Raw genomic sequence first — 230,686 nt, forward strand, 5'->3', positions numbered from 1 at the left:
TGGTTCGACCCTGTATAAGAAACTGTTTGGAATTTGCCTTGTGTACACCCCTTTGTTGACTCTTCAATTTTTGAGGATGATCACGTACAGAAAAATGCTGTTTGACCAAGCTTATTCCACTTTCCATAGACACTACTTTGGAGGTTGTTTTATTTGGACATTTTATTAACCCATTGTGCCGGAATGGATGTTCATCAAAAAGAGATTGTAGTTTGTGCCCTAACTGGCACTAATAATGAATCCATTCAAAAAGAAACCAAGACTTTTTCCACTTTAACCAAAAGTTTATTTGATTTATTAAAGTGGTTAGAAGAAAAACAAATTACACACATTGCTCTGGAAAGTACCGGAATCTATTGGAAGCCGGTATACAACATCCTTGAAGGATATTTCGATATTACTGTGGCCAATGCCCAACGTATTAAAAACGTTCCTGGTCGTAAGACCGATGTTTCAGATGCAGAATGGATTGCCAAGCTTCTTCGTCATGGATTGATTGAAAAAAGCTTTGTCCCTTCCCAAGATCTTCGGGAATTAAGAGATTTGAACCGTTTACGCAAGAAATGGGTTGGTAACTTAACAGCTGAAAAAAATAGAATTTCAAAGGTCCTCGAATGTTCAAACATAAAGCTTGGTTCAGTTATTTCTGATATCTTTGGGGTTTCTGGACGTAAACTTTTGAAACAGTTAGTCGATAATGGATACCTTGATAAGGCTGATGTTGATGCCAATATCCATCATTCTCTCCGCAAGAAGGCTGATACCATTTCCGATTCTCTTTTCGGAACATTAAATGAACATCAAATGTTTATGATTAAAAGCTCTTGGAATCATATCATGTATTTGGAAACTTCCATTCAAGAACTTGAAAATAGGATAGATACCCTGCTTCATTCCTATCAAGAAGAAAAAGAAATACTTTTATCTATCCCAGGTATAAAGGAACACACAGCTGCTGTTATTATTGCGGAAATCGGAACAGATATGAGCCAATTCCCTTCATCAAGACATTTAGCTTCTTGGGCTGGTGTATCACCTGGCAATAATGAAAGTGCTGGTAAAAAGAAAAGTTCCAAAAGCGTTCAAGGAAACCCACATATAAAAGCTGCTCTTTGTGAGGTTGCTTGGGCTATATCAAGGTCGAAAAATACCTCAATGTCAAATGTTTTTTGGTCTCTATCTGCAAGAAGAGGAAAGAAAAAAGCTTTACAGGCTATTGCACATAAAGTTTTAAGAATTATATATACCCTATTTATTAATAAGCAACACTTCTCTGAACCACGTCTAGCTGGTTAGACGACCTTCCATTACAATACTCTATTAAGGTTGTGATTTTTTTAAAAAATTGAGGTCACACCCTTTCTTTACTATTGTCTTTTTTCTAGAAGTCCACGCTTCAAGATTTTCTTTACACCAAAATCCTGTACCCGCCCTATCAAATAGAACACGTTACTGTATTATACAGATACCCAGAATAGCCACTCGCCCGTTTTATTTTCACAGAAAAAGCGGAAGAGACTTGTTTATGTATCTTCCGGCTTTATTAAAAATCTTTGTTTTTTTTTTCACAAATTAGGCATTTGAATGAAGCGATTTACAATAACGAGCATACAATGCAACGAAGCAACCTGGTGGATTGAACTGGGTAAGGGTACAATAGTCAAATAAAGCCTCAGTAAAGTTCCCCTTCTTTACTGAGGCTTATTTTTGTGGAAGCGAATAGGCAATGGATTCTCATTCATGTCAACATAGTGATGTAGGAAAAACAAGCATGTTAATCAAATAAACACGATGAGGAGATCCTTGTAATGGAAGCAGAGAGCTGCCAGAACCCCTGAAGACACCTATAGGAATTGTCGGACAGCCCCGAGCCCCTGCCACATGGAAAGCGAAGTGTATGCAGGCTGCAGACTAATTGAGAGTGCATTCCGTTTTTTAAACGAACACCATGTCTTCAAGAAAGTCTTCACAAAATTGTTATCGTATTTTTTTGAAAAATGTCATAACCCTTCTTTTCAAGTATATATTGAAGAGAAGGGTTTTTATTTTCATTTTAATAAAAACCTGATTTTTAAATATGTATTAAAAATAGACATGTAAAATCACGGATTATTGCCGACTAGAATGATAAACAACGATAGTTTACATGATAGGTACAACAATCATTCGTTAACGAAATAAAAATACATGAAAGAGGAGGGAAATTTTTAAAATCAGTCATAATGATATAGGACAACGTCATAAATATATATTGTCATATAGTATTATAAGGATTTTTTAATCCCATATACTAGGGAAAGTTCAGGAGGGGATCACTTGGAAAAGGTCAATATTTTCAAAGATATTGCTGAAAGAACGGGCGGCGATATTTATTTAGGAGTAGTAGGTGCTGTTCGGACTGGAAAATCAACTTTTATAAAAAAATTTATGGAACTTGTAGTAATCCCTAATATGGAAAATGAAGGAGACAGAACAAGAACAAAGGATGAGCTTCCACAAAGTGCAGCAGGAAAAACGATTATGACAACTGAACCAAAGTTTGTTCCAAATCAAGCGGCCTCTGTGAAGGTAGATGAAGGATTGGATGTTAATATAAGACTTGTAGATTGTGTTGGATATACAGTGCCAGGAGCACAAGGCTATGAAGACGAAAATGGTCCGAGAATGATCAATACACCTTGGTATGAAGAACCTATTCCCTTTCATGAAGCAGCTGAAATTGGTACAAGAAAGGTAATTCAAGAGCATAGTACAATTGGCGTTGTAATTACGACAGACGGCACGATCGGTGATATTCCTAGAAGTAATTATTTAGAAGCCGAAAATCGTGTGATTGAAGAATTAAAAGAGGTTGGAAAGCCTTTTATTATGATCGTAAACAGTGCTCAACCATTCCATCCGAACACAGAAACATTAAGAGCTGAACTGTCGGAAAAATACGATATACCAGTTATTGCGATGAGTGTAGAATCAATGCGGGAGTCAGACGTCTTTAATGTTATGAGAGAAGCTTTATTCGAATTCCCAGTATTAGAAGTAAATGTGAATTTACCAAGCTGGGTAATGGTGCTGCGTGAAAATCATTGGCTTCGTGATAATTATCAAGAAGCAGTCAAAGAAACAGTCAAAGATATTAAAAGATTAAGAGATGTAGACCGAGTAGTACAGCACTTTAGTGACTATGATTTTATTGATAAAGCAGGATTAGCCGGGATTGAAATGGGTCAAGGGGTAGCAGAAATTGACTTGTTTGCGCCAGATGAACTATATGATGAAATTTTGAAAGAAATTGTCGGGGTAGAAATAAGAGGAAAAGACCATTTATTAGAATTGATGCAAGATTTTGCTCATGCTAAAACGGAATATGACCAAATCTCCGATGCCTTAAAAATGGTAAAACAAACTGGTTATGGAATAGCTGCACCTTCGTTAGTTGATATGAGCTTAGATGAGCCGGAAATTATACGTCAAGGTTCACGTTTTGGGGTAAGATTAAAAGCTGTGGCTCCTTCCATTCACATGATAAAAGTGGATGTAGAATCCGAGTTTGCTCCTATCATTGGGTCAGAGAAACAAAGTGAAGAGCTTGTCAGATACTTAATGCAAGACTTTGAAGATGACCCTTTGTCCATTTGGAATTCCGATATATTTGGAAGAAGTTTAAGCTCGATCGTAAGAGAAGGGATCCAAGCGAAGCTCTCCTTAATGCCTGAAAATGCTAGATATAAATTAAAAGAAACACTTGAACGAATTATTAATGAAGGCTCAGGAGGCTTAATTGCAATCATACTTTAGGAGAACTCTTTTATAGGGTTCTTTTTTATTGTCTAGGAAAGTATAAAAGAAATGGATGGTAGATAACTTAGCGGTTGTGCCAGCATCCAGGCTTCGAAAATATTATAGTTTTTTGTAAAGCGATGGATGTCAGATATGGATAAAGAAGGTCGAAAAGATAAATGAAGAAAATAATACATGTATTACATTTTTATATCAAAATAAGAAAAGATAGCTATCTTTATATGAAATTTCTTGATAAGCTTAATTGATTATGATAATCTTTTAAAGGAATTAGCGTCATTAAAAGCACAAAAGATATGGTGGATAGCTTTTTACTTGAATTATTCTTTTAAATGCACTAATATAGTCCATGTTTAAGAAAAAGTTCGGGATGACGTATATAATTCCGATAATTTGTTTACAAATAATGATAGGAATGTAATGGAAAGATTTATTTGAAACATTTGGGAGGAGGTGAAAGGCATGAACAAGACAGAATTAATCAATGCAGTTGCTGAAGCAAGTGAATTATCAAAAAAAGACGCTACTAAAGCAGTTGACGCTGTTTTCGATACAATCTTAAATGCTTTAAAAGATGGGGATAAGGTACAACTTATCGGTTTTGGTAACTTTGAGGTACGTGAGCGTGCAGCACGTAAAGGACGCAATCCTCAAACAGGTGAAGAAATTGAAATTGCAGCAAGTAAAGTTCCTGCTTTTAAACCAGGTAAAGCACTTAAAGACGCAGTGAAGTAATTACATACATTGCAACGTATTTCAATGAAAACCGCGAATCTTCGCGGTTTTTTCTTTTTATAAAGATAAGACAGTATAAGTCTTCTGAAGTTTGACTGCTGTCTAGCTCTGATGTAAAGGATGTACAACTGCTGGCAAAGACATAAGGTTCGCAGGACGCGAGTCAATCGATGCTGAAAAAGGATGTTGCGTAGTTAGTCGATTTTCCTCTTTACGTGTATTTAGCCGGACAGGGACTAACTTCAGTGAGTATTGCTTCCGAACTTTAAAAGTAAAAACACTTTTGGAGTCTGGAGAACATTTTTTATCGGGGCAAAACAAGGCGCCCCGTGCTTTGATCTATATTACCTCTTCGGCAGAAAAGCAAATAAACAGTCGACAAACTACCGCTTTTATATTACCCTCCTTATTGTATGTATTTTTAGAAGTGTTGGCAGAAGCAGAATGATTATTTAGCTAAATGAATGAAACGTAGTAATGTTATTTAGCATGGTACATATAAAATTAAATCTAGATTGACCTTTCGTAGTTTTACATGCTTTAATATGCTAATATGGGTAGAGATGTACGGAATGAAAGGCTTTAGGAGGAAGAAGAATGGCTAAAGTAAACTTGGCGCAAATTGAAGAAGCAGTAAAATTAATCTTAGAAGCAATTGGAGAAGATCCTCATAGAGAAGGTTTACTAGATACTCCTGCAAGAGTAGCGAAGATGTACAGTGAAATCTTTTCAGGACTGCAGGAAAATCCAAAAGAATATTTTCAAACAATTTTTGGGGAAGATCATGAAGAGCTTGTGTTAGTGAAGGATATCCCCTTTTATAGCATGTGTGAACATCATTTGGTTCCGTTTTATGGATTAGCTCACGTAGCGTATATTCCGAGAAATGGAAAAGTGACCGGATTAAGTAAATTAGCAAGAGCGGTAGAGTCAGTAGCAAAAAGACCGCAATTGCAAGAAAGAATTACAACAACCGTTGCTGATACCATTAATGAAATGCTAGAACCTCATGGAGTGATGGTTGTAATTGAAGCAGAGCATATGTGCATGACTATGAGAGGTGTCAATAAACCTGGTACAAAAACCATTACAACAGCTGTACGTGGAAGATATGCTGAAAATGCTGATGCAAGAGCAGAAGTATTGTCTTTTTTGAAATAAGGAATAGATAGACTTTGCTAGCCTGAGGCGTTTCATATAAATTAAACCGATTTTTATGTTATAATTATCGAGTCTTTAAACATAAAATAGTGGATGAATAAATTAGAATATAGACAAGTGTGTTACTTGCATACTTCTTTGTTTAATGAAATTCTTTGATGCCTTGATACAAAATATCTGCGGTGTTTAGTGAGTTGGTGAGAAAGGTTTTAGATACGCAAACAAGGATGAAAGTGAGCATTTGTCAAATTTTGAAAATATTAGGGGAACAAGGGTGATAAGATGGCAAATACACAAGAAATGGTGGATAAAGTGAGAGAAGAAATTTTTAAGAAAATATCTCATGCTTATCTGTTTCAGCATATTCCAAAACCATACGTGGATGAGGATAAACTTCTTTTAACAGTTGCTGCATTAAATGATTCGAAACTGTCAGATAAAGAAGTAGAGATATACGCAATGACAACAATGTTAATTCAAATTGCCCTTGATACCCATGAACTTGTTACAAATAACAGCATCAGTGGTGAAATAGAAAAGAACAGGCAGCTGACTGTTTTAGCAGGAGATTATTATAGCGGCCATTATTATAAACTGTTAGCAGATGTTGGTGATATTACTATGATCAAAATATTTGCTGAAGCAATTAAGGAAATTAATGAGCATAAGATTATCCTTTACCAACAATCGGCAGGAAATCTAAAACAACTTTTAAATAGCATAGAAATAGTGGAGTTTTCTTTATTAAATAAACTTTTAACTCGTTTTGAATTAGAAGAATGGAAAGAATATTCTCGTCACATTTTGGTGATAAACAGATTATTACGAGAAAAAAATACATATCTACAAACAGGAAAGTCTATTGTGTTAGAGAGAATGTCATTAGAGAAAAAGAATGCAAAAGCATCTAGGAAATCAACAATTCTTCATAATTTAGAAAATACTCTCCTGTCTGCCGAGAATCAATTGGCAAAGGCAGTCGAAATGCTTCCTAAGTCTATAAGCAGCATATTAAAAGAGAAGGTACAGCGTATTTTAAGTGAATGTAAACAACTACAATTGTATGCGGAAGAAGGGTAATAGGTAATGCAGCAACAGCAATCAAAGGAAGAAAAAGTACATCATGTATTTGAAAAAATATATGGTAATTATGATAAAATGAACACATTGATTAGTTTTCAGCAGCATAAGATCTGGCGTAAAGATACGATGAAAAAAATGAATGTGTCAAAGGGATCATCTGCCTTAGATGTTTGCTGTGGTACCGCTGATTGGACTATCAGCTTGGCAGAGTCTGTTGGTCCAAATGGCCATGTAACTGGGTTGGATTTTAGTGAAAATATGTTAAGCATCGGTAAAGAAAAAACAAAAAAATATGATAATGTACGTTTAATACATGGCAATGCAATGGAGCTTCCGTTTCCAGATAATCATTTTAATTATGTAACAATCGGCTTTGGTTTACGAAATGTACCAGATTATCTCCAAGTGCTAAAAGAAATGAGAAGAGTAGTAAAGCCTGGTGGATTAGTTGTCTGCTTAGAAACGTCTCAGCCGACTATGCCTGTTTTTAAACAATGCTACTATTTTTATTTTCGATATGTGATGCCTCTATTCGGAAAGATGTTTGCAAAAAGTTATAAAGAATATTCTTGGCTGCAAGAATCAGCACGAGATTTTCCAGGAATGAAGGAACTTGCAGATATGTTTAAGCAAGCTGGCTTAATAAATGTCTCGTACAAAGCATATAGCGGCGGAGTTGCAGCTGTGCACATAGGGAGTAAAGAAAAATAAAGTTTCTGTAAGATAGTTGCTTTTCCAAATGCTTCTTTCGTACAGAAAGTAAAAGACAGGTGAGTAGTTAGTGAAATTAAAAATGATGTATTCATTTTTGAATTCGGATCTTGATTTGATTGAAAAAACACTAGAAGAAACAGTAAATGCTGATTCTACCCTATTACGGGAGTCTTCCATGCATCTACTGCAAGCAGGCGGAAAAAGGATACGTCCAATATTTGTTCTGCTTGCAGGACAATTTGGGGATTTTGATAGAATTTCTATAACAAAGGCTGCTGTTTCGCTAGAATTGATACATATGGCATCATTAGTTCATGATGATGTAATAGATAATGCTGACTTGCGCAGAGGACAACCTACAATTAAGGCGAAATGGGATAATAAAATCGCTATGTATACAGGAGATTATATTTTTGCCAGATCATTAGAAATAATGAGTGATATTGATAAGCCTGCTGCACATAAAGTACTAGCAAATACTATTGTAGAAGTTTGTATCGGAGAAATTGAACAAATAAAAGACAAATATCGATTCGATCAAAATATAAAAGATTATTTTCGCAGAATAAAAAGAAAAACAGCTCTATTAATTTCAGCGAGTTCTTTAGTAGGTGCTATTGTTTCTGATGTGGAAGAAAAATATCAAAGGAAGCTTTATCACTTTGGGTATTATGTTGGAATGTCTTATCAAATTATTGATGATGTTCTTGATTTTGTCGCAACAGAAAAGGACTTGGGAAAGCCGGCTGGAGGAGATCTACTGCAAGGGAATATTACATTGCCTGTTCTTTTTGCTATGGAAAATAAAGAAGTCCGCGATAAAGTGATTCAAGTTCATGAAGATATGAAAAAGCAGGATTTACAAGAAATTATTGATCTGATTAAAAACTCAGATGCTATTGAACGTTCATTAGAAATTAGCAATTTATATTTAGAAAAGGCATTAAAATCGATTGAAGATTTGCCGAATAACCGATCCAAAAAAGCATTAATAAATATAGCAAAATATCTTGGTAAGCGGAAATATTAGAATTTTTTGCAAAAGAAACAAATTTATGGTAATGTTTTTTTGGTAAACATCCATACAAATAATTTACACTATGGCAAAAGAAAAGAACTAACTACGTCTTCTATCATGAATACATAATTTTAGCAGTTTTCTAGTTTGTTTTATTCAACTATGCTGTGAAACACAGAGCAGGGTCGAAGATATGAAGACTCCTATGGGAATTTCGAGACAGGGTGAGACTCTGCCGGAGCTTACTTCGAGGAGACTCAAACGTATAGACCTATGGAAAGTGAAGTGTATGCAGGCTGCGGACTAATTGAGCGTGTGCATAACCTTTAAAAGGAAAAGCACTTTCCGGAGTCAGGAGAACATTTTTATTCGGGGCTAAACAAGGCGCCCCGCACTTTTCTAATTATGATATAGGAGTGAGCTTATGGAGAAAACGTTTTTAATGGTAAAGCCAGATGGAGTACAAAGAAATCTGATAGGCAAAATTATGGAACGTTTTGAACAAAAAGGCTTCCAGTTAGCAGGAGCTAAACTAATGAATGTATCACAAGAATTGGCTGAAAAACATTATCAAGAACATGTAGGAAAGCCATTTTTTTCTGAATTAGTGAATTTTATTACTTCTGGACCAGTTTTTGCTATGGTTTGGCAAGGGGAAGATGTTATTGCAAAATCACGACTAATGATGGGGAAAACAAACCCACTAGAAGCATTGCCGGGTACGATTCGCGGCGATTTCGGGGTAGTGATGCGCAAAAATATTATCCATGGTTCAGACAGCCCGGAAAGTGCCGCAAGAGAAATTGCATTGTTTTTTAAAGCTGAGGAATTAATAGAGTATCAAAAAGCTGCGAATAGCTGGGTTTATTAATTCAGACAAGATAAAATTTCTTGACGGATTTAGTGCCCATAATAGGGGAGCAAAACAAAGATGCTTGAATATTCAAGTGTCTTTTTTTACGGTTTTTAATAGGAGAATGCCTGTTTTTATTTAAAGGGGAGAAACTCAAACTTCGCACCTTCAAATTCATTTGCAAATCTTAATAGGAATCGGTTTAGAACAATAAAATGGGAGGCTTGTTTTTTATTGTGGAGGTTGCTTTCCGCGGGGCAACGCTTGAGCCTCCTCCTCATCGTTGCCTTGCGGTTGTTGGGTCTTTAGCCTTCCTACCCTCCGTTACAAGCAATCTGTTTTCGGATTTCATTACAAGGTATGGTTGCTAAACAATAGAAGCTTTGAACTTAGGTGAGTGTCTAGCGCAAGCAGCCAGTCCCAGTGAGTATTCCTCCCATGCTTCTAAAAGTAAAAAGCACTTTCCTGAGTTTTCAGAGCTGTTCAAGGCGCCACGTGCTTTTCTTAACGTATCTATAGCTATCAAAGTTTGTAAACGAATGAAAGAAGCTTAAGGAGGTAAAAGAGGGGTGATAATAATAGATTAGATAAATTATATCCCCCCTTTTCTATTGTTATCGTTTATACTATAAAAAAGAAAAACTGTGTGATTTAGTGAGGGAAAAGAATGGAAAAAGATTATGAGGATTTTGTAAGGGATTTTTATAAAACATCAGGAATCGACTTATCCTTGTATAAGGAAGCGCAAATGAAAAGAAGACTAACGTCTCTTTATGTAAAAAGAGGCTTTACATCCTTTTATGAATACTTTCAGGCAATTCGCAAAAATAAGGAACTATTAGAAGAATTATTAGATCGAATGACAATAAATGTATCAGAATTTTATCGAAACTATAAAAGATGGGAAGTATTAGAGAAAAAGATACTCCCTTCGCTAATAAAAAAAGGTGGAGCAAAGCTTAAGGTATGGAGTGCTGCCTGTTCAACTGGTGAAGAGCCATATACTATTTCGATGATTCTTGCCAATAGCTTACCTTTTTCAAAGTATACTATACTAGCAACTGATATAGATATAAACGCAATCAAAAAAGCGCAAGCTGGGCTCTACGTAGAAAGAGCATTAAATGAAGTGCCTCTTAATCAAAAAGACAAATATTTTAACCAAAATGGAAGCTTTTATGAAGTAGGTGCAGAAGTAAAAAAATCGGTAGTTTTTCAGAAACAAAATTTATTAGCAGATCCTTTCCAGGAATCTTTTGATTTAATTATTTGTCGCAATGTTCTTATTTATTTTACAGAAGAGGCAAAAGATTTATTATATCAAAAATTTGCAGCCGCTTTACGTCCAGGAGGCATTTTTTTCGTAGGAAGTACGGAGCAGATTTTTAATCCACGTAAATATGGATTAGAAACAGAAGATACCTTTTTTTACAAAAAAATCACATAAACACTCTCTCATTATCTCCACTAACGATTAAAAATTTGCTGCGAGGGCATTTATTTTAAAATTTTCTATGATGAAAAAAGCGAGGGTATGCACAAATAGTTGTGAGCAGTCCCAAAAAAAGTGACATCCCTACCTTTTTTACTACAACAAATATGGACGCTGCAGACAGAATCTTTTTTTGCTAACAAACAAATAATAGAATGAAAACCTAAAACTCATAAAAGTAAAAATATTCTGGTGTTTTAACTGTAAAAAGCAATTTTTTTTATAATTTTTATATTTTCACTATTTTTATGATCAAACGTATGTTATATTGAAACATATTTACTTTAAAGCGTTGAAGGGAGAAAGGATTCGATAAATGAGATATTTAACTTCAGGGGAATCACATGGTCCCAAACTTATTACAATTATAGAGGGTCTTCCTGCGGGAATGCCATTACTTGCAACAGATATTAACGAGGAATTAGCAAGAAGACAAAAGGGCCATGGACGTGGCAGAAGAATGCAAATTGAAACAGACACGGTGGAAATTGGCGGAGGAATCAGACACGGATACACATTAGGTTCACCCGTATCTTTGATTGTTGAAAATAATGATTGGAAGCATTGGACAAAAATTATGGGACAAGAGCCAATCGATGAAGAAGAAACAGAAATTAAACGAAAAATTACTCGACCAAGACCAGGCCATGCTGACCTAAACGGGGCAATTAAATATGGTCATCGAGATATGAGAAATGTATTAGAAAGATCATCTGCAAGAGAAACAACGGTAAGGGTAGCAGCTGGAGCAGTCGGCAAAAAACTACTTTCCCTTCTTGGAATTAAAATAGCTTCACATGTAGTAGAAATTGGCGGTGTGAAATCTGAAGCGATTCAATATGATTCCATTGATAAAGTTATTGAAGTATCAGAAAAATCACCAGTTCGTTGTTTAGATCCAATAGCAGAAAAACAAATGATGAAGGCAATTGATGATGCGAAAACAAATGGTGATTCCATCGGTGGAATTGTCGAAGTTATTGTGGAAGGCATGCCAACAGGTGTAGGCAGTTATGTTCATTATGACCGTAAGCTGGATGCAAAACTTGCTGGTGCTATCATGAGCATCAATGCATTTAAAGGCGTAGAATTTGGCATTGGCTTTGAAGCCGCAAGAAAACCAGGCAGTGAAGTGCATGATGAAATTATTTGGGATGAAGAAAAAGGATACACTCGTCAGACGAATAGATTAGGTGGTCTAGAAGGCGGAATGACAACGGGAATGCCTATTGTTGTTAGAGGTGTAATGAAACCCATTCCAACACTGTATAAGCCGTTAAAAAGCGTGGATATCGATACAAAAGAACCATTTGCAGCAAGTATTGAAAGATCGGATAGCTGTGCAGTTCCGGCTGCAGCAGTAGTTGCAGAAAATGTTATTGCATGGGAATTGGCTTGTGCTATTATCGACCAGTTTTATGCGGATAGATTTGATGCTTTATTGAATAATATCAATGATCATCGTCAATATGCGAGGGAATTTTAATGGATAAAGTTTCCGTTAAAACAGAATCTAAGCTGTATGATGTTCTGATAGGAGAAAATGCCCAATCCTTTTTACCAGCTATGTTACATAGTCATTATCCAGATATGACAAAAATATTAGTCATAACCGATGAGACAGTAGAGAAGCTTCATTTAGCTTCTCTAATGGATGAATTAGCGTCTTTTTCTGTTGTTACATATACTGTGCCAGCAGGAGAAAAAGCAAAAACATTCGATGTTTTTTATGATTGCTTAACATTTGCGCTGCAGCAAAATCTGGATCGTAAATCGTTTGTGTTAGCACTTGGTGGTGGAGCAGTTGGAGATTTAGCTGGCTTTGTAGCTGCAACTTATATGCGTGGAATCCCGTTTATTCAATTGCCAACAACTATTTTGGCTCATGATAGTGCTGTTGGTGGAAAAGTAGCAATCAATCATCCTCAAGGCAAAAATATGATTGGGGCATTTTATCAGCCAGAAGCGGTTATATATAACACTTCCTATATTCAAACATTGCCTCTAAAAGAGGTTAAATCCGGATTTGGAGAAGTGATGAAGCATGCTTTAATTAGTGATTTTCATTTTTACTCCATGCTTTTGGAAGATATAACAGATTTTTCGGTTGTTCCAGAGCAAACATGGTCTTCTTTATTAAAAAGAGGAATTGAAGTAAAAGCGGATATTGTCAGCCAAGATGAAAAAGAAGCTGGAGTGCGTGCCTATTTGAACTTTGGTCATACGCTGGGACATGCAATTGAGGCAGAAATGGGTTATGGCAATATCACACACGGAGAAGCAATTGTAATTGGCATGGTCTTCGCGTTAAAAATAAGCAAAAAGAAGCTTGGTCTCGATTTTTCTATAAAGCAACTGCTAAACTGGTTGACAAAGCTAAACTACGATACACAGATTCCAGACCATTTGGAAATAGACAAATTAATTAAACGGATGAAACAAGATAAAAAATCCTTTAATGGGGAGATTCACTTTGTATTGTTAGAGAGCATTGGAAATCCGGTTATCGAAAAAATTGGAGAAGTAGAGCTAAAACAAGAGCTACAATTATTTATGGATGGGGAGAATGTAAATGATTAGAGGAGTGCGGGGAGCAATTACCGTAGAAAAAAATGAAGAAAAAACGATCCTTCAGGCAACGGAACGACTTGTAAAAGAAATGATTTCATTAAATGATATACAAGCCGATGATGTTGCATCTGCGTTTGTTTCGGTCACGGATGATATTACTGCTGCTTTCCCTGCTAAAGTTATTCGTCTACAAGAAGGCTGGACGTATGTACCAGTAATGTGCATGAAAGAAATGGATGTACCTTTATCGTTGAAAAAATGTGTTCGCATCATGTTTCATGTAAATACAGCTGTTTCACAAAAGGACATAAAGCATGTTTATTTGGAAAACGCAATCCAGCTTAGACCGGACTTAAAAGAAAATTATTAAGAATTGAAATTATAATCTGAGGTGAAAAGCATGAAATGGAAAGAGCAACTACTAAATTTAACCGCTTATCAACCAGGAAAAACAATCGAGGAAGTAAAAAAGCAGTTTAATTTAGAGGAAATTGTAAAGCTTGCATCGAATGAAAATCCGTTTGGCAGCTCATCTAAAGTAATGGAAGCACTGAAAAATGTGGACGGTTCTTTTGCTTTATACCCAGATGGCTATGCAACCAATTTGCGTTTGGCATTAGCAGAATTTTTACAAGTTTCTCCGCAGGAATTAGTGCTTGGAAATGGTTCGGACGAAATTATTTTAATGATATCCCGTGCTTTATTAAGACCGGGTTTAAACACAGTGATGGCAACTCATACATTCGGTCAATATAAGCATAATGCGATTGTCGATGGAGCCGAAGTAAGAGAAATTCCATTAACAAGTGAAGGAAATCATGATTTAGATGAAATGCTTCAAGCGATTGATGAGAATACAAGTGTTGTTTGGCTTTGCAGTCCTAATAATCCAACCGGTACGTATATAACAGAAGAAAAACTAGTAAACTTTTTAAACGCCGTATCAAAAGATGTATTGGTTGTTTTGGATGAAGCATATTACGAATATGTAGTCGCAGAAGATTATTATGATGGCGTTAAGCTAGCGAAACAGTTCGAAAACTTAATCGTTTTAAGAACCTTCTCAAAAATATATGGTCTTGCAAGCTTGCGTGTAGGGTACGGCATTGCGAATGAAAAACTAATAACTACGCTAGAGCCAATTAGAGAGCCGTTTAATGTAAATACTTTGGGGCAAATTGCAACTAAAGCTGCGTTAGATGATCAGGAATTTGTTGAGAATTGTAAACAGAAAAACAGAGAAGGTTTGGAACAATTTTATTCATTTTGTGAGGAACATGGACTTTCCTTTTATCCATCCCAAACTAATTTCGTTTTAATCGATTTTAAAACAGATGGTAATGAAGTTTTTCAATACTTTATGAGAAATGGATATATCGTTCGTTCTGGAGTGCCGTTAAATTTCCCAACGTCTGTACGGATTACAGTTGGCTCTAAAGAACAAAATGAAGGATTGTTAAAAGTAATGTCTCAGTTTATAGAAGAGAAGGCAGCTGTTTTGTAATTTTATAAAAGAAGAAGGCGGTGAGGAATGTGAATGGCCGCGTCTTCATAATAGGATTGGGACTAATTGGTGGTTCATTAGCTTTATGTATAAAAGAAAGGCATCCGCAAAGTTTTATTGTTGGATACGATGTTTCAGCACATAATGTCAAGCTCGGAAAAATGCTGGGTGTTATAGATGAGAATGTTGACTCCATTAAAGCTGGAGCGATAGATGCAGATTTAATTTTAATTGCTACTCCTGTAAAGGAAGCAGAAACAATTATTAAGATGCTGGCTGCATTTCCTTTAAAAAAAGAAGTTATTATAACGGATGTGGGAAGTACAAAGGGACAAATTATGCAAAAGGCGCAAATTCTGTTAAATAAAGGTGTTACTTTTATTGGCGGTCATCCGATGGCTGGATCTCATAAAAGTGGAGTTTCTGCAGCAAAAGAATTGCTTTTTGAAAATGCCTTTTATCTATTAACCCCTGATTCCCATACAAAAGAAGTGGAAGTCAATCGGCTAATCAGCTGGTTAGAAGGTACAAAAGCAAGATTTTTGATTATTTCACCAAAGGAACATGATTTATTGACTGGGGTTATTAGTCATTTGCCGCATATTGTTGCCACATCCTTAGTGCATCAAGCAGATCAAACAAGTAAAACGAATGAACTTGTCACAAGACTTGCAGCTGGCGGGTTTAGAGATATAACGAGAATTGCTTCAAGCAGCCCATCTATGTGGCGCGATATTTTATTGCATAATAAGGAAGTATTATTGTATCTTTTAAATGATTGGCAAAAAGAAATGGATAAAGTAATTTCCTTGATTAAAGAAGAAAACTCGGATGCATTGTTTAACTATTTTCAACATGCAAAAAATGTAAGGGATGAGCTTCCTCAAAATCAAAGAGGTGCGATTCCTGCGTTTTATGATTTATATGTAGATGTTCCCGATTTTCCTGGAGTTATTTCGGAAATAACCGGTTTTTTAGCAAAGGAAAAAATAAGCATAACGAATATACGTATTGTGGAAACAAGAGAAGAAATAAATGGTATCTTAGTCATTAGTTTTCAAACAGATAAAGACAGAATACGAGCACAAAAATGCATTGCACGCTATTCTGCTTACGAAACAACGATTGAAAAGTAATTAATGGATAAAAAGGTGATATGAATGAAACCAATAAAATTAAATGCAAGTCCGACAAGCTTACAAGGTGAGCTTTTTATTCCGGGAGATAAATCTATTTCCCATCGATCTGTCATGTTTGGAGCAATCGCAAAGGGAAGAACAACAGTTGCAAATTTTTTAATGGGAGATGACTGCTTAAGCACTATTTCTTGTTTCCAAAAGCTTGGAGTAGCCATTGAGCATAAAGAAGGAAATGTTATTATTGATGGCAATGGTTTAGATGGATTGCTGGAACCAAAAGAGGTGTTGGATGTCGGTAATTCAGGAACAACCATTCGTCTCCTGTCAGGAATTCTTTCTGGAAGGGATTTTCATAGTACTTTAATCGGTGATTCTTCAATTGGGAAAAGACCAATGACAAGAGTGGTTAATCCATTGCGTACGATGGAAGCAAAAATTGATGGTAGAAATAATGGGGAGTTTACTCCAATATCTATCAGGGGCGGTCATTTAAAAAGCATCTCTTATCAATTGCCTGTTGCAAGTGCGCAAGTAAAGTCTGCTATTTTATTTGCTGGTCTACAAGCAGATGGCATAACAACGGTTATTGAACCTGTTTCTACAAGAGATCATACAGAGAGAATGATTAAACGCTTTGGCGGCAACGTAACAATTGAAGGTAAAAAGATACATATTCAAGGCGGACAAACCTTAACAGGTACAGATATTCTTGTTCCTGGGGATATTTCTTCCGCAGCCTTCTTTTTAGTGGCAGGATGCATTGTACCGAATAGTCAAATTAGCTTAAAAAATGTCGGATTAAACCCAACGCGTACTGGAATCATGGATGTATTGGAGAGAATGGGCGCTCAGGTAGAAATAAATTTAAATGAAGCAGAAGTATTTGAGCCAGTTGGCGATCTTGTTGTGACATCGAGCAGTCTTTCTGGAATAACGATAGAGGGAGATATTATTCCTCGATTAATTGATGAGATTCCGATTATTGCTTTATTGGCAACGCAAGCTAACGGGACGACTATTATTAAGGATGCCCATGAATTAAAAGTAAAAGAAACAAATCGAATTGATACAGTGGTAAATGAATTAAAGAAATTGGGTGCTGATATAACAGCAACAGAGGACGGTATGATTATTAATGGAGGTACTCCTCTTAAAGGAGCTGCTGTAGACAGCCATGGAGACCACCGCATTGGCATGATGCTTGCAGTTGCATCCGTTATTTGCGAAGGGGAGCTTAGTCTGGAAAATGCTGAGGCAATTTCTGTTTCTTATCCATCATTTTTTGAGCATTTAAACAGCTTAATGTAATGGAAGAAAAGACTCAGTCCATATAAAAACAGTGTTCTAGCTCTTCCTATTTTAATAAATTGACTCAGTTCATATGACTGAGTTTTTTTAGTGTGCCGGGCATGTTCACTAGCTAGGCGGTGCAAGTCCGCTATGGGCGTTGGGATATGCGAACCATTAGTCGAAGGCAAGGGTGTCCGTGGTGACGCGGAATCTGAAGGAAGCCCTAGACAAATCCTTGGTCTGAGGTATACGAATCACATTAGAGGTTTTCATTTCAGGACGAGTTTGCTAAACAAAATGAAGTCCTAAATATCCCCGGATGAAATGAGAATAAATGTGGCAGATAGATGAGGAGAAAGCGAGTGAACTTACCCCGGGAGGTCTCTTGAATATCCTATTGGGAACCTATCTAGTGATAGATAGCTGAATCAAGAGAAGTCAGCCGAAGTCATAGTATCAAATCTAGGATTTGAGAAGGACGGAACGAAAGGAGCGACCGTGCTAGAGTTATTGATAAGGAAACGAGGAAACAGAAACAAAATGACTATACGAGAAAAGAAGGTTCGGAAAACCGGAGTTTCTCGGATAGAGTGGAGTTAGCCTTATGCAACCTCAACAGCATGGGAACAATATGAAATCAACGGTAAGTCTAATTATAAAGATAACAGAACTAGATAATTTGAACCATGCTTTCAAGAAGGTGGAAAGGAATAAAGGAGCAGCAGGAGTCGATGCGAAAGATATAGAAGCTACTCGCCTTTATTTGAAAGAAGAAGGTCAACAAATTAGAGAACTTATTAGAGAAGGAAAGTATAAACCAAAAGCAGTAAGAAGGGTGGATATCCCCAAACCGAACGGGGGAACAAGGAAACTTGGAATCCCTACCGTGACAGACAGAGTCATTCAACAAGCAATTGTGCAGAAACTTACCCCCATCTTTGAAAAACAATTTAGTTCGTATAGTTATGGATTTAGACCAAATAGAAGCGCACATCAAGCGATAGAACAAGCAAGACAATATATCGAAGATGGCTACAATTTTGTCGTAGACATAGACCTAGAGAAATTCTTCGACCGTGTTAACCATGACAAACTCATGTCGCTTATCGCGAAAACGATCACTGATAAACCAACCTTGAAACTAATCAGAAGATATCTCCAAGCAGGAGTGATGGACAATGGGTTAATTAAACCGAATACAGAAGGAACACCACAGGGTGGCCCATTAAGTCCGTTACTGAGCAACATCATGCTTCACGAATTAGATAAAGAATTAGAGAAGCGTGGGCACAAATTTGTGAGGTATGCAGATGATTGTAATATTTTCGTTAAAAGCAGGAAAGCAGGAGAACGAATAAAAGAAAGCATCACTCAATTTATCGAGAGAAAATTGAAGTTGAAGGTGAATCAGGAGAAAAGTGCGGTGGGAAAGCCGATAGCACGGATATTCTTAGGAGTAAGCTTCTACCAAAGAGGAAGGAAAACTAGAGTATTTGTGCCAAAAGAGCGGAAGAAAAGGTTCGAAGAAAAATTAAAGAAATGGACCAACCGAAATTGGGGAGTAAGCATGGAATTCCGTGTGAAGAAAATAAACCAACTGATACAAGGTTGGGGAAATTACTTTAAAATCGCGGATATCAAGCAATACGCACATAAAATCGATAGTCATACGAGACGTAGGTTAAGAGCGTGTAGGTGGAAAGAGTGGAAGAAGGTTAAAACGAAATATAAGAACCTTGTAAAACTTGGGATATATAAGGAAGAAGCTAAAAAGAACGCCAACTCCCGTAAGGGATATTGGCGCCTATCAAACAACCCTATATTACATCTTGCATTAAATAATCAATATTGGCAAGATCAAGGTTTAAAATCCTTATCGAAGGTGATTTCATAAACTTTCGAACCGCCGTATACCGAACGGTACGTACGGTGGTGTGAGAGGTCGGCACGGAAATGTGCCTCCTACTCGATTATTAGTCATATATTTAAAAAAAGAATCATAGCTTGTCTTAAAATGACTGGTGGTGATTTAATGGCTTATATTATTGAAAATATCCATATTTTAAAAAAACAAAAAATAACAAAAACATCTATTTTGGTGCATGGGAATCGAATCGAAATGATAAAACCTTCCTTTCAAAAGTATCGTTGTGTTAGAATGGACGGAGCTCCATATATGCTGACTCCCACCCCGATAATTTTTGATAATCAGCTAATAAAAATAGCATCGGCAAAAGAACAAAAACAATATATCGAAAATCATTTTTTAAAAAAAGGTGTCACAACCTTTTTAACCTGCGGTGAAATAAACAGGGAAAAAGATTTAGAGCAAATGCTAAAACAAATGAAAAATATTTTATTAAATTGCTCGATAGATTATATTATAAGTATTAAGATTCCTTTAAAGCTACTAACAACTTCTTTTATCAGAAAGTGTAAAAAAGAAAAAATCCCAGCTATTTTTATTAAAATAAAGGATAAAAAAGAGTTATATAAAATTCCTTGGGGCTGGATAAGGGAGTCGATGTTTCCATATAATTGTCCGCTTATTCCAATTCTAGAAATAGAAGACGAACAGGAAAAGAGAAAAACATTAGAGGCTTGGAAAGCACTAATAAGAGATGTAAAGATCCCTTCGATTACAGAAGAAATAAAAGAGGGGGATGTTATTTCCTATGATTCCTTGGTAAAAATGGGTGTTTACCCGTTTAAAGGAAATGTTTATCAAGGAGGAGAGGTGACGTATAATCTTTACGAAATAAATCGTTCAATCATAAATATTGAACAAAATGATTTGTTTCATTATCATAATGATAGTATACATTTTACGATTCATAAAGGTGTTTGTATTCGAGCGGGAGAAAGAGTTTATTTTCGTCCTGGCTTTGGTGAACAGATAGAAGTAAAAGTACCTTCCTTTTTTGCAGTAGGGGGAGACTAGAGAGGGAAAACCATGGAAAGAGTAAATGAAATTATTGCTTTATTAGAAGATGGGCAACAAGAAAAAGCATTAAAATATTATAACGAAATAGTAAAAAATGGTTCGAATGAAGAACGATTTGTTTTAGGAGAAGAACTTTTTCAGCTAGGGTTCCTCGAAGAAGCAAAACAATTATTTCAATTGTTGTTAAAAGCTTATCCAGAAGAAGGCGAACTATTGGTCTTATTAGCAGAAGCAGAAATGGAGCTTGGCAATGAAGGAGAAGCTATTTCTATTTTAGAAAAAATAAATCCACAAGATGCAAGTTTTCCGCAGGCACTTCTTTTATTAGCGGATCTTTATCAAATGGATGGATTGTTTGAAGTGAGTGAACAAAAGCTGCTACAAGCAAAAAAAATCTTGCCAGAAGAGGTTATTATTGATTTTGCATTAGGTGAATTATATTCTGAACAAGGGAGAATATTTGATGCGATAAATGCCTATAAGGTGGTGCTTCCAGTTGAAACGGTTATTGGCGGAGTAAATGTTAACGGAAGGATTGCTGATAATCTAAGTGCTGGCGGTGCCTTTGAAGAAGCAGTAGCTTATTACGAAAAAGCATTGACAGAAAAAGTAGAGATCAATACGTTGTTTAACTTCGGGCTGACAGCATTGCAGGCAGGTTTAACACAAACGGCAATACATCAGCTTAAAGAAGTAAAAACATTAGATCCGTCTTTCCATTCCCTTTATTTGTATTTAGCGAAGGCATATGAGCGGGAAGAGATGCTGAAAGAAGCCTATGACGAAGTAGTCGATGGAATAAAACAGGATGAGTTTAACAAGGATTTATATTTGTATGGTGGGAAATTAGCATTAAAATTAGCGGATGAAAATAAGGCAGAACAGCAATTTCGTGAAGCCTTGGCAATTGATCCTGAATTTACAGAGGCAGTGCTTGTATTAAATAAGTTGTTTTTAACACAAGACAGATTTGATGATGTAATGGAATTGATTGAGTTAATGGATCAACAGGATATAGAAGAACCACAATTCCATTGGGATGCAGCAAAATCTTTACATGGATTAGAAAAATATTCAGAGGCATTAAACAAATATCATTTAGCATATACTTATTTTAAAGAACTTCCAGAATTTCTATATGATTATGGATATTTTCTTTTAGAAGAAGGAAAAAGAAAGGAAGCTGCCGAAATTTTTAATAAGCTATTAGAAACAGATCCAAGCAATGCTGAGTATATGGAAATACTTGAACAGTTAACAGATGAACCGATTTAATTGTTTTATTGTAACAAAAGCGTGGGGCGCCTTGTTTACCCCGAAGAAAACCTCAAGTGTTTATTAACTTTTAGAGGCTGGAGGCAATACTCACTGAGACCAGGCGCTGGAGCTAGACAGACTTTACATCTTAAAACTTATCTTGTAAAAAAAGGCGAATTTATTAGGTTTTAGAAAGTAATGGTTGTCTTTTTAGTAAAATGGGCAATCGCTTATGGTGGGGAATTTTGAAGAAACATAAAAATTAGTTGAAAGCAGAGGAGGGAAATAAAAAAATGAAAACCCCTGTATCTGTCAACGAGAAAAAAGACTTCATTCGTTGGTTTTTAAATCATTATCAATTAAAGAGACGGGAATGTGTTTGGATTTTAAATTATTTAATGAGTCATGATCAATTAATGGAAAAAGTTCATTTTGTTGAAAATGCGGAAAAATGCCCACGGGGGCTGGTAATGTCCACTCACTGTGTTGATGAAGTTCCGTTCCGCTTTTATAAAGAAAATGTAATGACAACCGATGCAGAAAAATCCTTTCATGATATTCGTTTAAACAGAGATGAAGATATTTATATTCAGTTGAATTTTTATGCTTCTAATCAAGCGCATCAATATGCAGCCGTTTTGGTTGAAAATCCATTTATGCCGAAAAAATTACAAATTAGTGAAAAAGACAAACTGATTGCCGAACAGTTTCTTGTAACAAGCATTGAAAAGTTTCAAAAGGAAAAATTGCTGGAGCTTATTGATAAAGCATTGGATAATGGAGATCAACAATTGTTTCAGGAGTTAACGAATCGACTAAAACATTTTTATAATGCGAAAAGTTTTTAACAGTCTACTCGATAAAGCAATAAACAAATGGGTTCTTATTGACCGTTTGTTTATTGCTTTTTGTCGTAGTAGTATATTCAGGAGCTTAAAGTTAATACGTAAGGTTTTTACGCATATTCCATCTTATGATAGAATAAATAAATCATGAATGGAAGGAAGAATACATAGATGAAATGGTTGTATTATATATTAAGTAATCGCTCCTTTTTAATCTTGCTGCTGTTGATTAACATAGTTGGAACGATTTATGGATACTATTGGTACAGGTTTCAATTACAAGAAACTCCTGCTTTATTTTTAGCGTTTGTGCCAGATAGTCCAACTGCTAGCTTATTTTTTGTTATCGTTCTCATTGCTTTTTTATGTAAAAAAAATTGGCCGTTATTTGAAGCATTAGCAGCTGTTACGTTATTTAAATATGGAATTTGGGCAGTTGTTTTGAATATTCTTGTATTTATTAAGTTGGGATCGGTTGAAACAGAAGGACTTATGCTGATTTTTTCTCATGGAGCAATGGCGGTACAGGGATTACTTTATGCTCCGTTTTATCGTATAAAAATAAAACATCTAATAGTGGCAGCTATTTGGACATTGCATAATGATATTATTGATTATGTATTTTTTATGATGCCAAGCTATAAAATACTAGACCAGCATATGCAGCAAATTGGTTATTTTACCTTTTGGCTAAGCTGTGCAAGCATTGGTATTGTCTACTATATAACACAAAAAAGAAATCAATGGAAATTAGTATATTAAATAGTATCTTTTTTCCTTTTTGAACAACCTCTTAAAAAGAAATTAATTAGTCTAACCTTGTCCACCTCTACATACATTTTTAATAGTAGACCGAGGAGGGACAATTAATGAAAGCTAAATTGCTTGTATTAGTTATGTTATTGATGCTGCTGGCGCCTATTTCGCTTTCTGTATATGCAGATGCAGATCAAAATGCGCCTATAGATGAATTAGACACATTATCAGACGAAGCATTGCAACTTGTGAAATCAGAAAGGTACGAAGATGCGAAAAAAATTCTTGAATATTTTTCTAATCAGTTTAGTACGGTAACAGTTAAGCAAAATCCGTTTTCCATGGATGAGCTTAGGATTGTTACAGTTGCACATGATGAAGCGGTAGAGGCGATGACAAATACTTCTATGGATGGAGACGAGCGAGTCAATAAAGTGACAAAGTTTCGACTGGTTGTGGATGCAATTTCTTCTGGACAGCAGCCTTTATGGACGCAAATGGAAGATCCTGTTATGACAACATACAACGAGATAATACAAGCAGCTGAAAAAGGGGACAAACAAGTATTTGAAGAAAAAATGGATTCTTTTCTTTCGTTATACGATATTATTTATCCTAGTTTAAAATTGGACGTAGCAACAGAACAGTTTCAAAAATTAAATGCGCATGTACAATTTATTAATACATTTCGTCTTCAGGTTTTTAATAATAGCGATCAACAACAAGAATTAGCAACCTTGCATGCGGAACTGGAAGATGTGTTTAATCAAGTATATGAAGATGATGCAGATCCCTCTCTCTGGTGGGTTATTATCTCAACTGGAAGTATTATCATTCTTACATTATCCTATGTAGGTTGGAGAAAATATTTAGGGGATAAAGCGGATAAAAAGAGAAAAAGACAATCAAATCATAAAATTTGACTTTGCGATTTCCTCTGCTTACAATTAAATTAAATGACAAGATGAAATAGGGGGAAAAGCATGTTTATATTGTATTTTATTCTTATACTTTTAGTTCCTCTTTGGGCGCAAATGAGGGTAAAAGGAGCTTATAATAAATATTCTAAAGTTGCTTCGTCTTCACATATGACAGGAAGAGAAGTGGCACGCAGAATTTTAGATGCGAATGGTTTATATGATGTGACAGTAGAAGAAACAAAAGGTGTTTTGTCTGATCATTATGATCCAAGAACAAAAATAGTTCGTTTGTCTAGCAATAATTATCATGGACATTCTGTTGCAGCAGCAGCGATTGCAGCACATGAAGTGGGTCATGCGATACAAGATCAGCAGGATTATTCGTTTTTACGTTTTCGCCATGCGCTAGTTCCTGTTGCAAATATTGGCAGCAACTTTTCGTGGATTCTTATTTTAATCGGCATATTTGCTGGATTGTCCAATTTTGTATTGCTTGGAATCATTTTTATGTTGGCAGCAGTGGTATTCCAATTTGTCACGTTGCCTGTAGAATTTAATGCATCAAACCGGGCGATGGATCAGGTAGTTTCACTTGGGATTATTCGAAATGATGAAGAAAGAGAAACAAAAAAAGTATTAAATGCAGCTGCATTAACCTATGTAGCGGCAGCAGCTGTAGCAATATTAGAGTTAATTCGTTTAATTTTGATTTATACAGGAATGCAAAGACAAGATTAAAAGGAAATAGGTTCTATCGGATAGCCTGAGGTACGTTGTTTATATAGCAGCGTACCTTTTTTAGTGTGTCGGGTATACTCACTAGCTAGGCGGTGCAAGTCCGTGGGATATGCGAACCATTAGTTGAAGGTAATGGTGTTGACACGGAATCTGAAGGAAGCTCTAGGCAAATCCTTTCTCTGAGGTATACGAATCACATTAGAGGTTTTCATTTCAGGATGAGTTTGCTAAACAAAATGAAGTCCTAAATATCCCCGGATGAAATGAGAATAAATGTGGCGGATAGATGAGGAGAAAGCGAGTGAACTTACCCCGTGAGGTCTCTTGAATATCCCAAGTAGTCAAATTACCTTTGAATAAGAATGACGTTGAATAATGGCATAAAAAATCAGCACTACTAGTGATTAGTTATCATAGCTTGTATGAAATTTGAAGAACAGAACTTATTCTAAAACAGGTTGCTTGTAACGGAGGGTGCGAAGACTCCTGCGGGAAATGTGGGAAGGCTAAAGACCCCGCAAGGCAACGAGGTGGATCAGCTTCCTCCCCGAGGAAAGCGAATGTCTGTAGCGCAATGGAACAACAGAGTTTGTATACTTCACTCTGTTAAAAAACATAAATAACCATTTAAGTGCTAAATTAGAAAATGTTTGTCTTTACCTATTATCTATTTAGTTATGTCTCAGCCTCTTTTTACATGTATAAAACATATTGCCATAACCGTATTTTTTAATTGTAAGTAACAAACTTGAGTTTTAGCTCGTGTGGAAGTTTCCGTAGTATCAACAATAAGTGTAGTCCCCCCTTATTAAATCAAAATTCTATCCTAACCCAAGTAAACAAAGAGCAATTATTAGAAGAACTATAGAATCTCCTGGTATGTCCTACTTCCAATAGATGCACTAACAAGCCCTTTAAATATATATATAACCGTGTAGCCATTATTGAGTAAGATTCCATCATTAAATCTAATTGAACCTATTATTGCGCGAACCTGCCACGTTAGAGAAACAACAAAAAGGCTCTACTCCTTTTTGAAGTAAAGCACCCATTCGTAAAAGAAGGTATTAATTAGAATGCGATTATTCCGCCGCTATAGCCTGGGCTTTAGTTAAATGAACCGTACTAGTTGGATGTTGTGGAGGAGCATATATAGAATAAAGTTTTAAAGGGGTATTGCCTGTATTGGTTAAATTATGCCAGGTGCCAGCAGGTATCATAATGGCAAAATCGTCATAAACTTTTTGAACAAAGTTTAAATTATCTTTTCTATTGCCTAATTGCACAATCCCTTGACCTTGTTCAATCCGTAAGAATTGGTCAACGTTAGGGTGAGTTTCTAAACCGATGTCTTCACCAACATTAAGACTCATCAATGTAACTTGCAAATGATTTCCTGTCCACAAAGCTGTGCGATAGGTATTATTATACTTTGCAGCCTCATTAATATTGACTACAAATGGTTTCCGTCCATAATCCATTACCTTATTTCTTGAGTCATCATAAATATTCCAGTAATCAGGCTGACTTATATAATTATTATACATTGCGACATTAGCATTAGGTTGATATGGGTATGGATACACCCAAGGAGTATAGTACATCTTATTCAATCCCTTCACAAATTTATACAAATTATTGTATGCACTATTTTATTGGAATGTACCTATGTGCAGGGCGGACTTGTTGTTGCTAGTTTTAGTAAGTTATATCAATTTTTGTTTTTCTTAATACAAAGTCATACAGTAAATGATTTTATCAAACTTTCAAAGAAATTATCAGAGCTGAACTTACCATCTGATTATGTTTTATTCAATATCAACCAACAATCTTCACCAAACATTGCTAAAAAGGGATCTGTGTAGGAATAGGAAGAACTAGTGTTCTTATTACATGATAAAAAATAGTAAGGCGTGGGTATCCATGCTTTGCTATTTTTTTCAATTAGACAGATTTTTTACTTATATATATGGAACCTCTTCTTTATGGAATAGTTTTGTTTAGTACGAATAAATATTAAAAGTTGTGATTTTGATATAAGGGTTCTATAATATAAGTAGTTTCTTATATACTATATATTATAGAGGTGTCATAATGATAGAACCAATTGAAGAAGTAGCTGCAGTATTGAAGCTTTTAGGTGATAAAACCAGAATTTCTATGCTTGGTATGCTCTTGCACAATGACTGTTGTGTATGCGAGTTTGTGGAACTCTTTAAGATGTCACAGCCTGCCATCAGTCAACATGTAAGAAAACTTAAAGATGCTAGCTTGGTAAATGAGCAAAGAAGAGGACAATGGGTTATCTATTCTTTAAACCGTAAAAATACTTATTTCCCTTTGGTTCTAGATATATTAAGTCATATTCCCGACCAAAAGGAGAAGTTTATCTGGTTAGAACAAGAAGGGATAAGAATAACGTGTAATTAATTGGAGGTTTGATTTCTTTGCTACAATCTATTTTAGCTGTTGTCATCTTTTTGGTGACGCTTGTATTTGTCATATGGCAGCCGAAAAATTTATCAATTGGTTGGTCTGCATGTGGCGGAGCTATTTTAGCTCTTCTTTTTGGTGTTGTTAATCTATATGATGTTTGGACAGTTACAGGTATCGTATGGAACGCGACTTTTTCTTTCATAGCTATAATAATTATTTCTCTCATTTTAGATGAAATTGGTTTCTTTGAATGGGCTGCTTTACATATGGCAAGAGCTGCAAAGGGTAACGGAGTAAAAATGTTTGTCTATGTCTCCATATTAGGAGCAATTGTTGCAGCATTTTTCGCAAATGATGGAGCAGCACTCATTTTAACTCCGATTGTACTAGCAATGGTAAGAGCATTGAAGTTTGATGAAAAAATGGTATTCCCCTTTATTATTGCGAGTGGTTTCATTGCGGATACTACATCATTACCATTAATAGTGAGTAATCTTGTAAATATTGTGTCAGCAGACTTTTTCAACATAGGTTTTAACGAGTATGCTTCGAGAATGATAGTACCTAACTTATTTTCTTTAGTAGCCAGTATCTTAGTGTTATATCTATATTTTAATAAAGGTATACCAAAGCGATATGACTTAAATCATTTAAAGGTGCCGTTTGAGGCAATTCGTGATGAAAGAATGTTCCGATTGTCCTGGGTTGTAATTGCAGTATTATTAATTTGCTATTTTGCTAGCAAATTGTTGAATGTACCAGTTTCCGTTATTGCTGGAATTATCGCTATTTTCTTTCTTTCCATGGCTAGACGAAGTGCAGCAGTCAATACTAAGCAAGTTATTAAAGGCGCTCCTTGGGCAATTGTATTCTTTTCCATAGGTATGTATGTTGTAGTATACGGCCTTCGTAACGTAGGACTGACTACATTACTTGCTGACGTTATCCAAGTAGGTGTTGATAAAGGACTTTTTACAGCAACGATGACAATGGGGTTTCTTTCAGCAATTCTTTCCTCGTTGATGAATAACATGCCTACGGTTATGATTGATGCCTTGGCTATTTCTGAAACCTCAGCAACAGGCGTAATGAAGGACGCACTTATATATGCAAATATTATTGGTTCTGATTTAGGCCCTAAAATTACACCAATCGGCTCATTAGCAACATTATTATGGATACATGTACTTTCACAAAAAGGTGTCAAAATATCTTGGGGTACCTATTTCAAAACTGGAATAGTTATCACTATTCCAGTTTTATTCATTACTCTTTTAGGCTTATACCTACGTTTACTTTTGGTTTAAAAGATTAAATTAAAACTAGCTAGTTAAAGGAGAAAAAATATTATGGCAAAAAAAACAATTTACTTTTTATGTACAGGAAATTCTTGTCGTAGCCAAATGGCTGAAGGATGGGCTAAGAAATATTTGGGTGAGGAATGGGAAGTGAAAAGTGCTGGATTAGAAGCTCATGGATTAAACCCGAATGCAGTGAAGGCAATGAATGAAGTTGGAATTGATATTTCTTATCAAACATCAGATGTAATTGAGGAAAAGATTTTAAACAATGTAGAATTAATCGTGACGCTTTGTGGTCACGCAGCAGATAATTGCCCTGTGACTCCATCTCATATTAAACGAGTTCATTGGGGATTTGATGACCCTGCTAAAGCCGAAGGAACTGATGAAGAAAAATGGTCATTCTTTCAACGAGTTCGCAATGAAATTGGAAATAGAATTAAGCAATTTGCAGAAACAGGAAAATAAAAGTATAATTATAGAGCAGAAGATTGTGAGATGATCTTTTGCTCTTTTTATTATATGTCTATACATAGATTCAATTTATATCCACACACTTCATTATTTATTACAGCAAGAGTTCGGTTCTTGTTAATCTTTTGTTTTTTTCTCGCAATTTTCTTTTATTTCCTCGATTTTAATATTGCAACATGAACTTTCTTTTGAAATAGACCTTTTAAGATCCTCATTATAGTTTTCCTCCTTAAATAATGTAGAATAAAAATCCAGATATAGTTGACATCGCAAAGACTGAAGCAATGAATGCAAATACGAGTTTCTTTTTGAATATGCTATTTAATAAAGTTAACTCTGGTAGACTTGCACCAGCTGAGCTTATCATGAGAGCCATTACTGGACCCAAAGCCATCCCTTTAGCAATCATGATTTGGGAAATTGGTATCATAGTAGGAAGTCTAATATAGAGCGGAATACCAATAATTGCAGCTATAGGAACTAGCCACCAGTTATCACCTCCCATAAAAGTGGATATCCAACTAGTTGGAACTACTCCATGAATGAATGCACCAATTAGCAAATATGGATACACATTTTTCATTAGTTGAAGTGTTTCGACTAATGCTGCTTTTAGTTGAAATTTCTTATCTGGTTCTTGATAGCCTGTTACTACAACGGTTTTTATCTGTTGTTCAAAACCAAACTTTTCTAAAGTAAAACCAATAATTACGGAAAGAATGGATGTTATGACTGTGTAAGTGACGGCTACTTTTATTCCTAGTACAGCTGTCATTAATGTTATTATGGTCGGATCTAGACAGGAGACGAGAACAAGAAAATCATTGCAATTCCAAATCTTACTTTTTTATTAAGAAGATTAACTACCACCGGAATTGTTGAGTAGGAACAAAAAGGCGTGATAAAGGAAAATCCTAAAGCGACTAAGGTACTTACAAATGGATGCTTTTTTTCCATTAAACGTTCCATCTTTTTATATGGAATAAATGCCTGGAATAGGTTGATTAGAAAAGAGATTCCAATAAATAATAAGGTTAGTTCTAATGCGATTGATAAAAAACTATAAAATACTTTTGCCCACATAATAAATAAAAATTCACTCCTTTTAATTATTTGCAGTTTGCAACTTTTTTCTTTAAAAATAGGCATTTTTATATAATGGTTATAAATCAAATAAAATCAGGAGGAAAGATGAAATCAGAATTAAGAACAAGGATGGCTTTAGAGAGTAAGTTGTAATCAATTATATTCATCTATAACCAAAGGGTTGAGGACGGTGTTTGTCAAGATAGTTGTCGTAATTTACTTGTTTACTAGAGTCTTGAATAAAGTGAAACTATCGCGCTTTGCTTTGCTGGCCTCTTCCAATTTTGTATTGCTTGAAATCATTTTTATGTTGGCAGCAGCTGTAGCGATATTAGAGTTAATTCGTTTAATTTTGATTTATACAGGAATGCAAAGACAAGATTAAAAGGAAATAGGTTCTATCGGATAGCCTGAGGTACGCTGTTTATATAGCAGCGTACCTTTTTATTTGGATATTTTGAAATAGTAAAAAGATTTTGAGCAAATTAGAACAGATTAATACAAAAACTCGCTTTTTATAAAACTTTCTTTAGTCGATTAATAGATAAAAACGGAAACATAACCTGTTATTGCACAACCTTTTAGGTGTATAATTATAAATAGTTTTTTACGAAGTATCATCAGCTTATTGTTACAGAAAGAAGGGTTATTTTGCAGACTGCAGAGCAATTACAGAAAAAGCAGCAATTAACGATTTATAATATTTTATTTGCGATTAGTTTTGGGCATTTTGTCAATGACTGTATGCAGTCAGTTGTCCCCGCATTATTTCCAATTATGGAAAAATCAATGAATCTAAACTTTACCCAAATAGGGTGGATTGCTTTTACACTTAATATCACCTCATCTATCATGCAGCCGTTTTTTGGAATATTGGCAGATAAACGACCGGCCCCATATTTACTGCCATTCGCGATGTTTTCGAGCATGTTAGGCATGTTAGGTTTGGCTATCTCTACTAATTTTTATTTTGTCCTTTTGTCTGTCCTGTTTATCGGCTTTGGTTCGGCGATTTTCCATCCGGAAGGATCCCGTGTTGCCTATATGGCAGCTGGGGCAAAAAGAGGGCTTGCTCAATCGATTTATCAGGTTGGCGGCAATGCTGGCCAATCAATGGCACCGTTATTTACGGCATTTATATTTGTATATACCGGTCAATTTGGTTCTATCTGGTTTACTGTGCTGGCAGCATCTGGCATGGTTGTGCTATTTTCTGTTTCTAATTGGTATAAACAAGAGTTGACAAGAAGAACGCCTAAAATCAAACAGCAAACAAAAACGACTTTGTATGTGAATAAAGAAATTGTCATTGCAATCAGTTTATTGATATTTTTAGTATTTGCCCGTTCCTGGTATGGTGCAGGCATTAATAATTTTTTTCAGTTTTATATTATTGATAAATTTCATTTAACGATTCGTTCTGCTCAATTATATATTTTCTTATTTATGCTGGCAGGCGTTTTAGGAACATTTTTTGGAGGGCCATTAGCAGATCGGTTTGGAAAAAGAAAAATATTGTTGTTTTCCTTGCTTGGTTCGGCACCATTCACCTTATTGCTGCCACATATTCCCCTTGTTTTGGTGGGTCCTGTGTTAATGATTATTGGATTTATCCTTCAATCAAGCTTTAGTGTTACGGTAGTGTATGCTCAAGAATTACTGCCTGGAATGATTGGGCTTGTTTCAGGGTTGATTGTTGGATTGGCTTTTGGCATGGGGGCGCTTGGAGCGGTTATTTTTGGTGTGATTGGGGATAAGTATGATCTGCAAACCATTATGCTTTTATGCAGTATGTTACCACTGCTCGGTGTATTAACCCTTTTGCTGCCGACAGATAAGCGGGTAAAAGAAATACATGAGAAACATGAATAAACTTGTTCAGCAAGCTGAAACTTCGGGAAATCAGGTGGAGACTCTACTCCACCTGATTGAAAGGTCCCACCCTCCCTTAGAGGTGGAGGTCTTACCCTTAAAAACACAAAGAGATAAAAAAACCAGAAGAGCGAAGAGAATAACGCTTCCACACTTCTGGGTTTTTTGCATAAAATAGTAATAGCTGGATAAATAGATATTATTGTTCAATCGGTCTTTTATATTCATCTAAAGTAAATCCCTCTCCAAGTACATCGTGGACAACGCTTACGGATACGAAAGCATGTGGGTCAATGGAAGTGATAACCGATTTTAAACGGACAATTTCTGTTTTTGCAACAACACAATAAAGAACTTCTCTTTCTTTTTTTGTAAAGGAACCGTGCCCTTTTAATACCGTTACACCACGTTCCATTTCAGTCATTATTTTGTCTGCGATATCATCATTTAAATCAGAAATAATCATCGCCCCTCTTGCTGCATAGGCTCCTTCCTGCATAAAGTCAATAACCCGTGAACCGACAAAAACAGCAACTAATGTATACATGGCTTCTCGGTATGTTAAGTAAAAAATAAGCGATAGAGTAATAACACATGCATCGAAAAGAAACATTGTTTTTCCCATGCTCCATCCATAAAACTTAAAGCACAGTCTTGCAATAATATCTACTCCACCGGTAGTCCCTCCAAAACGAAAGATAATTCCTAAACCAATCCCTATAAAAGTCCCGGCAAAAAGCGCTGCTAATGTTAGATCTTCCTTTAGTGGAATATGCAGCTGAATTTGAGGAAGTTGGAAAAACCATAAAAATAGAGAAACGCTGACAGTACCGATAATTGTATAAATAAACACGTTTCTTCCTAACAGCTTCCAGCCAATTAAAAAAAGCGGAATATTTAACAGCAGGTTTGTATAAGACGGATCCAAATTAAATTTAAAAAATAATAGCAAAGTTAATCCAGTAAATCCACCTTCTGCAAGATTATTTTCCATATTAAAATGAATAATTCCAAAGGAAAAAATAGCGGAACCTAATAGTATGAATAAGATGTTTTTAACTTTTATGCTTTTAAACAAGTGTATCGCCTTCTTTCCATATAAACATAAACAATTTTGAATAAAAAATTAAATGAATGCTAGTTTTCTATTATTTGATAAAAATATGCATCATTAGGGCCTGTGAAAGCAAAGGTTTCAAACGTTTTTATTATACCGAATAGACAGTTGAAGAGCAATTGCTCTTCAGTTTATTTTAGATAAAATGCACAAGTTGTCCCATTTCTAAAGGATTGATGCTAAAATATTTGTAAAAACCTACTAGATTAGCTAACATGTAAGGGAATATATTGAATACTTTTGACGGTATGAGGTGGAAGGTTTGAAAGAGGAGAAAACAATAAAACAATTACAACAGGAAGTGGATAACTATATTGGCCAGTTTAAAGAAGGTTATTTTAGTCCACTTGCTATGTTAGCAAGGTTAACAGAAGAATTAGGAGAACTGGCACGAGAAATAAATCATCATTATGGGGAAAAACCAAAAAAATCAACTGAAAATGAAAAAGAAATAAATGATGAGCTTGGCGATATGTTATTTGTATTAGTTTGTCTGGCCAATTCTTTACATATTGATTTAGAGGAAGCGCATGATCGTGTCATGCATAAATTTAATACAAGAGACAAAGACCGCTGGACAAAAAAAGAACAATAGACGCGACAAACAAACAACATAATTATAGAGGATACATAAAAGGAGAGAAAATAATGGATAAAGTAAAGATTGTCATTGCAGGGGCTAGAGGAAGAATGGGAAAGGAAGCAGTTTTGTTAACTGGACGCACGGAACATTTTCAATTAGTTGGTGTTTTAGATCATAAATATGAGGGGAAAAAACTAAGTGAATTAGATGGTTTTACGTCATTTGATGTGCCAATCTACACGGATATAGATAAATGTTTTCAAACAGAAAAACCTGATGTTCTGATTGATTTGACCACACCTGAGTATGGAATGCACCACGCAAAAACAGCTTTAAGCTACGGGGTGAGACCTGTTGTTGGTACGACTGGTTTTACAAAAGAGAATTTACAAGAGCTGGAAAGTTTATGTGAGGAAATGAATCGCGGCTGCATTATTGCACCGAATTTTGCATTAGGGGCAGTTCTGATGATGAAATTTTCTCAACTTGCTGCAAAGTATTTTCAAGATGTGGAAATTATTGAATTGCATCATAATCAGAAATTAGACGCTCCGTCTGGAACAGCTGTAAAAACAGCAGAATTGATTTCAGAAGTTAGAGAAACGAAAAAACAAGGACATCCAGAAGAAAAAGAAACGATTCCAGGAGCAAGAGGAGCAGATTTTGATGGAATGCGCATACACTCTGTTCGATTACCTGGACTTATTGCTCATCAACAAGTGATGTTTGGGGCGGATGGAGAAACACTAACACTTAGACATGATTCATATAACCGCACTTCTTTTATGTCGGGAGTTAAGTTGGCGGTTGATGAAGTTTTAAAGGTAAACGCACTTATATATGGTCTTGAAAACATTATGGAATAAGGGGATGCAAATATGAATATTGCTTTAATTGCCCACGATAAAAAAAAGGACGATATAGTTAGATTTGTAACTGCGTATAAAACAATTTTTGCCAAACACTCCTTATTTGCTACAGGAACAACAGGATTAAAAATTTCGGAAGCAACCGGATTAGAAATACATCGTTTTTGTTCCGGTCCTCTTGGTGGAGATCAGGAAATTGGAGCGAAAATTGCCAACAATAATATGGATATGGTTTTTTTCTTTCGAGATCCCTTAACTGCACAGCCTCATGAGCCGGATGTTACAGCTCTTATACGTTTATGTGATGTATATTCGGTTCCCCTTGCAACCAATATGGGAACAGGAGAAGTATTAATTAGAGGACTCGAGCAAGGCGATATAGACTGGAGAAATGTTATACATGGAAAAACAAAAATTTTCAAAGAGAAGTAATGAAGAGAAAATCGATATAGTAGCATTTGGTGCACATGCAGATGATGTGGAAATAGGGATGGGTGCAACCATTGCCAAATATACAAAGGCAGGAAAAAATATTGTTATTTGTGATTTAACCAAAAGCGAGCTTTCTTCTAATGGCACAGTTGATAATCGAAAAAAAGAAGCATTTGAAGCAGGCAATGCTCTTGGTATCACAGAAAGAATCACATTAGATCTTCCAGATAGAGGTCTGTATTTACAAGAGGAATCAATAAAAAAAATCGTGGAAGTGATTCGTCTCTACAAACCACAACTTGTTTTCGTACCGTTTTTATTTGATCGACATCCGGATCATGGCAATTGTGCAAAATTAGTAGAGGAAGCGGTTTTTTCAGCAGGCATTAAAAACTTTATGCGAGAATGCCCACAAACGCATAAAGTGCAAAATGTTTATTATTATATGATCAACGGTTTCCATAAACCGGATTTTGTCATAGATACAAGTGAATTTATGGATCAAAAAATCAACGCATTAAACTGTTATAAGAGTCAATTTATAAAATCTTCAGCAAGTGTAGATACACCGTTAGTGAATGGCTATATCGAAAGTATTCAAGCTCGGGAAACACTTTTTGGTCAAGAAGCGGGAGTACTTTTTGCGGAAGGATTTATCAAGAAAAAACCATTATTAGTGTATGATTTGTTAGGTGAAAAACAATGAAAAAATTAAAAATAGGAATTACATGCTATCCAACGGTTGGGGGTTCAGGTGTTGTCGCTACAGAATTAGGAAAGATGCTGGCAGAAAAAGGACATGAAATTCATTTTATCTCATCCAGCCTTCCCTTTCGACTAAAAAAAATGTATCACAATATTTATTATCATCAAGTAGAAGTCAGTCAATATTCAGTTTTTCAATATCCACCTTATGATATTGCTTTAAGCAGCAAAATGGCTGAAGTGATTAAAAGAGAAGAGCTTGATTTACTTCATGTGCATTATGCGATTCCGCATGCTGTTTGTGCAATATTAGCAAAACAAATGAGCGGAAGAGATGTGAAAATCGTCACTACTTTACACGGAACCGATATTACTGTGTTAGGGTATGAGCCATCACTAACAGACAGTATACGTTTTGGAATAGAACAATCGGATGTCGTAACAGCCGTTTCTGAATCATTGAGACAACAAACCTATGATTTAATTCATCCAAATAATAAAATTGAAGTATTATATAATTTTATAGATGAGCGCGTATACAAAAAAGTACAATCTACCCATCTACGTGAGGAGTATGCTATACAAGATAACGAGAAGATCATCATTCATGTATCCAATTTCCGCAGTGTGAAACGTGTTCCAGATGTGGTTAAAGCTTTTTATTACCTCTCAAAAAAAATTCCATCCAAATTATTGCTTGTAGGGGATGGACCAGAAATGAGAAATGTAATGAAATTGGTAGATGAATTACATATAAGAGATAAAGTATTGTTTTTAGGAAAACAAGAGAATTTAGAAGAGTTGTATTCAATTAGTGATCTAATGTTGCTATTATCGGAGAAAGAAAGTTTTGGTCTTGTAGCATTAGAAGCGATGGCTTGTGGGGTACCATGCATTGGGACAAACATTGGCGGAATTCCAGAAGTGATAGTGGATGGTGAGACAGGTTTTATTTGTGAGTTAGGAGATATAGAGGCGATTGGTGAAAAGGCTGTTTGTTTATTAAATGATGAAGAACGCCATCAGCAGTTTTCTTTTCGCTCTATACAACGAGTAAAAGAACATTTTCGTGCTGGTCTGATTGTCAATCAGTATGAACAAATATATGAGACATTAATGAAGACTGGTGAATAAAGATGGATCCTATTTTTCAAGAGGCAATTCCGCTTATCCAACAAATAGAGGAAGCAGGATATGAAGCATATTTTGTTGGTGGTTCAGTTCGTGATTTTTTATTAGGAAAAAAGATAAATGATATTGATATCGCCACATCTGCTACACCAGAAGAGATTAAAACGATTTTTGATCATACCATTGATATCGGAATTCAGCATGGAACGGTGATGGTACTGTTTCATCATCAATCGTATGAAATAACAACCTTTCGGACTGAATCCCAATATTTAGATTATCGCCACCCTTCTGAAGTTCTTTTTATTCGAAATTTACGCGATGATCTAAAACGTAGAGATTTTACAATGAATGCAATGGCGATGGATAAAAACGGTAGTATCATTGACTATTTTGATGGAGAAATTGCCTTAAAGAATAAACAAATCATGACGGTTGGCGATGCAAATGAGCGTTTTCAAGAAGATGCCCTCCGTATGATGCGGGCGATTCGGTTTATCAGTACATTAGGTTTTTCGTTAGAAAAGCATACAAAACAATCCATCCGAAAAAATCGTATGTTATTAAAAGAGATTGCAGTGGAAAGAATAACAGCAGAATTTGAAAAATTACTAGATGGTCCTGCAAGGAATGTTGCTTTCAAACATATTGTGGACACGAAGCTTTATGAAAACATGCCTGCATGGAAAGGCAATGGCGAATCTTTCGAACGGTTGGCATCTTTAAATACGGCTGAGCTGAATCGACTTGAGATGTGGGTTTTATTGTTGTTGTGTTTGAAAACAAAGGAAAAGAGTGCTATTGAAGCATTTTTACGAGCCTGGAAGCTGCCAGTTAAGCAAATAAAACAAATTCAGAAAATTTTATTCTTTGTTTATAAAAAACAAACAAACCCTTGGTCTGACAAGGATTTGTACGATGCAACCTTATCAATTGCATACAGTACCGAAAATGTTGTTCGCGTCTTTTGGAAAAAAGGGGAAGAGTTGCAAAAGATTAAAGAAAGTTATGAAAACCTGCCGATAAAGGGAAGAGAAGAACTAATCATTGGCGGGAGAGATGTTATGGAGTGGAGTAATAAATCTCCTGGTCCTTGGATTAAAGAAGTGCTGGAAGTTGTTGAACGAGCAGTAGTAGAAAAAAAACTGCAAAACGAAAAGCCAGCAATAAAGGAGTGGCTACAAACATGTCATCTAATTTAAGAAAAAAACTACTAGAAGCATTCACAAGTAGACCAGAAGAATATATATCGGGGCAAGAGCTTGCGGACGTCTTAGGATGTTCAAGAACGGCGATATGGAAACATATAGAAGAGCTTCGAAAAGACGGTTTTACATTAGAAGCGGTTCGTAAAAAGGGGTATCGCATTATTAATGTGCCCGAAAAAATAATTCCAGATGAAATTCGATTCGGCTTAAAGACACAAAGTATCGGTAGAAATATTCATTATGAAGAAACAGTGGAGTCCACTCAAAAGATTGCACATAAATTAGCATTAGAAGGTGCAGCAGAAGGAACGCTTGTTGTCGCAGAAGAACAGCTCGGGGGCAAGGGCAGAATGGATCGAAGCTGGCATTCACCTAAATATAAAGGGATTTGGATGAGTTTGTTGCTAAGACCAAATATTTCCATGATGCAAGCTCCTCAATTAACTTTATTAACAGCAGTTGCAGTCGTGCAAGGGATAGAAGAAGTTACTGGCTTGCAGCCACAAATCAAATGGCCAAATGATCTTTTAATAGAGGGTAAAAAAGTAACTGGAATTTTAACAGAGCTGCAAGCAGACAGTGATCGTATTCAATCTATTATTATTGGAATAGGCATTAATGTGAATCAACAGCTAGAAGATTACCCAGAAGAAATTCAGTCCATTGCCACGTCACTTTATATTGAAAAAAAAGAAAAGTGGAATCGAGCTCATATTATTCAGGCAATCCTTATGCAAATAGAAAAACTGTATTCCTTATATTTGGAGAATGGTTTTTATCCGATTAAATTATTATGGGAAAGCTATGCTGTGAGTATTGGCAAGAAGGTTACCGCAAGAACACTCTCTAGAAATATTGATGGAATTGCACTAGGTATTACAGATGAAGGGGTACTGCTGTTAGAAGATGAAAATGGAATTACCCATCAAATTTATTCTGCTGATATTTTGACATAGACTGTATAATTTATATAGTAAGAAATGTTTTGTTTTGTTATAATGCTTTTGTTGGGCAGTATCTTAAAGAACTGCACCGTTAGCAATGATTCATTTTTTTTATGTATCTGCCTAGATCCAAAAAAGGACAAGGACAGAGGGAAGAACAAAAAAAATCAAAATAATGAGGCTGTCCCAACGACATATGACTAAGTTTCTAATCACTTTATATGAGTATGGCAATATTTGCTGCCATCTATCATAAGGTGTAAAAAGGTCAGATGTTTGGGATAGCCTCTTTTGTTGTGTACTACCCTCTTCCATTACAAGGAGGAAATAATGAAATCAACAACTGATTTTATGAAAATGAAACAAAACGAGGAAAAAATTACTATGATAACAGCTTATGATTATCCTTCTGCAAAACAAGTGGATAAAGCAGCAGTAGATATGATTTTAGTTGGGGATTCATTAGGTATGGTAGTACTTGGATATGATTCCACAATTCCTGTCACAATGAACGATATGATTCATCACGGAAAGGCGGTAAAACGTGGTGCGAAAGATACTTTTATTGTCATTGATATGCCATTTATGAGTTATCATCTTTCCGATAGAGATACGCTAATTAATGCAACAAAGCTAATTCAAGAAACAGGTGCAAACGCCGTAAAACTTGAAGGAGCCGATGATGTAATAAATAAAATAAAATTATTAACACAAGCAGGCATTCCAGTAATGGCTCATTTAGGATTAACCCCACAGACAGTTGGTGTATTAGGCGGCTATAAAGTGCAGGGGAAAAACCATAAAGAAGCAATCGCTTTATTAGAAAATGCTAAAAGATGTGAACAAGCAGGTGCATTTGCTGTTGTATTAGAATGTGTGCCAAAGCAGATTGCAAAAGAGATAAGCAGTAATCTCGATATTCCAACGATTGGAATTGGAGCTGGTGTTGATACAGATGGTCAAGTACTTGTATATCATGACTTGATCACGTATGGAGTCGACCGAGTGGCGAAATTTGTGAAACAGTATGCGCAAGTAAATGAATCGATTGCTACCGCATTGGAACAATATGTAAAAGAAGTGAAAACAAGTGAGTTTCCCGAAATGAAGCATAGCTTTACAATGAAGGAAGAAGAACTGAATCTTCTATACGGAGGAAAAAAATGAAAACATTAACAAAAACAAATATAATAACAAAAACGGAAGAGCTTCAAGCCTTAACAACCATGATTAAAAAAGAACAGAAAAAAATTGGGTTTGTTCCAACAATGGGATATCTTCATGAAGGACATCGAGCATTGTTAAAGGAAGCACGAGCAAATAACGATATTGTTATATTAAGTATTTTTGTTAATCCATTACAATTTGGCCCTACAGAGGATTTAGATTCTTATCCAAGAGACTTTGAGCAAGATAAACTGATTGCTGCTGAAGAACAAGTAGATTATCTTTTTTATCCAACGGTAGAAGAAATGTATCCTGCATCTCCTTCTGTGACCATCAAGGTACAAAAAAGAACAGATGTATTATGCGGACGTTCTCGCCCGGGACATTTTGATGGGGTTGCTACTGTACTCACCAAATTATTTCATTTAGTTCAGCCAGATCAAGTATATTTTGGACAAAAAGATGCACAGCAAGTGGCAGTAGTAGATGGATTAATTAAAGATTTTCATTTTCCAACGAAATTAATAGCCGTTCAAACAGTGCGAGAAGAAGATGGATTAGCCAAAAGTTCAAGAAATGTCCGTCTTTCAACACTGGAAAGACAAGAGGCAGGTATCCTTTATCAAACATTGGCACTAGCAAGAGAAGAATTAATTAAGGGAAATGATCAACTTGAAGAACTTATTTCCACTTTAATAAAGAAAATAGAAACAGAAACGAGGGGAAAGGTTGATTATTTGGAAATTTTAACATATCCTGATTTGCAAAAAATAATTCAACCTGTTGGTACATTAATTGTAGCAATTGCTGTGCAATTTAACGAAGCGAGATTAATTGATAATATCATTTTTGAATTATAGATAAAACACGATGATTTTAAGCGGGGAAATAGGAGGTAAGTTTGTGTTTCGAACAATGATGAACGGGAAAATCCATCGTGCAACCGTTACAGAAGCCAATTTAAATTATGTCGGAAGTATCACAATTGATGAAGATATTTTAGACGCAGTTGGTATGGTTGCTAATGAAAAGGTCCAAATTGTTAACAATAATAATGGAGCAAGATTGGAAACATATATTATCCCAGGTGAACGTGGAATGGGAACTGTTTGTTTGAATGGAGCTGCAGCAAGACTTGTTCAAGAAGGAGATATTGTGATTATTATTTCTTATGCCCTAGTGGCAGACGAAGATGTTCATGCTCACAAACCAAAAGTAGCGATAATGGATGAAAACAATACAATAAAAACATTACTAAACCAAGAGCCAGAAAAAACGGTAATGTAACTTCCATAATGACGAGATCATAAAGGAAGCTGACCTTACGTCGTGAACAATGACTAAGGTTCAGCTTTTTTTCTTTCCCGCTAAATATGGCAATAATCTTTTGCCATATTTGACTGAAAAGAAGGAATAATAAAGAAGGTAAGATAACATAATGCTAGATTCAGGAATCATCTTATAAATGTAACTTTTAAAAGCAGGAAAGTAATATCTTTTCCTTTTTTCAATTTTATGTTACCTTTTGAATGACTGAAAGTAAGAGGTGGATGTAATGGAGAATAAATATGTCGTAATTGATTTAGAAACAAACGGTAATTCTCCGAAAAAAGGGGATAGAATTATTCAATTTGCTGCTGTTGTTGTGGAAAACGGAAAGATAGTGGAAGAATTTTCATCATTGGTAAATCCTTTGCAGCCTATATCTCCATTTATAGAAGAGCTAACTGGTATAAATGATGAAATGGTTGAAACGGCTCCATTATTTGAAGAAATAGCAGACAAAATCATACTGTTATTAAAAGATGCTTATTTTGTGGCACATAATGTATTATTTGATTTATCCTTTTTATCAGAAGAATTAGAACAGGCTGGATATCAAGCTTTTTATGGTCCTGTATTAGATACAGTGGAACTCGCCCGAATTTTATTTCCAACTGCTGATAGTTATAAATTAACAGATCTAGCCCTTCAAGAGGGAATTGACCATACAAGACCACATCAGGCAGATAGCGATGCATATGTAACAGCAGAATTACTGCTAATTTTATTAAAGAAAATAACAAACTTGCCTCTTCAAACAATTAAACAATTAAAAAAATTAAGTGGCTCATTAAAAAGTGATGCTGACTTATTGCTAGAAGGTATCATAGATAAGAAACAAACGAAAGTTGAATACATACCAGATAATATGGAAATATATCGTGGATTAGCTTTAAAAATCCAAAAAAATGACCAGGTACAACGAATGTCCACTAGTAAACCTGTACCTTTTTCAGCGGAGCGAATGGATGAGATAATGGCCAAAGTTCTTCCTTTTTATAGAAAAAGACAAGGACAAATAAAAATGATGGATACAATTTATCATGCATTTGAACAGAATCAGCATAGTTTAATGGAAGCAGGAACTGGAGTTGGTAAATCATTAGCCTATCTAATCGCTTCTGCTTATTATTCGGTAAATCATCATAAACAATTGATTATAAGTACGTATACAACTCAATTGCAAGAACAATTAACGCAAAAAGATTTGCCGCTTCTAGAAACAATTATGCCTTTTTCTGTCTCTTATACGATTTTAAAAGGAAGAAATCATTATATAAGCTTAGATAAATTCGAAGTATCTCTTTATGATCAAGAAGATAACTATGATACCGTATTAACAAAAATGCAAATTCTTATTTGGTTAACAGAAACGTCAACAGGTGATAAAGATGAATTAAATCTTTCAAGTGGTGGTATTCATTATTGGGATAGAGTAAAAAATGATGGGAATTTCTCTTTAGCTATTTCAAAAGCATGGGCACCGAAAGACTTTTATAGAAGAACGAGAAATGCTGCACAGAAAGCAAATTTAATTATTACGAATCATGCTCTTCTTTTAAAGGATATTACCTCTTCTCAAAAGTTCCTTCCTTCCTACGAATATGCAATTATTGATGAAGGACATCATTTTGAAAAGGCAGCAATCAAACATTTTGGATATAAGTTTCCTTATGTTGCGGTTAAACTTAGCGTAAATGCTATTGGTACATATGAACAAAAACAATATCTTTATCAACTAGAATCATTTTTAGAAGGCGAAAATAAAAAAAATAAGCATCTTTTTAATCAGCTATTTCAAGATATATCAGTAGAATTAGAAGAATTTTTTCGAACACTTTTACGTTATGCGAAAAAACATGGGCGGAAAATGGCCAGTACAAAAACGAGTTTTCGATTAAAAAATGATGGTTCAAAAGAATGGAATCAACTAAAAAGCGTTGCTGAAAGATTAATATTTCTCTTTAAGGATTGTAATGGAGCAATCACAGAAAAAATCAATGAACTGAAAAAAAAGCATGATATTCTCTCTTCTAAACAAGTGGTATTGGTTGAAAGAATTATCGCAATCCAAAAGGAATGGGAAGACTATACGATGTCTCTCCGCAGTATTTTTATGCGAGAAGAAGACAATATTTCCTGGCTTGAAGCAGATTTAAGAACATACCCTAACAATGCGGTTTTGTATGCTCAGCCTTATTCAGTTGCAGATAAACTGCGAGCAGATTTTTTTTCACAAAAAAACAGTATTATTTTCACCTCAGCTACAATGACGATAAATAATTCTTTTCATTATTATGTAGAATCACTTGGGTTGGAAAAAAGCAAACATAAGGAAGAACAAATTCCTTCTCCATTTCAATATGATAAACAAGTGAGGCTGTTGATTCCAGAAGGAGTGCCGGAAATTAATACGGTTCCAATGGAAGACTACATAGTGTCAGTAACAGAACATATTATTCGAATTGCTGAAGCAACAAACGGAAGAATGCTCATTCTTTTTACTGCCTATGATATGCTGCGAAAAACATATGATTTAATGAAAGAAAGTGGTTGTTTAGAAGATTATGCGATATTGGCGCAGGGGATAACTACTGGAAGCAGAATGCGATTAACAAGGAATTTTCAACGATATGATAAAGCGATCCTTTTAGGAACAAATAGTTTTTGGGAAGGCATTGATATTCCTGGCGAGGACTTAACTTGTTTAATCATTGTTCGTTTGCCGTTTTCTTCACCAGATGAACCGCTTACGGAAGCGAAAAATGAACAAATTAAAAGGAATGGCGGCAATCCATTTTTAGAAAACAGTTTACCAGAGGCAGTATTACGATTTAAGCAGGGATTTGGACGATTAATTCGGACAGAAGAAGATAAAGGCTTTATTGTAGTTTTTGATCGAAGAATCATCACGACTTCTTATGGAAATACATTTCTGCAATCTATTCCTACTGTGCCTGTAAAAGTAACTAAACTGGAAGAAATGGTGGAATTTATTAAAAAATGGATTTCTTGATAAGGAACGAAATATGACTAGATAGAAGTGTTAAAAATTTAATTGTTTTGAATATTTTCAATGGGAAAATGGTTCTGTTCTGTTATAATAACTGATAAGCAGGGACAACAATAGAATTTTTTAATACGAGATTTTTTCAAGGCTTTTTCTCGTATAAGTGCGTGTTCAAAAAGGAGGATAAAAAGGACCAAGAAGTTCAAGGCGGATTCACTTTGAGCATCGCAGCGTATGGTATTGATACGTGAGAAGCGGAAAAGTGAATCCAACGAAGAAATTTGACGTGTCATTTTTACCGGACTTTTTGAACAACCTCTATAACTTAATAAGTAACAAAAATGCCTATATATTGAATAAAAAGAAGTGATGATTAAAATGAAAAAATGGATTTGGATTATTGTCATTGTTTGCTTTATTATAATCGGATTTACAGTGAATATTTATTTAAACGCAGTAAAACCAGTAAAAGCAGCAAGCGCTAAAGCAGAAACGATAGCTGAAAAAGAAGCTGAATTAAAAAATGTTGATAAGTTTTCTCTTGTCCATGGAACAGATAAAAACACTTATTACATAGTAGAAGGCACGAATAACAAGAACGAAAATATTATTGTATGGATTGAAGAGAAAAAACATACCGTTACGGTTAAAAACAAAAAAGACGGAATGACAAAAAAAGAGGCCATTAATACATTATTAGAAAAGAGATCACCATCAAAAATAAATACTGTTCGCTTAAGCATGATTAAAGGAATTCCTGCTTGGGAAATTAATACACACTCTGATAATAATTTAACTAATTATTATTATTTGGATTTTGAAACAGGTGAACTACTTTTAAATATAGAAAATATATAATTCAAAGGTTTTTAGTTGGAGGAGAGACAAATGAATAGTCAATTGGCACAAAGAGTGAATGCATTAACACCATCTACAACGCTAGCTATCACAGCAAAAGCTAAATCATTAAAAGCAGAAGGATATGATGTAATTGGTTTAGGTGCTGGTGAACCGGACTTTAATACACCACAAAATATTATTGATGCATCGATAAAAAGCATGAATGAAGGTCATACAAAATATACGCCATCTGCTGGATTACCAGCATTAAAAGAAGCAATTGTAAAGAAATTTCAAAAAGATCAAGATTTAGATTATGAACTGTCACAAATCATCGTTACAAATGGTGCAAAACATGGCTTGTACACTTTGTTTCAAGTGTTATTGGATGAAGGCGATGAAGTAATTATTCCTACTCCGTATTGGGTAAGCTACCCAGAACAAGTAAAGCTTGCTGATGGGGTTCCTGTATATGTGAAAGGTCTTGAAGAAAATGAATTTAAAATTACTCCTGAGCAATTACAGGGAGCCATTACAAATAAAACAAAAGCAGTTATTATTAATTCACCAAGCAACCCGACAGGCATGATCTATACAGAAGAAGAATTAAAAGCAATTGGTGAGGTTTGTTTAGCACATAATATTCTTATTATTTCAGATGAAATATACGAAAAACTAGTATATGGAGATGCATTGCATGTATCGATTGCTACTTTATCTCCTCAATTAAAAGAAGCTACTATTGTTATTAATGGGGTATCAAAATCTCACTCTATGACAGGCTGGAGAATTGGCTATGCTGCTGGAAATAAAGAAATTATTACAGCTATGACAAACTTGGCTAGCCATAGCACATCCAACCCTACAACGCCGTCACAGTATGGTGCAATAGAAGCGTACAGCGGGCCACAGGACGCTTTAGCAGAAATGAATCAGGCATTTCAGCAAAGACTGGATATTATCCATCAAAAACTAACGGAGATACCAGGGATATCATGTTTAAAGCCTAAAGGTGCCTTTTATTTGTTCCCTAATGCGAAAAAAGCGGCAGAACGGACTGGATATAAAAATGTAGATGAATTTGCTGCTGCTTTATTAGAGGAAGCATTAGTGGCAGTAATTCCTGGTTCAGGATTTGGTGAAGATGATTATCTTCGTATATCTTATGCAACTTCATTGGAAAATTTAGAAAATGCAGTGGAACGAATTCATCAATTTGTAGAAAAAAAGCTCGTAAAATAAATATTGTACAAAAGTAAAAGATAGAAAAAACTATACGAAAAGTACAATTGAATGAAAACGTGATTTAGTTATAAAAAATAGCTGTTATTACAAGAGGATATGCCAAAAGTTATTAACTATTGGTATATCCTCTTCTGTTGATTGTGTCCGTAAAGAAGGGTATAATATTTTGATAGGAAAGTATTTAAAGCGAGGTCTTATTATAAATGCTGTTTTCCAAAAGTTTGTTTTTACAAAAATGAGGAGAAGTTCTTGGCAGATTGAAGACTGTCGGCGATAAACAAGACGCTTCCGCTTTTCTGTTGTCTAGCTGTAGCGCCTAGCCCCTGTGAAAGATAACCTCCAGCCTCTAAAAGTAAAAACACTTTTTGAGTCAGGAGAACATTTTTCTTCGGGGCTGAACAAGACGCTTCCGCTTTTCTTATTGTCTAGCTGCAGCGCCTAGCTCTGAAGAAAAATAACCCCATGCCTCTAAAAGTAAAAAGCACTTTTTGAGGCATGTGAACATTTTTCTTCAGAGCTGAACAAGACGCTTCCGCTTTTCTGTTGTCTAGCTCCAGCGCCTAGCCCCTGTGAAAGATAACCTCCAGCCTCTAAAAGTAAAAAACACTTTTTGAGTCTGGAGAACATTTTTCTTCGGGGCTGAACAAGACGCTTCCGCTTTTCTGTTTACATATTAGATTTTATTGGTTTTGGAGGAGTATATTGTGATTAAATCAACTATAGCTGAATTACCGAAAAATGTTGATAAAGAAGTAAAGATTGGTGCTTGGATTGCAAATAAACGTTCAAGCGGAAAAATTGCTTTTCTACAGCTTCGTGATGGTACAGGTTTTGTACAAGGAGTCGTTGTAAAAAGTGAAGTAGGGGAAGAAATCTTTCAAACTGCTAAAACAGTGACACAAGAATCTTCTGTATATGTAACAGGTGTTGTTCAAAAGGATGAACGATCTCCATTTGGTTATGAGCTGCTTGTGAAAACGGTAGAAGTAATTCATGGATCTGTGGATTACCCAATTACACCAAAAGAACATGGTACAGAGTTTTTAATGGACAATCGTCATTTATGGTTGCGTTCTAAGCGTCAACACGCTGTCATGAAAATTAGAAATGAAATTATTCGAGCAACATATGAATTTTTCAATGAAAATGGTTTTGCTAAGGTAGATCCTCCTATTCTTACTGGAAGTGCGCCGGAAGGGACGTCAGAACTATTTGCAACAAAATATTTTGATGAAGATGCTTATCTTTCTCAAAGTGGTCAACTTTATATGGAAGCTGCTGCAATGGCACTTGGAAAAGTATTTTCTTTTGGTCCAACATTTCGTGCAGAAAAATCGAAAACACGTCGTCATTTAATTGAATTTTGGATGATTGAACCAGAAATGGCCTTTTATGAATTTGAAGACAATTTAGTCGTACAGGAACAATATGTAAGCTATATTGCTCAATCTGTATTGAAGAATTGTAAATTGGAATTAAATACACTAGGCAGAGATCTTTCGAAGCTGGAAAATATAAAAGCACCATTCCCAAGAATTAGTTATGATGATGCTATTACATTTTTACATGAGCAAGGATTTAATGATATAACATGGGGAGACGACTTTGGCGCACCACATGAAACGGCTATTGCCGAAAGTTTTGATAAACCTGTATTCATTACTCATTATCCAACAAAGATTAAGCCATTTTATATGCAACCAGATCCGAATAGGGAAGAGGTTGTTTTATGTGCAGACTTAATTGCACCAGAGGGCTATGGAGAAATTATCGGTGGTTCCGAGCGTATTCATGATATGGATTTGTTAAACAAGCGTTTAGATGAACATAAGCTTGACCCAGAGACATACAAATGGTATCTAGAGTTAAGAAAATACGGTTCTGTTCCACATTCTGGATTTGGACTTGGTTTAGAAAGAACGGTTGCTTGGATTAGTGGAGTAGAGCATGTTCGTGAAACCATTCCATTCCCAAGATTATTAAACCGTTTATATCCATAAAAAGTAATCGTACAAACTAGTTATAAATAATGATAATAAAAGGGAAATGTTATTTCTAGTCTATCTATCAAGATAACTAGAAGTGGACTTTCCCTTGTTTATGTTATTGGGTGTTCCGACAATTGCTTATAATTGCATATTACAAGCATTAGGACAACATGTTATACTGTATTAGAGGTGTCTGTATGAATAAAACGATTATGCTAAAGTGGCTGCAAGAGGGAAACATCAGTATACCTACTACACTTTTAGCACATTATAAAATACTTAAATTGAACGAAAAGGAATTAGTATTGCTTTTGCATATTTTTTCTTTTGTAGAAAAAGGAAACGATTTTCCGACGCCTACGGAACTTGCTTCTTTTATGACGATAGATGCAATTGAATGTCATGAGATGTTAAGTAATCTTATCAAAAGAGGATTTCTTGAAATTATAGATGGTAACAATGAAAAGGGCATTCGTTTTGAGCATTACACATTAGAGCCTTTATGGAATAAGCTAATTGATTTATATTTATTATTAAATAAAAAAGAAGAAGCACAGCAGACAAAAAATGAAGAAAGCGATCTATATACTTGTTTTGAGAAGGAATTTGGCAGACCGTTATCTCCTTTTGAAATTGAGACATTAGGTATGTGGTTGGATGATGATCAACATGAGGCTGTTATTATTAAAGCGGCTTTGAGAGAAGCGGTTATTTCTGGAAAACTAAATTTTCGTTATATTGATCGTATTTTGTTTGAATGGAAGAAAAATGGTGTGAAAACGATTCAGCAGGCTAAAAGCTATGGAAAAAAATTCAGACAAAATCAGTCGAGCGGTAAATCAAATGAACAGCCTTCAACAAGCAAGTCTGTGCCTTTTTATAATTGGCTTGGTGACGACACGTTAGACTAGAAGTACAATATGTACGAAGTAGTCTGGGTTACGAACTTTTCGTAGCAATAACTGATATAACGATGGATGGAATGATGACCTTCACGTTGAGTCTGAAACATCCACTCTAATACTCCAACATGCAATCTCACAAGGTAATGTGTGATTGTATGAAGCTTGGTGAAGTCGGCTGAATCGAACCTAAATCCTACGACATGGTTAGAGATAGGCCGGGGGGCTGCAAAAGATGACTATGATGAGAATGTCGTGTGTGAACAACGACTGACGAACTTGCGAATGTACGGGTCAATAAATTGACTATTTCCGAAAGGGATAGGGTTACATCTGTAACGTGGAACACCGATAAGTATGAATCTAGCCTAAGAAAATCGGGATGATGAACAATGACATCATAGTGTCCACTGGCTCATAGCAAGCATCTAAGGTTATATATGATAGCTAGTTATATCGGAACGTGGTAAGCAAAGAATTCCTATTTAAACAATTACCTTTGGGGAAGTGCATATAAGTTTCAATTCGAAACGAAATTGCTTAGTCTTTGTGAAAGTGAGGACATAGTACCGAAGAACCCATGATAATAAGTGGTGGAGGGATGGTCCTTAGTCTTAATGGAATTAATTATTTCAGAATAGATGTAGTTCAAAGGGTCTGGTATGAATGTGGGGAAGGCACTTCAAATGGAGGTGTTCCATAATTGAACGCAAATCTAAGATATTGGGAATATTATGGGTTGCAAGAGAAGTTTGACTCTCTCTATCAAGGAAGTAAAGAAGGTCAAACATTCAACAAACTGTATGAGCTAATCATATCGGAAGAAAATATCCTGCTTGCATATAGAACGATAAAAAGTAACAAAGGTTCAAAAACAGCAGGAGTTGACTTTCATACCATTGACGAATTTAAACAGATGAATAAAGATGTATTTGTCAGTACCATTAGAAAAGCATTGGATAACTACAAGCCAAAAGCAGTTAAAAGAGTAATGATACTAAAGCCAAATGGGAAAATGAGACCATTAGGTATTCCAAGTATGATTGACCGAATCATTCAACAAATGATTAAGCAAGTCATAGAACCGATATGTGAATCCAAATTCTTCAAACACAGCTACGGTTTTAGACCTCAAAGAAGTACACATCACGCTGTAGCGAGATGCACCTATCTTATTAATCACTCACAAGTACATTACGCAGTGGATATAGACATTGAAGGCTTCTTTGACAATGTCAATCATACGTTGCTTTTAAAACAACTATGGAATATTGGTATCAGAGACAGGATAGTTCTGAAAATCATCTCTAAAATGCTTAAAGCACCGATTAAAGGAATAGGTATACCAACCAAAGGCACAGCACAGGGTGGTATTTTATCTCCCCTATTATCGAATGTAGTATTAAATGACTTAGACCAATGGGTAGCAAATCAATGGGAACAATTCGACACAAAATTTAAATATAAATATGCTTTTGATCGCTATGTAGCACAGAAGAAGACCAAGTTAAAAATAGGATTTATCATTAGATATGCCGATGACTTTAAAATATTGACTAACAGCTATAAAAACGCTAATAAGTGGTTCCACGCAGTTAAACAATATTTAAAATATCGACTTAAGTTGGATATTTCACCTGATAAATCAAAAATTGTTAACCTTAAAAAGAATAAATCGCAATTTCTAGGGTTCACTATAGGCTCTTTTCCAAAGAAGAAAAAACATCTTGCTTCTTCGAAAATGAATAAGAAGAAAATGGATAATATTAAGAAAAGCGCCAGACAGTTAATTCGTAAACTAAGTAATGAACCAAATACGAAGAATGCCATGCGATATAACTCGTTCGTTTTAGGTTTGCATAACTATTTTAAAATAGGCTCTCATATTTATATAGACTTTGCAAGAATTGGATATGATTTAAGGACAACAATGATGAATAGGCTTAAAACCAATGGAAGTTATGGAATGCCAGAAAATCCACCGCCATCTTATAAGAAACTTTATAAGAATGAATTTAAAACATGGAAAGTGGCTGGGGTATATCTGTATCCAATTGCTGATATAGATACAACAATCCCTATTAACTTTAACCAGTTAATTAGTCCATATACGGAAAAAGGTAGGACGTTTATTCATAAAAAACTTAAGAATCACGTTAAATTTGGAATTCAGAAGTTATTAAATACGTTTGATGAATCCAATACCACTGAGTATTTAGACAACAGAATATCAAGATATTCAATGAAGGATGGAAAATGTGAAATAACAAATGAGTTTCTCAGTGCAAGCGAAGTTCATTGTCACCACTTTTTACCCAAATCCTTGGGCGGTGATGATTCATTTAACAACTTAAGGGTTGTTCATAAATTCGTACACATTTTGATACACGCAACTAACTCAGAAACAATTGATAGGTACCTTAAACTAATTAAGCCTAGCTCTAAACAACTCACAAAAATAAACCAATACCGATTGAAATGTAATCTAACTGAAATTATTTAAATCAATTAAGATGGAACGCCGTATGACGCCGAAAGGGTCACGTACGGTGTGAAGGCGGGGAAAAGCTAGAGATAACCTCAAAGGCTTACCTATGCCTATAGCCTTAAATGTGGATTCGTTAGTAATCTTGTGATATTTTTAGAGGATCCTACTGGATTCTCTATTTTTGTATGTTTAGGCTATCCTAAAAAGAGGCTTTGGTTCTCTTATATAGTCCGCAGGTGGAATACACTTCGCTTTCCTGTGGGGTCTCGTCTTTCTCGCATTCCCACGGGAGTCTACGTGTATTCCACCTGCTCTGTGCTTCAAACTTAGGTCATAAAAACAAGGTAGAAAGCTGTTTCTTTTCATGCGCCATAGTGCAAAATTTATTGCATGGGTTTTCCCTGAAATGTGGCTTTGGTTCTCTCAAATAGTCCGCAGCCGGAATACACTTCGCTTTTTATGGGTGTGGTCGAATTTGAATATTTTGAAGCTTTATTGCTTGTGGTACTTAAAGCAACAGTATTTTTTAATAGTCCAAATGAAAAAGGATGGGATATTGAGATATATGGGTTTACTAGTTTTAGGGGCATAAATCGTACTTTTCAAAAAACAATAAGGAAATTAATATGGTGAGAAATTATGTTGAAAAAAGATGAAATTAGATTTTGTTTAGATAAAATGGGAGAGATGTTTCCGGAGGCTCATTGTGAGTTAGTGCATTCTAATCCATTTGAATTAGTTATTGCTGTTAGTCTATCGGCGCAATGTACGGATGCACTTGTAAATAAAGTAACAAAGAACTTATTTCAAAAATACCAAACACCGGAAGATTATTTAAGTGTGTCATTAGAAGAATTGCAGCAAGATATACGATCCATTGGGCTTTTTCGCAATAAAGCCAAAAACATTCAAAAATTATCGCAAATGGTGATAGAAAAGTATAATGGAAAGATACCATCTGATCGTGATGAGTTAATAAACTTGCCAGGTGTTGGCAGAAAAACGGCAAATGTGGTTGTTTCGGTAGCTTTTGATTTTCCAGCAATTGCAGTGGATACTCATGTAGAAAGGGTAAGCAAACGATTAGGATTTTGCCGCTGGAAAGATTCCGTTTTAGAAGTAGAAAAAACATTAATGAAAAAAATCCCGATGGATGAATGGTCTGTAACCCATCATCGTTTAATATTTTTTGGGCGCTATCATTGTAAGGCTCAAAACCCTCAATGCACAGAATGTCCATTGTTGACTTTATGCAGAGAAGGGAAAAAAAGAATGAGGAAAATAGGTGTGGTGTAATGGAAAAAGAGTTTATATTAAAGATTCCTCCACAATTGCATAATAAAATGTTAGAGCCAACTGAATATGTGATGAAGGAAATGGCCTATCTAGATACTTTTCAGCCTAGTAATCCATTCATTCATGAGGCTGCTTTTTTTCAGGGAATTCAACTATTTCAGCCATGGGCACAGCAAAATGTGAAAATTTGTGTGGAAAAGATTATGGCTGAGTGGCAGCAGTTGAAATTAGATATTCAACGGAGCATCACAGAACAAAATAAAAAGGAAACACAGCAAATCATGAAAAAAGGCATAGCGTATTTTCTGGAATCTTTGTATTGGACAAACGAGCTTCCTGTTTCTTTTGAAGCTGGAATCATTAGCAAAGAAATAAAAATTAAGCCAATTAATGTGGAAGAAAGAATGGCGTTCATTGTTTCAAGGTTAACTGGTTATCATTCTTTTAAACAATTAGATGAGTTATTTAAGGAATTGCAAAAGCAATTTGCTGTAAAAATGAGCAAAAGAAAAAGCTGACGAATAAGTCAGCTTTTTCTTTTGCTTTAATCTCCAGGATCATCGCTGTTTGTATTATTTGCTGGTGTGTTATCACCATTGTCGTTTCCAGTGTTTGGATTATTATTGTTATTTTGATTGTTGTCCGTGTTGTTATTTTGATTGTTGTCTGTGTTGGTATTGTTATTGTTGTTATTGTTATTTCCGGTATCACCGCCGTTGTTATTGCCGTTATTATTTCCATTATTGTTTTCATTGCCGTTATTAGAACCATCTTGATTACCCGTGTTTTCAGAATCATCATTGTCAGCTGGATTGTTAGGATCCGGCTTTTTGTTGTCGTCATCAACGGTTTCGTTTTCATCCTCAGCTGGCTGTTCTTCTATTTCCTGTTGAGGTATTTGTACATTTGCTGAGGCAGGGTCACTTGACTGATCACCTTTTATTGCCTTAACCGTAAAGGTATAGCTGCTTCCAGGTTCTGGTTTTGCTATTTTAATACTGGTATCTTTTGTTTCCGTAAGCTGTTCCTCAGCGCCACCATTGACACTTACAGTAACAGCAAATTTTATATCATCTGTATTGTTGTATTTCCAAGATAATTCAATTTCATCATTGTCTTTATTATAACCAGCAGCAATATTTGCAGGTGCATCTGGTTTATTGTACTTCTCAGAAACTTGATTTAATATATTTCCTTTAACAGCATACTCTGTCAGAATTTGATTGCTTGGTGTATAAGAGCTCGCTAATTTAGCAGGATAGGTGCCTTTTTCAATATTAACCGTTTCAACACTGCTCGGTTTTGTAAAATCAGCAGTGTTTTTGCCTTGAGAAACATGCTGCATCACGTTTTTAAAAATTAGCTGTGCAATTTTCTGATCCATTCCTGGGTCAACATAGTTTTTTCGTGTTTGATACCCGGTCCAGACAGCCATTGTGTATTTAGTTGTGTAGCCTGCAAACCAGGCATCTGGAACAGCTGAACTTGTTGGAATATTATAATCTGCCAATTCTTTGTCGGTATAGTTGGTTGTTCCTGATTTACCTGCAAGAGGCAGTCCAGGGACGTTTGCATAAGTACCAGTACCTATCGAAGAGCTGACTACGTCTTTTAGCATATCGGAAACCATAAAGGCTGTGTAATCCTGCATAACTACTTTAGATTCTGGCTCCATGTTTATTTTTGTGCCATCTTTTAACGTAAATGAAGTAACCGCGTGTGGTGCATTATATACCCCTTCATTACCGAAAGCACTATAAGCTCCAGCAAGTTCCTTAGTAGAAATTCCATTTTTTAATCCACCAATAGAATAAGCTTCTTCAATATCATCTAAAGGAATACCAAGATTTACAGCGAAATCCTTTGCTTTATCTTTACCAACTGCTTTAAATGCTTCTAAAGCAGGAATATTTCTTGATTGAGCCAATGCACTCCGCATCGACATAGATCCTAAATATTTGCCATTCCAGTTTTTAATTGGCGTACCATTAGAATATGTTGTTGGACTATCCTGTAACGTATGATAGGTTCCCCATTTTAAATATTCTATTGCCGGTCCATAATCTAGAACTGGCTTAATAGTAGATCCTGGCTGGCGTTTTTGTTCTGTTGCATAGTTGAACCCAAATTTAACGTCTGGGTCACGGTCGCCGCCCATTGCGATAATTCCGCCTGTTTTTGTATCCAACAGGGTAATCCCAGCTTGGAATTTTTCATCAGGAAATGGAACGATTTTATTTTCATACATAATTTTGTCGACATATTTCTGTGCATCTTGATCTAATGTTGTTTGAATGGATAAGCCATCAGTATATACGTTGATTTCAGGGTATTTTTCTTCTATTTCAGCAATTGCTTCCTTAATAAAAGAATCATAAGGAAGGTCAGCGCTTTGTCGATCTTCTTTTTTTACAAGAAGGTCCTCGATAGATACTTTTTGTGCTTTTTCCATTTCTGCTTTTGAAATATACCCATGTTGATGCATAAGTGATAAAACGATATTACGGCGTTTTTCTGCTCGATCTGGATTATTAAATGGGTTATAAGCATTTGGCGCCTGTGGCATGCCTGCAAGCATTGCCGCTTCCGGCAATGTTAATTCGTCAAGCGTTTTTCCGAAATATTTATCAGCAGCTGTTTTAACACCGCTCATATTTTCAGACATAAAAATTTTATTGACATACATTTCAAAGATTTCTTCTTTTGAATATTTTCTTTCTAATTGAATCGCAAGCCATGCTTCCTGTGCTTTACGGGACAGCGTTTTTTGTGGCTGATTAAAGAAAAAGTTCTTAACCACCTGTTGTGTAATTGTACTTGCACCTTCTGCTCCAAAACCATCTTTCACATTGGCAACAACGGCTCCGCCTAAACGGATGGGATCAATGCCATGATGCTTAAAAAAACGTGAATCTTCGGTTGCGATAAAAGCATTTTTAACTAGATCCGGTATGTCTTCATAATTGACATAATCCCTGTTAACTGCCCCGACCTTTGTAATTTCGTCTCCTTTTGCATCGTAAAATGTTGAGGAAATAGAGTCTTTTAACGTTTTTTCATCTAGTTTAGGGGCATCCTTCACCATTACTGCAAATGTAATTGCTCCACCTATCATACCTAGAATACCTAAAGCAATAAGCGTTAGAAAAATTCTTTTGAAAATTTGTTTTCCGCTTTTTTTTGTTTTTGGCTTCGTTGATTTTTTTGTTTTTGGTTTATCATTCGCTGATTGGAGCCTTTTACGGCGCTCTTCTCGCGTTTCGTATTTTTCTGCCATGTTTATTTTCCTACCTTTCTTGTATGCGAAACAATCAAAAGGGGCATTACTTGAAGTTATAAAGATAATCTATAACTTTAATATAGTCAATTCTCGGCTGAAAACCAAGTGATATGGGATGACCATATCGTATCAGTTCCTCTTTTGTTATCGATTTTCTTCCTCCTTGTATCATTCTATCCCAGAACATAAATAGTTTTTCTGATTCTAAGAAGAAGATTTCATCGGTTGATGAAAATCGTATAATAACAAAACAAATACCCATTTGTTTTTCCACTAACTTCATATGGCTAATTTGGTGTTCATGAAAATTATTTAATGGGAAAGAAGTGGAAGCTTTCGTTTCTTTTGCTTCAAAATCAATATATTTTCCATGGTACACGCCATTATAATCGGTAGTAGATGCCTGTTTAAAATATGCTTCTTTTATAACTGCTGCGCTTCTTTTCGGGTAATCGACTTGAACTATTTGAACAGGGGTAGGTTTTTTATGAATAACTGCCTTTCCCTCTGCTAAATAGTATTGATTGGTAACATTAATATCTTCTTCTAATGTCATGCCTCTATTGCTATAGCTATGTTTTTTTATCGATGTGCTATTTGTTAATTTAGCAACTGCGTTATATTTTTTTCCATTTGGATAATGGAATTTCATTTTATCACCTCTTTAGGCTACCCTGAAAATAGGGTTTGGCTCTCTCAATTAGTCCGTAGCCGGCATACACTTCGCTTTCCATGGGGCGGGCGGCGAGCCTCCTGATATGAACGAAACTGTCAAGTCTCCCACTCTCCACTACTAGATAGGTTATTTTTGGGTAACTTTAAGAAGAGAAGCGATTTTAGGCTTCTTGACTGTTCGTGTATCGATGAGCCTTAGTGGCTACAAGTTTCCTTTTTTAGCTTACCAACCGAACTTCCTATCTTAGAATGGCTGTCAAGTGCTTTCCTTGACTGCCATTCTAAGATAGGAGATACTTTTTTAAGCTAAAGAAGAAATCGTGATATACTTATACTTCCTCCTTTCTGATTGATTAGAATAGATAGTAAGGACACGGCACGAAGGCAAAAATTTCATCCTGCGGTTAGCATTCTGATATTCGTGGGTTTTCACATTTTATCTTTCCGTATAAAGGTCTTTCCACTAACTCGGGACGTGCGTTAATCAACGAATGATATAGCACAGAGGAGGCACGTGGGTTATCCTTTCCGGTATTTCTCTTTGCCTTCGAGCCCTATTCTCATGTATCTATTTTTCTTTCTCTTCCTCTACTTTCTTTCGTTTGGTAACATTAATGTTTTGGAATTTCTTCTACTTCTTGCGTAATAGCCCAGATAAAGCCAGCTAATTCTCTAGCAACGGCAACAATTGCTTTATTACTTTCTTTTCCTCTAGATACTAATCGATAATATTTTTTATGCAGACGATTTTGCGCTTTCCAGGATATTGCTTGAATAGACGGTGATAAAGGTTCTAGTCGTTTTTTTAAATTTCCTTTTACGGCCGGCTGACGAAGATAACTCCAAGCCGACTCGATTAACAATCGGCGAACGTGACGATTTCCTGATTTGGTAATAGCTCCTTGTCGACGTCTTTCTCCACTTGAGAATTCACTTGGAATCAATCCTACATAAGCCATCATTTGCTTAGGATTTGGGAAACGTTTAAACGATCCAATTTCCGCCGCAAGACTTGTCGCTGTAACCAGTGCAACGCCTCTTAGTCCTTGTAAAGTTTGAATAATAGGGGCATGAACTCCTTCCAATGCCTGTATTTGCATTTCCTCTTCGAATCTTTTTACCCGCTGTTCCAACTCCTTTAATTGATGATAATATTCTTGAAAAACTAATTGTAAATTGGAATTGGAAAACTTTAACGTATCTAGCCAATCTCGATATTTTCTTGTCCATTTATTCACTCCAACAGGTGGATAAATATTATTCCGTAATAAAAACTTACTTAAACGATGCTTGGTTCTCAGCTCGTCTTCTTTCGCATCTTCTCGTGCTCGCACTAGATCTCGAAGTGCTTCATCTTCTGGAGTCGGAACATAAACAGAAGTTAATTCTCCTGCACGATATAACTGGGCAAGACGAATAGAGTCTCTACGGTCTGTTTTAATACGTTCTCCCGGTCTTTGTGGTATTAAAGATGGAGCAATCACTTCACAATGAATACCTAAAGCAGTTAGTAATCGATATAATGGATATCCCGTTGGACCCGCTTCATAACAAACTCTTAAAGTACTTGGCTCTCCTAGTTTTTTCATTAACTTTTTAATCGCTTCAGGTGTATGAACAATCATTCCATAATATCTTGGTTCTTCTCTACCTTCTTCTGCAATAGCAACGGCAATTTTTTCTTTTGATACGTCTAAACCTACAAATTTTGTGGTATCCTTCATAATAGAACTAGCTCCTTCCGTAATGTAGCACTGATTTGGTTTTTTTGTTTTTAGTTCATAAACATTATTGCCAAATTAACCTACGAAATTACGAGTATGGGGCTAGTTTCGTTCATTATAACTCGGAGTAAACTCTTGCGGGGTCTCACCTGTCCCGCAATTCCCATAGGAGTCTTCGTGTATTCCGACTGCTTCCTGCTGCAACATATCAACGAACTTAATCAACCGGCTTATTTTCATCGTTTATGGTGCAAATTTGTTAGCATGAATTTCTACTTAGTAAAAATGAGTATAAGTTATGTCTTCCAACAAACTATAATATCATAATGCTTATTAGAAGAGGTGGCTTATATGTTAGGTATTTTTGATTGTTTTCCTTCCCGCAATGAATATAAATTAGTGCAAAAGATTCAATTGATCACCAATAAATACAATGTAGATAATATATCAAGAACGGAAAGTTATCTCCACTATTATACCGCAAATAAAGAAATTCGCTGGGCGTTTCTTGCTAGTCAAGTATCAAGAAACGCAGGATGGAATATGTGCGATTTAGAAGGTGAATGGTTTCCAAAAATTTTATCTAAAACGAAAAGACAGCAGTTATTTAGTATTTATGAAAAAGCAAATTGGTTTATTTTTCAAGATGCTTTTCCACAATTACTACTCTATCACTATTCGACGAAATTAAAGTCCCCAATGTTTCACTTATTAAAATTCTTTCACGTTTCTTCTTTTATGGAAAGAGAATGGAAATGGTTTTGGGAAAGAAAAGATGAAGAAAGACTAATGAATAGTCTTATTATTAATGAACAGAATCTTATTGAAAAACCAATTATAAAAGATAATTATTTTAAGCAGCAAGTTTTTCATACTTCAGCGTTTTTATTTCAAGATTTTTTTCATTTTAGTGCGGTACTATTTCCAACTTTAAATGGAGAGATTTATGGGGGAAGTGTTTCGAATTTTACTTCACTGAATAAACGAATCAAGTTTGGAAAAACATTGGCAAGTATTTTGTTTTATCCAAGTTTATATCCAAATTTTTATCAGTATAGCACGTCTATTTCTCATACTGGTTCTAGAAGTGATTATGAACGTTTGGTTTTTCCTAATCATAAAAACAACACACCTATTTTGCGTTTAACATATCCAATTATAAAACATGAAAAATATCAAATGACAGATTGGAGTTTACATAAAAAAATAAAAAAAGAATGGTTAAAAAGCGTTTATCAACAAAAAATACCTAATTCCTTTACCAATTGGTATAAGGGCAAGCAGGAACAGCTGCACGAACTAATTCAATTGGAAAATCAGCTGCTGCATTAAAAGTAAAAAAACTTCTGTCAAATTCCGCAACGGTTATGGGGAAACAGTTCTTTCTTTGACGAAACGCTTCTAGTTTTGTCAGACGTGCAGGAGCTGTAATCATAAGGGGCGAAAAGGGTAGTATCAAAGATAGCAGGAGGGATAGAAGTGAAAGAAGTATATAATAAAGAAGAGCTATTAGCTATGCTTGAAACTATTTACAATGAATTAGAAGAATTAGATAATGCGCTAATAGGTATGCACTTAAATAAGAATATGGAAGTTGAAGAACATCTTTACCATTTAAATACTCTTGAAGCCGCTTTTTCTGTTTTTGAAAAAAAATGGGTAAAGGAAGTAACCAATCTAGATAAAAATCCTGCGAAATTAAAAAGAACAGCAACGTTAAAACTTGAACTGAGTTAATTTTTTCATTAAAATAAGGAATAATAAGTAGGAAGCATAGGCGGGTTATGCAGGAAGCAGTGGAATAAATGGATAAATTTAAACAATTAAAAGAAAATACAAACTTGCTCGCGGAAGCAGCTGACCATTTAATGAAAACTTTTCATAAAGTAAAAGCTACAGGGGAAGCAGAAGATTTTTATGAAGTAGTGCGTCCTTTTGCCAATGAAGTAAAGCAATTAAATGATGAATGGAAAGAACCTGCGATAATATGGGTGCAGGAGAATAAGCCTGTATATTTGAATGGTGCCCAAATTCAATCAGCGTCCGATCATCTTGAAATTATCTCCATTCAAGCATTTTATCCGGAAACAAGCAAAAAACGATTTCTTGATGCTGCAAAATCTGTACAATATATTCTACAAGTATTGTTAAATGAGCTGAATAAGTGGGAAACGAGTAGATTGAAATAAGCTATGTTGTAAGATTTCAGAAACGAAAGCCACTTATAAGGAACTTTTCATGAGTAGAGGATTTGCTGTGCTAATTTTGACTGGAATAAAGAGAATTTAGCGCATTATAGCCTAATATTTTTTCATTTTTTTGCTGTTAGAAAGCGAGCCATTATTATTGGTCAGCTTTTTTTTTGCGTTAAAGGAAACGAACAAGAATCTGCACCAGCTAGGCATTTTATTCATATAATATGAAAAGAATTGTTTTTGGAGGAGGATATGAGTTAAATGAATACCGCACGTCAAGCACATTATTCGCCATATGTAAATATGACTCCATCTCATAGAAGTACGGACTCGGCAGTATTTCGCACAGTTTACCATAACAATAGACAATATAATCCATATATGAATACTCCAATGTGGAATGGAGGCTTGGGAAATATGCAACAAGGATATTATGGCCAGCAAATGGCACCACAAGGAACATATGAAAATTATGAACAACCTTATTTTCATCCACAAAATAACTATCCTAAATTGTCACATGATGTTTTTCAAAATCCATTGCAATATCAACAGGATCCATATACTTCTCATGCTGCAAAACAAAATTATCAACAAGGATATATGAACCCCTATCCAAAACAGTCTTTTATACCGGCTAAACAAGGTGGAGTGAAGAATATTATGAATTCTTTCAAATCACAGGATGGTTCGTTAGATTTTAATAAAATGATGGACACTGCCGGCATGATGATGAATGCAATGAATCAAGTATCTGGACTTGTAAAAGGAGTAGGAGGAATATTTAAGGTTTAACAAGCTCACGTTTTTTAGTAAATATAAAAGGCATCCCCACTAATTCACAAATGGGAATGCCTTTTTCTAGTTTCTTTTTCCTTACCAGCGATGGGCTTTAGCATCTCTTCTCAAGATAAGATTGGTTTTAGACATTTCGGTATGCCCATTAACTTGGGATTTTGCCCGTTTTGGCCTTGTCCAATTATGATGAAAAAGGGAAGAATGAGAATCCAACTGATCTTTGTAGCTCATCTAAATCACCTCGAAAGTAGGATTTGTAAAGAAGCTAGTGATACTCTGTTTACCATTTGAATAATCAATTAGCAACTTGTTAGAGTATCCCTAGTAGTATATACAAATTTTTTTTTTTTACTCGAAAGCTTTAAAGACGAGTTGTAAACGGCTGTCAATTATGATCGATAATATTTATTTTTTTCCCTTTTTGTTTTGGAATGGTAATAGAAAGTAAGCCATTTTGATAGGTTGCTTTTACTTTTGTTTCATCAATTGGAAAAGAAAGTGTAACAGTTCTGCTGTTTCTTTTAAATGTTTGACTGGAACGAAATAATTGCTGCTGCTTATTTTCTTCTGTAAATTGATCCTGATAATTAACCCCGATCGTTAGATGATGATCATAAACATCAATGCTAATTTGCTCTTTGTTTATTCCAGGTAATTCGGCGGTGATAATAGCTGCTGAATCGGTATCTTTTACGTTTAGAGGGAATGCCATATTGGGAAAGGGGCTGTTAAAAAAATCATCCATACTTTGAAGGAAATTTTTCACTGGTTTTTCTTGGAAAAATGAATTCATTGATTTAATCATTCCGCCAAATGGTTCTGATTTATCTTTTTTGTTTGGATCAACTGGAAAGTTTGCAGACAAGGGTATTCAACTCCTTATAAACATTGTTTTTTAACTTATTTTATGCGCTAGCCTTGTTAGGTGTGCCTAGAATAACAAAAGATTATTGGCGGGGAAAAAACTATTTACGAATGAAGTTTCCCTTTATATAAGAACGTTTATTCGTTAAAATAGATGGTATAAGAGGTGAGAATATGAAAGTTCGTAAAAATCTCCAAACAGTGATTGCTGATCTTAAAAATAAGGAAGAGTATAAAGACAGAATATCTTATTGGCATACGATAGAAGCAAAAGAAGCGGTAACCGCAGCAATGCCAGAGGATTTATCTCCAAAAATCGAACAAGCATTGCAAAACAGAGGCGTAACCCGTTTATATACACATCAAAAATCAGCTTATGAAGAAGTGAAAAAAGGGAATAGTATTGTCGCTGTAACACCAACAGCTTCAGGAAAAACACTTTGTTATAATCTACCTGTTATTCAATCCATTACTGAAGATGATCAAACTAGAGCTTTGTATATGTTTCCGACAAAAGCTCTAGCACAGGATCAAAAAAGTGAACTGAATGAATTAATAGAAAGCGCAAATTTACAAATAAACAGCTATACATACGATGGAGATACTCCTTCTTCTATTAGACAAAAAGTGAGAAAAGCAGGGCATATCGTTATTACGAACCCAGATATGCTCCATTCCGCTATTTTACCCCATCATACAAAATGGGTGAGTCTATTTGAAAATTTAAAATATGTTGTGATTGATGAACTTCATATTTATCGTGGTGTATTTGGCAGTCATGTAGCTAATGTGATTCGCAGGCTGAAAAGAATTTGTTCATTTTACGGCAGCGACCCGATTTTTATTTGTACTTCTGCAACGATTGCCAACCCACTAGAATTGGCTGAAAATCTAACAGAAGAGAAAATGAAATTAATAAATAACAACGGGGCACCAAGCGGGAAAAAGCATTTTGTTTTTTATAATCCGCCGATTGTCAATATCCCCCTTAATATCCGAAAAAGCGCCACGCTTGAAGCAAGAAGACTTGCAGGGGAGCTTCTAAAAAATAAAATACAAACCATTATATTTGCAAAAAGCCGTGTTAGGGTAGAAATATTATTAACGTATTTGCAAGAGCTGGTGAAATACCAGTTAGGGCCAAAAGCAATTAGAGGCTACAGAGGTGGATATTTGCCAACGGAAAGAAGAGAAATTGAAAAGGGGTTAAGGCAAGGCAGTATTTATGGGGTCGTTAGCACCAATGCATTAGAATTAGGAGTTGATATAGGGCAATTGCAGGTTTGCATTATGACAGGGTATCCTGGCACGATTGCAAGTTCTTGGCAGCAGGCTGGCAGAGCGGGAAGAAGGCATGATGAGTCCCTTGTTATTATGGTAGCAAGCTCTAGTCCATTAGATCAATATATGATTGCCAATCCGGACTATTTTTTTAATCGCAATCCAGAAACAGCTAGAATTAATCCAGATAACTTAATTATTTTAATCGATCATATGAAATGTGCGGCATATGAGCTTCCTTTTCAGCAAGGCGATACGTTTGGTTCTTGTGAAATAGCAGAGATTTTAGAATATTTAACGGAAGAAAGGGTGCTTTTTCAAAACGGAAACAAGTGGTATTGGATGAATGACTCTTTCCCAGCACATAATATTAGTTTGCGTTCGGCATCACAGGAAAATGTTGTTATTATTGACATTTCTGATAGAAGCAAAAGCAGAGTAATTGGAGAAAGTGATCGGTTTTCAGCAATGACACTGCTACACGAAGAAGCGATCTATCTTCATCAAGGGATTCAATATCAAGTAGAGAAACTGGATTGGGAAGAAAAAAAAGCGTTTGTAAGAGAAGTAAGTGTTGACTATTACACAGATGCCAATCTAGCTGTTTCTTTAAAAGTATTAGAAGTGGACGAAGAGAAAAGAGTAGAAGGAACGGAGATTGGATATGGTGATGTCAGCATCATTGCGATGAGCACGATATTTAAAAAAATAAAATTTGAAACACATGAAAATATTGGTTCAGGTCCAATCAGTTTACCTGAAGAAGAGCTTCATACAAATGCTGCATGGATATCCTTCGATCGAAATGAGCTTCTACTAAAAGAGGAACGGATAGAACAGGGGCTTCTTGGCGCTGCCCACGCTCTAAAGCATATAGCACCATTATTGGTAATGGCTGATCCAAGTGATATTCATGTAGTTCCGCAAGTGAAAGCAGCACATAATGAAAAGGCGACCATCTTCTTTTATGATCGATATCCAGGTGGAATCGGGCTAAGCAAGAAATTGTATGAAGAGATGGCAGTTGTGTTTAAGGAAGCAAAAAAAATGATAAGAAATTGTTCCTGTCCACATGGCTGTCCGTCCTGTATTGGAATCGAAGGAATAAACGACTATCAAAAAAGAGATGTATTAAATATTCTTTCCTTGCAAGATAAATAAAAAAATAGGGGATAAAATGAGCATTAAGAATAAGTTAAATCGATTAAAACCACATCTGAAATCGGAGAATACAAAGCCAAAGGAACAAACGATCATACAAGATGAAAAGGAAATACCTTATTTATCAGTCTGGAATAAAGAAAATGTTTATCCGTATTGGGTGGACAATGACTATTGTTTAATACGAGAAGTAAAATACCCTTTAGCCTATCAACATGGTAAATATTCGTTTGATAAATGCTGTGAGGTGGTAGAGGAATGGAATAATTCCACGTTTACACATCCTTTATCTGCGAAAGGACATAAAAAAAGCGATCTTTTTTTCTTTGATACGGAAACAACGGGTTTAGGAGGAGGCACCGGCAATACGATTTTTATTTTAGGATATGCGCAAATTATGGAAGAGTATGTCGTATTAAAGCAACATATTCTTCCATATCCAGGCGGGGAAGTTCCACTATTTAAGAGCTTTTTGGAAAATGTTGATTACACAACACTCGTTACCTATAATGGAAAGGCATTTGACTGGCCCCAAGTAAAAACAAGGCATATGTTTGTGAGAGAACATGTTCCGAAGCTTCCTGAATTTGGACATTTTGATTTGTACCATGGAGCAAAAAGAATGTGGAAGCATCGACTAGAACGAGCAAAGCTTTCTATTGTCGAAGAGGAAGTATTAGATGTGAAGAGGCAGGATGATGTGCCAGGGTATTTAGCGCCGATGATCTATTTTGACTTTGTAGAAAGAAAAAATCCAGAAGGCATGCTTGCCATCTTAAAGCATAATGAAATGGATATTTTATCATTAATTACATTGTACACCCATTTAAGCTTGCAGCTATTGCATAAAGACCATCATATAACTGCAAAGGAAACATTAGAGGCTGGGCGCTGGTATTCTTCATTGGGCGATGCGAATACGGCTAAAGATACTTTACATCGTATCGAAGAAAAGGATAAAGAAGAAACATTAATGGCTAAATATATTCTTGCAAAACATGCTAAAAAAGAAAAGGAAGAAAAAACAGCTCGTGAATTATGGACAAATATAGTAGAGAATTATACGGATGCAACTAATAATCGAATAATTATCGATTCTTATATTGAATTGGCCAAAATAGCAGAACATAAAGATAAAGATTTCATAAAAGCATTAGAATGGACAAATGAAGCTTATTCTTTATGGAGACTATTAGAGACTAAAAAAGAAACAATGGAGCGGCAATTTTTAAAAAGATTAAAACGTTTGCAGCGAAAAATTCATTCTAAACAATCATAGTCCATCTCTAATTTTAATAAGTTTCCTGTAAATTCCTAGTTGTGTGTTTACGAGTAACTTATTAAAATAGATAAGTAGTTAAATATATTTACATTGAGGTGTGCTTTTTGTATAAAATGGTTATGTTATTATTTTTTGTGATTGTATGTTTAACAGCAATTCTGTTTACCACACTAAAGGACAGCTTGTACGCCATGTAATAGTTTCAAAAACAATGGACATTATTGTAGAAAAACCACTAAATTAGGTATTTGTATTAGTACAAGATTATCCCTTCTATCATAAGTTGTTAATGTAAGATAATTAAACAATCGAGAGGAGATTTTCTTAATGCATCATCATTGCAAACCTAATAACGTATTACCAGCGGTTGTTCACCCTACAAAATGTTGTGTGAACAATACATTTTCAAACAATATTGTCCCTCATATTCATCCACAACATACAACAACAGTTAATCATGTGAATTATGAACACCAACATTTCTTCCCACAAACACAATCTGTTGAAAATGTAGTAACAAACACTCAAGCTAATATGGGGCCATCACCAGTTCCATATCCTGTACAACAACAAGGACCTTCCCAATTTCCACAAACTGGAGGAACACCGTTTACAGCTACAGGTCAATTTTTTCCAGGAACAGGAAACCCTGGAGTAGCAGGAAATATGCCAGGAGCTTTTCCTTTTAGAAAAAGATAAATGAAAAGAAGACAAGGGTGTGTTAACAGCCCTTGTTTTTCTTATCATAAAGTCAATTATCTGAATGAGGGTGCGAAAAAAATAATCAAACTTGTTTCTCTTTTATCGAGAAATGCTTATAATATAAAGATAGTATGGTATATGAAAATACACTTGCTATTTAATGAATTTTTGCAGTAAGTTGTTATTTTCTCTACTAATAAGAAATAGACTATTACTATCCAGCTTGTTTTTACATATAGCTTTATGGTTAAAAGGAGTTTTTAAATGAAAGTTGCTGTAATTTCAGGTTATAAACCTTTTGAAATAGGCATTTTTAAAAGACAGGATGAAGCTGTTATTTATATAAAAGAAGCAATTCGAAAAAATATAGAGATAATGGTGGAAGAAGGATTAGAATGGATTTTAATTAGTGGGCAGCTCGGAACCGAACTTTGGGCAGCAGAGGTGGTGTATGAGCTACAAGCAGAAAAGTATCCCGAATTAAAATTAGGGGTTATCACTCCCTATTTAGAACAGGAGCAAGGGTGGAAGGAAGCGAACAAAGAGTGGTATGAAGAGGTAGTAATGCAAGCGGATTATATTGATTCTGTTTCGAATAAGCCTTATGAAAATCCGAATCAATTAAAAGCTAAAAATGTCTTTTTCCTTCAGAAAAGTGATGCCCTCTTATTGTTTTATGATGAAGAGAAAGAAGGAAGTCCGAAATATTTATACAATCTTAGTAAAATGTATAAAGAAAAGACGGAATATGAGATTCGTTTGATTCGTTTTGATGATGTACAATCTATAGTTGAAGAAAAGCAATTTAATGATGAGTTTTAATAGAAAATTGACAAAGTGAAGATTTTTTGAAAAAATAAATTAGATTATGGTAATACTTGAGGTGAACATATAATGTTATCAGATAAAATGAAGTTAACAGCTAAAGATATTTTAGAAAAAGAGTTTAAAACAGGCATGAGAGGTTATAAACCAGAAGATGTTGATAAATTTTTAGATTTGATTATTAAAGATTATGAAACATTGCATCAAGAAATTGAAGAGCTTCAGCAGGAAAATTTGCGTTTGAAAAAACTAGCAGAAGAAGCTTCGAGAAGACAGCCAGCTCCAAGCACTGCTGGAACAACAAATTTTGATATATTAAAAAGATTATCTAATTTAGAGAAACATGTATTTGGCAGCAAGTTATACGATTAAATTCAGCGTGTAACGAAGTGTTTAGACCGTTTAGGTGAATCAAAAATATTTGTAGCAAAAGAGTAAGATGTTGAGAAAGAACAGCAGAATGTTGTCATACTGCCCCATTATTCGATGAAATTAAAAGGGGATAATGGAATTTTATCGACTTTCCTGAGAAAAATTCTTTTATTTCCCATTGCTATTTGATAACCGACATACTATAATAACATCTGTAGTCAATAAAAACGCCGGGGTAATCGCTGCAAAACATTGATTTTGTAGAGGAAAGTCCATGCTCGCACAAGCTGAGATGCCTGTAGTGTTCGTGCCTAGCCAAAAAATAAGCTAGGGCAGTAAAGTTAATCTTTGCTGACGGCAGGGAAAATACCTAAGTCTTTTGATATGGTATGAATACTTTGAAAGTGCCACAGTGACGGAGCCTTTTCAGAAATGAAAAGGGTGGAACGAGGTAAACCCCACGAGCGAGAAACCCAAATTATGGTAGGGGAACTTTCTCTTAGGAAATGAACTTAAAGAGAAGGACAGAAATTATTTCTGTAGATAGATGATTACCGCCTTTATACGAGACAATGTCGACTGAGTACAAAGGAACAGAACATGGCTTACAAAGCGTTAATGTTGATCACATAAAGGAATAAACAATAGGGTGACTCACTAGAAGGGTCTGACTTCATATACAAATAGGAAAGATTTTTCTATTGTTAGGATGTCAGACATATTTTTGAGGGTCATCCTTTTTATTTATGATGAATAGAAACAATTAGAAGATATCGTAGTGATGCTATGGGAGCAATAGAACGTTAATAATAACAACATACGAAAAGAACGCTTATATCTATCTGTAGATGATAAGTGGATATGACTAAAGGATAAAAAGGTGAACAAATGACAAAGTTTAATTTAATTGCAACAGCTGCAATGGGACTAGAAGCTATTGTGGCAAAAGAAGTGAAAAATTTAGGATATGAATGTACGGTGGATAATGGCAAGGTTTTATTTACAGGAGACGAGCTTGCTATTGCAAGAAGTAATATGTGGCTACGGACTGCTGATAGAGTGAAAATAAAAGTGGGAGAATTTAAAGCAACTACTTTTGACGAACTTTTTGAGAAAACAAAAGCTTTACCATGGGAGACGTATTTACCAGTTAATGCAGAGTTTCCTGTTTCAGGGAAATCGGTAAAATCAAAACTTTTTAGTGTGTCTGACTGTCAAGCAATTGTAAAAAAAGCAGTTGTTAATAAAATTAGCACATTCTATAAAAAGACTGGCTGGTTAGAGGAAAATGGTCCATTATTTAAGCTGGAGGTAGCTATATTAAAAGATATTGTTACATTGACTATAGATACCTCTGGACATGGCCTACATCGTCGAGGATACCGTATTGGACAAGGGGAAGCCCCTATAAAAGAAACGTTAGCAGCTTCTTTAGTGTTATTAACAAATTGGACAGCAGATCGTCCGTTTGTTGATCCGTTTTGTGGATCAGGTACGATTCCAATCGAAGCTGCATTAATTGGACAAAATATTGCACCTGGTTTTAATAGAGAATTCATTTCAGAAAAGTGGGATTGGATGTCCAAAGCAATCTGGGATGAAGTACGTATGGAAGCAGAAGATAAAGCAAATTATGATCAGCCTCTTGAAATAATTGGAACAGATATTGATCATAAAATGGTGAAAATAGCGGAAGAAAATGCTTTTGAAGCAGGTTTAGGCGAGTTGATTACATTTAAACAGATGCAAGTAACGGATTTTACTACGGATAAAGAAAATGGTGTTATTATCGGAAACCCTCCATATGGAGAGCGGCTTGGTGATAAACCATCTGTTCAGAAAATGTACCAAGGGATGGGACAAGCGTTTGAAGCATTAGATACTTGGTCCATTTATATGCTTACATCAGATGAAGAGTTTGAAACGCATTATGGAAAAAAAGCGACAAAAAAACGAAAATTATTTAACGGATTTATCCGAACAGATTATTATCAATACTGGGGCAAACGAAAAAGATAAACGGTAAAAGACAAAGATAAAGTTAAATAAAGTGATTAGTATATAATCTGCTTTTTTTGTATATATTTTACTTATAGCTATTATTGTGGAGGGGTTAAAAGATGGATACTACAATAGATTATAATAAAATTATACATGCTTTAAATCAGTCTTTGGAAATTTTGCAATCAGAAAGCGGAGAAAATGAAGGACATAAAATATTATTAGAAGCACAACAAACGGTTCAACAAGCATTATCTTTTTCTTTATCACGTGACAGTGGGTTTTAAAAAATGGGTGTGACAGAAGAAATTTCGTTTTGTTTGCTTTCCTTTATAATAATATGATTAACAGCATTATAGGAGGTACGAACAGAGAGTATTAGTTGCGTACCTTCTTTTTTCTTGATTGTTAGAAAAAAGTTTACTATTATTAAGAAACGCTCTTAAATAAGTGGAAATAGAAAAAGATGATAAAATAAATAGAAATAGATAATCAAGATACTCTCTCGTTTTTTAGATGAGGGAATATTTTACTTTTGGAGGGGTACCATGCAAAACAGCTTGCCGTTTGAAGTGGCAAAAACAGAATCTTTTTATGAAAAATTAGGAGAATGGATTGGTGATGTTTTTTACGATATTCTCCCTGAAGCTGGATATGAATTAAGAGATGAACAAGTATATATGGCATACCAGTTAGAGAAAGCGTTTAAAGAAAAAAATACAATTTTTGCTGAAGCAGGAGTTGGAACAGGGAAAACATTTGTTTATTTGTTATATGCTATTTGTTATGCCCGTTATATGAATAAACCTGCCATTATCGCATGTAGTGATGAAACGCTGATTGAACAGCTTGTCAAAAAAGAAGGAGATATCGCGAAATTAGAGCAAGCATTAAACTTAAACGTAGATGTTCGTTTGGCAAAATCAAGAGATCAATATGTTTGTTTAAATAAATTAGAAAAACAAATCATATTAGAAGATACATTTAATGGTATTTACGATTCACTTCCTGACTTTGTTCATGGCTCTGGATCTTTACAATCATTTTCCCCATATGGTGATCGAAAAGATTATCCAGAACTTCATGATTCAGATTGGAATGAAGTAGCTTGGGATTCTCTTCAAGACTGCTTTACTTGTGAAAAAAGACATCGCTGTGGACAAACTTTGCATCGCGATTATTACCGAAATGCAAAAGACTTGATTATTTGTTCACATGATTTTTATATGGAGCATATTTGGACAAAAGAATCACGTAAAAGAGAAGGACAGCTTCCTTTATTGCCTGAAAGCTCCTGTATTGTATTTGATGAAGGTCATTTATTAGAATATGCTGCCCAAAAGGCATTAACCTATCGTTTAACAGAACAAAATCTTGAAAAACTATTAACAAAATTAATGGCGAATGATGTTAGAGAAAAAACATTAAATATTATGGAAGATACTATTTATCAAAACGAACAGTTTTTTGCAGAGTTGACCAAAGCATCTTTTTATACTAAAGGGTCAGATAAACAAGAAATTAAAAAGACAGCTACAGTAATGAATGAAGGAAAAAAATTAGCAAGTCTTATATCAGATTTAGAAGAAGAGCTTGTTTTTGAAAGTGAAATGTATGTGATCAACGAATATGAATTAAAAGTAGTGGAAGAATATTTGGAACAAATTTCCCACTCTTTAAGTCTTTTTCTAAAAGAAATGAATGGCATTACATGGTTTGAAGAGAATAATGGGGAACGTACATTAGTTATTATGCCAAGACTTGTAAAAGATATTATGAAAGATGATGTATTCAGTCAAAAGAAACCAATTGTCTTCTCTTCTGCTACACTATCTGAAAATAAATCTTTTGATTATATGGCAAATAGTTTAGGAGCAGTTAATTATTTATCATTCTCCGTGGAATCACCATTTGATTATGAAGAAAAAATGAATGTGGCAGTACAAACGTTTTCTGTGGAAGAAGATATTCGGAAAAATCAATATTGTTATGAACAAATTCAAAAAGCTGGTGGCCGCTCATTAGTTTTATTTAACAGTAAGGAAGATTTAGAGAAATTTAAAGAAGACAAACCAGCTGATTTCCATCTACCTATTTACTTTGAAGGGGAAGGAGAAATAAGCGGGCTTGTTTCAAAATTTCAAAATGAAGAAGAATCGATTCTTTGTGCTATGAATTTATGGGAAGGATTAGACGTGCCTGGCCGCTCATTAGAAAATGTATTTATCTTTTCTTTACCATTTCCTCCTAACGATCCTGTTTATAAATCTAAACGAGAAAACAGCAATGATCCTTTTGCAGAAGTGGACATGCCTTACATGATATTGCGTCTAAGACAAGGAATTGGCCGTTTAATTCGAACACATGAAGATAGCGGAAACGTTCATATTCTATTTAATAAGGATGAAAAGGAATCCGTTGTTAAAGCAGTAGAAGAAGCTCTGCCAGTTTCACCAACGAAAGCAAACAACTGATCTAGTTCTTTTTGTTTAAAGGACCTATCGATTATTAGTTAGCAGTATGACCATGGAAAATGGTTATACTGCTTTTTTGTACATCAGACTTGGAAATCGTCAGTAGATGAGCGTTTAGATTCAAAATGTAGAATAATATAAAAATGGTCAAAGGCTAACCGACTTGTTGTATGAAGATACCAACATGTCGAAAATAAAGGAGTATCATTTCTCTAAAGTTTTTAATTCGAAAGAAAAATATGGTAAAATAGTTTTATTAACGATAGGGGGGCATAATTTTTTGGCAAATTCAATGAAAATAGTGGAAAATGATTTTTTAGATTATGTAAAAAAAATGGGTGCTTATAATGAAGCATTAGCATTAATTTATTGGGATTTAAGAACGGGTGCACCGAAAAAGGGATTAGACCAGCGAACAGAAGTAATTGGTGTATTGTCATCCGAATTATTCAATATGTCTACTTCTGAAGAAATAGCAGCATATATATCAAAATTAACGGATGAAAACCTGCAGGACGAATTATCAGAAGTAACGATAAAAACAGTTCAAGAGGTAAAAAAAGAATATGAGCGCAACAAAAAGATCCCTCCAGCAGAATTTAAAGAATATGTAATGCTTCAATCTAAAGCAGAAAGTATTTGGGAAGAGGCAAAGGAAAAATCAGACTTTTCTTTATTTCAGCCATATTTAGAAAAATTAGTTGCCATGACCAAAAAATTCATCGAATATTGGGGATATGAAGGCAATAAATACAACACCCTTTTAGACATGTATGAACCGGGAATTACAGTGGAAGTTCTCGATGATGTGTTCGCAGAATTAAGGAATAAAATTGTACCATTAGTAAAGAAAATTTCTGAATCTGATCATCAGCCTGAAACTTCTTTCTTATATGAGCAATATCCAAAAGAGAAGCAGCAAGCGTTCAGTTTAGAGATTTTAAAACAAATTGGCTATGATTTTGAGGCAGGAAGATTGGATGAAACGGTACATCCATTTGCAACAGGGATTAATCCAGGTGATGTTCGTATTACAACTAAATATGAACAATCAGATTTTAGAGTCGCAGTTTTTGGAACAATTCATGAAGTTGGCCACGCATTATATGAACAAAATATTGCGAAAGAACTAGTGGGAACGCCTTTATGCAGCGGTACATCAATGGGGATTCATGAATCTCAGTCATTATTCTATGAGAATTTTGTCGGGCGTAATTTTTCTTTTTGGAAACAAAATTATGAATTATTAAAGTCATATAGCAATGGCCAGTTTGATGAAATCTCAACAGAGGAATTTTATCGTGCTATCAATGAATCAAAACCTTCCCTTATTCGGATTGAAGCAGATGAACTGACTTATCCATTACATATTATTATTCGATATGAGTTAGAAAAAGGATTATTTAATAATGAGATAGAAGTAAAAGATTTACCTGCATTATGGAAGGAAAAATATCAATCTTATTTAGGTGTTTCTCCAGCAAATGATGGAGAAGGAGTATTACAGGATGTTCATTGGGCAGGAGGAAGTTTTGGCTACTTTCCTTCTTATGCGTTAGGTTATATGTATGCAGCACAAATCAAAGAAAGCTTATTAAAAGATATTCCAGATTTTGATGAGCTATTAGAAAAAGGCGAATTGCAGTTAATAAAAGAATGGCTGAATGAAAAGATTCATCAATATGGTAAAATGAAAAAGCCACTTGAAATCTTAAACGACGTGACTGGTGAAGGACTAAACCCAAGCTATTTAATAGAATATTTAACAAACAAATACAGTGACGTTTATAAACTTAACTGAAAAATAGTAAAACAGCCGTAATATATTCTAGTAAAAAGCAATGCACAAGCAATTTCTCCTTTGAAACGCTTGTGCATTTTTTTCTATGATCATACGAATAAAGTTTCTTCGTAAAAAGCAAGTGCGTACACATCCGAATTAAAAAAATGACACCACAAAAGATGCAGATAGGCAGTTTGATTAAGTTTGTTCTTAAGTTGAAGCAGGAGAGCAGTCAGAATACACGAGACTCCTATGGGTTTGCGAGACAGTTCAGGAGTAAGGCTCAAGCGTAGCCACAGAAAGTGAAGTGTATTCAACCTGCGAAACCATTATTTCAGGTTAGACCAATAAAAAAATATTTTTTCCTTCCAATTTTTCATCTACCAAAGTTTATAGCCTACACTCCCGGGAGGCGCATGCTGAATCATCGAATACAGAGGAATAGCATATGCAACCAATATGACAAACAAAGTAATGGCAACCCACAGCATCCAGTTTTCAAGAAAAGCAAGCGGTTTTTGCTCCTCCGATTTATCAAGCTCAGCAACAGGAAACTCCTCTATACCTTTAGGAGCAAAAAAAGCTAAAACAATAACTAAATACAAAACAATTAAAATACTAATAAACAAAATACTGCCGCCAACAGCCTGTCCTAGTTGGTAAACTATCCAATCAGAAGCTTGCTTGGCACCGCCATAATCAGTATACGCAGTTCTTCTAGGAGCTCCTAATAAACCAGCAATATGCATACTCCCAGACATAATTGTCATGCCAACTGCCCAAGTAATTCCTTGTATAATAGCAAGCTTATTTAATTTCTTTGTTAACGTTCGCCCAGTTAAGTGTGGAATAAGAAAATAGGATATTCCAAAAAAAGTTAACGTGACCGTAGTAGAAATGGTTAAATGAAAATGTCCGGTTATCCATGATGTGTTATGGACAACAGCGTTCATTTGACTAGAGGCATTTATTATTCCTCCAGCACCTCCAGGAATAAATGCGAGCATTCCAATAAATGGAACGAAAAATCTAGCATCATTCCAAGGCAATTTTTTTAACCAAGAAAATAAACCATTGCCTTTGTGATACCTTCCATATGCCTCGAAAGTAGCAAACATCGAAAAAGCAGTCATAAGAGAAGGAATAATCACAACAAATGTTAAAATGATTTGGAAAAATTTCCACCCGGGTTCAATTCCTGGTTCCATTAGCTGATGATGGAAACCAACTGGAATAGAAAAAATTAAAAATAATAAAAAAGAAAAGCGAGCTAAAGAATCAGAATAAAGTTTCCAGCCTATTACTTTCGGAATAATAACATACCAGGACATATAGGCAGTTAATAACCAAAAATAAACTAATGGATGCCCAAAATACCAAAATAATGTTCTGCTGATTGCGATATTTACAGTCGGCTGCCATCCTAATGACCAAGGAATCAATTGGAATACAATTGTTCCAGCAACTCCTAGGGAAGCAATAATCCACATAATCGAATTAACTACAGCCATAAAGGTTAAAAGGGGACTTAATCCGGTATTCACTTTTTTCCATCGTGTATAACGGAGGATAATTGCGACTCCATCCATCCAGCTGCCAAATATAATAAAAGCAAGGCCTACATAAAAAATCCAATGTGCTTGTAATGGGGCATAAAAAGTATATAAAACAGTTGCTTTATTTAATAAAACCATCGATGCTGCCATAATAGTTCCTATTACCATGCATATATAGCCAATCCAAGCTATTAACCTATTATAAAAAGAAAAAGTACCTGCCGTTCTTGAAACGGCTGCCAGCATAAAACCAAATATAAAGAATGTTGTAAAGATAAGCGCTAAGAGCACCCCATGAATCGTTAAGACTTGATAATAGCTTATATTATATGGAAGAATGACTTTTCCAGTTTTCACTAATACTTGCAGTAGTCCTGCAAAACCGCCAATTGCTAATGCAAAATAAGCAACAACTAAATGAGCTTTAATAAGCTTGCTGTCTTCTTGTTGAATCCTTGTTATTTTCCTCATAATTCAATCACCTGAATCGTTCCTGACATAAAATGATGCCCACTACCACAATATTCATTGCACAATACAAGGAACTCGCCTTTTTTTGTAAATGTCGCCACATATTCTGAAATCAATCCAGGTTCGAGCATTAAGTTAATATTAGTCCCAACAACTTCAAAACCATGAATAACATCTTTTGATGTAGCGATAATTTTCACCTTTGAACCAACGGGAATCTCAATAGAAGAAGGATTGTATTGAAAAGCGGAAGCAACCATTATTAATTCATAATCCCATTTTTCTCCTGATACTTTGTATAAACCTGGTTTATTAAAAGGCTTCGTTTGGTCTACCTTCTTTGGGTTAATGCTAGATGAAGCGGCAGAAGAATGGTGGCTATGATCTGCATGCATGCTTTGAAAAGCAAGAACGAGTAAAAATAGAAGAAGTGTTGCTCCACCTATAGTAATGATTATTTTTTCTAATTTATGTACTTTCACTTTAGTTCCTCCTACTGTTATAAACGTTGTAAATAAATGAAATAAATGCTGCACCACATTACTATAATCATGCAAATCAATAGAACAAGCAATACAAATGTGCCAAGAAGGGAAGAGGAAGGGAATACAAATTTTTTCTTTTTAAACATCATTTAATACCTCCATGAAGAATAAAATTATATAAGAAGTTGTTCAAAAAGTCCGGTAAAAATGACACGTCGAATTTCTTCGTTGACTTCACTTTTCCGCTTCTCACGTATCAACTAGAGGATCTTCCACTAAAAACGCTCACATCCTATGAGCAACGTGGAAGTCATCACATCCTGTGAAAGGGCGATGCTCAAAGTGAAGCCGCCTTGAACTTCTTGGTCCTTTTTATCCTCCTTTTTGAACACGCACTATAAGAAGTTGTTCAAAAAGTCCGGTTAAAAGGGCACGTCGGATTTATTTGTTGACTCAACTTTCGCTTTTCACGTATTTAACTAGAGGATCTTCAACTTTGTGGAAGGCAGATGCTCAAAGTGAAGCAGCCTCGAACTTCTGGGTTCTTTATGAAGATGCACTATAAAGCATTAAAAATAGTACATATTCCATAACGGAGCTCATATAAGATAGATAAAGGAATTTGCATTATCATCCGTTTACAATACCGCAATTTTAATAAATTGAAAAGTAAGCCGTTAAAGTAATCATGAAAATTCATTTATTTGTGATGATTTCCATACTTTATAAATTTTTTATACTCAAGTTAGATCTTCAAGGCGCCAGACGCTTTTGTTATTGAATACGCACAAAATTTACTATTATTAAATATTCTAATATAAGTTGATTAGAAAGTGGATGTGAAAAGATGGAGAAATATTATTGTGATCATTGTCGAATTATTTATAAAGAGCCAACAATCTGTACTAGTTGCGGGAATAAGGTGGATAAGAAAATAAAAATTGAAGTGCAAAGCCAAGAAAACAATAAAAAAGAGGAATAAAGTGAGAAGAAGAGGCTGTCTGAGAAGCAACCTCTTTTTTTGAATTTTTAACCTTCCAACATTAATACAATGGTTAAATCACCAATCGTATCAAGGGAAAAAGGTAAACGAAGTGCTTTTTCAAAACCATACATTTTTGTTTCTCCAACAAGAACGGTAGGTGGAGTTATATCCATTTCGATGCCATTATTAGCAACAAAAGTAGATAAGTTTCCGGCAATCATATTTCCTAGTTCACCAGAAAAAGACTCTAACATATCACCTTCCAGTTTCATTCCAAACATGGCTTCGCCAATTTTTCCGAAAACTTGTTCATTTCCATCTATTAAGATTCTACCACGAAAATCTCCAGTTAATCCTATTAATACACCAATCAATTGTTGCGTAAAAGGGGCAGAAATTAATGTAGGCTTTTCGATGGATATGTGATAAGGGAGAACGGCTTTAACAGATTCAATAGTCCCGTTTAATATTTCTGTTGCACTTTTTGTTGAAGTCACCAATCATTCCCCCATATAGTCTAGTCAATTATCATCATCTTACCATACTTTTAGACCTATAGGATAAGCGAAATTAAAAATTTTAAAAATTATAATGATTCGATTCACCTTGTTATATTTGAATCTTATAATACTAAATACCTATTTATATAAAATCATTTAAGTGAAGAAAATAGCAACTTGCTTATTCTTATTTGCTTTACTAATAAGAAGGTTTAAGAACGAATGGAAATTATTAATAATGAATGATTTGCTAAAATACGATAAACTATTAAGGCACAGCAACTCCTTCAAAACTTTTAGGGATATCCTTTTTTAGGGATCATCCCTTTTTTTTATAAGGTAAAAGAGTATAAGTTTTCTGAAGCCTGGCAAGCATTTTTTTGCAGGAAGCTTGTTGACCAGAGCTTCCTGCATCAGGAAAACTGCTACTAAGAGGCCCGGAACTCTCCAACGGAAAGCAAAGTAGTTCTAGGACTGAGGTTACATAGTAAAACCATTAGAAAAAAAGCCATGTATAAGAAAATAAAAAAATATTCAAAAAATTATTAGGACGTATTGAAAATGATTATCGTTAATGATAAAATGTAATTGAATTTGAAAATTATTCTCATTAGATGAAGGAAGGTGTGCCCAATGATAGCTATTTCCATTGGTTTAACGGTTGTAAGTTATGTATTTGTGATGAAGCATGTTCTAAATAATGTTAGTAAAACAGCACATCAAAAATAAAGAATCACTACATATAAAACAAAATATCATGAGTGTTGATTATCCAAAATTAGACAGACTGATCCCTTGAGAATCTTTGTGCTTTTTCAAAACAACAGCCATTTCAGAACGCCAGTCAATTGGTAAGTTGTCTTTTAGTAGTTTTCTTTGAAATGTGATAAAGGATATTTTTTTGAATATTCTCCCTTGAGATGTCTTTGAATAGAGCCATTTCAATAGGACATAAGCAATTAAAGCGGAAAAAAGTTGATTAAAAACGGCATTTTCAGTCGTGCCAAATAAAACAGGGACATTTAGGTTCTGTTTGATCCAGCGGAAGAACGTTTCGATTCTCCATCTTGCTTTATACATGTCAGCGATGATTTCTGGCGAAACATTCATTAAATTAGTAACAACACGCATCTCATTACCGTAATCGTCCTTAAAAAATACCACCCGATGACGTTTCTTAGAACGAGATTGCTCGGTACCCAGTTGACAGGTGATATCACGTGTGATAGGCGACCCAGCTTGCTCAAAGCGTTTTAAAGAATGAGGACGAAAAATCTCTACATTTTCTTTCATTCGAATGACAAACATTTGTTGGTCTGAGGCTGATGCAAATTGATCGATTCGTTTGATCTTCAAATAAGCTCGGTCCTCTACCATGATAAATCGTGAATCGGTTAACTGTTCACTAATCGGACCATCATGAACAAGCCCAGTAGTTTCAACGACTTGGAGTGGCATTTCAGTGAGAGGGGAATAGCTGACATGCAGTTTGATTCCTGCTCGCTCTCCGTGATAAAGGGCCCAAGGAAGACGTGACTTTCCCACTGTAATCGTGGTGGAGTCCACCAAGAGAAGTTCCTTTGAAATCTTGAGTGATCGGTGAGTCGCACGATTGCATTTAGACACAACTAAATGAAATAACTGCTTCATGATGTTGTAATCCACATGACCAGCTTTCTTAGAGAGAGTGGAATAATTGACCTTGGGCAGACCAAATTGGTCGCCTACATCCGCACAGTCTCGGTAACTTTTAAGCTCATTCATTGAAGCACAGAGTAAATAATAAATGAGTGTTAACACATCAAGCTTACGAGCTGTGTCCTTATATCCGATGGCATCCTGAATGAACGCTATTTCTTCTTCTGAAACAATTTTTTGAAACAAATTGTGGAATGTGGTATTCTTCTTCATGAGGGCACCTCTTCTGTAGTTTGTTTGTTCCGCAAACTTCATTCTACAAGAAATGTGTCCTTTTTGGTATACTTTTGTTGGATATTATTGGTTAATCAACACTCGTGACAAAATATAATATAATGGACAAAAATCCGATGCTATATTGGATTTTTTTTATTGGAAAAATAAAAAGCAAGTTATCTTTATTTGATTGCGAAAAGCAGTTAAAATAAAAGCAAAATAAACGAAAAGGAGTTAAGCTGTTGCTGACTTTATCTTCTGTGCAAACGTTAAATCATTTAACAAAGTTTTATGACTTTTTTTTGGAAAATGAAGATACTTCTAATGCAAATAAAATGAAAGCGCTAATAAAAAAGACGTATTTGGAAGAGTATACGATAACTTTTTGTGGACATTATTCTGCTGGAAAATCCAGTTTAATAAATTATTTATTGAAAACAGATGTGTTGCCTTCCAGTCCTATCCCTACTACAGCAAACATTGTTCGATTAAGAAGTGGAGAGATGCTTGTAAAGGCTATTACACATGATGGGCAAACGTTTATTTATCAAGATGTTGGCAGCAAAAAAGAATGGCAGGCATTGTGTAAAAATAGCAGCGAGATTAAGGAAATGGAGATTAGTCTGCCTGATGTGAATTTGCCTGCTTCTACTATTATAATTGACACACCAGGAATAGATAGTACAGATGAAGCTCATTTTTTAGCAAGCAATTCAAGTATCCATTTATCTGATATTATTTTTTATGTGGTTGATTACAATCATATTCAATCAGAGGTGAATTTTTCCTTTACAAAACAACTGAAGGAAAATGGAAAAGAATTTGTACTAATCATAAATCAAATGGATAAGCATAAAGAAGACGAAATTTCATTAGAAACATTAAAGAGAAGTGTTAATGAGAGTTTTTCGGCATTTTCCATAAAGCCAACATGTATTTTTTTTATAAGTGTAAAAGAAAAAAATTGGCCATTTAATGAATTAAAAGAAGTTCAACTGTATATACACGAAAAAATAATGGATAAAATGAAATTACTTCCTAATACTACAGAACAATCCTTTAACTATATACTAAATGATCATCAGTTCTTTATGGAAAATAAAAAGCAAAAGCAATTAGAAAAGGTGAGTGTTTATTTAGAAAATGAGGAGATTCAAAAACTAGATAAGATGGAGCAGAATTATAGAGAGCTAATAGTTAGAGTAAGTTCCATTGAGAAAGATTTTTTGCAAACAACAGCAAATTTGGAAAAGGAAATGTTGTTATTAATTCAAAATGCATATATCATGCCATATCAAAACAGAGAATTAGCGAAACAATATTTAGCTGCATTACAAAAAGACTTTAGAATTGGTTTATTCTCCACAAAACAAAAAAAAGAAATAGAAAAAAACAAAAGACTTAATCTATTTACGAAAGAATTGGTCAGCACAGCACAATTGCGAATAATGTCGCCATTAATTCTTTTTTTTGAGCAATACAAATCTAGTTTTGAAAGCGCGAACACGAATGTAGAGGTGATAAAAAAGCTAGTAAACTATCAAGTTCCCATTGATTCTAAGATCCTTCAAAAAAACGTGAATAAACATGCGGTTTTTTCGGAAACGTACATTATTCATTATTGTGAAGAAATAGAGAATTATATAAAGGGAAGCATTAAAAAACAGGCACTAATTTGGTTAGATCAAATAAAACAAGCGCATAAGAAGACGATTGAACAAAAAATAATAGAAATAAACAAAAAAACACAGCATTTCTCGAATAAGATAAACGCAAAGAAACAGCAAGACGAAATTATGGCAAACTATCATCAATGGGAGCAGCAATTAACCTATTTATCTCACAGGGTGGATGATCAGTCAACAAACTTCTTATCGTTAGTCAAGGAGCCGATAAAGTCTAACAATAAATCATTCTTCCCTTTTTCAGCAAAAGCATCAGAGATAAAAAATAATGGAACAGACAGTAAAAAGCAAAAAAAACAGCCATTATCTAAAGAGTCAGTTGAAAAAATAATAAATGATCTGCAAGTTTTATGTTATTCACTAAAAGAGGTAACAGGATTTAAACATTTTGCTGCACGAATTGGAAAAAGCATAGATACGGTCCAAACGAAGCAGTATACAATCTGTTTATTTGGCGCGTTTAGTGCAGGGAAATCTTCTTTTGCAAATGCTTTAATTGATTATCCATTGCTGCCTGTTTCACCTAATCCGACAACTTCATCTATTAACCGAATTGTTCCGGTAGATCATTTGCATCCACATGGATCTGTAGAGATTAATTGGAAGACGGAAGAAGAAATATGGATGGAGGTAAAAGAACATTTACAGATCTTTCAACTGGAGGCATCTTCCTTGCAGGCAAGCATACCAATCATGAAAAACCTAATCAAACAGCAAAATGATCGGTTTTCTGTTAGTATTCGGTATTTTGATGCTTTTCTAAAAGGTTATAAGGAGAATAAATCATTATTAGGCAAAAAAATCATGGTGAAATCGGAAATGCTTGAAAAATATGTAGCGAATGAAATGAATGCTTGCTTTATAAAGATTATAGATGTTTTTTTTGATTGTGAATTAACGAGAAAAGGAATTACACTTATTGATACGCCGGGAGGAGATTCTATTAACAGCAGACATACTGCTGTAAGTTTTGATTATATAAAAGAAGCGGATTGTATTCTTTATCTTTCTTATTACCATCATTCTTTTTCAAAAGCGGATGAGAACTTTCTGCTGCAATTAGGAAGAATAAAGCAAGCATTAGAAAAAGACAAAATGTTCTTTATTATTAATGCTATTGATTTAGCTGATTTGAATACGGAATTGGAAGAGGTTAAACAATATATGGAGCAGGAGCTTAAGCGTTATGGATTTCATCATCCACGTATTTCTTCTGTTTCAAGTATGTATTATAAAAAAGAAAACTATCGGCACTATATGGAGGAATTTCAGGAAAAGTTACTTTTCTTTTTACACGATGAGTGGATGTCAATAATGGTTCAATCCGCTCGTCAAGACGGACTGGACGCTATCACATTATTACAAAAATGGCTAGAACAGACAAAGAGAAATACAACAGAAAAGAAAAACGAAATAAAGCGTTTATTGACTGAAAAACAATTAATTTTATCTATTATTAAACAAGATGATGATCAGTATTTACAAGAACTAATGAACAAAGAAATAGACGAGCAATTGTTTTATCTGCAGCAGCGGGTATTTTTCCGTTTTTATGATTTTGCTAAAGAAGCCTTTCATCCAAGTGTGTTAACAGGACATGATAAAAAAAGAGAATTACAAGATGCACTTCAGCTTTTTTTACAGTCATTTAGTTATGAGTTTGAGCAAGAATTACGGGCAACAAGCTTACGATTGGAACACTATTTTAAGCAAACAAGGAAAGCATTTTTTAAAACGCTGCAACAAAAAGTGACTAATGAAAACACGGAAATGATGCTGTCAATAGAAGATAACAAAAACAGCGGATCGATTTCCTTTCATGCACCATTTCGTAAGCTGGACAGCAATTTATTTAAAGAAGCGTTATTATTTTATAAAAATCCGAAAAGTTTTTTTGAACATAATGGTCGTAAATATTTACTAGAAGAATTACAAAAAACAGTAAAGTTCTATAGTGATGCATTTTTAATAGAAGAAACGGAAAGGCTGCAAGCTTATTATAGAATAGTAGGGGAGAAGGAAACCGAGAGGGTATACAACGATATATTTTTACAAATTACGGAATATTATGATGGCAAACAAGCATTACTGACAGAAAGTGAAAATAGTGAAATTGTAGAAATGATTTTGGATAAGGTGAATAGAAAAGGTTTTTTAAAAGGAGAAAACGAAATTAAGGCGAATAATAAATGAAAAAGAACGCGAGTAGGAGGAGGAGGGCTAATTGAAAGATATAGTAGATAAGGCATGGCTGTTAGAAAATTATTTAAATAAAGACATGAGAATAATAGATTGCCGATTTAATTTAGGAAATCCAAAAGAAGGGAAAAAACGTTTTCTGGAAAGTCATATACCGCATAGTATTTATTTCGATTTAGAACAAGATTTGTCAGCACCAGTGAAAAACCACGGAGGTAGACATCCGTTGCCGGAAATCTCTGTAATAAAGGAGAAGCTTGAACGGGCTGGTATAGGTAGAGATACAATTGTAGTAGCGTACGATAATGGTGAAGGTGCGTTTGCTGCTAGAATGTGGTGGCTGTTAACCTATTTAGGACATGATAAAGTATATGTTCTGAATGGAGGATATAAAGCTTGGGTGCAAGAAAATTATCCTACTACCAATACGGAAACAGAATATGAAAGAGCTGTATTTCCTGTTCAGATAAAAGAAACGATAATAGCAAGCTATGAAGAGGTTTATAAGGTGGTGCAGGCAAAGGACCCAGAAACTACTGTATTAATTGATTCTAGAGAATATAAAAGGTACAAAGGAGAATGGGAGCCAATTGATAAAAAAGCTGGGCATATTCCTGGGGCCATTAATAAAGTTTGGACAGAAGGCATAGAAAATGGCTGTTATTTATCAAAAGAAAACCAAAAGAAACGTTTTAATGATTTGGATTCTAACAAAACCTATATTATTTATTGTGGTTCAGGTGTGACGGCCACCCCTAATTATTTGGCATTAAAGATGGCAGGATTTAAGCATATTAAACTATATACTGGCAGCTTTAGTGATTGGATTTCTTATGATGATAATAAAGTGGAAGCAGAATAGTTTTTTTAGTGGAGAAAGAGATTTTCCTGTCAATGCAAAAACGTACCAGTCTAAAACGGTTCTAAATCTGTTATAATGAAGCTTTAGAAAAAGTGGACCTTCATTTGAGGAGCTTCACATTAATTTAGATGAGGAGAGATGGGTTTGAATCAAAAAAACGATGCTTCCCTTCTGCTGGTAGATGGAATGGCATTATTATTTCGTGCCTTTTTTGCTACAGCCGTTACGGGACAATTTATGATAAATAGTAAAGGAACCCCTACAAATGCTATTTATGGGTTTGTGAAGCATTTTTTCACTGCGATGGAACATTTTAATCCATCCCATGTAGCTGTATGCTGGGATATGGGGAGTGCTACATTTAGAACAGAGCTGTATCCAGATTATAAAGCAAATAGAGGGGAAGCGCCTGTTGAACTATTGCCACAATTTGAACTAGTAAAAGATGTAGTGAGTAGCTTTCATGTTCCTAATATTGGTCTTGTTGGATTTGAGGCAGATGATTGTATAGGCACTATCGCTAAAAAGATGAAGGGAAAAGCAAATGTAACGATTTTAACAGGGGATCAAGATATTTTACAACTATTAGATGATCATATTTCTGTTGCGCTATTAAAAAAGGGCTACGGCAATTATCTTGTTCATACTCCTGAAACTTTTTTTGCAGAAAAAGGTATCCAGCCTGCTCAAATGATTGACTTAAAAGCATTGATGGGTGATCCAAGTGATAATTATCCAGGAGTAAAAGGCATCGGTGAAAAAACTGCCTTGAAATTATTGCAAGAGCATGCAAGTGTGGATGGCATCCTTTCTAATCTTGCTAAGCTTACAAAAGCGCAACAATTGAAGATAGAAACAGATATGGAAATGCTTCATTTAAGCAGACTTTTAGCTGAAATAAAATGTGATGTTCCTGTTGAATGCATATTGGAAGAAAGTATTTTTAATATTCACCCAGAAACAGCGATAAACAAATTCATTGAGCTTGAATTTAAACATCTTCATCGTTATGTTCAAAAAGAAGAAGCCAGCTTGTTCTAATTTGCATAGGAAAAGGGTTGTTCATTCGGATAGATCTTCTCCGCTGCTGTAGTAGGAAAATGCTATTTCCTGCAGCAGCGGAGAGGAAAGAACAGCTCTTATTTTGTATTCTTTTTTTTTGCAGCGTTTTCTAATTTGCTTTTAGGACTTGCTGTTCTGTCGTTATCTTGTCCGTATCCTTGAGGATTTACGCCCCCTGCAGCAATACCTTTGTTTGTGTGGTTTTTAATACTCATCTTTATCAGCACCTTTCTTTTTAATCTCACATCATGGGAATAATAACCTAAAGATAGTATCCGCAATTTCGCATAATTTACTCATTTATTATGGATGATAATCTTTGAGGTGAGAAAATTGAATAAAGGTGTTGTTGTTGCATTAACGAGTATTACTGCTGCTCAAGGATTAAAGATTCCCCTCTATTTTTTCAAAACAGGAAAGTGGAAACCAGGATTGTTTTTTCAAACGGGTGGAATGCCGAGTTCTCATTCAGCAGGTGTATCATCACTTACAACATTTATTGCTTTAAAAAAAGGAATTCATTCGTGTGACTTTGCTCTTTCGCTTATATATGGACTAATTGTTATGTATGATGCACAGGGCATTCGGAGACAAACAGGTGAATTAACACTGAAAGTAAATGATTTAGGGGAATTAGTAGAAAAAATGAAAACAGATGAAAAAATTCCTTTTGAAGAGAAGCAGCCAAAAAAATTAAAAGAAATGCTGGGACATCAGCCGCTTGAAGTATTAGGTGGCGCCGTACTTGGTGGATTAATTGGTTATATTGGCTATGCCACATCAAAAAAAGATAGAAAACGATCAAAAAATAAAGTAACATTATGGTAAGAAGCAAGAGGAGAGGGTTGGCGTTATTTGAAAACAGTAGAAGAGTATTTGCTATTCTTACAAAGCAAAGGCTTTTCGTTTGGGGAAGACTCAGTAGGTTTTATCTATTTCGGAAAAGCTCTCACGAATGCAACAGATGAAATAAGCATGGCAGCAATAGAATGCACCTTGAAAATCCAGAAACGTTTTGATGGAAGTTTTTACGTATCTTTATTAGAAATGTTCGTTAACAATAATATCATCACAAAAAGTCAGGCCATTCGTTATATTAAACACAACAAGTTATTCCCACTATAAAGAACGTATCCTTATGTTCATAAATAGCGGGATTTTTTTTATCTAATAACCTGCTTAAACTCTGTCATAAATAAAGGAATTAAATGATGTTCCAATTACATCCAAAGTGAAATTACGAACGTTCAGCTTCTTCTGAAGGATTCTCTCTAATCGCCATTCGAGCAAGCTCGTCTGCTAATTTATTTTGACTGCTAGGAATCCACTTTATAAAAAATAAGTCCAGTTTTTTTGTTAATAATAAAGCTTGTTCAAGCAATGGAGAAAATTGTTTGTTTTTTACAAATTCCTTTTCTACTGCTTGATTGACTAATTGAGAATCTGTACGAAAACTTACAACTAGATAGTTTTTTTGTATGCAGATTTCCAACCCTTTAATAAAAGCATGGTATTCTGCTTCATGATTGCTCATATTTCCAAGCGGAATCGCGTATTTTTCAGCACTTCCATGCCCTTTAATAAAAATGCCTGCACCACTTGGGCCAGGGTTACCAGCGCTGGCACCATCAATATATACTTCGATCATTTTTAAACCTCCATTTGTAAAAGTGGAAAATTGCTAATATTAAACTGGTTGGATAACATAAAAGCATGTAGCTATCATAAAATAACCTAATGCCTCAAAAAGTAAAAAGTACTATATGAGTCATGTGAACATTTTTCTTCGGGGCTATTCAAGGCACTTGCGCTTTTCTATTGTCTAGCTTCAGTGCCTAGCCCCTGTGAAAGATAACCCCATGCCTCAAAAAGTAAAAAGCACTTTATGAGTCATGAGAACATTTTTCTTCGGGGCTATTCAAGGCACTTGCGCTTTTCTATTGTCTAGCTTCAGTGCCTAGCCCCTGTGAAAGATAACCCCATGCCTCAAAAAAGTAAAAAGCACTTTATGAGTCATGTGAACATTTTTCTTCGGGGCTATTCAAGGCACTTGCGCTTTTCTATTGTCTAGCTTCAGTGCCTAGCCCCTGTGAAAGATAACCCCATGCCTCAAAAAAGTAAAAAGCACTTTATGAGTCATGTGAACATTTTTCTTCGGGGCTATTCAAGGCACTTGCGCTTTTCTTCTTATTATAGCGTGAAATGGAGAAATTGTATTTTTTAATGGAAACTTTTCTTTATAAATAAGGAATGAAAAAGAGGGATAAATTTGAAGTATAAATTAGAATGGAAATATATATTAAATAAGGGAAATGAAGCATATTTTACTTCTGATTGGATGTCAGCTAATCTTGCTATTATAATAGGAGAAGACATTGAAAAAAGCAAAAAGGGAAAAGAACTGCTTTATTATGATGAAAAAGGTACTGCATGGAATCTAAAAGAATTAAAAAAATTATCTGAAATAGTGGAAGAAGAACCACATGACTTTTTGATTTATTTTGATGGTGGGTATGATAAAGAGGAAAAAAGAGCAGGCATAGGAGTAGTATTATTTTATCATCAAGGTAAAAAGAAATATAGAATACGTGCAAATGAACTATTTCACGAGATGAGAACAAATAATGAAGCAGAATATGCTGCTTTTTATCATGCTTTGAATTTATTGGAAGAATTAAATGTACATGATGTTACTTGTGAATTTAGAGGTGATTCTCAAGTTGTATTAAAACAGCTAGCTGGGGAATGGCCATGTTATGAAGAAGAATTAAACAAATGGCTGGATCGTATCGAAACAAAAATCTCCGCATTAAATATTCATGGTATTTATACATCTATTGGTAGAAACGATAATAAAGAAGCAGATAAATTAGCCACCCAAGCACTGCAAAACAAAAGGATATACAGCAAAATGCAAATTATAGCACATTAGGTGCAAGACGAAGCATAATAGACGTGTCTAATTTGTAACAAGAATAAAAAGTAAAATAAAGCGGGGATAAAAATTGGGAAGAAAAAAATGGATTCATGAAGTGGAAGAGTTGATGAATGATTATTGTAAAGACTGTTTTTTATATCAACATAATAAAAGAAGCAAAGGGAAAAGAAATGCACATCGATTTTGTATTTCACAATGTACGGTTGGCGAAAGAATAAAAAAATATGGAGAAAAAATATTAGGAGAGGAAGAAGAAAATAACTAGAGCTGACGGATTAGGTCAGCTCTAGGGTAATATTATTCAGAATAATATTATTTGATTATAGTTTTACAACGTTAGCAGCTTGAGGTCCACGGTTTCCTTCAACGATTTCAAAAGAAACTTCTTGTCCTTCTTCTAATGATTTGAATCCGTCTCCTTGAATAGCAGTGAAATGTACGAATACATCATCTCCACCTTCAACTTCGATGAATCCAAAACCTTTTTCGTTATTAAACCATTTTACTTTACCGTTTTGCATATTAAATTTCCTCCTAAGCCTTTCAAGACACTTTCTTTGTGTCTATAAGATAAATATTCTCATAGAACAAAATAATAATAGAAAAAATACTTTTCATAAATTTTGTTAAATGATGTCTATAATATACATCATTAACCCTTTACAGTCAAGGTTTCTAGGCGGATTTTCAGAAAAGTTCCGTCAATTTATCAACCAGTTTATTAGGAGAAATTCCACCTTGGAAAACGCATACATAAAATCAAGCTATTTCAATGGAAAAGTGGGAAAGAGGGGATTTGATTTTGCTATTTTCCTATCATGAAAGTTTGCGTTGCTTCATATTATTGTAGTATTAGCTGCAAATAAATTGCTCCAACAAAGCAAAAAAATCAATATAGAGTTAAGTTAGTAAAACGTAAATAAGAGGGTGGATAAATGTATCGATTTTCTATTGAAAATGAAAATTGGATCTTAAGATTTTCACCACATATTGTGTTGGAGGAAGAAAGGAAGCAGGCAATTGTAAAAAGCATTCTGCAAATGGGAAAAGAGCTCCCCACTTTTTCACATGGAAAATCGTTTGTTATTATGAATAAAAATATCGGATTAATTGTCTTTCATGTGGAGAAAATTCCATCTTTCATTTTAACTGTTTCTACTATTATTGAAAAAGAAAGATGGTATGTGCAGTCAGAGAACAAGATAAAAAAGTATTTTACCTAAGAGGTTTGCTCTTAACATTTATGTTGGATATTGCTTGTATTTTCGCTTATTTCTTTCCCTGTAGACATTATCCAACACCCTTAAATTTTGCAGCCATACTTTTTCAACACACTTAAGAGGCTGAGACATAACTAAATAGATAATAGGTAAAGACGAACATGCTCTAATTTAGCACGTAAATGTTTGCTTTTTTTGCTTCCCTATACTGGTTAGTTATGTTTTTTCATATAGTTAACTCAAACTTCGCAGTTATAAAATTCGTTTGCAGGTCTTGATATTACTCGGTTTAAAACAATAAAATGGGAGGCTTGTTTTTTATTGTGGGGGTTGCTTTCCACTATGGGTTGCTTCGCTTTCCGCGGGGTGGGAGCTCTGAGCCTCCTCGGCGTTGCCTTGCGGGGGTCTTTAGCCTTCCCACATTTCCCGCAGGAGTCTTCGCACCCTCCGTTACAAGCAACCTGTTTTAGAATACGTTCTTGTCTTCGAATTTCATGACAAGGTATCATTGCTAAACCATAGTAGCGTTGATTTTTTTTATGTTATTATCTAACGATGTTTTAACGAAATATTCCACTTTTAGTCTATTTCTATAAGGTGGATGTTTTCACCAGTTCAACGACAGCAACTAATAAATCAAACGGCTTGATTGAAGTGGAAGGTGCGAGACTCCTGTGGGATTAGCGGGTTAGATGAGACCCCGCAGGCGCAAGCGAGGCCACTGAAAAAGTCCTTTTTTTTACTTAGGAAGTCGAAAGTTCATTCTAAATGACCTTTTGACTGCCTTTTGTTTTATAATGAAGAGATCAAATGTATGTAGGTGGTATATAAAATGATTTCCAATCAAGAATCTTTCACACTTAGTCCGTTTTTATCTATTTATGATTTCGTTGTTCCAAAGGATAATATGCTTCGCCAAATAAATGAGCTAGTGGATTTCTCATTCGTTCTCGAAGAATTAAAGACAAAATATTGTCTGGTAAATGGTCGCCATGCCGAGCCGCCGATCCGTATGTTCAAGTATCTCCTTCTAAAATCAATTTTTGATTTGTCAGATGTAGATGTAGTGGAACGTTCTCGGTACGATATGTCGTTTAAATTCTTTCTCGATATGGCACCAGAAGATGCCGTCATTGATCCAAGCTCGTTAACGAAATTTCGTAAACTCCGTCTTCAAGACTTGAGTTTATTAGATATGCTAATCGGCAAGACAGTGGAGATTGCATTGGAGAAAGAAATCATGAAAAGTAAAACCATTATTGTAGATGCTACCCATACAAAAGCGCGTTATAATCAAAAGTCACCGAAAGAATTTTTACAAGAAAAATCCAAAAATGTCCGAAAAGCCGTCTATCAAATAGACGAATCCATCAAAGAAAAATTCCCGCAGAAAACAACTTCTAATGAAGTAAAAGAGGAGTTGGATTACTGTAAAGACATCATTTCTGTTGTGGAATCCGAACCACAAGTCGCTTCCATCCCTGCCGTTAAAGAGAAACTGAATGTGCTAAAAGAAGTGGTGGAAGATTATACAGAACAACTACATTTTTCAACGGATCCAGATGCACGTGTGGGGCATAAATCAGAGGATTCTTCTTTCTTTGGATATAAAACACATATCGCGATGAGTGATGAGCGAATTATAACAGCGGCAGTAGTGACAACAGGCGAAAAAAGCGATGGAAAATATCTTCAAGAGTTAATAAAGAAAAGTAAAGAGACAGGAATGAAAATAGATACAGTTATCGGGGATGCAGCTTACTCCGAGAAAGATAATATTCGCTATACGAAAGAAAATGAGCTGGAACTTGTTTCTAAATTACATCCTCATATTACCCATGGAGCAAGGACAAAAGAAGAAAAATTTTCCTTTAACAAAGATGCGGGAATGTATGTCTGCAATGCAGGTCATATGGCTATTCAAAAAAAATATGATGAGCGAAAGAATCAAGATAAAAACCCTCGAATCAAGTACCTTTTTGATATTGAAAAATGTAAAGTTTGTCCTTTTCGTGAAGGATGTTATAAAGAAGGAGCGAAAAGTAAGTCCTATTCTGTGACCATCAAATCAACGGAACATAAAGAACAGGAGGAATTTCAAGGTACGGAAAAATTCAAAGAACTAGCGAAAACTCGCTATAAGATTGAAGCGAAAAATAGTGAACTAAAACACAGACACGGGTATGAAACAGCCTCCTCCTCGGGTTTATTTGGTATGCAAATTCAAGGAGCGACAGCGATATTCGCTACCAATCTCAAACGAATAATCAAATTAATGCAAGAAAAAGACAACAAATAGAAAAGAATACGAAAGAAAATAGGCAAAAAAAGAAAGTTTTCTGTCAAATTTTTGACAAAAAGCTTTCTTTTTTTTCTATCGTAAATTACTAAAAGAAAAACAATAGGTTTTTCAGTGGCCTCGCGCAAGCGCCGAGGAGGCTCATCGCACGCCCCACGGAAAGCGAGCATCCTGAAACGAGAATCTTGCCCCTATTTAAAAGGAATAATGTTTGCAAAAAACACCATAAAAGATTAATCAATCATCCTTTTCTAATTGCTCTAAACCAGATTAAGTCAATACATGAAGAAGGATTTATAACTGCGAAGTTTGAGTTAAGTATAAAAACTATGTTGTTCCATTACACTACAAAACACTCGCTTTCCGCGGGGAGGAAGCTGAGACCCTGCTCAGCCAAGGGCCAGAAGCGGCTAAAGCCGAGCCTCACGGAAAGCGAAGTGTATGCAGGCTGCGGGTGATAACTACAAACCTTCTTTTTTACATGAATAAAAAACCCAAACCATGATACGAAATATTTTTTATATCTTCGTATCATTTACTTTTACCATGTATAAACTCAATAAATTAAATAGAAATAAGTGCTAAGTCTAGTACAATTTATAATCTTGTCTCATAAAATAATGGTAGGAGTAGATAAATCGTAAACGATAGAGGATAATGGTTACTGTAAGAATGACAAATTTTAATGGAAAACTTAATTAATATGTACCCATAGTGAAATCTGTTAATGAACGTAGAAATATGTATATAAATGAAGGTTTATGTTATATTTTCTTGCGGAATTTACTCCCTTAAATTGGAATAGGGAAAAAATAAAAAAGATAGCAAGAAAGCATTGAAATGTGCTTAGAAATATGGTTTTATTAACTTGATTGATAAACATTATTTATTATTTAAATAGTCATATTATTTGCTTTTTAGAGAAAAAGAAAACTAAAATTAAATAAAAAAGGAAGTTTTGAAAAAATGATTGAAACGATTGTAAAAAGCAGTCAAAGTCCGTATTATGAAATTTCAAAAGAAGACCAATTGATTTTAAGCCCTTTTGAAGGTATTGTGGATCAAATATTAATTCAAGAAAATGCATATTTTTATGAATGGGAAACAATATTAACGATCAAGACCAAAGGGGATGAAATAAAAGAAATAGGTGTACCATTTAGTGGTTCTATTGTTTCGCTTTTAGTGAAGCAGGGTGATAAAATTTCATTTAATACGAAGCTTGCTTCTTTACAGGATGATTTGTTAGTAACAGGTTGTGATTGATAATGTATTTGGAAATATCAAGATTAAAAAAATATAAAATCGGTTATCGTACTGCGAAAACAGCTGCCGCAGTAAGCATAGGCATTACTATTGCACAGTTATGCAAATTAGATTTTTTTGTTTCTTCTGCAATTATAACGATACTATGTGTCCAAAACTCAAAAAAAAAATCGCTTCATAGTGCATTTGCCCGCTTTATCGCATGTATGTTGGCCATTCCTTTTTCCTTTGTGTTTTTTGAAGGAATTGCTTATAAGCCATATGCGATTGGGCTATTATTACTTGTATTTATTCCTACTACCGTATTATTGAAAGTAAATGAAGGGGTAGTTACAAGTACCGTAATCATTCTTCATATTTATTCAAGAAATCAGATGAATTGGGATGTTATTCGAAATGAGCTTGGATTAATTGTCATTGGTATAGGAGCTGCATTGCTTGTAAATAGTTATATGCCTAGCTTAGATAAACAAATGAAAGTTTACCAAAAAAAGATCGAAAAGCATTTCCAAGAGCTATTGATGGAAATGGTTGAATTTCTACGGAATAATGAATGTGATTTTAATTATCAAAGTAAATTAAAAAGTACGGCAAAAGAAGTGCAAATAGCCAAAAGTTTAGCATTTAGAGATGTTCAAAATCATTTTACAAGAAAAGAAAATTATTATTATAAATATTTCACTATTCGTGAAAAACAGCTAGATATTGTGGAACGGTTGTTTAATAGAGTAACATCTGTTCAAACATTAACAGAACAAAGACAAGTTGTTGCCGATTTTTTAGAAGAGCTAAGTCTTTGTATTCATCCTGGAAATACAGCACAGCTGTTTTTAAGCAAACTACAAAGAATAGAAGAGCTAATAAAAAAAGAGTCTTTGCCCCATAATTGGGATGTATTTGAAGAGCAGGCACAAATATATTATGTAATTAAAGAGATTGAACAATATTTAGAAATTAAAAAGTCGTTAAAAGTAGCATATCAATAATAAGAAAGAGTGGGTTAAAAATAGAGAGCTCTACTCCTCATCATGAATGGTGGAATAAAAGCATTTGTTTTTATTCCACTCTTTTTATGTGTATAAAGAAACTTCTTCTTAAAGTGAAAAGTAAACTAGTTATTTTTTAAATTTCAGAAAGGGAATATAAAGAGGGGGAAATATATTATTTGATTCAATCGTTTTTCAGGATGTTTACCTCTTTTAAAGTAATGAAATCACCTATCCAAATGGCAACATTTCTATATCGAAAGTTGGTACAATATCCCTGCTTTATATTCTTGATACATTTTGTTTAAAGAAATTACGAAAAATCATTAACTTTCAATTGAAACGGTCTCAACAGATGCACAACTTAGTTGTAATGTTGAATTGCTTGGAGGAGAAGTTAGATCCTCTTCAGCTAGAGTGATTAATGTTGTTTCGGGATCATAGTCAATTAAAGTAGCTGGTCCAAAAATATTGCCTGAATTCGTATACAAAGTTACCGTTGATCCAACCGGAATAGTGCTGATTAAATCACAAATTGCTTCCTCCGCAGGATCTAGTGGAGGAGTATTGTTGCCACCGTCTGTATTTACCTCAAAGCTAACGTTCAATCCAAATAAAGAAAACTCCAATGATAGTATTTCCATTTTTTATTGTATCTCTCCATTTCTTCACTAATTTTTCGACTGCTTGTCAACCTCTTTATACTGTATGCAGCTCCGAGGAGTAAACTTTGATAAAAAAATGTGAAAGATGTTAAAGTAACTTATTCACATGTAAAAATTTACCATTGTCATTTTCGTCCTTTTTACCAAAAAAGACAAGCCAATTTCGTCATTTCCATTGTGAAATTGTGGATAACTACTTTTCTCTTTCCCAACACCACATCCTTTTGTTATAATTATGGCACTAGGTAAATCTAATTTGCATTGGTTTTCCCAGTTGTACTATATCCTCGTTTGTTAGTGTTTGCCCGCGCAAGGCTTCTAACAGTCGCGAGGATATTTCTTTTACCGTTTTTTTGACGCGCTTCAATGCTTTCGACCCTTGCTCATGAAGCACCATTATGATTTCTGTAATCTGGGCCAATAAATAATGATTTTTCATGGCATTGTAATTTTTACTGCTTGCGTGTTGAATGTGATAGCGTAGGTTTTTTTGTCTGTTAAATCCCTCGTTTTCTATTTTCCAACGGCTTCGTCCAGTGTTAACGAGCCTTTTGGCATTCTTTTTTGTGATTTTTATGTTGGTAAGGAAAAGAAACTTTTGTTTTCCCTTTTTCGTCTCCATTTCGTATTCCAGCACACTTTGTTGATGTTCCCTATAAACAATTCCGTTCACCCAAGTAATTCTTCCTTGTTGGCTATCTTCATTTATATTCAAGACATTGTCTTCCATATTTTTTAATACCTGAAACTCACTGGCAATACTTTTGATGCGATCTTCCTTGAATCGAAATAAATAGTTCCACTTATATTTCTTGCATTGGTTAAAGACCTTTTCACACGCATAAAGACTATCGGCAATGATACAGATGGGCAGCCGTTTGAATGTGTCTTTAAGTCTTGTAGCCAATCGATAAAAAGCATTTAGTTCACAATCTTGTTTCTCCACGTCTTCCGATTCATTTTCAATAAATTCTGAGTCAACACTCAGCACCATATCTCCAACAACCAATTTAGCTTCTAGGACGTGATGCATATAGATGGTCTTTGTTTTTTCTTCACCCGTTTCCTTATCCTTTTCCTTGTAATTTCGTCTCAAGCAGTGGTCACAATGCTTTTCATTAAACGTGAAAATGCCTGTACCATCAATGATAACGCCCCAATATTTCCCCTCAATCCGATAAGAATCAAAGCACCTCTTTTTCAATAATTCTTTGATCATGTACGTTCGGATATGTTCAAGTTCTGCTGGTTTCAACCGAGAAAGAAAATTATTGATTGTGTCATAGTGGGGTAATTCTTCCAAATGTTCAATCCCTAAAATTTTTCCTATATTTTCAATGCACTCGTCCTTGTTGAATTCATTCGTCATTTCACGCATGCTTTTTAGATTACAGGTGTTTTTTAAAATAACCATCATCAAAAGGACTTCTGGGTCATAAATGGTATAGCCCTGGTGTCTTGGATCCTTTACTTTTTTAAGCAACTTATTAAAATCTTTAAAAAAGTGTTTCTGCGTTTTCAGAAACTCGAATAAAAAGTTTATCCCTTTTTCTTTATCACGTTTGTCTTTTCTAGTTATCATAAAAAAAATCCTCCCAAATATCAATATAATAGGGTTTTGTATATCCTAATTATCCTATATTTGGCGAGTGTTAGGTGGAATTATCTCGAAAAACTTTTACTCTTCAGAGCTGTACTGTATGTTAGAAAAACCGAGTTGTTTGGATGATTGTCCAAATCGTATAATTTTCTTTTGTTATCCAATTTGAAAATAGGAATAATGGATCGTATCTACTAAAAAAGAAAAATAGTTAAATAATAATAAAAATATAGGAACATTTATTTTTGAAAAAGATAGTTTCTGTACGATATGTTACTATTTAATAAAAGCAGGCATTGCGCAATTACGTTAAGACGGATTGCTTAACTGTTTTTTAACAAGAATGAGTAAAGGTGATCAATTTTTATGAAACTAATTTTAGCTGAAAAGCCTTCTGTATCAAAAAATATCGCAGATGCATTAAAAATAAAGGGCCGCCAAGATGGCTATTATGAAGGAAATGGCTATATTGTCACATGGGCTTTTGGTCATTTGCTTCAACTGAATGATGCAAAAGATTATGATGAAAAAATGTCAACGTGGAAAATGGATAATTTTCCTTTCATTCCACCAGTATTTCAATACAAAGTAAAAAGCAATCCGAAAAACCGCGAGAAGCCTGATAAAGGAGCGCAAAAGCAGTTAAGAATAATCCAGAAGCTAATGAAGAGAAATGATGTAGAAGCCATTATCTCTGCTTGCGACTTTGACCGAGAAGGGCAAATAATTGGCGATAGTATTATTTACAATCTTAAAACAAATAAAGAAGTGTATCGATTGCTGCTAAATGAATGGACACCAAATGAAGTAATAAATGGTCTAAAGCAAATAAGAAGAAATACAGAACTTAAACCATTGCAAGATGCAGGAGTAAGCCGTCAGTGGGCGGATTGGCTTATCGGCATTAATTTAACTTCTGCTGCAACACTTAAGTATCAAAAAGGAAAAGGGAAAGCCTTAAATATTGGAAGAGTTCTGTTGCCGACATTAAAGATTATTTACGATCGTGATAAAGAAATAAAGGAGTTTGTTCCTGAAAATTATTATAAACTGCAAGGAACTTTTCTAACAAAAGATGAAAAAACATATACAAGTACTTATATGGAAGGAAAAAACGAGAAATTTAAACAACAAGAATATTTACAAAAGATAGAAGCGGAGATAAGAAATAAAAAGGGAATAATTTCAGATAAACAAGTACAAAAGAAAAAGGAGTATCCACCTTTTTTATTTAATTTATCTAACTTACAGGGGTATATCACTAGTAAATATAAAGGCTGGACGGCAGATAAAGTTTTAAAAGTTGCGCAAAGTTTATATGAAAAAAAATATATCACTTATCCAAGAACTTTATATACAAAAAAGGATATGGACATAATTGATAGAATAGGAGAAAAGCTGAATTATAGCCGTTTGTAGCATGTCCATATGTTGTGGACATAATGAAAGTGGACATAATGGAGTAATTAGTATTTAAAAGGAGAAGAAATTACAGGTATTTAGATTATTTGGGACAATTTAAATTTTATGCAATAGCTATTTATTCATAATAAGGATTAAACTTGTAGTAAGAAGAAAATCACATCAACTTTTTCAAAACCTCTATATCAAAACTTCTAATTTTTAATATATCCTTTTTTATTGGTTCTTTCACTAAATTCCCTAAATAAATCTTCAGATTGACAAGCCGAAAAAACTTTATAAATATAAAATATTAATTATGAGTTCAAAAATTAAAGATTAGTAGTTATTATGTTTTAAACGAAGTTAAGAAGGGAGAATACCATCAAGATGGGCAAAACACTAATACTAACAGAGAAGCCTTCTGTAGCTAAGAATATAGCAGATGCACTTAAAATAAAAAGTAGACAGGATGGTTATTTTGAGGGCAGCGATTATATTATCACATGGGCTTTTGGTCACCTTTTACAGTTATTTGATGCAAAAGATTATGATGAGAAAATGGCAAAATGGAGAACAGAAAACTTTCCTTTCATTCCAGATAAATTTAGATATAAGGTGAAATCAAATCAAAAAAATCGAGATAAAGAAGATTTAGGCGCAAAAAAACAATTGAAAATCATTTATAGTCTAATTAAAAGAAATGATGTTACTAATCTTATATCTGCGTGTGACTATGATAGAGAGGGACAAATTATTGGAGATACGATCTTATATATGATAAAACATGGTAAAAAGGTTTATCGATTACTATTAAATGAGTGGACACCGAATGAAATACTAAAGGGTCTAAAAAATATAATACCCAACGATGAGATGATGCCTTTAAGAGATGCAGGTATAGGTAGACAATGGGCGGACTGGACAATAGGAATTAATCTTACTTCTATGGCAACATTAAAATATCAAAAGGGTAAAGGACAAGCGCTTAATATTGGAAGGGTTTTGCTACCAACTTTAAAAATTATTTATGACAGAGATAAAGAAATAGAAAATTTCGTTCCAGAAGATTATTTTAAACTAAAAGCATTATTTGCAACCCGATCAGGTAGTGAATATGAAGGGATTTATTATCTTAACAATGAGGATAAATTTAAAGATAAACAAGTTCTAATGGATATTGATTCCCTTTTGTCTGGAAAAGAGGGCGCCGTATCCGAAAAAAATGTTGAGAAAAAAAATGAATATCCCCCTTATTTATTTAATTTATCCAATCTTCAAGGGTTTATTACGAACAAATATCAGGGCTGGACTTCGGACAAAGTTTTGCGGATTTCACAATCATTGTATGAGAAAAAACTAATCACCTATCCCCGGACTTCTAGCAATTTTTTGGATGAGAGTCTTGTTGAACGGGCAGAAAATGTTTTAAATGCTCTAAAAAAAGGACTGCCTTATGAAAGTGAACTGAGATTTACAAGAACAAAAAGGGTGTTTAATAATAAGAAGGTTGAAAGTCACAGTGCCATTATTCCAACGTATTTAATCCCTAAAGCATTGACTAATGATGAAATGATTGTATATAGTGCTGTGAAAAATAGGTTCTTAATGCAATTTATGCCTATAGCGGAATATGAAGAGACTACTCTAAAAACAACTGTAAATAATGTAGAGGGAGAATTTTTATCTAAAGGGAAGGTTCAATTAGTTGAAGGATGGAAAAAGGTTGAGAAAATCGAATCGAAGGATACTATTCTACCTTTAGTTAATATAAATGAGGTCGTAAGTATTGAAGACCACAAATTGACTTCTCATGTAACGAAACCACCAAAATACCATACAGAAAAAACATTATTAAGAGTAATGGAAACATGCGGCAAGGGTAAAGACAAAGAGGATGAAGACAGTGAAGAAATGATGGCTGCTATTTTAAGTGGTTATAGCATTGGTACACCAGCTACAAGAGCTGAAACAATAAAAAAACTAAAAGATGTCGGTTATATTGCTACTCAAAATAAAAACTTGATTTGTACGGAACTAGGAAGAAAGTTAGTTGAAACATTTCCAGTAAAGGATTTGTTTGATTTACAATTCACTGGTAGATTGGAAAAAACATTGTCTGATATTGAAAAGCAAAAGTTTACTAAGGAAAGTTTCTTGAATTTAATTTTTGATTTTACAACAAATGCTGTTAAAACAATTAAAAATGAAAAAGACATCATTATTAATGAAGTATCAAACGAAAAGAAAACCATTGAGGTTCTTGGAAAATGTCCTCTTTGCGGGCATGGAATTATTGAAGGTCAGAAAGGCTTTGGATGTAGCAACTGGAAAAATGGCTGTAAATTTGTCATTTGGAAGAATGATAAATATTTAGCTTCAATGAAAAAGAAACCAACAAAAACAATGGTAAAAAGCCTTTTAAAAAATGGAGTCGTTTTGGTTAAAGGACTAACGAGTAAAAAAGGCAATAAGTTTGATGCTAATTTACGTTATGAGAAAAATCCTGATAACGAATATTTTAGTTGGAAGATGGAGTTCAATAAATAGTATTAGTATAGATAGACAGATGGGTTAGCAAGGATACCCATCTTTTTTATTAAACTCAATAAAAATTATGTATACAAGTTATGTAGAATTTTGTAAAATTAAGGTAAATAAAAGAAATGGAGTGGGCGTACGCATGATCGAAAAATTTATCAATGAATTAGAAAGACAAGGCTTGTCTAAAAATACGATTAAGAGCTATGTATTTGACATTGCTCAGTTTTACGACTGGTTAAAGAGTAAAAAACTAGACCCCAAAATAACAGAAGAAGTATTAAATGAATATACAATATTTCTATACTCCGAATATAGCGAAAATACTGTTTTGCGAAAAATTAAGAGTGTCACTCGGTATAACAAATTTTTGTATCATATTGGAGAATCCACATTAAAGATTGAACCAAATGAAATAATTAAGATTAAAACAAACAACGGGAATATGAGAATGATGAGTTTTAATGATTTAGATAGACTGCGGCAAACATTATTAGAAGTGCGAAATAAGAGAGATATTCTTATATTTCACTTATTATACGGAACTTGTTGCAGGATTTCTGAACTTATTAATATTGAACTGGATGATATAGAAATTACTAATCCGTCACAAGGTTATATACGATTTAAAATTTCAAAAGGTGCAAAATCCCAGTCTACTATAAGAAAAATTAGCATAACTGAGCCTCTTATTAAAATGATAAAAGACTATTTAGAAGTCAGACCCATTTATCAAAGTAACAAACTATTAATTGGACAAAAGGGTCCAATGACAAGGGATGCAATTAACAAAATGTTTCGGAAATACAGTTCGATAGCTAATATTAATTATACGGTTTCACCTCAAATGATAAGACGTATGGGTATTTTTAATTTGTTTGTATTAGCACAAAATGAACCATTTGAATTATCTTATATATCAAAAATTACTAGATATACAACTGAATCATATACAGAAAAACTTTACGAGTCTTTATGGTCTAATTTAAAAGGGAACTTTGAACTTCAATCCTTTGAAACCAGATATATTAATTTAGGGTGGGAGAACGATGGAGAGAAACCAAAGAAAGGTTGTTAGTATAAAACCTAATGTGAAATTTGTTGTACGTGCAATAATGGCCCAATATGCAGAAACCTCAACAGGGGAGCCAATAGAAAAAAAGTATGCGTGTATAAAAATTAAAAATGAAGACACAAACGTTGAAGTAATTCATCCTCTTTCAACAGAATTTATATTAGATAATTGGAAAAACGCTCAGTTCAATACGATGAAAGCACCGGCAAATACCATAGCAATGTTTTTAAACTTTTTAATAAGCGATAAGAGTAATAAAGTTAAAAGTCTTACAGAATTAAAATCAGACCATGTAATAAATTTTTTATCTGAGCTTTCTTATAAAAGGACACCTAAAAATACGGTCAAGAAACACGAGAAATATATAGAAAAGTTCTTTGATTTTCTAAATGAAAAAAAGATCATTGACCATAGCTTGAAAATTAAAGATGTTCAATATTTTTACAGTAGTCCGAAACCAAGACTTCATAAATTACCTGATGAATATATACTAACCTTTTTAGAAATTGCCTATCAAACGGATAGTAAAATTGCGTTTGCACTTTATTTGCAATTCTTTGGTGGACTCCGAACCGGAGAGATATGTAATCTTAGAATAAAAGATTTACAGCTTATAGGGGATAATGGAGAATATGGTGTCCGCAGCCACTTTCGATGGCGGTTAACTGGCCAGTGGCAGTGACATGGCAACTGAATAACAGTCACCCTCAATGCCACTGGCATTTACAAAAGTCAGCTTAATTGCCGATGGTTTAAAATGTCAAATCCCCTATCAGATCCTTCGATTCTTTTTTAAGCAAACCATTCAATTGATACAAGGTATTTCTAATTTCCATTAACTCATTTATTTCCGTTCTTAACCGCTCAATGGTTGCTTCCATCTCGACAATTCCATTCTCCAATTGTACATAATAATCGGTACTTACACTTCTACAGTTCATTTACTACCCGATGGATATGGGATTCTCCCACAATCTTATTTCCTTGTATGAAAGCATCTAATAGGCTTTGACTACATAGTGTATTAATTTTTCTTGGAATCCCTTGGCTGAAGTTATAAATTGCTGTAATAGCCTCTTCCGAAAAGATTTCTTGGGGTGTTTCTACCACTTTTAATTGGTGACGAATATACTCATTCGTTTCTTTTTCTGTTAGACCACTTATTTGATATCGCATTTGAATTCGCTGTTCAATGGCTTCCATTTGCTTTACCCTTAATAGATTCCGTAAACTAGATTGCCCCACCACGATAAGGGATAGAGGGGACATGGAATCTTCTTTAAAATTAAGAATGAAGCGAAGTTCTTGTAGCATAGAATCGGAAAAATGATGAGCTTCATCTAAAATAACGACTATCTGCTTTTTTTCATTCTCATAAATATCAAGCATCAAAGACTGATATTGACGCTTCGCATCTGTTGATCGAAAGGCTGGTTGGATACCGAAGTTCTGCAGAACTTCTCTATAAAAAAGTTTTGGTGTTAAGGAAGAATCACAAATATATAGGTAATGATAATGAATCGGATCTAATTGCTGGACCAATGATCGAATAGCCGTTGATTTCCCCATCCCTGCTTCTCCTGTTAAAAGGCAAAACTGACGCTGTTGTACTGAATATTCTAAACGGGCAGCAGCTTCTTTTTGGCTGGAGGAATGGAACAAGTGCATTGGAGAAATTTCACGGGTGAAAGGAACTGCCTTCATTTCAAAAAAGTCTAACATGATTCATTCCCCCTTGATTGTGTCTCTTTTAATTTGGCAAAACTAGTAGTCCCTATTTGTTTTCGCTTTTCTTCTTCCTGATGTTTTTTCAACTGCTCTAAGAAACTAGAAACTCCTGCAGGCGTTTGAACGTTATCTGTTTCATCCGGTAATTTGGAGTGGCTTTGATTTCGAAGTACTGCCGGTTTCGCATCTTCGAAGCGTTCATTATCCTTCCATACTTGAATGGTTGTTAAATCAAACGGATTATATCTGATTTGAATTCGTTTCCCGCGTAAGGAGGAATCAACATCATATTGATTTCCTTCTAGTTCAATTATTGCTGTTTTTCGGACAGTTCGTTCCTCTTCCCAAAGAAAAATGTCTTTTAATATTTCTGCAGGAAGGTGACGCGTATGATCTGCCTGTGCTTCATATCGCTTTTTAGGTGTTTGTTTTGTACTTCGATGAATTCGGTTATCATAAGCTTCTAACCAAGAACCCAAGTAATTGTTCAATTGCTTCAATGTTAAGAGCTTCCCCTGATTAATTAATAAATTTGCTTCTCCAGTAAAGCTACTATCTACAAATTGAAAAAATTTCTCAATTTTCCCTTTTGATTCTGGCGAATATGGCTTAGCATGGATAAGCTTAGTCCCCATTCTCGCACACATAATATGAAACTGCTTAGCACTATAAACGGAGCCATTATCACAGAAAAACAGGTTGGGTACTCCAAACTTTAAAACAGCTTTTTGGACACACCTTTCAAGACGAGGATACCTTTCTTCCATAAAAAATTCCGCATGCATAATTCGGCGACTATGATCATCGATTATAGCTATAAGATAAGCCTTTTTACGTTTTTCAAGATTTTTTGGATCGGGTAAGTAAAGAGTGTGCTGCGTATCTGCCTGCCAACAATCATTTGGTGTATCATGTTCAAAATGACGAAACTCCTTCTTTACCGCACGGTAAAGGTCCTTTTTACTCCAGCCCATTTCTTGAAAATAACGAGATAAAGTTCGTGGTTTGAGGACACCTAATGGAACTGTTTCCTCTAACTCTAGTATTCTGATGACCTGTTCAACACTTCGACTAGGTAATTCCTTTCGTAATTCGATTGCACGTTTCAGTATATCTGGGTTCTGATTTTGTAAACTTCCTTTTTTTTCTCTTACTTGAGGCTTCAGGCCTTCAAACCCTTTCTCTTCATATGCTTGAAGGTACCTTTCTAATGATCGAACACTTACTGTACTTCGTTCACTGCCTGGGATGGTATACCTTTGCTTTGCAATTTCCCTCAAAAGGGCATACCTTTCCCCAGGTTGTAGCTGTCTTTGAACAACTGGAGCAATTAATCCAAATCGAAAAGCAGCTAATTCATTACGTATCGTTTCATTCATCTTGTTTTCTCCTTTCCTACCATAAAATAGGGAACTAACCCCATTTTCCCCGAATTACCTTTTGTAGAATAGGGACATATTTTGTGGAGTAAGAAAAAGGAAATAAATCCAATTTTGCGTAATTAATCCGACAGCTTCACTGACTTCAGGAGTACGAGAAACGTTGGCGGAGATTAATCATAGAAAATAGCCTTCCTTTACAAGGAATAGACTCTTTTTTACCAAAATAGAAAGAGAGAAGAAAATGAATCTCTTGATTAGAGGTTATTCCTTGTCGATAAAGAGACAGTAATCCATCTGCTTCTTGGAACTTCACAGCCCATTCTTTTCGTTGGCTAATCCACCATTCCCCTAGAAAATTAAAAAAATGTTTCTTCCATCTATAGAGAGTTTTAAGGGATATCACAGAAACAGAAGAAGTGGTTAACCATTCAGCTAACTGACTAATAGGAATTCCCGCCATCAACCACCGTACAAAAAATTCATAAATATGATTCGCAAACCTTGCCCACGAGAGAGAAAAGCAAGGCATTAATGAAAAAGTCATATTACAAACGGGACATCTTCTTCGCATGATAGGAATCCGGAAGGATTGATGTTTAAAATGAACTGTTTTTTCATATTTCCCGTGTTTTCTGGTAATCCTCCCGCAGCAAGGACAAAAAGTATTTTCATTGTAAGTTTCGATGAATCTTTTATATTTCTTGAAAGTAAGAGGACAATCTAGTAAAATATGCATAGTAAGTGGGAGGTTATTTGTTCTCTGGCCGCCAAGCAAAGAGGAACAAATAGCCTTTTTCCTTTTCTAGTTTAAGAGCCGTCAGCTCTACTGACCCATTATACTATGGTCAGTAGAGCTGACGGCTCTTTTTTTGCATTCTCTCCGATAAAAATAGAGACCAGTACTCTCATAATAGCGACATTAGAGCAGGCTACGAACAATATGGTTTTATCGTGGATCTCTCAGAGGATCGAAACTTGAGAAAGGATATTATTAATACATCGGGGTCTAGCTATATTAAAAGTAAAAGAAGGCAAATCGTTTTTGGATTTAAGGATTGGTCACCTTTATTTTATGAAAAACATATGAAAAGTTTAACAGAAGTTATGAAATTAAACGGAGAAAGCCCACTATTTCCTAATCAAAAAGGATTAGCCATGACAGGCAACAATTACTATTACCATTTTAATAAAACAAAGAAAATATTTCTGCAGTACCTCAGAGATTCGGATAATATGGCAGATAGAAATAATGCTTTAGCACTTGAAGCTGAGAGATGGGCTAGTCATATCGGTAGGGGGATATTTTCCAACTTATTGGCTGAAGAAGCTGATAATTTATATGATGTAAGTTTTCCAAGAGGGGACAAAGGTTTTGACTCGGTAAAACCATATCTCGCTAGTACAAAACGAATTAAAGAAAAGTTAGAAAAAAAGATAGATGAAATATATAAGAAACAAGAATAAAAGAAGGTGGTAAGCATGGAACTTAATGATCAAGATTTATATATTTCTGTTACCGAAGCTTCTAAACTGCTTTCGATAAATAGATCCACGGTACTAAAACTAATAAAAAAAGACGAGTTCCCAAACTGTTATATTAATTCAAAGCAAGAGGGCTACCGAATACCAGTTACGGATATAGAGGCTTATAAAGAAAAAGTTACGAAAATAGAAGATGCTAAAAAAGACTTTTTATCAATTAACGAAATGGCGGAAATCTCAGGGTGTACTAATGAGAAGATTAGAAGTGATTTGCGGAATGGAAAAATTAAAAGATTTAGTAGAGATGAAAATAATAATTACATTGTGCATAAGGATATTTTTGACGAGTATATAAAAGAACACATTGAAAGAAATGGTTTTTTAACTTTAAATGAAGCATGTGAACGATTATCCTTATCAAAACCAACGATTCACACATATGGCCCAAGAAAAGTATTTCCCAATGCTATTATTAGAAATCAAACCGAGGGGTATCTTATTCCAATATCGGATATAGAGGATTACGAACATAAAAATGTCATACCAGAGGGATATGTAACCGTAAAACAGATAGCTGAGAAGTACAAACTTCATCCGGAGACAATAAGAGGACTAATTAGGAATAACGAATTAAAAAGCCATAAAAAATATGTTAAGGATACCTATATAGTTTTAGCTTCAGAAGCAGAAGATTATTTTAAAGATATGCTTGAAATTAAAGAAAAATATGCAAATATAAATGAAGTATCCCAAATAATAGGATGCAATAAAGATACAATAAGAAGTTATATAAAAAAAGGACTCATTAATGATTGCATACTGAGGTCAAACTCGGAGGGTTATCTCATCAACAGATTAGAAATAGACAAGATAAAAGAAATTTATTCACAGGAAAGACTTCCGTTACCAACAGGATATATTTTCCCTGAAGATGTTATGCAATTGCTCGAAACAAGAAGCGTTCAAAGAGCAAGAGAAATTATAAAAAAGCATATGAAATCTGCCAAAAAAGTTACAAACGGTTTTAACAATATTGAATATTGGATTGTGCTAGAATCTGAAGTTCTTCAGTACAAACAAAAACTTGAAAATGATAGGTTTATCCCTCAAAGTCCCGGTGAATTTACCACTATTGATGCAGTCAATAAGTATAAGTTTGAAGTTAAAAAGATTTCCATCCCCTTAAATTTAGCCCAAACAGTCAAATTATACACGGAATATGCTTGTCAAAAGTTATCTGAAAGTGAGGCAAGAGCAGAGACCCTTTCAAAAAAAACTGCTTATTATATAAAAACTTTAAAGGCTTTAATTAAGCATTTACCAAAGAGTATAAAAGAAATGACAGACGAAGATATTGAGAATTTCTTAAATAATGAGAATCAACCTAAATATGTTAAACAATACTTTATAGGTTTTGTTCAGTATTGCTCTGAAAATATTGAGGATTGTAACTTTTTTAATCGATACGCAACGTTTAATGATCCAAATACTGATACTGATATATATTCCCTTAAAATTTTTAATAAATATTATGATCATGTTATAGATATAGAGCTGCACATAGAGAAAGCGATTAAATATAAAACATATGCACAGACATGGGTATATGTCATTATGCACTTAATGAATGCGTGGAGAAGTGGGGATATTATTTACGGTTTACCAACCATTGATTTTATTGATTTACCAATCCAAGATTTAACATTTTTTGAGAATAATAGATTAAGGAAAGAAGAGGCAAGATTGATTGTAAATCAGGTTCATATAAAAGTTGGTCAAATGAAGGTTTCGAAAACCGGGGCGCTTGGGCAATTTCTTTGTTTGGATAGTTTAGTTGAACCGTTTGCAACAGCAATCAGTATTACTGAGTTACACCGTAGAAAATACAATGATAAATTAATGCTTACTTCTGTTAGAGCAAATGGAATTAATAAAATGTTTTTTGAAAAAAAACCTGAACTATCTGGATTCCATAGTGTCAAAATGAACAGAACATTGATTACCTACTTTTTCCACCATGTTTCTGAATCAGAAGGGGATGCACATTTATCCTATGAGGCAGCTCAAATTTTGCGAAGCCACTTAAATGAAGACACAACCAAAGTTTATATAAAATTTTCTAGCCCACAAGGTACTCTTGATAGTATGGCCTTTAATATATGTGAAAGGGGCCATTTTGGTTGGGTTTATAATACCATGATAAATCTCGTGTTGCACCAAAATGAACAAAAACTGGAGGATAGAACCTCTTTAATTAAATCTTTAAGTGAAAAGTATAAAGTAAATGAATTAGAAACGTATTCGTCCTTTTTACTTGCAGAAAGAATTAAAAAAGAATCTTTAGCACTTAGGCTTTCAAAGTTACCTAAAGAGGATTTAAAAAGATTAATTGTTAAAATATTCCGTGGAAAAATGCCGGCAAAGATAGCTTACGCTCAATGTTTAACATATCCAGAATGTAAAAGTCCTAAACGAACCTCTTGTATTGGTTGTGAGAACTTAATACCAACAGAATATTTATTACTTTCTATATCTGAACAAATTGAGACGAGTCTTTATAATATTTACAATAGCGAATTTGAATGGGATAAAGAACGAGAAAAGCATTTTCTAAAACAAATGTTTCTATTAATGAATGAGGCTATTGTTGAAAAAGGTAAAGAATATGTAGAGACCTTTATAGACCGCAAAAGAATTAAAAAATTATATGGAGCTATTCTTAAAGATAGAGAGGTGAAACAAATTGATAGTTCAGAAAAGGGTTAAGGAATTAAGTGGGGCATTAAATATCCAAATCACTGAAAATCATAAATTTGATAAAAACGACATATCAAAATATTTAAGTATGTTACAAACAAATAAAGATCAGGGTATCCTGCTTACAGATAGTTTTGAGAGTGATTATTGGTGTATTGTTGATTTTACGGGAATGCGTAGGTATTTAAAGTTCGATATTGACCTATATCCAGAATTAAAGGTTGCTTTAAAATGTTTTTTATTAATATTAATAGATACTAAATTTTCCATAAACCATATTCAATCAATCAATACAAATGTTAAACAAGCAATTGTGGTTTCTGGTGGATTTAAGAAAACAAATGTAGATGCGTATGAAGAGTATGCTATGTCAAAAACAATGAATAGTCGGTATAGATTTAATGATTTTACTAGTAGATTTCTTTCGTTTATAGAGCATACTTATCGTGATTTATATGACTTAAAGATTAAAAATATGGATTCGAAAAATAGAGATTTACCGAACTATGAAGTTATCATTGATTTTCATTATTTTATGATGGAATTTGAAAATCGAGCAACCCCACTTCAGAAATCAAAGTATTTTCCTATAATATTATGGTGGAAGATTACAGGTATTATTCCGATGAGACCTAAAGAATTTTGTTTACTTGAATGGGATTGTTGCTACGAGCAAGGTGGTTATTACTTTTTAAAAGTTCCAAGAAGTAAACAAGAGGCAAAATCATATAGCGAAATAAGCGTGACTAATGTTATTCGTATAAATAAAAATATTTATGACTCTATTCAAGAGTATAAGCAAACAGTTCCTCCTGAATTAATTGGAAACTACTTATTTTCGTTTCAGATACAATCACGTTTCTTTCAGGCCGATAGCACAACTAAAAGGGAGGATATGTACCATCCAGATACGTTATATAATCACTTGATGTCCTTCTACAAAGAAATCATTGGTTGGAATAAAACTGATTTCTATCGCTTTGTTAAAAGAAACGAAAAAGGTGAAATCATTAAGATTTTCCGTAATTATATAACACCTGCTGATACACGACATTTTTCAATGTGTAATATGATGTTACAGGGGGTTAATCCATTAACTATTGCTAAAATGGCAGGACATACACGATTAGGTACTCAACGAAATTATTGGGGACATTTGGAATACTTTGTTGAATCTTATGTTTATATTATTTCAACAAAAGCCAGAATTCATAGGCTTGAGAAAAGTTTAGGAGAGGGAATATTTGCTGTAAAAGATAAAATTAATGAATCACGAATCTATAAACCGGAGGATTTTCCTCTTCGAAAAGAGGTAAAACATGGATATTGCAAATATGGGGCTTTTGACAATTGTGCTGGTGAATGTAGATATTGTGATGACTTTTTTTATTACCCAAAAAACCCTGATGAGGGATTGAAGTGGTTATTGTCCGGTTCGGATCATTTAGAACAGCAATTAGTGACAGAATTAAAGTCCTTATTAAATCTTTATAAAAATATGAAGTTTAATTTAGCGACAGAATCCTATTCAATGTTCGATCATGAACAGGCATTAAGCAAGGCAAATCTTATTAATCGCTTAATACGGCAAAAAGCTATGGTTGATTCTTTGCTGCCGGAAGATAGGGAGGTTATTGAATAGTATTATGAAAACAGAGTCTTATAGCGATGAAGAGTTAAAAAAATTACTATTGGAATACTCAAATAAACATACTGGTTCTATCACATATTTAGGTTTGGAAAAGGAAACAGGAATTAGTCGAAAAACTTGGAAAAGGCGCATGGAAGAAACTATTGAAACCCTAAATAGAAAGGTAATTACCAGTCATAATAATGTAGGTTTCGATGAAATACCATATCCGAATTTTGATTTAATAATAGATCGATTTTTAAACGATGAAAAAGGTCTAAGAGATGCTTTATATCATATTCAAGAGGTATTTATTAAAAATATTGAAGAAAACAACAAGCTTTGTGATCAACTAATGAAAAAAGACAAAAAAATTGATGAACTAACACAAAAAACAGAAAAGCTAAAACATGAATTGAACGAAAAGAAACAGGAGGTAAGAAATTACGAAAAGATAATTATTGAGAGTACCAACCCAAGTGTAAGAAGAAGAAAAGGAATTAGTAGTAATCTTATTAAAATGAGTGAGCATAGAAAAGAGTCTGCTGCTTCGTTAGAATTGGAAGACGAATTTCCAGAACTGTTCGGGGATTTGGATGATGAGAGTTGAGAACAATTAAATATCTGTATACTCCGATCTGCATTTATTTGAAAGTTAGTATAATGATGTATCAATAGAGTGTACTCTATTGATACAAGTGTAGTAGACTGATAAAATCATAGTTAAGAGTGTCTCATAAGACTTGTCTCAAAAATGAGGTGATAGTTTGCGAAAAATCGGCTATATACGTGTCAGTTCAACTAGCCAAAATCCTTCAAGGCAATTTCAGCAATTAAACGAAATCGGAATGGATATTATTTTTGAAGAAAAAGTTTCTGGAGCAACAAAGGACCGTGAGCAACTTCAAAAAATGTTAGAGGATATACAGGAAGGTGACATTATTTATGTTACAGATTTAACTCGAATCACTCGAAGTACTCAGGATTTGTTTGAATTAATAGATTTAATACGAAGTAAAAATGCCAGCTTAAAGTCCCTAAAGGATACATGGCTAGATTTATCAGAAGATAATCCCTACAGCCAATTCTTAATTACGGTAATGGCTGGTGTTAACCAATTAGAGCGAGACCTTATTCGAATGCGACAACGTGAAGGGATTGAGCTGGCTAAGAAAGAGGGGAAGTTTAAAGGCCGATTAAAGAAGTATCATAAAAATCATGCAGGAATGAATTATGCAGTTAAGCTATATAAAGAAGGAAATATGACTGTAAATCAAATTTGTGAAATTACAAATGTGTCTAGAGCTTCATTATATAGAAAGCTATCAGAAGGGAACGAATAATCCTTCTTCATCCCAGAAAAGGGCCAAAAATGATAAATATTAATTTAATAATGTTGTTTTAGGCTTCAACCATCTTAGCGGAAGCTACTATATCGAAATCAAGTAGAAGGGGATTACTGCCCCATATCTACTTGATTTTTTTCGCATATGGGAACAAAATATGACTTTCTATAATGGTTTCATATTATGGAAATCTTACAAACTAGAAAAGGAGTTTTATAGTTTTTTAATTTTAAATATTTATATTTTACATACCTTCAATTCAAAAGGAGATATTAAAACTATCTATTAAAACTGGAGGATGAATTATGGAGGTTACAAAAAATACCCAATTACTTTCTACAGAAGATGCATTACTAATCAAAGGCTTTTATGCTCATTTGCTCAATCTTCCTAATCCTGAAAACAATAACACTTATGTAGAAAGAAATGTTCATTTATGAAAGCTAAACAAAATAATGAATATAAGTCACCTGTTGCCGCATTATTATGGTCAGTAACAATGGTGGGGTTTGGTCAATTTTATAATGGCCAATATATTTTTGGGTTTATGCTTTTAGTAAGCGAATTTGCGGTTAATATATTATCAAATTTGAACCTATCTATTCATCATTCTTTCCACGGAGACCTTATAACCGCACATGATATCGTAAATTACCAATGGGGATTATTCTATCCCTCTCTCTATGGCTTTTCCATTTGGCAAGCCTATAACAAGGCGTTAGTAATGAACTACCAGCGAAAGGAAAAAGAACCTCCTGAAAAAGTGTACCTGACAGGTTTTTGTATTGGTTTAGTTGTTGGAATGAATTTTGGAGTTTATTGGCACCATCATTTCCTTGATAATATCCCATTTTTTAAAGCGTTATCCAGCCCTGTATTTAACGGCCTTCTAATAGGAATAATCCTTGGATTTGTTGGTCATTTGATAGAAAAACAAAAAACTAAAGGATGATAAATATGCAGGATAAAATTGAAGAAATGGAAAAACTGGAAATTTTAATAAATCAATTTCAGGATCTTCATGAAGAGTACACAGGAGTATGGCTTGATGAGGTGTTTTTACATTGGGATTGGTGGATATCCTTAATTATATCAGTGGGTACTTGGATATTTTGGATTTTTTATCGAAAAAAAGAAAGTACTCATCGTCTTTTACATGCAGGTATTTTCGCTATGTTGATATCTATTATCCTTTGTTATATTGGTTCTGCGTTTGGTTTATGGTATTATACGGGTAAATTAACACCAACCTATCCTGCATGGTTCCCCTACAACTTGAGTTTGTTACCAGTAACTATTATGTTTTTAATTCAAACAAAGCCACATATAGCTTCATGGAAAAAAGGGATATTTTATGGTTTATTAACTGCATTTGTAGGCGAGCCTATTTTTGTATGGGCTGGTTTTTATGTTATGACGGGATGGGAGTATATTTACTCTGTTCCTATTTATGCTATTATTTTTATAGTTTGCGATTGGTTAACAAAAAGAGATACTTTTGAAAAAGTTTCTAAGTAATTCCTTTTGTTAAATTTAATACATTTTTAAATAATTTCCATCAAAGAATAAGCATCTTTATTTTTACACCGTTCCTTTTATGGCGGTGTAATTTTACGTTTACTGGCAAGACCCTAATTACTTTAAACGAATATTAGGTGTAAAATCAAAGGCTCTGCTGTTGTTCTAAGGCAAAAAGTGAGTTAATATCTGTCTTATTATGATAAGAAAACTGAAAAAGAGGGAAATTAGGTGAAATTATTGTTATGTAAGAAATGTAATCATATTTTTAGTCTCGCCTCACAAGAAAGAATTTGTGAGTGTAACGCAACTAAAGGTAGATATATCGATGAAATAAATGCTGTGTATTCTGGTGAATTTGTTGTCCCTTTAGGTTTTACAAATACTTCATTACTAAATGCAATTAAAAATCAACCCCAAACGGGATTAGGTGAACTATTTACTGCTTTTGTAATACCAAAAGATTGTTCTACTTTTATATATGAAAAAAATGATTAGGGGATTGAACCACAGGAAGGTCAAAAAATCGATCCCAAACAGAAAAAATAAACAGATTTAATTCATTAGCTGGAAGTGCAAAATAGGCAGGTGAGGACATTGAGCAGCTATAGGTGATATGATCCATTGGAGAACTAATTATGGTAAATATGATTAAAACGTACAGATATCTCAGATAACTAGATATCTAGTTACCTAAAAGTATATTTCTAATCTTTAAATAAATTTAATAAAATAAGGGAGGGGATCCTGAAAGTATGTATCCCAAAGTTAACATACGAAAGCCTAAAAAAGATAAAACCTTGCAACTAATGAAATTTAATAATGAAGATCATCATTAAAACAAGACTTAGTACAATTCTTCACATATAATTCACCAAATATAAAAATGGCTTTCCAATTAGAACCCCATTCAAAATTCATTAGTTGCCCTGAGTTTTCTCATTTTTTTGATTCCGCCAACTTACTTCTATCTTCCGCTAGTGGTGGTTGTTCAAGCCAGTTACTCTTTATCATTAAAGAAGTCCATTCGTTTGCTAATTTTAAACCGCCCATAATTGTCGACATATACTTTAGAGATAAATCTCGTCTTGGTGAAGCTGACAATCCTGTGCCGTAATAAGTCATTGCCGTGGAGACTAAAAATCCAATTTGGTACATCAATAGTTTTTCAGAAAAAGGTGAAACTGTAGAATTAGTAATTTCTGCATCAAATAATGGTGGACTTGGAAGATTTTCTTTACTTAATACTTCGGTAAACGTGTTTATATGTTCATCCGCCGTTTTACTTGCCTTCTGTAAGAACTTTTTCATTTTATCAGATTTTACAACCTGACATGCTAGGACTGCGAAAGTCTTTGCAATTATGGTTTTTTTAGTATTAAAATAAATTTGTGTTATTTCAACACAGCTTACAGGTCTTTTTTCTCCAAGCCAACCAGATAAGAATTTCTTATCTACTATATATTCTGCTCTCGCAGGCGGATTTATCACAGGAGGACGGTAATACAGACCTTTTTCTTGTAATATATTCTTTGTACGATTACATAATTCAGTTGCACTAGCAAGACATTCAGTAAAATAATCACGAACATCCAACCGTGCAGATGTTGTTATTGCCCCACTGTACCCGTGCAAACCATGTAAAGACATGATATTTAAAAAGTTTAAACATAAAACATCGGAAAAAAGACGTGGCGAATTTGGTGTATAGTCGTTATCTGTAAAACCTATGGGTATCGGAAAATTTTCACTTTGTAAGAATTCTTGTATTCTTTCCAAATGTTTAGTACTAAGAGACAATGCGTATTCAAATACATCTAAAATATCTTTGTCTACAATATGTTCAACCATATGTTTATGAAAACAGATACTCGCCGTTTCGTTAATATACTGTGTCCATAGTGCGGCAATTTCAGCAGAAGTTAATTTTGCCAAATGTTCTGTATCCAATTTTATCACCTCATTACATAGGATTTCCTTTTTATCGTTTAAAATTCAGTCCTTGTTGGTAAAGGTATTAAAGCAACAATATTCGCTATGATTAACACCCTTCAAATTTATTCCTTTCATTGAGATCACCCCAATTCTAATATACCCAATTCGTAAATAATTAGTTTCAAGTGTGTTTTGTTTTTTGTATTTAAATGATGCAGTTTCAGCACAAAAGATTAAAGTAATTTTTGAACCTTGTACCTTATAAAACTCTGCAATAAAGAGAATAATATCTAAAAAAGGAGGTAGCAATTTGTATATTAAGTATTCGCTAGGGTTTTTGATTGGTTCTTTAATCCGAGCTGGTATCGTTATGTTGGCAGAAAATATTGGGATATCTCAAATGGGAGCAAAATTAACTGCCTTTCAGCTATTAACTCACATTCTTGCAGGCCAAGTAGCCGGATATATTTTGCTATTCATTATAAGGAAAGTAGAATTTGTCCAACAATTGAATACTTTTGTTACTGGGGTAATTTGGGGAGTGATTATTTGGGCTATTGTAATTCCTCTAAACGCTTCACAGGGAAAAGTTACATTACCTTGGGAGGCAGGAATAGGAACTGTAATTTCAAGTCTCTTGGCATTTATCATTTTTGGTATCATTGTTACATTCACCATCAAACGCTATGGATTCGAAAATAGAGTTGTAAGAGACCCCCAAACAACATAACTATTTAGAGTGCCTTTCTCAATATGAGAAAGGCATTTTTAAATAGTTTTATAAACGAAAATAGGATTTGATAAGCGATGCTATTACATTTATCGTTTATGTTTTTCTTTACAGCTCAAATTTTTGCTGTTATTATGTATGTTAGTGGTAACTTACATTTGGATTTTAAGTTATTATCACACCACTTACTGCGGGGGAGGAAATGAAGGAATATGCTGAAACGGATTGCAAGTTTATTACAAAATTTTCCGATAAAGTCAATATTCATCACAATTATCATTGTCATATTATTGGTAATCGGAGTAAAGAATGTACACATGGCCACAGGGAATGATACGTTAGTAAAAAGTAGTACAGATGTGTATCAGGACAACTTAATGTTAGAAGAAGAGTTTGGTGGGGAATCTGTTATCGTATTATATGAATCAGATAATTTACTCACTCCTGAAAATTTAGCTCATATGAAAGGGCTTGAGAGTGCTATACAAATGAATGATTCAATTTACAGTATTTTAAGCCCAGTCACTCTTGTAGAGGAAATTGCAAATAAACAAAGTGAGAATTTTCAAGAAGGTATAGTAGAAGTTATTGATGGATTAGATACGATGGGAAATAAATTAATCGAGATTGGTACAGAAATGGGTGAAAACGCTCAAGGTAATCAAGAACTTGAATTCCCACAACAAGATGGCTTAGAATTGCCAGACCTTGGGGGGGAAGGGATTGAACTACCCGAATTTGATAGTCCAGAGTTACCAGAGTTTGGTGAGATACAGCTTCCAGACATAGAAGGACAACTTGCTGAGTTAAATCAAGGATTTTCCAAATTAATAGATGCTCAGGAAAATTTAGGTGATGGTACAGAAAATCTTATTAACGGATATGTCCAATTTGGAACGAAAACGAAGGAATTAGCTGAAAATCTGAGTGTTCTAGCTAATCAAATAGAAGAAAATCCTGAGCAAGCAAAACAACTACAGGAAGTTAGTGTTGGACTAAATCAACTGTCACAACAAATGGTAGAAGTATCAGAAAATACTACTCGGCTTCCAGAGATTTCTACGCAAACGATTAATGGACTTCAAAATATGCAAGAAAAGTTAAGCGATCAATTAAATGAGCAGAAGAAACAACAGGAACAAATGCAGAAAGAACAAAATCAGATGCAGGCTGAAATGGAGGAAAGGTTAAAGCAGGAGCAAGCTGAAAAAGAAGCAAAAATGCAGGAAGAAATGCAAAGACAACAAAAACAAAAGCAGAAAAATATAGAAGAAAAAATGATTGCTCAGCAGAATGAAAAAGAAAAAGAAATGCAGGAATTTAAAGAAAAGATGGAAGGGAAGTTAGGTGAACAAGCAAAAAATTTAGGTACTCTGTCTGAAGGTTTAACGGAAATGGGTGAAAATTTACTAACAATTAGTGAAAATATGGAAACAATCCATAGTTATTCAGATATTATGAAACCCGGACTACCGACAAAACAAGCAACTCTAGATAATATGGTTTATGACAATGGTGAACTTCGGTCAATGTTTAAAGAAGTCATAGTGGATGATAGGCATATGATCATGATGATACGGTTTGAAGGAGATACAACAGATGTAGAGAAAAGTGAAGTTGTTTCCACAATCAATGATTATTTAGATAAAGAAAAGATGGATAACGTAGAAACCATTGTTTCTGGTAAACCAGTACTTGATAATGGTATTCGCTTATCTATGCAAGAAAGTATTCAAAAAATGATGGGACTTGCCTTGTTAATCATGGTTTTTGTTTTATTTATTGTTTTTAAGGTTCAATGGAGATTAATGTCTTTACTGACTGTAATTATTGCGGTAATTGGAACAGTGGGTTTAATGGGATGGTTAAACATACCGATTACAATGGTATCTATGGCCGTTTTCCCTATTTTAATTGGACTTGGTATTGACTACGCCATTCAGTTTCAAAACCGTTATGCCGAAGAAATGCTAAAGGAGGATTCCGATGAATAGCAGCAAAAATAAAGCAAAGAAGAGTTTGCATAAAACAATAACAAAGATGTTGCCAGCGGTATTCACTGCGTTGGTTGCAACAGGGATAGGATTTGTCGCCCTTTACACATCCCCAGTACCGATGATTCAAGATTTTGGTAAAATGTTAACGATTGGCTTAATTGTAAGCTTCATTCTTGGTATTTTTCTATTAATTCCAGTTTTATTCATTAGGGATTATTTCTTTGAAAATACTAAAAAGATGAAGCAGCCAAAACATAATGAAAAAGTTACAGATTCAAGAATGAATAGAGCGCTTGATTGGATGACAGCAGGTGTTATTAAATTACGGTGGATCATTATTGCATTAGCTGTTATCGCTGCTTCTATTGGAATTTGGGTAGATCTTGATGCAGACGCAGAGACAGATGTGGAAACTTTCATGCCGCAGGACACACAGGAACTGAAAGATATTCATAAATTACGCGATGTTATGGGGACCACTGATCAGGTTTCTATTGTTTACGAAAGCGATGAACTTATTACAGATGAAGTAATGAAGTGGGTGAATAATCTAACAGAGACAATTGGCACGGAATTTCCAGAAGTTGTAGTAGAAACAAAGTCAATTACAGATATTGTTAAACAAATAAACGATGGGGAGCTTCCCGAAGATGAATCATTTAAGGAACAAATTGCAGAAATTCCAAGTGAGCAATTAAAGCTTTTCCTAAATGATTCTGAAACAAAAGGAGTCATAACAGTAGGAATTAAGCATTTGGAGGCAGAAAAGTTAAAACAATTTATTGATAACTTAGGCACTTATTTAGATAACAACGAATTGGATGCTGTTAAAACAACCATTACAGGAAAGGCAGTATTAGATGTAGAAATGATTGAAGGGCTGACAACAGGTAGATATCAAATGACATTACTCGGTATGGGGCTTGTTTTCCTTAGTCTGCTCATTATTTATCTCCATCCAGTCAAAGCGTTTATCCCATTGTTGCCAATTATATTCATCGTTGGTTGGTCTGGATTGATTATGTACTTTTTAGATATAAGTTACACTCCACTTACAGCAACGTTAGGTGCATTAATTATCGGGATTGGTACAGAGTTCACTGTGTTAATTATGGAACGATTTTATGAAGAAAGAGAGAAAGGTCTTCAAAGTAGGGAGGCAATCCAAACAACGAATACAAGTATTGGAAAGGCTATTTTCGCATCAGCCTTAACAACCATTGGTGGATTTAGTGCATTGCTCGTATCTGACTTTGTAATCTTGAATAACTTTGGTATGATGACCTTAATTAACATTTCACTTGCGCTATTTTCTACTTTTATTGTCATGCCACCAATCTTAATTATTTTGGACCGATTTATAAAGGTAAAGCAAGTAAAGAATATTTAGTAACCCTGTTACAAGAAAAATATCTTATGAAATATAATGAAGGTGATAAGAATTGCGTGATGTAACAGAACGAATAATTAAAGGTGCAATTTCAGTTTTTATTAAAAAAGGATTGCAAGCAACTACACAGGAAGTAGCAAAAGAAGCCGATGTTGCTGAGGTAACGTTATATCGGAGGTATTCCACCAAGGAAAACCTTTTTATTACAGTCATTAAAAACGTCTTGGAGAATAAGTTCCACTCTCATATTTTTGAAATGGCAAAAGAAGAAAAAACTGAGCTGTTTTTAATGAATATTATTGAGGATAGATTGGATATATTGTCTAAAAACTATGATTTGGTAAGAATGCTGCTATCCGAAAGTTTAAGAGGAAATTTAACAAATGAAATTAATTTACCTTATATAATTTTTTCGAGTCTACAAAAGGGTCTAGAAAGTCATTTCGAGCTTAAAGGTCAATCAGTGGACACGGAATTTTATGCAAGACAGTTGGGCGGGATATTTTTAAGCTATGTTATACTGCCTAATGAGAAACCATTCAACAAACTAAGTATTCAGGATAAAAAGGATATAGCAAGAAAATATGCAAAATCAATACTTTCAAGTATATAGGAAGGATTTACTATTTAGAATTCATAACAACAAAGAGGCTGTTAAAGCTGCAGGAGATAGTTTAGTTGTTTGTATCCAATAGATTGTTCAAAAGCCATCATATATAAAAGATGGCTTTTGATTATTGTAATTGGATTCGGTTTTTATTAATTATTGCCCAGAAGACAATTGTGTTTTCGTTTGTTGAATCACTTGTTGTGTTGCTGGAGCAGCTGGCTGATAATATCCTTTTTGCAATGCATATTCATATAAAGCTCTTTGACGGTTCTCATCTTGATTACGTAATTGTATAAGCGTCTGCCTTAATTGTGGGTTATTGGATTCACTAATATGAGTGGCGTATCCAGTTAAACTCGCATTTAATCCTGATAAATAATCATTTACCATATCTTTTTCTTGTAGCATTTCAGTTCCTCCTTATCCAAAGAAGCCTATTAATTGTTGTTGTGCTTGTCTTGCAGCCTGTGCATCTTTTTGAAACATTTCCTTTAATTGCGGATCTGTACAATTTTGCGCATAAGAATCCAGTTTGTTTGCAATCATTCCGTGGCTTCCTATAATATGACGAAGATTCTCCACTTCAAGCTCTGTTAAGTTATTCATTATACACGCTCCTTTACGCTTTTTTCCTTTTTAAGTTACCCTAATAGAGAAAAGTAATACGAACAAAAACAAAGCCAATGCATAGGGCAGGAACGCTCAAAAGGTAACTTTACCTTTGATGAAGGAAAAACGAAAATGTTTCTTTTTTTAAAGTTACATAAGTCAAGTACAAATTCCCCCTATAGTACATAGGATAATTTGATGAACTGTGAAGGGATTGAGAAAATGTACTACAACCCATATGTATATCAGTATCCTTATTATTTTAATGTACCAGTGTATAACTATGGAAGACAGTCTAGTTACTTTACTTCTCCTAATGGGATAGAGCAGATAAACAAATTTGATTCTTTTCGCTCCCCAAATGGCAGCGATAATTTTTTGTTAACAGATTATGGACAGAAACCATTTGTTGTCAATATCAATGAAGCATCAAAGCACAATAATGCATTCCGTACTGCTTTATGGACCGGAAAATATCTTCAAGTTACTTTAATGAGTATTAATGTTGGTGAAGATATTGGGTTGGAAATGCACTCAGACGTGGATCAATTCTTACGTCTTGAACAAGGTCAAGGAATTGTACGAATGGGGAATAGCCCGGATAATTTGAACTTCGAAAGAAGAGTATTTGATGACTCTGCTATTATGATACCGGCTGGAACATGGCATAATTTAATCAATACTGGCAATACTCCATTAAAACTTTATTCAATATATGCTCCACCTAATCATCCGTTTGGTACTGTTCATGTCACTAAAGAAGAAGCAATGACTGCAGAAGAAGCTCATCATTATGGCGAAGGAAATAGGGGGTTTTTAACTAAATCCCAGTTGAATGGATAAGGTACACAGAGTTCTTAGTCAAAGAAGCACGAGAAGAAGTTAACAGAGTAATAAATATCACCCACATTCTTCAAGAATTTACTTTCATCGGCGTTCATGTGGGGAAAGGGTATTCTCCTGAAAAAGCATATGAAACAGTAGAAGAATGGGAACGTACGGGAGAATCAAAGCTTCTTCAACAAAGCAAAAATATGTAATGCTGGTCTTATTGTAAAAGGGAGTTTCTCATTTTTGATGAAACTCCTATTTTATTTTGTTTTAAAGAATAGTCAAAATGGATAATAATTTAAAATAAGTACTTTTCAATAGGCATCTATAAAAATTTAGATAACAAGGTTGACATTTTACCCTATAGGGCATATTATTGGTCTTGTAACTGATTTTCAACAAGCTAAATCAATGGAAATTTATAAAAGGTAATCTGCAAACGTCGTTATCAATAACGACTAATTTATTGTCAAATATTATACCCATATGGGTATAATAAATACCAAATCGTAAATTTTTTTGTTGAAAGTAATAACGTAGGGGGTAAATGTATGATTCAAGCAAATCACCAATTAGATGCAAAAGGTTTAGCTTGTCCAATGCCAATTGTGAAAACCAAAAAAGCAATTACGGATCTTGAAGATGGTCAAGTATTGGAAGTTCAAGCTACAGACAAAGGATCTAAAGCTGATTTAGCAGCATGGGCAAGTACTGTTGGCCACCAATATCTAGGAACATTGGAAGAAGGCGATGTTCTTTATCATTACATTCGCAAAGGCTCTAATGAACCAGAAGTGGAAAAAACATTTGAACACACTGTTTCACTTGATGAAATTGAATCAGGTGACGGTTTAATTTTAGATGTACGCGAAGCAGCAGAATATGCATTTGGTCATATTCAAGGTGCAAAGTCCATTCCAATGGGTGAATTGGAATCACGCCTTGAAGAATTGGATAAAGAAAAAGAAATCTATGTGATCTGCCGTACAGGGAAACGTTCTGATTTGGCAGCACAACTACTAGCAAACAATGGTTTTAAAAAAACTTTTAACGTTCTACCGGGTATGAATGAATGGAACGGAAAAATAACAAAAGAAATCTAGGAGGAATTTACTATGTCAGAAAAAGTAGCTATTATCGCAGCAAACGGTGGAATGTTTGATGCATACAAAGTATTTAATATCGCAACAGCAGCAGCAGCTTCAGAAAAAGAGGTACAAATCTTCTTCACTTTTGAAGGATTAAACTTAATTCATAAACAAGCAATGCACGCATTAGAAATGCCAGCAGGAAAGGAACATTTTGCTGGAGGGTTTGAAAAAGCAAATGTTCCTACTATCCCACAACTAGTTGAGATGGCACAGGAACTAGGTGTTAAATTTATTGCATGTCAAATGACAATGGATGTTATGGGACTTACGAAAGAAGATTTCGTTGATGGCATAGAAGTTGGTGGAGCAGTAACATTCTTAGAATATGCAAAAGATGCATCACCAACATTAACTTTCTAATTAGATTATCAAACTTTATGCAGTGGAGAAATTCTCCACTGCAAAAAAATTATTAAAAATATACCTATGGGGGTAATTTGAATATGACTGTGAATAAATGGACAGCAGCAGAAGTTGCTCGGAAAGTAATTGATAATGAAGAATTATTTATTTTAGATGTTCGCAATCATGATGCATTTGAGGATTGGAAAATGGAAGGACATAAATTCGAGTATTTAAATATTCCTTACTTCGAATTATTAGATGGTGTAGATGAGATTTTACCTAAGCTTCCAACGAATAAGGAAGTATTAGTAGTATGTGCTAAGGAAGGATCTTCCGTTATGGTAGCAGAAATGCTTTCTGAGGCTGGTCGTGAAGTTGCATACCTTGAGGGCGGGATGAAGTCTTGGAGTAGTTATCTAGAACCAATTAAAGTTTCCGATTTAGAAAATGGTGGGGAGTTATACCAATTTGTTCGTTTAGGAAAAGGTTGTTTATCTTATATGGTAATTTCTGAGGGAGAAGCAGCTATTATTGATGCAGTACGTTTCACGGACGTATTCACAAACTTTGCGAAAGAAAAAGGAGTAGAAATCAAGCACGTATTTGATACACACCTACACGCAGATCATATTTCAGGTGGACGTCATATTGCAGCAAATACAGAAGCAACTTACTATCTACCACCAAAAGATGCGACAGAGGTAGTGTTTGATTACACGCCTCTTACAGAAGGATTAAATGTAAAAATTGGTGCATCTCAAATTGATGTAAATGCACTTTATTCACCGGGTCATACCATTGGTTCTACTTCATTTGTTATCGACAATCAGTTCTTGTTAACAGGTGATATTTTATTTATCGACTCAATTGGTCGTCCCGATTTAGCAGGACTTGCGGAAGATTGGGTAGGTGACTTACGAGAAACATTATATTCCCGTTATCGTGAACTAGCTGAAGACCTAGTGGTGTTACCTGCACATTTCATGATTATTGATGAGTTAAATGAAGATGGTACAGTGGCTAGAAGATTAGGTGATTTGTTTAAAGAGAATCATGGATTAAACATCGAGGATGAAGTGGAATTCCGTCGTACTGTTACAGATAACTTACCACCACAGCCAAATGCGTATGAACAAATTCGACAGGTAAATATGGGGAAAATCACACCTAATAATGACGAACAAACAGAAATGGAAATCGGTCCAAACCGTTGTGCAGTTCGCTAATTAATAGAAAAAATAAAATGGGGGTAAATCAAATGAACATTACAAAAACATTAGATGCAAAAGGCTTAGCATGTCCTATGCCAATTGTAAAAACTAAAAAAGCAATGGATACGATTAACTCTGGTGAAGTACTTGAAGTGCTTCTAACAGATAAGGGTGCTTTAAACGATATCCCAGTATGGGCAAAATCAGGTGGCCATAACGTATTAGAACAAAAAACAGAAGAGGATGTTCTGTACTTCTATATTCAAAAAGGTTAAGGAAAACCAAATAGCGAGTAGCATGAACTACTCGCTATTCTAAATTTGAAGGAAGGTTTGGCAATGGATTTAACTTTTATCATCGTCATATTTACGATTGGATTTATTGGCTCCTTTTTATCTGGGATGTTAGGTGTTGGCGGCTCCATCATTAAGTATCCCATGCTATTGTATATTCCCCCTTTATTCGGACTAGTAGCATTTACAGCTCATGAGGTTTCTGGAATAAGTGCAGTACAAGTACTGTTTGCTTCCATTGCAGGTGTATGGGCATATCGAAAAGGTGGATACCTAAACAAGCAGCTCATCATTTATATGGGCGGAGCTATCCTAATTGGGAGTTTAATTGGTAGTTATGGATCGAGTTTCTTATCCGAGCAAGCAGTGAATGTCGTGTATGGTATTCTAGCTGTGATTGCAGCTGTTATGATGTTTGTACCAAAGAAACAAATGGACGATGTACCATTAAATGATGTTACTTTCAACAAGCCACTAGCGGCAATATTAGCATTAATTGTGGGAATAGCATCTGGTATAGTCGGCGCGGCAGGAGGATTTTTACTTGTACCAATCATGCTTACGATTTTGCACATTCCAACACGCATGACGATTGCAACAAGTTTAGCAGTAACGTTCATTTCTTCCATCGGGGGAAGTGTTGGTAAACTTGTTACTGGACAAGTAGATTATTGGCCTGCTGCTATTATGATTGTGGCAAGTTTATTAGCAGCACCACTTGGAGCAAAAGTAGGAAAGAGAATGAATACCCGAATTTTACAAGTGATATTAGCACTTATGATTGCAGGTACTGCTATTAAAATTTGGACAGATATTTTGACTTAAATAATTTTCAAACCTCAAGATACATTGGAAAAACAGAAGATAATAAAGGAGATGCAATTTGATGAAAAGTATATCGGCAGTAGAGATACAAGAGAAAATAAAAGATGGAGAAAAGGTTCATATTATTGATGTTCGGGAGGATGTTGAAGTTGCAGAGGGAAAAATTCCAGAAGCGAAGCATATTCCTTTGGGAGATATACCAGACTCTTTAGAAAAACTTGATAAAGATAAACATTATTACATGGTTTGTCGATCTGGTGGAAGAAGCTCAAGTGCATGTGAATTTTTAAACAATGAAGGCTACAATGTTACTAATATGACTGGCGGAATGTTAGCATGGCAAGGTGAAATAGAATAGGAGGCTTGAATATGGGGAAAAAAGTACTGATTGTTGGTGGAGTTGCTGGTGGAGCTTCAGTCGCTGCACGTGTCAGAAGATTAGATGAAAGTGCAGAAATCATTATGTTTGAAAAAGGTCCTCATGTATCTTTTTCGAACTGTTCATTACCTTATCATTTAAGTGGTATTGTAGAAGATAGCGAAAAACTTGTTTTGATGTCTCCCGATATCTTTAAGAATCGCTACAATATTGAAGCTAGGGTACAACAAGAGGTTATTCGAATTAATCGGGATAAGAAAACAATCACTGTTAAAGATTTGATCTCAGATAAAACATACGAAGAGGGCTATGATAAATTGGTGCTTTCTCCCGGTGCTTTACCTATTCGACCAAATTTGGAAGGCATAGACAATTCTAATGTTTTTACGGTACGTAACGTAGTCGATATTGAGAAAATTAATTCATATATCAAGCAAAAAAGTATTAAGGATATTGCTGTCATCGGTGGCGGCTTTATTGGAGTAGAGGTTGCAGAAAACCTACAACTTGCGAACTATAATGTAACCTTAGTTGAATTCGCAAATCAAGTCATGGCGCCATTTGATTATGATATGGCACAAATCCTTCATAAAGAAATGGTGGATCACGGTGTTGAACTTATTCTAGATGATGGGTTAGCTAAAATTTCTGATGGATATATAACAACAAACTCCGGTAAAAAAGTTGATGCACAGGCAGTAGTATTAGCGATTGGAGTAAAACCTGAAACGAGTTTGGCAAAAGAAGCTGGTCTTGAAATCGGCGAAACAGGTGCTATTAAAGTTGATTCAAATTATTTAACAAGTGATAAAGATATTTATGCAGTTGGGGATGCCATTGAAGTGTATCATCGTTTGTTACAAAAACAAACAAGACTAGCACTAGCTGGCCCAGCCCAAAAACAAGCCAGAGCAGCTGCAGACCATATGTATGGAATTCCAAATAGAAATATCGGTGTAATAGGATCATCATCCATCCATCTTTTTGATCTCAATGCAGCATCTACTGGACTTAATGCAAGAACAGCTGAGCAAGCGGGAATGATGTACGATTATGTTTACTTAATGCCGGGAGATAAAGTGGGACTCATGCCGAACAGCTATCCGATGCATTTTAAATTGGTTTATGAATACCCAACAGGTCGAATTTTAGGTGCGCAGGCAATTGGTAAAGGAAATGTGGATAAACGAATCGATGTTATTGCAACCATGATTACAATGAATGGTACGTTGGAAGATTTAAAAGATCTAGAATTGACCTACTCACCAATGCTAGGAACGGCTAAAGATGTCGTTAATCATGCCGGTTTAGTAGGGCTAAACCTACTACAAGGCAGATACAAAGAAGTCAAAGTTTCCCAAGTTCGAGAACTGGTAGAAAGTAATGCTTTTATTATTGATGCACGAGAACAAGATGAATATAATGCAGGTCATTTTAAAAACGCAGTTAATATTCCTTTAAGTGAGTTTAGACAGAGACTTGATGAAATTCCAAAAGATCAACCTGTTTACATTCACTGTCGTTCAGGTCAAAGAAGTTATAATGTGGTAATGGCATTACAAAATTTAGGATATGAGAATGTTTACAACATTTCTGGTTCCTATTTGGGTGTAAATCTTTATGAATACTTTAATGATTTAGTTACTGGTAGAGAAAGAATAGTAACTGTTTATAATTTTAAATAGATTGACTTAAAATCTGATGAATATTATTTAACAGTAATGAAACGGGGGTACATTATTTGGTGTATCCTCCATTTATTTTCTATTCTCATGATATGTATAAGTTTTATTAAAGAAAGCAAAAGTGACTAATAGAAAATAATATTGAAATCTTGACAATATACCTAATGGGGTATATTATTATTTATGTAATCCTTATTAAAAGGTGATCAATTATGATTATATATTTACTAAGTGCAGTTATTGTTTTATTATGTTATGAATTATTTAGAAGGTACTTCCCAATTAAGGGGATAATTTGTAAGAATAGAATTGGCGAAAAGGATATCGTTATATTAGATTTAAGAGATTACAACGAAAAAGGAACCTTAAAGAATGTGGCAATGCAGATACCTTACCCTTATTTGAGAAGACACTACAGTGAGATTCCGGATCAGTCACTTCATGTTGTAGCGAGTGATCGAATGGATATTAATCTAGGGGTGAGATTTTTATTAAGAAAAGGATATAGTGTTAGTAGTTTCGAGATTATAGGTTGTGCATGTAAAGGAGGAATAATAGATGGAGTATGATAAATCTGTTATAAATCGTTTAAAACGTATTGAAGGTCAAATTAGAGGCGTATTAAATATGATTGAGCAAAATAAAGATTGTAGGGAAGTAATTACTCAATTATCAGCATCGCGTACTGGTATTGATCGTACAATTGGATTAATTGTAAGCATGAATTTAGAACAATGTGTTCGAGAGAATATTGAAAATGGTGAAGACACGAAAGAACTTGTAAAAGAAGCAGTAAATTTATTAGTGAAAAGTAGATAAAGGTTCTAACAATTTTCTTACTAAAAGGAAATTTAACAGCCTTTTTCTTTTTAAATAAAATATACCCCATCGGGTATATGGTTGAGTTGAGCCTAATGGAAGTAATCAAATGAAACAATTAGAACAGAAGGTAAAATGACATCAGATAATAATTGAGAAAAGAGAAGGTGAAGGTAGAGTGGATATTATACAATGGATTTTTATTATTTTGATCGCACTCTTTGTGATCAATCGTTTTATTCCCAAAAAAGGCATTACGAATATAACTGTTCAAGAAGCAAAAGATAAATTTAAGGATAAAAGTGTTCAATTTATAGATGTCCGTACACCGGGTGAATATAAAGCAAATCATCGCAAACCGTTTAAAAATATCCCACTTTCCAATTTGCCTAGCCAAGTAGACAAATTGGAAAAAGATAAAGAAGTTGTTGTTATATGTCAAAGCGGAATGAGAAGTGCAAAAGCAGCAAATATGCTAAAAAAACAAGGATTCGAAAATATTTACAATGTAAAAGGTGGAATGAGTGCTTGGTATTAGAAAGGATGACAAGTGATGGCAAAACAAATAGCACCAGAAGAAGTAGCTAAACGTCTTAAAAATAGTGAAGAAGTATTCATAATTGATGTTCGTGAAAATGGAGAAGTAGCTAGTGGTAAAATTCCAAGTGCCAACAACATTCCATTAGGCCAGCTTGCATTAAGAAAAGATGAACTTAACAAAAAGAGAACCTATGTGGTTGTTTGCCAATCTGGTAATCGAAGTAAGGCGGCCTGTGGGATACTAGAGGCATTAGGTTTCAAAGTCGAAGATATGGCAGGTGGAATGAATAATTGGAAAGGAAATCTTGAACGAAAAATAGGGTGATGTTACTAATGCTTCATTATACAATAGAGATAAACAAATCAATAGAAGAAGCCATTCAGTCACAAAAGGAAAATTTAAAGAAGGAGAAGTTTGTTGTTCAATGGCAGTTTGATATTAAGGATACATTGCAAAAAGCCTGATTTTTCTGCTTAATGTAGAAAAATCAGGCCTTTACCCTCTAAAAAATTCCTTGGCGTATAGATAAATGCAGTTTCCTGATACTAACCCAGTTAGCGGCCTTTTCTCCAAGTGTAAAGGCTAATAATGCAATCCCAAGTGATATGGAATCGCTTATCATATGACCAGCATCAGTTAATAATGCAAGACCATTGGTAATAAATCCTCCAATTACTTCGTTGAACATATTTCCAATAATAATAATATTAAAACTTATCGTTAACGTCTTTTTATTTGCATCATGTGTATGGTCATGTCTATGTTTGTGTCCTATTTTATGTTTCCTCCTAAATGAATGGTGCGAAACATTATTCTTTTGAAGTATTTCCTGCTTTTGGAAGATAGATTATAACCTTCGTACCAGCATTTGAATTACTTTCTATCTCAATCTTCCCCCGATGAGCATCAACCAAGGCCTTCACAATAGATAATCCAATTCCCATCCCACCTGTTTTTCGATCCCTTGATTTATCCCCACGATAAAATCTTTCAAAAATATAAGGTAGGTCTTTCTCGGCAATTCCCATACCCTCATCTTGCACAATAAATTTTAGATAACCCTTAGATTGATCTGTTCTTATTATTACATTGTTTCCTTCTGGGGTGTATTGAAGAGCATTATTAATAATATTGGTTAAAATCTGGATTACGCGGTCTTTATCTGCTATAAACCAATGCTCCCCTTTTGGCTTTTGAACGTTTAATTTCACGCCTTTCTTCTGAAAAGCCGGTTGGAAACATTCTTCTATGAAAGTTAAGATATTCCGCACCTCTATACTTGTTTTATATAGTTTTATTTGTGGATTTTCTACAGCAAGTAACTTTTCAAGTTCATTCACAAGACGGACTAGCCTCATCAATTCATTATGGCTCTGCTGTAACCTTGTAGAAGTCGGTTCAAATACTCCATCTAAATACGCTTCAATTTGGCTTCTTAATGTTGCAAGTGGTGTTCTTATCTCATGAGCAAAGTCGGCAGTAAATTGCTTTCGAAGTACTTCTTCTTTTGCTAATGAATCAGCAAGTTGATTAAATGATTCAGCAAGCGGTCTAAGCTCACCTGTCAATTCCGCAACTGGGACAAACGTATGTGATTTATGTTCCTGAAGTTCCTGAATTGCATTTGTTAATTTCTTGAATCCGGTTGTCAAACGTTTGGAGAACAGTAAGCTGAACAAAATTGCTAAAATAACTGTAACAATAATGGCAAGGTAAGTATTCTTTTTTATTGTTTCCGAAAAAGTAATTTCCTTACCTATCATTTGCTTTGGATAATAAACCTTTATAACCCCAATGGGATGATCATCAGATGTAAGGTCATAAGTGATCATTTTATATTTAGTATCCTTTTCATTATCGGAATGCATTCCCATACTATCCATCATTCCAAGCATCATGGTTGTATCGGCTACCATTTGTCCGTCTATGTTATAAATTCTATAAAATAAATGATCGGTCATGGCCTGTTGATGCATCATATTTACCAGTTGATCGTCAACAAGTTTCCCTGTTTTCTTATAAGTTTCTATAGACTTGTTTTCAATAACTGAACTATTTTCCTCTCTATTCTTCTGCAAATACTCACTAAACTGATTATCAAATCCCCATAAAATAGATAAGCTTGTAGTAAGGATACCGGCAAATGAAACAATCAAAAGGTAAAATAAAACTTTAGAACGAAGGGTTAAACGCATCAGGGGTTCCTCCAAACTTATACCCCATCCCAAATACGGTCAGAATATATATTGGGTGTCGGGAATCTGCTTCTATTTTCTTTCTAAGATTTTTTATATGTGTATCGATACTTCTTTCATAGCCCTCAAAATAGGTTCCATCTCCCTGTACCTTTTCAAGTAAATCAGTTCGACTATATACACGACCGGGATAACTTGCCATTGTTACTAATAGTTTATATTCAATGGGAGTTAGGGAGATGATTTGGTCATTCAATTCAACAATCTTTTTAAAGAGGTCTATTTTTACCTTTCCATTATTGAATGATAAATTGTTTACATTTCCCTCTTTTTTAACCCTTCGTAAAATTGCTTTTGCTCTTACAACTACTTCTCTTGGACTAAACGGTTTTGTTACATAATCATCAGCGCCAATGACAATACCATTAATTAAATCTTCTTCCGCTGATTTTGCCGTTAGCATAATAATGGGAACATCATTATCTTTTCTAGTCAATCGACAGACTTCTTCACCCGATATATCTGGCAGCATAAGATCAAGGATAAGAATATCTGGTTGAATCTCTTTGACTTTTTTTAATGCCTCTATACCATTTGAGGCTAGATAAACCCCCCAGCCTTCTTTTTCAAAATATGCTTCTAATACTTCAAGAATCATCTCTTCATCATCTACGATAAGAATTTTTGTCATACCAACCACCTCTTTCCTTTTTATAGTACCACCTAATCAAATGAAAATAATAATCAACACAATTTCCACATAAGTTCCCCATGGAATCTCCATTTATGGATTGTATGATTGATTTAGTTAAGAAAGGAGAGATTAAATATGAAAAAACTAGTTGTTGGGATATTAACTGGAGCTGTTGTATTAGGAGGCGCAACTTTTGCTGCAGCTGATTCAAATGTCTTTAATTTTAAGGATATGAAACCGTTCATTGAACAGATGCACCCAAACCTTTCATTGGAACAGCAGGAACAAATGTTTAATGCTTGCCATGGTGAAAATGGCTTTATGCAAAACGGCACAAATTCCCGTAATATGATGAATAATTTCTAGTCAGAGGATGGTGATTTCAAATGATGATGGGTGGCTATGGATTTGGCATGATGGGCTATGGGATTTTGGGGTGGATTCTCAATCTTCTAGTTATAGGCATTGTCGTTTATTATGCCACAAAGTTAGCTTTAAGAAATTACGATAAGGAACGAAAATAACTTCGGGAACTTTCCAAAAGTCAATTGATGGGAGATTACTCAGATATGAATAAGGTGAAAGCAAGTTTATTTATATTTCTGCTTATCATAGGATTGGTTTTGGCAGGATGTAGCAATAATAATAATCAAGACGGTGCTACAGATGAACAAACCAAAACACAAAACCAAACATCCGATTCAACTTCCGAAAAAGAAGGGATAACGGATCAGAATGTAATTAAATATTATTTTACTGCCGATGAAGGCGGAAGTATTACAAAAATAAATGCAAATACAAACCAAGTGGATTCGACTATTGAGGTCGATGGGATGGCCCATAATGTACAAGTGTCATCAGACGGGGAAATGCTAGCAGCCACAGTTGTTCCTAACATGGATCATGGGGATGATGACTCCATGAACATGGATATGCCGGGGACAGCATTATTCTTGAATACAGCAACAAATGAAGTAGTAAATACAGTTGAAGTGGGAAATCATCCCGCGCATATCGTTTTTACTGAAAACGGGAAATATGTTCTTGTAACAAATAACGAGGATGACACTGTATCTGTTATTGATACTTCAACCTTCAAAGTGGTAAATACAATATCTACTGGAAATAGACCACATGGTTTTAGAATTACCGCGGACAGTTCTACTGCTTACATTGCGAACATGGGTGAAGATACTGTAAGTGTCATTAATCTTAAAACAATGAAAGAGGATAAGAAAATAAAGGTTGGTTCAGCACCAGTTACAACGGGTATCACATCTGATGGCAAGACGCTAATTGCTACATTAAATGCCGAAAATGCATTAGCCATTGTTAATCTAGAAAATGAACAGGTTGATAAGATTCCAGTTGGAAATGGGCCTGCGCAGGTCTATTTGGATAGCAATAATGAATTTGCCTATGTAGCAAATCAGGGGACGGAAAAGAACCCTTCTAATTCTATTACAGTTGTTGACATTATTGCCAAAAAGGAAACAGCAACAATCGAAACAGGAAAAGGTTCGCACGGAGTAGTTACAAGCCCGGACAATAAGCGTGTTTATGTGACAAATATGTTTGATCATACCGTCAGTGTGGTTGATACGGAACAAAATAAAGTGATTGAAACCATTGAAGTTGGTGAAACTCCAAATGGCATTAGTGTTATGGAATAAAATGCTTGGTTGATATCATAAAAGATAAAAGTGAGAAGTACCTTTAAATGCCATGGTAACATTGGTTTTGTGGCCTACCATGGCATTCTTGTCGACAGTCTATTGTTGTTTCATTTTAAAGTAGAAATATGAGAAGGAAGGTAATTTAATATGTTTGATTATACGGTTGCAACAGACAAAAGTATGAACGATGCTATCGAAAGTATAAAGGAAAGCTTAGAAGATGAAGGATTCGGTATTTTATGGATGTTCGATATGAAAGAAAAACTTCAAGAAAAGGAATTGGAATTTCAAAAAGAGCTACGGGTTTTGGAAGTATGTAATCCGCAAGAAGCACAAAGGGTGTTAAACGAAAACCAAATGGCTGGATATTTTTTACCTTGTAAAATTGTTGTTTATGAAGATAATGGACAAACAAAGATTGGTATGCCAAAGCCTACTGCTCTAATTAGTTTGCTTAATGACGATAATATGAAGTTATTTGCAAAGGATATCGAGGATCGGTTAATTAGTTGTATTGATAAAAGTAAATAATTTAATTTAACTGGCTTTGAATGCAATTTATTAGTCCCCAATATGTTTTTTCTAAAGCGCTGTCCAATGCTTAGTATCTTTGGACAGCCTTTATAGTTAGACTGTAATATTGATGATGACCAACCGGAAAGTTCGGTTTATTACTTTGTATATGTTGATATGGAATCACTTCCCATCATACCAGTATGAAACCCGTTGTACCCTTTTATTGACTTATAAAGAAGTACACATATCAGGTTTTTTATATAAAAACAAATAGCGAGGCATTGAGGTTATTTAAGGGAGTAAAATAAAAATACCAAACAACTAACATATAGATAGACGATTAATCTTCTACATAAATACAAATCCTCGAATCCCATCATATATAAACTACTTATCGTAAAATGAAATATACAGGAGGAAAAATAGATGAAAAGAAATGTTGGTATTATTGTGGCGGGGTTGGTGGTTGTTCTAACAGGTTATTTTCTTTTTTTTGTTCAGGGGCTAGGCACATCCAAAATGTTCCCTAATTTGCCTATGAATCCCATGATGGGTACAGACAATCCCTCTTATAATCAATCTAATACTGTTAATGAGTCAGCTTTACCAATTCCACCAATGTTAAAAGATACAAATCCAAATCCAAATAAGGCTGAATTTCATATAACAGCCCAAAATGCAACAAAGGAATTTATATCAGGAACAAAAACTGAAACAATGGGGTATAACGGAGATTACTTAGGTCCGGTTATACGGGTTCGCAGAGGTGAGGAAGTGTCCGTACAGGTGGAAAATAAACTCAAAGATGAAATGACGACAATCCATTGGCATGGACTAGAGGTTGATGGAGACGCTGATGGCGGTCCACACTCAGGAATACAACCGGGTGAGTCATGGACACCTGAGTTTACGATAGAGCAGCCCGCAGCTACGCTATGGTATCATCCCCATCCTGAACGAAAAACGGGTAAACAAGTATATAAAGGATTAGCTGGGCTACTTTTTATTGAGGATGAGGTATCTGATCAATTGGAAATTCCAAGAGACTATGGAGTGAATGATGTTCCACTTATCATTCAAGATAAGCGCTTTAACAAGGATGGAAGCTTTGAATATGATTTGGGTATGCATGATATAATGAACGGTCTGCAGGGGAATACATTACTTGTAAACGGGGCGATTGCTCCATATTTGGAAGTACCTAAAGGTATGATGAGACTCCGTATATTGAATGGCTCTAATGCTAGTGTTTATGAATTAGGTTTTGATAATAATCAAACATTTTATCAAATTGCTAGTGATGGAGGTTTTTTTGAAAAACCAATAAAAATGAATGAACTTAAACTAGGACCCTCAGAAAGAGCAGAAATCCTAGTTGACTTTTCAGAATATAATAATGGCGATGTTATCCAGATGTCAAATCAAGGGGTAAAGTTTCTGAAGTTCAGTGTTAGTGTTAATGGTGCAAGTGTAAAACAATTTACAATACCAGAAAAATTGAATCCAATTGAAAAGATTAATCCCGAAGATGCTGTAAGAACAAGAAAATTTGTATTTCAGGGTATGGGGCCAAGGGTAAATATCAATGGTAAACAAATGGATATAAATCGAATAGATGAACAGGTGAACCTGAATACAACAGAAATATGGGAAGTTTCCAATGAAAGCGGAATGGGGATGATGGGAGGTACTGTACATCCATTCCATGCACATGGTGTGCAATTTCAGATTATTGACCGTGACGGAAATCCACCCCCATTAAATGAGACTGGCTGGAAAGATACTTTTCTTGTGTCTCCGGGGGAAAAAGTTCGAGCAATTGCAACGTTTAATCATTCCGGTGTGTTTATGTATCACTGTCATATCCTTGAGCATGAAGATGCAGGAATGATGGGTCAATTTCAGGTAGAATAGGAATTTAATCCCGAAGGTGAGATGATTTTAAAATTGGACATAAATGATAAAATTAAAAAACGATATAACCGAATCTCTAGAATATATGAAGGAATGGACCGAATGATAAAGAGGGATTGGCGGGCAGAATTACTTTCAAATGCTACTGGTAGAGTTTTGGAAGTAGGGATTGGCACAGGGGGTAATTTGACGTTTTATCCCGAACATATTGAATCACTGACAGGAGTTGACTTCAGTAAAGGCATGTTGAACCATGCTAGGAAAAAGGTTACACAGCTAAATAAAAAGTTTCCAATTGAATTGATGGAGGCGGATATACAAGATTTGCCGTTTGAAAATAACAGCTTTGATACTATTATTTCAACCTGTGTTTTCTGTTCTGTCCCAGATCCTATTATTGGATTAAAGGAGTTAGGAAGGGTTTGTAAACCGGATGGAACGATATTGATGCTAGAACATATGAGAAGCGAACATAGATTAATTGGGTGGGCGATGGATATAATGAATCCAATAACAGTCAACATCTGGGGAGCAAATATTAATAGGGATACAATAAAAAATATAGAATATGCAGATTTGAAAATTGAATCCGATTCACGTTTGATGGGGTCAATTTTAAAAAGACTGTCTGTTAAGCCAAATAAGGTTTTCCAAAGCCGAGCGCTTTGATTGAAATGATAGAAGATGAGGAATTGAAAAAAATTGAAACAGATATTGAAGAACGATTAATTGTATGTATTGATCAAAGCAAGTAAATAGGTGAAATTGAAAGGAATCTTTTTAACCTTATCCTTCAATTAGTAAAAGAGGTTATGTACAAATGAAACAATCCGTGACAGTATACACGTCAAGCCTATGCCCTGTATGTGGAATGCTAAAAAACTTTCTAAACTCTTTTGATATTACTTATGAAGAAGTGATTGTAGATCTGAATCCTATAGCAAGGATAAAATTGGTACAAAAGTCGAAAAGACTAACAGTTCCACAAACTAATATAAATGGAAATTGGGTTAGTGGATTTGATCCTGAGAGACTGTTAACGATATTAAATAATTGATTTGGTGTAATCACCCAAAAAACAGTAAGAACCCAAACGGTTTTTACTGTTTTTTAATTTTTATTTTGAAACGGATGTACAAGTCTCAACTAGGATTGCATATATCCGAAATGGATAATTAAGCAAGTGATATCAATTTGACAATACATAGATTTTGACCTTATTTTCTCATGTGAACAAAGCCTTATTTTAATCTAAATTATGCCCTAAATGGACTGTTTATGTCTGTCAAACGACTTGAGTATTTTTATACTGATAATTTCAAAGAAATTAGGATAGATATGATAAAATAAAGGTAATGGTACGAATAGGGAGTTACTGAGATGATGTTTAAAGTAAAACTTTTTGATGTTAAAGGAAAAGAACTTGAAATTGAAAATAAAATCATTGGTGAACTCGTGTTTGAATCTAAACAAGCATTTGACCATTTTATAAATGCAATTAGAGAATGCTTACCACCTGACTTCCAATATAAAGTAATTTCTAAAAAGGTAAATTCAAATAATGATAAGAAATAATTTTTGCTTATTAGTTCCTTTTATTCGTCAACTATAACGCTTGTATTTGTCTTTTTTGTGGTTCGGTTAATAATGTATCCAACCCAAAAGAATAAAAACGGATTATTATGCCCCAATTCAATTAAAAAATACAAATGTTAAAATGCGGGTATAATGGGTAAAATATACAATGATGCAACTAGAAAAACTACCAAGAATCAAAAAGAAGGCTGTATTTTTAGCCTTCTTTCCAAAAGATTGCTTTAGGATTTAAAGAAAAGCAACCAAATTAACGACTGCCACATTTTTGAACAGTCGTTTTTCTTCTCTCTCATTTTTTTAACTCAAAATTCTTTTGGCAATTAGAAACCCAAAAGGGTAAAGATTCTGTAATTTTTGTTTTTACGTATCTGGCTTTGTTTCAGTACGGAGTTTATGTAAAACTCTCCTTTTTGTCTAAACCCATGTAAGAAGATCACTTAAAATTAAAATAGTTATAATAACACTTCATGAGTAATTCATAAGCAAGGTCTAGGTTTTTTATGGAGTTTAGTTATGGTGTATCAGTTATTATTCAACCATCTTTATTTATTCCAATGAAACAACATCTTCTCACCCATTTTATTTTCATACTGCATCAACAAAAACATTCTTCTTTTCTGTCCCCTTAACTGCTAAATTAATCCCCCCTATTAAAACAATCTTTATAAAGAAATAAACATTTATAGAGGCTAATTTACTAAATGTAATATAATAAGTTTATTCCTATTAGTTATTAGCTTTAAAACTAACGGCGTTATGTCCACTTCCATTAAGTCCACTTTTTTGTAGATACAGAACTGCTAGCCAAGCTTTAGAGGAAAGTTTAATCGCAAAAACTGCAAAAGTAGTTTCTTTATTAACGGATGATTTACCATATAAGGAGGAAGTAAAATTTTTCCCTTCTAAAAGAATATTTGATAACAAAAAAGTGGAAAGCCATAGTGCCATTATTCCTACCTATATAGTACCAAAGAAACTGAGTTTGGATGAAAAACAAGTATATGAAGCAGTGAAAAACCGGCTTATTATGCAGTTTATGCCAATCGCTGAATATGAAGAAACAAAAATTACTACAAAAATAGTAGATATGCCGATAAAAGGTGTTTTTTATACAAAAGGAAAGGTCCAGCTTGTTGAAGGGTGGAAAAAAGTGGAGAATATTCAATCAAAAGATACTTTATTGCCCTTTGTTCAGACCAATGATGAAGTGGAGAGTGTTAAGATGGAAACGACTACTCACACGACTCAACCTCCAAAAGAGCATTCGGAAAAAACCTTATTAAGAGTGATGGAAACATGTGGGAAAAATAAGGGAGATGATGGAGAAAAGGAAGAAGAAATCGAGGCTATTTTAAATGGATATAGCATTGGCACTCCTGCAACACGTGCGGAAACAATCAAAAAATTAAAGGATATCGGCTATATTACAACCCAAAATAAATCGCTTGTCTGTACAGAATTAGGGAGAAAGTTAGTTGAAACTTTCCCTATTAAAGATTTATTTAATTTACAATTTACTGGACGTTTAGAAAAAAATCTATTCGATATTGAAAAAGGAACATTTAGCAAACAGGATTTTTTACAAATTATTTATCAATTTACAATCGACTCTGTCCAAACGATTAAAAACGATGCTGATATTATTATTCAGGAAGTTACTTACAATAGGAAAAAGGCTGAAATACTTGGAAAATGTCCTAATTGCGGGCATGCTGTCATAGAAGGAGCAAAAGGCTATGGCTGCAGCAATTGGAAAAGCGGCTGTAAGTATGTTATTTGGAAGAATGATAAGTTTTTAGCAACCATGAAAAAAAAACCAACAAAAACAATGGTAAAAGCATTGTTGAAATCTGGTAAAGTAGCAGTTAAGGGGTTAACTAGTAAAAAGGGTAATAAATTTGATGCTATTTTAACCTATAACAAAAATAATGATCATGAGTATTTTAGCTGGGAAATGGATTTTTTAAAGGATAATATGAATACAGAAAAAAAACAATGAAACGATTGATAAAAAAGTGCGTAAATGGTAATATTATTTTTCGTTTTCATAATCTCGCTTATAACAGCTTGTTTCATGTATTTTTATATAGTAAAATGCATAAAGAGTAGAAAACTTTTCCTAATTTTATGTAAGTTGAAATAATCTAGATGAGAAAGATTTGTGCTAATGATATTTAAATCAAATAAAGGTTAAAGAATAGGTATTGATAAGTTTATCTTTAATTTTTTAACATTTTGATAAAAAGCGTAGGTATAGTGAAGTTCTAATTTTGGGTTATAATAGGGAATATAACGAAACGACAACTGCTGAAAATGTAATAGTTGAAGTTTTACTGTATTAGAATAGAAGTTATTGTAATGTGATAGGAGGGCTATTGTTTAAGATGCCAACACCTAGTATGGAAGACTATATTGAACAAATTTATAATTTGATTGAAGAAAAAGGATATGCAAGAGTCTCTGATATTGCTGAAGCATTATCGGTTCACCCATCCTCTGTGACGAAAATGGTTCAGAAGCTAGATAAAGACGGTTATCTCGTTTATGAAAAATATCGAGGATTAGTATTAACAGTTAAAGGAAAAAAAATCGGGAAAAGATTAGTATACCGTCATGAATTATTAGAGCAATTATTACGTATTATTGGAGTGAAAGAAGAAAATATCTATCAAGATGTTGAAGGAATTGAACATCATTTAAGCTGGGATTCTATTGACCGTGTTGGAGATTTGGTTCAATATTTCGAAGAAGATGAAGAGCGTATTCACGCGTTGAAATTAATCCAGAAGAAAAATGAAGAAATAGAATAAAAACAAAGGGACTAACAATCAAAAAGGACGAGATACAGGAACTTGTTTGAAAGTTAGTCTCCAAGATGGTTTTCGTCATTTGTTTCGGTCATTAATAAATTAACGGATAATTATCAAAAGTATTCTCAAAACTCATGGAAAGTCCATCCTCTTCCTGATTTTCTGTGATTTCTACCCCATCAATTATTCCATTTTCCACCTCCATCAGCGCCTTTCTATATGAAATGAATCTACCTTCTGAAGTTTTAAAACTGATGATTTGTCCATTATGATTTCTTTCTACAGCAACTAGCTGCTCCATAAAGCTTCCTCCCTTAATAGTAGCTAAAAATCGTTTACTACTTCATTTACTATGTGTCATTTCATCTGAATTACGCCAATAGTATATACAAAATTCAAAAGTTTATCCCTTCTTTTCCTCTTTTTATAAATAACAGGTTGTAATTTTCTGTCTTCTGTACCTACCCTCTTCAATAACATATTATTATTTGATTACCCGAAAATGGAAGATATAATCTTTTTAAAAATCGATTTTTACTATCACTTTGTAAAATTTGTATAAAGAACAATCTAGAGAAAAATGAAACCTTCTTTTCTTTTAATCGTACATTATTTAGATAACCAAGCAATAATGCAAAAATTAATTTCTTTTTAACATATGTTCGAAGAAGGAAAAATTGCATTAAAAACTCGAAATATTATCCGTTTAATTGGATGTGAAATAAGTAAGTCAGCACATGTAGTTGGAAAAGGAGAGGAGCTTTTTTATGGGAAGATATTCATTACAGGATTTTGTGGAGCAGACAGAGCAAAAGGATAAAGGTGAAGGATTATTTGAATTAGAAACACCAAGAATGCTTGAAATTAACTTATCTGATCAAATTTGGGCAAAAGCTGGCAGTATGGTTTCTTATAGAGGCAATATAAAATTTACAAGAGAAGGTGTCTTGGAACATGGACTCGGAAAAATGTTTAAAAAGGCGTTAACAGGAGAAGGAGCTTCTTTAATGAAAGCAACAGGAGAAGGAAAATTATATGTTGCCGATCAAGGGAAGAAAATTTCCATCTTGCACTTGCAAAATGAATCTTTATTTGTAAATGGCAATGATCTATTAGCATTTGAACCAAGTATTAATTGGGATATTAAATTGATGAAAAGAATTGCTGGTATGATGGCAGGTGGATTATTTAATATTCATTTATCTGGTCGAGGAATGATAGCTATTACCTCTCATTACGAGCCATTAACATTAAAGGTAACACCGCAAAATCCTGTTTTTACGGACCCTAATGCAACAGTTGCTTGGTCTGGCAATTTACAGCCTGAATTTGTAACAGACATTTCTTTGAAAACGTTTTTTGGAAGAGGAAGCGGCGAGTCTATTCAAATGAAGTTTAGTGGAGAAGGTTTTGTAGTTGTACAGCCATTCGAGGAAGTTTATTATTCAGAAAACAAAAGCTGATCAAGAGGATGCAAAAGGAAAGGTGGCTGCATGAAAAGTGAGAGTTCTTTTCATACAGCTATTTTTTTACGAAGATTTATATAAAAGAAATATTCATTCCCTCAATAATAACCAATTCAAAATAAAATTATTTTTTTCTAGGAATAGAATAGCCATTTTCTATTTTTTTAAATCCAATATGCGGATAATAGTCCATTGCAATTGGAGAGGCTAACAGTATTAATGCTACCTCTTCGCTAATTTGTTCTTGGACTGATTGAATTAAAGCTTTTCCAATTCCACGTTTTTGATAGTTTCTGTCAACGGCTAAATCTGATAAATAGCAGCAATAGCTGAAATCAGTGATCGCTCTAGCTATTCCAACAAGCTTGTCACCATCCCATGCAGATATTAAGATATCTGCATTTTCTAACATTTGTTTTAATCGAGGTAAATCATCCGTCGGTCTTTTAATCCCCGAATCATTAAAAATAATTGCTAATTCCTCTGGATTAATTATCACGTTACTTTTTAATTGAATTTGTTCTATATTTTTCTGTTGATTCATGTTAAAATCAGCTCCTCTATTATGAATATTTTGATTATATAGAAATTCTGATATGATAAAAAGTGTCAGATTTGATGTAATTAACGATGCCAGTTTGATGAGGAGGGACGATATGTGATAGAAATAACACTAGTTTTGGATAAAACATATAAAGAGCCGCTGTACATGCAGTTATACACCTATTTTAAACAAGAGATACAAGAAGAACGTATAAAATCAGGAGAAAAGCTGCCATCCAAGAGGAAACTTTCTCTTCATTTGGGTATAAGTCAAAATACAGTAGAAACTGCCTATCAGCAATTAATGGCAGAAGGATATATAAAAAGTATTCCAAGAAAGGGCATTTACGTCAAAGAATTAACGAACGAAGTATTTCTTGACTTACATTCTAATACGAAAACGAGTAAGGAGTTAAAGAGAGAAGACAGCTGGCAATATAAAATTGATTTTAGCCATGGACAAATAGCGTTAGAACATTTTCCATATTCTATATGGAAAAAACTGACGCTACAAAGTTTATATGAAGAACAAGGTTCATTGTTTTTAAACGGTGAACGGCAAGGCGAATTTACACTGCGTGAGGGAATTGCGGATTACTTGTATCAATCAAGAGGTGTAAAGTGTTTGCCCGAGCAAATTATTATTGGTGCTGGAACACAATACTTAGTTGGTTTATTAATAATGATAATTGGCAGAGCTTCTATCTTTTCAATGGAAGATCCAGGCTTTCATCGTACAAGAGAGGTCTTTAAAGACCAGGGAGTTCCATTAATACCAATACCACTTGATAAAGATGGAATCAACCTAAAATGTTTGCATAACAGCAAGGCAAATGTCACGTATGTTACGCCATCACATCAATTTCCAAATGGGATGGTCATGCCGATATCGAAAAGAATGGAATTGTTAAAATGGGCAAATGAAAAACAAAGATATATTATTGAAGACGATTATGATAGTGAATTTCGATATAAGGGAAAACCAATACCTGCATTACAAGGATTAGACCATAATGGAAAGGTAATTTATTTAGGAACATTTTCTAAATCCTTTATACCATCCATTCGCGTTAGTTATATGGTGTTACCTAATAATTTGCTAGAAAGATATAATCGACATTTTACTATTTACAAGCAGACTGTTTCACGTTTGCATCAGCATACTTTATGGAAATTTATGATAAATGGTCATTGGGAAAGGCATTTAAATAAAATGAGAACAGTCTACCGTAAAAAACAGTATACACTTATTCAGGCAATTGAAAAATATTTTGGTGAGCAGGCAGCCATAGTTGGCGTTGACTCAGGTTTGCATCTATTGTTAAGTGTGCAAAATAATCTGTCAGAAGAAGAATTAATTCATAAAGCAAAAGAAAACAAAGTAAAGGTTTATCCAACGTCTGTTTACTATGCTACTGATATTCCAGATCAAAATCCTAGAATATTATTAGGTTATGGTGGCTTAAACGAATATGAAATAGAGCAAGGAATCTGTTTATTAAAAGATGCTTGGCAAAGCTGAGTTTGTATGTAAGAACATATTTTGGTATAGACATTATTCTTTATTAAATGATTTATTATAAAAACAACCAGTAAAGCAGATTTAGTCCACGCCTGCTTTACTGGTTGTTTTCATAAGTGTTTTGGTTGCTGCAGATGCGCCTTAAGTTATCTGCGATAAAAAGGAGTTAGCTATTTCTTCAGCGCAAGGTTCTTTCATTTCCACTCAAAAGGTGTTTGTTGATAAACATAATAGTTTAACCAGTTTGAAAATAGTAAATAGGCATGAGAGCGCCAGCTGTTTAATGGTTTTTTATTTGGATCGTTATTAGGAAAATAATCAAGGGGAAGATGGATATCCAATCCTTTTTCTTTGTCTCGTGTATACTCTTGTGCCAGTGTACAGGAATCATATTCTAAGTGACCTGTTACCATAATTTGTTTCCCGTGGTTTCCGCTAATGATAAACGCACCGGCTTCTTCCGATGCAGCAAGAAGTGTTAAATCTGGATGTTTTGTAATTGCCTCCGTAGAAACATTAGTATGGCGAGAATGAGGTGCCAAAAAACTGTCATCAAATCCGCGCATCAATTTATCAGAAGCATCTAATAAATGATGTGAATAAATGCCATAGCATTTTTTATCCAATTCATATTTATCAATCTTATAATGATGAAATAAAGCAGCCTGTGCTCCCCAACATATATGAAGTGTGGAAGTAACATTCTTTTCTGACCAATCCATAATTTTTGTTAGTTCTTTCCAATATTGAACATCTTCAAAGTCTAATAATTCTACTGGCGCTCCTGTAATAATCATTCCATCATATTTATTATTTTTGATTTTTTCAAAACTTGTATAAAATTGTTCCAAATGATAGGGACTAGTGTTTTTCGATTCATAGGAAGCTGTGCGTAAAAAAGAGATATTTACTTGTAATGGCGTATTTCCTAATAAACGCAAAATTTGCACTTCCGTTTTTTGTTTTTCTGGCATTAAGTTAAGTATAAGTATGTTTAACGGGCGAATATCTTGTGTGTTCGCACGATTTTCATCCATGATAAAAATATTTTCTTCTTCTAATACCTCACGTGCAGGCAAAAGATAGGGAATTTTAATTGGCATAATAGTAATCTCCTTTTGCGTTGTTCTGCTTTCAAAAAGCGGTGTAATTATTTTTATATCAAAATTTATCTACTAAAGTTAGCAACTGTCAAGCATCGATGTATAGGATATATTAGTGTAGATGTTGCAGCAGGCTCGATAGATGCGAGCAATCGAACAAAAACGGGACATAGCTTATTATAAATTTAGTTAACTATCCTCGCAACGTTAAATCGTTAGAAAGTTATAAAAATGGGAAATTGTTTATTTTTTTCTTCTATATCATCCAAAAAAGTTCTTAAAAAAAAACGAACATTTTGCAACGTTATTTCTTTTTCCTTCGTTATTTTGTACAATGAAAGCATCTTAGTTTCAGGAGGATTATATATGCAGCAGAAAGTTACGATTAAATCTGATATTGAAATTGCGCAACAAGCAGAAATTAAGTCTATTATACATATTGCAAATAAAATGAATTTAACGGAAGACGATATTGAGTTATATGGTAAATATAAAGCGAAAATTACGATGGAGAAACTAAAGGAATTAAAAAAACAACCATCAGGAAGAATAATTCTTGTGACCGCAATTAATCCAACACCAGCAGGAGAAGGGAAATCAACTGTAACAGTTGGTCTAGGTGATGCCTTGCAACAATTAAATAAAAAAGCAATTATTGCGATGCGGGAACCCTCTTTAGGACCAACTATGGGCATAAAAGGAGGAGCTGCAGGAGGTGGATATGCACAAGTTCTGCCAATGGAGGATATTAATCTTCATTTTACAGGTGATTTGCATGCAATAACAACAGCAAATAATGCTTTAGCGGCACTTATTGATAATCATATCCAGCAAGGAAACGAACTGAAGATAGATCAAAGAAGAATAGTTTGGAAGCGTGCAGTTGATTTAAATGATCGCGCATTAAGAAAAGTTATTATTGGCTTAGGTGGACCTATGCAAGGTGTTCCTCGCGAAGATGGCTTTGATATCACGGTAGCTTCAGAAATAATGGCTGTTTTATGCTTAGCGACAGATTTAGAAGATTTAAAGAGCCGCCTTGCGCGTATGATTTTTGCTTATGATACAGACAAAAATCCGCTATCTGTTGGGGATCTTCAGGTAGAAGGAGCTTTGAAATTATTATTAAAAGATGCCATTAAACCCAATATAGTACAGACAATAGAACATACACCAGCGATTATCCACGGTGGTCCATTTGCTAATATAGCACATGGCTGCAATAGTGTCATTGCAACAACTGCAGCGGCTAAATTGGCTGACTATGTTGTAACAGAAGCTGGATTTGGAGCAGATTTAGGAGCTGAGAAGTACTTAAATATAAAAGCAAGAAATGAGGAAGCAAAACCAGATATAGTTGTAATTGTTGCAACATTGCGTGCTTTAAAAATGCATGGAGGCGTTGCTAAAAATGCACTTGCAGAAGAAAACATCGATGCAGTCAAAAAGGGATTTGCTAATCTGCAAAAGCATATTGACAGCATTAAACAATTTGGATTGCCATTTGTAGTAGCGATCAATCGCTTCTATACCGATACGGAAGCTGAAATTTCTTTTTTAGAAAATTTATGCCAACAAGAAAATATCCCTGTTGCTTTAACAGAGGTATGGGAAAAAGGTGGAAAAGGCGGATTGGATCTTGCTGAAAAAGTTTTGCATCTAATAGAAGAGAATAACCAAAGTTTTCACCATTTGTATGAGCAGGAAGCATCCATAGAAGAGAAAATAACATCCATTGCTACTTCCATATATGGAGCGAGCAGTGTAGATTTTACTGTAAAAGCGAAAAAGCAAATGCAAGAATTTGAACAATATGGATGGGGAAATCTACCGATCTGTATGGCAAAAACACAGTATTCTCTATCTGATAATCCAACTCTTTTAGGAAGACCCGAACAGTTTTCTATTGTTGTTCGAGAACTAAAACCATCAATAGGAGCTGGTTTTATTGTGGCGTTAACAGGTGATGTTATGACAATGCCAGGATTACCGAAAAAACCTGCTGCATTAAATATGGACGTAGATGGAGACGGAAGAGCCATCGGCTTATTTTAATACATGTTAAGGAGGTGCAAGTGACTAGCAGTATAAGGCTATAACACTTGCATCTTTTTTTAGAAAGGACAGTATATGTTTGATCCAACAGCATTTGAAAATATGAAAATCGTCGTGGAAGGTGCTCTCTATGATAAAGATATAGAGGGCAGTCTTACTATCCTTGATCGTAATGATCTTTTCAACAGCAGCAAACTTTCCAGAAAGTATTCTCTCTCTTTTGCATTAAAGAATCAACAGAATGCTATTATGACCTTTTCTTTGCATGCAGGACTAATTAATTTAGCTGCAGAACTGCTCCCAGAAGTTAATAAAGAGAAGGAAACGGGCTGTTATATTACGATTCGTCTTCTCCTTTTTCATGAAAAGGAACAAACCGTTTTTTTATCATTAGAGAAGCTTTTGAGAAACATTTGGGGGGAAGAACGGAAAATTAGTCAAGAAATTAGAGTGAATCCTTTTTCTGAAGAGAATAGACTGGAAAATCATCTTACTATATTTTTTAATCGTCTTATTAAAGAAGAGCAAATGGATGATTTGGTTTTGATGATTGACTATATGGAAGAAACATTGCGTGTTTTGAATGAACAGAAAATATTGCTGCCAATTCCCAGCAAAAACATAGATCATTATTAAAAAGCAAAAGGGAGGATTTTGAATATGAGCATCTATCAATTTGAAGTAAAAACCATTCAGGGAGAAATACAATCATTAAAAGCATTTGCCGGAAAGGTCGTGTTGATTGTGAACACTGCCAGCAAATGCGGATTTACTCCACAATATAAAGAACTGCAATCGCTATATGAGCAATATAAAGATAATGGCTTCCTTGTATTGGGTTTTCCTTGTAATCAGTTTATGAACCAAGAGCCTGGAAACGAACAGGAGATTCAAAAGTTTTGTGAACTGCAATTCGGTGTCAGTTTTCCTATGTTTGCAAAAGTTCATGTAAACGGCAAACATATCGATCCGCTTTTTCAATATGTATCAAATGAGGCGCCAGGAACATTCGGGACAAAAGCGATAAAATGGAACTTTACTAAATTTTTGATTGACCGTTCTGGACATGTTGTGGATCGATTTGCACCGAAAACGTCTCCATTGGAAATGAAAGCAGCTATAGAAAAGCTATTGTAAACTGTTTAAGAGGATGATTAAAAATGTCAAAAACTATAGGAATAGATGCAGGTGGATCGCTTATAAAATTAGTGTATAAAGAAAGAGGGAGCCTCCATTATAAAAAATACCCTGTCTCTGAACTAGAGGCAGTGATAAACTGGTTGAATATAATGCAGGTGGATAAAGTCGGCTTAACAGGGGGCATGGCTGATTACATAAAAGAAAAATTTTTCCCGCAAGCGAATATTATTCATGAATTTCATGCTGTCTGCGATGGAGCAAATTGGTTGTTAAAAGAAAAAAACATTGCAATACCAGAAAAATATCTACTTGTCCACATTGGTACGGGAACTTCTTGGTACATGGTAGAAAAAGAAAAAAGGACAAGAATTTTAGGCAGCGGCATCGGCGGCGGGACGTGGATGGGACTTGGATCCATTTTGACAAATGAAACGAACTTTGCTCATTTAGTAAATCTTGCTGCCTCTGGAAATAGAACCAATATAGATCTCCTTGTAAAGGACATTTATTTAGGACAAGATTCTCAACTGAACGGTGAATTAACAGCAAGTAATTTTGCAAAAACAAAAGAAGGTAATTCAGAAAAAGATATGGCTGCCTCCCTATTGCAAATGATTGGAGAAACCATTTTTTTGCTAACCCAACAAGCTGCACTCTCCATAAAGCCAACGTTCATTGTTTATTCTGGCAGTACAATCGCTCAAAATAAACCACTGCAAGCAATTCTTTCTTCTTTTGAAGAACAAGTAGATGCAAAACAGCTTTTCTTAGAACATGGAGAATACGGAGCCGCCATCTCTGCTTATTTATCTTTAGAACAACAATAAAATAATGAGGATGGAACATAACCAAATAGATAATAGGTAAAAACCAAGAAAAAATGAAATAGATTGGAAAATGGAGCAGCCTGCATACACGTAGACTCCAGTGGGATTAGCGAGACAGCTGAGACCCTGCAGGCCATCGGCCGAAGCGGCTAAAGCCGAGCCCCACGGAAAGCGAAGTGTATGCAGGCTGCGGGTGTTTACCACAAACCCTCTTTTTTACATAAATAAAATCCCAAACCATGATACGAAATTTTTTTACATCTTCGTATCATGGTTCGGGTTTATCTTCGGTTGGAATACTTATGTCACGGCTTCATTTCAATAAAGAAAGACAAGTTTTTCCATAGCACTTGTCCTTTTTCCTATCTAAGTTACAGACTAAGCAGCAGCGACTCTTCTCCGGATAAACACCGATGTTAAAAGAATTTGCCGTTTGATTAAGTTCGTTATAGTTTGAAGCAGGGAGCAGCCAGAATGCACGAAGACGCCCGCCCGCAGGAAAGCGAAGTGTAGTATGGCTGCGGACTCATTGAGAGTCCATTCCCATTTTCAGGGTAGCTTAACGATAGGAAAACAGACGGAAAATCGCGGTTTTTTTCGAATCAGATTCTATTTTTTCCTTTTTATATGCAATAGAAGATCTAGCCTCCTTCTCATTGCTTCTATCCATTAAGGTAGAAATATGTTCTTTTTGCTGCTGAATAAACTGCTGCTGCTCATCAATATGCTCTTGTTGCTTTTTTAATTGCTGCACTAATACTTGGTTGAAATTTACCTGTAGTTCAAGCTGCTCTTTTATGGTGTGTAAATCTTGTAGTATTCTGTCCGTGGCATCCGCATGAGAAGGAAAAGAGGGCTGCAAAGGCTGCATAGAGGAAGAAAGCTCTTCTTCAATCTGACTTAATGAAAGATTTTTCTCTCGTCTTAATTGTTGAATCTGTTTGAGCTTTTCCAATCCTTCCTTGTCAAAATACCGGTATCCATGCTTGCCGATAACAGTAGGAATATGATTCTTTAATTCTCTTAACCAATTTCTTACCACTCCAGGACTTTCCTTAATATAGTCTGCTGCTTCTTTAACACTTAAACAACTATCCTCATTTGATTGGACAATATCTTTTACTTCATTCATTGTAACAACATCCTTTCTTTAATGGAGAATAAGAATTAAAAACAAAATGGACTGAAAAAGGAGAAACATAATTTTTGTCTATTAATAGTTTCTGTATGAAAGAGGAAAATTCCTTTTGCGAGCTTTGTCTAGTTTTGTTGATATAGTTCTATTTTTGACTAGTATGATAAAAAATGGATTAACTAAAAAGGATAGCAAAACTTTACAAAGCAGCTATTTCAGAATACGATGAACATAGAGGAAAAACACCTTTTTGAAAATGGAGAGAAGCGGCTGCGGGCTATTTAACATTCTTATTTTAAAGCAGCTATAATAATTCACTGCTCCCATTTTTTTGAGAAGTATTAACTAATCTTTACGAGATAAAATAACAAGAATTGATTTTATATCAAAAGGAGTTCAAATGAAAGTAATTGATGCACATATTCATTTTTCAAAAATAAACTCATTTCAGCATACAGCAGATCATCTTTCAAAAGTAGATTATAGTTACGAAGGCTTAAAGGCAGAAATGAAGGCAGCTAATATTGTCCTAGCAATAGGCATGGGTGTCACCGAAACAGAAAACATCGGTTTTCCAGATTGTGAAGCAGTTACACCTATGGGACTGGATTTACATGGAACTTTACCAGATCATGTTGTTTATTGTGCTGGAATTAACCCATATGATATGGGGAAAGCCGCGTTCGAAAGATTGGAAAAGGAAATTCAAAAAGACAATGTTGTCGGAATAAAAATTTATTTAGGATATTATCCTTTTTATGCATATGATGAAGTATATGAACCCGTTTATAAGTTAGCTGAAAAATATAGGCTTCCAGTTGTTTTTCACACGGGAGACACGTACTCAGAAAGAGGATTGTTGAAATATTCCCATCCACTAACTATTGATGAAGTCGCTGTAAAACATCGAAATATAAATTTTATGATGGCACACTTTGGTGATCCTTGGACTTTAACTGGAGCAGAAATCATTTATAAAAATTCCAATGTATATGCAGATTTATCTGGGTTAATTGTCGGAACAAAAAAAGAACTAGATAAAGCACAAGAAGGAATCTTTCTAAATCATTTAAAACATGCACTAGTCTTTTCCGATTCCTATGATAAATTATTGTTTGGCACTGACTGGCCACTTGCTCCACTTGAAGATTATAAAAATTTTGTAAAAAACCTGATTCCAGCAAAATATCATGAAGACGTATTCTATCAAACAGCACTAAAAATATTTCCGAAGATAAAAAAGTTTTTATAAAATAGACGAAAACAATCGTGAATTCATTCATGCGGTAACTCGGCTTCGGACAACGCGTGTCTTTTGACACTTTAATTGTCCGACATATGCTCCTACACGAAGACTCCCATGAGATTAGCAAGACAGACAAGCCCCATAGAAAACAAAGTGTATACCGGATGCGGACCCATTGAGAGAGACAAAACCTGTTATTAGGGGAGACATCCATGCAACTAATTTTGCACTATGACGCATGAAGAGAAGCAGCATTTCATTTTTTATGATTTAAGGTTGAAGTAGGGAGCAGTCAGAATACACGAAGACTCCTATGGGATTTGCGGGACAGACGAGACCCCGCAGGAGTTACTCCGAGGAGGCTCGTCGCCCGCCCCATGGAAAGCGAAGTGTATTCTGACTGCGGACTTATCGAGAGCGCCTATTTGAACGGTAGCCTAAAGACTAAACAAGATAGCATATCTGTTTAGTCTTTTTTATTGGTGCTAAATAATGAAAGACAACAAAGATTAGATTGATAAGGAAGGAAAGAACCAATCGCAACGGTTCGATGTTCGTTCCCATCACTTTCATGATACAATATGAACGTTAGGTAACGAATGGAGCATGAAATAAATGAACATAATTGCAGAAACAGAACAATTTGTAAAGAAAAAACTAGAAAAAGATGCATCAGGACATGATTGGTATCATATCGACCGTGTTAGAAAAGCATCCTTATATATAAGCAAAAAAGAAAATGCAGGAAACCTATTTATCATTGAAATGGCAGCATTGCTTCATGATGTGGCAGATATAAAGTTAAACAGCTCAAAAGCAGAAGGGCAAAAAAGTTTAATGAATTTCTTACAAACTATTTCTATAAAAGAAGAGGAAAAATCTCATATTCTTGCCGCAATCGAGTCTGTTTCCTATAATGGAGGACATAGTATTCCGCCAGCCTCTATAGAAGCAAAAATTGTCCAGGATGGAGACCGGATAGATGCCATTGGAGCAATCGGAATCGCAAGAACATTTGCATATGGTGGACAAAAAGGTCATCTCATTTATGATCCTGCTATTTCTGCTAGACAAGAGATGACAGAAGCAGAATATCGAGATGGAAAGTCAACCTCCATCCATCATTTTTACGAAAAACTATTGAAACTGAAAAGTTTATTACATACAGCAACGGCAAAAAAAATAGCAGAAGAAAGACATCAGCTAATGGAACTGTTTTTAACTGAATTTTATAAAGAATGGAATGGGAACTATGAAAAGTATTTCAATTGAAAATTTAACAAAAACATATGGAGAAAAAGAACTTTTTCAAAATATCTCGTTTGCAATCAGTGAAAAAGAACGAGTTGGATTAATCGGAATAAATGGAACTGGAAAATCTTCTTTGCTTAAAATTGTTGCAGGCATTGATTTGCCAGATGAAGGCGAAATTATTGCTCCAAAAGAATATCGAATTGCTTATTCCTCTCAAAGTCCAGAAGTAAACTCAGAATTGACGGTATTGGATCATGTATATGAAAGTGATGCACCTGTTTTACTTGTTATTAGAGAGTATGAGGCATTGCTGCTTCAGTTAAACAATGATCCAGAAAATGTGTCTCTTCATGAGAAATTATTTGATGTGCAAAAGAAAATGGATGCGTTAAATGGCTGGGATATACATACAGATACAAAAACTATTTTAACAAAGCTTGGAATAGAGAATTTTGATAAAAAAGTCGGCGAACTTTCTGGTGGACAAAAAAAGCGAGTTGCACTTGCTCAAGTATTGATTCAAAATCCTGATTTGCTGATTTTAGATGAACCGACAAACCATTTAGATTTCGAGGCAGTGAAATGGCTAGAAGATTATTTAAGCAGATTTAACGGCGCACTTCTTTTAGTAACGCATGATCGCTATTTTTTGGATGCTGTTACAAATCGTATGTTTGAATTGGATGGTGGAAACCTGTACAGCTATAAAGGGAATTATTCAGAGTTCCTGCAGGCTAAAGCAATTAGAGAAGAAAATGAAGCAGCAACACTGGATAAGCAAAAAAACTTATTTCGAAGAGAGTTGGAATGGATAAGAAGAGGAGCAAAAGCACGCTCCACCAAGCAAAAAGCAAGAATTCAACGGTTTGATCAACTGGACGATAAACTTTCTTCGGTTAAAACAACAGAAAAGCTGGATATATCATTAAAAGGAAGCCGTTTAGGTAAACAAGTTTTTGAATTAGTAGATGCGAGTAAAAAGTTTGGAAAGACTACAGTTCTTGATCATTTTCAATTATTGGTTAAACCAGGTGACAGAATAGGCATTATCGGAAAAAACGGTGCAGGGAAATCAACTCTATTAAATATATTAGCTGGGACAACAGCGCTAGATTCAGGTAAGTATATAATTGGCCAAACAGTGAAGGTTGCATATTATACACAGGAAAACGAAGAGATGGATTTATCCAAAAGAATGATTGAATATTTAAAAGAAACAGCGGAAGTTATTCATACGTCAGACGGCAAAACAATTTCTGCCGCACAAATGCTGGAAAGATTTCTTTTTCCTATGCATTCACACGGAACGATTATTGGCAAGTTATCAGGCGGCGAGCGAAGAAGATTATATCTACTAAAAATATTGATGGGTGAACCAAATGTATTATTATTAGATGAGCCGACAAATGATCTGGATACACAAACATTAATGGTGCTCGAAGATTATTTAGAAGATTTTGGTGGAGTGGTAATTACAGTATCTCATGATCGTTATTTTTTAGATAAAGTAGCAGAACAGCTGTTAATTGTAAAAGGCGATGGAATAATTGACTCTTATTATGGAAATTATTCTGAATTTCTAGAAGCAGAAAAACGCAATGAACAAATCGAAATAGAGAAAATAAAAAAAGAAAAGCAAAAAGAACTACCTCCAGAGCCAAAAATAAAAAAAATAAAATTGAGCTTTAATGAGCAGCGTGAATGGGCAACCATTGATGAGGAGATAGAAAAAGCGGAAACAAGAATTTCTGACATCGACAGCGAATTAGAAAGTGCTGGAAGCGATTTTGAAAAAGCCAATCTCCTGTTAAAAGAGGCAGAAGAGATGAATAGTAGGTTAGAATACTTAATTGAGCGCTGGAGCTATTTATCAGAAATCGCCGAAAAACAAGGATTGTAGAACGATTTGGTTTAAAGTGATGTTACTACTATGGTAAGATGAAAAATATAGGCAAAATAGGAGGAGTATCGTGAGGATTATTTCAATTGAACCAACACCTAGCCCAAACACAATGAAAATTAATTTGAACGAAGAACTGCCAATGGGCAAAAGCAATAATTACAAACAAGAAAATAAAGAAGATGCACCTGAAATAATTCAAACAATCTTGTCCATTGAAGGTATTAAAGGCGTCTATCATGTTGCTGATTTTTTAGCAGTAGAGAGAAATGCTCGTTATGATTGGAAAGAGCTCTTAGCGCATGTTCGAAATGCTTTTGGAGAAGAGGCAGTTGAAGAATCATCGGCAGAGCGAATAAATGATCACTTTGGTGAAATAAAGGTTCTTGTTCAAATGTATAAAGGAATTCCAATGCAAATTAAGTTAACAGACGGGCAAGAAGAAAAACGTTTTGGCCTGCCCGAGCAATTTATGCAAGCTGTAACAGAAGTGAGAATGCCTCATGATAACGTTGTAACAAGCAGAAGGTGGAAAGAATTTGGTGTTCGTTATGGGGAGTTTGATGAGATAGGGAAAGTGACGGTAGAAGAATTGCTCGCTGCCTATCCTAACGACAGAATAACTGGTTTAGTTAAACAAGCGAAAAACCCAGAAACAACAGAGGAAGCGACAATTCGCCCTAAAATAAAACTTACATTCGAAGCTTTAGACCATCCAGATTGGAAAGTCCGTTATCAGAAACTAGAACAAAGCGAAGATCCTAAAGTGGAAGATATTCCTGTGTTAACAAAAGCTTTAGATGATGAGAAACCATCGATTCGACGGCTAGCTACCGTGTATCTGGGCATGATTGAAGATAAAACAGTTTTATCCCCCCTTTACAAAGCATTAAAAGATAAAACAATTACGGTAAGAAGAACTGCTGGAGATTGCTTATCTGATCTTGGATTTTCTGAAGCAATGGACGAGATGATAAAAGCATTAGATGACAAAAGCAAGCTAGTTAGATGGCGTGCGGCTATGTTTCTTTACGAAGTAGGAGATGAACGTGCTTTAGAGGCATTAAAATTACATGAAAATGATCCAGAGTTTGAAGTAAGCTTGCAGATTAAACTTGCCATCGAACGCATTGAACTTGGGGAAGAAGCAAAAGGATCTGTTTGGAAGCAAATGACGGAAGCAAGAAAATAGTCGAAATGTACACAATAAGCATTTAACATTGCATATGGATTTCAGTATATAGTATTCTTAATTTATAGTGCATGTTCAGAAAGAAGGATAAAAAGGACCATGAAGTTCGAGGCGGCTTCATTTGAGCATCAGCCTTTTACAGGGTGTACACGGACCTAAAACGCTCCTCAAAGGACGTGAGCAACGTTGAAGATCCTAAAGTTAGATACATGAGAAGCGATGAGCCAATGAAGAAATTCGACGTGTCCTTTTTACCGGACTTTTTGAACAATCTTTTATAACAAATTATTTTAGAGGAGGACTCAGTTATGTCAATGGCATATGAAGAATATATGAAACAAATGGTAAAACCAATGAGAGCAGAATTAGCACAAGCAGGTTTTTTAGAGCTGACAACAGCTGAAGAGGTTGAGAAATTTATGGAAACAAATAATGGTACTGCACTCGTTGTTGTGAATTCTGTTTGCGGATGTGCTGCAGGCCTAGCAAGACCAGCCGCAACACAATCTGTTTTAGTTTCAGAGAAAAAACCAGATCAGCTTGTTACCGTTTTTGCTGGGCAAGATAAAGAAGCAACTTCAAAAATGAGAGAATTTTTTGGAGACATCGAACCCTCTTCACCATCTATGGCACTAATAAAAGATAATAAAGTTGTTCATTTTATTCATCGTTATGATATTGAAGGAAATTCAATGGAAGCAATTATGGAAAATTTAGTATCAGCATTTGAGCAGTATTGCTAATAATGTTTTTCGAAAAGAACATCTTTTTTGTGGATGTTCTTTTCCTATTTAGAATGGGTATTTTCAAACTCTAACAAAGAAACAGAAAATAAAGAGAAAATCAGGAGAATTAGTATGATTGTGACTACTTCTGGAAGAACAGATGCTAAACATATTGAGCTTGCAGCAGCAATTGCAGATGAACTGGAATTCTTTTATATAGAAAGAAGAAAAAAATCCGTTGAGCTGCTAAAAAAGGAATATAATGATGATGTACTAGTAATCGGAAGAAATCGCTATGAATTATTTATGAAAGATACTGATAAGCCTTTTTTCTTTCATCCGAATTCCGCTGTATTTCGTATTAAAAGATTGCAAAAGAATGAATGGGATCCTTTTGTCGAAGCAACTAATTTATGCAAAGGAAAATCCTTTTTAGATTGTACAATCGGTCTAGGCTCAGACAGTATTGTTGCAAGCTATCTAACAGGAGAAGAAGGAACTGTATTTGGAATGGAAGGAAGCAAAACCATTGCATTTTTAGTGAAAAAAGGTCTGCAAGCATGGCGAACAGATTCAGAGGAAACAAATGATGCAATGAAAAGAGTGAATATAATCCATTCTTTAGCGCTAACAGACTTGAAGAAAAGAGAAACGGATAGCGTGGATTGTGTGTATTTTGATCCAATGTTTGAGGAAGAAATTCAGTCTTCAGATGGCATAAGTTCTTTAAGAAGACTGGCTGTTTATGATGAGTTAACAAAAGAAACAATAGAAGAGGCATTAAGAGTGGCGAAAGAGAGAATTGTCTTAAAAGATCATTTTCGTAGTAAGCGATTCCAAAAATTTGGATTTTCTGTAAAAAAACGAAAATCTTCAAAGTTCCATTATGGAATCATAAAGGTTCAAAATTAATAATCAATAGAAATGCAGCTTAAAAGATATTTCCCGTAATGGATAATGGTAGCTTGATAGAGGGGATATACTATATAATAATTATATAGTATATAGTGGGAATTTTCATTTGAAAATGTTTTAAGATAAGGGAGTGTCCTTTTCACGAGACTTTTTGAACAACCTCTATAAGCATTATCGAATAGAAAAATACTGTTATATGATATATTTAAAAGAACAAGATATTTTGAAAGCGAGGTGTTTAGATGCCTAATTGGATTCGAAAAAGTCTTGTTGTCTTTGTCTCTATTTTAACTTTTGGATTAGTTTCACCTACTCCTTCGTCACTTTATAATAATAACAATAACGAAAAGAAACCAGCAGATGAAAGCGAAGTTCCTTTTGCTTCAGATGATTTAGAGATACATACTGCTTCAGTAGATCAAGAAACCGATAGAGATAAATTTCTATCAAAAATGATGCAAGAAGCTGAGACACAGAGCTATCAGAAATTCGGAAGTAAAATTAAACCTGTTATTGAAGATGAATTTCGCTTAGTAATTCTTCCTAATATGGAGAAAGCGATTGATGAAGTGACAAGTATATTTCCGGAAGAGGATTTAAGCTTATTGACTGTCACAGAGTTTCCAAGTGAAGGAATGGCGGAGAAAATATTCCATATTAAAAATAAAGATAAAGACATTATCCGCTTCCATGTAAGGCGGGATCGCCCCCCACAAAAAGGTTATTGGTTTAATTTTCATTATCATACGTATCATGATCAATTCAGTGCCCACTATGCTTTAGGGGACATTTATTGGGATAAAAATACCCCCCCTAAGTGGATGAGCTAGTTAATGGATAATTTTTCTGATAAAATTATTAGCACATGCTGAAACTTTTATTGAAAGTGAACGTAGATAAAGTATATTAAAGATTTCTGGAGGTATTAATCATGGCAATTAGTTTATCAAAAGGTCAAAAAGTTGATTTAACAAAAGGTAATCCTGGATTAACAAAAGTTGTTGTTGGAGTTGGCTGGGATGTTAACAAGTACGATGGAGGAACCGATTTTGATCTAGACTCTTCCATATTTTTATTAGGAGACAACGGGAAAGTAACTTCTGAACAGGATTTTGTATTTTATAATAATACAACAGGTGCAAATGGTGCTGTTGTTCATTCAGGTGATAATCGAACTGGAGCTGGAGATGGGGATGATGAGCAAGTAGTAATTGAACTTGCAGCAGTACCTGCTAGTATTCAGCGCATTACTTTCACCATTACGATACATGATGGTGAAAATAGAAATCAAAACTTTGGACAAGTTTCTAACTCCTATGTTCGTATCTTAAATGAACAAAACAACGAAGAACTGATTCGTTATGATTTAGGGGAAGATTTCTCCATTGAAACTGCATTAGTAGTTGGAGAATTATATCGTCATAATAATGAATGGAAATTTAGCGCTATCGGAAGTGGATACCAAGGCGGATTAGCAGCACTTGCTACTGACTTTGGCTTACAAATTGGTTAATTAAACAAGGAGATTGCTTTTCTAATTAAAGAGGAAAGAACAAATTGCAATTACATACTTAAGCCATTGACTTAAGTAAAAGTCAGCTAGTTATTTTGTAGAGATTGATACGCAAAATGTTAGAAGCTATCCAATGTTGCTTAAAGCAAAATAAATTGGAAGCAAGGAACGGTATGATTGGTATTTTCTAGATTCTTCTTATAAGGCAGAAAAGCAACACACAGGAGGAACAGAATTATATGGGAGTTTTTGAAAGTATAATCCATACATATTCTCAGTTTTTCAACTGGGAAATGTGGGGAGAGGTTTTAACGAATCCAGTAAGCTGGGGATTGATTGGAACACTTGTTATTTTGGAAGGCTTATTATCAGCTGATAATGCCCTCGTTCTTGCCGTAATGGTGAAACATTTGCCGCCTGAAAAAAGAAAAAAAGCATTATTTTACGGATTATTAGGTGCTTATATATTCCGATTTATCGCAATTGGAATCGGTGTATTCTTGATAAAATTATGGTGGGTAAAAGTATTAGGTGCTGCATATTTAGCTTATCTTGCTATTAAATATTTTGTAGATAAACGGAAGGAAAGCAGTCCAGAAGAACATGCCGAAGAAGAACATGCTATTAATAAAAGCGGATTATTGCTTCGTTTATTTGGTACCTTTTGGGGAACGGTTATTTCTGTTGAATTAATGGATATTGCGTTTTCAGTAGATAGTGTACTGGCAGCATTTGGTGTCAGTAATGAAATATGGGTATTATTAGTAGGTGGGATGTTAGGTGTCTTAATGATGCGTGGCGTTGCAGGCGTATTTTTAAAGTTGATTGACCGCATACCGGAATTAGAATCAACTGCCTATATTTTAATTCTAATTATATCCGTTAAAATGTTTTTAGGTGTATTTCATATTCATATTAGTCATCTTGTTTTCTTTAGCATTTTATTGGTTGCATTTGCAGCAACATTTATTGTTCATGCGATGAATAAAAAGAAAGAACAACAAAAAAGCGAATTATAAGTGTTCCAAACAAGAAAGGGTTCAGACATTTGTCCGTCCCTTTCTTTCGTTTTTTCTGTTCAGTTAAATTTTATGGGGTGGGTTCATCTTTTTATCCTATAAACAATACATATTTGTTAATGATAAAAATTATAATGCAATGCTTTTGAAATTATATTACAATAAAAATAATTCTCAGAATGTAAGAGTATGCAAACTTTCCTACTAGAAATCCATTTTTTTAGAGGATTTTCTATAATAATTAGAAAATCTAGTACTCGAGAATTTTTCTTTTTTTAAAACAGACAGGGAAGTTTTTAAATCGTTCTGCTGAATTAATGGGATAATTTTTGTAATTATTCACTCGAATTATCAGAATATTACTTTATTAATAAAGCATTATGGAAAGAATGGGGCTAAAAGAATGAAATTATTTTCTGATTTAACGGAAAAACAAATAAAACGTTTATTTTATAAAGCACCAGAAGAATTATCAAATGATTCTGAAAAAGATGTATTGTCTTATGCTTTAGCTTCTACTTTGTATATGCCAGCAACAAGACCAAATATTTATCATGATCTTCTGATAAAAAAACACCCTGCTTTAACCTCTATGGTTATTTGTTTAGAGGATTCAATTGGAGACAATGAAGTAGAGCTTGCAGAAAAAAAACTAGTGGAAGAATTGACAAAAATCAAAGCCGGCTTAGACAATGGCGATATAATAAAAAAAGAACTGCCATTAATTTTTATTCGAATTCGTTCCGTTGATCAATTTTTAAGAATAATGACGGCATTGGAAGACAGCATCGACTTATTAACCGGAATTGTTATCCCAAAATTTGATGCAAATATTGGCGGCGTCATATTAAAAAAACTAGAAAACTATAATAATAAAGGCAATGTCCTTTATGCTATGCCAATTTTGGAAACAAAAAAAATTATTGAAAAAGAAACAAGAATGACAGAACTTTTATCCATTAAATCTGTTTTAGACCAATATAAACAATTGATTTTAAATGTTCGAATTGGAGCAACAGATTTTTGTGGTTTATATGGAATCCGCCGTAATACGGATACAACGGTTTATGATATCGCGATAATTCGTGATTGTATTAGTGATATTGTGAATGTGTTTTTACGAGCGGATAGTCCATATGTTGTTTCTGGTCCTGTCTGGGAATATTTTTCTACAAAAGAAAGAATGCTCATTCCCCAGTTAAGAGAAACACCTTTTCGCAAACGATACGGAAAAGCTGGCATGCAAATGCGAACACAATTGATTGATAAACATATGGATGGCTTAATTCGCGAGGTAATGATGGATATTACCAATGGTTTAACGGGCAAAACGATTATACATCCAACCCATATAAAACCTGTACAAGCATTAAATGTCGTTTCATACGAAGAATATAATGATGCTTGTAACATTGTAAACAGCAAAAATGGAGAAATTGGTGTAATGAAAAGCAGTTTTTCCAATAAAATGAATGAAATAAAACCCCATTATTATTGGGCGCAGAAAATACTATTAAAATCAAAAGTGTACGGGGTGTTTCATGAAGAATTTACATACATTGACTTGCTTAAACAAGAAAATTTCGTTGCCAATAATCGCTGATTTAAATATGCAAATAGAAATAAACGAAAATCCATTTCAGTTGCCTATTGAAGATTTTTTTCTGATGGCCGCGAGAATAAATAAAAAGCGTTCTTTTTTATTTGTCAGCAAAATTTTAGGGAAACATCTTCCAATTGATCCGAAAACCGGCTTGTTAACTGGCTTTTTGCTTGCAGCAAGATATGAAGAAGTAAGGACAGGAAAAAAATCATCCAAGCGAGAGAAACTATTAGATTATTACACTCATTCTTTAGCTTTCTTTGAAGATGAGCCTTTTGTGGAGAAAGAGGTTTCTTGTCCCGTTATTATTGGCTTTGCTGAAACAGCAACAGCCCTTGGGCATAGTTTTTATCAAGCGTTTAAAGATGCTGCTTTTTTTCATACGACAAGGGAAAATGTTAATGAAGTTTCCTCTATTATTTCCTTTGAGGAAGAACACTCACATGCAACCTCCCATCGTTGTTATGTGGACGAATCATTTTTAGATAATGAGCGGGAAATTATTTTAGTGGATGATGAATTAACAACAGGAAATACAGCAATTAATATTATCCGTGAGATTCAACAAAAGTATCCTCGTAAAGTGTATACCGTTGTTTCTATTCTTGATTGGCGTACTAAAGAGCAGGAAAAAGCGATGACTGCTCTTGAAAAGGAATTGGGTATTGTTGTTCATTTTGTCAGCTTATTGAAAGGTACTTTTAACCTTCGTGAAGGTAATGGTTTATTCACACCTCAGTCTAAACAAGATGTCGTTGATAAAAGAAATGGCAAGGCGATTCAGCTCGAGTATGAGGATTTGTCTGAATACATAGGCGATAGAATTCATCCATTCACTTCCACTACACTTTCAGATGAAATCAACAGTCATTATTATTTAATCGACACAGGTCGTTTTGGTATCGAAAAGGCACAGCGAAATGATGCATGGTTAAAAGAGGCGGGAGACTATTTGGCTTCTAAAAGAACAACAAAAAAAGCACTCGTTATCGGAACAGGCGAATTTATGTATATTCCGATGAAAATTGCCAGTTATATGGGAGAGAATGTATTCTATCAATCTACAACAAGAAGTCCTATTTATCCGAATAATGAGTCTCACTATGGGGCAAAAACAGCTTATTCGTTTCCAAATCCTGAAGATCAACGTATTGATCATTATTTATATAATCTTGAAATCGATTCATACGAAGAAGTGTTTATTCTTTTTGAAAGAAAAGTAGATGCTGATAAATTACTGCCATTAATAGAAAAAATACAAGAGACTGCTATAAATAAACTAACGATTGTTTATTGCTATGGGGGGGAAGAACTTGGAAGTGAAAAGTGCAAATTTCGGTTCATATAAAAAAGAGGATGCCATATTTCTGCTGAAAGATTTAAGCAATATAAAGCTGGAAGGTTCAACAGAAGACAGGGAGAAGCGTATTCAAAATGGTCAGCATTACAGTGAAACATTGCCGATTGAATATAACCCGCCAGAACATTATTTACAGTTATTTTCTGAAACACTGAAAGAATATAAACAAAAAGTAGCACAATGCACCGCTATTGTGGCAGAAGAAATTTTTCACCAAAAAGGTGCTCAAACAGTCCTTGTATCATTAGCAAGAGCTGGTTCACCGATTGGAATATTAATAAAAAGGTATATCAGCATGCAGTATGGTGTAGATCTGCCTCATTATAGTATTTCAATTATTCGTGATAAAGGAATAGATGAAAATGCTCTTCTTTTTATTATGGAAAAACATAAAGACGCTACTATTCAATTCATTGATGGATGGACTGGCAAAGGGGCGATATCCATCGAATTAACAAAAGCGTGTCGAAATTTTTATAAGAAATACCAAATAATGCTTGACGACACTTTGGCAGTATTGGCAGATCCAGGTTATTGTACAAACTTGTATGGAACAAGAGAAGATTTTCTGATTCCGAGCGCTTGCTTAAATTCGACCGTCTCTGGCCTAGTAAGTAGAACGGTTTTAAATGACGTGTATATCGGAAAAGAAGATTTTCATGGAGCTAAATTTTATCAGGAATTGCTGCCTTTTGATGTTTCAAATTATTATTTAGATGAAATAACAGCTGAATTTGCTTCACTCAATCAAGAAGAAATAGAAGAAGCGAGAAGACAAAATAGGGAAGATCAGGAAATTTCTTTTAAAGGCATGGAGGAAGTTCTGGCAATTAAAGAGGAATTTAAAATTGATTCCACCCATTATGTCAAGCCGGGAGTAGGAGAAACTACAAGAGTATTATTGAGACGGGTCCCGTGGAAAATACTAATGAAGGATCCAAGTAGTCCTTATGTTCGACATATTGTGATGCTGGCAAAAGAAAGAGGGGTTGAAATAATTCCTTATAAGCAGATGAGTTATACTTGCTGTGGATTAATTAAAAAAGTGGGGGCAGACGAATGATGTTTGCTTCTGATTTAGATAGAACATTAATTTATTCGAAGAGAGCCCTTGAAACATTGCAAAGCACCACACAGGACAAAATGAAAGCAGTAGAAGCAAAAAATGGCGAAAATGTCTCTTTTATGACAGAACGTTCTTTTCAGCTTTTAAAAGAGTTAGCAGAAAACACCCTTTTTGTACCAGTAACAACAAGAACGTATGAGCAATATGAAAGAGTTTTTATTTTTAAAAAGGATATACAAGTTATCTATAGTGTTTCTAGTAATGGAGCTAATATTTATTACAAAGGACACAAGGTAGAAGAATGGCAAAAACATGTAACAAAGCGTTTGCAAATAGAATGTCTAAAAAAAGAGCTTTTATTGCAAAAACTAGAAGCGTTTTCTTTTAATGGAACATTAAAAATAGCGGATAATCTCTTTTTTTATTATATATTACAAAGTGATATTAGTAGGGAAACGAAAGAAATGGTCGTAAATCTAGCAAATTCCTTCGGTTGGAAAGTATCTTTACAAGGAAGGAAGCTATATTTTATGCCACTTCCTATTTGCAAAGGGGAAGCTATTAAATTTATTCAAAATAGAGAAGGTATTACAACGATAGCTGGTGCAGGAGATTCTGTTTTAGATTTTCCTTTTCTTGAATTGTCTACAAAATCGTTTGTTCCTTGTCATGGAGAGCTTGCTGCTGAGAGAGAGTTCTCTAGTACTTTTTATGTAACGGAAAAAACGGGGGCGGATGCTGGTGAAGAGATTGTCGAGAAGGTTCACGAAATGTTTTCTACTGTTAAGAGACAAGAAAATGTCCAACGATAAGAAATGGAACTACTGGAATTTTCATCAGGTGGTGTAGTATCTCCACCTGATGTTTAAAGTTTATTAGTGTTGTAAACTTAATTTTGGGCTACCGTGAAAAGCTACTTTGGCTCTCTTGAATAGTCCGCAGTCGGAATACACTTCGCTTTCCATGGGGTGGGCGTCGAGCCTCCCTTGTTTCACTGCGAGGTCTCGCCTGTTCCGCAATTCCTATAGGATTCTTCGTTCGTGTATTCCGACTGCTCCCAGCTTCAAATTTAGATCATAAAAAATGGAATGTTGCTTCTGTTCATGTGCCATGGTGTAAAATTTATTGCGTAGGTGTTTACTTAGATGGTTTATGCAAATATTTTTCCAATAAAAAATACAAGGCTAGGAAAAAGGCATAAAAGCTGATAAAAAGAAGCAATGCTAATGAAAAGGATTGAAAAAAAATCCCTACAAAAAAACAAAGAATGAAATTAATGATAAACAAGTCAATAAAAAGGTAAATCGTCGAACTTAAAATAGTTTGAACAAGTTGTAGTTCTTGTTTAAGCTCATGATAAGGGGGTTTACGAAATAATACTCTCATATGCAGCACCTACTTGCCTGTTGTACTGTATGATATGCGCCTAGAAGGAAAGACGTGAAAAATCCATTATTCTATTAGTTGTTAGTAGAAGACTAATATAAAAAGCTTTTTACATCAGCATAGAATAAAAAGAAGCAGGTTTCTTAAGGTTATAAGCAGAGAGCAGTCAGAATACACGAAGACTCCTATGGGAATTGCGAGACAGGTGAGACCCCGCAGGAGTTTACTCCGAGGAGGCTTACCGCTCGCCCCATGGAAAGCGAAGTGTATTCAGACTGCGGACTATTCGAGAGAACCAACCCCTATTTTCAGGGTAGACACTTTTGCGGTAAAATTCGCACCAGAGCACATGAAAAGAAGCAGTTTCTCTAAGTTTTTTAGTTGAAAGCAGAGAGCAGCCAGCATACACGAAGACTCCCGCGGGAATGCGAAAAAGACGAGACCCCGCAGCGAGGAGGCTCGACGCTCGCCCGTAGGAAAGCCAAGTGTATGCTGACTGCGGACTAATTGAGAGAACCAATTCCTTTTTTTTAGTCTAACCTTTAAAAATTTGAAACTTTTTATCCATGTATTCGTATGAAAGACAAGGAAAATATTTAGCATTATGCCAAGGCTATGCTATGATAACAGTAGTTAGTTTCCTGATAATAAGTTAAAATGTTGTCTACCACCTAATAGAGGAATTCTTCCTGATGAAAAAATCAAAGAAACTCTAGTTGCTTTTAAAGGGAAGTGGAGAAATGATTGAAAAAGTACATACAATAAACAATCGAATACTTCCTTTGTCTTTAGATAACTGGTATGAACTATTACAAAAACCATTAAAAGATCGACCAGAATATAAAGAAGACAATGGAGTCATCACATATGGCCAAATCATGGTCAAACTTCTTGGTATATCCATAGATGAAGATGAATATTATAATCAATTATTTGAATGGATCTATCAAGAAGAAAACGATTTACTTTTATTAACCGATGAAAATTTAAACAGGGTAATGGATAATAAATATTTTCAATCTATCCAAAAGGTACTTAATATCTTTCAAGAACAAAACTTATCGATTAATCGGTTCATTGCGTTCCTAGATGGTGAGAATTTATTATTAAAGTCAACACTGCCAGCAGTTCATCGCAAGATTCGAGAAGCCATGATTTCTGTATTTCAGCTATTTGCCAAAATAGAAGAAAATGGGATGAATAATAGCGAATTAAGACGAGTACTTGTTGATATTATTAAATGGTCTATTAATCATTTGAGTCCGGTCTTGGATAAAAGTATGACAAAAGGGCAGATGCCAAAATTTATGTGGTATGGGGATGCTAAAAAAAGTCAAGTTTATTTTCTGATTTTTTTGCAAGAAATAGGCTGTGACTTGATTCTTGTTCATCCGAATGGTACAGATGTGTTGCAACAGCCAGCGCAAATGAAAACGGCATTCACACATAACTACCCACAAACAAAAATGCCAGAAAGCTTTCCGACTGAAAAAAGAAGAAGAACAGCAACTGTAGCCTATAGAGCTTCAAGAGAAATAGAAAGTATTCTAAATCACGAAGGCTCAGGTTTATACAAACCTTGGCAGCTTAGAGAATATATGCCGATGTCGGTTACCTTAAAAACAACGTATGATGAATTATTTTTATTAGAAAAAGAAAAAGCTATGATTCGTCCGAATTTTGAGGTGAAGAACGGAGAAGTGAAAATTCCAACGATTTTTGCTAAAGTAGTTGGTGTAAGCAAAAATCGGAAAGAATATTGGGATCGATTGCATTCTATCACTTCCGTTGAACACTCCTTATTAATTAAAGAATTTCCATTTTCACGTGCAGTAGTCAGTGATTTTCGTTTCCATTATCGCAACGCTTTGGGCAAAGACGGAAAATTAGATCCCGACTTAATGATAAAAGCTCATTATTGGAATTATGGAAGACTGCCAAATTGGCTGCAAAAGGGAATTGCCCATGCGATTTGTACGATTTGTGATAAACCATATTTAAAGGCACTCTCAAATGAAGCAGAAGAAGAAGTTGCCATCTTTTTATTTTCACAAGGGCTGTTGTTGCCTGCTAATATAGTGAAGCTGCTGCAAAAATTTGACTACTCTCAAGAGATACCCAGTGTTATATTATTTAAAACAGAAATAAATGGAATTTTTACAAGGGAAGATGCGGCGGTATTGCTGTTTTTAAATACATTTGGAGTAGATGTTATTCTTTATAATCCTGCGGGACATATGGACATTGAAAATTTTGTAGAAGAAGGACTCTTTGACGAACATTTATTAGAAGATGTTGTCTTTGAAATGGAATTTAAGGAAAAATCCTTCATTAAAAAAATATTTAATAATGGTATTTTAAAAAATAGAAGGGGAGATTAACGATGAGCAGTATGCAACCGTCTAATTCGACATATACAGGCAGTCAAACAGTGGATGTATTAACAGAAGATAAAGTAACAGAGATTAAATCGGCATTAAAAAAAGAACCAGAAGTACAGCAGTTGGCAAGCTCCATTGATGAAAGAGATCAAATTCAAATATTGGAATTTGGAAAAGAACCAGCTGTCCAAATTTCCCGGTTTTCTGATCAGATTTTAAATAATATGAGAACGACAAAGGTAGAAGATTCAGGTGAATTATTAAAGCAGCTTGGTCGAATTATGGATAAGTTTGATAAAAAAGATTTCGAACAATCGTCTGGCGGCTTCTTCGGAAAATTATTTAAAAAAAGTGAAAAAATGATGGAAAAGCTATTTGGAAAATATCAATCAATGGGCCAGGAAATTGATAAAGTATATGTGGAAATCTCCAAATATCAAACAGAAATGGTCGACTCAACGACGATGCTGGATGAAATGTATGAACAGAACTATCAATACTATTTAACCTTGGAAAAATACGCTGTTGCTGGCCAGGTTAAATCTGAAGAGCTTAAACAAAATATGCTACCACAGCTGGAAGCGAAAGCAAGATCAGGAGATCAGTTGGCTGGAATGCAATTAGATACATTACGAAATGCGATTGAGTTATTAGATCAGCGTGTGTACGATTTAGAAATGGCAAAAATGGTTGCATTGCAAACAGCTCCGCAGATCCGTTTGTTGCAGCGGGGGAATACAAAGTTAATTGGGAAAATCAATTCTGCCTTTGTAACAACGATTCCTATTTTTAAAAACGGATTAATTCAAGCAGTTGCTGCAAAAAGACAAAAATTAGTTGCTGACAGCATGAGTGAGTTAGATCGCCGAACAAATGAAATGCTAGTACGAAATGCGCAAAATATATCACAGCAAAGTACAGAAATAGCAAGATTAGCCGGTGCTCCTAGTATTAAAATTGAGACAATAGAGGAATCCTGGAATATCATTATGAAGGGTATGCAGGAAACGAAATCTATTGAAGAAGAAAATAAACGCCTTCGTGTAGAAGGAACAAAAAAATTAGAACAACTGCAAAATAATTTTAAACAAATGAAATTAAAAGGCTAAAATTAAAAATATCGGAGGGTAATATAATGGCAATTAACTTACAAAAAGGACAACGAGTAGATTTAACAAAAGGAAATCCTGGATTATCCAAAATAATGGTTGGACTTGGATGGGATCCTGTTCAACAAAAAGGTGGAGGACTGCTAGGTTCATTATTTGGAGGAGGAGCAGCTGCTAATGTTGACTGTGACGCTTCTGTTATTATGTTAGGAGAAAACGATAAAGTATTACATAATAGTGACGTTATTTACTTTGGTAATTTAAAAAGTAAGGATGGTAGTGTTCAACATTCCGGAGATAATTTAACTGGTGCCGGAGATGGTGATGATGAGCAAATTAATATTGATTTAAGTCGTGTACCTGCTTCTATTCAAAAACTTGTCTTCGTTGTTAATATTTATGATGCAATAAAAAGAAAACAGCATTTCGGCATGATTCAAAATGCTTTTATTCGTATTGTTAATCCAAATTCAAATTCTAGTTTGATTCATTATAATTTAACGGATGATTATAATGGGAAAACAAGTCTAGTTGTAGGTGAATTATATCGTCATGGACAAGAATGGAAATTTGCTGCAGTTGGAACAGGAACAAATGCAGGAAGTTTAGGAGAAGTTGTAAAATCATATTCTTAATATAGAAGGTCACTTTCGATAGAAACGAAAAAGATAGTATAAGAGGTTGTTCAAAAAAGTTCGATAAAAAGGAGCATCGAATTTTCAGGTCCTTCTTATCCTCCTTTTTGAACACATATTATAAAACTTTTAGGAGGGCATAGTATGAGTATCAATTTATCAAAAGGCCAACGAATTGATTTAACAAAAACGAATCCGGGCTTAAAAAGAGCTGTTATCGGGTTAGGTTGGGATACAAATCGTTATGATGGCGGAGCCGATTTTGATTTGGATGCATCTGCTTTTTTAGCAGATGAGAACGGAAAAGTAATAAATGATCTGGACTTTATTTTTTATAATAATTTACAGCATCCAAGTGGCGGTGTGGAGCATACAGGTGATAACCGAACAGGTGTAGGCGATGGTGATGATGAACAAATTATCATTGATTTTTCAAAAATACCGGCACATGTTCAAAAAGTCGGAATAGCTGTTACCATTCATGATGCTGAGCACCGCAGTCAAAACTTTGGACAAGTTAGCAATGCTTTTGTTCGGGTTGTTAATGAAGAAAATGATACAGAAATTCTTCGCTTCGATTTAGGAGAAGATTTTTCTGTAGAAACGGCTGTCGTTATTTGCGAGCTATACAAACATAATGCTGATTGGAAGTTCAATGCAATAGGAAGCGGCTTTTCAGGCGGCCTAGCAGCTTTATGCCAAAATTATGGCTTAGAAGTTTAATTGAGAATTGAGCAAAAAATAATGCAGAAGTAAAGGTAATTCAATGGATAAAACGAACTATAAATAAAAAACGTTGACGAAAGTGTTTTTTATCTATAGGGTTGAGTTTATTCCATTGAATTGCTTTTTTTTATGAGAATATTTGTGGATTAAACATTTTATAGGAACTTCCATGACCTTCTATTCTTACTCTATTTCTAACTATGCTATAATGGAATTTATATAACTAGATAGTTTCATATAGTTGCTTCTTTTCTCTGCTTGAAGCGTAAATCACACACAGCATGAATGATATGGAGAAAAGAGGAGATTGGATGAAGAAAAGAAAGCTCTTATTGCCCTTTTTGATGATAGGCTTAACTTCCATCTTAATGGGAAATGCCCAATTGCAAATGGATGGGGTTTTACTAAAAAACTATGCCACTTCTTCCTATTTAAAGAAGGAGTTATCTTTTGATGCGCAAAAAAACGTAGAAAATATAATTCTTTTGCCAAAATCATCATTTAATGAAGAAGAAGCGGTCGCTATCATAAACAGATTAAATAATTTGCCGCCGTCTCTATTAAAAAAAATAAATGATAATGGTATTAAAATAAAATTATTTACTGGGAAACTAACAGATAATCCTACAGCTAAAAATCTTGCAGGAGTGACTCCGAGAGGCTATCAATCAAACAGAACTTGGGATCAAGTGCCTGGGATTGGTGGTGGACAAACTGTATTAGTTAAAATCGGTGCTAGCCAAAAAGGGAATGGTCATGGCTCCATTAATCTTGAATATCATGAGCTAGCACATTCTATTGACTATAAAGTATTAGGTCATTATAGTAAAACAAAGGTGTATCTCTCTATATGGAATAAAGAAAAATTCACTTTATTTCCAAATAAACCCTATTTTCAGCAATATGCAGAAGAGTATTTTGCTGAAACTTTTGCCATGTTTTATTATGGAGGATTGGAAAAAGAACGTTTGCGACTCAATGCTCCACTTACGTTTCAGTATATAGAGTCAATCAGGTGATTTAATTTCGAAAAAAGATGAGTTAGCACTAGCGCTTGTTTGTATATTAAATATGAAGAAAAAAGGATGTTTTGAAGTGAAACAATATTTACAATTATGTGAGCATGTTTTAGAAAATGGAGTAAAAAAAGAGGATCGTACAGGTACGGGAACAATCAGTTCTTTTGGTTATCAAATGCGTTTTAACTTAGCAGAGGGTTTTCCCCTTATTACAACGAAAAAACTTCATTTGCGCTCGATTTTTTACGAATTATTATGGTTTTTAAACGGTGACACCAACATTAAATATTTACAAGATCATAATGTGCGTATTTGGAATGAATGGGCAGATGAAAATGGGGATTTAGGTCCAGTATATGGGCATCAATGGCGTTCATGGACTTCTCGAGATGGGGATACGATTGATCAAATTTCTGACTTAGTAAAGGCAATTAAAACAAATCCTGATTCAAGACGTTTGATAATTAGCGCTTGGAATGTAGGCGATATTCCTAAAATGGCATTGCCTCCTTGCCACTGTCTATTTCAATTTTATGTTGCTGATGGGAAGCTTTCTTGCCAGCTTTACCAGCGTTCAGCTGATGTATTTTTAGGTGTTCCATTTAATATAGCTTCCTATAGCTTATTAACCTATATGATCGCACAAGTATGCGATTTAGAAGTTGGAGAATTTATTCATTCTTTTGGAGATGTCCATATTTATAATAATCATGTAGAACAAGTTAAATTGCAGTTAACTCGAGAACCAAAACCGCTTCCAAAATTGAAAATCAATAAAGAGGTTAAGGATATTTTCTCCTTTAACTATGAAGATTTTGAAATAGTTGATTATGAAGCACATCCACATATTAAAGGAGTGGTAAGTGTATGATTTCTTTAATAGTTGCTATGGATATAAATAATGTGATTGGTCACAAAAATGAACTTCCTTGGCATCTTCCTGAGGATTTAAAATATTTTAAAAAAGTAACAACAGGTCATCCTATTGTGATGGGGAGAAAAACAAGGGAATCAATCGGTAGAAATTTACCGAATAGAGAAAATGTAATTATCACAAGAAATAGAGAATTTGTTTGTGAGAACTGTACTATTTTACATTCGATAGAAGACTTAAAAGCTTGGAGTAAAACAAAAACCAATGAAGAGATTTTTATTATAGGTGGCGCAGAAATATTTAAAGAAACAGTAGCAATTGCTGACAAATTGTATGTAACAAAAATAGATGCTGCCTATTCTGGAGACACCTATTTTCCTGCAATAGATTGGAGCGGGTGGAACATTATTTCAGAGGAAAAAGGTCTAAAAGATGAAAAAAATAATGTTGATTATACTTTTTTTGTGTATGAAAATAAAAAAGCGTAAGCTTAAAGCTGCTCCAAACAATAAATAATACAAATAAAAAAACAAATTGCTGTCTGCAATTTGTTTTTTTGTTACGATCCATAATTAGATAGTTAAACATAAAATAGAATACAAAAATAAATAAAGCTGCTGCCACATAAAACAAACACATGCCATACTGCATGGAAATAAGGTTTTTTTTGTAATACATAAAATATGCTGCCCAAGGTATAAAGCATTCCACCAAGAAATAGAAGAATAAAACCAGATGTACCAATCGCATGGTACAATGGCACCGCTCCGAATACAATCATCCAGCCCATAATGACATAAAGTACGGTTGATAGAATAAGAAATCTTTTTACAAAATAACACTTAAATACGATACCGCAAGCAGCTAGTCCCCAGACAATCCCAAACAAGGTCCAGCCTAATGCTCCTTTAATCGAAACAAGAACAAACGGAGTGTAGGTGCCTGCGATCAATAAATAAATAGCAGAATGATCTAATATTTCGAAAAAATCCTTTAGTTTTTTATGCGTAATACTATGCAAAAGAGTGGAACATAAATATAAAATAATCATTGTTGCACCAAAAATGGTAAAACTGACTACTCTCCACGGATCCCCTGATTTTACAGCGAACATAATGAGCATAACGAGTGCTGGAATACTTAAAATAAAACCGATTCCATGTGTAATACTATTAGCAATCTCTTCTTTCGTGGTAAAGTTCATCCTATCACTCCCTAGTTCTTTCATTGTAATGCAAAAAAGAACGAAAAACAAATGACATTCGTCATATAGAGTTTGAAATTCTACGCATCCAAAATATAATCAATAATTTAAAATATTAAAAAATATTGACAAGAAAGGATGGAAAATAGGTGGTAACATGTTATAATGTACAAATTACAATGGGTAGAAATGAGGTTTGAGGATATGGAACAGAAGGTTATGAAAAAATGGGTGCAGTTGGAGGATATTATGATTGCATACCAACGAATAAAAGACATAGTAGCCCATACTCCTTTACAAAAAAATCAGCGGCTTTCTGAAAAATATGATTGTAATATTTACTTAAAAAGAGAAGATTTGCAGCATGTACGCTCTTTTAAATTAAGAGGTGCATTTTATTGTATGAAGATGTTGGAAAAAGAACAAATGAAAAATGGTGTTGTCTGTGCAAGTGCAGGGAATCACGCACAAGGTGTTGCCTATGCTTGCAAATATTTAGGTGTTCATGGAAAAATATTCATGCCGGCAACAACTCCTAAACAAAAAGTCAGCCAAGTTAAAATGTTTGGAAAAGACAATGTAGAAGTCATTTTAGTGGGAGACACATTTGATGATTCTTATGTAGAAGCTGTATCATGTGCGGAGAAAGAAGAGCGAGCATTTATCCACCCTTTTAATGATGAAAATGTTATTGCTGGGCAAGGAACTGTTGCGATTGAAATTATGAACGACAGTGATGAACCTATTGATTATGTATTTGCCAGTATTGGCGGTGGCGGATTAATGGCAGGATTGAGCACATATATAAAGAGTGTTTCTCCTTTAACAAAAATGATTGGTGTAGAGCCCGCAGGTGCACCTTCGATGAAAAAAGCCATCCTTAGTAAGGAGCTTGTAAAATTAGATAAGATTGATAAGTTTGTTGATGGTGCAGCTGTTAAATGTGTGGGTCAGAAGAATTTTGAAATCTGTCAGGAACTCTTAGATGATATTTTGCTTGTACCAGAAGGAAAGGTATGTACATCTATTCTGTCCTTATATAATGAACATGCAATTGTAGCAGAGCCTGCAGGTGCTTTGCCTGTTGCGGCACTAGACTTATATAAAGACAAAATTAAAGGCAAAAATGTCGTTATTGTTATTAGCGGTGGTAACAATGATATTGATAGAATGCAGGATATTAAAGAACGATCCTTATTATATGAAGGCTTATTGTATCATTTTATTGTTAATTTCCCTCAAAGAGCAGGTGCTTTAAGGGAATTTCTTGATGCAGTTTTAGGGCCGGAAGATGATATTACTAGATTTGAATATACGAAAAAAAATAACAAAGAAAATGCTCCTGCACTAGTTGGGTTAGAATTAAAGCATCGTGAAGATTATAAAGATTTAATCGAAAGAATGGATAAAAAAGGATTTCCATATACGGAACTCAACAAAGATTCTAACTTGTTCCATTTATTAGTGTAAAAAATCCATCAACTCTTATAAATTTTAAGAGTTGATGTTTTTTTTCTTTTGGTTTTTGGGAAATGATAAGTGTATGTTAAAGCTCAATAAACGAAGGTCTCCGTATTGCTATTGTCCTCGTTTATGTTGGCTTAAAGTCTTGTGAACAATCTTGCACAGCGGAAATTTCACCTTATTGGATAGAGCTTTTGGATTTCTATAATGCAAAATTCAGGATGCTTTTCTTATTAATTTATGTCGAAAAATCGACGAATGCATAAGTATAGAAGAAAATATTATACAAAATAGCCAGCTTAAGATATAATTAGCTTTTATATAGAAAGCGCTTTAACTTATAAAAAGATGATTTAGGGACGTGTAAAATGAAAAGAATTAAAATTGTAACAGATTCAACAGTTGATTTAACACAAGAAGAGCTGATTAAATATGAAATAGAAGTTGTACCTCTTTCTATTTGCATAAATGGTGAAACCTTTTTAGATAAAGTAGAAATTACGCCAGAAGAATTTATTCATAAAATGAAAGACGCAGCAGAATTGCCAAAAAGTTCTCAACCTTCTGCTGGTTCATTTGCAAAAAAATATGATGAGATAGCAGAACAAGGTTTTGATATTATTTCCATTCATATGACTGGTGGTATGAGTGGCACTGTTGCATCAGCGAAAAGCGGAAGTGAACTCTCAAATGCAAACGTAACAGTCATTGATTCAGCATTTATTTCAAAAGCATTATCATTTCAGGTGATTGAAGCTGCAATAATGGCTCAAAGTGGAAAAAGTAAGGAAGAGATTATTGATAAAATTAATCATGTTAAAAAACATACAAAATTATTTATTGTAGTTGATACACTAGAAAATTTAATAAAAGGTGGACGAATTGGGAAAGGAAAGGCTTTGATCGGGTCTTTGTTGAACATCAAACCAATTGCTATACTTGAAAATGGTGTGTACACTCCTATATCAAATGTACGAAGCAGAGCACAAGCAATCAAGTTTTTAGTTAACTCATTTAAAGAAGATACTATAGGCAGAAAAATTAAACGAATTGGGATTTCCCATGCTGATAGTCTGGATTTCGCAGTTAAATTAAAAACAGCAATTGAAAATTTATCTGGTTTTCAAAAAATTGATATTGATTTTACTACACCAGTTATTAGTACACATACAGGAAAAGGAGCAATTGGTTTCAGTTATTACTGTGAATAAAAGCATTAATTAATAGGCAAATTTTCAAGATTTCTTTATTACTGAACTAATTGGGCACTCCGCATGACTTTGAGCAGACTGTCTAAAATAAAGCAGTAAAGAAAATTGCATAGATAGTCGACATCCATTAGGGGGGATTTCTCTCCAAACCTAATGCTGTGTATAAGAAAATGACAAAAACAGGCATCTCACAACAAAGTGAAATGCTTGTTTTTCGCGTTTAATTAATCTTTACAAAAAAAAACTGAACCGCTCTAACAAATGATGTTTAAAGAAAATATACAAATAAGGAATCAGATGTTTTGGTAAATCCTATCATGTATAGAGGAGTAGATATGGATAAAAGATAAATTTAAACAAATTAATTTAATAATGGATTATGTTATAATATTAATCAGTATAGATGTAATAATGGATGAATTTGTATGGCTCTTGGAAGTGTTTAAATATATTATAGATAAAAAGGTAGGGGTTAATAATGAAGAAATCGCGTCTCTTTCTTATTATTTGCCTGTCTCTTCTTTTATTAACATCTTGTACAAAAGATAATATCCTTCAATACAATGGTGTTAAAGAAACGATGGTCACAAGTAAAGAAGATATTCCGGATGCTTTTATTCCACAGGATGTTAAAATCGTTTCCGCTGGAGATTCTTTAACACAAGGTGTAGGGGATAGTACTGGAAAAGGCGGATATATTCCATACTTAAAAGGTTTATTAGAGAATGATAGGGGCATAGGAGAAGTAACTTTTGAAAATTTTGGGGTGAAAGGCAATAAAACAGATCAGTTATTAACAAAAATACAAACAGATGAGGTTCATCAATCGATTACTTCTGCAGATATGGTCATTCTAACAATTGGCGGAAACGATATTATGAAAGTTGTACGTGAACATTTATCTGATTTGCAGCTTGAGGATTTTTCTGAGCAAATGAAACAATATGAGTCAAATCTTTATCAAGTCCTTAAAACAATTAGAGAGTATAATTCGGAAGCTCTTATTGTTTTAGTAGGTGTATATAATCCTTTTACAAAATGGTTTTCAAATATTGATGAAATGAATCAAGTGGTGACTGAATGGAATGCAACTGGGGAAAATATTCTAACATTATTTGATCAAACATATTTCGTTCGAATAGATGATATATTCCTAACTGGAAAAGAGAACCTGTTTTATAAAGATTATTTTCATCCGAATGATAAAGGATACCAGCTTATTGCAGATAATATTTACAATGAGTTAGAAAAAGAAGCAATGAAAGTTCTATTAACGAAAAGAACGGCAGAAGAAGTAGACAGAGGAGAATGAGAAATTGAAATTAAAGGGTTGGAAAAAAGCATTTTTAATATTGTTAAGCATTAATATACTAGTCTTTATTGGAGTATCGATTTTAATTTTTTTACCGAGTGACAAATCTAACAGTATTAGCCAAACGGATGCTACAGTTGATGCTGTCTCCTTGGATGTAACAACAAATAAAAAGGATTTAACAAAACTGATTAATTATTATATAGAAAAACAGGGGTTGGACGGACCAATTCATTATGAGATTAATCTGTCCGATGAGGTGGAGCTTTATGGGTATGTTCCGGTTTTTAATGAAGACCTTGAAATGAAGCTTACGTTTGAACCACAAGCATTGGAGAACGGTGATTTGGTGTTAACGCAGAAGTCTATTAGTATTGGTCAGTTGCCTTTGCCTGTATCTTATGTGATGAAATTTATTCAACAGAAATATAAATTGCCTGAATGGGTAGAAATTAATCCTGATAAGGCGATGATTTATGTTTATTTAACAAGAATGAAAACAGAAAGCGGGTTAAGGGTTAAAATGAAGGAGTTTGATCTTCCTAATGATCAAATTCACTTTAGTATTTTACATCCAGCTAAATAGTTGCTGCTTTTTATATGGCTACGCTGAAAATGGTGTTCCGCAGGCAGAATACACCTTGTGCTACTTGTGGGGTTTTTGTTAATCTAAGATCATAATGAAAAAAGATGTTGTTTGGTTAATTAGTTAACGGAACAACGTCTTTTTTTTATTAAGTTGCGGGAACTAGTAGAACTTCCACTGGGCTTTTCTCTGAATCTTGTTCTAAAATGAAAGCGGAGTAGGCTTTGTTTCCTTGTAGTGCTAATGAGGGGAAGGTGGTAATCAACTCATTTGTATCAGCTGTTCTTGCTTCTAAATAAACGGTCATAGGATGTAGCCCTAAATAAGGAGAAGCAGTTTTTGCTTGAACTGCTGAAAAAACAATATCTCCATTCTGTACTGCAATATTTATGGTAGGCAAATTGGAGGCTAAATGGATAAATCGTAGTTTTGTTTCTGTTGCTGGTACATTTGGATTTTCTGAGAAGGAATAGATCTTTAATTTTTCAGTTGATCCAACAAAAGCGATTGTATGATATATATTGCTTTCAACGACCATTTTTTGACTACAATACGTGTCAATCATTTTGCCAGCTTCATAAATATCGACTTGATATCTGCAAACAGGAAGGGTTAAATCATTGCTCATCATTTTAAATGTCATTTCTTTAAACATACGAATTCCATTAATATAAATATCCACTTTTGGTGTTTTCGATGATCCATGTAGCATTCTTATTTTCCCATATTCTTTTTGTCTTTGCACATTGGGGAAGGGAGACTGTGTCGTTTCTATTGCTTCTTTTAAACTTTGTAAATGTTTTTGATAATAAAAAATATGCAAATTTGGATTAGTATATTTATAATAGCCTGCTAATAAGTCATACATGCCAGCCTCTTGGATTAGATTCTTCTCATCATTTTGAGTCATGTTAGTCACTCCTGTACATTCATGATGCATTAGTTTATGCACTAAAAAGTATACGAGTGCCTATCTTATTCATGAAAAAGAAGAAAAAGGAAAAATACTCGTTTACTTTTTTTGGAATAGTATGTATAATAAATTTACATTTAACAGAAGGGGTGATCACGATGAAAAATAAAACAATCTCCGTGTCGAGAAGTGTATTGACGATCGTACAGCCCTTTGCGTGTTTGCAATAAAGCGGATGGATTTTTTCTGCTCCTTTGCATTATTGAAACCATGGGCTGTACCAGTCTATGGTTTTTTTAATAGGAAAAAATGGAGGGAACGAATCAATGGAATTATCCAAGTTCGGTTATGATGAGGAAGTAAATAAGAAGTTTATGGAGTATGCAGCAGATGAACATATTATCGCTAGAGTTGCATTAGAGCATAAAAGAATATATAGAGTTTGGACTTCTGTCGGGGAATTATTATGTGAAGTATCTGGTAAATTCGCCTATACAGCAAATACTAGAGAAGATTATCCAGCTGTTGGCGATTGGGTTGTTCTTTTGCCACGAGAACTTGAAGGAAAAGGGACGATTATTGCAGTTCTTCCAAGAAAAAGTAAATTTTCAAGAAAGGTTGCAGGAACAAATACGGAAGAGCAAATTGTTGCAACAAATGTTGATACGGTTTTACTTGTTAATTCTTTAAATGAGGATTTAAACAGTAGAAGGATAGAAAGGTATTTAACATTAACTTGGGAGAGTGGGGCAAATCCAGTTATTGTTTTAACAAAAGCTGATCTTTCTGAAAGTGTGGAAGAAGCTATATCATTAGTGGAATCTGTAGCTTTTGGCATTCCAATTATTCCAGTAAGTGTTGTAGAGGAAAGTGGTTTTGAAGAATTAAATAAATTGCTTCTTCCTGGCAAAACCTTTGCCTTATTAGGATCTTCTGGAGTAGGGAAATCAACTTTGATCAATTATTTAGTAGGATATAAAAAACAAGAAGTGCAAGATATACGAAGTGATGATAAAGGTAAACATACAACTACCCATCGTGAAATGATCCTTCTCCAAAATGGCTGTATTTTAATTGATACACCTGGTATGCGTGAATTACAGTTATGGAATAGTGAATCAGGTTTAAGTGATAGCTTTTCAGATATTGAAAGCCTAGCTGCCAATTGTAAATTTCGTGATTGCACCCATACTGGTGAAAAGGGCTGTGCAGTAGCAATAGCAATGGAGAATGGTGATTTGCTGAAAGAACGTCTTATAAGTTATCAGAAACTTTTGAAGGAACTTGCCTTTTTAGAACGGAAACAATCTAAAAAAGCACAATCAGAGGAAAAAAAGAAATGGAAACAGCTCCATAAGCAAATAAAAACAATGAAAAAATAAAAAAATTGTTACTGTTTCCACAACTACAAGAAAATATTTTTATAAGCAAAAACTCCAAGAGAAAGTTTCCTTGGAGTTTTTTTCAGAAGGTGCGTATTACTTCCTGAATTCAATTTATTGCTTTTTCATTGAATATTTTATACGATTTTCTTAAGTGTTAAAACCATTATAATAGGGAATAAGTAAATTTAGATGGAAAGAGTAATGAACAAAGAAATAGGGGGTAGAACATGAATAACTATGATGTGGCAACATTTGCAGGCGGTTGTTTTTGGTGTATGGTTAAACCGTTTGATCAACAACCAGGCATTATAAAAGTAGTATCCGGTTATACAGGAGGAGCAACAGAAAATCCGACCTACAAAGAAGTTTGCTCTGAAACAACTGGCCATTATGAGGCAGTTCAAATAACATTTGACTCGAGTGTGTATTCATATGAAAAATTATTGCAGTTATTCTGGCAACAGATCGATCCAACTGATCCAGGAGGTCAATTTTTTGATCGAGGACAATCGTATCAAACGGCAATTTTTTATCATACAGAAGAACAAAAAAGATTAGCGGAAGCATCCAAACAGCAATTGGCAGAAAGCGGCCGTTTTCAAAAAACAATTGCGACACAGATTTTACCGGCTAAAGAATTTTATCCTGCTGAAGAGTATCATCAAGCATACTATAAAAAAAATCCTGATCATTATAATCGCTATCATGTCGGATCTGGAAGGGCAGCATTTACGAAAAACAACTGGAGTGATATAAATGGATAATAAAAAACAAATAAAAGATAAGTTAACACCTATTCAATATGAAGTGACTCAAAATAATGGAACAGAACCCCCTTTTCATAATGAATATTGGAATGAATTTTCAGAAGGGATTTATGTTGATATTGTTTCTGGAAAAGCGTTGTTTAGCTCTCTGGATAAATATGATGCAGGCTGCGGCTGGCCAAGCTTTACAAAGCCGATTGAGGAGGAAGAAATAACAGAAAAAACAGATACAACCCATTTTATGATTCGTACAGAAGTAAGAAGCAAAGAAGCAGATTCTCATTTAGGTCATGTATTTACTGATGGTCCAAAAGCAAATGGACTACGTTATTGCATTAATTCTGCTGCTTTAAAATTTATCCCGAAAGAAAAATTGGAAGAAGAAGGCTACGGAAAATATTTGCCGTTATTTAGTAAATAACGGCAGGAATCAGCCAACGCCCAAAAAAAAGCTTATGTAATGTGCATTATTTCGCACTATACATAAGCTTTTTTCTATTTGGAAGTTAATCCGCCGGATAAAACAAATTTCATCGCATCTTCTGGCTTTAAATCGATAAATTCAATATTTTCTTTTGGAATAAGATAAGTAAAACCAGCAACTTGAAAGGTTTGCGGAACATATACTGCTGTATATTCTTTAAAAGGTTCATAAAAGTCTTCTAAGTCTTCTGCCGTTACAAACCCGATAGATTTCATTCCTGTTCCTGGAAAAGTGACGACTGCAACCTTTGAGAAGGATTTTTTCTCTCCTAAAAAGGATTGAATCGTATCTTTTATAACAGAATAAATGGTTTTAATGAATGGGATTTTTTCTAATAATAAATCAATCCATCTAATAAGATGTGAAATGATAAATTTAGTAGATAACCATCCTAAAATAGTTATTAAGATAAGGGTTAATAGAATGCCAATCCCAGGAATATACTCATCCTTTAAATAACTTCTAAGAAAGCTTCCTAATAAGTTGTCCAGAAACAAAAAGCTGCGGTATATAACGTAAATAACTAAAATAATTGGAACAATGGTGATAATACCGTTTATAAAGTTTTTAATTATGGCTTTCATTTTAAGCTCCTAAATAAGTATTTTCAGTAATTCAACTAGTTGCTATTTACTATAATAGAAGATAGTTGAATTTTATGTTGATTGGAGTGGTTTTCACTCGACTTTTTCCCTGTTAATCGAAAAGAAATCGTATGGTTCCCTTCACTTAAACCACTTGATATATATAAAGAACGTTTTTTTTCAAATGGCCACCATGTTGAAACAGTTGTTGTATATTTATTGTCTATATATACATCCATCATTCCGCCATTTTCACTTCTAATGACATTTACTCCAACGTAACTCCCTTTAAAAGTATAATCAATGGATGCCATTTTTTTTTCTGAAGTATAATAACCATTCTTTTTTATAAAAGAAGCATCTTTGTTTGAAAAAGCATATTTTGTTTGCAATAAATAGCTGCTCTTTTTTTTAGGATCCATGACTATATTGCTTGTTGGTTTATTTTTTTTTAGGTTGTTCTTTAAAACAGAATAAATTTCCTCACTATAAATCTGGTATCCTTTATCATTTGGATGAATAAAATCCTTTGTTAATTCCTTTGTGCTATAGCCTGACTGTTTGAAAGGAACACGCATATCGATATTTGTCGCTAGATAATTTTTGGAAACAGCAGCGATAGTTTGAGCAAATGCTTCATTCTCCAAACAACTTTCAGTGATAGTAATTAATTCTGCGGATGGAAAACGTGTTTTTACCTCTAAAAGCAATTGTTCATAAAATAAAGCAAATTGGTTATTATCCATATATTTTCGATCGTTTTCACCAAAAACAATAAATACAAGATCTGCTTGCTTTATTTTTGTGTTTTTAAATTTATACAATCCTTCAAAAGCAGTTGCTCCGCTTTGTACAACAGAGCTTCTTGAAAGAGGTATAGGATATTGATTTTTTATTTTCTGATCCAATAGATGAAACCAAGTAGCTTCTTTTGTTGATGCCCCAGAACCGCGGCCAATGCTATCACCGATGATAACATAATGAACAGCTTCTTTATCTTTTATTTTTTCATAAACGTTTTTAGAAGCAGAAGACTTCTTTTCAAAAGGGTGAAGCAATAAAAGTAAAAGGACAACGGCAGAAAAAGTGATAATAAACAGATAAAGTGATTTTTTTTTCATTCTAAAACACAAAGCCCCTCTTTTTAATCTATATTACTTATCCTAACGCAAAAGGAGCCAACTGAGAAGGGAAAATGGCTGGTAATATGCTAAGAAGCAATGGAAGAGATTCTAATAACTGCTTGGCATTTATTATCGATTGTGTGAGGAAAATGAAAATTGAACCTTTGCATCCAGTAATAAGTTGAATAGAGAAAACTGGACGAACTTTCACATCTTCTGTATATTATTTATATTAAATAAATAAAGGATGATTTTTATGATAAAATCTTTTTACCACTTTTTAATGAAATTTCGTCATCCTGCTCCCAAAGATGATATAAGTGAATTTGCAAATAACGCATATGTTGATCATAGCTTCCCTAAAAATAGTAAAGATTATGAAGAAGTAAGCAGCTATTTAGAATTAAATGGCCATTATTTACCAAGTATGCAAATATTCGATCAAGCATGGGAAACATATTTATTTCAAGAAGAAAAAAATAAGAATGATGATTATTAATACTTTGTTTTTTAATTATTAGACACCATATAAAAAAATGTGACTATAAAGAATGATAATAGGCAGGTTAAATTAAGTTTGTTCTTATGGTAAAAGCAGGTAGCAGTCAGAATACACGAAGACTCCTATTGGAATTGCGGGACAGGAGGCTTGACGCCCGCCACGTGAAAAGCGAAGTGTATTCTGACTGCGGAATTTTTTTTAGGGGAGCTAATAGAATAGAAATCGGCCTGTTTTATCAAGAAATCAGGCTTTTTTGTTTGCCTTTTACTTCTTTTAAAAACACCAAATAGGTACATCCCTCATTTCAAACTCTCTAAAACGATTACGTTATATTGTTAGATATCCACTCATATAATAAATAAAACTTTCCCTTCTTATCTAGCTTATAGCTCATTATTTACTCCTGATAAACAAAAAACATACAAAAGAAAAACCTTTCATACCTATAAAACTACCCAACAAGTGAATATTCCCCATGCAGAAAGCGAACAAATTGTATTCAGCCAAAAAGAGAACGATTAGCGAAACGATTCTATTTGCATATAATGATAAAAATAAAATCACGAATAAGCGAACAGACGAAGGATGAAAAAATAGATGGAATTTGCTGTGAGGCGTAATATCCTAACGTTTTCCCCCACCTTAATTGTTCAATATTTTTAAACAAGAGCGTGGGGGTTTTATCAGCCGTATAAACGGTTTAAAACTCATAATCTTGTTTAGAGAGGACTATTAAACGATGGGAAATCGAAAAAAACCTAAATATAAAATAGGCGATACAGTCGTAATTACATTATATGGAACAGTAGGGAAAGTTACAGATGTAAAATGGCTGGATGATATGCATGTATATGAAGTAAATAAAAGTGAAGGCCTATATTTAGAATCGAGCTTGCAAATGCTTTCCGAATATGAAGGGGAATTAATGGAATCGGAAAAAATAGACATTGAATATCGGTACTTTATTGGCGATTTAGTGAAAGTACAAGGATATGGGAGTAATCTATTTAAAATAATGGGATTTCGAACTGAAATATGGCGTTATAAATCAGATGCTTGGGAAGATATTATTTATGAATTATCAAGGGTTAGTGATGGGGAATGGCTAGAAGCAGGAGAAGAGGAACTTACATTAGTAGCAGATGCTGAAAATGCAGAAACATTTATTCAAAAACTTGGTCTTTTATACATTATGGATAAAAAGAAGCGCCCAATAGATTTACAGAAAACAAACAGCTCTTTTCGTGCAACGGAAAAGGAGCTGCTTGAACGAACAAAAGAAAAAAAAGAATTAATTGATGGACTGCTAGATATATATAATGATTATCGAATTTTATTTGATTTATTCCAAGATCGGGAATACGAGCATATGATGAAATTGACGTTGAGAAAATTAAAGCTTATTAGCAGCTTAGATGATAAAATTTCAAATGAGTAAAGTTATAATTGCAATAGCAGAGTTATCAAAAAAGGAATACTAATAATCATAATCAAAGAAAAAAGGGTATTTAAGTATTTATGAAATAAAGAAAGAATCTCGCTATTATCTGTATTAATGTCTTCTTTTATAATGGCAATCATGTGCTGGAATAAGTTCATCGATTAGATCCCCCTAAAAAGTATATATAAAACCTTATGAATAAAAGAAAGAAAACATGTCTATTTTTTTCTTGAAAAAATCGATGATTTATCAGATAATTTGTACAAAAGAATCATCTTTTTTTTAATGTCACATATATTCTTTACAAAGGGGGCGATATGCTTGAAAGAAATCGACGTAATAATAGATACTGAGGAAATCGCAGAATTTTTCTTTCGTGAGCTATTGAAGAGGGGATACGTTCCCACAGAGGATGAAATGGAAGAATTGGCTGACATAACGTTTGAATATTTATTAGAAAAATGTATTATTGATGAAGAAACGGAAGAATAGTAGAGTATTTTTATTATATAGTTATAGTTATAACAAAGAGACTGTTCCAAAAGTGAACTTTTGGGACAGCTCTTTTTTGTCGTCAGGAAATGTAAACGAAATGGGCTGGTTGATAACTTGGTGTTGGTTTCCAAATTCAGAGCTGTTTAAGGCGTCCCTCGCTTTTCTTATTTTTGAAACTTTTTATTAAGATATACGTAAAGAGTAATAAGAAGCGGAGGGATACGATGATTAAAAAGTTGTTAAAACAATTTCTAGGAAAAAGCAGCCATAAACGTTATTATTCTTCTTCAAGCAGCAAAAAGAGAAGGCATTTTTATAATAACAAATATGAACAAAACAGGGGGCATAACTATTATAAAGGAAAAAGAAGAAAGCGCTCTTCTAGTTTTTATAGCAGCTAATAGTGGAAGGGAGGAAGAGGGATACTTCGTAGATTATTTAAGTATATAGAAAAACCATTAAAAGTTAATTCCGTTATAAATGATAGATACAAAATAATTTCCTTTCTGGCTCGAGGAGGATATGGATATACGTATATTGTCGAAGATTTGTTTTTAAAAGAGAAGGTTGTTTTAAAAACACTTCGTTTTCATAAAAGACTGCGTAAAAAAGAACAACGAAGATTTCAACAAGAACAGGATATTCTTAAGAAAATAAACCACACAAGTTTTCCGAAGTTTTACGATAATGGTTTCATTCAAGGAAAGATTCCTTACTTTACGATGGAATTTAAAAAAGGAAAAACGCTTGAAGAATGCTTGTTTGATGATCTTTATAGATGGAGCGAAAAGCAAACATTTTATTTTGGAGTGAAACTAGTGGAATTAGTTGCTTATTTACATAGCAACAATATTGCACATCGTGATTTACATATTCCAAACATGATGTTGGTGGATCAACAGCCTATCATAATTGATTTTGGCTTAGCCATTGCAGCGACACAAGACGATTTAAAGAGTTTTCAATCAGACTTTGCGGGAATTGGACAGATATTGTTATTTCTATTTTATTCTACTTTTGAACCGGCCAATAATAAGGAAAGGAGCTGGCAAGAAGAACTGCCAATTTCTAAAGAAGCAAAACATATTATAAAAAAACTTTTGGCAATCGAAGAGCCTTTTAAAGATTGTTATCAGATAAAAGAAGCATTTTTACAACAAATAGAGATAGAGGAGGACAAGGAATGTCATTTTTTCAAAAAGCATTAGCAAGTGTTGGGGTGGGAGCAGCAAAGGTAGATACAGTTTTGCATCATCATTTGTTATCACCAGGAAAACCAGTTGAAGGGGAAATTATCATCCAAGGCGGAAATGTTATGCAAACAATTGAAAAAATTTATCTGCGTGTATTCGCTACCTTTGAAAAGGAATCGGATGATAAAAAGTATACAGACACAGCTATTATTGAATCATTTTTAGCAGCAGAAAAGCTGACGATAGGGGTAAAGGAACAAAAAAAAATTCCGTTCTCTTTTGTATTATCTCCATATACACCGCTTACATTAGGGAAAACAAAGGTGTGGATTTCGACTGGATTAGATATAAAGAATGCAGTTGATCCAACAGATAAAGATTATTTGGAAGTACAAGCAAATCATATGGTATCAAGTTTATTAAATACAATCTCTGATTTAGGATTCCAATTAAGACAAGTAGAATGTAAAGAAGGTTCCTTACATGGAAGACAACATCTTCCTTTTTTGCAAGAACTAGAATATATGCCGGTTTCTGGCCCGTTTTACGGAAAATTAGACGAAATAGAAATTATCTTTTTATCCATTCAGGACAAAACGCTAGAAATTCTTTTGCAAATTGACAAAAAGGCAAGAGGGTTAAGCGGGTTATTTGCTGAAGCTTTTGATATGGATGAACAGTTTGTCAGGTTAGCCATTAAAGAAGAGGAGCTGCCGGCGTTACAGCAGCAACTATTTGCTATTATTGAACAACACACTTAAAAAATAGGGAATTTCATAATATCCTGAGACGTGTGAGAAACTCACACGTCTTTTTATTCTGTGCTGATTAATTTTTTAGGAATTCTTCCTATCTTTTGCAGAAAATTCTTTGCCGTGTGCTTCCGTTTCAGCAATAATTGCTTCTTTTGGAATATGGTTATTTTTCTTTGGAGAGTTAATTCGATTTCTATGCTTTTTACCCATATAATCACCCTTTTTATGTGCTTTTTTAGCATGTTTTCCTTTTAAGAAGGAAAACTAATTATAGTTTAACCATGGAATGAAATAGTATCCTACAATTAAATTTGTTTATCATAAAAATAGAATATGATATAGTACAAATAGGGATAAACTAGACGAATTTCGTCATTTTATGTCAAAAATGAAATACTGCTTTTTAAACAATTGGAGGTTTAACAAAATGAGTGTACATATTGGCGCAAAAGAAAATGAGATTGCAGAAACGGTTCTTTTACCAGGAGACCCTTTAAGAGCAAAATATATTGCGGAAACTTTTTTAGAGAATGCTGTTTGCTATAATGAAGTACGTAATATGTTTGGTTATACAGGTACATATAAAGGCAAAAGAATTTCTGTACAAGGTACTGGCATGGGAGTTCCGTCCATTTCAATTTATATTAATGAATTAATGGCAAGCTATAATGTACAGAATCTAATTCGTGTTGGTACATGTGGAGCGATTCAAAAAGATGTAAAGGTTCGTGATGTTATTTTAGCAATGAGCGCATCAACTGATTCTCAAATGAACCGTTTAACTTTTGGCGGTGTTGATTTTGCACCGACAGCGGATTTTGATTTGCTGAAAAAAGCATATGATACTGGCTTGGAAAAAGGACTTTCCCTTAAAGTCGGCAATGTTTTTACAGCAGACATGTTCTACAATGATAATTCTGAATTAGAAAAATGGGCAAAATATCAAATACTAGCGATTGAAATGGAATCAGCTGCACTGTACACATTGGCAGCAAAATATAATCGTAAAGCATTATCTGTCTTAACGGTAAGTGATCATATTTTAACTGGTGAAGAAACAACAGCAGATGAGCGTCAAACAACATTTAATGATATGATTGAAGTAGCTTTAGAAGCGGCAATTAAATAATACCGTCTAAACAGCAGTAAAGGATATGTCAGCAAAGGAAAAAATAGAAAAAGACCAATTTCTTGCTAAGCTAGTAACTCTATAAAAATTAAGGTGGAATCATGAAGAAAATAGTAGTTGTATCTTTCTTTTTAGCAATCATACTAAGCGGATGTAAAAGTTTAGATACTTTACCGTTTTTCCAAGATAAAAAGGAAGAGAAAGAAAACAAGGAAACTGTCGTTACAGAAAAACCAGGTTCCGAACAAGTGGAAGAAGATACACAAAAAGAAGAACCTGAACAAGAACAATCTCCTTGGACTTTAGAATCTACTTACTTTAATGAAATCAAGGTAGTAGATGGAAGAAATATAATTCAAAATCCGACCAATACGGTCTCATTAGTAAATAAAGATTTTGGTCTTCCTGATGGATACACGCCTGAAGACTTAGAAAGACCAAATGTTGATTTTTCTTTTGGAGATCAAAAAATTGAAAAGAGCTATATGAGAAAAGAAGCAGCAAACGGACTAGAAGAGATGTTTAAGGAAGCAAAAAAACAAGGATTGACCTTATATGCAGTTTCTGGTTTTCGTTCATTTGATCGTCAAACGGTTCTTTATGATGCAGAAGTAGATAGAGTCGGAAAAGAAAAGGCGATTCAAGCTGTGGCTTATCCTGGAAACAGTGAGCATCAAACAGGTTTAGCGATGGATATTTCCAGTGAAAGTGCGAATTTTTTATTAAGTGATGATTTTGATAAAACCAAAGAAGGCAAATGGTTAAGTGAAAACGCTCATCATTTTGGTTTTATTTTACGATATCCTAAAGGAAAAGAATCCATCACTGGTTATAAATTTGAACCATGGCATTTTCGTTATGTTGGAAAAAAATCAGCAAAAGATATTTATGAAAATGGTTGGACATTAGAAGAATATTTTCAATTAGTAAAGAAAATATAAAAATAGGAATGCACTATTTATGTTGTTTATACAGCTTAAGAAAAGCTAAAAAGATGAACAGTATTTATGAGTTATGAGCAGAAAAGAAGAGCCCAATTTCCTCTGAATGGCTTAGAGGGAAAAGTCAAAGTTTTTCTGGTTAAAAAAATTCATTAATAATTTGTTCATAATTCAGCATTAAAATGTTCCCATTTGCTTGGTATTTTTATAAAAGAAAAGTATTTTAGCGAAAGAACATTTATGGTTAATGAAAGTGGTGAAATATTTGGAGAACGAAGAGAATGTAAAGGAATCATCAGAAAATGAATCAAGTTTTATACGAATGAAAAAATTTCATTTTGTGATGCTTTTATTTTTTACGGTCATATTAGCTGCCGGCATTACAACAATTGCTTTAGCTTTTGGTGATGAAAAGGCAGTAAATGTTGGTACGGAACGTAGTGAATTTAATAAATTATATTCAGCATATGATACGCTGAAAGAACATTATTATAAAGATATTGATACAACGGATTTAGTAAACGGAGCAATTGATGGAATGTTCTCAGCCTTAGATGACCCTTATTCTGACTATATGAATGAGAAAGAAGCAGCAAGCTTTCATGAAAGCATTTCTTCTTCCTTTGAAGGTATAGGTGCAGAAATTCAACAAATTAATGATAGTATTGTGATTGTCACGCCGATCAAAGGTTCACCAGCAGAAAAAGCAAATCTAAAACCAAATGACAAAATTGTTTCTGTTGATGGAAAAAGTCTGCAAGGCATGAGTTCATCTGAAGCAGTCTTATTAATCAGAGGGAAAAAAGGAACGAAAGTAGAGCTGGAAATAGAAAGAGCTGGCGTTGAAAAACCGATGAATATTTCTATTGTTCGTGATACGATTCCAATTGAAACAGTTTACGGCAATTTAAGAAAAGATGGCATCGCTGAAATTCAAATAACTAGTTTTTCTGAAAATACATCATCAGAACTTGTAAATAAATTAAATGAGTTCCAGAAAGAAGGAATGAAGGGAATTGTACTTGATTTAAGACAAAATCCTGGTGGTTTATTAACAAAAGTGCAAGAAATAGCGAATCTTTTTGTTCCAAAAGGAGATATAATTTATCAAGTAGAACATAAAAATGGAAAAATAGAAAAAGCTGTATCCGAAAATAGTGATGGTACAGATGTACCGCTTGTTGTATTAATAGATGGCGGAAGTGCAAGTGCGTCAGAAATATTAGCAGCAGCTGTCAATCAATCAGCTGGGGTGCCACTTGTTGGCGTAAAATCCTTTGGAAAAGGAACCGTGCAAAGTGCGACTGATTTATCAGATGGAAGTAATTTTAAATACACAACAGATAAATGGTTAACACCGAACGGAACTTGGATTCATGGAAAAGGCATTGAGCCGACATATAAAGTGGAATTACCAAGTTATGCGAGTCTATCTATTGTAAATCCTGATTCTAAATTAAAGATGGACAGCAACTCAGAAGAAGTGAAAACAGCCCAACAAATGTTAAAAGCACTAGGGTATAAAATAGATCATGCTAATGGCTATTTTGATGAGAGCACAGAAAAAGCAACGAAAGAATTCCAGAAAAAAGAGAAATTAAAAGAAGACGGAGTAATTACAGGCGAAACTACAATGGCATTAATGAATCAACTCCGTGAAAAAATCAAAGATTCTGATACGCAAATGAAAAAAGCAGTAGAAGTGTTAAAAGACGAAATGAAAAAGTAATAATTCTAGGGTGATACTATTTGTGTCACCCTCGTTTTTATGGAAGAAAAGCAAATAGTAAAGAGGTGTAACAATATGAACAAAGCAGAAATATATATATTATCTGGATTTTTAGGAAGTGGAAAAACAACCTTATTAAAAGAACTGCTCAAAAAAGAAAAAGAAGAAAATCGAAAAGTTGCAGTTTTGATGAATGAATTTGGAAGTATATCTATTGATTCAAACGAGGTGGACAATGATATCCCACTAAAAGAGCTATTAGGCGGCTGTGTTTGTTGTACTATCCAAGAAAAATTAGAAGCACAGCTTCAATCTTTATTAATAGAAGAAAAACCGGATGTCATTTATTTAGAAACAACAGGTGCTGCTCATCCTGTGGAAACGATGGATAGTATATTATCACCACTTTTCGTAAACAAATTGCAGTTGAAAGGAATAATCACGGTTATCGATGGGAAGCAGTGGTTAAATCGACAAAGCTTTAGTCCTGTCATTCAGCAGCTGCTGTTAGAACAAGTTCGCCATGCCAACCTAATTCTAATCAATAAGCAAGATTTGTTAAAAGAAGAGGAAAAAGCAGCATTAACATTTGAATTGCAGTCTATTAACGCACAAGCATTTGCACTCTTAACGAGTTATAGTAAAGTTCCATACAATAAAGTAAAGGAATTACAGGTACACTTTAATGGAAGGGTTGCAAAAACAACGATAACAAGTTTACAGCTAAGTTCATTTGTTTATACATTTGAACATTCTATATCAGCAGATAAATTTGATTCGTTTTTAAGAAGCTTGCCAGAAACCATTTATAGAATAAAAGGATATGTTCCTTTTTCACATGCTAAGTATCCATCCTTATTTCAATATTCCTATGGGACACCAATTTTTATGCAAGAATATATGATGATGCCTTTAAATATGGTGTTTATTGGGGAGAAAATTAATTGGGGAGAAATAGAGGCAAAATTAGATATACTTTAATAGTCTACTTATTTTACCATTTTTTCTTTGGAGTATCGTATTAAATAAAGGGCAAACTTTCTTTAAGATAAAGGCTAAGTTATGTTTTATTGTTGATTTTTTAAATGGTCAGAGAAATCACTCGCGCTTGCTGGACTCACTGCAGATCACGTGGTTGTACCTCATTATAGAGTTGTTTTTACAGGCATCTCGCACAGATTTCTTTTTAACTAATCGATAGTATCATTTAACATGGCTGAGATAAAAGAAGGATGGTATAAATGTTAAAGAAGATACTACTGCTGCCTTTATGTTATTTTTTTATCGGCAGCGTAAATAATCATATAAATGCTGATAAAAAGAATGACGGTTATTCTCCTATTAGTTATGAGGTAGAACTATTGGAATGGACAACAGCGGATAAGATTATTCCGAAATACAGCAAGTTTTCCATTATAGATATCGAAACAGGCAAAGAATTTCATGTTCAAAGAAGAGCAGGAAGTCAACATGCTGATGTTCAACCTCTTAGTAAAGAGGATACAGCAATAATGAAAAAGATATATAGTGACAAATGGAGCTGGAAAAGAAGAGCGATATTGGTTATGGTTGATGATCAATGGATTGCGGCGTCTATGCATGGAATGCCCCATGGAGCAGGAGCTCTGAATAATAATTTTCCTGGTCATTTTTGTATTCACTTTCTTGGCAGTACGACCCATAAAACAGAAAAGATGGATCTTTCACATAAATTAATGATATATAAAGCAGCTGGGATATTGCCGGATTATCTGCAACATTTAGATCCTGACCAAGTGATTCAATCCTTTGTAGCTGGTTTAAAAGAACAAGATGAAGTTATCCTATCCCATCTTTCAACAGAAAGTATAAACTGGAAAAAAGAATTATCCTCACTAGAAAATATTAAATTGCTCCAGCTTAAAGAGGGTAAAGGCAATAATATGATGCATAGTAATACGATAGAGATGGAAGTTAAATGGCAGTTGTATAGAAAAAACGAAAAGCCATTTGAACAAAATAAAAACGTAACATTATTGCGTTGTTCTCCTCTTGAACCTTGGAAAGTAGTTGTATCTAAAAAGCTTTTGCAATAAGAAAATCGGAAGCGCCTTGTTCAGCCCCGAAGAAAAATGTTCTCCTGCCACAAAAAGTGTATTTTACTTTTAGGGGAAGGAGGCAATATTCCCAGGGGCTAGGAGCTGGCCGGCTAAATACACATAGACACATAACTGCGCAACGCAAAACGCAGCATCGATTGATTTGCCCCCACGGAAAGCGAAGTGTATGCAGGCTGCGGGTGATTACCACAAACCTTCCTTTTTACATGAATAAAAAACCCAAACAATGATACGAAAATATTTTTTACATCTTCGCATCATTGTTCAGGTTATCTTCGGCTGGAATACTTATGTCCCAGCTTCCTTCTTTCTTATAGTAGATTTTCTAACTATAGCAGTTTCAATCTATTTCATTTCTCCAAACTTTGCAAAAGTCCGTTCATCTTCCACTAATCCACAAGCAGCACATTGAATACGATATTCCGGACCATTATAGCTCATATGAAACGGAGATAAGTTATCGGAAGGATATTCTTCTATAATATTGCCCGTTTGCGGATCTAATTTTACTGATTGTACAACTTGTTGAATCATATTAAAACGGCTTCTATTTGTTTTGCAGTTGGGACAGCAATAAGGTGTACTCATACAATTACTCCATTCTGTTTAAATCATTTTTATTATTTTTCCTTTCTTTCTAAAATATATTCCCCTCATTTGAACTAATTTGTTATTACTGAAGAATAAAAGGTCGAAATGAATTAGTAAATAGTTATAAAAATCCTTTTTATCTATTTTTGTTTAGAATTAGAAAAAATTAGGGGTAAATTTTTTGTGTTTTTTTACATATAGCTGTTTATTTCGTCATTTTTATGTAATAAAAGTCATATAAGATCTTCTGAAAAAAACTGTCAATAGCTTTTTCTTTCTAAATGTTGGATTACTAATTAGGTACAATCCAAATATGGATAATATACCAATGGAAATAATAAGAAATTATTTTGGCTAAACATATTGATAAATCTAGTATTCTTTTAATTTCTGTAATTTTTCGTGATAACAATATCGTATTTTCTAATCTTTTGAGAGAATTTTCCTTAAAAATGACAAAAAACCATGTGTTATGATTTGTTTGTAAGACGGAGACAACAATCTAAAAAACTACTAAGTTCAACATCCAAGGAGGATTTTAATAGATGAAGAAAAGAAATATGATTTTATCAGCAGCAGCAGCAACAGCGTTATTAATGTCTAACCCAATGGTGAACAAAGCAGATGCTGCTTCCGTTCAGCCTAAAACAACGAATGCTAAAGTTATCATTCAATCTTATCAATTAAATCAAGATCAAATAAATACGCTTTTAAATAAATATACAGCATCAAACAATTCTATCGACATTAATAAACTTTTAGCAGAACTGCAAAAGACACAAAAAACACCTGTAAAGAATTCAACAGTCAACAAAACAGAAACACCAGTACAAAAACCAGCAGCAACAAACAAAACAGAAGCACCAGTACAAAAACCAGCAGCAACAAACAAAACAGAAGCACCAACACAAAAACCAGCAGCAACAAATAAAACAGAAGCACCAGCACAAAAGCCAGCAGCAACAAGCGAAGCAGCAGCTACATCTGTCAGTGCTTATGAAAAGCAAGTGGTTGAATTAACAAATAAAGAAAGAGCAAAAAATGGCTTAGCGGCTTTACAATTAGATACGGAATTAAGTAAGGTAGCAAGAGCAAAATCTCAAGATATGAGTACAAATAAGTATTTTGATCATAATAGCCCAACATACGGAAGTCCGTTTGATATGATGAAAAAATTCGGTATTTCTTATAAATCTGCCGGTGAAAATATTGCTCAAGGGCAAAAAACACCAGAAGAAGTAGTTCAGGCATGGATGAATAGTGAAGGACACAGAGCAAATATTCTAAGTAACAAGTTTACACATATTGGTGTAGGTTATGTGGAAAACGGGAACTATTGGACACAACAATTTATCGGTAAATAATAAATAGATAGAACCGGAATTTCACAGTCCAACTTTAAACTCTCTGGAAACCTAAAAGATCACTTGATCTTTTAGGTTTTTTTATGCTGTTTTCGAAAAGCTTGTTTTTCACAGAATTTCTGTTGGAAGAAGTTCTTAGCAGCCTGTGTTTCAAAAGCAACAACCCATATGAAAATATCCTTTCCTACTAACAAAAATATTTGAAGTATTTGAATAGAACGAATGGTTTTTACGAAAATTTATTTATATATTTTTTAACCTGCCCATCATAAGTCAAAATATTGGTTTTTTATATAAGAAATATATATAATAGTTTTTTCTCCTTTCTTAAAGTATAAAAAAATATTCATACTTTAAAAGAGAAAGGGAAAATTAAAAGAAATATTGTTATAGGAGAATTTATCGTGAAAATTAGACAAGGGAAAATAAAAGATTTACCAGTTATTATGAATTTTGTGAAAAAAAATGTGGCTATTATGCATGAAGAAGGAAATGATCAATGGTCCAGCTACTATCCTCATGAAGAGGATTTTAAAAACGATATTATAAACAACAACTTGTTTGTTGCGGTTATAGATGACATACCCGTAGGAGCAGTAACAATAGATAGGAAATTTGATGAAAATTATCATAAAGTCAATTGGACTTATCCGGAAAAAAACTTTTTTGTTATTCATCGATTAGCAGTAGATCCAGAAATAAGAGGAGGAGGAATTGCAAGTGAACTTCTTTCATTTGCAGAGGTGTACGCGATCGAACATGACACTTTTTATTTAAAAACAGATACGTACTCATTAAATGACAAGGCACAAAACTTGTTTGTGAAAAATGGTTATAATAAAGTAGGAGCAACTTATTTTGAAGGAAAAGAAAAGCCGTTTTTTTGCTATGATAAATCATTTTTATAGAGAAAACTAAGTTTTTACTGAAAAATATACATCATTACCCTTTCGATTTAGAAAGGGAATGATCCTTTTTAACAGTTGCTTTGTTAGTGGATAGGAAAATGTATAGTAAGAAGCCCGTTTGTAAAATGGGTTTTCCTATCCTTTTCTATTATTGGAAAAGGGATGAATATTTTTTTTAGAAAATGTCGATTTTGTCTTTCTTTCAAATAATAAGCACAATTTTCTTGAAGTGAAGCATATTCGCCGCTTATGATTAAAGTGTTACCATCTTCCATTTTGATGGATACATTGTTCATATCTATTCCCGGAAGCTCTACTTCAATGAAAAGTTTATTGTTTTTTACATAAGAATCACATGCAGGAAAACGATTATTGCTTGTGATGGATGCGTGATCAGCTAAATTTAACTGTGTCAATCCTTGATGCTGAAATAACTTTTCCCAGTAATTTTGATTGGAATACTGTTCGGAAAATTCATAGATTTTCTTTAAATTCTCAAAACTCATCTTTATCTTCCTCCAAAAAAATCTCAAATTAGACAAAAGATAATTCTTCAATTAATTTCAGACACATCTATTTCTGAATATTGTACCTCATTATTTTTTTGCATTTTTATTTCTAAGATATGGTCTTTATAGTTAGCGGTCGACCCTTTTTTTCTAACTGTTGTTGGAAGAGAAATAGTATGTTTATCTTCTTGGTTAGGAATATGTTCAATGATGACCTGATAAGACGTGAAATAAATTTTTATTGTTTTCAGCCATTCTTCTTCTATTATGGGAATGCGTATATAACAATGGTGATGTGTTTCAAATACCATATAATCTAATTTTTTCTTGTGTTCTGTTGGATTCATTTGTCCAGGATTTTTCATTTGAGACATGTTTTTGACCATATCTTGAGGGTCCATCTTTTGCAAGGAATCTGGCATTAATTTGTCCATCATCTCTTGTACATAGTGTTGTATATCTCCAGGTTTCATCGTATTCAGTTTTGATTTTGTATCTTTATTAAAAGGGAATAAATTCCATGGGAACATTGGAAATTCATCCTTTCCGTTTCAATTGCGAAGTATTATTTTTCGTTCTTTCTATCCTATTCATAAGAGCCTAAACCGTGTTGATCTTTTTGTGTTTCTTCTGAAATAAACTGCCAATCCCCATAGAATTTGGTGAAATGGCAATCTAAGTAGGTAATTTAGATCAAATCTATATAGACTAATAGAGTTTTTTTAATTAAGGTTTTCGCTATGTAGGAAGTTTTCAAGATCTAACAAATATTTTTTTCTTGTCACACCTCCACCATATCCTCCTAAATCCCCGTTTGATTTAATAACTCTATGACAAGGGATTAAGATGGAAATTTGATTGGCGCCATTTGCGTTACCTACCGCTCTAACATATTTTAAATCCCCTAAATTATTAGCGATAGTTTGATAGGTACTCACTTGTCCCAGCGGAATTTTTTTCAATTCATTCCAAACCTTTTTTTGAAATTCTGTGCCATCCAGAAAAAGAGGAACTGAAAATGAATCTAGTTTATTGGAGAAATACAGATTCAGTTCATATGCTAATTTCTCATTAATTGGGGTCTGTCCAGAAATTACACGAGCGTTATGTTTTTTTCTAATTTTTTCAATTTCTCTTTCAAGTCCTCTTCTGTCGATAAATTCTAAAAGAAACAAGTATTTTTCTGTAGATAAACTTATCATTCTACCTATAGGAGTTGCTATTATGTTTGCATATAATAGCAAAATATTAGCTTTTTGAGGAGAATTCCCCATGATTTTTGTGAAGGCATCAGTAAAAGCGCTTGCTGACTCGTACCCAGTTGCCAATTGTTGATCAATTACTTTTTTTCCTTTCAAAATTTCTTTAAAGGCGATTCCCATTCTCCTTGATCTTGCGTATTGAACAAATGTCATTCCATAAACTTCTTTAAAGCGCCTTCGAGCGGTTGCAGAATGAATTCCTAGTTCTTTAAAGTCGGATTCTTTCCATCTTTTTGCAGGATCTTTTTCTACTGCTGCAACAAGAGTCGCAATTTCTTCAGGAATCTCATTAGGATAATGTAGAGGATTACAACGTTTACACGGTCTATATCCAGACAAAAGTGCTTCCTGAGCTGTTAAAAAAAATTCGCAATTCACAAATTTAGGTTTTTTAGCTTTACATGTTGAGTGGCAAAAAATTCCTGTTGTTTTTATTCCTGCAAAAAATGTACCTTCATATTCAGGATTCTTATCTATCAAAGCCTGATAAAATTCTTTTTGTTGTTGTTCTGAAATAATCATTTCTATGTTCAGATCTCCTTCTGCTAGTATATAAAGTAATAAAACTCTGAAAATTATTTTTGGTAAATAGCTATGCAAACCAGATGAAGTATTTTTTTTAGTTTACATAAATGGACGGACTATAACTAATTTTTGAAACTCCTAAATAGAGGACCTTCCATTATTATTATGAATAATCCTCTTAGTAGGAACTCTTATTGTTACCGCTATTTCTTGAATCAATTGAGGATTTTTCAACCCAGTTTTCTTATGTAGACGGACGAATTTCTCTTTTATTTTAATCATATTGATTCCTCCTTTCATAGTAATATGGGACCATTATAATACATAAACAAACGTGTAGCTTTCGAAAAATGAACAATAAATTTTTTGCTTCTAGAGAAGGGGAAATCAAGGAGAAAAAAGAGGATGAGACATAACTAAATAGATAATAGGTAAAGACGAACATTCTCTAACAAATTCGTTTGCAAGTCTTAATATTACTCGGCTTAAGAACAATAAAATACCTGTTTTAGAATAAGTTCTTGTCTTCGAATTTCATGACAAGGTATGATGACTAAATACTAGTAGCGTGGATTTTTTATGTTTATTATTCAACGTTGTTTTCCTAAAATTTGCATTTTTAGTCTATTTCTATAAGATGGATGTTTTCACTAGTTCAACGACAGCAACTAATGAATCAAACGGCTTGATTGAAGCGGATATGTGAGACTCCTGTGGGATTAGCGGGTTAGATGAGACCCAGTAGGCGCAAGCGAGGCCACTGAAAAACTGATTGTTTTTGAAAAAATATTGAATCATTGTCTATAAACAGCTGATAAATATCTTTGAAATTCTATATATAGTAGGTGAGTCGCATCGCACGCCTCACGGAAAGCGAAGTGTATGCAGGCTGCGGGTAATTACCACAAACCTTCTTTTTTACATAATAAAAACCCAAACCATGATACGAAATATTTTTTACCTCTCTTCGTATTATGGTTCGGGTTTATCTTCGGATGGAATACTTATGTCCCAGCTTCTTTCAAGTTATATTAATGTGTCAAATCATTTTTAAGACAAATCGTTTTTTTTCTATATAATACAATCTGCTTGCAAGAAAGGCAGCACCTGTTGCAAGGCCAGCTATAAGTCCTATCCAATAACCATATGGACCTAGGTTTGAATGATGAGCAAGCCAATAGCCTAATGGCAGACCAATGATCCAATAGGATATGAAGCTCATTATGAGAGTACTGTTTACATCCTTATATCCTCGTAATGCCCCTTGAATAGGCGCTTGGATAGCATCAGAAAGTTGAAAGAATATGGCATAGATAAGAAAATGAGCGGTTAATTGCAGCACTTCTTTATCATTTGTATAAATACTGGCAATCTCTGTTCGAAATGTGAATAAAATAATGCCGCTAATAAAGGCAATAACAACAGCTATACTGACTCCCATCCAACTATAAATTTTGGCATCTCGTAAACGATTTCCACCTACTTCAAATCCGACAAGAATAGTAAGAGCAGTTGAAATACTAAGTGGAATCATATAAAGAAGGGAAGCGAAATTAATAGCAGATTGATGGGCAGCGATGGTAATTGTATTATAATTGCTCATCAAAATTGTAACAGCACTGAAAATACTTGTTTCGAAAAAAATTGAGAAACCAATTGGAATACCAATTGTTAATATTTCTTTCCATTTTGTCCAAGACAATGGCTGCAGTTTTTTTAATAGGTTAAAGGAAGCGAATGGCTGCTGGTGATGGATAATATGCAATGCTATCAATAGCATAATCCAATACGTAATACTTGTTGCAATACCTGTTCCAACGCCTCCGAGTTCAGGGAAAATCCATATACCATTTATAAATAGATAATTCAATGCAACATTGATTGGAATAGCAGACAACGTAATAAACATGGTGACTTGTGTTTGCCCAAGGGCGTCGATAAAGGAACGAAGCGCAAAATACAAAAAGATAGGAATGATCCCGAAGCTTAATGCAAATAAATAATGAAAGGCAATTTGTTGTACGTCTTTCTCTAAGCCCATCCTATTTAATATAGGATCCAAAGTAAAGTAACCAATAATAATAAGCAAAATCCCCATTCCAACTGCTAAATAAGCAGCTTGTACAACAGAGAAACGAACGTTTTCTTCTTCCTTCTTTCCAATTAGCTGGGAAACGATAGGAGGGATTGCTAACAAGATGCCAGTTAAACCTGTATAAATAGGCGTCCATAAGGAGCTTCCTACCGCAACGCCAGCAAGATCGATTGGGCTGTAATGACCGGCCATAATCGTATCCACAAAAGTTAATCCAAACATGCCGACCTGCGTAACTAGAACCGGTAATAAAATGATAAATAATTGCTGTAATTTTTGTTTTGTTGTATGCGTTTTCTTCATTTTAATGTCCTCTTTCTATTCGGTAACGAACGTATTATATCATATATTCGAAAAGAAAGAGGAGTATTTTTGATTTGCATGGCTTAGATGAGCAAGTAATTATCCATGGGAGTACATGGACTGATTTTCTTGTTTTGTCGAAATTTCATGATCTTGCTTTATAACAACAGTACCTTGTGGAATGGAAAAATCGATTCCTTCTGTTTGCAATATCTCCATCATTTTATAGTTAATATCTTCCTTCGTTGTTAGATATTCTGAAAATGTCGTAATTTTAGTAAAGTAGTAGATATAGATATCAAAACTATTCTCACTAAACCGCTCAAAAGCAACTAAGATTGTTTCAGGATGAACATCTGGATGGGAGTGCAACAAAGTTTTGATACACTCCACAACCTTTTGCAGTTTTTCTTTTGTCGTTTGTTGTGTAATCGTTAAATAGAAGGAAACTTGTCTTTTTCCCATCTTTGACCAGTTTATAATGGGTTCATTTGCGAGAGTAGAATTTGGTACAGTAACAAGAGCTTGTGCAAATGTCCGAATTCTTGTGCTTCTAAAGGTGATATCCTCCACCGTTCCTTCAACACTCGGCGTCTTTATCCAATCACCAATTGTAAATGGTTTTTCCGTAACAAGAACTATCCCGCCAAATAAATTACTAACTGTTTCCTTTGCTGCTAATGCGAAAGCAAGCCCACCAAGACCGAGCCCTGCGATAAAACCGTTTATATTAAATCCCCATTCTTGTGCAATAATGCTAAATCCTAACATCAAAACAAGCGTTTTAAATAATTTTGTCACAAAGGGAATAATCATTTTATCTACACTTATATCTAATTTAGTCATCAACTTAGGAAATAGGAGGGTGATAATACTGCTTAAATTAAACAACCCCCATGTAATAACGGCAATAAAGCTGGAACGGACTACTTGATTTTCCCATGAAGAGGAAATGATTTCGTACGGAAAAAATTTAAATGCCAATTGCAAGCCGATAACAATAAATACACAGTGAACTGGTTTTTCAATAGCGGTAAAAGTAGTGCTGATGGTTGTTATTTTTTTCTTTTGTGCATAAGAATATAATAATTTAAAGAAATAAGCAGTAAACCACTTTCTGAACAGCAAGCAGCTTAAAAAGAGGAAAAAGGAGAGGCAAAGGCTTGCCCAATCATGATTATGTAAATATTCAATCAAAAAAATCATTCCTTCTTATAGAATAGTTGTCCTCTTATATATATTTTCAAACAAAGGAAGTATGACTTTCTTGTAAAAAATCCTATGACGGCAATGTTAAATAAAAAAAGATTTGCAAATACGTTTAGGATAACGCAGTGCAAATCTTTTTAAGATAGAATCCCATGCTAATAAATTCGCAATATAGCGCATGAAATAAAGCGGTACTCATAAGTTTTTTTTCGAAGGTGAAGCAGGAGCAGTCAGAGCGAGACAGGCGACACCACATAGGAATTTACTCTGATCAAGTAACCTCACACGAAGCGAAGTGTATTCCGGCTACGGACTGATTGAGAGAGTTTTTTTTCATGCTAACTTTCTATTTCTTAAGCCTCTAATCGGTCTATTGTGATATCAACGCTTTGGGATCGCATAGTATGAAGGGTATATAAATCTTTTGATATTTCATATAAATGATAATTTATACCCGGTGAATTTAATTTTTCTAATAAAGCTTTTCTTGTTTCATTAGCAGAAACAACATACGGCAATTTTTCCGCTGCTTTTTGGGATCGAATATTATGATCTTTAATTCTCATTAAGACTGATTCTATCTGGAGCAGATAAAAAATCTCTGAAAAAAATTGTTCTTTTGCTTGTTTATTATAGCCTTTTCCATGATAAGGCTTACCTAGCCAAGTTCCTAAAAAACCGATATTTTCATTAATATCATATAAGTTAATGGTGCCGATTGGATTTTGCCATTCGTCAAGAATGGTGCGAGAAATTAATTCACCTTTTTCTTCTGCTTCAATCGTTTGTTTTGTTAAAAAAAGATATTCTTCATAAGAATTAGCTTTTTGACGAACATATGGAAACACATCTGGATGCGTCATTAATTCATATAATAGTTGACATTCTTCAAGATCCCGTTTTTTTAGCATAAAAAACCCTCCATTTCCGACTAATGAGGGCAGTTTTTCTTTAACACAAAAAGGAAAGTCCACCCTCGAAATTTTTTATATCGTTCTAAAAAATTTCGGGGTGGGAATCGAACCCACTAGAACCATTGAGGTGGCGCACCATTTGCCTTCCCATATTAAATTTCGCACAGAACAGGCAGCACCATTCCTATTCTTCATAAGAAGTATACTACCTGTTGAACAGGAGTTGAATTTTATCAACAACTGCTAATTATGTTATTTTATAATAGTAATTAACTATCTTTATATTACAAAATTTTGTTTGAAATGAAAATAGGTTTTTATTAATTTTTTGTAAAATATTTGTTTGATTTTCTTTATTTCTTTTTGCGGAATTGAAACAAAAAATAAAGAACAATTGCAACGGCAGCAATGACGATAATTGGTGTTAAATATGGTTTGGCAAATGTTTCGATATTATCCCAGTGATCTCCAAGCTTTATTCCTAGCAATAAAAAGAGAACAGACCAAGGAATAATGGCAGCAGTGGTGTATAGAAGAAACTGGCTAACTGGCATTCTAGCAATACCTGCCGGGATGCTGATGGCATGTCTAACTACAGGAATAAACCTTGCTAAAAAGATCATGCCCGTTCCATATTTTAAGAACCAAGCTTCTGAAGCATCCACATGTTCTTTTTTGATAAATATGTATTTTCCATAGCGGTCAATAAATGGTCGTCCACCATAATAGCCGATCCAATAAATAAAAAGCTGTGCTAAAGTACCACCAATAACTCCAGCTATTAAAGCACCTGCAAAATTAATCTCTCCTAAATGAATTAGATAGCCTCCATAGCTTAAAACGATCTCACTTGGAATAATTTCAATCATCAAACCAAGGGCAATGCCAAAATAGCCTAGTGAAGATAAAAACTCAAAAATAGTTGCAACAAGTTCACTCAAAATAATCTCTCCCGTTTATTTTTCCAACATCATTTGTCCTATTTAAGATGTCATTATTAGTATACATGACGTTTCTGTAAGAAAGAAATATTTCTTATGAGATGAAACATTTTCTAAATCAATCCGTATAGATAAACAAGATTTAATTATTTGTCCTAATAATAAACACAACCGCTACTAACTAAAATATTGGAGGATTACAATGGATTATTCAAAAAATGTAAGCAATGATGAAAAATTATTTGCAATGCTTATTTATGTCACTAGTTTTTTTACCGCAATAGTTGGACCATTAATTATTTGGATGTTAAAAAGAGATTCAGCATTTGTAGATGCACACGGAAAAGAATATTTTAATTTCATGATTTCTTATACCATTTATCTTGTAATAAGCGGAATATTAGCAATTATTCTTATAGGGGTTCTTACAGGTGCTGTAGCTGGATTGCTGATGTTTATCTTTACGATTATCGCAGCTATCAAAGCATATGATGGAAAAGAATACCGCATTCCATTTGTATTTCGTTTTATTAAATAAGATATTAGTACGTTTGGAATATGTGCTTTGAGAAGAAATAAAGGCTCGCATCCTCCAAAGATAATCAGCATTGCCACAGGCTTCAAATGATGCGAGGAATCAACGTTGCCACAGAACATGGAGTATTTATTCAATTTTTAAATGCTCCTATTTTCAAGGTAGACATTCAGACATTCATGCAAACCAAACTTTGCAACATGTCACATGGAAAGAAGCAGTATCCCTAAGTTTTTGTTAGTTGAAGCAGGGAGCAGTCAGAATACACGAAGACTCCTATGGGAATTGCGAGACAGGTGAGACCCCGCAGGAGTTTACGAGGCCACTGAAAAAGTCCTTTTTTTTACTTAGGAAGTCAAAAGTTCATTCTAAATGACCTTTTGACTTCCTTTTGTTTTATAATGAAGAGATCAAATGTATGTAGGTGGTATATAAAATGATTTCCAATCAAGAATCTTTCACACTTAGTCCGTTTTTATCTATTTATGATTTCGTTGTTCCAAAGGATAATATGCTTCGCCAAATAAATGAGCTAGTGGATTTCTCATTCGTTCTCGAAGAATTAAAGACAAAATATTGTCTGGTAAATGGTCGCCATGCCGAGCCGCCGATCCGTATGTTCAAGTATCTCCTTCTAAAATCAATTTTTGATTTGTCCGATGTAGATGTAGTGGAACGTTCTCGGTACGATATGTCGTTTAAATTCTTTCTCGATATGGCACCAGAAGATGCCGTCATTGATCCAAGCTCGTTAACGAAATTTCGTAAACTCCGTCTTCAAGACGTGAGTTTATTAGATATGCTAATCGGCAAGACAGTGGAGATTGCATTGGAGAAAGAAATCATGAAAAGTAAAACCATTATTGTAGATGCTACCCATACAAAAGCGCGTTATAATCAAAAGTCACCGAAAGAATTTTTACAAGAAAAATCCAAAAATGTCCGAAAAGCCGTCTATCAAATAGACGAATCCATCAAAGAAAAATTCCCGCAGAAAACAACTTCTAATGAAGTAAAAGAGGAGTTGGATTACTGTAAAGACATCATTTCTGTTGTGGAATCCGAACCACAAGTCGCTTCCATCCCTGCCGTTAAAGAGAAACTGAATGTGCTAAAAGAAGTGGTGGAAGATTATACAGAACAACTACATTTTTCAACGGATCCAGATGCACGTGTGGGGCATAAATCAGAGGATTCTTCTTTCTTTGGATATAAAACACATATCGCGATGAGTGATGAGCGAATTATAACAGCGGCAGTAGTGACAACAGGCGAAAAAAGCGATGGAAAATATCTTCAAGAGTTAATAAAGAAAAGTAAAGAGACAGGAATGAAAATAGATACAGTTATCGGGGATGCAGCTTACTCCGAGAAAGATAATATTCGCTATACGAAAGAAAATGAGCTGGAACTTGTTTCTAAATTACATCCTCATATTACCCATGGAGCAAGGACAAAAGAAGAAGAATTTTCCTTTAACAAAGATGCGGGAATGTATGTCTGCAATGCAGGTCATATGGCTATTCAAAAAAAATATGATGAGCGAAAGAATCAAGATAAAAACCCTCGAATCAAGTACCTTTTTGATATTGAAAAATGTAAAGTTTGTCCTTTTCGTGAAGGATGTTATAAAGAAGGAGCGAAAAGTAAGTCCTATTCTGTGACCATCAAATCAACGGAACATAAAGAACAGGAGGAATTTCAAGGTACGGAAAAATTCAAAGAACTAGCGAAAACTCGCTATAAGATTGAAGCGAAAAATAGTGAACTAAAACACAGACACGGGTATGAAACAGCCTCCTCCTCGGGTTTATTTGGTATGCAAATTCAAGGAGCGACAGCGATATTCGCTACCAATCTCAAACGAATAATCAAATTAATGCAAGAAAAAGACAACAAATAGAAAAGAATACGAAAGAAAATAGGCAAAAAAAGAAAGTTTTCTGTCAAATTTTTGACAAAAAGCTTTCTTTTTTTTCTATCGTAAATTACTAAAAGAAAAACAATAGGTTTTTCAGTGGCCTCGAGTTTACTCCGAGGAGGCTCACCGCTCGCCCCATGGAAAGCGAAGTGTATTCTGACTGCGGACTATTCGAGTGAGATAAACCCGTTCTTATTTTTATAAGAACGGGTTTATTCTAGTACAAACCAATCTCCTTCAAAACATAGCAGGGAAGAATCAACACTTATTCAATAAGGTCGAAATGTTTGAACAGGACTTCCAGAAATTTGACTTGCATTCAGCGTAGTACTGCCAGCTATACAAACACCGCCCTGTTGCATTGGGAAAACAATAGTCACCGACTGTTCTCCAGAAGGAAGAAACGTTACAGTGTGGATAAAAACACGAGTATTGGCAGGGAGTATCGCACCAGTTGGTAAAGTAATTGCTTTTGGTATCGTAAAGAAAGTGCCAATTAAAGCTGAAAAATCAACACGAAAATACGGCCCTTCATTACTATATCTATAGGGATAAGACATTTGGTAGTACGGATTCATTAGGTCATCTACCTCATTTCTTTTTTCTAATAATCGTATTCACTTGTCTAATTAATGTGCTTGCCCATTCGTTATAAAATGCAATTATTTACGATGAACTTATAACTTCCATATCCCTACACTATTTTATCCTACTAAATTCAAGTGTTTTCGCTATCCTTTATCTCACTTAAGATAAACAAATTAAGAATACCGCATCTCTATATCTTCATTTTGTGATCCACATTCTGTGAACCTCAGCTTATTCTGTCGATGAGTAAGGACGCCACGCGCTTTTCTTTGCTCGCCAATGGAAAGTGAAGTGTATTTAGGCTGCGAATTCAAAAGCAACAATTTTTACGAAAATGTCCTTATATTAATAGGTTTATTTTTAATATCCTTTTAGTTTCATTTTCACAATGGCTGCATATTCACGCATATACAAGGTTGGTTTGTAGTAAATCGGAGTTGCTGCTGCCAATGAATAGGCTTTAATTCCTTCTTTTCTGGCAATGGTAACTGCACGAAAAAGGTGGAAGTCATTACTAACGATAACTGCTTCATTTATATCATAAAGCTTTTTAGAGAATTGAATATTCTCATACGTTGTAGTGGAAGTATCTTCTAATAAAATATTTTCTTCTTTTACTCCTTTTTCTAAAAAATAATTTTTTAGCGCAGAAGCCTCCGTTATAGCTTCTCCTTTTCCTTGCCCGCCAGTAACTACTATTTTAGAATGTTGATTTTTTTCCCAATAATCGAAGGCTTTATCTGCTCGAAAGCGTAATGCTTTAGATAATGTTTCTCCATTTACTTTTGCGCCTAACACAATTATATACGGAATATCTTCTGGTGGTTTTTTCGCGGCGGTTTTTTTTATTTGAATATAATAGTAGCTTGAAAAAATCAATACAATGATTACCAATAGAAGTAATAGATAAAAAAACTTTTTCAAAAAATCTTCCTCCAATTATTCATAGATTTCCTTTTTATTTAATAGAATAACTATTATAAGCTTTTAGAGAAAAGCCATGACTTTTACAAGCATAGAATTTGAACTCTTTTTGTAAGGAGAATTATATGATGGATATTCAAAAATATTATAAACAATCCGCTGTCTCATCTTTAAATGCTAGTTTAATAAGTTGTATACCCATTTTATTTCTCACGGTATTTTTTATAAAAATTCATATGGATAGTGTGTACTTTTGGTATTTGCTACCCTTTTTTATTTACAGTACCATTTCATTTTGCAGCTATTATATCCACCAAAAATACTCTAGTAAAATGGAAAATGCTATATTGGCAAGGGAAGAAAGGTCATTGTTGCAAAAAAAAACAGTTGTACTAACATTTCTTCCGGCTCCAAGTTTAAGAATGCTGATTTTTGATGCAGATGGCATAGTTGTTGGTGAAATAAAAGATGAAAAATTTCAGCTGCTACGCTGGTATCTTCCTTATTTTGTTGATAAGCTTTATCCAAAAAGTTATGGCTTTTATAATAGCCATCAAATGCTTCAATACATTTTCACTATAAAAGGAAATAGTATCGAAATAAAAAACAAGGAAGGAAAAAGGATTAGTAAAATCATTGAACAAAAAACAGAAAAGGCAGCAAAAACAGAATTTGTTTACGAAAAAAACAAAATCATTATGAAAAGAAGCTTGGCTTTTACTGATTATCACTTTGAAAATATTACTGGAATCGAACTGGCCACTCTCAAAAAAGGCTGGATGCCGAAAGAATGGAGCAATCGATTTATGAATCCTAATCTACCATTATTAACGATCAATCATTCAGCAGCAAACAAGGAAATAATCCACCTGTATGCATTGCTAACGAAAATATATGCCTATAAAGATCATTAGTATTTAATTGGACGTATTGTTTAGAGAGTAAGTTTCATTTTTTGTCATAAAAAAAGAGGCTAGGACATAAGTATTCCAGCCGAAGATAAACTCGAACCATGATACGAAGAGGTAAAAACTATTTCGTATCATGGTTTGGATTTTTTATTTATGTAAAAAGAAGGTTTGTGGTAATCACCCGCAGCCTGCATACACTTCGCTTTCCGTGGGGCTATGCTTGAGCCTCCTCGGCGTTGTCTTGCGGGGTCTTTAGCCTTCCCACATTTCCCGCAGGAGTCTTCGCACCCTCCGTTACAAGCAACCTGTTTTAGAATAAGTTCTTGTCTTCGAATTTCATGACAAGGTATTATTGCTAAACCATAGTAGCGTTGATTTTTTTATGTTATTCTTCAACGTTGTTCTCCCAAAATGTGCAGCTTTTAGTCTATTCTATCAGATGGATGTTTTCACCAGTTCAACAACAGCAACTAATGGAGCAAAACGGCTTGATTGGAGTGTAAGGTGCGAGACTCCTGTGGGATTAGCGGGTTAGATGAGACCTAAGCAGGCGCAGCGCCGAGGAGGCTCATCGCACGCCCCACGGAAAGCGAGCATCCTGAAGCGGAAAGAAAGCCCCTATTTATAAGGAATAATGTTTGCAAGATTAATCAATCATCCTTTTCTCATTGCTCTAAACCAAGTTATAGCAATACATGAAGAAGAATTTATAACTGCTAAGTTTGAGTTAACTCTATAAAAAAACATAAATAACCAGTATAGGGAAGTAATCATTTACGTGCTAAATTAGAGCATGTTCGTCTTTACCTATTATCTATTTAGTTATGTCTCAGGCTCGGTAAAAAGAATCCTACTCTCGTGTTCCTTTCATTTCTAGCCGTTCCATTATTCGTCTTTTGCGATAGAACATTTCTGCTGTTTCGGCGATTGCCTCTATACTTGAACGATTGGAAAATGCACCAAATATAATGCCGAATACGGGCACCATTTGAAAAAGCTTTTTCCATCCAAAAGAGTCTCTATATGCATACACGACTTCTCGCCATCCTTGCATTTCCGAAATAACTTCTCTTTGTACTTGTTCCTTGTTTTGATCATAATGACCTAATTGTGCCAGGATCGTTTTTTTGCCAACAATATCAGCAGAGACAAATTGTAAACATTTCACAATGAAAATTCTTTCTTTTTTGTCATTGGGATTATAACCGTGACATATTGCAATATCCTGCAATAATTTTATCTGCATGGATAATAGTAAAGGGATATCAAGACCTAATGTTAAAAAACCGCCGACACCTGTGCTGGCACCTTGAATAGTTGCTAATTTTTTTCTGTTTTTTGTGAGTTTTTTTACTGCTTTATGCATTTCAACAAGTGGTATACCTTTTACTTCTTCTAATGATTCAATGGAAAGATGCTGATAATATTTTTTAACAGAAGATATATTGCTTAATAATTTTCCGCCGCTTTGAATATAGTTTCCCATTTCATCTAACAGCTGTCCAATTTTATTTTGAATAAAAGCAGGAGTCCATTTATCCAATAATTTAAATGGTAAACGGCTGAGCTTTTCCCAAAACCATAAGCCACTTTGGTCTTTTTCCCATTTATGAATAGTGGTTAATTCACTTTGTAAGTAGGATGTGCTTTCCATAATTTGCTCCTTTATAAAAAAATAACTTAATTATAAGTTTGTACTACTGATACGATTAAACACGAAAAAAGTTACAAGCAACCAAATATTTTTGATTGCTTTCATCCTTTCTTTCGAGTATTATAAAAAATAATTAAATAGTAAAGGATCATATTTATATGATCGCCTTCGGGGTAGGGTGAAATTCCCAACCGGCGGTGATGAGTGAAATACTCTAAGCCCGTGACCCGGCTTATAGGAATATAAGGCGGTGGATTTGGTGAGAAACCAAAGCCGACAGTAAAGTCTGGATGGGAGAAGGCATAACGAAACAGCTGTAAATGAGTTTACCTGTATAAAATGGACGGAAAACGTATCATTTTTTTGAACTATATGAATTTAGCTATCTATTTCCAATAAAAGGATTTTTTGATTGGGAGACAAGCAGTTCTTTAAAATTCAAAAATTTGAAATTTCCTACCGTTTTTTTGTTATAGAATTTCCCGTATATTCAATATACGGGTTTTTTGCATTTTATCGTATTCATTGGGCAAAATAGGTTAAATTAGCTGAATTTTAAAAGAGTATATGTGTACTATCTATTTTAACAGCTGCAGTTCTATTGTGAATTTGTTGAGTGATGAAAAAACAGAATTATTCGAGTTATTCAATAAAAGAGAGTGTATAGACCTAACTATAGCTGTTCCTGTTGCCCACTCATCCCATACTATCCCCAATTACACTTCGAAGTTGCTGTTTATTTTTTCTGTTTTTAAAATTTTTTCTGAAGAAGGAGGGTGTTTTTTGTTTACTGGAATTATTGAAGAAAAAGGAATAGTGAAAAAAATTACCAAAAGTGGACATTCTCTAACCTTAACCATTCAAGCCTCTGTCATTATGACTGATTTGCATTTGGGTGACAGTATTGCAGTGAATGGAGTTTGTTTAACCGTAACTTCTTTTAATCAAACATTCTTTACATTAGATGTGATGCCAGAAACATTTCAACAAACTACTTTGCATGTATTAAAAGATGGCAATATTGTTAACTTAGAACGGGCAATGCAAGCAAATGGCAGGTTCGGCGGGCATTTTGTGACAGGGCATGTAGATTGTACAGCAGTCATTTTACATAAGAAACAGGTGGAGAATAGCATCGTAATCGAAATAGAGGTTCCTAATAAATATGCTCATCTTTTGATAGAAAAAGGATCTGTTTCCATTGATGGGACGAGTTTAACTATTTTTCACAAACGGGATCATTCCTTCACTGTTTCTATTATCCCTCATACAGCAAGCCTATCTATCATTGGCACGAAACGAGTGGGGGATTTAGTAAATCTGGAGTTTGATATGATGGCTAAATATTTTTATTCTTTTATGAATAAAAATAATCAAAAAGAAGATAAAAGTAAGATTACTCCTGAATTTTTAAAAAATAATGGATTTTATTAAGAGTGCGTGTTCAAAAAGGAGGATAAAAAGGACCGAGAAGTTCGAGGCGTCGTAACTTTGAGCATCGGAACGTATGGTATGGATACGTGAGAAGCGGAAAAGTAAGACAACGAAGAAATTCGATGTGTCATTTTTACCGGACTTTTTGAACAACCTCTAAGAGGGAAGGGTGTGTTTAGATGTTTCATTCCATTGAAGAAGCTGTAGCTGATTTGAAAAAGGGAAAAGTAATCATTGTTTGTGATGATGAAGATAGAGAAAATGAGGGTGACTTTATCGGATTAGCCGATATGGCAACTCCAGAAATGATAAATTTTATGGCAAAAGAGGGCAGAGGATTAATCTGTGTGCCGATTAAAAAAGAGTTAGCTGTCCAGTTGGAGCTTGCGCCGATGGTTGCTGTCAACAATGATCCTCGTGGAACTGCATTTACTGTCAGTGTTGATCATAAAGAAACAACAACAGGAATCAGCGCGTTTGAACGAGCTTTTACAATAAAAAAGATGGTTGAAAAGGGAGTAAAGGCGCAAGATTTTACTAGACCTGGGCATGTTTTTCCGTTAATTGCAAAAGCAGGTGGTGTGCTAGAGCGTAATGGACACACGGAAGCTGCTGTTGATTTAGCAGAGTTAGCTGGAAGCTACCCTGCAGGAATTATCTGTGAAATATTAAATGAGGATGGAACGATGGCAAGAGTGCCAGAGTTAACACAAGTGTCAAAACGTTTTGATATAAAAATGATTACAATTGAAGGGCTAATAGAATATATAAAAAAATCAATCACAAAAGAGGAGACGACAAAATGATCAAAACATACGAAGGTAACCTAATTGGCAGTGATTTAAAAATAGCTATTGTTGTTTCAAGATTTAATGAATTTATAACAACAAGATTATTAGCTGGTGCAGAAGATGCATTAAAAAGACATGGCGTAGAAGAAGCAAATATTTCAGTGGTTTGGGTGCCTGGTGTGTTTGAAATACCATTAGCTTCGAAAAAATTTGCCGACTCGAATGAATTTGATGCAGTGATTACATTGGGAACGGTGATTCGAGGAGCAACACCACATTTCGATTATGTAAGCAGTGAAGTATCAAAAGGTGTGGCAAGTTCTTCCCTTTCTTCAGGAGTTCCCATTATATTTGGTGTTCTTACAACAGAAACGATTGAACAGGCGATTGAACGTGCTGGAACAAAAGCTGGAAATAAGGGATGGGAAGCTGCAGTTGGCGCAATCGAAATGGGTAATCTATATAAACAGTTTAAGTAAGCATCTTTATAAGTATTGAAAAAGGACGACTGCAAAATGGCAGGCTAATGGAGAATATTTTTTTGATACTTTGAAAGAGGCAGAGACATAACTTAATAGTTAATAGGTAAAGATGAACATGCTCTAATTTAGCACGTAAATGGTTACTTCCCTATACTGGTTATTTCTGTTTTTTCATAGAGTTAACTCAAACTTCGCAGTTATAAATTCTTCTTCATGTATTGCTATAACTTGGTTTAGAGCAATTAGAAAAGGGTGATTAATTAATCTTTTTGTTGTTTGTTTGCAAACATTACTCCTTATAAATAGGGGCAAGATTCTCGTTTCAGGATGCTCGCTTACCATGGGGCGTGCGATGAGCCTCCTCACGCAAGCTCCTGCGGGGTCTCATCTAACCCGCTAACCCACAGGAGTCTCGCATATCCGCTTCAATCAAGCCGTTTGATCCATTAGTTGCAGTCGTTGAACTGGTGAAAACATCTATCTTATAGAATAGACTAAAAACGGCATATTTTGGTAGAACAACGTTGAATAATAACATAAAAAATCAACGCTACTAGTGTTTAGCTATCATACCTTGTCATGATATTCGAAGACAAGAACTTATTCTAAAACAAGTTGCTTGTAACGGAGGGTGCGAAGACTCCTGCGGGAAATGTGGGAAGGCTGAGACCCCGCAAGGCAACGCCGAGGAGGCTCAGATCCCACCCCGCGGAAAGCGAAGTGTATGCAGGCTGCAGGTGATTTCCACAAACCTTCTTTTTTACATGAATAAAAACCCAAACTATGATACGAAATTTTTTACATCTTCGTATCATGGTTTGGGTTTATCTTCGGCTGGAATACTTATGTTCCAGCTTTTTCTTTTGTGAAAAAAGATTGGCAGACATATGGAAATATGATAATATATTTGTTTGTGGCTCCCTTTATTGTTTTTGTAGAAAAATAAATTCAGTAAAGGTGATGCGGGTAGGGAGAGGGCTATTAAACGCAGGTTAAAAAAATGAATAAAATTATGAATAAATATTTTCACTTACAGGAAAGTCAAGCAACAGTGAAAGGAGAATTTTTTGCAGGAACGATTGGTTTTTTTACCGTTGTATATATAGTTGCAATAAATTCTCTTATATTAGCTGAAGCAGGCATTCCTCTAGAAGCAGCGATTATTGCAACCATTATCACATCTGTTGTTGGTTGTTTCTTAATGGGCTTTTTAGGAAATGTTCCGGTATTATTAGTACCAGGAATGGGGATTAATGCTTTATTTTCGTATACGATGGTTCAATCAATGGGGTTAAGATGGCAAGAAGCCTTAGCGGTCGTTTTTGTTGCGGGAATATTGTTTATGCTTGTTGCGTTTACGAAACTTGCAGGGATTGTAAGCAAATCGATTCCATCGTCATTAAAAGAGTCTATTACGGTTGGATTAGGCTTATTTCTTATGTTGATCGGTCTTGAAAAAGGTGGAGTTGTAGAGAGGGGAACCAATTCGTTAATCTCATTAGGCTCCTTTCATGATCCGCATGTTTTAGCAACAGTACTAACCTTTTTAATAAGCATTATTCTTTTTTTACGCAATGTAAAAGGAAATTTCCTGATTACCATTATCGTTGGTACTTTAATAGCTTGGTTATTTGGTATATTAGATGTGGGACAAGCAAAAGGGGATACGGTTCATTTTGATCAATATTGGAATGTATTTGGTCAGTTATCTTTTGAAAAACTGTTTGCTATTCCTTTTTGGGTTGCCGTATTTTCGTTAACATTAGTGTTGGTTTTTGAGAATATTGGTTTGGTTCATAACCATGTAGCTTATATTAATAAACCCGATCGTTTTAAAAGAGCATTTCAAGCAAATGCCATCTCTGTTTTTTTATCAAGTTTTATTGGAAGCAGTCCGACCGTAGCAACAGTTGAAAGCACTGCAAGTATGACTGCAGGAGGAAAAACGGGATTAACAACGATTACTGCTGGGGTATTATTTATATGTTCTGGTTTTTTTATACCAGTTATAAAACTAATACCAAACAGTGCTATTGCACCAATATTAATCATTATAGGCGGATTAATGCTGCAGAATATTCGTAATTTAGATTTAATGGATTTAAGTGAAAGTTTTCCAAGCTTTTTTATCATTGCGATGATTCCCTTTACGTATAGTATTGCAGATGGAATGGCAATTGGATTCATTTTATATCCTATTTTAAAAATTGCACTTGGAAAAGCGAAAGAAGTTTCCATACCATTGTATTTCATATCCACTCTGTTTTTAATAAACTTTGTGCTTCAATATACACATTAATTGGAAAAAGGTAGGGCTTATGTGATAAAATAGCTCTATCTTTTTTATTTGCTAATCTTTTTTAAAATAATATTGATTTTGTTCTCTAACAGTAAAGTGGTAGTCAACTTAAAGCCTATTTCTTATTCGACATTCCATCAAAAGTCGAATAAGAATGCGTCTTTTTTTTGATGTTTTCTAAATGTGACTGCGGACTTATTACGAGAGAGCCTCTTTTCAGATATCAAAGAAATTAAGAAGAAAAGCATAAAAATGGCGGAGGGAAAGAAATGGAAGTTTTTGTGGCAAGACAACCGCTGTTTAATAGAGTGGAAGAAGTATATGGCTATGAACTTTTATATCGAAATAATGAAATAAATGTTTTTCCAAATATAGATGGAGATCAGGCAACAGCAGATGTTATTATCAACAGCTTTTTAAATATTGGCATCGAAAAGTTAGCTCAAGGAAAACCTTGTTTTATTAATTTTACTGAAAATCTATTAGAGTTAAAACTGCCAACGTATTTTCAGCCGAGAGATATTGTGATAGAAATTTTAGAGACAGTAGAACCAAGTCAGAGAATAATTGATATTTGCAAAGAGTTAAAAGGTCTAGGGTATAAAATTGTATTAGATGATTATATCTTTGATAAAAGTAATGCGTATGCATATGAGTTGTTATTGCTTGCGGATATCGTTAAAATCGATTTTTTGAATACAACGGAATCAGTAAGAACAGAATTAGAAAATCTTGTAGCGCCATTAAATATTATTAAACTTGCAGAAAAGCTTGAAACAAAAGAAGCTTATGAAAAAGCGAAACGTTTAGGATATGATTTATTTCAAGGGTATTTTTTTTCAAAACCGTTTATTATTTCAACACATGATGTACCAACGTATTTTCATGCATATTTTAATATTATTGAATCCATTTCTTCTAAAGATCCAAAAATTGACGTTATTTCAGATTTAATCGAACAAGATGTTTCCTTATCATACAAACTGCTGAAACTGATTAATACTATTGGTTTTGGATTAAAGCATCGAATTACTAGCATAAGACAAGCAATCGTTTTGCTTGGCTTAATGGAACTGCAAAAGTGGCTTTATGTGTTAGCTGTTCGAGAAAGAAACTCTCAAAATGGAATCTCCCACGAGATAATGACACTTTGTTTAATTAGGGCGAGAATGTGCGAATTGGTAGCTAAGCTTATGCCTGTTGGAACGAATCTATCTGGTCATTTTTTAACAGGAATGTTTTCATTAATGGACAGCATATTAAATTTACCAATGAATACTATTTTAAAACAAGTTCCTTTAGATGACACGATTACTGAGGCATTGATGGGGAAAAGAAATATTCAAAGAAAAGTGCTGAATGTCGTTCTTGCTGTTGAAAAAGCGGATTGGGCAAAGTTGAGTAAAAGCTGTCAGGAATTAAATATCGAAGAAAAAGAATTATTCCATGTGTATAAAGAGTCTGTGAGCTGGGCGAAAAGGCTGATGGAAGCTAAACAATGACAACAGAATAGTAAGTGTGTTTTTTAATCGCTATAAACCATCCTTCAGAAATAATTATCTGAGGGATATTTGGTTTGGCAACAAAGGAAGGGACTATTTATATTGTCGTAAACATAAAAAGCATCTATCATTTCACGCGAAAAATAGGCTGTTTTCAATAATCAATAAGGAAATAATTGCAGGATTGTGTTTGGAACAGTAAAATGAAAAAGATAATGCAAAAATGGTGGAGGAATAAAAATGAATATAAAACTAACAAAATGTCATGGTAGTGGAAATGATTTTTTAATCATAGATGAGATTTCAAATCCTTATAACTTTTCTGAAAAACAGCGTGCCCTGCTTGCGCAATCATTTTGTAATAGAGAAACATCTCTTGGAGCGGATGGCATATTATTTGTTCTTCCAAGTAATAAAGCACATGCGAAAATGCGAGTGTTTAATGCAGATGGCTCAGAAGCTTCAATGTGCGGAAATGGCATTCGTTGTGTAGCACGTTATGTTTGTGAATTATTAAAGGTGGAAGAAGCGGTCATTGAAACAATGAAAGCAAATCTAGAAGTCAAAAGGGAAAAAGAGATTTTTCCAGAGATTCCAACTTATTTAGTAGAGATTTCACCTGTATCTTTTGATGTGAAAGATTTACCTTTACATATTGAGCAATCAACATTAGTAAATGAAAAACTGCCGGTATTAAATGAAGAGTTAACCTTTACTGCAGTAGCAGTTCCAAATCCACATCTTATTTCTATTGTAAATAAAGAGCAAATTGATTCATCTTTGCAAGAAACATTAAGTACCTTTGTAAATGGTCCAAACGATTTATTTACAGATGGAGTAAATGTAAGCTTTGTCTATATTTTAGAAAAAGGAAGCATTTATGTTAGAACGTTTGAAAGAGGGGTAGGTTTTACAAATGCCTGTGGAACAGCCATGTCTGCTTCTTCTCTTGTTTCCATCTTAAATGGCTTTAATCAAGCAGGTGAATATATTGATGTTTATAACAATGGTGGGAAAGTGCGTTGTTTTGTACATGAAACGGATGGGAAATATCGGATAGATCTAATTGGCAATGCCACCTATGTTTATCAGGCGGAAGTGGAAGTTGAGTTAGATAAATCATCGAATTTCACTGTGTTGAAAAAGGAAGTATTAGAAGAAGAAGCCGCTCAATATGCAAAACTTCAACAAAATGCACAGCAATACTTACAAGAAAATTTAGTTTAAGTGTGTGTTCAAAAAAGAGGATAAAAAAGAACCAAGAAGTTCGAGGCAGCTTAACTTTGAACATCGGCCTTTCATAGGGTGTGGTGACTTCAACGTTGCTCAGAGGACGTGATCGTTTTTAGTTAAAATCTTCTAGTTAAATACTTGTGAAGCGAAAGGTAAGGCGACGAATAAATTCGACGTGTCCCTTTTACCGGACTTTTTGAACCATTCTTTAATAAAAATTTTTAAAAGATCACCTTTTCAATCATGCCTTGATTCTCAGTTTATATGCGGCTGAAGGCTTAGATTGATTTAGGTGATTATTTTTTTGAATAGAATCTTTTGCGAAAAAGCAACTGAGCTTGTTGAAAGATAAAAAAGTTTAAAATCATTAATTGTGAAGTCTGTCTAGCTTCAGCGCCTAACCCCAGTGAGTATTGCCTCCTGCCTCTAAAAGTAAAAAGTACTTTTTGAGTCAGGAGAACATTTTTCTTCGGGGCTAAACAAGGCGCTTGCGCTTTTCTATTGTCTAGCTTCAGCACCTAACCCCAGTGAGTATTGCCTCCTGCCTCTAAAAGTAAAAAGCACTTTTTGAGTCAGGAGAACATTTTTCTTCGGGGTTGAACAAGGCGCTTACGCTTTTCTTATAAATGGTTAGTAAGGGAAAGAAGGTATGTCTGATGAAAAAAATTAAATTATGTGTGTGGTTTATGCTGCTTTTTGTGGTGCTTGCTGGGTGTTCATTAGCAGCAGACACGAATGATAACAAGGTAGCGGTGAAGCTTGATAAGGCAATAGACGGAGATACTATATCTGTTATGTATAAAGGAGAGAAAGAAAATGTTCGTTTTCTATTAGTAGATACTCCAGAAACGTCCCACCCTCGCTTAGGGGAACAGCCTTATGGAAAAGAAGCTAAAGCGTTTACCAAAAAAGTTGTTGAAGATGCTGAAACATTAGAGCTTGAGTTTGATATCGGACAAAACCGAGATAAATATGGCCGTTTGTTGGCATATGTATATGCAGATGGTGAAATGATTCAAAAACAATTGCTGCAAAAAGGCTTGGCGAGGGTAGCATATATTTACGCACCTAATACTCGGTATGTCGATTTATTTACGGATATACAAAAAGAAGCACAGGAAAAAAGTGTTGGAATTTGGCAAGTAGAAAATTATGCTCAAGAAGACGGTTTTCATAAAGAATTAATACATTCAAAAGAAAAAACAAGTAAAAATACAGACACTTCAAAAGCATGTAAAATTAAAGGGAATATTACGTCTTCAGCCAAAATTTATCATACCCCTGACTCTAGATGGTACAAACAAACGAAAGCGGAAGTTATGTTTTGTACGGAAGAAGAAGCGGTAGAAGCTGGCTTTCGTGCGCCAAAATAAACTTTAGGTTTAACCTTCCCTTTTTTTCTATATTCACTTGTGGAAAGCGAAGTGTATTCTTGTTACGGACTTAACAGAGCTTTCTCCTTAAAAAGTGTGCCTGCGTTTTGGGATAGGTGAAAACTACTCCTTTGCTGTGTTTACTTTAGATAATTAGATTTGATAGGTAATAATCATATATTTTTCAATTAAGGAAAATACTAAACTTATTAGTTTAACTATGTAAAGTATTGTAATAAAAGGAGCTGTATATGGAAATCGAACCGATCAAGCCATTTGAACCTATAATGGCAGTAGATATCCCTTTAGGGGATGAATGGATTAGTCAAATAAAATGGGATGGCGTGCGGATTCTTACTTATTATGATGGGAAAAAATTAAGCCTTTTTAATCGCAAGTTGAATGAACGAACTTATCATTATCCAGAGCTTGCTGATTTTTCAGCTTATTGTAAAGCGAAGTCAGTTATTTTAGATGGGGAAATAATTGCGCTTGATCATAATGGCAATCCCTCCTTTCATGAAGTAATGAGAAGAGATGGGCTGCGCAATGTAAAAAGAGTGAAGGAAGTTATGCAAGAAGTAACCATCTATTACATGGTTTTTGATGTTATTTATTATAATGGAGAATGGGTAAACAATCAGCCTCTTCGTGAACGCTTACAGCTTCTTTCTCGTATAGTGAAACCTACTTCTCGAATTCAGGTTGTTCCTGTCGAACAAGAAGGACATACATTATTTAAAGTCGTGCAGCAACGAAATATGGAAGGAATTATATGCAAAAATCTGCATAGTAAATACATAATTAATGGTAAAAATTCAGATTGGAAAAAAATTAAAAATTATAAAGATGTAATTGCTGTAATTGGTGGCGTCACTTACCGTTCTGGCATTGTTAATTCTATGCTACTCGGTCTATATGATCAGCAAAAGCAGTTTTGGTATATTGGAAATGTAGGAACAGGCAAGCTAACAAATGAAGATTGGAGAAAGTTCACAGAGATAATAGAACCAGTAAAAATTCAAAATAAACCATTTGTTAACCAGCCTGAGAGCATAAAAAAAGTCCAATGGCTGAAGCCAGTTTTAACAGTTAAAGTGAATTATATAGAGTGGCCAGAAGGACGTTCATTAAGACAACCAAGTATACAAGCCTTTATGCAAATCACTCCGACAGAATGTAAACTCCCTCAAGATAGATGATATTAGTGAAGGGAATAAGTATTTTCAAACATTCAAAATAAATAGAGAAAAAACTCACAAAGAAAAAATGAGGAAATTAGTTCTTTAGCAGTCATAATACAGCAAAAAAAAGCAGCCTTCTATTTTTGTTTTATGGCCAAAGATTGAGGCAGAGAGCAGCCAGCATACACGCAGACTCCCGCGGGAATGCGAGAAAGATGAGACCCCGCAGCGCAGCGAGGAGGCTCGACGCTCGCCCGCAGGAAAGCGAAGTGTATGCTGGCTGCGGGACTATTCGAGAGAGCAACATCCTCTTTTTAGGGAAGCCAATCTTACATTAGAAAAAATTACTTCTGAATAAAATCTAACACTTGTTGAAATGGCTGTATTGTTTTTGTTTCAAAATAATCTTTAAAAGGATTTCCTTTTTGATGTAAGCGGGACAAGACATGCTGCGTCGTAAAAATTTTTGGAGTTAACTCCTCTGTTAATTCATCCCAAAAAAGAGGGCATGCAACACTGCCATCTTCGTTTCCTCTGATAGAAAAAGGAGCGATAATCGTTTTCCCGCCGCTATGTTGAATATAATCAATATAAAGTCGGTTATGCCGATTTTTTTTTAACCGTTCAACGGTAAATAAATTTGGTTCAGCAGCAACCATGTATTTGGCAATAAATTCAGTAAACATGCGAACCTCTTCATAAGTAAATGTTTTTTCCGGAAGGGGAATATATACTTGAATCCCTTTATTTCCAGAAGTTTTAAGATAAGAAATTAAATGTAAACTGTCTAAAATCTTCTTTATGATGGTTGCAGCATGTATTGCCAATGAAAAATGGTTTTTAGAGGGTGGATCTAAGTCAAACACTATTTCAGATGGTTTTCCTTCTGAATAGATTGTTTCGAAAGGGATATGAAATTCAAAGGCTAACTGATTCCCTAGCCAAATTAAAGTTTCTATGCTATTACAGACAATATATTGGATAGCATCTTCTTCACTAGTTTCGATAAAAGCAGGAGCATAATCCGGGCATTGTTTTTGATAAAAAGAGTCACCAAAAAGTCCATGGGGAAATCGAATTAATGTTAACAAACGATTTTCTAAAAAAGGGAGCAAAAAAGGTGCAATTGCTTCTAAATAGTGAATATAGTCTAATTTAGTGATGTTTTTGTTCGGAAACAACAATTTATCGGGATTGGTAATATTGATTTTATTTTGCGCCATGTTTTTTATTAAGAAATCGTATGTGCATTTTTTCCAATCAAAATGCAATAAAAATTTTTCAAAATAAGGGTCCACTAAACGTTCATTTTGAAAAGAGCGAAACGATAGCTTTACACAAATACCTGGTTGAACATACAAGTGGTTTTTTGTTGATTTAACTTTGTTACTCTGTAGTAATTGTAGTAAAATATCTTTTTCTTCTTTTAATAAACCATTGCGAAAACTGCCAACTTCCATTATTTTACCTTTTTTGACAATGGCAACAAGAAAGAAATCTTTCTTTTTCTCATAGCTGACAATGATGAAATTAGCAGAATATGTCATACTTACCCTTCCTTTAAAACGATTTTTGGCAGTTGTACTACGTCTTTAGCGTTTCTCTTTTGCCACTAATTCATTCATTACCAATTATTAATGGAATGAAATAGCGACGATTAAGCCATTTTAAAAATAGCAGGAGAAATATAAATTACAGCTGAAATGCTGATAGGAGATAAGACGATGCATACAATGTGGAAAGGGAATATCAGTTTTGGACTGGTTAATATTCCAATTAAATTGCATACTGCAACGGAGGACAAAGACATTAAATTACGAACCCTTCATAAGGAATGTCATGCACCAATTAAATACGAAAAAAAATGTTCCGCTTGCCATAAAGAAGTAAAGCCGGAAGATATTGTGAAAGCATATGAATATGCAAAAGGTAAATACATTGTGTTGGATGAAGAAGAACTAGAAAAATTGCGAAAAGAAAACGAAGATAAAGCAGTTGAAATCATTGATTTTGTCAAAATGGAAGAAATTGATCCTATATATTATGAAAAATGTTATTATATGTCTGCTGGAGACGGCGGGAATAAAGCGTATGCTTTATTAAGACAAGCTTTATTAGAATCTGGAAAAGTGGGGATTGCGAAAATTATTATTCGTTCAAAAGAACAGCTTGCTGTTATTCGGGTCTACGAAAATACATTGGTAATGGAAACCATTCATTTTCCTGATGAAGTAAGAAACGTAGAAGATGTGCCAAATGTTCCGGCAGAAGGGCAGATTGTCAAAAAGGAAATAGAAACAGCCATTCTTTTAATTGACCAGTTAACGACAACATTTGATCCAAGTAAATACACGGATGAATATCGGAGTTCTTTATTGCAGTTAATTGAATCGAAAAAAACTGGCAAAGAAATAGTCGTTAGCAAAGAAAAAGCAGAAACTTCGAATGTAATGGATCTAATGGCAGCACTCCAAGCTTCCATTGATACAACGAAACCAAAGAAAACCGAAGAAAAGAAAAAAAGAACCAGAAAAAAAACAGCAAAAGAAGCTTAGTCAAAAAAAAATTATGCTGATTGAATATGCGCATCTTATCATCATAAGTGGACAATTGATGGTAAGATGTTTTCAATTAGGCTGCATAATCATCGTTTCGTAAAAGTGCTTTTGCTGTCATAAATTATGTTGCTTGTTTTAAAATAGTCCACAAACATAAAAAGCGTAGCCACATTCGAATGTTAAAATGGAATCAAACAAAAAAGTAGGACTAACGCATACATAACTGGGAGGAAAACATGGTTGATGAAAAAAAACTAACAATAAAATATATATTGCTATTTTTATCTGTTGTTATTATTGCAGGGGGTGGATTTATAGCAATAGCGAATTGGGTTACGAGCAGGAACGTGATTGACTTTGATCATCATATTATTTCATTTATTCAATCATATGTGTCAGGAACGCTGACAATGATTATGGTCGCAATTAGTTTTATTGCCTCAATAAAATGGATTGTCTCCATTATAATACTACTTGCAGGGATATTATGTTGGAAGAAAAAATGGGCACTTGCACTTTTTTTAGTTAGTACCTCTGGACTTGGAGCGCTGTTAAATAAAGGGTTAAAATTGTTTTTTAAACGGGAACGTCCAGATATTTTACCCCTTGTAGTGGAACAAAGCTACAGTTTTCCAAGTGGGCATTCAATGGGATCTATGCTATTTTATGGAAGTTTAGCATATATTATTATTCACTTAGCGAAAACAACAAAAATAAAAGTAACTGCGGTGTTTGGTATGGCGATCCTAATCCTATGTATTGGGATAAGCAGAATTTATTTAGGTGTTCATTTTCCAACAGATGTTTTAGGAGGATATTCGATTGGACTTGCCTTTCTTTTTCTTTGTATTCTGTGTTTTCGCTATTATGAAGGGAGAACCCATCAGTAATTTAGTTAGAGAAAAAGATAAAGATCAATGATTGGGGGGAATAGAGGATGAATCAAAAAGTTATACCAGCCTCGGCAACGATGAAAGAATTTGAATTTTTTTTACAAAGCAATTATAAAATTGGGGTGTTTTTGGAGGTTCATATTTCACAATTAAAAAACATAAGTTTAATGGCGAAAGAAGCAGGAAAAAAAATGATTTATCATGTTGATCTCATTCAAGGGATTAAAAGTGATGATTTTGGAACAGAGTTTATCTGTCAGGAATTTAAACCATATGGATTAATATCGACAAAATCGTCGGTTATAATGAAAGCGAAACAAAAAAATATAGTGGCTATTCAACGGGTATTTTTATTAGATAGCCATGCGCTTGAAAAGAGTATTAAATTGGTGCAAAGAACACAGCCTGATTACATTGAAGTATTACCTGGTACGATGCCATGGATGATAAAAGAAATTAAAGAAAAGGTAAATGTTCCTATTCTAGCTGGTGGTTTAATTCGTACAAAACAAGAAGTAGAAAATGCGATACAAGCTGGAGCGACAAGTATTACAACGTCTAAAAAACAACTTTGGACCTTGGGGGAGTAAAAATATATACAAACGCCAAATTTTTCTTTTGGTAAGTTCCTATTATTATAGTGGAAAAGAAAAATACTTTATTGACAGCGTTTACAATTATGCGTAAAATAGGTGATAAGTTAATAAAACGTGTTGGAGAAGAGGAGATGCACACAGATGGTCACATTTTTTATGTGATAGTTTTTTCTGTTGTGCACTCCTTTTTGCCGTTTTGTCTAACTAATTACGAAGGGGAATGAGGAGATAGAATGTCTGCATTCGTGGGAGAAATAATCGGTACAATGATTTTGATTGTATTTGGTGGAGGGGTAGTAGCAGGTGCGAATTTAAAGAAAACGTTCTCAAATAGTGGTGGGTGGGTTGTTATCACCATTGCATGGGGATTAGCTGTAACGATGGGAGTCTTTGCAGTTGGCAGCATAAGTGGCGCTCATTTAAATCCCGCTGTTACCGTTGCTCTTGCTATAACGGGAGACTTTGCTTGGAATCAAGTTCCAATCTATATATTAGCACAGATGATTGGCGCTTTTTTAGGTGCGGTAATAGTCTATTTGCATTATTTACCTCATTGGAGGGCAACGGAAGACCAAGGAGCAAAATTAAGTGTTTTTTCAACAGGTCCTGCTATTCCGCATAGATTTTCTAACGTATTAAGCGAATTAATTGGAACCTTCATTTTAGTATTAGGCTTATTGTTTATTGGAGCAAATAAATTTGCTGAAGGTTTAAATCCTTTTGCTGTAGGACTGTTAATTGTTGTTATTGGAATGTCTCTAGGAGGAACAACTGGATATGCGATTAATCCAGCACGTGATTTAGGTCCCCGCATTGCCCATTTCGTTCTGCCTATACATGGAAAAGGAAGCTCTAATTGGGGATATGCATGGATCCCTGTTGTTGGTCCGATTCTAGGCGGATCATTGGCAGCTATTTTTTATCAATATGTTTATAAAAATGTGATTTCTACTAGTTTTTGGGTAGTAATAGCTGTAAATATCGTTTTATTATTACTTGCTTTTTTTTCTTCCAAAAGAGAAAGTGAAAACAGAAATAAACAAGCAGCTTAATAGAGAAAAAGGTATATAAAATAATAGAGCAAACAAATCGGGGGTATAGAAGATGGAAAAGTATATTTTATCGTTGGATCAAGGAACAACTAGTTCAAGAGCGATTATTTTTAACAAAAAAGGGGATATTGTTTATTCAGCTCAAAAAGAGTTTACACAAATTTTTCCGAAACCAGGTTGGGTAGAGCATAATGCAAATGAGATTTGGGGATCTATCCTGTCTGTGATTGCGGCTGTATTATCAGAATCTGATATTAAAGCAGATCAAATCGAGGGAATTGGCATAACGAATCAAAGGGAAACGGCAGTTGTGTGGGATAAGAATACAGGTATACCTGTTTACAATGCCATTGTTTGGCAATCAAGACAAACGAAAGAAATTTGTGAAGAACTAAAAGGAAAAGGATACGATCAACTTATTCGAGAAAAAACAGGTCTTCTAATTGATGCTTACTTTGCTGGAACGAAAGTAAAGTGGATTTTAGACAATGTTGATGGAGCGAGAGAAAAAGCAGAAAATGGAGATCTGTTATTCGGAACCATAGATACGTGGTTAATATGGAAGCTTTCAGGAGGAAAAGCCCATGTTACAGATTATTCAAATGCTTCCCGTACATTAATGTTTAACATATATGATTTACAATGGGATGAAGAATTGCTTGATATTCTTACCGTTCCAAAATCAATGCTCCCAGAAGTGAAAGCTTCATCCGAAATTTATGCACATACGGTTGATTATCATTTCTTTGGAAAAAATATCCCGATTGCAGGAGTGGCTGGCGATCAACAAGCAGCACTTTTTGGTCAGGCTTGTTTTGAAGAAGGCATGGCAAAAAACACATATGGTACAGGATGTTTTATGTTAATGAACACTGGTGAAAAAGCTGTGAAGTCAGAGCATGGACTATTAACAACTATTGCATGGGGGTTAGATGGGAAAGTCGAATATGCTTTAGAAGGAAGCATATTTGTTGCAGGCTCTGCTATTCAATGGCTGCGTGATGGAATAAGAATGATAAAGACAGCGCAAGACAGTGAGATGTATGCTAATCGTGTAAGTTCAACCGATGGAGTTTATCTAGTACCTGCATTTGTTGGATTGGGAACACCTTATTGGGATAGTGATGTAAAAGGAGCCATGTTTGGGGTAACAAGAGGCACAACGAAAGAACATTTTATTCGCGCAACATTAGAATCGCTGGCATATCAAACAAGAGATGTTCTTTCTGCTATGGAAGCAGATTCGAATATAAAATTAAAAGCATTAAGAGCAGATGGAGGAGCAGTAAAAAATAATTTTTTAATGCAATTTCAAGGTGATATATTAAATGTTCCAGTAGAGCGGCCGGTTATTAATGAAACGACAGCATTAGGTGCTGCCTATTTAGCAGGACTTGCAGTTGGTTTTTGGAAGGATCAAAAGGAAATATCCGAGCAGTGGAGTTTAGATAAATCATTTGAACCAAAAATAGATGAGATAAATCGCGAAGAATTATATGCTGGTTGGCAAAAGGCTGTTCGTGCAACCATGGCATTTAAATAGAACAGAAGATTAACAGTTTCTTAGAAATTTTTGATAAGTGTTAATACTATGAAAATACAGGTAACTATGCTATACTTACGTTAAGTTAATAAGATGTCTGGAGATACGGAGAGACCACAAGTCATTATCGATTAGTTGATAGTGCTGCTTGTGGTCTCTTTTTGTTTGTTAAGCTGCCTAATTTAGGAGGAATGGAAGATGAAGACAATAAATAGAAATGCAATGGAGAAGCAATTAAAAACAGAAAAGTTTGATGTGTTGATTATTGGCGGTGGAATTACGGGTGCAGGAATTGCCCTTGATGCAGCAACTAGAGGCATGAAAACGGCCCTTGTTGAGATGCAGGATTTTTCAGCAGGAACATCAAGCAGATCCACTAAATTGGTCCATGGAGGATTGCGCTATTTAAAACAAATGGAAGTAAAAATGGTCGCAGAAGTTGGGAAAGAAAGAGCGATTGTTTATGAAAACGGTCCACATGTGACGACCCCTGAGTGGATGCTTTTGCCTTTTCATGCAGGCGGAACATTTGGAAAGATGACTACAAGTTTTGGTTTACGATTATATGATTTTCTTGCTGGAGTAAAAAAAGAAGAAAGACGTGTTATGTTTTCAAAAGAAGAAACATTAGCAAAAGAACCGCTTATAAAGAAAGAAGGCTTAAAAGGAGGCGGATATTATGTGGAATATCGTACAGACGATAGCCGCTTAACGATAGAAGTAATGAAAAAAGCAATCGAAAATGGAGCGACTGCACTCAATTATACAAAAGTGGAAAAACTTTTATATAATAACCAAGGAAAAATAAACGGTGTTTTCGTGACAAATATGCTTACTGAAGAAAAATATTCTATTTTTGCAGAGAAGATAGTTAATGCAGCAGGACCATGGGTGGATTCTATTCGAGAAAAGGATGGTAGCAAAAAAGGAAAGTCATTGCAATTAACAAAAGGCGTGCATCTTGTTATTGATCAGTCTGTGTTTCCGCTAAAGCAAGCGATTTATTTTGATACACCTGATAAAAGAATGGTTTTTGCCATTCCTCGAGATGGAAAAGTATATATTGGCACAACCGATACCTTTTATGGGGAGGATCCTGTAAATCCAACCATAACAAGTGAAGACAGAACCTATATTATAAATGCGATTAATTATATGTTTCCGAGTGTAGACATTGTTGAAAAACAGATCGAATCTAGCTGGGCTGGGGTAAGGCCATTAATTTTAGAAGATGGAAAAGATCCTTCTGAAATTTCACGGAAAGATGAAATCTGGGAATCGGCATCTGGTTTAATTACGATAGCAGGAGGGAAATTAACGGGATATCGGAAAATGGCGGAAACAGTAGTGGATTTAGTTTCTAAAAAGCTGGAAAAAACATATCAAGCATGCAGTACAAAGCATCTGCCTATCTCTGGCGGGGATGTTGGTGGCTCTGCTAACTTTGAGAGCTATCGATCAGCAGTTATATTAAATGGAATAGAAGCCGGACTGAAAGAGAAAGAAGCAGACATGATTGCTGGTCAATATGGCAGTAATGCTGCAACTGTTTTCCATTTAATAAAAGAAAGTAGGGAGGAAGCGGTGCATTATGGGCTGCCTATTCTTTTGTGGGCTAAACTCCGCTATGCAATGGAGTATGAGATGGCAGTGACTCCTGTTGATGTATTATTAAGACGAACAGGATGTATCTTGTTTGATATAAACCTTGTAGAACAGTATAAAACAAATGTACTTCACTATATGGAGGATTATTTCTGTTGGAATAAGGAGGAGAAACAGCAGAATTCTAAGGATTTAGAAAAAGAAATAGCGACTGCTACGTTTCCATCCGATATACAGCAAAAAGATAAATTAGCTTAAAAGGAATTGGTCAGTAGAAAAAAGAACCACTTTTTAATAAATAAATTAGTTAACTCAAAACTTCGCACCCTCCGTTACAAGCAACCTGTTTTAGAATAAGTTCTTGTCTTCGAATTTCATTACAAGGTATTATTGCTAAACCATAGTAGCGTTGTTTTTTTTAGAAAATAAGAAAGAAAAAAATGTTGAAACTTAGATGAGTGTCTAGTGCAAGCTGCTAGCCATTGTGATTATTGCCCACATGGCTCAAAAAGTACTTTTTGAGCCATGTGTACATTTTTCCTCGGGGCTGAGCAAGGCGACCCACGCTTTTCTTATTGAACGTTGTTCTACCAAAATGTGCCGCTTGAGTATTCTATAAGGTGGGTGTTTTTCCAGTTCAACGACAGCAACTAATGAATCAAAACGGCTTGATTGGAGTGTAAGGTGCGAGACTCCTGTGGGATTAGCGGGTTAGATGAGACCTAAGCAGGCGCCTGCGTCGAGGAGGCTCATCGCACGTCTCACGGAAAGCGAGCATCCTGAAACGAGAATCTTGCCCCTATTTATAAGAATAATGTTTGCAAAAAACACCCCAAAAAAGTTTTGGCAATACATGAAGAGGAATTTATAACCACGAAGTTTGAGTAGTTTAGAAGTGGTTATTTCAAGGTATAAGTAACTGAGCAAGCAGAATGGAGGAGTAACAGGGAAAAATAGTAATTACTATTTGGATAGGGAGAAAATAATTAAAAAGAATG

At 34.4% G+C, this 230,686-nt stretch carries 220 protein-coding genes, 1 other RNA gene, 5 pseudogenes and 1 riboswitch; of the genes and pseudogenes, 174 read left to right on the top strand and 52 right to left on the bottom strand.

Translation table 11 applies throughout. From position 1 onward, the window contains the following. Positions 1 to 153: 153 nt before the first annotated feature. From AC5LWL_RS10750 to AC5LWL_RS10855, 22 genes are all read left to right on the top strand, one after another. A complete protein-coding gene (locus AC5LWL_RS10750; RefSeq protein ID WP_493432573.1) occupies positions 154 to 1,296 on the top strand; it encodes an IS110 family RNA-guided transposase in 1,143 nt (380 codons plus the stop codon). A gap of 1,020 nt (positions 1,297 to 2,316) precedes the next feature. Further along, on the top strand, positions 2,317 to 3,795 hold the full coding sequence (gene spoIVA / locus AC5LWL_RS10755) for a stage IV sporulation protein A (RefSeq protein ID WP_493434308.1): 1,479 nt from the start codon (positions 2,317 to 2,319) through the stop codon (positions 3,793 to 3,795). Positions 3,796 to 4,260: 465 nt separating this feature from the next. Then, entirely contained in the window at positions 4,261 to 4,533 is a 273-nt protein-coding gene (locus tag AC5LWL_RS10760; protein ID WP_016203034.1) for an HU family DNA-binding protein, read from the top strand. Between the two features lie 597 nt (positions 4,534 to 5,130). Beyond that, complete coding sequence (folE, locus tag AC5LWL_RS10765; RefSeq protein WP_493434309.1) at positions 5,131 to 5,694, top strand: GTP cyclohydrolase I FolE; 564 nt, start codon at positions 5,131 to 5,133, stop codon at positions 5,692 to 5,694. A gap of 282 nt (positions 5,695 to 5,976) precedes the next feature. Beyond that, complete coding sequence (locus AC5LWL_RS10770; RefSeq protein WP_493434310.1) at positions 5,977 to 6,774, top strand: heptaprenyl diphosphate synthase component 1; 798 nt, start codon at positions 5,977 to 5,979, stop codon at positions 6,772 to 6,774. Positions 6,775 to 6,780: 6 nt separating this feature from the next. Further along, on the top strand, positions 6,781 to 7,488 hold the full coding sequence (locus tag AC5LWL_RS10775) for a demethylmenaquinone methyltransferase (protein WP_493434311.1): 708 nt from the start codon (positions 6,781 to 6,783) through the stop codon (positions 7,486 to 7,488). A gap of 70 nt (positions 7,489 to 7,558) precedes the next feature. Beyond that, complete coding sequence (hepT, locus tag AC5LWL_RS10780; RefSeq protein ID WP_493434312.1) at positions 7,559 to 8,521, top strand: heptaprenyl diphosphate synthase component II; 963 nt, start codon at positions 7,559 to 7,561, stop codon at positions 8,519 to 8,521. 412 nt (positions 8,522 to 8,933) lie between these two features. Continuing rightward, positions 8,934 to 9,380 carry a nucleoside-diphosphate kinase gene (gene ndk, locus AC5LWL_RS10785; protein WP_493434313.1) on the top strand — a complete coding sequence of 149 codons (447 nt, stop codon included), beginning with the start codon at positions 8,934 to 8,936 and terminating at the stop codon, positions 9,378 to 9,380. A gap of 649 nt (positions 9,381 to 10,029) precedes the next feature. Next, positions 10,030 to 10,809 (top strand): CheR family methyltransferase, encoded by a 780-nt coding sequence (locus tag AC5LWL_RS10790; RefSeq protein WP_493434314.1) that lies wholly within the window; start codon positions 10,030 to 10,032, stop codon positions 10,807 to 10,809. Positions 10,810 to 11,170: 361 nt separating this feature from the next. Then, positions 11,171 to 12,340, top strand: a complete 1,170-nt coding sequence (gene aroC, locus AC5LWL_RS10795) for a chorismate synthase (protein WP_493434315.1) — start codon at positions 11,171 to 11,173, stop codon at positions 12,338 to 12,340. Beyond that, positions 12,340 to 13,434 (top strand): 3-dehydroquinate synthase, encoded by a 1,095-nt coding sequence (gene aroB / locus AC5LWL_RS10800; RefSeq protein WP_493434316.1) that lies wholly within the window; start codon positions 12,340 to 12,342, stop codon positions 13,432 to 13,434. The genes aroC and aroB overlap by 1 nt, the downstream gene beginning before the upstream one ends. Beyond that, complete coding sequence (gene aroH, locus AC5LWL_RS10805) at positions 13,427 to 13,795, top strand: chorismate mutase (protein WP_493434317.1); 369 nt, start codon at positions 13,427 to 13,429, stop codon at positions 13,793 to 13,795. The genes aroB and aroH overlap by 8 nt, the downstream gene beginning before the upstream one ends. Before the next feature lie 30 nt (positions 13,796 to 13,825). Further along, positions 13,826 to 14,929, top strand: coding sequence for a histidinol-phosphate transaminase (gene hisC, locus AC5LWL_RS10810; RefSeq protein WP_493434318.1), 1,104 nt, complete (start codon positions 13,826 to 13,828; stop codon positions 14,927 to 14,929). Positions 14,930 to 14,958: 29 nt separating this feature from the next. Next, positions 14,959 to 16,065, top strand: coding sequence for a prephenate dehydrogenase (locus tag AC5LWL_RS10815; RefSeq protein ID WP_493434319.1), 1,107 nt, complete (start codon positions 14,959 to 14,961; stop codon positions 16,063 to 16,065). A 24-nt stretch (positions 16,066 to 16,089) separates the two neighbouring features. Beyond that, positions 16,090 to 17,376 carry a 3-phosphoshikimate 1-carboxyvinyltransferase gene (aroA, locus tag AC5LWL_RS10820; protein ID WP_493434320.1) on the top strand — a complete coding sequence of 429 codons (1,287 nt, stop codon included), beginning with the start codon at positions 16,090 to 16,092 and terminating at the stop codon, positions 17,374 to 17,376. 586 nt (positions 17,377 to 17,962) lie between these two features. Then, positions 17,963 to 19,252 (top strand): group II intron reverse transcriptase/maturase, encoded by a 1,290-nt coding sequence (ltrA, locus tag AC5LWL_RS10825; protein WP_493433353.1) that lies wholly within the window; start codon positions 17,963 to 17,965, stop codon positions 19,250 to 19,252. Positions 19,253 to 19,390: 138 nt separating this feature from the next. Next, on the top strand, positions 19,391 to 20,299 hold the full coding sequence (locus tag AC5LWL_RS10830) for a hypothetical protein (RefSeq protein ID WP_493434321.1): 909 nt from the start codon (positions 19,391 to 19,393) through the stop codon (positions 20,297 to 20,299). 12 nt (positions 20,300 to 20,311) lie between these two features. Next, a complete protein-coding gene (locus AC5LWL_RS10835) occupies positions 20,312 to 21,577 on the top strand; it encodes a tetratricopeptide repeat protein (protein ID WP_493434322.1) in 1,266 nt (421 codons plus the stop codon). A gap of 275 nt (positions 21,578 to 21,852) precedes the next feature. Beyond that, positions 21,853 to 22,407: a ReoY family proteolytic degradation factor gene (locus tag AC5LWL_RS10840; protein ID WP_493434323.1), complete on the top strand. Its 555-nt coding sequence runs from the start codon at positions 21,853 to 21,855 to the stop codon at positions 22,405 to 22,407. Positions 22,408 to 22,575: 168 nt separating this feature from the next. Then, on the top strand, positions 22,576 to 23,166 hold the full coding sequence (gene lhaT / locus AC5LWL_RS10845) for a lipoprotein heptaprenylglyceryl N-acetyltransferase LhaT (RefSeq protein WP_493434324.1): 591 nt from the start codon (positions 22,576 to 22,578) through the stop codon (positions 23,164 to 23,166). A 107-nt stretch (positions 23,167 to 23,273) separates the two neighbouring features. Then, entirely contained in the window at positions 23,274 to 24,083 is an 810-nt protein-coding gene (gene ypjB, locus AC5LWL_RS10850; protein WP_493434325.1) for a sporulation protein YpjB, read from the top strand. Positions 24,084 to 24,143: 60 nt separating this feature from the next. Further along, positions 24,144 to 24,818 (top strand): zinc metallopeptidase, encoded by a 675-nt coding sequence (locus AC5LWL_RS10855; RefSeq protein WP_493434326.1) that lies wholly within the window; start codon positions 24,144 to 24,146, stop codon positions 24,816 to 24,818. A 1,082-nt stretch (positions 24,819 to 25,900) separates the two neighbouring features. Here the strand turns inward: AC5LWL_RS10855 and AC5LWL_RS10860 are convergent. Beyond that, positions 25,901 to 26,422 carry a cupin domain-containing protein gene (locus tag AC5LWL_RS10860; RefSeq protein WP_493434327.1) on the bottom strand — a complete coding sequence of 174 codons (522 nt, stop codon included), beginning with the start codon at positions 26,420 to 26,422 and terminating at the stop codon, positions 25,901 to 25,903. Between the two features lie 490 nt (positions 26,423 to 26,912). Between AC5LWL_RS10860 and AC5LWL_RS10865 the strand changes: the two genes are divergently transcribed. From AC5LWL_RS10865 to arsC, 3 genes are read left to right on the top strand one after another with little or no spacing between them, the layout of a single operon-like run. Next, positions 26,913 to 27,248 (top strand): ArsR/SmtB family transcription factor, encoded by a 336-nt coding sequence (locus tag AC5LWL_RS10865; protein WP_493434328.1) that lies wholly within the window; start codon positions 26,913 to 26,915, stop codon positions 27,246 to 27,248. A 17-nt stretch (positions 27,249 to 27,265) separates the two neighbouring features. Continuing rightward, positions 27,266 to 28,561, top strand: coding sequence for an arsenic transporter (locus AC5LWL_RS10870; protein ID WP_493434329.1), 1,296 nt, complete (start codon positions 27,266 to 27,268; stop codon positions 28,559 to 28,561). Positions 28,562 to 28,603: 42 nt separating this feature from the next. Continuing rightward, a complete protein-coding gene (arsC, locus tag AC5LWL_RS10875) occupies positions 28,604 to 29,023 on the top strand; it encodes an arsenate reductase (thioredoxin) (protein ID WP_493434330.1) in 420 nt (139 codons plus the stop codon). Between the two features lie 235 nt (positions 29,024 to 29,258). On the opposite strand, the pseudogene AC5LWL_RS10880 reads toward arsC, so the two are convergent. Continuing rightward, a pseudogene (locus tag AC5LWL_RS10880) lies at positions 29,259 to 30,112 on the bottom strand (permease). A 193-nt stretch (positions 30,113 to 30,305) separates the two neighbouring features. Here AC5LWL_RS10880 and AC5LWL_RS10885 point away from each other — a divergent pair. Beyond that, on the top strand, positions 30,306 to 30,500 hold the full coding sequence (locus AC5LWL_RS10885) for a hypothetical protein (protein WP_493434331.1): 195 nt from the start codon (positions 30,306 to 30,308) through the stop codon (positions 30,498 to 30,500). A 266-nt stretch (positions 30,501 to 30,766) separates the two neighbouring features. Beyond that, positions 30,767 to 31,987: an MFS transporter gene (locus tag AC5LWL_RS10890; protein ID WP_493434332.1), complete on the top strand. Its 1,221-nt coding sequence runs from the start codon at positions 30,767 to 30,769 to the stop codon at positions 31,985 to 31,987. Positions 31,988 to 32,186: 199 nt separating this feature from the next. On the opposite strand, the gene AC5LWL_RS10895 is transcribed toward AC5LWL_RS10890, so the two are convergent. Beyond that, positions 32,187 to 33,065, bottom strand: a complete 879-nt coding sequence (locus AC5LWL_RS10895; protein ID WP_493434333.1) for a YitT family protein — start codon at positions 33,063 to 33,065, stop codon at positions 32,187 to 32,189. 301 nt (positions 33,066 to 33,366) lie between these two features. Between AC5LWL_RS10895 and AC5LWL_RS10900 the strand changes: the two genes are divergently transcribed. From AC5LWL_RS10900 to AC5LWL_RS10985, 18 genes are all read left to right on the top strand, one after another. Next, complete coding sequence (locus tag AC5LWL_RS10900; protein ID WP_493434334.1) at positions 33,367 to 33,699, top strand: nucleotide pyrophosphohydrolase; 333 nt, start codon at positions 33,367 to 33,369, stop codon at positions 33,697 to 33,699. Between the two features lie 53 nt (positions 33,700 to 33,752). After that, positions 33,753 to 34,553, top strand: coding sequence for a 4-hydroxy-tetrahydrodipicolinate reductase (gene dapB / locus AC5LWL_RS10905; protein ID WP_493434335.1), 801 nt, complete (start codon positions 33,753 to 33,755; stop codon positions 34,551 to 34,553). 12 nt (positions 34,554 to 34,565) lie between these two features. Further along, positions 34,566 to 34,988 carry a methylglyoxal synthase gene (mgsA, locus tag AC5LWL_RS10910; protein WP_493434336.1) on the top strand — a complete coding sequence of 141 codons (423 nt, stop codon included), beginning with the start codon at positions 34,566 to 34,568 and terminating at the stop codon, positions 34,986 to 34,988. After that, complete coding sequence (gene bshB1, locus AC5LWL_RS10915) at positions 34,957 to 35,694, top strand: bacillithiol biosynthesis deacetylase BshB1 (protein ID WP_493434337.1); 738 nt, start codon at positions 34,957 to 34,959, stop codon at positions 35,692 to 35,694. The genes mgsA and bshB1 overlap by 32 nt, the downstream gene beginning before the upstream one ends. Continuing rightward, a complete protein-coding gene (bshA, locus tag AC5LWL_RS10920) occupies positions 35,691 to 36,827 on the top strand; it encodes an N-acetyl-alpha-D-glucosaminyl L-malate synthase BshA (protein WP_493434338.1) in 1,137 nt (378 codons plus the stop codon). The genes bshB1 and bshA overlap by 4 nt, the downstream gene beginning before the upstream one ends. 2 nt (positions 36,828 to 36,829) lie before the next feature. Next, positions 36,830 to 38,026: a CCA tRNA nucleotidyltransferase gene (locus AC5LWL_RS10925; RefSeq protein ID WP_493434339.1), complete on the top strand. Its 1,197-nt coding sequence runs from the start codon at positions 36,830 to 36,832 to the stop codon at positions 38,024 to 38,026. Next, positions 38,011 to 38,988 (top strand): biotin--[acetyl-CoA-carboxylase] ligase, encoded by a 978-nt coding sequence (locus AC5LWL_RS10930; RefSeq protein WP_493434340.1) that lies wholly within the window; start codon positions 38,011 to 38,013, stop codon positions 38,986 to 38,988. The genes AC5LWL_RS10925 and AC5LWL_RS10930 overlap by 16 nt, the downstream gene beginning before the upstream one ends. A gap of 318 nt (positions 38,989 to 39,306) precedes the next feature. Next, complete coding sequence (gene panB, locus AC5LWL_RS10935) at positions 39,307 to 40,143, top strand: 3-methyl-2-oxobutanoate hydroxymethyltransferase (protein ID WP_493434341.1); 837 nt, start codon at positions 39,307 to 39,309, stop codon at positions 40,141 to 40,143. Next, on the top strand, positions 40,140 to 41,003 hold the full coding sequence (gene panC / locus AC5LWL_RS10940) for a pantoate--beta-alanine ligase (protein WP_493434342.1): 864 nt from the start codon (positions 40,140 to 40,142) through the stop codon (positions 41,001 to 41,003). Before panB ends, panC begins: the two co-directional genes overlap by 4 nt. Positions 41,004 to 41,046: 43 nt before the next feature. Continuing rightward, complete coding sequence (panD, locus tag AC5LWL_RS10945; RefSeq protein ID WP_493434343.1) at positions 41,047 to 41,430, top strand: aspartate 1-decarboxylase; 384 nt, start codon at positions 41,047 to 41,049, stop codon at positions 41,428 to 41,430. A gap of 268 nt (positions 41,431 to 41,698) precedes the next feature. Next, complete coding sequence (dinG, locus tag AC5LWL_RS10950; RefSeq protein WP_493434344.1) at positions 41,699 to 44,482, top strand: ATP-dependent DNA helicase DinG; 2,784 nt, start codon at positions 41,699 to 41,701, stop codon at positions 44,480 to 44,482. A 372-nt stretch (positions 44,483 to 44,854) separates the two neighbouring features. After that, complete coding sequence (locus tag AC5LWL_RS10955) at positions 44,855 to 45,334, top strand: cell wall elongation regulator TseB-like domain-containing protein (RefSeq protein ID WP_493434345.1); 480 nt, start codon at positions 44,855 to 44,857, stop codon at positions 45,332 to 45,334. 30 nt (positions 45,335 to 45,364) lie between these two features. Next, entirely contained in the window at positions 45,365 to 46,558 is a 1,194-nt protein-coding gene (locus AC5LWL_RS10960; protein WP_493434346.1) for a pyridoxal phosphate-dependent aminotransferase, read from the top strand. 707 nt (positions 46,559 to 47,265) lie between these two features. Continuing rightward, positions 47,266 to 48,561 carry an asparagine--tRNA ligase gene (gene asnS, locus AC5LWL_RS10965; protein WP_493434347.1) on the top strand — a complete coding sequence of 432 codons (1,296 nt, stop codon included), beginning with the start codon at positions 47,266 to 47,268 and terminating at the stop codon, positions 48,559 to 48,561. 185 nt (positions 48,562 to 48,746) lie between these two features. After that, a complete protein-coding gene (locus AC5LWL_RS10970; protein ID WP_493434348.1) occupies positions 48,747 to 49,460 on the top strand; it encodes a DnaD domain-containing protein in 714 nt (237 codons plus the stop codon). Between the two features lie 694 nt (positions 49,461 to 50,154). Further along, entirely contained in the window at positions 50,155 to 51,954 is a 1,800-nt protein-coding gene (ltrA, locus tag AC5LWL_RS10975) for a group II intron reverse transcriptase/maturase (protein WP_493434349.1), read from the top strand. A 624-nt stretch (positions 51,955 to 52,578) separates the two neighbouring features. Continuing rightward, entirely contained in the window at positions 52,579 to 53,235 is a 657-nt protein-coding gene (gene nth / locus AC5LWL_RS10980) for an endonuclease III (RefSeq protein ID WP_493434350.1), read from the top strand. After that, entirely contained in the window at positions 53,235 to 53,753 is a 519-nt protein-coding gene (locus AC5LWL_RS10985) for a YpoC family protein (protein WP_493434351.1), read from the top strand. Before nth ends, AC5LWL_RS10985 begins: the two co-directional genes overlap by 1 nt. A gap of 26 nt (positions 53,754 to 53,779) precedes the next feature. On the opposite strand, the gene AC5LWL_RS10990 is transcribed toward AC5LWL_RS10985, so the two are convergent. From AC5LWL_RS10990 to AC5LWL_RS11000, 3 genes are all read right to left on the bottom strand, one after another. Next, positions 53,780 to 56,512 carry a PBP1A family penicillin-binding protein gene (locus AC5LWL_RS10990; protein ID WP_493434352.1) on the bottom strand — a complete coding sequence of 911 codons (2,733 nt, stop codon included), beginning with the start codon at positions 56,510 to 56,512 and terminating at the stop codon, positions 53,780 to 53,782. A 46-nt stretch (positions 56,513 to 56,558) separates the two neighbouring features. Next, on the bottom strand, positions 56,559 to 57,167 hold the full coding sequence (recU, locus tag AC5LWL_RS10995) for a Holliday junction resolvase RecU (RefSeq protein WP_493434353.1): 609 nt from the start codon (positions 57,165 to 57,167) through the stop codon (positions 56,559 to 56,561). 634 nt (positions 57,168 to 57,801) lie between these two features. Beyond that, a complete protein-coding gene (locus AC5LWL_RS11000; protein WP_493432749.1) occupies positions 57,802 to 58,914 on the bottom strand; it encodes an IS110 family RNA-guided transposase in 1,113 nt (370 codons plus the stop codon). A 351-nt stretch (positions 58,915 to 59,265) separates the two neighbouring features. Between AC5LWL_RS11000 and AC5LWL_RS11005 the strand changes: the two genes are divergently transcribed. From AC5LWL_RS11005 to AC5LWL_RS11020, 4 genes are all read left to right on the top strand, one after another. Beyond that, the gene (locus AC5LWL_RS11005) at positions 59,266 to 60,246 is read left to right on the top strand and encodes a DUF2515 family protein (RefSeq protein ID WP_493434354.1); all 981 of its coding nucleotides are present in this window, start codon (positions 59,266 to 59,268) and stop codon (positions 60,244 to 60,246) included. 147 nt (positions 60,247 to 60,393) lie between these two features. Continuing rightward, on the top strand, positions 60,394 to 60,651 hold the full coding sequence (locus tag AC5LWL_RS11010) for a hypothetical protein (protein ID WP_493434355.1): 258 nt from the start codon (positions 60,394 to 60,396) through the stop codon (positions 60,649 to 60,651). 68 nt (positions 60,652 to 60,719) lie between these two features. Further along, the gene (locus tag AC5LWL_RS11015) at positions 60,720 to 61,103 is read left to right on the top strand and encodes a YppE family protein (RefSeq protein WP_493434356.1); all 384 of its coding nucleotides are present in this window, start codon (positions 60,720 to 60,722) and stop codon (positions 61,101 to 61,103) included. Between the two features lie 267 nt (positions 61,104 to 61,370). Continuing rightward, positions 61,371 to 61,904, top strand: a complete 534-nt coding sequence (locus tag AC5LWL_RS11020) for a YppG family protein (protein WP_493434357.1) — start codon at positions 61,371 to 61,373, stop codon at positions 61,902 to 61,904. 81 nt (positions 61,905 to 61,985) lie between these two features. On the opposite strand, the gene AC5LWL_RS11025 is transcribed toward AC5LWL_RS11020, so the two are convergent. Both AC5LWL_RS11025 and AC5LWL_RS11030 read right to left on the bottom strand, forming a co-directional pair. Further along, positions 61,986 to 62,138, bottom strand: coding sequence for a YpzG family protein (locus tag AC5LWL_RS11025; RefSeq protein WP_248559699.1), 153 nt, complete (start codon positions 62,136 to 62,138; stop codon positions 61,986 to 61,988). 154 nt (positions 62,139 to 62,292) lie between these two features. Further along, positions 62,293 to 62,772 carry an Hsp20/alpha crystallin family protein gene (locus AC5LWL_RS11030; RefSeq protein ID WP_493434358.1) on the bottom strand — a complete coding sequence of 160 codons (480 nt, stop codon included), beginning with the start codon at positions 62,770 to 62,772 and terminating at the stop codon, positions 62,293 to 62,295. Positions 62,773 to 62,945: 173 nt separating this feature from the next. Between AC5LWL_RS11030 and AC5LWL_RS11035 the strand changes: the two genes are divergently transcribed. From AC5LWL_RS11035 to AC5LWL_RS11080, 10 genes are all read left to right on the top strand, one after another. Further along, entirely contained in the window at positions 62,946 to 65,213 is a 2,268-nt protein-coding gene (locus tag AC5LWL_RS11035; RefSeq protein WP_493434359.1) for a DEAD/DEAH box helicase, read from the top strand. A 16-nt stretch (positions 65,214 to 65,229) separates the two neighbouring features. Next, positions 65,230 to 66,492, top strand: a complete 1,263-nt coding sequence (locus AC5LWL_RS11040) for a ribonuclease H-like domain-containing protein (RefSeq protein ID WP_493434360.1) — start codon at positions 65,230 to 65,232, stop codon at positions 66,490 to 66,492. 330 nt (positions 66,493 to 66,822) lie between these two features. Continuing rightward, positions 66,823 to 67,194, top strand: coding sequence for a CotD family spore coat protein (locus AC5LWL_RS11045; RefSeq protein WP_493434361.1), 372 nt, complete (start codon positions 66,823 to 66,825; stop codon positions 67,192 to 67,194). Between the two features lie 267 nt (positions 67,195 to 67,461). Next, entirely contained in the window at positions 67,462 to 68,019 is a 558-nt protein-coding gene (locus AC5LWL_RS11050) for an SLOG family protein (RefSeq protein WP_493434362.1), read from the top strand. 72 nt (positions 68,020 to 68,091) lie between these two features. After that, positions 68,092 to 68,394, top strand: a complete 303-nt coding sequence (gene gpsB, locus AC5LWL_RS11055) for a cell division regulator GpsB (protein ID WP_493434363.1) — start codon at positions 68,092 to 68,094, stop codon at positions 68,392 to 68,394. A 227-nt stretch (positions 68,395 to 68,621) separates the two neighbouring features. Further along, an RNA gene (rnpB, locus tag AC5LWL_RS11060) (RNase P RNA component class B) lies at positions 68,622 to 69,007 on the top strand. A 275-nt stretch (positions 69,008 to 69,282) separates the two neighbouring features. Continuing rightward, the gene (locus tag AC5LWL_RS11065; protein WP_493434364.1) at positions 69,283 to 70,413 is read left to right on the top strand and encodes a THUMP domain-containing class I SAM-dependent RNA methyltransferase; all 1,131 of its coding nucleotides are present in this window, start codon (positions 69,283 to 69,285) and stop codon (positions 70,411 to 70,413) included. 101 nt (positions 70,414 to 70,514) lie between these two features. Continuing rightward, a complete protein-coding gene (locus AC5LWL_RS11070) occupies positions 70,515 to 70,682 on the top strand; it encodes a hypothetical protein (RefSeq protein WP_493434365.1) in 168 nt (55 codons plus the stop codon). A gap of 261 nt (positions 70,683 to 70,943) precedes the next feature. Then, on the top strand, positions 70,944 to 72,869 hold the full coding sequence (locus tag AC5LWL_RS11075; RefSeq protein ID WP_493434366.1) for an ATP-dependent DNA helicase: 1,926 nt from the start codon (positions 70,944 to 70,946) through the stop codon (positions 72,867 to 72,869). A 280-nt stretch (positions 72,870 to 73,149) separates the two neighbouring features. Next, on the top strand, positions 73,150 to 74,670 hold the full coding sequence (locus tag AC5LWL_RS11080; protein WP_493434367.1) for a carboxypeptidase M32: 1,521 nt from the start codon (positions 73,150 to 73,152) through the stop codon (positions 74,668 to 74,670). 362 nt (positions 74,671 to 75,032) lie between these two features. Here the strand turns inward: AC5LWL_RS11080 and AC5LWL_RS11085 are convergent, their stop codons facing one another. From AC5LWL_RS11085 to AC5LWL_RS11095, 3 genes are read right to left on the bottom strand one after another with little or no spacing between them, the layout of a single operon-like run. Next, positions 75,033 to 76,679, bottom strand: a complete 1,647-nt coding sequence (locus tag AC5LWL_RS11085) for a b(o/a)3-type cytochrome-c oxidase subunit 1 (RefSeq protein ID WP_493434368.1) — start codon at positions 76,677 to 76,679, stop codon at positions 75,033 to 75,035. Beyond that, positions 76,676 to 77,161: a cytochrome c oxidase subunit II gene (locus AC5LWL_RS11090; RefSeq protein ID WP_493434369.1), complete on the bottom strand. Its 486-nt coding sequence runs from the start codon at positions 77,159 to 77,161 to the stop codon at positions 76,676 to 76,678. The genes AC5LWL_RS11085 and AC5LWL_RS11090 overlap by 4 nt, the downstream gene beginning before the upstream one ends. Before the next feature lie 17 nt (positions 77,162 to 77,178). Continuing rightward, the gene (locus tag AC5LWL_RS11095; RefSeq protein WP_493434370.1) at positions 77,179 to 77,313 is read right to left on the bottom strand and encodes a hypothetical protein; all 135 of its coding nucleotides are present in this window, start codon (positions 77,311 to 77,313) and stop codon (positions 77,179 to 77,181) included. Positions 77,314 to 78,011: 698 nt separating this feature from the next. On the opposite strand from AC5LWL_RS11095, the gene AC5LWL_RS11100 reads away from it, so the two are divergent. Continuing rightward, positions 78,012 to 78,146: a hypothetical protein gene (locus AC5LWL_RS11100; RefSeq protein ID WP_493434371.1), complete on the top strand. Its 135-nt coding sequence runs from the start codon at positions 78,012 to 78,014 to the stop codon at positions 78,144 to 78,146. Between the two features lie 47 nt (positions 78,147 to 78,193). Here the strand turns inward: AC5LWL_RS11100 and AC5LWL_RS11105 are convergent, their stop codons facing one another. Together AC5LWL_RS11105 and AC5LWL_RS11110 are read right to left on the bottom strand one after the other, a co-directional pair. After that, the gene (locus AC5LWL_RS11105; protein ID WP_493434372.1) at positions 78,194 to 78,646 is read right to left on the bottom strand and encodes a chemotaxis protein CheX; all 453 of its coding nucleotides are present in this window, start codon (positions 78,644 to 78,646) and stop codon (positions 78,194 to 78,196) included. Positions 78,647 to 79,417: 771 nt separating this feature from the next. Then, positions 79,418 to 80,560: an IS4 family transposase gene (locus AC5LWL_RS11110; protein WP_493434373.1), complete on the bottom strand. Its 1,143-nt coding sequence runs from the start codon at positions 80,558 to 80,560 to the stop codon at positions 79,418 to 79,420. Between the two features lie 245 nt (positions 80,561 to 80,805). Between AC5LWL_RS11110 and AC5LWL_RS11115 the strand changes: the two genes are divergently transcribed. The 3 genes from AC5LWL_RS11115 to AC5LWL_RS11125 all read left to right on the top strand — a co-directional run bounded on the left by AC5LWL_RS11115 (position 80,806) and on the right by AC5LWL_RS11125 (position 86,350). Then, positions 80,806 to 84,441, top strand: coding sequence for a dynamin family protein (locus AC5LWL_RS11115; RefSeq protein WP_493434374.1), 3,636 nt, complete (start codon positions 80,806 to 80,808; stop codon positions 84,439 to 84,441). A gap of 31 nt (positions 84,442 to 84,472) precedes the next feature. Further along, positions 84,473 to 85,309 (top strand): sulfurtransferase, encoded by an 837-nt coding sequence (locus AC5LWL_RS11120; protein ID WP_493434375.1) that lies wholly within the window; start codon positions 84,473 to 84,475, stop codon positions 85,307 to 85,309. Between the two features lie 144 nt (positions 85,310 to 85,453). Continuing rightward, on the top strand, positions 85,454 to 86,350 hold the full coding sequence (locus tag AC5LWL_RS11125; RefSeq protein ID WP_493434376.1) for a 5'-3' exonuclease: 897 nt from the start codon (positions 85,454 to 85,456) through the stop codon (positions 86,348 to 86,350). A gap of 98 nt (positions 86,351 to 86,448) precedes the next feature. On the opposite strand, the gene sspL is transcribed toward AC5LWL_RS11125, so the two are convergent. Beyond that, complete coding sequence (sspL, locus tag AC5LWL_RS11130; RefSeq protein WP_493434377.1) at positions 86,449 to 86,586, bottom strand: small, acid-soluble spore protein L; 138 nt, start codon at positions 86,584 to 86,586, stop codon at positions 86,449 to 86,451. Positions 86,587 to 86,704: 118 nt separating this feature from the next. Here sspL and AC5LWL_RS11135 point away from each other — a divergent pair, with 118 nt between their 5' ends. Beyond that, a complete protein-coding gene (locus AC5LWL_RS11135; RefSeq protein WP_493434378.1) occupies positions 86,705 to 87,199 on the top strand; it encodes a divergent PAP2 family protein in 495 nt (164 codons plus the stop codon). 27 nt (positions 87,200 to 87,226) lie between these two features. Beyond that, a complete protein-coding gene (locus AC5LWL_RS11140; protein WP_493434379.1) occupies positions 87,227 to 87,496 on the top strand; it encodes a DUF6123 family protein in 270 nt (89 codons plus the stop codon). Positions 87,497 to 87,608: 112 nt separating this feature from the next. On the opposite strand, the gene AC5LWL_RS11145 is transcribed toward AC5LWL_RS11140, so the two are convergent. After that, the gene (locus tag AC5LWL_RS11145) at positions 87,609 to 88,019 is read right to left on the bottom strand and encodes a reverse transcriptase-like protein (RefSeq protein ID WP_493434380.1); all 411 of its coding nucleotides are present in this window, start codon (positions 88,017 to 88,019) and stop codon (positions 87,609 to 87,611) included. 621 nt (positions 88,020 to 88,640) lie between these two features. Between AC5LWL_RS11145 and AC5LWL_RS11150 the strand changes: the two genes are divergently transcribed. Continuing rightward, positions 88,641 to 89,303, top strand: a complete 663-nt coding sequence (locus AC5LWL_RS11150) for a reverse transcriptase-like protein (protein WP_493434381.1) — start codon at positions 88,641 to 88,643, stop codon at positions 89,301 to 89,303. Between the two features lie 73 nt (positions 89,304 to 89,376). Continuing rightward, a complete protein-coding gene (locus tag AC5LWL_RS11155) occupies positions 89,377 to 89,574 on the top strand; it encodes a zinc-finger domain-containing protein (protein WP_493434382.1) in 198 nt (65 codons plus the stop codon). 55 nt (positions 89,575 to 89,629) lie between these two features. Here the strand turns inward: AC5LWL_RS11155 and cspD are convergent, their stop codons facing one another. Beyond that, positions 89,630 to 89,830: a cold-shock protein CspD gene (cspD, locus tag AC5LWL_RS11160; protein WP_009791749.1), complete on the bottom strand. Its 201-nt coding sequence runs from the start codon at positions 89,828 to 89,830 to the stop codon at positions 89,630 to 89,632. A 414-nt stretch (positions 89,831 to 90,244) separates the two neighbouring features. On the opposite strand from cspD, the gene AC5LWL_RS11165 reads away from it, so the two are divergent. The 4 genes from AC5LWL_RS11165 to AC5LWL_RS11180 all read left to right on the top strand — a co-directional run bounded on the left by AC5LWL_RS11165 (position 90,245) and on the right by AC5LWL_RS11180 (position 95,080). Beyond that, positions 90,245 to 90,532 (top strand): hypothetical protein, encoded by a 288-nt coding sequence (locus tag AC5LWL_RS11165; protein WP_493434383.1) that lies wholly within the window; start codon positions 90,245 to 90,247, stop codon positions 90,530 to 90,532. An 829-nt stretch (positions 90,533 to 91,361) separates the two neighbouring features. Then, positions 91,362 to 92,828, top strand: a complete 1,467-nt coding sequence (locus tag AC5LWL_RS11170; protein WP_493434384.1) for an IS1182 family transposase — start codon at positions 91,362 to 91,364, stop codon at positions 92,826 to 92,828. A 966-nt stretch (positions 92,829 to 93,794) separates the two neighbouring features. Further along, entirely contained in the window at positions 93,795 to 94,094 is a 300-nt protein-coding gene (locus AC5LWL_RS11175; RefSeq protein WP_493434385.1) for a hypothetical protein, read from the top strand. 2 nt (positions 94,095 to 94,096) lie between these two features. Further along, a complete protein-coding gene (locus tag AC5LWL_RS11180) occupies positions 94,097 to 95,080 on the top strand; it encodes an aromatic acid exporter family protein (protein WP_493434386.1) in 984 nt (327 codons plus the stop codon). A gap of 326 nt (positions 95,081 to 95,406) precedes the next feature. Here AC5LWL_RS11180 and AC5LWL_RS11185 read toward each other — a convergent pair whose 3' ends face one another. Together AC5LWL_RS11185 and AC5LWL_RS11190 are read right to left on the bottom strand one after the other, a co-directional pair. Beyond that, entirely contained in the window at positions 95,407 to 95,724 is a 318-nt protein-coding gene (locus tag AC5LWL_RS11185; RefSeq protein ID WP_493434387.1) for a hypothetical protein, read from the bottom strand. Between the two features lie 262 nt (positions 95,725 to 95,986). Further along, the gene (locus AC5LWL_RS11190; protein WP_493432582.1) at positions 95,987 to 97,327 is read right to left on the bottom strand and encodes a transposase family protein; all 1,341 of its coding nucleotides are present in this window, start codon (positions 97,325 to 97,327) and stop codon (positions 95,987 to 95,989) included. 384 nt (positions 97,328 to 97,711) lie between these two features. Here AC5LWL_RS11190 and AC5LWL_RS11195 point away from each other — a divergent pair. The 4 genes and pseudogenes from AC5LWL_RS11195 to AC5LWL_RS11210 form a co-directional block, all read left to right on the top strand. Then, positions 97,712 to 98,746: pseudogene (locus AC5LWL_RS11195) on the top strand (DNA topoisomerase); the annotation flags it as partial. A gap of 390 nt (positions 98,747 to 99,136) precedes the next feature. After that, positions 99,137 to 101,296: a type IA DNA topoisomerase gene (locus tag AC5LWL_RS11200; protein ID WP_066418433.1), complete on the top strand. Its 2,160-nt coding sequence runs from the start codon at positions 99,137 to 99,139 to the stop codon at positions 101,294 to 101,296. Between the two features lie 133 nt (positions 101,297 to 101,429). Then, positions 101,430 to 102,365, top strand: coding sequence for a tyrosine-type recombinase/integrase (locus tag AC5LWL_RS11205; protein ID WP_066418430.1), 936 nt, complete (start codon positions 101,430 to 101,432; stop codon positions 102,363 to 102,365). After that, on the top strand, positions 102,337 to 103,044 hold the full coding sequence (locus tag AC5LWL_RS11210) for a site-specific integrase (protein ID WP_493434388.1): 708 nt from the start codon (positions 102,337 to 102,339) through the stop codon (positions 103,042 to 103,044). Before AC5LWL_RS11205 ends, AC5LWL_RS11210 begins: the two co-directional genes overlap by 29 nt. Positions 103,045 to 103,114: 70 nt before the next feature. On the opposite strand, the gene AC5LWL_RS11215 is transcribed toward AC5LWL_RS11210, so the two are convergent. The 4 genes from AC5LWL_RS11215 to AC5LWL_RS11230 form a co-directional block, all read right to left on the bottom strand. Continuing rightward, positions 103,115 to 103,303, bottom strand: coding sequence for a hypothetical protein (locus tag AC5LWL_RS11215; protein WP_493433162.1), 189 nt, complete (start codon positions 103,301 to 103,303; stop codon positions 103,115 to 103,117). Further along, the gene (locus AC5LWL_RS11220) at positions 103,293 to 104,084 is read right to left on the bottom strand and encodes an ExeA family protein (protein WP_493433163.1); all 792 of its coding nucleotides are present in this window, start codon (positions 104,082 to 104,084) and stop codon (positions 103,293 to 103,295) included. Before AC5LWL_RS11220 ends, AC5LWL_RS11215 begins: the two co-directional genes overlap by 11 nt. Continuing rightward, positions 104,078 to 105,469 carry a transposase gene (locus AC5LWL_RS11225; protein ID WP_493434389.1) on the bottom strand — a complete coding sequence of 464 codons (1,392 nt, stop codon included), beginning with the start codon at positions 105,467 to 105,469 and terminating at the stop codon, positions 104,078 to 104,080. The genes AC5LWL_RS11220 and AC5LWL_RS11225 overlap by 7 nt, the downstream gene beginning before the upstream one ends. A 145-nt stretch (positions 105,470 to 105,614) precedes the next feature. Then, the gene (locus AC5LWL_RS11230) at positions 105,615 to 105,932 is read right to left on the bottom strand and encodes a hypothetical protein (RefSeq protein ID WP_493433165.1); all 318 of its coding nucleotides are present in this window, start codon (positions 105,930 to 105,932) and stop codon (positions 105,615 to 105,617) included. Positions 105,933 to 106,447: 515 nt separating this feature from the next. On the opposite strand from AC5LWL_RS11230, the gene AC5LWL_RS11235 reads away from it, so the two are divergent. From AC5LWL_RS11235 to AC5LWL_RS11275, 9 genes are all read left to right on the top strand, one after another. Next, positions 106,448 to 106,936, top strand: coding sequence for a hypothetical protein (locus AC5LWL_RS11235; RefSeq protein WP_493434390.1), 489 nt, complete (start codon positions 106,448 to 106,450; stop codon positions 106,934 to 106,936). A 15-nt stretch (positions 106,937 to 106,951) separates the two neighbouring features. Further along, complete coding sequence (locus AC5LWL_RS11240) at positions 106,952 to 109,720, top strand: helix-turn-helix domain-containing protein (protein ID WP_493434391.1); 2,769 nt, start codon at positions 106,952 to 106,954, stop codon at positions 109,718 to 109,720. Next, positions 109,698 to 111,353, top strand: a complete 1,656-nt coding sequence (locus AC5LWL_RS11245) for a site-specific integrase (RefSeq protein WP_493434392.1) — start codon at positions 109,698 to 109,700, stop codon at positions 111,351 to 111,353. Before AC5LWL_RS11240 ends, AC5LWL_RS11245 begins: the two co-directional genes overlap by 23 nt. Next, positions 111,346 to 111,951 carry a hypothetical protein gene (locus tag AC5LWL_RS11250; protein WP_493434393.1) on the top strand — a complete coding sequence of 202 codons (606 nt, stop codon included), beginning with the start codon at positions 111,346 to 111,348 and terminating at the stop codon, positions 111,949 to 111,951. Before AC5LWL_RS11245 ends, AC5LWL_RS11250 begins: the two co-directional genes overlap by 8 nt. A 157-nt stretch (positions 111,952 to 112,108) precedes the next feature. After that, positions 112,109 to 112,684 carry a recombinase family protein gene (locus AC5LWL_RS11255; protein ID WP_379596707.1) on the top strand — a complete coding sequence of 192 codons (576 nt, stop codon included), beginning with the start codon at positions 112,109 to 112,111 and terminating at the stop codon, positions 112,682 to 112,684. A gap of 308 nt (positions 112,685 to 112,992) precedes the next feature. Next, positions 112,993 to 113,127: a hypothetical protein gene (locus AC5LWL_RS11260; RefSeq protein WP_379596705.1), complete on the top strand. Its 135-nt coding sequence runs from the start codon at positions 112,993 to 112,995 to the stop codon at positions 113,125 to 113,127. Further along, entirely contained in the window at positions 113,124 to 113,639 is a 516-nt protein-coding gene (locus tag AC5LWL_RS11265) for a hypothetical protein (RefSeq protein ID WP_379596703.1), read from the top strand. Before AC5LWL_RS11260 ends, AC5LWL_RS11265 begins: the two co-directional genes overlap by 4 nt. A gap of 5 nt (positions 113,640 to 113,644) precedes the next feature. Continuing rightward, entirely contained in the window at positions 113,645 to 114,205 is a 561-nt protein-coding gene (locus tag AC5LWL_RS11270; protein WP_493434394.1) for a CBO0543 family protein, read from the top strand. A gap of 231 nt (positions 114,206 to 114,436) precedes the next feature. Beyond that, on the top strand, positions 114,437 to 114,703 hold the full coding sequence (locus tag AC5LWL_RS11275) for a hypothetical protein (protein ID WP_379595821.1): 267 nt from the start codon (positions 114,437 to 114,439) through the stop codon (positions 114,701 to 114,703). Between the two features lie 441 nt (positions 114,704 to 115,144). Here the strand turns inward: AC5LWL_RS11275 and AC5LWL_RS11280 are convergent, their stop codons facing one another. Next, positions 115,145 to 116,155, bottom strand: a complete 1,011-nt coding sequence (locus tag AC5LWL_RS11280) for a DUF3231 family protein (RefSeq protein WP_493434395.1) — start codon at positions 116,153 to 116,155, stop codon at positions 115,145 to 115,147. Between the two features lie 295 nt (positions 116,156 to 116,450). On the opposite strand from AC5LWL_RS11280, the gene AC5LWL_RS11285 reads away from it, so the two are divergent. From AC5LWL_RS11285 to AC5LWL_RS11300, 4 genes are all read left to right on the top strand, one after another. Continuing rightward, positions 116,451 to 116,870 (top strand): hypothetical protein, encoded by a 420-nt coding sequence (locus AC5LWL_RS11285; RefSeq protein WP_493434396.1) that lies wholly within the window; start codon positions 116,451 to 116,453, stop codon positions 116,868 to 116,870. 212 nt (positions 116,871 to 117,082) lie between these two features. Beyond that, positions 117,083 to 118,864 carry an MMPL family transporter gene (locus AC5LWL_RS11290; RefSeq protein ID WP_493434397.1) on the top strand — a complete coding sequence of 594 codons (1,782 nt, stop codon included), beginning with the start codon at positions 117,083 to 117,085 and terminating at the stop codon, positions 118,862 to 118,864. Continuing rightward, positions 118,857 to 120,257 (top strand): efflux RND transporter permease subunit, encoded by a 1,401-nt coding sequence (locus AC5LWL_RS11295; protein WP_493434398.1) that lies wholly within the window; start codon positions 118,857 to 118,859, stop codon positions 120,255 to 120,257. Before AC5LWL_RS11290 ends, AC5LWL_RS11295 begins: the two co-directional genes overlap by 8 nt. A 52-nt stretch (positions 120,258 to 120,309) precedes the next feature. Then, complete coding sequence (locus tag AC5LWL_RS11300) at positions 120,310 to 120,870, top strand: TetR/AcrR family transcriptional regulator (RefSeq protein ID WP_379595811.1); 561 nt, start codon at positions 120,310 to 120,312, stop codon at positions 120,868 to 120,870. 150 nt (positions 120,871 to 121,020) lie between these two features. Here the strand turns inward: AC5LWL_RS11300 and AC5LWL_RS11305 are convergent, their stop codons facing one another. Together AC5LWL_RS11305 and AC5LWL_RS11310 are read right to left on the bottom strand one after the other, a co-directional pair. Further along, positions 121,021 to 121,275: a spore coat protein gene (locus AC5LWL_RS11305; RefSeq protein ID WP_379595809.1), complete on the bottom strand. Its 255-nt coding sequence runs from the start codon at positions 121,273 to 121,275 to the stop codon at positions 121,021 to 121,023. Between the two features lie 12 nt (positions 121,276 to 121,287). Continuing rightward, positions 121,288 to 121,473: a hypothetical protein gene (locus tag AC5LWL_RS11310; protein ID WP_379595807.1), complete on the bottom strand. Its 186-nt coding sequence runs from the start codon at positions 121,471 to 121,473 to the stop codon at positions 121,288 to 121,290. 225 nt (positions 121,474 to 121,698) lie between these two features. Between AC5LWL_RS11310 and AC5LWL_RS11315 the strand changes: the two genes are divergently transcribed. The 13 genes from AC5LWL_RS11315 to AC5LWL_RS11375 all read left to right on the top strand — a co-directional run bounded on the left by AC5LWL_RS11315 (position 121,699) and on the right by AC5LWL_RS11375 (position 130,020). Further along, entirely contained in the window at positions 121,699 to 122,319 is a 621-nt protein-coding gene (locus tag AC5LWL_RS11315; RefSeq protein WP_493436595.1) for a cupin domain-containing protein, read from the top strand. Positions 122,320 to 122,858: 539 nt separating this feature from the next. Next, a complete protein-coding gene (locus AC5LWL_RS11320; protein ID WP_379595805.1) occupies positions 122,859 to 123,410 on the top strand; it encodes a sulfurtransferase TusA family protein in 552 nt (183 codons plus the stop codon). A gap of 12 nt (positions 123,411 to 123,422) precedes the next feature. Next, a complete protein-coding gene (locus AC5LWL_RS11325) occupies positions 123,423 to 123,818 on the top strand; it encodes a DsrE/DsrF/DrsH-like family protein (protein ID WP_379595803.1) in 396 nt (131 codons plus the stop codon). A gap of 83 nt (positions 123,819 to 123,901) precedes the next feature. After that, the gene (locus AC5LWL_RS11330) at positions 123,902 to 125,029 is read left to right on the top strand and encodes an MBL fold metallo-hydrolase (protein ID WP_379595801.1); all 1,128 of its coding nucleotides are present in this window, start codon (positions 123,902 to 123,904) and stop codon (positions 125,027 to 125,029) included. A 32-nt stretch (positions 125,030 to 125,061) separates the two neighbouring features. Further along, the gene (locus AC5LWL_RS11335) at positions 125,062 to 125,289 is read left to right on the top strand and encodes a sulfurtransferase TusA family protein (RefSeq protein WP_379595799.1); all 228 of its coding nucleotides are present in this window, start codon (positions 125,062 to 125,064) and stop codon (positions 125,287 to 125,289) included. A 63-nt stretch (positions 125,290 to 125,352) separates the two neighbouring features. Beyond that, positions 125,353 to 126,132 (top strand): sulfite exporter TauE/SafE family protein, encoded by a 780-nt coding sequence (locus AC5LWL_RS11340; protein WP_379595797.1) that lies wholly within the window; start codon positions 125,353 to 125,355, stop codon positions 126,130 to 126,132. 61 nt (positions 126,133 to 126,193) lie between these two features. After that, positions 126,194 to 126,490, top strand: a complete 297-nt coding sequence (locus tag AC5LWL_RS11345; RefSeq protein WP_379595795.1) for a rhodanese-like domain-containing protein — start codon at positions 126,194 to 126,196, stop codon at positions 126,488 to 126,490. Positions 126,491 to 126,501: 11 nt separating this feature from the next. After that, on the top strand, positions 126,502 to 128,196 hold the full coding sequence (locus AC5LWL_RS11350) for an FAD-dependent oxidoreductase (protein ID WP_493434399.1): 1,695 nt from the start codon (positions 126,502 to 126,504) through the stop codon (positions 128,194 to 128,196). Between the two features lie 212 nt (positions 128,197 to 128,408). Further along, a complete protein-coding gene (locus tag AC5LWL_RS11355) occupies positions 128,409 to 128,765 on the top strand; it encodes a sulfurtransferase (protein ID WP_379595793.1) in 357 nt (118 codons plus the stop codon). Further along, on the top strand, positions 128,755 to 129,015 hold the full coding sequence (locus AC5LWL_RS11360) for a metal-sensitive transcriptional regulator (RefSeq protein ID WP_088051596.1): 261 nt from the start codon (positions 128,755 to 128,757) through the stop codon (positions 129,013 to 129,015). Before AC5LWL_RS11355 ends, AC5LWL_RS11360 begins: the two co-directional genes overlap by 11 nt. A gap of 178 nt (positions 129,016 to 129,193) precedes the next feature. Then, positions 129,194 to 129,553: a rhodanese-like domain-containing protein gene (locus AC5LWL_RS11365; RefSeq protein WP_088051595.1), complete on the top strand. Its 360-nt coding sequence runs from the start codon at positions 129,194 to 129,196 to the stop codon at positions 129,551 to 129,553. Positions 129,554 to 129,568: 15 nt separating this feature from the next. Then, the gene (locus AC5LWL_RS11370; protein WP_379595789.1) at positions 129,569 to 129,880 is read left to right on the top strand and encodes a rhodanese-like domain-containing protein; all 312 of its coding nucleotides are present in this window, start codon (positions 129,569 to 129,571) and stop codon (positions 129,878 to 129,880) included. 8 nt (positions 129,881 to 129,888) lie between these two features. After that, complete coding sequence (locus AC5LWL_RS11375; RefSeq protein ID WP_379595787.1) at positions 129,889 to 130,020, top strand: DUF302 domain-containing protein; 132 nt, start codon at positions 129,889 to 129,891, stop codon at positions 130,018 to 130,020. An 86-nt stretch (positions 130,021 to 130,106) separates the two neighbouring features. Here the strand turns inward: AC5LWL_RS11375 and AC5LWL_RS11380 are convergent. The 3 genes and pseudogenes from AC5LWL_RS11380 to AC5LWL_RS11390 form a co-directional block, all read right to left on the bottom strand. Beyond that, a pseudogene (locus AC5LWL_RS11380) lies at positions 130,107 to 130,331 on the bottom strand (cation efflux transmembrane domain-containing protein); the annotation flags it as partial. A 34-nt stretch (positions 130,332 to 130,365) separates the two neighbouring features. Next, on the bottom strand, positions 130,366 to 131,751 hold the full coding sequence (locus tag AC5LWL_RS11385; protein WP_493434400.1) for a sensor histidine kinase: 1,386 nt from the start codon (positions 131,749 to 131,751) through the stop codon (positions 130,366 to 130,368). After that, the gene (locus AC5LWL_RS11390; RefSeq protein ID WP_493434401.1) at positions 131,729 to 132,442 is read right to left on the bottom strand and encodes a response regulator transcription factor; all 714 of its coding nucleotides are present in this window, start codon (positions 132,440 to 132,442) and stop codon (positions 131,729 to 131,731) included. Before AC5LWL_RS11390 ends, AC5LWL_RS11385 begins: the two co-directional genes overlap by 23 nt. Before the next feature lie 138 nt (positions 132,443 to 132,580). Here AC5LWL_RS11390 and AC5LWL_RS11395 point away from each other — a divergent pair, with 138 nt between their 5' ends. From AC5LWL_RS11395 to mntR, 10 genes and pseudogenes are all read left to right on the top strand, one after another. After that, a complete protein-coding gene (locus tag AC5LWL_RS11395; RefSeq protein ID WP_066417346.1) occupies positions 132,581 to 132,811 on the top strand; it encodes a hypothetical protein in 231 nt (76 codons plus the stop codon). 20 nt (positions 132,812 to 132,831) lie between these two features. Next, entirely contained in the window at positions 132,832 to 132,969 is a 138-nt protein-coding gene (locus AC5LWL_RS11400) for a hypothetical protein (RefSeq protein ID WP_157076667.1), read from the top strand. Positions 132,970 to 133,014: 45 nt separating this feature from the next. Continuing rightward, entirely contained in the window at positions 133,015 to 134,118 is a 1,104-nt protein-coding gene (locus AC5LWL_RS11405; protein ID WP_066417348.1) for a YncE family protein, read from the top strand. A gap of 150 nt (positions 134,119 to 134,268) precedes the next feature. After that, complete coding sequence (locus AC5LWL_RS11410) at positions 134,269 to 134,652, top strand: DUF302 domain-containing protein (protein WP_066417351.1); 384 nt, start codon at positions 134,269 to 134,271, stop codon at positions 134,650 to 134,652. A gap of 411 nt (positions 134,653 to 135,063) precedes the next feature. Then, on the top strand, positions 135,064 to 136,551 hold the full coding sequence (locus AC5LWL_RS11415; RefSeq protein WP_066417352.1) for a multicopper oxidase family protein: 1,488 nt from the start codon (positions 135,064 to 135,066) through the stop codon (positions 136,549 to 136,551). 33 nt (positions 136,552 to 136,584) lie between these two features. After that, positions 136,585 to 137,220 carry a class I SAM-dependent methyltransferase gene (locus tag AC5LWL_RS11420; RefSeq protein WP_493434402.1) on the top strand — a complete coding sequence of 212 codons (636 nt, stop codon included), beginning with the start codon at positions 136,585 to 136,587 and terminating at the stop codon, positions 137,218 to 137,220. 151 nt (positions 137,221 to 137,371) lie between these two features. After that, on the top strand, positions 137,372 to 137,608 hold the full coding sequence (locus tag AC5LWL_RS11425) for a glutaredoxin family protein (RefSeq protein ID WP_066417356.1): 237 nt from the start codon (positions 137,372 to 137,374) through the stop codon (positions 137,606 to 137,608). A 323-nt stretch (positions 137,609 to 137,931) separates the two neighbouring features. Next, the gene (locus AC5LWL_RS11430; protein ID WP_066417362.1) at positions 137,932 to 138,126 is read left to right on the top strand and encodes a hypothetical protein; all 195 of its coding nucleotides are present in this window, start codon (positions 137,932 to 137,934) and stop codon (positions 138,124 to 138,126) included. Positions 138,127 to 138,940: 814 nt separating this feature from the next. Beyond that, positions 138,941 to 140,146, top strand: a pseudogene (locus AC5LWL_RS11435) (DNA topoisomerase); the annotation flags it as partial. A gap of 385 nt (positions 140,147 to 140,531) precedes the next feature. Then, positions 140,532 to 140,957: a transcriptional regulator MntR gene (gene mntR / locus AC5LWL_RS11440; RefSeq protein WP_493436596.1), complete on the top strand. Its 426-nt coding sequence runs from the start codon at positions 140,532 to 140,534 to the stop codon at positions 140,955 to 140,957. Between the two features lie 91 nt (positions 140,958 to 141,048). Here mntR and AC5LWL_RS11445 read toward each other — a convergent pair whose 3' ends face one another. Further along, positions 141,049 to 141,258: a DUF3892 domain-containing protein gene (locus AC5LWL_RS11445; RefSeq protein ID WP_493434403.1), complete on the bottom strand. Its 210-nt coding sequence runs from the start codon at positions 141,256 to 141,258 to the stop codon at positions 141,049 to 141,051. Between the two features lie 466 nt (positions 141,259 to 141,724). On the opposite strand from AC5LWL_RS11445, the gene AC5LWL_RS11450 reads away from it, so the two are divergent. Next, positions 141,725 to 142,420, top strand: a complete 696-nt coding sequence (locus tag AC5LWL_RS11450) for an AIM24 family protein (protein WP_493434404.1) — start codon at positions 141,725 to 141,727, stop codon at positions 142,418 to 142,420. A gap of 127 nt (positions 142,421 to 142,547) precedes the next feature. Here AC5LWL_RS11450 and AC5LWL_RS11455 read toward each other — a convergent pair whose 3' ends face one another. Then, entirely contained in the window at positions 142,548 to 142,967 is a 420-nt protein-coding gene (locus AC5LWL_RS11455; RefSeq protein ID WP_493434405.1) for a GNAT family N-acetyltransferase, read from the bottom strand. 114 nt (positions 142,968 to 143,081) lie between these two features. Between AC5LWL_RS11455 and pdxR the strand changes: the two genes are divergently transcribed. Beyond that, positions 143,082 to 144,488: a MocR-like pyridoxine biosynthesis transcription factor PdxR gene (gene pdxR, locus AC5LWL_RS11460; RefSeq protein ID WP_493434406.1), complete on the top strand. Its 1,407-nt coding sequence runs from the start codon at positions 143,082 to 143,084 to the stop codon at positions 144,486 to 144,488. Positions 144,489 to 144,682: 194 nt separating this feature from the next. Here the strand turns inward: pdxR and metA are convergent, their stop codons facing one another. After that, the gene (gene metA / locus AC5LWL_RS11465; protein ID WP_493434407.1) at positions 144,683 to 145,591 is read right to left on the bottom strand and encodes a homoserine O-acetyltransferase MetA; all 909 of its coding nucleotides are present in this window, start codon (positions 145,589 to 145,591) and stop codon (positions 144,683 to 144,685) included. Between the two features lie 366 nt (positions 145,592 to 145,957). On the opposite strand from metA, the gene AC5LWL_RS11470 reads away from it, so the two are divergent. From AC5LWL_RS11470 to coaW, 4 genes are all read left to right on the top strand, one after another. Beyond that, a complete protein-coding gene (locus tag AC5LWL_RS11470; RefSeq protein ID WP_493434408.1) occupies positions 145,958 to 147,646 on the top strand; it encodes a formate--tetrahydrofolate ligase in 1,689 nt (562 codons plus the stop codon). 75 nt (positions 147,647 to 147,721) lie between these two features. Further along, complete coding sequence (locus AC5LWL_RS11475; RefSeq protein WP_493434409.1) at positions 147,722 to 148,282, top strand: hypothetical protein; 561 nt, start codon at positions 147,722 to 147,724, stop codon at positions 148,280 to 148,282. A 24-nt stretch (positions 148,283 to 148,306) separates the two neighbouring features. Continuing rightward, entirely contained in the window at positions 148,307 to 148,783 is a 477-nt protein-coding gene (locus tag AC5LWL_RS11480; protein ID WP_493434410.1) for a glutathione peroxidase, read from the top strand. Positions 148,784 to 148,806: 23 nt separating this feature from the next. Then, positions 148,807 to 149,613: a type II pantothenate kinase gene (coaW, locus tag AC5LWL_RS11485; RefSeq protein WP_493434411.1), complete on the top strand. Its 807-nt coding sequence runs from the start codon at positions 148,807 to 148,809 to the stop codon at positions 149,611 to 149,613. 559 nt (positions 149,614 to 150,172) lie between these two features. Here coaW and AC5LWL_RS11490 read toward each other — a convergent pair. After that, positions 150,173 to 150,745 (bottom strand): MerR family transcriptional regulator, encoded by a 573-nt coding sequence (locus AC5LWL_RS11490; protein WP_493434412.1) that lies wholly within the window; start codon positions 150,743 to 150,745, stop codon positions 150,173 to 150,175. Between the two features lie 403 nt (positions 150,746 to 151,148). Between AC5LWL_RS11490 and AC5LWL_RS11495 the strand changes: the two genes are divergently transcribed. The 13 genes from AC5LWL_RS11495 (at position 151,149) to AC5LWL_RS11555 (ending at position 165,353) form a co-directional block, all read left to right on the top strand. After that, positions 151,149 to 152,000, top strand: a complete 852-nt coding sequence (locus AC5LWL_RS11495; protein WP_493434413.1) for an amidohydrolase family protein — start codon at positions 151,149 to 151,151, stop codon at positions 151,998 to 152,000. 609 nt (positions 152,001 to 152,609) lie between these two features. Continuing rightward, positions 152,610 to 153,266, top strand: coding sequence for an HD domain-containing protein (locus tag AC5LWL_RS11500; protein WP_493434414.1), 657 nt, complete (start codon positions 152,610 to 152,612; stop codon positions 153,264 to 153,266). Further along, on the top strand, positions 153,247 to 155,148 hold the full coding sequence (locus AC5LWL_RS11505) for an ABC-F family ATP-binding cassette domain-containing protein (RefSeq protein ID WP_493434415.1): 1,902 nt from the start codon (positions 153,247 to 153,249) through the stop codon (positions 155,146 to 155,148). The genes AC5LWL_RS11500 and AC5LWL_RS11505 overlap by 20 nt, the downstream gene beginning before the upstream one ends. A gap of 70 nt (positions 155,149 to 155,218) precedes the next feature. Next, positions 155,219 to 156,340 (top strand): conserved virulence factor C family protein, encoded by a 1,122-nt coding sequence (locus AC5LWL_RS11510; RefSeq protein WP_493434416.1) that lies wholly within the window; start codon positions 155,219 to 155,221, stop codon positions 156,338 to 156,340. Positions 156,341 to 156,648: 308 nt separating this feature from the next. Next, positions 156,649 to 157,083, top strand: coding sequence for a BrxA/BrxB family bacilliredoxin (locus tag AC5LWL_RS11515; protein ID WP_493434417.1), 435 nt, complete (start codon positions 156,649 to 156,651; stop codon positions 157,081 to 157,083). Between the two features lie 114 nt (positions 157,084 to 157,197). After that, positions 157,198 to 157,977, top strand: coding sequence for a class I SAM-dependent methyltransferase (locus tag AC5LWL_RS11520; RefSeq protein WP_493434418.1), 780 nt, complete (start codon positions 157,198 to 157,200; stop codon positions 157,975 to 157,977). Between the two features lie 245 nt (positions 157,978 to 158,222). Further along, positions 158,223 to 158,810 carry a YpjP family protein gene (locus AC5LWL_RS11525; RefSeq protein ID WP_493434419.1) on the top strand — a complete coding sequence of 196 codons (588 nt, stop codon included), beginning with the start codon at positions 158,223 to 158,225 and terminating at the stop codon, positions 158,808 to 158,810. Positions 158,811 to 158,911: 101 nt separating this feature from the next. Next, the gene (locus AC5LWL_RS11530) at positions 158,912 to 159,493 is read left to right on the top strand and encodes a TerD family protein (RefSeq protein WP_493434420.1); all 582 of its coding nucleotides are present in this window, start codon (positions 158,912 to 158,914) and stop codon (positions 159,491 to 159,493) included. 239 nt (positions 159,494 to 159,732) lie between these two features. Continuing rightward, complete coding sequence (locus tag AC5LWL_RS11535) at positions 159,733 to 160,512, top strand: TerC family protein (protein ID WP_493434421.1); 780 nt, start codon at positions 159,733 to 159,735, stop codon at positions 160,510 to 160,512. A 403-nt stretch (positions 160,513 to 160,915) separates the two neighbouring features. After that, positions 160,916 to 162,115 (top strand): HpcH/HpaI aldolase/citrate lyase family protein, encoded by a 1,200-nt coding sequence (locus AC5LWL_RS11540; RefSeq protein ID WP_493434422.1) that lies wholly within the window; start codon positions 160,916 to 160,918, stop codon positions 162,113 to 162,115. Continuing rightward, entirely contained in the window at positions 162,054 to 163,463 is a 1,410-nt protein-coding gene (locus AC5LWL_RS11545; RefSeq protein WP_493434423.1) for a phosphoribosyltransferase family protein, read from the top strand. Before AC5LWL_RS11540 ends, AC5LWL_RS11545 begins: the two co-directional genes overlap by 62 nt. Then, complete coding sequence (locus tag AC5LWL_RS11550; protein ID WP_493434424.1) at positions 163,429 to 164,538, top strand: cysteine protease StiP family protein; 1,110 nt, start codon at positions 163,429 to 163,431, stop codon at positions 164,536 to 164,538. Before AC5LWL_RS11545 ends, AC5LWL_RS11550 begins: the two co-directional genes overlap by 35 nt. Next, positions 164,535 to 165,353 carry an HAD family hydrolase gene (locus tag AC5LWL_RS11555; RefSeq protein ID WP_493434425.1) on the top strand — a complete coding sequence of 273 codons (819 nt, stop codon included), beginning with the start codon at positions 164,535 to 164,537 and terminating at the stop codon, positions 165,351 to 165,353. Before AC5LWL_RS11550 ends, AC5LWL_RS11555 begins: the two co-directional genes overlap by 4 nt. A 325-nt stretch (positions 165,354 to 165,678) precedes the next feature. On the opposite strand, the gene AC5LWL_RS11560 is transcribed toward AC5LWL_RS11555, so the two are convergent. Beyond that, complete coding sequence (locus tag AC5LWL_RS11560) at positions 165,679 to 165,927, bottom strand: hypothetical protein (protein WP_493434426.1); 249 nt, start codon at positions 165,925 to 165,927, stop codon at positions 165,679 to 165,681. 740 nt (positions 165,928 to 166,667) lie between these two features. Between AC5LWL_RS11560 and AC5LWL_RS11565 the strand changes: the two genes are divergently transcribed. The 7 genes from AC5LWL_RS11565 to AC5LWL_RS11595 all read left to right on the top strand — a co-directional run bounded on the left by AC5LWL_RS11565 (position 166,668) and on the right by AC5LWL_RS11595 (position 173,159). Further along, on the top strand, positions 166,668 to 168,308 hold the full coding sequence (locus AC5LWL_RS11565) for a YceG family protein (RefSeq protein WP_493434427.1): 1,641 nt from the start codon (positions 166,668 to 166,670) through the stop codon (positions 168,306 to 168,308). A gap of 11 nt (positions 168,309 to 168,319) precedes the next feature. Further along, positions 168,320 to 169,417: a toxic anion resistance protein gene (locus AC5LWL_RS11570; protein WP_493436597.1), complete on the top strand. Its 1,098-nt coding sequence runs from the start codon at positions 168,320 to 168,322 to the stop codon at positions 169,415 to 169,417. A gap of 26 nt (positions 169,418 to 169,443) precedes the next feature. Beyond that, a complete protein-coding gene (locus AC5LWL_RS11575; RefSeq protein ID WP_493434428.1) occupies positions 169,444 to 170,052 on the top strand; it encodes a TerD family protein in 609 nt (202 codons plus the stop codon). A gap of 144 nt (positions 170,053 to 170,196) precedes the next feature. Continuing rightward, the gene (locus AC5LWL_RS11580) at positions 170,197 to 170,775 is read left to right on the top strand and encodes a TerD family protein (protein WP_493434429.1); all 579 of its coding nucleotides are present in this window, start codon (positions 170,197 to 170,199) and stop codon (positions 170,773 to 170,775) included. Positions 170,776 to 171,089: 314 nt separating this feature from the next. Continuing rightward, positions 171,090 to 171,797, top strand: a complete 708-nt coding sequence (locus AC5LWL_RS11585) for an anthrax toxin lethal factor-related metalloendopeptidase (protein WP_493434430.1) — start codon at positions 171,090 to 171,092, stop codon at positions 171,795 to 171,797. Between the two features lie 76 nt (positions 171,798 to 171,873). After that, positions 171,874 to 172,668, top strand: coding sequence for a thymidylate synthase (locus AC5LWL_RS11590; RefSeq protein WP_493434431.1), 795 nt, complete (start codon positions 171,874 to 171,876; stop codon positions 172,666 to 172,668). Continuing rightward, the gene (locus tag AC5LWL_RS11595) at positions 172,665 to 173,159 is read left to right on the top strand and encodes a dihydrofolate reductase (protein ID WP_493434432.1); all 495 of its coding nucleotides are present in this window, start codon (positions 172,665 to 172,667) and stop codon (positions 173,157 to 173,159) included. Before AC5LWL_RS11590 ends, AC5LWL_RS11595 begins: the two co-directional genes overlap by 4 nt. Positions 173,160 to 173,251: 92 nt before the next feature. On the opposite strand, the gene trhA is transcribed toward AC5LWL_RS11595, so the two are convergent. After that, positions 173,252 to 173,875, bottom strand: a complete 624-nt coding sequence (trhA, locus tag AC5LWL_RS11600; protein ID WP_493434433.1) for a PAQR family membrane homeostasis protein TrhA — start codon at positions 173,873 to 173,875, stop codon at positions 173,252 to 173,254. A gap of 204 nt (positions 173,876 to 174,079) precedes the next feature. On the opposite strand from trhA, the gene ilvA reads away from it, so the two are divergent. From ilvA to AC5LWL_RS11620, 4 genes are all read left to right on the top strand, one after another. Continuing rightward, on the top strand, positions 174,080 to 175,345 hold the full coding sequence (ilvA, locus tag AC5LWL_RS11605; protein WP_493436598.1) for a threonine ammonia-lyase IlvA: 1,266 nt from the start codon (positions 174,080 to 174,082) through the stop codon (positions 175,343 to 175,345). Positions 175,346 to 175,707: 362 nt separating this feature from the next. After that, positions 175,708 to 176,550: a DegV family protein gene (locus AC5LWL_RS11610; protein WP_493434434.1), complete on the top strand. Its 843-nt coding sequence runs from the start codon at positions 175,708 to 175,710 to the stop codon at positions 176,548 to 176,550. A 478-nt stretch (positions 176,551 to 177,028) separates the two neighbouring features. Further along, positions 177,029 to 177,862 (top strand): SGNH/GDSL hydrolase family protein, encoded by an 834-nt coding sequence (locus AC5LWL_RS11615; protein ID WP_493434435.1) that lies wholly within the window; start codon positions 177,029 to 177,031, stop codon positions 177,860 to 177,862. 4 nt (positions 177,863 to 177,866) lie between these two features. Further along, positions 177,867 to 178,448 (top strand): YpmS family protein, encoded by a 582-nt coding sequence (locus AC5LWL_RS11620; protein WP_493434436.1) that lies wholly within the window; start codon positions 177,867 to 177,869, stop codon positions 178,446 to 178,448. A 148-nt stretch (positions 178,449 to 178,596) separates the two neighbouring features. On the opposite strand, the gene AC5LWL_RS11625 is transcribed toward AC5LWL_RS11620, so the two are convergent. Next, complete coding sequence (locus AC5LWL_RS11625; RefSeq protein WP_493434437.1) at positions 178,597 to 179,358, bottom strand: DUF4397 domain-containing protein; 762 nt, start codon at positions 179,356 to 179,358, stop codon at positions 178,597 to 178,599. A 329-nt stretch (positions 179,359 to 179,687) separates the two neighbouring features. Here AC5LWL_RS11625 and rsgA point away from each other — a divergent pair, with 329 nt between their 5' ends. From rsgA to msrB, 3 genes are all read left to right on the top strand, one after another. Beyond that, the gene (rsgA, locus tag AC5LWL_RS11630) at positions 179,688 to 180,743 is read left to right on the top strand and encodes a ribosome small subunit-dependent GTPase A (RefSeq protein ID WP_493434438.1); all 1,056 of its coding nucleotides are present in this window, start codon (positions 179,688 to 179,690) and stop codon (positions 180,741 to 180,743) included. 230 nt (positions 180,744 to 180,973) lie between these two features. Further along, complete coding sequence (gene msrA, locus AC5LWL_RS11635; RefSeq protein ID WP_493434439.1) at positions 180,974 to 181,510, top strand: peptide-methionine (S)-S-oxide reductase MsrA; 537 nt, start codon at positions 180,974 to 180,976, stop codon at positions 181,508 to 181,510. Then, positions 181,503 to 181,934: a peptide-methionine (R)-S-oxide reductase MsrB gene (gene msrB, locus AC5LWL_RS11640; protein ID WP_493434440.1), complete on the top strand. Its 432-nt coding sequence runs from the start codon at positions 181,503 to 181,505 to the stop codon at positions 181,932 to 181,934. Before msrA ends, msrB begins: the two co-directional genes overlap by 8 nt. Before the next feature lie 74 nt (positions 181,935 to 182,008). Here the strand turns inward: msrB and AC5LWL_RS11645 are convergent, their stop codons facing one another. Next, the gene (locus tag AC5LWL_RS11645) at positions 182,009 to 182,581 is read right to left on the bottom strand and encodes a DUF502 domain-containing protein (RefSeq protein ID WP_493434441.1); all 573 of its coding nucleotides are present in this window, start codon (positions 182,579 to 182,581) and stop codon (positions 182,009 to 182,011) included. A 35-nt stretch (positions 182,582 to 182,616) separates the two neighbouring features. After that, positions 182,617 to 183,702, bottom strand: coding sequence for an SGNH/GDSL hydrolase family protein (locus AC5LWL_RS11650; RefSeq protein ID WP_493434442.1), 1,086 nt, complete (start codon positions 183,700 to 183,702; stop codon positions 182,617 to 182,619). Positions 183,703 to 183,964: 262 nt separating this feature from the next. On the opposite strand from AC5LWL_RS11650, the gene AC5LWL_RS11655 reads away from it, so the two are divergent. After that, positions 183,965 to 184,204 (top strand): YozE family protein, encoded by a 240-nt coding sequence (locus AC5LWL_RS11655; protein ID WP_493436599.1) that lies wholly within the window; start codon positions 183,965 to 183,967, stop codon positions 184,202 to 184,204. A gap of 742 nt (positions 184,205 to 184,946) precedes the next feature. After that, complete coding sequence (gene yodN / locus AC5LWL_RS11660) at positions 184,947 to 185,645, top strand: germination protein YodN (protein WP_493434443.1); 699 nt, start codon at positions 184,947 to 184,949, stop codon at positions 185,643 to 185,645. A gap of 2 nt (positions 185,646 to 185,647) precedes the next feature. Here yodN and AC5LWL_RS11665 read toward each other — a convergent pair whose 3' ends face one another. Beyond that, a complete protein-coding gene (locus AC5LWL_RS11665) occupies positions 185,648 to 185,806 on the bottom strand; it encodes a hypothetical protein (protein WP_493434444.1) in 159 nt (52 codons plus the stop codon). 163 nt (positions 185,807 to 185,969) lie between these two features. Between AC5LWL_RS11665 and AC5LWL_RS11670 the strand changes: the two genes are divergently transcribed. The 4 genes from AC5LWL_RS11670 (at position 185,970) to AC5LWL_RS11685 (ending at position 188,097) form a co-directional block, all read left to right on the top strand. After that, on the top strand, positions 185,970 to 186,140 hold the full coding sequence (locus AC5LWL_RS11670; protein WP_493434445.1) for a YozD family protein: 171 nt from the start codon (positions 185,970 to 185,972) through the stop codon (positions 186,138 to 186,140). Positions 186,141 to 186,367: 227 nt separating this feature from the next. Then, positions 186,368 to 186,544 carry a hypothetical protein gene (locus tag AC5LWL_RS11675; RefSeq protein ID WP_493434446.1) on the top strand — a complete coding sequence of 59 codons (177 nt, stop codon included), beginning with the start codon at positions 186,368 to 186,370 and terminating at the stop codon, positions 186,542 to 186,544. A gap of 96 nt (positions 186,545 to 186,640) precedes the next feature. After that, positions 186,641 to 187,351, top strand: coding sequence for a serine/threonine protein kinase (locus tag AC5LWL_RS11680; RefSeq protein WP_493436600.1), 711 nt, complete (start codon positions 186,641 to 186,643; stop codon positions 187,349 to 187,351). Next, on the top strand, positions 187,327 to 188,097 hold the full coding sequence (locus tag AC5LWL_RS11685) for a sporulation protein (protein WP_493434447.1): 771 nt from the start codon (positions 187,327 to 187,329) through the stop codon (positions 188,095 to 188,097). The genes AC5LWL_RS11680 and AC5LWL_RS11685 overlap by 25 nt, the downstream gene beginning before the upstream one ends. A gap of 75 nt (positions 188,098 to 188,172) precedes the next feature. Here AC5LWL_RS11685 and AC5LWL_RS11690 read toward each other — a convergent pair whose 3' ends face one another. Then, positions 188,173 to 188,301: a hypothetical protein gene (locus tag AC5LWL_RS11690; protein WP_493434448.1), complete on the bottom strand. Its 129-nt coding sequence runs from the start codon at positions 188,299 to 188,301 to the stop codon at positions 188,173 to 188,175. 217 nt (positions 188,302 to 188,518) lie between these two features. On the opposite strand from AC5LWL_RS11690, the gene deoD reads away from it, so the two are divergent. The 5 genes from deoD to AC5LWL_RS11715 all read left to right on the top strand — a co-directional run bounded on the left by deoD (position 188,519) and on the right by AC5LWL_RS11715 (position 193,965). Beyond that, on the top strand, positions 188,519 to 189,220 hold the full coding sequence (gene deoD, locus AC5LWL_RS11695) for a purine-nucleoside phosphorylase (protein ID WP_493434449.1): 702 nt from the start codon (positions 188,519 to 188,521) through the stop codon (positions 189,218 to 189,220). Positions 189,221 to 189,321: 101 nt separating this feature from the next. Further along, positions 189,322 to 190,161: a M15 family metallopeptidase gene (locus AC5LWL_RS11700; protein WP_493434450.1), complete on the top strand. Its 840-nt coding sequence runs from the start codon at positions 189,322 to 189,324 to the stop codon at positions 190,159 to 190,161. 265 nt (positions 190,162 to 190,426) lie between these two features. Further along, positions 190,427 to 191,890, top strand: coding sequence for a lmo1851 family serine protease (locus AC5LWL_RS11705; protein WP_493434451.1), 1,464 nt, complete (start codon positions 190,427 to 190,429; stop codon positions 191,888 to 191,890). Between the two features lie 75 nt (positions 191,891 to 191,965). Continuing rightward, positions 191,966 to 192,871 (top strand): CobW family GTP-binding protein, encoded by a 906-nt coding sequence (locus tag AC5LWL_RS11710; protein ID WP_493434452.1) that lies wholly within the window; start codon positions 191,966 to 191,968, stop codon positions 192,869 to 192,871. 260 nt (positions 192,872 to 193,131) lie between these two features. Continuing rightward, positions 193,132 to 193,965 (top strand): hypothetical protein, encoded by an 834-nt coding sequence (locus AC5LWL_RS11715; RefSeq protein WP_493434453.1) that lies wholly within the window; start codon positions 193,132 to 193,134, stop codon positions 193,963 to 193,965. 369 nt (positions 193,966 to 194,334) lie between these two features. Here AC5LWL_RS11715 and AC5LWL_RS11720 read toward each other — a convergent pair whose 3' ends face one another. Next, entirely contained in the window at positions 194,335 to 194,577 is a 243-nt protein-coding gene (locus AC5LWL_RS11720) for a DNA alkylation repair protein (RefSeq protein WP_493434454.1), read from the bottom strand. A 548-nt stretch (positions 194,578 to 195,125) separates the two neighbouring features. Between AC5LWL_RS11720 and AC5LWL_RS11725 the strand changes: the two genes are divergently transcribed. Together AC5LWL_RS11725 and AC5LWL_RS11730 are read left to right on the top strand one after the other, a co-directional pair. Next, entirely contained in the window at positions 195,126 to 195,944 is an 819-nt protein-coding gene (locus tag AC5LWL_RS11725; RefSeq protein WP_493434455.1) for a CAP domain-containing protein, read from the top strand. 404 nt (positions 195,945 to 196,348) lie between these two features. Next, a complete protein-coding gene (locus AC5LWL_RS11730) occupies positions 196,349 to 196,852 on the top strand; it encodes a GNAT family N-acetyltransferase (protein ID WP_493434456.1) in 504 nt (167 codons plus the stop codon). An 83-nt stretch (positions 196,853 to 196,935) separates the two neighbouring features. Here the strand turns inward: AC5LWL_RS11730 and AC5LWL_RS11735 are convergent, their stop codons facing one another. From AC5LWL_RS11735 to uptA, 8 genes are all read right to left on the bottom strand, one after another. Further along, entirely contained in the window at positions 196,936 to 197,358 is a 423-nt protein-coding gene (locus AC5LWL_RS11735) for an Hsp20/alpha crystallin family protein (RefSeq protein WP_493434457.1), read from the bottom strand. Between the two features lie 47 nt (positions 197,359 to 197,405). Further along, positions 197,406 to 197,891 carry an Hsp20/alpha crystallin family protein gene (locus AC5LWL_RS11740; protein WP_493434458.1) on the bottom strand — a complete coding sequence of 162 codons (486 nt, stop codon included), beginning with the start codon at positions 197,889 to 197,891 and terminating at the stop codon, positions 197,406 to 197,408. Between the two features lie 192 nt (positions 197,892 to 198,083). Then, positions 198,084 to 199,145 carry a bifunctional transcriptional activator/DNA repair enzyme AdaA gene (locus tag AC5LWL_RS11745; protein ID WP_493434459.1) on the bottom strand — a complete coding sequence of 354 codons (1,062 nt, stop codon included), beginning with the start codon at positions 199,143 to 199,145 and terminating at the stop codon, positions 198,084 to 198,086. 141 nt (positions 199,146 to 199,286) lie between these two features. Next, positions 199,287 to 199,430: a hypothetical protein gene (locus AC5LWL_RS11750; protein WP_493434460.1), complete on the bottom strand. Its 144-nt coding sequence runs from the start codon at positions 199,428 to 199,430 to the stop codon at positions 199,287 to 199,289. 757 nt (positions 199,431 to 200,187) lie between these two features. Next, the gene (locus AC5LWL_RS11755) at positions 200,188 to 201,546 is read right to left on the bottom strand and encodes an MATE family efflux transporter (RefSeq protein ID WP_493434461.1); all 1,359 of its coding nucleotides are present in this window, start codon (positions 201,544 to 201,546) and stop codon (positions 200,188 to 200,190) included. Positions 201,547 to 201,645: 99 nt separating this feature from the next. Beyond that, a complete protein-coding gene (locus AC5LWL_RS11760; protein WP_493434462.1) occupies positions 201,646 to 202,752 on the bottom strand; it encodes a mechanosensitive ion channel family protein in 1,107 nt (368 codons plus the stop codon). Between the two features lie 356 nt (positions 202,753 to 203,108). After that, positions 203,109 to 203,666, bottom strand: coding sequence for a GNAT family N-acetyltransferase (locus AC5LWL_RS11765; protein ID WP_493434463.1), 558 nt, complete (start codon positions 203,664 to 203,666; stop codon positions 203,109 to 203,111). Between the two features lie 356 nt (positions 203,667 to 204,022). After that, complete coding sequence (uptA, locus tag AC5LWL_RS11770; RefSeq protein ID WP_493434464.1) at positions 204,023 to 204,610, bottom strand: undecaprenyl phosphate transporter UptA; 588 nt, start codon at positions 204,608 to 204,610, stop codon at positions 204,023 to 204,025. A 202-nt stretch (positions 204,611 to 204,812) separates the two neighbouring features. Here uptA and AC5LWL_RS11775 point away from each other — a divergent pair, with 202 nt between their 5' ends. Beyond that, on the top strand, positions 204,813 to 205,148 hold the full coding sequence (locus AC5LWL_RS11775; RefSeq protein WP_493434465.1) for a DUF4870 domain-containing protein: 336 nt from the start codon (positions 204,813 to 204,815) through the stop codon (positions 205,146 to 205,148). Between the two features lie 433 nt (positions 205,149 to 205,581). Continuing rightward, the gene (locus tag AC5LWL_RS11780) at positions 205,582 to 207,048 is read left to right on the top strand and encodes an IS1182 family transposase (RefSeq protein ID WP_493434466.1); all 1,467 of its coding nucleotides are present in this window, start codon (positions 205,582 to 205,584) and stop codon (positions 207,046 to 207,048) included. Positions 207,049 to 207,335: 287 nt separating this feature from the next. On the opposite strand, the gene AC5LWL_RS11785 is transcribed toward AC5LWL_RS11780, so the two are convergent. After that, positions 207,336 to 207,644: a hypothetical protein gene (locus AC5LWL_RS11785; protein WP_493434467.1), complete on the bottom strand. Its 309-nt coding sequence runs from the start codon at positions 207,642 to 207,644 to the stop codon at positions 207,336 to 207,338. Positions 207,645 to 208,014: 370 nt separating this feature from the next. Further along, entirely contained in the window at positions 208,015 to 208,578 is a 564-nt protein-coding gene (locus tag AC5LWL_RS11790) for a YdcF family protein (protein ID WP_493434468.1), read from the bottom strand. A gap of 125 nt (positions 208,579 to 208,703) precedes the next feature. Here AC5LWL_RS11790 and AC5LWL_RS11795 point away from each other — a divergent pair, with 125 nt between their 5' ends. Beyond that, positions 208,704 to 209,492, top strand: a complete 789-nt coding sequence (locus AC5LWL_RS11795) for a hypothetical protein (protein WP_493434469.1) — start codon at positions 208,704 to 208,706, stop codon at positions 209,490 to 209,492. 847 nt (positions 209,493 to 210,339) lie between these two features. Here AC5LWL_RS11795 and AC5LWL_RS11800 read toward each other — a convergent pair. Then, positions 210,340 to 211,143: an EcsC family protein gene (locus AC5LWL_RS11800; RefSeq protein ID WP_493434470.1), complete on the bottom strand. Its 804-nt coding sequence runs from the start codon at positions 211,141 to 211,143 to the stop codon at positions 210,340 to 210,342. Positions 211,144 to 211,303: 160 nt separating this feature from the next. After that, positions 211,304 to 211,449, top strand: a riboswitch (FMN riboswitch). 477 nt (positions 211,450 to 211,926) lie between these two features. On the opposite strand from AC5LWL_RS11800, the gene ribE reads away from it, so the two are divergent. From ribE to AC5LWL_RS11840, 8 genes and pseudogenes are all read left to right on the top strand, one after another. Continuing rightward, the gene (ribE, locus tag AC5LWL_RS11805; RefSeq protein WP_493434471.1) at positions 211,927 to 212,577 is read left to right on the top strand and encodes a riboflavin synthase; all 651 of its coding nucleotides are present in this window, start codon (positions 211,927 to 211,929) and stop codon (positions 212,575 to 212,577) included. A gap of 179 nt (positions 212,578 to 212,756) precedes the next feature. After that, positions 212,757 to 213,371, top strand: a pseudogene (gene ribB / locus AC5LWL_RS11810) (3,4-dihydroxy-2-butanone-4-phosphate synthase); the annotation flags it as partial. Positions 213,372 to 213,379: 8 nt separating this feature from the next. Beyond that, positions 213,380 to 213,847, top strand: coding sequence for a 6,7-dimethyl-8-ribityllumazine synthase (gene ribH, locus AC5LWL_RS11815; protein ID WP_493434472.1), 468 nt, complete (start codon positions 213,380 to 213,382; stop codon positions 213,845 to 213,847). A 1,003-nt stretch (positions 213,848 to 214,850) separates the two neighbouring features. Beyond that, on the top strand, positions 214,851 to 216,149 hold the full coding sequence (locus tag AC5LWL_RS11820; RefSeq protein ID WP_493434473.1) for an NCS2 family permease: 1,299 nt from the start codon (positions 214,851 to 214,853) through the stop codon (positions 216,147 to 216,149). 269 nt (positions 216,150 to 216,418) lie between these two features. After that, on the top strand, positions 216,419 to 217,651 hold the full coding sequence (locus AC5LWL_RS11825; RefSeq protein ID WP_493434474.1) for an EAL and HDOD domain-containing protein: 1,233 nt from the start codon (positions 216,419 to 216,421) through the stop codon (positions 217,649 to 217,651). A gap of 240 nt (positions 217,652 to 217,891) precedes the next feature. Next, positions 217,892 to 218,878, top strand: a complete 987-nt coding sequence (dapF, locus tag AC5LWL_RS11830) for a diaminopimelate epimerase (protein ID WP_493434475.1) — start codon at positions 217,892 to 217,894, stop codon at positions 218,876 to 218,878. A gap of 662 nt (positions 218,879 to 219,540) precedes the next feature. Next, positions 219,541 to 220,257 carry a thermonuclease family protein gene (locus tag AC5LWL_RS11835; RefSeq protein ID WP_493434476.1) on the top strand — a complete coding sequence of 239 codons (717 nt, stop codon included), beginning with the start codon at positions 219,541 to 219,543 and terminating at the stop codon, positions 220,255 to 220,257. Between the two features lie 251 nt (positions 220,258 to 220,508). After that, positions 220,509 to 221,459 (top strand): ATP-dependent DNA ligase, encoded by a 951-nt coding sequence (locus AC5LWL_RS11840; protein ID WP_493434477.1) that lies wholly within the window; start codon positions 220,509 to 220,511, stop codon positions 221,457 to 221,459. 326 nt (positions 221,460 to 221,785) lie between these two features. Here AC5LWL_RS11840 and ligD read toward each other — a convergent pair whose 3' ends face one another. Next, positions 221,786 to 222,988 carry a DNA ligase D gene (gene ligD, locus AC5LWL_RS11845; protein WP_493434478.1) on the bottom strand — a complete coding sequence of 401 codons (1,203 nt, stop codon included), beginning with the start codon at positions 222,986 to 222,988 and terminating at the stop codon, positions 221,786 to 221,788. Positions 222,989 to 223,165: 177 nt separating this feature from the next. On the opposite strand from ligD, the gene ku reads away from it, so the two are divergent. From ku to AC5LWL_RS11875, 6 genes are all read left to right on the top strand, one after another. Further along, positions 223,166 to 223,996, top strand: a complete 831-nt coding sequence (ku, locus tag AC5LWL_RS11850) for a non-homologous end joining protein Ku (RefSeq protein ID WP_493434479.1) — start codon at positions 223,166 to 223,168, stop codon at positions 223,994 to 223,996. A gap of 239 nt (positions 223,997 to 224,235) precedes the next feature. Continuing rightward, complete coding sequence (locus tag AC5LWL_RS11855; protein ID WP_493434480.1) at positions 224,236 to 224,889, top strand: phosphatase PAP2 family protein; 654 nt, start codon at positions 224,236 to 224,238, stop codon at positions 224,887 to 224,889. A gap of 47 nt (positions 224,890 to 224,936) precedes the next feature. Further along, positions 224,937 to 225,482, top strand: a complete 546-nt coding sequence (locus AC5LWL_RS11860) for a glycerol-3-phosphate responsive antiterminator (RefSeq protein ID WP_493434481.1) — start codon at positions 224,937 to 224,939, stop codon at positions 225,480 to 225,482. 239 nt (positions 225,483 to 225,721) lie between these two features. Continuing rightward, positions 225,722 to 226,540, top strand: a complete 819-nt coding sequence (locus AC5LWL_RS11865) for an MIP/aquaporin family protein (protein WP_493434482.1) — start codon at positions 225,722 to 225,724, stop codon at positions 226,538 to 226,540. A gap of 52 nt (positions 226,541 to 226,592) precedes the next feature. Beyond that, positions 226,593 to 228,083 carry a glycerol kinase GlpK gene (glpK, locus tag AC5LWL_RS11870; protein ID WP_493434483.1) on the top strand — a complete coding sequence of 497 codons (1,491 nt, stop codon included), beginning with the start codon at positions 226,593 to 226,595 and terminating at the stop codon, positions 228,081 to 228,083. 198 nt (positions 228,084 to 228,281) lie between these two features. After that, entirely contained in the window at positions 228,282 to 229,946 is a 1,665-nt protein-coding gene (locus tag AC5LWL_RS11875) for a glycerol-3-phosphate dehydrogenase/oxidase (RefSeq protein WP_493434484.1), read from the top strand. Positions 229,947 to 230,686: the final 740 nt, after the last annotated feature.

Source organism: Niallia sp. WK069_GA_01, assembly GCF_983173855.1.

Coding starts and splice junctions, on each gene's coding strand:
- AC5LWL_RS11445 (WP_493434403.1), bottom strand. CDS start 141,258: ATGGAGCAGCTAGTTGCTGTAGAAAGAAATCATAATGGACAAATCATC.
- AC5LWL_RS11760 (WP_493434462.1), bottom strand. CDS start 202,752: ATGATTTTTTTGATTGAATATTTACATAATCATGATTGGGCAAGCCTT.
- AC5LWL_RS11025 (WP_248559699.1), bottom strand. CDS start 62,138: ATGAGCTACAAAGATCAGTTGGATTCTCATTCTTCCCTTTTTCATCAT.
- aroH (WP_493434317.1), top strand. CDS start 13,427: ATGATTAGAGGAGTGCGGGGAGCAATTACCGTAGAAAAAAATGAAGAA.
- AC5LWL_RS11615 (WP_493434435.1), top strand. CDS start 177,029: ATGAAGAAATCGCGTCTCTTTCTTATTATTTGCCTGTCTCTTCTTTTA.
- AC5LWL_RS11645 (WP_493434441.1), bottom strand. CDS start 182,581: ATGAAAGCCATAATTAAAAACTTTATAAACGGTATTATCACCATTGTT.
- AC5LWL_RS11855 (WP_493434480.1), top strand. CDS start 224,236: ATGGTTGATGAAAAAAAACTAACAATAAAATATATATTGCTATTTTTA.
- AC5LWL_RS11575 (WP_493434428.1), top strand. CDS start 169,444: ATGGCAATTAACTTACAAAAAGGACAACGAGTAGATTTAACAAAAGGA.
- AC5LWL_RS11525 (WP_493434419.1), top strand. CDS start 158,223: ATGCCTAATTGGATTCGAAAAAGTCTTGTTGTCTTTGTCTCTATTTTA.
- AC5LWL_RS11225 (WP_493434389.1), bottom strand. CDS start 105,469: ATGAATGAAACGATACGTAATGAATTAGCTGCTTTTCGATTTGGATTA.
- AC5LWL_RS10955 (WP_493434345.1), top strand. CDS start 44,855: ATGAAAAAATGGATTTGGATTATTGTCATTGTTTGCTTTATTATAATC.
- AC5LWL_RS11865 (WP_493434482.1), top strand. CDS start 225,722: ATGTCTGCATTCGTGGGAGAAATAATCGGTACAATGATTTTGATTGTA.
- coaW (WP_493434411.1), top strand. CDS start 148,807: ATGTCAAAAACTATAGGAATAGATGCAGGTGGATCGCTTATAAAATTA.
- AC5LWL_RS11320 (WP_379595805.1), top strand. CDS start 122,859: ATGATTCAAGCAAATCACCAATTAGATGCAAAAGGTTTAGCTTGTCCA.
- aroC (WP_493434315.1), top strand. CDS start 11,171: ATGAGATATTTAACTTCAGGGGAATCACATGGTCCCAAACTTATTACA.
- msrB (WP_493434440.1), top strand. CDS start 181,503: ATGGATAATAAAAAACAAATAAAAGATAAGTTAACACCTATTCAATAT.
- AC5LWL_RS10775 (WP_493434311.1), top strand. CDS start 6,781: ATGCAGCAACAGCAATCAAAGGAAGAAAAAGTACATCATGTATTTGAA.
- AC5LWL_RS11315 (WP_493436595.1), top strand. CDS start 121,699: ATGTACTACAACCCATATGTATATCAGTATCCTTATTATTTTAATGTA.
- AC5LWL_RS11740 (WP_493434458.1), bottom strand. CDS start 197,891: ATGTTCCCATGGAATTTATTCCCTTTTAATAAAGATACAAAATCAAAA.
- AC5LWL_RS11530 (WP_493434420.1), top strand. CDS start 158,912: ATGGCAATTAGTTTATCAAAAGGTCAAAAAGTTGATTTAACAAAAGGT.
- AC5LWL_RS11190 (WP_493432582.1), bottom strand. CDS start 97,327: ATGATAACTAGAAAAGACAAACGTGATAAAGAAAAAGGGATAAACTTT.
- AC5LWL_RS11720 (WP_493434454.1), bottom strand. CDS start 194,577: ATGAGTACACCTTATTGCTGTCCCAACTGCAAAACAAATAGAAGCCGT.
- panC (WP_493434342.1), top strand. CDS start 40,140: ATGAAAACATTAACAAAAACAAATATAATAACAAAAACGGAAGAGCTT.
- AC5LWL_RS11200 (WP_066418433.1), top strand. CDS start 99,137: ATGGGCAAAACACTAATACTAACAGAGAAGCCTTCTGTAGCTAAGAAT.
- AC5LWL_RS11325 (WP_379595803.1), top strand. CDS start 123,423: ATGTCAGAAAAAGTAGCTATTATCGCAGCAAACGGTGGAATGTTTGAT.
- AC5LWL_RS11735 (WP_493434457.1), bottom strand. CDS start 197,358: ATGAGTTTTGAGAATTTAAAGAAAATCTATGAATTTTCCGAACAGTAT.
- bshB1 (WP_493434337.1), top strand. CDS start 34,957: ATGGAAAAACAAAAATTTTCAAAGAGAAGTAATGAAGAGAAAATCGAT.
- ku (WP_493434479.1), top strand. CDS start 223,166: ATGCATACAATGTGGAAAGGGAATATCAGTTTTGGACTGGTTAATATT.
- AC5LWL_RS11310 (WP_379595807.1), bottom strand. CDS start 121,473: ATGAATAACTTAACAGAGCTTGAAGTGGAGAATCTTCGTCATATTATA.
- AC5LWL_RS11355 (WP_379595793.1), top strand. CDS start 128,409: ATGATTATATATTTACTAAGTGCAGTTATTGTTTTATTATGTTATGAA.
- AC5LWL_RS11375 (WP_379595787.1), top strand. CDS start 129,889: ATGCTTCATTATACAATAGAGATAAACAAATCAATAGAAGAAGCCATT.
- AC5LWL_RS11495 (WP_493434413.1), top strand. CDS start 151,149: ATGAAAGTAATTGATGCACATATTCATTTTTCAAAAATAAACTCATTT.
- AC5LWL_RS11710 (WP_493434452.1), top strand. CDS start 191,966: ATGAACAAAGCAGAAATATATATATTATCTGGATTTTTAGGAAGTGGA.
- AC5LWL_RS11825 (WP_493434474.1), top strand. CDS start 216,419: ATGGAAGTTTTTGTGGCAAGACAACCGCTGTTTAATAGAGTGGAAGAA.
- AC5LWL_RS11020 (WP_493434357.1), top strand. CDS start 61,371: ATGAATACCGCACGTCAAGCACATTATTCGCCATATGTAAATATGACT.
- AC5LWL_RS11240 (WP_493434391.1), top strand. CDS start 106,952: ATGGAACTTAATGATCAAGATTTATATATTTCTGTTACCGAAGCTTCT.
- AC5LWL_RS10770 (WP_493434310.1), top strand. CDS start 5,977: ATGGCAAATACACAAGAAATGGTGGATAAAGTGAGAGAAGAAATTTTT.
- AC5LWL_RS11165 (WP_493434383.1), top strand. CDS start 90,245: ATGTATCGATTTTCTATTGAAAATGAAAATTGGATCTTAAGATTTTCA.
- AC5LWL_RS11860 (WP_493434481.1), top strand. CDS start 224,937: ATGAATCAAAAAGTTATACCAGCCTCGGCAACGATGAAAGAATTTGAA.
- AC5LWL_RS11595 (WP_493434432.1), top strand. CDS start 172,665: ATGATTTCTTTAATAGTTGCTATGGATATAAATAATGTGATTGGTCAC.
- AC5LWL_RS11505 (WP_493434415.1), top strand. CDS start 153,247: ATGAAAAGTATTTCAATTGAAAATTTAACAAAAACATATGGAGAAAAA.
- AC5LWL_RS11580 (WP_493434429.1), top strand. CDS start 170,197: ATGAGTATCAATTTATCAAAAGGCCAACGAATTGATTTAACAAAAACG.
- AC5LWL_RS11340 (WP_379595797.1), top strand. CDS start 125,353: ATGGATTTAACTTTTATCATCGTCATATTTACGATTGGATTTATTGGC.
- AC5LWL_RS11385 (WP_493434400.1), bottom strand. CDS start 131,751: ATGCGTTTAACCCTTCGTTCTAAAGTTTTATTTTACCTTTTGATTGTT.
- AC5LWL_RS10970 (WP_493434348.1), top strand. CDS start 48,747: ATGAATAAAACGATTATGCTAAAGTGGCTGCAAGAGGGAAACATCAGT.
- AC5LWL_RS11415 (WP_066417352.1), top strand. CDS start 135,064: ATGAAAAGAAATGTTGGTATTATTGTGGCGGGGTTGGTGGTTGTTCTA.
- AC5LWL_RS11765 (WP_493434463.1), bottom strand. CDS start 203,666: ATGCTAAAAAAACGGGATCTTGAAGAATGTCAACTATTATATGAATTA.
- AC5LWL_RS11295 (WP_493434398.1), top strand. CDS start 118,857: ATGAATAGCAGCAAAAATAAAGCAAAGAAGAGTTTGCATAAAACAATA.
- AC5LWL_RS11145 (WP_493434380.1), bottom strand. CDS start 88,019: ATGATCGAAGTATATATTGATGGTGCCAGCGCTGGTAACCCTGGCCCA.
- AC5LWL_RS11230 (WP_493433165.1), bottom strand. CDS start 105,932: ATGGCGGGAATTCCTATTAGTCAGTTAGCTGAATGGTTAACCACTTCT.
- aroA (WP_493434320.1), top strand. CDS start 16,090: ATGAAACCAATAAAATTAAATGCAAGTCCGACAAGCTTACAAGGTGAG.
- AC5LWL_RS10790 (WP_493434314.1), top strand. CDS start 10,030: ATGGAAAAAGATTATGAGGATTTTGTAAGGGATTTTTATAAAACATCA.
- ilvA (WP_493436598.1), top strand. CDS start 174,080: ATGGAACAGAAGGTTATGAAAAAATGGGTGCAGTTGGAGGATATTATG.
- AC5LWL_RS11270 (WP_493434394.1), top strand. CDS start 113,645: ATGCAGGATAAAATTGAAGAAATGGAAAAACTGGAAATTTTAATAAAT.
- AC5LWL_RS10925 (WP_493434339.1), top strand. CDS start 36,830: ATGGATCCTATTTTTCAAGAGGCAATTCCGCTTATCCAACAAATAGAG.
- arsC (WP_493434330.1), top strand. CDS start 28,604: ATGGCAAAAAAAACAATTTACTTTTTATGTACAGGAAATTCTTGTCGT.
- AC5LWL_RS11215 (WP_493433162.1), bottom strand. CDS start 103,303: ATGAACTGTAGAAGTGTAAGTACCGATTATTATGTACAATTGGAGAAT.
- AC5LWL_RS11350 (WP_493434399.1), top strand. CDS start 126,502: ATGGGGAAAAAAGTACTGATTGTTGGTGGAGTTGCTGGTGGAGCTTCA.
- aroB (WP_493434316.1), top strand. CDS start 12,340: ATGGATAAAGTTTCCGTTAAAACAGAATCTAAGCTGTATGATGTTCTG.
- panB (WP_493434341.1), top strand. CDS start 39,307: ATGAAATCAACAACTGATTTTATGAAAATGAAACAAAACGAGGAAAAA.
- AC5LWL_RS11170 (WP_493434384.1), top strand. CDS start 91,362: ATGATTTCCAATCAAGAATCTTTCACACTTAGTCCGTTTTTATCTATT.
- AC5LWL_RS11780 (WP_493434466.1), top strand. CDS start 205,582: ATGATTTCCAATCAAGAATCTTTCACACTTAGTCCGTTTTTATCTATT.
- AC5LWL_RS11085 (WP_493434368.1), bottom strand. CDS start 76,679: ATGAGGAAAATAACAAGGATTCAACAAGAAGACAGCAAGCTTATTAAA.
- hisC (WP_493434318.1), top strand. CDS start 13,826: ATGAAATGGAAAGAGCAACTACTAAATTTAACCGCTTATCAACCAGGA.
- AC5LWL_RS11405 (WP_066417348.1), top strand. CDS start 133,015: ATGAATAAGGTGAAAGCAAGTTTATTTATATTTCTGCTTATCATAGGA.
- AC5LWL_RS11015 (WP_493434356.1), top strand. CDS start 60,720: ATGGATAAATTTAAACAATTAAAAGAAAATACAAACTTGCTCGCGGAA.
- AC5LWL_RS11345 (WP_379595795.1), top strand. CDS start 126,194: ATGAAAAGTATATCGGCAGTAGAGATACAAGAGAAAATAAAAGATGGA.
- AC5LWL_RS11565 (WP_493434427.1), top strand. CDS start 166,668: ATGATTGAAAAAGTACATACAATAAACAATCGAATACTTCCTTTGTCT.
- AC5LWL_RS11095 (WP_493434370.1), bottom strand. CDS start 77,313: ATGATGTTTAAAAAGAAAAAATTTGTATTCCCTTCCTCTTCCCTTCTT.
- AC5LWL_RS11450 (WP_493434404.1), top strand. CDS start 141,725: ATGGGAAGATATTCATTACAGGATTTTGTGGAGCAGACAGAGCAAAAG.
- yodN (WP_493434443.1), top strand. CDS start 184,947: ATGGGAAATCGAAAAAAACCTAAATATAAAATAGGCGATACAGTCGTA.
- AC5LWL_RS11610 (WP_493434434.1), top strand. CDS start 175,708: ATGAAAAGAATTAAAATTGTAACAGATTCAACAGTTGATTTAACACAA.
- ltrA (WP_493433353.1), top strand. CDS start 17,963: ATGCAACCTCAACAGCATGGGAACAATATGAAATCAACGGTAAGTCTA.
- AC5LWL_RS11745 (WP_493434459.1), bottom strand. CDS start 199,145: ATGATTATTTCAGAACAACAACAAAAAGAATTTTATCAGGCTTTGATA.
- AC5LWL_RS10860 (WP_493434327.1), bottom strand. CDS start 26,422: ATGTACTATACTCCTTGGGTGTATCCATACCCATATCAACCTAATGCT.
- AC5LWL_RS11725 (WP_493434455.1), top strand. CDS start 195,126: ATGAAGAAAAGAAATATGATTTTATCAGCAGCAGCAGCAACAGCGTTA.
- AC5LWL_RS11260 (WP_379596705.1), top strand. CDS start 112,993: ATGGAGGTTACAAAAAATACCCAATTACTTTCTACAGAAGATGCATTA.
- AC5LWL_RS11840 (WP_493434477.1), top strand. CDS start 220,509: ATGGAAATCGAACCGATCAAGCCATTTGAACCTATAATGGCAGTAGAT.
- cspD (WP_009791749.1), bottom strand. CDS start 89,830: ATGCAAAACGGTAAAGTAAAATGGTTTAATAACGAAAAAGGTTTTGGA.
- AC5LWL_RS11785 (WP_493434467.1), bottom strand. CDS start 207,644: ATGAATCCGTACTACCAAATGTCTTATCCCTATAGATATAGTAATGAA.
- AC5LWL_RS11545 (WP_493434423.1), top strand. CDS start 162,054: ATGAAGAATTTACATACATTGACTTGCTTAAACAAGAAAATTTCGTTG.
- ypjB (WP_493434325.1), top strand. CDS start 23,274: ATGAAAGCTAAATTGCTTGTATTAGTTATGTTATTGATGCTGCTGGCG.
- AC5LWL_RS10835 (WP_493434322.1), top strand. CDS start 20,312: ATGGAAAGAGTAAATGAAATTATTGCTTTATTAGAAGATGGGCAACAA.
- AC5LWL_RS11715 (WP_493434453.1), top strand. CDS start 193,132: ATGTTAAAGAAGATACTACTGCTGCCTTTATGTTATTTTTTTATCGGC.
- AC5LWL_RS11005 (WP_493434354.1), top strand. CDS start 59,266: ATGTTAGGTATTTTTGATTGTTTTCCTTCCCGCAATGAATATAAATTA.
- AC5LWL_RS11205 (WP_066418430.1), top strand. CDS start 101,430: ATGATCGAAAAATTTATCAATGAATTAGAAAGACAAGGCTTGTCTAAA.
- dapF (WP_493434475.1), top strand. CDS start 217,892: ATGAATATAAAACTAACAAAATGTCATGGTAGTGGAAATGATTTTTTA.
- AC5LWL_RS11700 (WP_493434450.1), top strand. CDS start 189,322: ATGAAGAAAATAGTAGTTGTATCTTTCTTTTTAGCAATCATACTAAGC.
- rsgA (WP_493434438.1), top strand. CDS start 179,688: ATGGAATTATCCAAGTTCGGTTATGATGAGGAAGTAAATAAGAAGTTT.
- AC5LWL_RS11570 (WP_493436597.1), top strand. CDS start 168,320: ATGCAACCGTCTAATTCGACATATACAGGCAGTCAAACAGTGGATGTA.
- AC5LWL_RS11395 (WP_066417346.1), top strand. CDS start 132,581: ATGAAAAAACTAGTTGTTGGGATATTAACTGGAGCTGTTGTATTAGGA.
- AC5LWL_RS11110 (WP_493434373.1), bottom strand. CDS start 80,560: ATGAAGAAGAATACCACATTCCACAATTTGTTTCAAAAAATTGTTTCA.
- AC5LWL_RS11000 (WP_493432749.1), bottom strand. CDS start 58,914: ATGAAGGATACCACAAAATTTGTAGGTTTAGACGTATCAAAAGAAAAA.
- AC5LWL_RS11820 (WP_493434473.1), top strand. CDS start 214,851: ATGAATAAAATTATGAATAAATATTTTCACTTACAGGAAAGTCAAGCA.
- AC5LWL_RS11500 (WP_493434414.1), top strand. CDS start 152,610: ATGAACATAATTGCAGAAACAGAACAATTTGTAAAGAAAAAACTAGAA.
- AC5LWL_RS11520 (WP_493434418.1), top strand. CDS start 157,198: ATGATTGTGACTACTTCTGGAAGAACAGATGCTAAACATATTGAGCTT.
- AC5LWL_RS11185 (WP_493434387.1), bottom strand. CDS start 95,724: ATGGAAATACTATCATTGGAGTTTTCTTTATTTGGATTGAACGTTAGC.
- AC5LWL_RS11210 (WP_493434388.1), top strand. CDS start 102,337: ATGGAGAGAAACCAAAGAAAGGTTGTTAGTATAAAACCTAATGTGAAA.
- AC5LWL_RS11430 (WP_066417362.1), top strand. CDS start 137,932: ATGATGTTTAAAGTAAAACTTTTTGATGTTAAAGGAAAAGAACTTGAA.
- dinG (WP_493434344.1), top strand. CDS start 41,699: ATGGAGAATAAATATGTCGTAATTGATTTAGAAACAAACGGTAATTCT.
- AC5LWL_RS11470 (WP_493434408.1), top strand. CDS start 145,958: ATGCAGCAGAAAGTTACGATTAAATCTGATATTGAAATTGCGCAACAA.
- ribH (WP_493434472.1), top strand. CDS start 213,380: ATGATCAAAACATACGAAGGTAACCTAATTGGCAGTGATTTAAAAATA.
- recU (WP_493434353.1), bottom strand. CDS start 57,167: ATGAAATTCCATTATCCAAATGGAAAAAAATATAACGCAGTTGCTAAA.
- AC5LWL_RS11625 (WP_493434437.1), bottom strand. CDS start 179,358: ATGACTCAAAATGATGAGAAGAATCTAATCCAAGAGGCTGGCATGTAT.
- AC5LWL_RS10855 (WP_493434326.1), top strand. CDS start 24,144: ATGTTTATATTGTATTTTATTCTTATACTTTTAGTTCCTCTTTGGGCG.
- AC5LWL_RS11585 (WP_493434430.1), top strand. CDS start 171,090: ATGAAGAAAAGAAAGCTCTTATTGCCCTTTTTGATGATAGGCTTAACT.
- nth (WP_493434350.1), top strand. CDS start 52,579: ATGTTGAAAAAAGATGAAATTAGATTTTGTTTAGATAAAATGGGAGAG.
- AC5LWL_RS11305 (WP_379595809.1), bottom strand. CDS start 121,275: ATGCTACAAGAAAAAGATATGGTAAATGATTATTTATCAGGATTAAAT.
- AC5LWL_RS11040 (WP_493434360.1), top strand. CDS start 65,230: ATGAGCATTAAGAATAAGTTAAATCGATTAAAACCACATCTGAAATCG.
- AC5LWL_RS11035 (WP_493434359.1), top strand. CDS start 62,946: ATGAAAGTTCGTAAAAATCTCCAAACAGTGATTGCTGATCTTAAAAAT.
- AC5LWL_RS11335 (WP_379595799.1), top strand. CDS start 125,062: ATGAACATTACAAAAACATTAGATGCAAAAGGCTTAGCATGTCCTATG.
- AC5LWL_RS11560 (WP_493434426.1), bottom strand. CDS start 165,927: ATGAGAGTATTATTTCGTAAACCCCCTTATCATGAGCTTAAACAAGAA.
- folE (WP_493434309.1), top strand. CDS start 5,131: ATGGCTAAAGTAAACTTGGCGCAAATTGAAGAAGCAGTAAAATTAATC.
- AC5LWL_RS11400 (WP_157076667.1), top strand. CDS start 132,832: ATGATGATGGGTGGCTATGGATTTGGCATGATGGGCTATGGGATTTTG.
- AC5LWL_RS11555 (WP_493434425.1), top strand. CDS start 164,535: ATGATGTTTGCTTCTGATTTAGATAGAACATTAATTTATTCGAAGAGA.
- AC5LWL_RS11755 (WP_493434461.1), bottom strand. CDS start 201,546: ATGAAGAAAACGCATACAACAAAACAAAAATTACAGCAATTATTTATC.
- AC5LWL_RS11265 (WP_379596703.1), top strand. CDS start 113,124: ATGAAAGCTAAACAAAATAATGAATATAAGTCACCTGTTGCCGCATTA.
- dapB (WP_493434335.1), top strand. CDS start 33,753: ATGGATAAAGTAAAGATTGTCATTGCAGGGGCTAGAGGAAGAATGGGA.
- AC5LWL_RS11775 (WP_493434465.1), top strand. CDS start 204,813: ATGGATTATTCAAAAAATGTAAGCAATGATGAAAAATTATTTGCAATG.
- AC5LWL_RS10840 (WP_493434323.1), top strand. CDS start 21,853: ATGAAAACCCCTGTATCTGTCAACGAGAAAAAAGACTTCATTCGTTGG.
- sspL (WP_493434377.1), bottom strand. CDS start 86,586: ATGAGTATTAAAAACCACACAAACAAAGGTATTGCTGCAGGGGGCGTA.
- mgsA (WP_493434336.1), top strand. CDS start 34,566: ATGAATATTGCTTTAATTGCCCACGATAAAAAAAAGGACGATATAGTT.
- AC5LWL_RS11750 (WP_493434460.1), bottom strand. CDS start 199,430: ATGATTAAAATAAAAGAGAAATTCGTCCGTCTACATAAGAAAACTGGG.
- AC5LWL_RS11515 (WP_493434417.1), top strand. CDS start 156,649: ATGTCAATGGCATATGAAGAATATATGAAACAAATGGTAAAACCAATG.
- AC5LWL_RS11650 (WP_493434442.1), bottom strand. CDS start 183,702: ATGAAAAAAAAATCACTTTATCTGTTTATTATCACTTTTTCTGCCGTT.
- bshA (WP_493434338.1), top strand. CDS start 35,691: ATGAAAAAATTAAAAATAGGAATTACATGCTATCCAACGGTTGGGGGT.
- AC5LWL_RS11370 (WP_379595789.1), top strand. CDS start 129,569: ATGGCAAAACAAATAGCACCAGAAGAAGTAGCTAAACGTCTTAAAAAT.
- AC5LWL_RS10830 (WP_493434321.1), top strand. CDS start 19,391: ATGGCTTATATTATTGAAAATATCCATATTTTAAAAAAACAAAAAATA.
- AC5LWL_RS11290 (WP_493434397.1), top strand. CDS start 117,083: ATGCTGAAACGGATTGCAAGTTTATTACAAAATTTTCCGATAAAGTCA.
- mntR (WP_493436596.1), top strand. CDS start 140,532: ATGCCAACACCTAGTATGGAAGACTATATTGAACAAATTTATAATTTG.
- AC5LWL_RS10930 (WP_493434340.1), top strand. CDS start 38,011: ATGTCATCTAATTTAAGAAAAAAACTACTAGAAGCATTCACAAGTAGA.
- AC5LWL_RS11050 (WP_493434362.1), top strand. CDS start 67,462: ATGAAAGTTGCTGTAATTTCAGGTTATAAACCTTTTGAAATAGGCATT.
- AC5LWL_RS11410 (WP_066417351.1), top strand. CDS start 134,269: ATGTTTGATTATACGGTTGCAACAGACAAAAGTATGAACGATGCTATC.
- metA (WP_493434407.1), bottom strand. CDS start 145,591: ATGCCAATTAAAATTCCCTATCTTTTGCCTGCACGTGAGGTATTAGAA.
- msrA (WP_493434439.1), top strand. CDS start 180,974: ATGAATAACTATGATGTGGCAACATTTGCAGGCGGTTGTTTTTGGTGT.
- ligD (WP_493434478.1), bottom strand. CDS start 222,988: ATGACATATTCTGCTAATTTCATCATTGTCAGCTATGAGAAAAAGAAA.
- AC5LWL_RS11425 (WP_066417356.1), top strand. CDS start 137,372: ATGAAACAATCCGTGACAGTATACACGTCAAGCCTATGCCCTGTATGT.
- AC5LWL_RS11045 (WP_493434361.1), top strand. CDS start 66,823: ATGCATCATCATTGCAAACCTAATAACGTATTACCAGCGGTTGTTCAC.
- deoD (WP_493434449.1), top strand. CDS start 188,519: ATGAGTGTACATATTGGCGCAAAAGAAAATGAGATTGCAGAAACGGTT.
- AC5LWL_RS11475 (WP_493434409.1), top strand. CDS start 147,722: ATGTTTGATCCAACAGCATTTGAAAATATGAAAATCGTCGTGGAAGGT.
- AC5LWL_RS11220 (WP_493433163.1), bottom strand. CDS start 104,084: ATGTTAGACTTTTTTGAAATGAAGGCAGTTCCTTTCACCCGTGAAATT.
- AC5LWL_RS11875 (WP_493434484.1), top strand. CDS start 228,282: ATGAAGACAATAAATAGAAATGCAATGGAGAAGCAATTAAAAACAGAA.
- AC5LWL_RS10760 (WP_016203034.1), top strand. CDS start 4,261: ATGAACAAGACAGAATTAATCAATGCAGTTGCTGAAGCAAGTGAATTA.
- AC5LWL_RS11540 (WP_493434422.1), top strand. CDS start 160,916: ATGAAATTATTTTCTGATTTAACGGAAAAACAAATAAAACGTTTATTT.
- AC5LWL_RS11180 (WP_493434386.1), top strand. CDS start 94,097: ATGTATTTGGAAATATCAAGATTAAAAAAATATAAAATCGGTTATCGT.
- gpsB (WP_493434363.1), top strand. CDS start 68,092: ATGTTATCAGATAAAATGAAGTTAACAGCTAAAGATATTTTAGAAAAA.
- lhaT (WP_493434324.1), top strand. CDS start 22,576: ATGAAATGGTTGTATTATATATTAAGTAATCGCTCCTTTTTAATCTTG.
- AC5LWL_RS11795 (WP_493434469.1), top strand. CDS start 208,704: ATGATGGATATTCAAAAATATTATAAACAATCCGCTGTCTCATCTTTA.
- AC5LWL_RS11330 (WP_379595801.1), top strand. CDS start 123,902: ATGACTGTGAATAAATGGACAGCAGCAGAAGTTGCTCGGAAAGTAATT.
- AC5LWL_RS11455 (WP_493434405.1), bottom strand. CDS start 142,967: ATGAATCAACAGAAAAATATAGAACAAATTCAATTAAAAAGTAACGTG.
- AC5LWL_RS11665 (WP_493434444.1), bottom strand. CDS start 185,806: ATGAACTTATTCCAGCACATGATTGCCATTATAAAAGAAGACATTAAT.
- AC5LWL_RS11070 (WP_493434365.1), top strand. CDS start 70,515: ATGGATACTACAATAGATTATAATAAAATTATACATGCTTTAAATCAG.
- AC5LWL_RS11490 (WP_493434412.1), bottom strand. CDS start 150,745: ATGAATGAAGTAAAAGATATTGTCCAATCAAATGAGGATAGTTGTTTA.
- AC5LWL_RS10960 (WP_493434346.1), top strand. CDS start 45,365: ATGAATAGTCAATTGGCACAAAGAGTGAATGCATTAACACCATCTACA.
- AC5LWL_RS10865 (WP_493434328.1), top strand. CDS start 26,913: ATGATAGAACCAATTGAAGAAGTAGCTGCAGTATTGAAGCTTTTAGGT.
- glpK (WP_493434483.1), top strand. CDS start 226,593: ATGGAAAAGTATATTTTATCGTTGGATCAAGGAACAACTAGTTCAAGA.
- ndk (WP_493434313.1), top strand. CDS start 8,934: ATGGAGAAAACGTTTTTAATGGTAAAGCCAGATGGAGTACAAAGAAAT.
- AC5LWL_RS11100 (WP_493434371.1), top strand. CDS start 78,012: ATGGAGAAATATTATTGTGATCATTGTCGAATTATTTATAAAGAGCCA.
- AC5LWL_RS11175 (WP_493434385.1), top strand. CDS start 93,795: ATGATTGAAACGATTGTAAAAAGCAGTCAAAGTCCGTATTATGAAATT.
- trhA (WP_493434433.1), bottom strand. CDS start 173,875: ATGAACTTTACCACGAAAGAAGAGATTGCTAATAGTATTACACATGGA.
- AC5LWL_RS11535 (WP_493434421.1), top strand. CDS start 159,733: ATGGGAGTTTTTGAAAGTATAATCCATACATATTCTCAGTTTTTCAAC.
- AC5LWL_RS11390 (WP_493434401.1), bottom strand. CDS start 132,442: ATGACAAAAATTCTTATCGTAGATGATGAAGAGATGATTCTTGAAGTA.
- AC5LWL_RS11800 (WP_493434470.1), bottom strand. CDS start 211,143: ATGGAAAGCACATCCTACTTACAAAGTGAATTAACCACTATTCATAAA.
- AC5LWL_RS11675 (WP_493434446.1), top strand. CDS start 186,368: ATGATTAAAAAGTTGTTAAAACAATTTCTAGGAAAAAGCAGCCATAAA.
- AC5LWL_RS11690 (WP_493434448.1), bottom strand. CDS start 188,301: ATGGGTAAAAAGCATAGAAATCGAATTAACTCTCCAAAGAAAAATAAC.
- AC5LWL_RS11360 (WP_088051596.1), top strand. CDS start 128,755: ATGGAGTATGATAAATCTGTTATAAATCGTTTAAAACGTATTGAAGGT.
- AC5LWL_RS11075 (WP_493434366.1), top strand. CDS start 70,944: ATGCAAAACAGCTTGCCGTTTGAAGTGGCAAAAACAGAATCTTTTTAT.
- AC5LWL_RS10985 (WP_493434351.1), top strand. CDS start 53,235: ATGGAAAAAGAGTTTATATTAAAGATTCCTCCACAATTGCATAATAAA.
- AC5LWL_RS11065 (WP_493434364.1), top strand. CDS start 69,283: ATGACAAAGTTTAATTTAATTGCAACAGCTGCAATGGGACTAGAAGCT.
- AC5LWL_RS11480 (WP_493434410.1), top strand. CDS start 148,307: ATGAGCATCTATCAATTTGAAGTAAAAACCATTCAGGGAGAAATACAA.
- AC5LWL_RS11835 (WP_493434476.1), top strand. CDS start 219,541: ATGAAAAAAATTAAATTATGTGTGTGGTTTATGCTGCTTTTTGTGGTG.
- AC5LWL_RS11685 (WP_493434447.1), top strand. CDS start 187,327: ATGTCATTTTTTCAAAAAGCATTAGCAAGTGTTGGGGTGGGAGCAGCA.
- AC5LWL_RS10990 (WP_493434352.1), bottom strand. CDS start 56,512: ATGGCAGAAAAATACGAAACGCGAGAAGAGCGCCGTAAAAGGCTCCAA.